A 230,686-nucleotide genomic window follows, 5' to 3' on the forward strand; every position below is an offset into this window, starting at 1 on the left:
AATACCATACTAATGACCGGCTCGTTAATGTCATTGATACTGTCGGATGAAATTCAAAAGAACTATGCGTTATCGACTAGGGATAGTTTGACTAATCTTTATAATCGTGGATATTTTTTTGAACGACTAGAGACGTTAATTGAACATCAAAATCGTCACGATCGAACATTGTCTATTGTCATTATGGATTTAGATAACTTTAAAACTATTAATGATCGTTTTGGGCATGTATTTGGCGATGCAATGTTAACATCATTTTCAAAGGTTTTATCCGGCAACTCTAGAGATTCCGATATTATTGCTAGATTTGGGGGAGAAGAATTTGTGGCCGCATTGCCAGATACTGACTATGACGCGGCTTTAATATGGGCTCAACGTATTCTCAATCAGACCAATGAAATTCAAGTCAGCAATAATGAATACTTGGGTGTCAGTATTGGAATATCAACTTTAAAAACAGGTGATGTTGCACAAAATAGAGCGGAAAAACTATTAGACGAGGCAGATAAAAATCTTTATAAGGCTAAAGACGCAGGGCGAAATCGTATTCTGTAGATTACGCTTCTTATCCTATTTAAAAACACCTTACAGCAACCGTCTGTGCAAATAACTTTCCTAGCCCCGTGGTTTCAGTTTGTGTTTTGTCTAAAGATTCTGCGTATAACCGTAGTTGTTCATCGGGTTCGGCTTCTATTATTTCTGGCTCACATTCAAGCGTGCTTTCATTGTATAGGCGAACCTGTTTGGCGGTGTCGTGGCGCATAGATACGTAGTAGGTTGGGTCGTACACTTGCCATTTTAATTCGGCTGATTGCATCGCTGTTTTAGGCAAGTCGAAGTGCATTTCTAGTATCAATAATGCTTCCTGCTCGAAACTGGCTGATGATAAGTGGTATTTACTTGGGCGGTTTATGGGTATGTTTTCATTATTGATGCTTAGGTGAGAATAATAGTTGAATGACTCTAAATTATTGATGATGCCGTCTGCGTGTATGGCTAGCCCAATGTCTAAGTTGCCGTGTGTCTTTTTTAAATCATCGATGGTGAGTGTTGAGTAGTATGGGTCAAAAATCCAGCGTTGCTTAAGCTGCTTGATGTCTCCGTTGTTATCGATGACAAAGTCGGTTGTTAATTGTAACCAAGAATGCGGGTGAGCTTGTACGGGCTGACAAAAAGTGAGCAGTATGACGCTTAGAGTAATTAGTTTTTTCATTCGCCTATTAGTACCATTTTGTTTTTGCCGTTGGCTAAGTATAGATTAGAATAAAGGGTGCTGGGTAGCCGGCAACATAGAGGCTTGCAGTAAGCTCCAGCCTAAAAATATAAGTACGGTGCCGCCCAAGGTAGAAATTGCGATAGACGCTAATGGAGCGTGATGACTACTTTCATTTTTGGACACTAGCGAGCTTATTCTATCTCGGAAGTAAATGGTTAAAAACCCAAGTAAGGCCACTGTTAACCCAGTACCAAGCCCCATCAATAACGTTGCAGCAATGCCAACCCAATAAATACCAATAATTTTTGCATAAATTAAAACCATCACTGCGCCCGTGCAAGGCCTTGCACCCATAGAAGCAATAATGCCTAGGGTTTGCCATGTTGAAACTTTATTTTGCGGAACAAATGTATGGTTACAGCACTGGTCACTATGGCTGTGCTCATGCTGGTGGTTGCTGCCCTCGGTTGGGTGGTGGTTAAGTGCCTGCTTATCAGAAGAAAGCTGGCTTCTTAGTCTTAGTAAAGAGTGAATGGCAAAATAGAATCCAAATAACATGACCAAAACATAGCTACTTTGTTCGGTACGCATGTTGACTAGGTTAGCTTGGCTAAAGGTTTTGTCGAGTAATACAGAAACGACCGTAACTATTGCAATGGCAACCGCGGCTTGAAAAATTGCCGCCAAAAAGGAAATCAAAACGCCTTGTTTTAACGTTTCTTTTTGAGTCGACAAGTACGTTACTAAAACGGCTTTGCCGTGACCAGGGCCCGCCGCATGAAAAACGCCATAAAGGAGCGAAATACCAATTAAAATGAAACCGTTTGAAGCAGGGTGCTCATTGAATTGACCAATATGCTTAGATAACAGTTTATGAAATATCGTTTGTAAATCGGTAATCAGTAAAATGGTGTCCGACCAAAACCACCCTAAGGCAATTATAAATATAAGCATTGCAGCAACAAAAGTAAGTGCCAGTAGTTTAGGTTTCATAAAGTGTGTTCCGAACGTTTTCGTCTGTTGGGTTGCGCTGGGTCTATCATAGTAGATAGACCCTAGTGAGCAGTACGGTGTTTGCTTAAGGCTTACATTGTTGAAGGCTGGTCATTAAGTTGTTAATCAGCTCAGCGTACTGGTTTTTGCCGGGTTTTAGATTTGCGCCAAGAGGGTCCATGACACCCATAGTAACAACGTCTGTTCCATTAAATACCGATTTAACTAAGTTGGCATTAAATTGTGGCTCGGTAAAAATACAGCTGACGCCTAGCTTAGCCACAGTATCTCTAATTTCAGAAACCCTTGCAGGGCTAGGGTCAGATGCATCTGATATAGAAATTGCTCCGGCGGCGCTGACATCAAAGCGTTTCTCAAAGTATTGGTACGCATCGTGGAAAACAATGAAATTGCTTAAATCAGATTCACCCACAATGGCTTGGTTGCGGGTTATTAAGTTTTGTAGGTTTACGACCGTTTTGTCTGCGTTTGCTTGGTAAGTGCTGGCATTTACAGGGTCTATAGTCGCTAAGGTTAAGGCAATTTCTCTTACCCAGACTTGGGCGTTTACTGGGTCTAACCAAGCGTGTGGGTCGTTGCCTTCATGATGGTGTTCTTTGTGGTCATCATGGTGCTCATGCTCATCATCGTGATGCTCTTCATGCTCGTGTTCTTCATGGTCATCATGAGCGTGCGCTTCAAACGTTGCGCCTTCACGAAAGGCGTGCAACGTTGTGCCTTCAACTTCAAGCAAAGACACCTTAACCGCTGAAGGAGTTAAGGTATCGAGTGATTTTTCTAACCAGGGCGTTAAGTCTTCACCTATCCAAAAAACAGCATCAGCTTTTGATAACGCGCGAGCCTCCGAAGGTCGCATTGTGTATTCATGCGGGGTGTATTCTGGTTTTACCAGTAAAGTCGGCTTGGCAACACCTTCCATAACCTGTGTAACCAGGGAGTGAACAGGTGCAATATCGGTCACTACGTTGGGCGTTACGGCGAATGTGGCCGTTGAAATTGTGAATCCGATGGTTGATAAAACAAGTTTCTTTAACAGCATATTGTGTCCTTTTGATGTGCAGTGGTTTTTGCTCCAGTGATAGGTTGTGCATGCTAAATGATATGTTGTATCATATCAATACTTCAGGAAGGTTCATATTGTGTTCTATGAACAAGCTCATAAAAATAGGTAGAGAGTTATAGCTGGGAGATTAACTTGCTGATAGTCGCCAAAGACGTAAGCGCTCATATCATGGGCAGAAAAGTGATATCAAACATCACCTTTGCAATAGAGCCGGGTGAAATCGTGACCATTGTTGGGCCTAACGGCTCAGGTAAAACATCGCTTTTAAAAGCCTTGATTGGCGCAATAGATATTTCTGCGGGGCAAATTGAGCGCCACCCAAATTTACGCTTAGGTTATGTCCCGCAGCGGTTGCATGTAGAAGCTATGCTGCCGATGACCGTAAACCGCTTTTTAAACTTACCCGTCAAAAAAAACGATAGTGACATAACCTCCGCCTTAATTAACGCGGGCGTACCCGGTATAAAGCATCAACAAATAATTGGCTTATCGGGCGGTCAGTTTCAGCGCATTTTATTGGCAAGAGCCATGTTAGATCGACCTAATTTATTGTTATTAGATGAAGCAACACAGGGATTAGATCAGGGCGGTATTGGTGCTTTTTATCGGCACATTGATCGTATTCGTCAAGAGACTAACTGTGCCGTTTTAATGGTCAGTCACGATCTTAATATTGTTATGCGCCAAACGGATCGGGTTATTTGTTTAAATAAACACATTTGCTGCCAGGGCAAGCCCGATCATGTCAGCGCATCTTCTGAATACATCGAGTTATTTGGCTCGGGTGAAGAGCATCTAGCGTTGTACCATCATCAACATCATCAACATCGTCACATAGCGAAGCCACATAAAAGGGTCGAGCATGCTGGATGATTTTATGTTTCGTGCTGCTCTGGCGGGCTTAGGTGTGAACATGACGGCTGCGCCTTTAGGTTGTTTTGTGGTTTGGCGTCGAATGGCCTACTTTGGTGATGCAACGGCACACGCAGCAATTTTAGGCGTTGCGCTGTCGTTAGTTTTATCATTACCTATGTTGCCCAGCGTGTTGTTTGCGGCATCGATCATGGCATTGCTGTCGCTAAAATTAGCCAACCGTGGTTATGCAATGGATACCCTATTGGGTGTGTTGGCCCATTCTGCATTAGCAGTGGGTTTAGTTTCTGTTTCTTTCGTTTCGGGTGTTCGAATAGACCTTATGGCCTATTTGTTCGGCGATATATTAGCCGTCAGCAAAGTTGATTTGATCACCATTTGGGTCGGTGCGGTGTTGGTTATTGGGTTAATGACACACCGCTGGTCTAATTTGTTGTTGGTCACTTTAAGCCCAGAATTAGCAATTGCCAGTGGCGTGTCTCCCAAGCGCGAACAATTAATTCTCACCTTATCTTTGGCCATAGTGGTGGCCGTTGCCATTAAGATAGTGGGCGTTCTGCTTATTGTTGCCATGCTTATTATTCCGGCGGCCGCTGCAAGGGCCTTAAGCCGAACTCCTGAAGTAATGGCCATTGCAGCCGCAATAATTGGGGCAATGTCTAGCTTGCTTGGGCTGTGGGCATCTTATTTGTTCGACACACCAACGGGTCCAACCATGGTCTCTATTGCTACGTGCTTATTCTTAATAATTGCCGCAGGACGCAGGGGTTACATGCGGTTAGTTGGCGAGCGACCTATGGCTGGTTATTAGTCGGTTATGCTGGGCTTTAAAGATTGGCGACGCTGGATTGGCATAGCAGCTAATGCTATTGTGCAGCGGTTACGTGCCGCGGTAACCGTATGTTTGCTGCGAGCCATGCTTTTGATTTTAGGCTGAGGAATAATGTCCATGCACCCACATAATTGCGGCCATGACCATGATGTAAATTCTAGTTTGGTGCTCGCCGAACAGCAATGTAAGGATAAGGGCGCGCGTTTAACGCCCAAGCGTAAGCAGGTGTTATCGGTATTGCTAAAATCAGATAAAGCGTTATCGGCCTATGATATTATAGATCGCTATAAAGACGATTTTGGCGAAGCACCTCCTGCCATGTCTATTTACAGAATTTTAGAATTTTTAGAGAGTGAACATTTGGTGCATAAGTTGCAGTTGGCTAATAAATTTGTGTCTTGCTCTCACATTACCTGCTGCGAATCTCACGAAGATTCTATCTTTTTTATCTGCTCAACATGCAACAAAGTAGAAGAAGCTGTGATTAAACCGGCAACGTTTGAAGAACTTAAAAATAGCGGTTCGGCTGCAGGGTTTAAATTAGATTCGCCACAATTGGAAATAAATTGCATTTGTACGCAGTGCAGCCTTTCGGCGTAAACCGTGATTAATATTTAAATATCAGTTGTGGACTAATGAAGATGACAAAAGCTATCGAGCCGCTGCAAGCTATTCCTACAAACATAATTACAGGTTTTTTAGGGGTAGGAAAAACGTCTGCCATATTACATTTGTTGAAAAATAAGCCAGAGCAAGAGCGTTGGGCCGTCTTAGTGAATGAGTTTGGTGAAATAGGCGTCGATGGTGCATTATTTGGTGCTAAACATTCGGAACAGACGGGCGTGTACATATCTGAAGTTCCGGGTGGGTGTATGTGTTGCGCCGCTGGTTTGCCTATGAAAATAGCCTTGAACGAATTAATCCGGCGTTCAAAACCCGATCGACTGTTAATTGAGCCGACAGGCTTGGGGCACCCTAAAGAAGTATTAAAGGCATTGTCAGAAAGCCATTACCAAAGCGTGTTAGATATTCAAAAAACAATCACCTTAGTTGATGCCCGAAATTTAGCGGAGCCTCGCTATACCGAACATGAAACGTTTAACCAGCAATTAGTTATTGCCGATATCGTAGTGGGCAACAAAGCAGACTTGTATGGTGAGTCTGATCGACATAATTTGGAAAGCTACGTTGCGCAGCTGTCCAAAGCACAGGTAGATATTGTGCTAACCGAATATGGCGCCGTAGATTATAACTTGCTTGAAGGAAAAACAGGTTATGATTTATCCCGCTTACATCATCACCATCATCATGAACCCAGTAGCCGCCCCTTGGCGGGCGAGCAAGAACTCCCTAGCAGCGGTGTGATTAAAGCCGTTAACGAAGGGGAGGGCTTTATCAGTGTTGGTTGGCGGATCGTTCCAAGTAAAATTTTCTCATACGAAAAAGTACGCCAGTTTGTCGAACAAACAAACTCAGAGCGCCTAAAAGCGGTGTTTATCACCGAAAAAGGCATTTACAGTTACAATAAAACTCGCGAAGGCATTCAAGAGTGGGTGTTAGATGAATACCCCGAAAGCCGAATAGAAATAATTTCCCAGAAAGAGTCCCGCCATTGGAGCAGTGATTTATTTAACTGCCTTGCATAGCTGAGCGCATTTTTACCCTAGAGGCCTTAAATTAATCTAACACCTCTGCAGCCATTTCCTCTGTGAGTGACTAAATACAATCTTGAAGGTAAAGTCTACTTGACATAAAGATATTTGGGTATTACTTTAAGTCAAGTGAGCTTTACTTTAATGGGGGATGGAAATGACAAACACAGTGGAAAAAAGTTTTGAAGCAAAGGTTAAACGCACGACCAAAATACTGGCGATTGCCACGTTGGGTTGGGTGTTAACGACGGCATTAGTCACATTTGGACCTGAATTTTTATGGCAACCAACGTGGATAACCTTTTTTGCGATTTGCATAAACAGCCTTGCCGGGGTAGGGATGATCATTGCAAATATTAAGCATATTAGCTCGCTAGACGAGTTACAAAGACGTATTCAAATGATCGCGATGGGTATCTCCTTGGGTGTTGCGGTTGTATTTGGATTAAGTTTATCGATGATGGAAACGTCAGGCGCTTGGGATATCGAATTCGAAATTTCTCATCTTGTTGTTCTGATAAGCTTTACTTATATGGGTACCTTGATCACGTTGAATAAGAGGTACGAATGAAAAATAAACTCAAAGTGTTGCGTGCCGAACGAGACTGGACACAAGCCGATTTAGCTGAAAAACTGGAGGTATCACGGCAAACGATCAACGCCATCGAAAAAGATAAGTTTGATCCGAGTTTGCCACTGGCCTTTAAAGCGGCTCGATTGTTTAAATTAACGATCGAAGAGATTTTTGAAGACCAGTAATTGGTGAAAAAATAAAAGGGTTTATTCATTCGAATAACTAAGTGGAGTTTAAAATGAAAACTCAATACCTTGAAATAGTTACCAACGATGTAGAGGCGGTTTGTACCGCTTATGCGGCCACCCACAATGTGCAGTTTACCGAAAAAGACCCAATGCTCGGAGATGCTAGAACCGCAACTTTGGCTGATGGCAGCTTAGTGGGGGTTAGAGCCCCTATGCGAGAAACAGAAGCCCCAGTGGTGCGCCCATACTGGTTGGTCAATAACATTGAAGAAGCCGTTGCAGCCGTTGAAAAAAGTGGTGGCAAAATAGCCATGCCACCAACTGAAATACCAGGAAAGGGCACGTTCGCTATCTACTTACAGGGCGGGAATGATCATGGTTTATGGCAGCTATAGCAGCCTTTTTTTTTGAGGTGAACCTATTATTAAATCAGTTTTATATTCAATAGCCGTCTTTTTAATTGTGGGCCCATTCGTGAGCGCTTTGATATTTGCAGTGCTTTCAGGTAATAACCCATTGGACACCCTACTGTTTGCCTACATGATTGGATTTATACCTGCATTGTTGGGGTGCGCTGTAAACTGGGCGCTGTATTTGGTACTACGAAATAAGTATCCGTTACGGAATTTCGTAATAGGGTTGATAGGGGGCATAGTATTGTTTTTATTATTAGTTGTATGGAGTGGTGTTCCAAACGATGCGACGTCAATTTTTGCTATATTGCTGATGTTTGCGGTGCCTTCAAGTGTGTGCTGCTTATTGTCACTGCCTCATTCAATAAATAATGCTAATTAAAATGCTTTGAATGTAACTTTAAAGTTAGACTACCTAAAAAATGGAAATTATAGTTTTGAGCAGGGTTGTCACCTCATTCAGGTTTTCCGAGCTACACATGTTTAATATTTGATTTATTGAGTTTTATTTTAAATTAGTGTGACGTACATCTAAATGTCAGCTTTATGTAAGGCGGGTATTAGCGTACAGTGTTTAAAAATAAATCGACTCATTAACAAGGATGTAAATATGTTCTCGCTGCGTGCGCATATTTTTATGGCTGCCCTTCTTTTAGCTTCCTATCTGCAGGCTAATTCATTTGCTGAGACACCTGATGTAACTATTGAGCCCTATTTTTGCTCGATATATCCCATAACCTTACCCTATGAACTGGTAAATAGCGCGCAAACAGGCACTGTTTTTAATGAAGTCCCGTTAGGCACAGGCCCAGGTAATTATAATTGGTTATCTTGGAATGGAACTAACGATGCAAATTCAGTAGCGTCTCGATTAGTTTCGCCAGGAAATTCAGATACCTACATTAATCCTAATCAACCCAGCGACCACCAGCTAAATATAGGGGATTGGGTTGAAGGCGCACCTGGCGTTAAAAACTCTAAAAGTATTCGCACGGGTATGGATGCAATACTCGGCACACATATTATTTTACCCCTTTATTCACATTATAATGACCATGGTTCAAACCTAGATTACCTAGTTTCAGCGTTTGCAATTGTGCGTTTAACCGATTACAAATTAAATGGCAAAGGCTATATTAGCTTTGAGTTCGAACGTTTCACTCGCTGCTATAACAATAGACCTTCAGCTCAAAACTTATCGGTACAAGTAAACGAAGACGATCAAATTACGTTCAAACTCCCGATCAACGATGCTGACAATGATTCCCTTATCCACACGCTAAACTCCTATGTTTCTGAAGGGCAGTTAACGACTGACGGCGATTTTTATACCTATGCTCCCAGAGAGAATTTCAATGGCAACGACGCTTTTACCTATCAAGTTCATGACGGTGAACAAATTTCAAATGAAGCCACTGTTTCCATTGACGTGTTACCTGTTAACGATGCCCCTATCGTCACAGACAGTGCCTTTGAGCTAGATGGCAATACAGATATAAGTTTTAGCCCAGTCGTGACCGATATTGATAGCGACAATTACCACTTGCTAACTCATACCCCTACCGAACACGGCACCATTGACATTAACAACGGTGTTATTACCTATACACCAAACATTGGCTTTTCGGGTGAAGACAAGTGGCTATTCCAAGCTGATGATTTAGCCAATGGTCCAAATGATGCGGGCACTAATCTTTCCAATATAGGCACTGTTTATTTTACAGTCATAAAAGTCAATGAACCACCGGTCATAATCTCCCCCCCTATTGAGCTAACCAACGAATACGCCGACTATGGTTACAGTGTGGTTGCAAAAGATCCAAACGAATATGATGTACTTGCGTACTCTTTAGATCAAATGCCATTTGGTATGGCGATCGACACGGCAACCGGAAAAATAAATTGGCAACCAGACGCCAGTTGGACCCAATCTGTTCCTGATTTTAATAAACAATGCTATGTCGTACCGACAGGGTCAGTAAAAGAATATGAAGAAGGCGATGAAAATAATGATCAAGCCTACATAGCCCCGTTATTTCAGCAAGTAAAAGCCTCATTAGAGAGCGCAAGCGTATTTACCGCACGCGAAGCTGTAAATTGGCACAACGCCAATGGCTGCCTAGGCTGCCATGTTCAAACACAATCGCTATTGGGTTTACAGGCCTCGAAAGACAAAGCAGATGTAAACGAAGTCGCCGCCGAATATTTGCTAACCGAGTTATTGTCGAGTCAACTCTCTGATGGCTCAATACGTCGTTCACATCCTCAATATACAAAAACTCAAACAGCCTTCGCTCTTTGGTCGTTAAGTTTTGTGCCTGAGATTGAACGAACAATGGACGTTAGAGGCCGAGCACTTAACTTTATGATGGCTCGCCAGAATACCAATGGCGATCAAGTTTTTTGGTCTCAAGATCACAATTCAGGCTGGATGCGCGACTACGATTCTATTACTTCCGTTGTTGCTTTGTCGGGTGCCCGCTATTTAAAAGACTTACAAAACCTAGATTCAATTTCACCTGAACAACAAACCTATGCCGATAATTTTATTGCACGTATTCCGAGCATTATTAACTTTGAACTCGCACGCGCTTACGGCAATGAAAATGAAACACTTTGGCTCGCCTTTCGTCAAATTGCATTGGCGGAGCTATTACCTTTTGTGAGTGACGAACTTCGCGCTATGGAAATTCAAAATGCCATTGCGTTTACTGATTCACACTTAAGAGAACGCCAAGTCACTACGGGCGGTTGGGCACGATACGGTTACAGTAATAACGCAGACCCACTAACATCTGCCTGGGTTGGCCTGGCTTTAAATTATTTAGATCCACCACTGACAGATACCGCCGTTACCAGCAACATTGAGTATTTACTCGATTCTCAATCAGCTAATGGTACATGGGTAACCAACAGCGGATTATTCACAACCCATTTGGCCACCACCAGCTTAGTTATGGCTTATTTACCTATTGCCATGGAACACTTAGGTAACCCAGATATACATGCAGGGACAATTCACCTGCTTGAGCGAGAAAGCGGTGTACATTCGTTAAGCGCCACCATAAGCAACCGTGGTTTAGCCGATATCACGGCGCCTATCACAGTGAACTTCTATAATGGCAAGGAAGATCAGGGCGACTTGTTAGGCTCTGTATTACTCACCAACCTACTCAGTGGCGAAATACAACAACCCAGCATAGACGTAGAAGACCATCGTTTAACCGACCATGTTTATATCACTTTGGCTAGCGCAAGTACTTTAGACGAATGCGAAATCACCAACAACAGCTCTCATGCAGCCATTGTACGCGCGCGCGTGACCGACCCTAGCAATGAAAGTGATACGCAAATTTACGCACTGAACGTTATCGATGTTAACGAAGCTCCGCTAATCACAAGTGAAGCACCTTCGGAGCACCAAGGTGGTCAAGGATTAAAGTACAAAATTGAAATTACAGACGGGGATGTGGGAGACGGCCATCGCTACAGCATTATCTCCGGCCCTGCCAATGTCTATGTTGATGCAAAAACAGGTGTAGTCACCGCCGCACCAGGCAGTTTAGCGCCCGGCACTTACGAAATTGTAGTGCAGGTCGAAGATTTACGCGGAGCAACGGCGACGCAAACTATAACCTTTGTGGTATTTGCAAATGACCCTCCTTCGATAGTCTCCATCGCTGTAGAAAAAGGGAATGAACAAACAGGTTACGAATACGATGTAGACGCCATAGATCCAAATAACGATGTTTTAAAATACGCCCTTGAAAAAAGCCCTCAAGGTTCTTGGATTAATAAAAATTCCGGTTTACTAAACTGGGTGGGTGCGAGTCAGTTCGTTGAGCCGATGACGGAGACCAATGATCAATGCATTGGTGTGATTGATCAAAATATTGGTGGCATTACGTCAGTTGTCAAATGGTCGCTTAATTACCCGAACTCTAATGCCCATGTGTTTGGGCCGGTCAACGTCGCTCAAATGACCGATGATAATAATGATGGCTTAATTAACCAACACGATGACACCGATATAATATTTGTAGTTAGTCAGGGCGGGCAACCAGCCCTTACCGTTGCAGATGGCGCTACAGGTCAAATTCATTGGAATAAAACTGGATTAAATAATTCATTTTACGGCAGTACAGCGGTTGCCGACACAGATAAAGATGGTATCCCAGAAATATTTGTAACGAACAATCAAAGAACACAACTCCTTAAAGTCTCTTCAGATGGCCAGTTAATTTGGCAAGTAGCGACGGGTTTACCCGCGATGACTTACCCGCGTGATGGCGTCGCAATTGCAGATTTGAACGCTGATGGTACCGCTGAAATTATTGTAGGGTCTGCTGTATTTAGCACTAATGGAGTAAAGCTTTGGAATGGAACAAAAGATTTCGGTGGCGATCGAAATTATGGCTTTAATTCTGTTGTCGCTGATGTTGATCTCGATGGTTACCAAGAAGTCATTGCAGGCAGAAGCATTTACGGCCATGACGGTACCGTGAAAGCTCATGTAGGTGAGCTCAACTCTGACGGATTTACAGCCGTCGGTAACTTCGATGACGATGAATTTGGCGAAATTGTATTAGTCGGAGGCAGTCAAGTCTCTTTGTTTAATCATGACGGCAGCGTAATTTGGAAAAATGTAAGCTTAACAGGCGGTGGATATGGCGGCGCACCAACCATTGGTGATTTTGATGGTGATGGTTTACCTGAAATAGGCGTCGCGGGGGCGAGATACTATTTTGTATTTGAACACGACGGTACTTTGAAGTGGTTCTCGCCAACACGTGATTCTTCATCGCATCGAACCGGCTCCAGTCTGTTTGATTTCAATAGTGATGGAAAAATTGAAGTAGTATATGCAGATGAATACTTTTTACGTGTTTATGATGGTGAGACGGGCACAGTTTTAATAGAAGAAAGCAATCGATCCGGTACCACACTCGAATATCCGGTCATCGCCGATGTTGATAACGATGGTTATGCTGAAATTATTGTCGGCTCAAGTAACATTTCAGGTACGTTGCGCGTCTTAGAAAGCTCAGAAAACAACTGGGCACCCACACGCTCAATTTGGAATCAGCACGCTTATAACATCAATAACATTAACGACGATTTAACGGTTCCGGCAAGCCCTGTTAAATCTTGGCTAACGCATAACACGTTCCGTTTAAATACGTTCCCAGACCGTCCTGCACTTGGACAAGCCGATTTAACGGTACATGATATTCGCTTTGATGAAGCAACATCGCAAATTTTTGCGACAGTTCTCAATCGCGGGTTAGCACCCATTACCGGTGCCATAAATGTAACCTTTACCCACGAACACAGTTGGACTGGCGATACTTTATTAGGCGAAGTGAGTGTCAACGGTTTATTAAATAGTCAATCGCAAACAGTCGCAATAACGATTGCCGATACGGATATTCTTGAGCAGACCATTCGCGTAGATGTCACTCCCAATGAACAAAGCAATGAATGCCTCACCGACAACAACCAAACGCGTGCAGTCGTTATGCAAGCCAGTGTTTATGACGAAGCGGGCCTATTTGATATACAAACTTTTGCCGCCTCTATTACGAATGTAAACGATAGCCCAAGCATTATCAGTTCTGCGAGTTTCACCGCGACTGAAAACGCAGGCTTTAGTTTTAATATCGACGTGAGTGATGCTGATGTCGGCGATGATCATCGCTACGAACTATTAAACGCTCCTGTCCAAATCAGCATCGATGCAAATACAGGCAAACTTGAAAGCGATGGTTTACCTATTGGCGCTTACCCAGTGTTGGTTAAAGTTTATGATTTAGTTGGCGCCTCAGCAGAACAAACTATTTTAATAACGGTTACCACCGCAGACAATTATGCGCCCATTATTTCTTCAGACCCGGTGGAATCGGTCAACTTAGGAGACCAATACAGCTATCAAGTGATTGCGTCCGATCCAGACGGAGATGCCATTCAATTCTTTATGTCTCGAACGCAACCCGGCCTTTCTATTGACGCCGACAGCGGTTTAATTTTATGGACACCTGTTGAGTCGGACTTAGGATTGAAATCAGCCGAAGTCAGTGTGATTGACCAAAACGGTGCGATTACCAAGCAATACTTCTTAATAGACGTTATCGATAGCCAACAACCGAACCATGCGCCCATAATCACCAGTGTGCCATCAGGTGTTGTGTACGCGGGTAAAGAATATCTCTACCCCGTGATTGCTACCGATGAGGACGGCGATGCGCTAACCTATTCCGTCATAACCGACGAACCCGCGATAACCATCAATCAAAATGGTGTGCTGCAATGGTTACCCGCTTTCGATCTCGTTGGTCAATCCGTTATTGTTGAAATTCAGGTTAACGATAGTCGCGGCGGTATCGCCATACAAAAGTTAACGCTACCCGTGAACGCCAGCGCCAACCACCCACCGATTATTTCTTCGGTTCCTAATTTATCTGCCTATGTCGATGAACCCTATAGCTATTCTATTATCGCCAGCGATGAAGACGGAGATGCATTTACGTTCGAGTTATTAGAACAAGCCAATGGCATGAGCTTAGTCGGCAACCTTATTCAATGGTCACCGTCTAGCGTTCAACTCGACACGGCACCAAACGTGACGATAAAAGTAACCGATGCGCGCGGCGCAGCCAGTACACAATCGTTTAGTGTGTATGTGAATGCAGCGGTTATTGAAAACTCGGCACCGGTGATTACCAGCATTCCAAATGGCTCAGTCTATGCCGGCGTACCATTTACCTATGCTGTTACAGCCACCGATGCAGACAACGATACCCTCACCTACAGCATAGAAAGTAACCGTAGCGACATACTCATTGATAGCGTGAGCGGATTATTGTCTTGGTCGCCAACAGTTGATGACATTGGCAACACCATTGAACTCACGGTGAACGTAAATGATGGGCGTGGGGGCATTGCTTGGCAAAAACTCTCTTTACCAGTAAACGACACCGCCAATAGCGCACCTTTAATACAGTCTCAACCGAGCTTATCGAGTTACGTTGACGAGCCGTATCACTACCTCATTATCGCCAGCGATGCTGAAGGCGATGCAATCACGCTAACCTTACTAGACGCGCCTGAAGGCATGACATTAGTTGGCGATCGCATTCAATGGACCCCGTTACTCAGCCAGGGGGATACAGCTCACCAAGTCACCCTAAAAGCCACCGATGCGCGCGGCGCAGCCAGCACGCAATCGTTTAGTGTGTATGTAAACTCTATCGTGGCTCCTAACCAAGCACCAACGATTATCAGTAGCCCTACTTCACCGGCGATTGTCGGCCAAGAATACCAATATAACGTTATCGCCGTTGATGCCGATGGTGACACGCTGGTTTACAGTTTAGCCTCGGCTATTGAAGGCACTTCTCTAAATCAAAATGGTGCTTTGCGTTGGACACCGACGATTGATCAAATAGGCACCCACTCTTTAAGTGTTCAAGTCAGCGACAACCGCGCTATGGTTACGCAAACATTTTTACTCGATGTCATTGCGGATGGTAGCCAGAACCAAGCACCGATCATCACCAGCACACCGTTGACCGTTGCCGTGCAAAACCAAGCCTACAAATACGCCATTACCGCGACAGACCCAGATGGCGACTCACTAAGTTATGGCTCGTTAACATTACCCATTGGCGCAACGTTAGCCGATAATCTTTTAACTTGGTCACCAACGGCCGATCAAATTGGTATTCACGATGTTGTTGTGTTTGCAGACGACGGTAATATTCGAGCCTTACAAAGTTACACCATTGCCGTAACCGACACCGCATTACCGATTGATGCCTTCTTAAATGTTGAACCACAACATCCAAACTTTGGCGATATTGTCTCCATTCAATTGTTAGCCAACGGCGGCCAAAACGCCCTGTTTAAAACGGTCACCGTTAATGGAACCGAATACACGTTAGATGCCTACGGCCGCACCAATGTACTGGCCAACCAATATGGCATCAGTACGGTAATTGGCACGGTAACCGACGGCATTGAAACAATTACCGAGGAAGATTACTTTACGGTCGTTGACCCATCCGATAGCACGCCACCGACAATCACATTGCATAGTCCAACCGATAACGCAACAGTGACCGCGCCAACCGATGTTATTGCAACGATTCAAGACGCCAACCTTCGCCAATGGCAATTAATTGTCAGCGAACAAGACAGCGCACCAACCGACTACCAAATAATTGCGACAGGCAACTCAAATGTCGATAACGGTGTGATTGGCCAATTTGATCCAACCTTGCTTACTAATGGACAATACCAGTTAGTTATTTTTGCAGAAGACACCAATGGCTTGGTGACGCAGGAAGGCGTAAATTTGTTGGTGGAGGGTGATTTTAAAGTTGGTAACTTCAGTATTACGTTTGAAGATGTCAATGTACCTGTCGCTGGCATCCCGATTCGAGTAACCCGTACATACGATAGTCGCCGCCGCCATGAACGACTCGATTTTGGCTATGGCTGGAGTGTTGGCTACCAAGATGTAAAAGTACACGAATCACGAGTGCCTGGCAGCCATTGGGCGCTGAATGAATACTCAGGAGCTTTTGGAATTATTCCCGTATTCTGTGTTGAGCCTCAAGGCGCGCCCGTTGTTTCGGTAAGTTTACCAGGCGGAGACGTTGAAAAATTTGAGATGGCGGCCTCACCGAAATGTAACAACGTAATCCCGATTAAAGACGTGAGCCTTGTATTCAATGCCATGGGCGATACTCAATCTAAATTAGAAGCTTTAGATGAGACAACCGCTTACTTAAATGGAGGCAACTTAGTCGAAACGGGTTATTTTTCAAGCCCCGTCAACCCGAACCGATATAAGCTCACCACTAAAAATGGCTACGTTTATTTCTTAAACCAAGGTTTTGGCGTTGATAAAGTGATAGACCCGAATGGCCATACGCTCACTTATACCGAAAATGGCATAATTCATTCAAGCGGGAAATCAATTGAATTTGTACGCAATGCTTACGGCCAAATAGAAAACATAATAGACCCTGCAGGGAACATTATAGAATACCGCTATGACGCAAATGGCGATTTAATTAATGCTATAGATACTGTTTCTTTTGTAAATAATAAACCAGGAGCAACCTATAACTATTATGGCCAAACACATGGTTTAAATGAAATGTTTGACCCGCTTGACCGTCGTGTTATTAAAAATATTTACGACGAAGCGGGCAGACTTGATTATCAAGAAGACAGTAACGGCAATATCATTTCTTTCGATCACGATTTAGAAGGCCGCGTTAGCACCGTAACCGATCGTGAGTTCCGCACAAAAGTGTTCGCCTACGATACTCAAGGCAACGTCTTAAATGAAATTAAAAAAGCCCAAGGCATTGTTTACAGTGACGACATAGAATCAGTATTCGCGTATGACGCCAACGGAAATCAAACCAGCAGTGCAGTTGGTGGCTTAGATTTTGCCACCACCGCAAAATTTGATACCAGCAATAACCAAGAGTGGGCAACCAATGCACTCGGGCAAACGGTTTTTTATCGAGACTACAACGAAAAAGGCCAAGAAGGCGAAATAGAAGATGAACTCGGCCGTGTGCATACAATGCAATACGACGTTATCGGTAACTTATATCGCATTGAAGGCCCTGAATACCAAGATCCAGTTACCTTAGAAGTTAAGCGTGATAGTGCCAGCAATGTTATAAACAGCCGTGGTTTAGTTGAATCGACCACCGACATGAGCGGCAACACTACCCACTATACCTATTACCCGAAAGGGCATGCTTGGGAAGATCAAAAGAAGACAGAATCAACACAAGTTGGTGGCACAGTAACTTACACCTACGATGACAATCTAAACGTTACCACTGAAACACGTGAACGAACCGTCGATGGTGTTGTACAGCAAGAAACAGTCGCATACGAATACGATATTCAAAACCGTTTAACCGTGATGACTTATCCCGACGGCAGTTACACCCAAACTCGTTACGACTTAACCGGCAATGCCTATGAAGAACGCGACCGCTTTGGTGTGTGGACTGAACATGAGTTCGACGCCTATGGTCGAACCGTAGCAAGTTACTACGCCGATGGCACCAGCGAGCATTGGACTTTCTACGCCGAAGGTAATGTCGAAACCCATATAAGTCGCGGAGGCATTGTTACGCTTTATGAGTACGATGACTTCGGTCGCCAATGGAAGGTACACAATCAAACCGAAGCGCTAGCCACCGGTTTACCTAGCTTTACTGAAACAAAATACACACCGCAAGGCTGGGTAGAGTTTGAATGGGACGCAGAACGCAACCTAACGGAATACAAATATAATGTCGCCGGTCAACGCGTATCGGTGATCCGACACGATGGCAAAGGCAACACCTTTGAACACAGCTTCACCTATTACGACAACGGTGAACTGCACACCGAGACGGATGCCAACGGTCATACCACCACCTATGAAATCAACGAACAGGACCAACGTGTAAAAACTATTTTCCACGATGGAACGGATGTAGAAGCTCGTTACGATGCCATGGGTGTTCGCACGCACGGCATTGACCAAAATGAGCGCCGTACAAGGTTTGGTTATGACGACCTTGGCCGATTAACAGAAGTACAACCGGAAGTGCAAGTCGCCTTGAACGGTTTTATGGTTGATGTGCCAGTAACAACATACAGCTACGATGAAGTGGGGAACAAGCTTACCCAAACGGACGCCAAAGGCCACACAACGCGTTGGACCTATGACTACTTCGGGCAAACTACCTCACGCACCTTGCCGGAAGGCCAGCAGGAACAGACCGAGTACAGTACACAAATGTGTACCGATGCCGCTTACACCGGTGAAGGCGATGATGTCTGCCAAGTCATCACCCACACCGATTTTAACGGCCAGGTAACCACCACTTTATTGGATGCGATGGGTCGCACTGAGCGCATCGACTTCCATGATGGCAGCTTCAAAGCTTATACCTACTGGCCAGACGGGCAAGTAAACACCATCACTACTGAGCAAGGCACGATCAGCTATACCTACGACAGCGCCAGCCGCCTAGCAAAAGAAACTCAAATAGATGGCTCAGTGCTTTCGTACCTATACGACCGTAACGGTAATCGTACCCAGCTCACTGTCAGACATGAGGGTATAAGCACAGTGACAGATTTTACTTACGACGGTCTTAATCGTTTAGAGACAGTCACTGACGGTACCGGCACCACTGTTTATACCTACGACGCTGTTGGCAACTTAGACACCGTTACGGCTGCCAATGGCAACGTAACCGATTACGACTACACCACCGTCAATCAGCTATGGCAATTGACCATCACTAACGCTAGTAATGAAATCCTTAGTCACTATGTTTATGACCTAGATGCTACCGGACGCAGAGAGTTCATCACTGAGCACCACAGCAACCGAACCATCGACAACGTATACGATGCGCTTTATCGATTGACTGGCGAACACATTACCGATGCAGTCAATGGTGACTACCACGCCAGCTACCAATACGACTTAGTCGGCAACCGCACATATGAAACCGTCGACGGCGTTCAAACCGCCTACAGTTACAACAAAAACGACTGGCTCACTCAAACCGGTGGCTCAGTCTTTGGTTACGATGATAACGGCAATACAACATCCGAAACCTTGGATGGCCAAACCACGGTTTACACCTACAACGCCCAAAACCAACTTGTGAGTACGAACAACACCGGAACAGTTACCCAATACCGCTACAACCCAAGCGGCATTCGCAGCCAAAAAATCGATAACGTAAATACCATAGACGAAATCACCACCGACTATATTGTTGATGAAAACCGTGACTATGCCCAAGTACTCATGGAAACAGAAAACGGCCAACTCACCGTGACCTATCAATACGGCCACGACCTGCTTAGCCAAACTCGCACAGACGCAGATGAAACCCACTTCTTCCAAGTTGATGGCTTAGGCAGCACACGACAGCTCACCGACACAACCGGAAGCATCACCGACAGCTACAACTATGAAGCGTTCGGCACAGTACTTAACCAAACCGGTACAACTGAGAATAGCTATCTATACACCGGTGAGCAGTACGATACTGGGTTAGATCAGTACTACTTACGTGCAAGATACTACGACCAAAATATTGGCAGGTTTACGCAAATGGATACGTGGATGGGGAGTAACCATGATCCGATTACGTTGCATAAGTACTTGTATGCTAATGCGGATCCAGTGACCTATACCGATCCGACGGGGAAATTCTCGTTGGGGAGTGTCATGACCTCAGTCAGGACAATGGGTAGTTTAGCGATGCGTGGCTATAACACCTATGACAATGCGATGTTGTTGATCCAGATAGCGAATGGGGATATGACAATGAACGAATTGGCGATTACCTTCCTCGCTTCAAAATTTTTACCAAGGCGTTTCTTTAAGTGCAACAATAGCTTTATAGGAAGCACATTGGTTCATACAGAAAATGGTTTAGTTGCAATAGAAACCATAAAAATAGGTGACAAAGTATGGGCTTTTGATGAATCAACCGGAGAGAAAACACTTGAAGAAGTTATTCATGTTATTACAGTGGAAGGCTCAAAAGAACTTGTCGATATAACACTTGAAAATGGCGATGCTTTCACTGCAACTACGAATCATCCTATCTATTCTTACGCTAGTAATAATTGGATTGATGCAGGAAGTCTTGCTTATACTGATCAGTTAATGAATATTAACGGTGATGGAGTCAGCGTTCTTGAATTGATACCATTTACTGACGTCACTTCAGTATATAACTTTAGTGTGGCGAACAGTCATACGTATTATGTTGGTGAGGTTGGGGAACTTGCACATAATTGTTATCAAAAACCGAAGTCAATTAACTATAAGAAACATGTTCCGAAAAAGAAGTGGACGAAGCAGGAGACAATTAATGCGACTAAGAATGGTGGGAATGCAAAATATTTCATTAAGGGTACTGAAAATATTCAGAAATTTGAGCTGAATGCATGGAAGAAAGGTGTGCCGACAACCAACGGTAAGCCTTGGAAAGTTGCTGAATTTCCAGAAGAAATAGGGGCGTACGATGGTAAAGCTGTTAGGTGGTTGAGACTAGAGTATTCTGAAGGTGGTAATGTTATTCATGGGCACCCTATCTCATTAGCACAATACCGAAAATTATTGAAATAGACATACTGGAGAAATAATGAATACTTATTTTGTGACTCGCTGGGGAAATGACTCTGAAGGGCCTAATGAGGCGGACACCAACTTCTTTGTCATAGCTAATGATTATTTGGAGGCCGCTAGGACTGTGGATGAGGTGTTGTCAAAAGTAGATCATTCCCTTGCTTCTAAATTTTGTCAAAGAGTAACAGAGCTAGGAGTGTCTCATTCAATTTTAAATAAACCTATAATAATATCAGGACCTTCAATTGAATATGCCCTTTATCACGATAGTCTAGGAATACCAGATGATAAAAAGTGGGTTAGAGATATTTTAGAAGAAGGGTGGGAAAATTATTCTGATTGTTATTGATATTGTTGTCCCGTCTACCGCCTGTCCAACTGCGGTGGTACGGGTTTCAAGGTATTTTGTAGCGAGCCATTTTCTCATCGTAGTTTTATAAAATTAAAATCGGGTGTTCGACCAACCTGTGTCGTAATTCAAACCAAAAATACATAATTTGACACGCCCTCCATAAAATTAAAGCTAGCTTGCTTCACAACAAATAAGCAACGTAAAGTCAACATTTGATTGTAGTCGGGTATATAGGTATAAGAGGTTAAGGTTTAGAGTGGGCTAAAGGCCAAGGTGGTGCCCTTTACAGGTATTCTAATAATGGAAGTGGCTTGTATCATTGGAGCGGCAGTACTAAAGATGTTGTCAGCCCTTTAACTAGAAAAAACAAAATACCCAATGAAGTGATTAAGCTATTTAAACTACCTAATAAGGGCCCACTATGAAAACATTAGTTGGTGATAAAAAAACTTTTGCACTAGAGTGTGTAACTACTTCGAGAAATTCAAATACGGGACGTGTATTCTTATATATAAATGGACTTAAATTTGGACAAGACGAATTTAATGAAGAGTTGGAGGCTTTTTTCTTTAGAGCAATAAAGAGTATTAAATCTATGAACAGCGAATATCCTGATCTAATTACTCTCTCAACAGAAGAATTCGTTAATCTTTGTAATTGTATTTATGATGATTTTGAATCTCCACACTGTGACAGTTTTATAAGCCATAAAGAAAACGGAAGTGAGATTGATTGGAATACAATATTTAGAGCCGAACATGCATTTGATGATTTTACAATTGGATATGTAACTAAAGATAAAATTGAAAAAATTTTCATACATCAAGATGACATATTTTTAAATTATGTAATGGAAAAGGGGAGTTTTGAAAATTTATTTATTGAATTAAGTTCAATTGTTCTCCCTATGTATAGTTGGAATTTAATTACCTTTGAAACTGAGGTTTTACCACTAAAATAGAGTATTTCTAAAAATCCATTTTAACCAGATTAATGATTCTAGCGTGTAAAATGTTAATTTAATTTATACATTGATATTTTTCGCTTACGGTCTTTGGGCAAAAGGAAGCTTCAGGTGCATTAAATAGTTCTAATGGTTAAAATTTGGAATGAAATATGGCTTCAGATAGAAAGAGTATCCTTCTAGAGAAAAGAAATAAGTTAAAGCATCAACAAGAGAAGTCAGAACGGTTAGCATTAATTGAAGACCTCCTGAGTCGTATTAATGACTCAGGCATTGACTATGCTATTAATTTTGACTCTCCGGCATGGCAATGGCTTGAGATCACTGTGGATATACACTCATGGGTACAAATAAATCAAAACCCTATTGAAAATAAGCTTATTCTCACAAGCGAAGAACATGTAAGTATGTCTGAAGCCTACTTTAAGCTATGTAGTTACTTAGAGCCCTTAGATGAGACAGTCAGTGTCATTTGGAGCAATGCCTTGAGGCCAGAATTGGAGTTAGGTTTAAATGCAATTCCTCTTATCCTAGATGATATTATTAATCAGGACTTTGATTTCTGGATTGTTCCTAGTAGCCGAAAATGGTGCATTGAGTATCACCATACTGGAACTTTCGCAGCTTTTAGGTTCGACTAAATAATGCAATGCTTTATAGTCTCTAATTAGTATCTTTTAAACCTTCGCAGTTGACACGTGTTCATTAGTCAAAGTTGGTTAAACTATAGATTATGGCCTGAAAACTTCAGTTAGTGAGTAATATATGGAAATTGAAGAATATAAATAGGCAGTAAAGGTTGGGTTATCCCGCCGTAAAGTAGAGCCATTAGCACTGACCTTAGGTAAACCCTACTGCAGAGGTGAGTCGAACGATTGGGTTGTTGAGTGCTCATTATCAGGCTATTTCTCCGAAGTTAAGGTGATCGAAGCACGATCGCATTTTGATTGCCTAATGTGTGGAGCTGCCTTCTTGCGGCAAACACTTCGGCTAATCATGGATCTCAACTCAAAGTTAAAGTTATTCTTTGAATTCGATGGCAAGCTCGATGAGATAACAATCGATGATATTTTTATGACTCACGATTGTGTAACAAATGAAATTGAGGATATGGTTGATTGGGCATTAGAGAACGGCTATAAAGCAGACTCTTAGAGTGGGAATTATTACCTTTCGAATACACAAATCGTTTGAGTAACAAGAAGCTAGGAAAATAAAATGCTAAAACTGATCCAAGACGATAGCGATCCGCTAATTATCAGTAGAATGAAAAAAAGCTTAATATCTAAGTTTAAAAAAACACATTCTAATGATATAGAAAAGGCCATTGAGCTTGCATCATTTATGATTTTTGATGACCAGAAACAGCAAGCAAAAGAATTTCTGGAAAGTTTTGTATACTTGAAACCAAGTGAAAACAATGAAGAACTCTGGGTCACCAATGCAAATGGTGTTTTGCTTTTGGCTTATCTTTCAAAGGAAGCCGGGGAGCTAGACAAATATCGACACTATGTTGGCATCTTATCGGATCATGATATCTGGCCTAGAGATATTTCTAAACGCCGTTGGATTAAAATGCACTTAGAAGAACATGAGAAAGTAATCCAATATGCGATGACAGAGACTCATAAGTATAAATGCTCGGTTCTTAGTGGAGAGTTCTTATCGTACTTATATTTTTATGAAATGCTGTTTTTAAATGGCGAGCCAGGCTTTCTTGAAAAAATGCTAAAAGAGCGTGTATTGTCTAGCCTCGAACAAAGCAAGCGTTTATTAAAGGAAAGCTTGAATAATCATTCGGTTTTCAAGTGAGTACTGGCTTCATAACTTTCTGTTCAGAGCTACTTAAGCCCTACAAAGGCCGGCGCCAATAGGTTAGCCCTCGCCAAACCCACTCCAGCGGTCCAAATCTAAAGTGGGTTAACCATAACTTGGAACCGATAATTTGTACGCTCCATATTATTAAAACAATAACTACCTGCTGCCATCGCTCTACCGAACCGAACAACCCTAAACCGAAGCCATAAAATATTGATGTGCAAATGACTGATTGGAAAATGTAATTGGTAAAAGCCATTCGGCCGACATAGGCTAGGTGAATCATGGCTGTTGATAGCCATTGTTGTTGTATCACTAGGGCCAGGCAATGAGCATAGCCAAGTGCTACGAACACACTGCCAATGTAGTTAAACTGGTAGCCTCGAAACTGAGAATGAAACAAGCTCCATTCGTTGTCGATATTAAAATTCAAGCCATAGAGTGTAAAACCGAAACCAATTAAAAAATAGAACAGAATTTTACTTGAATGATCTTTCGTTGAGTAAGCTCCTGTGAATAACCCTTGTTTAAATAAAGCCATGCCAATCAACATTAAACCTCCTACTCGCCATAACCCAAAGTAAGCGAATCCAACGGTTTGCATTAGCCAAGCGTTTTCGGTTCTTAGTGAAAATTGCTCTTGCCAAAGGCCTGTCATTGCCGCCAGTTTGCTGTGGGTGGCTTCTAATGTCGGCGACCAATCGTTATTCAGCTCGGTAAGTTCTTCTTCACTCAAATAAGCAAGGCTGAATTGAGTCATTTCTAAAAGCCCCCATCCTATTGCTAATAAGCTAATACCAACGAACCAAAGCGTTTTAATGGAGCGTTGGTAAAATGAGTAGAGAATGAATCCGCACATCGCATAGGTAAATAATACATCGCCCGACCAAATTAGGTGCGCGTGTATAAATCCAAATAGTAACAGCCAAAACATTCGACGGTAGTGAATGCCTAAGGGTTTTTTGCCACGTTCAACCAAGTTATTGCAAAATAATAAAATGCCAGCCCCAAAAAGCATTGAAAACAGCGACATGAATTTTGAATCGAAAAATACATGCGATACCAACCAAACCACTTTATTGACACCCGTAAAGTCACCATAGGCCGTTGGGTTTAAATAGGCCGCTTCGGGCATTGCAAATGCTTGTATATTCATGATTAAAATGCCCAATAGGGCAAAGCCGCGGATGCTGTCTAGGCTGTGTATCCGCTTTGAATTAAAGGTTGGAGAGGCGATGGTCACTGAAGTTCCTTTTTGGATAAGCTCGCGCTATGGTAGCACGCTATATTGAATAGTTAAGTGAGCCATTGCTTAATTGTGAACAGCGTCTAACCCTAAAATGTAATGAACGATATTAATTAGAGAAATTGCATGTACACACCAAACCGATTGAAAATAAATGAGCTTTCTGACAAACACAACTTTATAGAAGAGTTTGGATTCGGGCTTATCGTCTCTGGCTCGTTAACGGGCACTCATCTTCCTTTCGTTCTGCATCGCAATGAAGGTGACCAAGGCGTGTTATACGCGCATTGCGCTAAAGCGAATCCTCATTGGAAAGAACTAGACAATGCCGAGGTATTGATCGTATTTACTGGGCCTCACAGTTACATATCGCCCAGTTGGTATGCAAAAGCTCCTGGCGTACCAACGTGGAATTATGCGGCTGTACATGCTTATGGTGTTGTTGCTTTGCTTAATCGCGACGATACCCTCAGTGCGGTAGAAGAGGTTGTACACAAATACGAACCGGCTTTGTTGGAAAACAGAAACATAGTCACCAATGAATACCGCGATAAACTGTTAGCGGCCATTGTTGGCTTTAAAATAGAATTGACGAGCATTGAGGGTAAAATAAAACTCGGGCAGCAGCGTTCAAAAGAAGATCAGCAAGGGGTTTATAAGGCGTTGTCAGGATCAAGTGATCTAGAGCAAAAAGCCCTAGCAAATTATATGCAACGATTAGGCGTTGGCTTAGGGCTCTAATGTTAGTACGGCGTTAGATTGTTGATTTTAATGCACCAATGCTCAAGGTAGAGTATGGATTGTGCCTTTAAATAGAATGAGCTGGCACATAGTTATCACTTTTTTGGCCGTTGCGGTAATCTAAATGGCAGAGCGTGCGTATATTATAAAAAGGATTGGTGAATTAACATGAAAGCACTTCAAAATCTCCCCAGCGCAAAACAGGCGTTACTCATTGCCATTGCCGCTTCTGGTCTACTCACCCTGGCCATATATTTATTAAGACCTTTTGGCGTATCGCCTGATTTACTGCCCGATGCAGGCGCCTCTTGGTATTACTGGAAACTGCCAAACCCTGATTTTATGAGCCGATTCACTTCTTGGGGAGGCTATATATTGCACCAAGGCTTTATGTGGGGGCTTATTTTTTATGCTCAGCGTGCAGGTCTTAAATATTCTAAAAAGCTCCACCCTATAAATATGCTGGCGCTAATCGGTACACTGGGCTTTGTAGTTTTGCATTGGGTACAAACTGCTATTTGGTACGATGGTATCGCGCAAGACACCTCAGTATTTAGTTCTCAAGGCTCGGTTATTGTGCTCTTGGTGATGGTTTTGGTCATGGAGAATAATCGTCGTGGGTTATTTTGGGGCAAAAAAATACCTATGATGAATGAACCCGGTCGTGTTTTTAAACGCTATCACGGTTATGTGTTTGCGTGGGCCACCATATACACTTTTTGGTTCCACCCAATGGAAAACTCTTCAGGCCACTTAGTTGGCTTTTTCTACATTTTCTTATTGATGACGCAAGGCGCGCTTATGTTTACCAATATGCATGTGAATAAAAATTGGAAAGCTACCTTAGAAGTATTTGTTTTGTTCCACGGCACGGCCGTTGCTTTTATGTTGGGGCAAGAGGTTTGGCCAATGTTCTTTTTTGGATTTTTTGGCATGTTTATCATTACTCAAATGCACGGTTTAGGTCTTAAAGAGGTAACTAAGTGGTTGTTCTTGGCGGTATATCTGATTTCGATGGTGGTCATTTATTCTGATCGCGGCTTCAACATGATCAACGAAGTGGTTCGTATTCCGTTTATAGAATATTTGCTCGCATTTTTGTTTGCGGGTGTAGCCTGGCTTACGTTAAAACTGATTGCAGTGTTTAAAAAAACAGATGAGCCCACAACGAGCACATCCGCTTAATATTTTGAAGGTATGGCATGAATAATTATCAAGACTTCATTTACGCGTTAAACCAAGCACGTTCGGCAGAGGAACCAATTCTAGAAGTCTGTATTACAGACACCGATGGTTCAAGCTACCGTAAATCGGGAGCGCGGATGCTGATAGACGCTCACGGAATGATGACAGGGTTAGTAACAGGCGGTTGTTTAGAAGGAGAGCTCAGCGCAATTGCGCCCGGATTATTATCTCACCAAAAACACCAAGTACTAGAATACGATATGCGTACCATTGATCCAAACCAATGTGTTTTTGGACCCGGTTGTAATGGACGTGTGCGGGTGCGCATTAATTGCTTAAGCCCCCAAAATGGTTACGGAGCTTTGGCTCATATTGCAGAGCAGTTCCCAAATAAAGCAACTTTGTTAAGCGCGATTGATGAAAGCGGCGACTATGCCATAAAACAGGGTGCTTCGTTTTTTGCAACCGACAACATGCCCACTAATGCACAAGATATTATTGCCCAAGCCACAGAAACTCCTGAACTGGTGACAATAAACGGCAAAGAATTCTTGCTTGAAATCGTGACTCCTGCAAAACGACTTACTTTACTGGGAGCTTCATCCGATGCCCGACTACTGGCCAACATGGCTCAACCACTTGGCTTTTATGTTCAGCTTTTGGATGATCGAGAAGCTTATATTAAAGAAGGTCAGGCCATGGGTTTAAAGGTATCATCCTTTGCCAACGCAGCTTTTGATGTAGGTGAAAGCGATGCCATTGTGGTCATGAGCCATGATTATGACAAAGACATCGATGCCATTAAATTAATTCAAACAGCTAATGCCCCTTACATTGGTATGTTAGGGCCTGCCGATCGACGAGATCGGGTGCTGAAAAGCGCAAATCTATCTGTTGAATTCTTCGGCGGTCGCTTGTATGGGCCAGCGGGTTTAGATATTGGAGCCGATTCTTCTGATCAAATTGTCGTTTCAATTTTGGCAGAAATGCTTGCGGTATTGAATAATCGAAGTGCAGATTCCTTACGCAATAAAACCCAGAGTATTCATGCATAAGTTTGCCATTTGTATTCTCGCAGCGGGCGGCTCAAAACGCTTGGGTACACCTAAGCAGCAACTGTGCGTGCGGGGTGAATCATTACTTGCAAGGCAGGCAACAATGGCGAGTGCCACCGGGCACCCTGTTTATGTTGTGTTAAATGATACACCAGAGGCCACAGCCTTAAGCACTCAATTATCGGCCTCTGTCATTGCAAATACGCATTGGCAGCAGGGAATGGCGAGCTCTATACATCGTATCGTTGAACAGGTATCCGCTCAAGCTTGGTTGTTTATGACAGTGGATCAATATCGGTTAACCGTAGCGCATTTGAATACCATGATCGATCTTTGGCTACAAAGCGGCTCTAGTAAAACGGTTGTAGCTTCAAGTTACCAAGACGTGGTGGGTGTACCGGCTCTTATAACCAAGCACTATCGAGCAAAGCTGCTATCTTTAACGGGTGAGCAAGGTGCGGGCCGATTCATTAGGGCTCTTAAAAAACAACAACCTAACGATTGCCTTCAAGTTCAAAACGAGGCCTTAGCCTTTGATGTCGATGTCGTCGAAGACTTATCCGCTTTCACAGATTATTTCCAATAACTTGCCAACAGGAGAGTACGCGATGTTTAAACTCACCGTGAATAAAAAAGCCTACCAAGCCGATGTCGATGCAGACACCCCTTTGCTGTGGGTCGTGCGTGATTCTTTAGGGCTTACCGGCACTAAATTTGGGTGTGGGTTAGCGCAATGCGGAGCCTGTACCATGTTAATAAATGGTGAACCAACTCGTACATGCGTATTCCCTGTGGCGGCTTTACCTGAAGGCGCAGAAGTGACCACGATTGAAGGAGTGACACAAACTCAGCCAAACGAATCAGTCGATAATGGCGTCCAACAGTGGCACCCAGTTCAGCAAGCTTGGATCGACGAACAGGTACCCCAATGCGGCTATTGCCAGTCTGGTCAAATACTTACCGCCGTTGCCCTGCTAGATAAAAACCCTAACCCAAGTGAAGAAGATATCGAAAACGCCATGGTAAACATTTGCCGTTGTGGTACTTACCCGCGAATCCGCAAAGCGGTACATCGCGCGGCGGATTTAATGCAAGGAGGTGAGTCATGAGTGAGTTGAATCTCAACCGTCGTCAATTTATCCAAACGTCCGTTGCCGTTGCCGGTGCTGGTTTAATTGTGGGTTGCTCATCAAAAAATGAAGTCATTATGTTGCACTCTGATGATGCGCCAAACACTCAGCTTAATGCTTGGGTGCATATTGCTGTAACAGGAACGGTTACCATAACCGTGCCCAGTGTGGAAATGGGTCAGGGTGTAAAAACCAGCATGGCCATGATTGTTGCCGATGAAATGGATGCCGATTGGTCAACTGTCAACGTAGTCATTGCTCCTTGGAACGCTCAATTTAACAACCCTGCCATGCGCAACCAAATCACAGGTGGCAGCACCAGTATTTCGAGCTTTTGGTTACCTATGCGGCAAGTGGGCGCTGTGGCTCGGCAAGCCATGCTTGCTGCGGCTGCCAAAGTCTGGGGCGTGAATACCAACCAATTGATCACTAAGAATGGTCAGGTGTTTCAAGGTGCTCAAACACTAAACTACAGCGAGCTTGCAGAAGTCGCCGCAACGTTAATGATAGATGTTGAAGACGCACAACTTAAGCAACCGAGTGATTTTAATTTAATCGGCAAGGCTGTACCCAGAGTGGATGGCTTAGAAAAAGTAACCGGGCAAGCTGAGTTTGGCATTGATGTGAACCTGCCTGACATGCTGGTGGCCACGGTGGCGCAAGCGCCGGTATTTGGGGGGAAGTTAGTTTCAGTAAATAAAGATGCCGCAATGAAAGTGAAAGGCGTGCGAGATATAGTTGAGGTGCCCAATGGCATTGCCGTGTTGGCCGATTCCTATTGGCAAGCTAAAAAAGGCTTAGCGGCGTTAGCGCCTAAATTCGATGAAGGTGACGAGCCACTAATGTCCAATGCCGATATCACCAAAAGGCTGAATGAGGAGCTGGATGACATCAAGGTTAAGGTCCCCAAACAGGCCAAGCAAATTGTCGAGCTAGCCTATGAAGTACCTTATCTTGCGCACGCAACCATGGAGCCAATGACGTGCACCGCCTATGTGCAGGCTGATCGTTGTGATATTTGGGCTCCGACGCAAAGTCAAAGCCAAACCGGTGCCATAGCTGAAGACATTACCGGTTTAAAGCAAGACGAGATTTTTGTACACACCACCTATTTAGGTGGTGGTTTTGGTCGGCGCGGAGAAGCCGACTTTGTAGAGCAAGCAGTACTGGCTTCTAAAGCCGTTGGTAGGCCAGTAAAAGTTATTTGGTCGCGTGAGGAAGATACGCAGCACGATTATTATCGGCCAGCGACCGTTGCGCGGTTTCAAATTGGTTTGGACGAAAATAATCGGATCATGCATTGGGGTGCTCAAACAGCCTCTACGTCAATTTTAAAGCGCTTAATCAAAGGCGGCATGCCGAGCTTTTTAAAGTGGATTCCAGTTACTAAAATCATCGGCGATCCCGTCGCGGAAGAAGGCATGAAGCATGTGGCTTATGTCGAAGAACCTGATTATGAAAACAAGCTGGTCCCTTTGCCTATACCAGTAGGGTTTTGGCGCTCGGTAGGCCATTCGAGTAATGGCTTCTTTGTAGAAAGCGCAATCGATGAAGTGGCGGTAGCTGTAGGAGCCGATCCGTACCAGTTCCGACGTAACCATTTAAAGGATGCGCGAGAAATTGCGGTAATGGAGAAAATTAAAGCATTGTCTAACTGGGGTAAAAGTGACCCTGGCCGTGTGCAGGGTATATCACTTCATAAGTCTTTCGGTACTTACATCGCCGAAGTTGTGGAGCTGAGTGTGTCACCTGAAAAAGAAGTCACCCTGCATAAAATTACCGCGGTACTCGATTGTGGCGTCGTGGTTAATCCCGATACCGTGAAAGCTCAAATAGAAGGCGGCATAATATTTGGATTGACGGCCGTGGCCGAAGGTGACATTACCATCGAAAAGGGAAGGGTAAAGCAAAGTAATTTCCACGATTACAAAATGCTAAAGCTCGATCAAATACCGGAAATAGTTGTAGAGATTATACTTTCGGCAGAAGCCCCTTCTGGTATAGGTGAACCGGGTACGCCACCTATAGCGGCTGCAATGACTAATGCACTTTTTCAAGCAACGGGCGAGCGCATAACCTCACTGCCTATTGCTAAGCACGGTTATAAAATTGGTCGGGCTAGAGGTTAATAAAAAGAATTTAAGCGTCTGATTTTGCAATGGGAACGTCACTGGTGTCTTTGACGTTTTCCATGACTACAAAGCTGTGTGTTTGCTGCACCCCAGGTAAGTTTGAGATTTTATTCCCTAAAACACTTCTAAAGTGGTAAATGTCTTTGGTATGAACTTTTAGCAAGTAATCAAAGTTTCCGGCCACCATATGGCAGCCAAATACCTCAGGAATTTTAGCGATTTGGCTATTAAAAAGGGCTAAATCGGCATCGGCCGTACTGGTGAGAAGCACCTGTACAAAGGTAATGTGGTCTGACTCCATTGCAACAAGGTCTAACTTTGCGTGATAACCGCGAATAATCCCGGCTTTTTCTAAGTGTTTTACCCTTTCGCTGCACGGCGTTTTGGTCAGGTTAACCCGTTTGGCCAATTCAACCATTGTTAGCCTACAGTTGGCCTGTAGCTCTTCTAGGATTCGAAGATCAATACGATCCGGTTGATAGCCCATAATAGTCGCATTTCCTAAAGATAAGTGTTTTGGCAGTCGTAAAGACTACAATAAAACAAAAATTAGTGCCATTTCCTAATATAAATCGGCGAAACTTGACACAGTTCACAGTGTGATCATGGGTGTTGTTTTTTAGCGCCTGGTTACAAATCGCTGAGGCAAAAAATAGGTCCAGGTTTTTATAAACCGAGAGCACCTAAAAATAAGTGTGGATGAAAGCTACTTTCCACAACTACTACAATAATAAATCGGAGTGAGTATATGTTGATGTACATCCAATTTGGCATCTATCTAATTATGATGCTCGGGATCGGGTATTACTCGATGTCCAAAACGAAAGATAACGCAGGTTTCATCATTGGTGGTCGTTCTTTAGGTCCTGCAACGACGGCTATCAGTGCTGGGGCTTCCGATATGAGTGGCTGGTTGCTACTGGGTTTACCTGGTGCGGTGTTTGCTGGTGGATTAAGTGAAGGTTTATGGATATCTCTAGGCCTTGCAATTGGTGCTTATACTAACTGGGTCGTTGTCGCCGCGCGATTACGTACTTTTAGTGAGCAGCTTGGTGCCGTAACGTTGCCAACTTATTTAGGCAACCGATTCGAAGATAAGACAGGCGTATTAAAGCTAGTCTCAGCGGTGGTCATTTTAATCTTCTTCACACTTTATGTGGCTTCAGGCTTAAAAGGTGGCACCTTATTATTCGCTCACGCTTTTGGCGCTTCTGAACAAACCGCTCTTATCGTGACCACTCTGGTTGTGGTTTCTTATACCTTCTTAGGTGGGTACTTAGCGGTATGCTGGACCGACCTTATTCAAGGCATTCTAATGTTCTTCGCATTAGTCTTTTGTGCCTTACTTGGCTACTTTGCAATTGCCGGAACCAATGTTGATATTGCGGCGATTAATCCGAAAGCCTTTGAATGGAAAACAGGCTCTATTTTAACCGGTATCTCCTTAATGGCTTGGGGCTTTGGTTATTTCGGTCAGCCGCACATTTTGGCGCGTTTCTTTGGTATTGAAAAAGTTGAAGATGTGCCACGCGCGCGTCGCATCGGTATGTCTTGGATGGTCGCGACATTGGTGTTATCTACTTTAATTGGTTTAATCGGTATTGGCTACGCAGAGCTAAATGCGCTTCCTGGCGTTGCAGGTGAGGGCGGTAACAGTGAACGAATTTTCTTAGCGCTTACTACAGCATTATTCCACCCACTAATTAGCGGCTTGGTGTTGGCTGCCGTATTAGCGGCCGTTATGTCGACTGCCGATTCTCAACTACTCGTTTTGAGCTCTGCTTTAACGGAAGACGTTCCTCTATTCAAAGGTGCTTCTGAAGAGAAGAAAGCATGGATCAGTCGTTTTGGTGTTGTTGGGTTTGCATTGCTAGCATTCATCATCGCGGCAAATGACACCGGCTCTATCTTAGGCATGGTTGCTTACGCTTGGGGTGGCTTTGGTGCGGCCTTTGGTCCGTTAGTGATTTTGTCGGTAATGTGGAGAGACACCACTAAAGCAGGTGCAATCGCTGGTATTGTGGTGGGTGCACTTTCGATCTTTATTTTCAAAAATTACGTTTCAGTAGAAGGCCACTACTTATACGAGTTGTTGCCAAGCTTTATCCTTGCGTTTATCGCCATTATTGTTGTGAGTAAAGCAACGGCTAAACCAAGTGAAGCATTATTGAACGATTTAAAACTATAGCATTTCATTTATAAAAAACCGTCACGCGTTGCGGCTACATAGACGCAACGCTGGCGGGTCTTTTTGCAGTAACCATTAGCAGTAACATTTATATGCGTAACAACACTTGGGTTGTCATAGCCCTTGGGTTGTTGACGTCTATTGATAATAACCTTTAGGTGAAAACGATGAACCTTAACGAACTAAAACAGCAGCTTTCCCAACAACGCTTCGTATCAGAATCGAATGCAATTTCGCAATTATTGGAAACGAATACGTTCAAAAGAGAGCAAAGGGAAAAAGCCATAACGCGCGCATCAGGGTATGTAGACGATATCCGAGCCGATGCAAAGCCTGGGCTTATGGAACTGTTTTTAGCTGAGTATGGTTTGTCGACAAACGAAGGCGTGGCGTTAATGTGTTTAGCGGAAGCTTACCTACGTACACCAGATACATTGTCTCTCGATGCACTCATTCGAGATAAAATAGGAACCGGTAATTGGTCCGGGCACCGAGGTACATCAAACTCTATGTTGGTGAATGCCTCAACTTGGGCATTGATGTTAACGGGTCGAGTGTTTAAAGAAAAGAAAACAGACGAACGCGTCCTTTCCGATATCATGCTCGATACCATCAGTCGCTTAGGTGAGTCAGTGACTCAAAAGGCGATAAAAGAAGCCATGAAAATTCTCGGCAAACAGTTTGTATTAGGTCGAGATATCAACGAAGCCATTACACAATCTAAAAAGGGCGAACAGACTAAGTACCGTTACTCCTTTGATATGTTAGGCGAAGCGGCAAGAACGTCACATGATGCTGAAAAGTACTTTGACGCTTATGAAAACGCCATCATCGAAATTGCGAATCAAGTCTCATCCAACTCAGTGCATGATAACTCTGGTATATCAGTCAAGTTATCGGCTTTGCACCCTCGCTACGAGTATGTTCAGCGCCATCAAGTTATGACATCGCTAGTCGACAGCGTTAAAAAACTAGCCAAACGCGCTTGTGAAGCGAATATTGGTTTCACCATTGATGCTGAAGAAGCCGATCGATTAGAGCTTTCTTTAGAGGTAATCGAAGCGGTATTGAGCGATGCGCAGTTTGAAGGTTGGGATGGATTCGGAGTCGTTGTTCAAGCTTACTCAAAACAAGCCCCACTGATGATTCAGTGTTTGCGAACGCTGGCCACAACGCTAGGTCGTCGAATTACCATACGTTTGGTTAAAGGTGCGTATTGGGACTACGAGATTAAACAAGCGCAATTATTAGGCTTAGAAAACTATCCGGTCTACACCCGTAAGGTATCGACGGATGTTTCGTATTTATGTTGTGCCCAGCTATTGTTAAATTCAACGGATGTTATTTACCCTCAGTTTGCTACTCATAACGCACACACCACAGCGGCTATTCTAGAAATGGCGAAGCCTGGACAATTGTTTGAGTTCCAGCGTTTACATGGCATGGGTGAAGCATTGCACCGTATTCTGCTAAAGGACAGTGGTGTGCCGTGCCGAATTTATGCGCCAGTGGGCGTGCATAAAGATTTGTTAGCGTATTTAGTCAGACGTTTATTGGAAAATGGTGCCAACAGTTCGTTCGTTAATAAACTGCTGGATGAAAACACCCCGGTAAATGAATTAATTACCGATCCCATTGATACATTAAATAAATTAGAAAAAGTAGAGAATGGGCTGATTCCTTTGCCACCCAAAATGTTTGGCAAGGAGCGGCTAAATTCAGCCGGGATTAACTTAAACCTTCCCTTGCATGCCTGCCATGTTGATGAGCAAATGACTCGCTTTAAGAACCATCAATGGAAAGGCGCGTCTACCGTCGGCGGTGTTGAAATTCAGGGGGTAACGGTTCCAGTATTATCGCCAACAAATCGAAATGTTCACGTGGGTGAATTTATTGAAGCCGATCAACAAATTATAGATAAAGCATTTGAGAATGCACTCGCCAGCATGCCTGCTTGGGTTGAAATCGGCGTTGAAAAACGTGCAGCGGTGCTAGAAAGAATTGCCGACCTCTATGAAGAGCATCAACATGAATTGATGGCTCTGGCAACTTTAGAAGCGGGTAAATCTCGATTAGATGGCTTGCTGGAAATTCGTGAGGCCGTCGACTTTTGTCGTTTTTACGCCGTTGAAGCACGTCGCCAATTGGCCGCGGAAGGTACGCAAGCAATTGGTCCAGTGGTGTGTATTTCACCTTGGAATTTCCCGCTGGCTATTTTTACCGGCCAAGTGGTCGCGGCCCTTGTTTGTGGGAATCCCGTGCTGGCTAAACCTGCCGAACAGACCACCTTAATGGCAACTCGTGCAGTTGAGTTGATGTATGAGGCAGGTATCCCTAAAGGTGTTTTACAGCTGATTGTGGGTAAGGGTAAAACCGTAGGGTCGGCATTGACCAGTCATGAAAGTATTAAAGGTGTTTGTTTTACTGGCTCAACAGCGACAGCGCAACTGATTGATAAGACCGTTGCAAAACACGCTGATCCTGATTGCCGAATCATCGCTGAGACGGGTGGTTTAAATACCATGATTGTCGATTCAACCGCCCTTTTAGAGCAAGCCGTCAGAGATATTGTTGCTTCGGCTTTTCAAAGCGCAGGCCAACGTTGCTCAGCATTGCGAATTTTATGTGTTCAGGAAGACATTGAAGAATCATTGCTAGAAATGCTCGAAGGCGCAGCCAATGAATTGGTAATTGGTGATCCATGGCATGAAGCCACTGACGTAGGTCCAGTAATCGATGAAACCGCGAAGAAAACTATTGATGACCATTGTAATGCAATGACAGAGAACGGCCGATTATTGTTCAAAGTTAAGGTCCCTGATGAGTTATCCGATGGCTGTTTTGTTTCGCCAGCGGCTTATAAACTTGAATCTTTAGATGAATTGAAACAAGAGGTTTTTGGTCCAGTTCTGCATGTTTACAGCTTTAAGGCAAAAGATTTAGATCAGCTGGTACAAGACATAAATGCCAGCGGCTATGGGTTAACAATGGGCGTTTATAGCCGAGTTAACTCTCGTGTAAGCCGAGTTTGTAACGCGGCGCATGTGGGCAATATGTATGTGAACCGTAACCAAATTGGTGCCGTGGTAGGCGTTCAGCCATTTGGTGGTGAAGGTTTGTCAGGAACAGGCCCTAAAGCAGGTGGCCCACATTACTTACGCCGTTTCTACAAGCAAGAAAGCCAGGGTGTCGTTAATCAGAAAGGACCCGTCGTTGAATGGACAGAAACAGCGGCATTGAAACGATTGCGAAAAGCTTCGAATCCAAAAGAAACCATGAAAAAATGGCAGGATGCATCGTTACGCAAAATGGTGTTGGCAGAATTAGTCAAGAGATTACCGGGCTCAATAAGTCATGTCGCTAAGAGTGCACTGGCCAAAGATGAAACCGTTTCTTTCGTTCCTAAGATGTTAACGGGTCCGACAGGTGAAACTAACGAGTTGCGCATTTTTGGCCGAGGCACTGTATTGTGTCTAGGTTCAGAAAGCGACGAGTTGGCTTTAATCATCCAAGTTATCCGTAGCTTGCATTTAGGTAACTTGGTACAAGTCGTCAGTGAAATCCATAGGCCGATCTTAAATGAAATCATGGCAACGCTCAAAGCGCTAGCACTAGATCACCTCATTACCATCAGCAGTGCTTCATCGGCGCAAGCTGTCGCTGAATCTGAGATTACTTTGGTATTGTTTGATGGTAGCCAAGAAACGAAAACAGAATTCCGTCGCTTACTGGCCGCTCGAGATGGAGCACGAGTAGCACTGGAAAGCTCAATGGCCGGCGATGAAATGTTGACCATTGAGCGGGTGATTAGCACAGATACTACGGCCGCCGGTGGTAATGCTTCATTACTGGCATTAGGCGAGGGCTAAGTTTTCGTGCCGAGTTAGGGTACAATGCTTTTTTTTCTTGGTGAGGGTTAGTTTATGGCAGTTATTCGTTGGTTTTTAGGCATTCTCATATTGTCTTATGAGAAAGTAGCCAGCCCAAAAGGTGTACAACGAAGTTCAGAACAACAGGTGGCGATTGATGAAGCAACAAAAAGCTTAACGCTATATCAATACAAGGCTTGTCCGTTTTGTTTAAAAGTTCGATTTGCGATGAAACGCCAATCGCTTGCTATTGAAACTAAAGACGCGAAGCGCAGTGAATTAGCTCGTGCCGAGCTTTTAGCGGGTGGCGGCTTGCTGAAAGTGCCTTGCTTAAAAATAGTCGATAACCAAGGTGCAGAAACTTGGATGTATGAATCGTCCGATATAATCAGCTACCTAAATCAACGCTTTGATGCCCCCGTTGCCGTCTAGTTATTAGTAGTGAAAATGAAGCCCGCTCAGTGCGGGCTTTTTATTGGTCGGGCTTTAAATGTATTTGATAATCATTCTCATCTGTGTCAATATGGCCTCATTCAACATTGAAAGAGGCCGTAAAATGGCAAACCCAATCGTTAGAGAAGTCATGGTGTGTTCAACTGAGAAAGTAACCCCTAACATGCATCGGGTTACGTTAACCGGCGAAAGCCTTAACGACTTTCCAAAAAACCACGAGGGTGGTTACATCAAGCTGTTGTTTCACCCTGAAACCAAACAAGCAATTCGAAACGGCCATGATTTAAACAATTTGAACGGTCAAAGACCCATCTTGCGAACCTATACGGTTCGTCGATTTGACGAGAAAAATTTGAAAATGGAAGTAGATTTTGTATTGCACGGTTCTGGGGCGCAGGCTGGAATTGCTTCTACCTGGGCGAGCCAATGTAACGTCGGAGATACCATTCTAATTGGGGGCCCTGGGCCTGCAACCATCGTAACAACCCAAACGGACAGGGTATTGCTAGTAGGCGACATGACCGCCTTGCCCGCTATAGAGGTCAACTTAGATCAGCTGCCCAATAACACACAAGGTGAGGCGGTTATTCAGGTCAACAGTACGGCCGACATAGTGAGTTTGGTAAAACCAGAAGGTGTGGAAGTTCGGTGGCTATTGGCACATGAAAATTTAGCGCAATACGTACAATCTATGGGCTGGCCAAAAGGGACCGTAGGTGTTTGGGCGGCCTGTGAATTTTCGACCATGCGAGAATTGCGGCAATACTTCAAGGTAGAACGAGGCGTACCAAAAGAGCACATTTACATTTCTAGTTATTGGAAACAAGGGTTAAATGAAGAAGGTCACAAAGAAGTCAAACTGAAAGATGCGCAATCTGAAGCGGCTTAAATAAAAAAGGCAGAGTCATACGAGTCTGCCTTTTTTCGGTTAATCGATTACCGGGTTTTCCATTTTTTTTCGAATTCTACGACCAAAGATCATCGGCAAAATTAGACCTGCCGCTGCAATCATCCAAATACTGATCGCCAATGGGCTTTGCCAAAATACTAACCAGTTGCCATCGGAAACAACCATCGCATGCGATAAGTTCTTCTCCATTTCTGGACCAAGTAACATACCAAGAATGATTGGCACTAAAGGAATATCGAGCTTACGCAATATGTAACCTGCGACACCAAAAGCGACCATGAATTTTAAATCAAACGGGCTGTGGCTAATTGAATAAATACCCACAAACGCGACCATGGTAACAATCGGTAATAAGAAGTGTGTCGGTACCGACAGCAGCTTCACAAACACACCTATTAATGGAATGTTTAAGACCAATAGTAAGAAGTTACCAATAAGTAGTGCTGCAATTACGCCCCAAACGACATCGGCGTGCTGAGTAAACATCAACGGACCTGGTGTAATGTTAAGCGAGATTAACATCGCTAATAATACGGCTGTTGTTCCACTGCCAGGTACACCAAGCGTCAACATAGGGACTAATGCACCAGAAGAGGCACCGTTGTTACCGGCTTCAGGTGCGGCAACTCCGCGCTCATCGCCTTGACCAAATTTACCGGATGCGCCGACGGCTTTTTTCTCAAGGGTGTAGCTGACAAAGCTGCCTAATGATGCGCCTGCGCCAGGTAAAACCCCAGCAATAAACCCGATAACACCACCGCGCAGAGTAGTGGGTATCAGTTTAAATATTTGCTTGAAGGTTAAATTGAGTTTGCCAACAATAATCTTTTTGCCAGGACCTTTGGCTTTGTTTTCGATAAACAACAGCAATTCAGATATAGCAAAGAGGCCGACAATGGCTAAGATAAAATCGATGCCTTCGAACAGTTTGAGTTGACCAAAGGTATAGCGCTGCACCCCCGTTGAAATATCCATACCGACCGTTGAAATCATGATGCCTAATACGGCAGCAATGATGGTTTTAGTAGGGTTCTTGCCGGTGATGCCGCCCAGTGTTGCGAACGCCAAAACGAACAAGGCAAAATATTCAGCTGGACCAAAGGTTAGAGCAAATCTTGCCAGTACAGGGGCCAAAAATATCAGTCCAATGGTACCTAACAAACCGCCCACAAAGGATGCAATCGCAGAAATCGCTAACGCTTCGGCAGCTTTACCTTGCTGTGCCATTGGGTAGCCATCTAGACAGGTCATCATGGCGGGTTCGTCGCCCGGTATATTCAATAAAATAGAAGAAATACGCCCACCATACATTGCACCTGCATAAACAGAGGTGAGTAGGATTAGGGCGGTTTCTACTGGCAGTGCCAGAGAAAATGCTAACGGTATTAAAATAGCAACACCATTAGCTGGACCTAATCCAGGCAACGCACCAATGAGAGTGCCGACAAAGGCGCCAATCAGCGCATACATTAGGTTGGTGGGTGTTAATGCGACAGCAAAGCCATCGAGTAAAAATTGTAAGGTTTCCACTAGCTCATCTCCAACAAACCTAAAGGTAGGGGTAAATCGAGTAAATTATTAAAAAGTAGAAAAACGCCAACAGCACTTGCTAAGGCAATGATCGCTGCAATTTTTAAGTTGCCTCCCATTCGCCAAGACAAAAAGGTTACCGCTCCCATGGTACTGAGTATGAAACCAAGAGGCTCCATCAGTACGGCGTAAAGAACGAGCGCTAGAACCGCGTATACAATTTCAAGTAATGTTTTACCATGAGGCCATTTATTATTCGGCTCAGGTTTAAACATCAGTGCAATACTGGCAAGTGCCAATACAACGGCCAGAATCATAGGAAACGTATCTGGTCCGACTACTTCATGGCTTCCGAAAGGTTCTGGCCACTGTTGTGACGCCCAGCCATAGGCTAGGGCGATCACGAACAGGAACAGGCCTAACAGCCGATCCCCGTTTAACATCATTTTAATAAACCAATTTCACGTGAAAGTTGTTCGATGTCTGCAACTTGTTGAGTTACAAACGCTTCAAATTCATCCGCTTTTGGATGGAATGGAATCAAGCCATTCTTAGCCATAACGTCTTTCCATTCTTGTGAGTTGTAAAGCGTGTCAATTGCATTAACCCAGTATTCTTGAGCCGCTTTGTCGGCATCTTTTGGCATATAGAATCCACGCCAGTTAGGTCCTAACGCATCGATACCTTGTTCGCGAGCCGTTGGAATCGTTCCGAATTTACCCGGTAGACGCTCTTCAGCCAAAACAGCGATAATGCGTAGATCACCTGATTCCCAGAAACCCGTGGCTTCAGAAATATCACCGGTGAAGGCATCAACATGACCGCCTACAACTTGCGTAATGGCTTCGCCGCCATTGTTGTATGAAAGGTATGGGATTTTAGGTAGGTTAGTAACGCCCGCCGCTTTTGCAGCGATCAGTACTTTTAGGTGATCCCAGCCGCCATTGGCTGAACCGCCAGAGAACTTCACTGAACGCGGATCTTTAGCCGCTGCAGCCATCAGGCTATTTAGGTCTTTATAAGGAGAGTCTTTACCTACGGCGATGATTCCGTAGTCGGCACCAAGTGCACCAACCCACTTAACCATGCTTGCGTCCATTCCGGCAAATTGCTTCTGCGCTAAGCGTGTTGTAGTTGCTGTTGAGGCGGCAACAAGTAATTGATCATCGTCGTTACGCTTACCCAGCACGTGTGCGAATGCCACACCACCGCCTGCGCCAGCCATATTGGTTGTCTGAACGGCAGCCGGAACTAAGTTAAGTGCTTCTAATACATTGCCCACACTGCGGCAGGTAAAGTCCCAGCCGCCACCCGGATTAGCCGGAGCAATACAATCTACTTTGCCAGTAGGTTCCCAAGCCGATGCGAAAGAGGCTGATAAGCCAACGACCGCGGCGAGTGCCACTTTTAATGTTTTGTTCTTAATCATTGTGTTTCCTCATTATTTTTATAGTGCCTGTTGATCAGGTGGATTTAGATTACTTTGAGGGCAGGATTAACCAAAGTTTATGGCTTTAGTGGGTTTTAAAAACCAATTGAGCATTTTGTTCATAAAGTTCACGGGGTATTTTCGGCCAGCTTTGTTAAACTTTGGGTAATATCAATAAAAATAATAGAAGTATCATGAGCCGTTTTCGTCTTTTAAAAATACGCAAACTTAAATTAGGCACCCGCTTGATGTGGTCAATGAGTTTTATTTCATTGCTGCAAGCAACGCTAATAGGGGGCTTTGCTTGGGTCAATTTGTCGGTATCTTTAGATCGAGAGATAGGGCAGCGAGCGCTCAGTGTTGCTAAGACGGTAGCCGCGGTGCCAGCGATAATAGAGGGTGTAGAGCAACGTGACAGCGCTTCGCTAAATCACTTAGCGCAACATTTGGCGAGAACGAATGACGCCCTCTTTATTGTGATTGGTGATAAAAACAGTTTACGTTTGGCTCACCCTAATCCCAGTAAGCTCGGTTTATCGATGGCTGATGATGATGGAGATACCGGGGCTATCGCACTTCTACAAGGTGAAGCCTATATTGATAAGGCCGAGGGCAGTTTAGGCTATTCGACACGAGGTAAAGCCCCAATTTACGATCAATATGGTGAGGATATCATTGGTATTGTGTCTGTCGGTTATTCGTTATCACAAGTTCAGGCGACCATTCAACGATACTCCACTTGGCTGACGTTGGTTTTAGTATCTGCAATTATCGGCAGTATTTTAGCGGCTATTGTCATTGCTCGTCGTTTAAAGCGGGAAATTTTTGGTTTAGAACCTGAAGAAATCGCCCGTAAATTTCAAGAGCAAGAAGCGACATTGCAATCGGTAGTCGAAGGTATCATCGCGATCAACAAAGACGGCATCGTAACCACTTTTAATCGCCGAGCAATTGAAATGCTAGGTTTAGATACAGGAACCCAATTAGAAGGCCTACCCATTGAAACGGTTTTACCCGATACGAAATTATTAGAACTTATGAGCAATGGTGTTCCGCAATTTGATTTAGAAGTCTGGCTTCACAATAAACAGCTTGTTGTTAACCGTTTGCCCGTGAAGTTTGAAGGTGAAATTATTGGCGCTGTTTCCAGTTTTAGACCTAGAGATGAAGTGGATGCCATTAGCCAACAACTGACAAAAATTGAACAGTATGCCGATACGCTTCGCAGCCAAGCGCATGAGTATTCAAACAAACTACATACGATTGCAGGCTTAATTCAGCTTGATGCAAAACAAGATGCCCTTGCTCTTATCGGGAGAGAAGCGCAAGACCATCAAGCATTGATCACATTATTAGTTAAAGCGACGCCGAACCCTGTGATTGCCGGCTGCTTGTTAGGTAAGTATAACCGAGCAAAGGAAATGGGCTTAAGCTTACGAATCGATAACGAAAGTGAGTTAGCTGGTTTGCCTAAGAACATTACACAAGACCAACTCGCTTCGGTGTTGGGCAATTTAATCGATAACGCATTAGAAGCGACCTTAAATTCCACTGGCGCGGGTGGTGAAGTCAGTATTAGTTTTACCGATATTGGCCAAGACGTCATTATTGAGGTGCAAGACCAAGGGCCGGGTGTACCGATAGAACTGCAAGAAACTATTTTTACGAAAGGCTATAGTAGTAAAACGGGGCGAGAACATGGTATTGGGTTGTATTTAATCGCAAATATAATTCAGCAATGCCAAGGCCATATAGATATAGAAAACTTAGAACCTAAGGGCTCTCGATTTATTTTGTATTTACCCAAAACCGAAGGTGCAATTGCATTATGACAGTGTTAAAAATTGCGATCATAGAAGACGACCCCAAAATTGCAGAAATTCAACGACGGTTTCTCGATAAAATAGACAATGTCGAGTTAGTCGGCATTGCACATTCGGTTGAAGACGCCAACGCGATCATTGAGGTATTTCAACCTCACTTGGTGTTGCTAGATGTATATTTGCCCGATGGCAACGGTTTAGACCTGCTGCGACAGTGGCGTGCTGATAATTCGCCATTGGACGTCATTCTCATCACTGCGGCAAAAGAAGTGGATGTATTGCGAAATGCATTGCGTTCTGGTGTATTCGAGTACATTCTAAAACCCTTGGTTTTTGAGCGTTTAGAAGAAGCCATAAATAATTATCAGCGCCACCTTGATCGCCTTAATAATCTCAATTCATTGCGCCAAGATGAACTCGACTCTTTAATCTCAAATACAGACCGTAAACCCAAAACGACGAAACGATTACCGAAAGGCATCGATGCACTTACGCTCGACAAAGTCCGAGAAATCTTAACCTTACATCAAGATTTTAATGCCGAAGAAGTAGGGCAACAAATAGGTGCTTCTAGAACCACGGCAAGGCGCTACTTAGAATTTTTAGTCGGAAGTGAAGAAGCCATAGCAGAGATCAGCTATGGCCAGGTTGGACGGCCGGAACGGCGCTACAAAGGTGCTCGATAACCTTAGGCAGCATTTAGCTCAAGGTGCTTTTGCTCAAGCACATCACCTTGAGTGAGTAGGTATTCAAATGCAGATAAACTGGCCTTTGCGCCTTCACCCATCGAAACAATGATTTGCTTGTAAGGAACCGTAGTAACATCTCCGCAGGCAAAAATACCCTCAGAGCTGGTGTGGCATTTCTCATCAATGATGATCTCGCCAAAAGACGTAGTCTCGACAACCTTATTTAAGAACCCACTGTTGGGCACCAAACCAATTTGCACAAATATACCTTCTAGCGGCTTCTGCATAATTGTGTTTGTTTCTCTATCTTGGTATTCAATGCCTGAAACTTTACCGGCTTGATCGATCACTTTTTGAGTTGCGACATTTTTAAGGATCTCGATGTTCGCTTTGCTCTTTGCTTTCTCAACTAACACTTTGTCGGCCTTTAACTCAGGCATAAATTCGAATACCGTAACGGATTTAACGATACCTGATAAATCGAGAGCGGCTTCAATGCCAGAGTTTCCTCCGCCTACGACAGCAACGTCTTTGCCTTTAAAGAAAGGTCCGTCACAGTGGGGGCAATAAGCCACGCCGTTGCCAATGTTTTCTTTCTCTCCAGGAATGCCTAGTTCTCTCCACTTTGCACCCGTGGCAACTATCACCACCTTAGTTTCGATAGCGTCGCCTGAACTTAATTTTACGGTTTTTATATCTCCAGGGATAACTTCGGATACCTTTAAAAATTCTTTAATAGTGATATCGTAATCTTTTAAATGCGCATGTAGTGCGTTAGATAATTCAGGTCCTGTCGTTTCTTTCGTTGCGATGAAGTTTTCTATGCCCATGGTGTCTTTAACTTGACCACCAATTCGATCCGTTATCAATGTCACTTTTAAACCTTTACGGGCGCTGTATATAGCGGCGCTCACACCAGCAGGTCCGCCGCCAATCACGGTGACATCTTGGAGCGGCAAGTTTTCAGTATTGTCGGAGGTTGGTTGACTGTGTTGCATTAGCTGCTCTAAAAGGTATGCAGTATCTACCTTGCCATTGGCAAACAACTCACCGTTTAAGTAAACACTTGGCACTCCTTGAATATCTCGTTGTTGAATCAGTTCAGGGTATAATCCGCCATCGATCATTTCAGTAGAAATGTTCTCATTGATGACAGCAAACTGATTGAGGGCCTGTACAACGTCTGGGCAGTTGTGACAGCTTAGGCTAACAAACACCTCAAAATTGAGCGGTTCCTTGATATTCTCAATGATCTCTGTAACCGTTTTGTCTAACTTCAGTTTGGTGCCCGATGAATGTAATATCGCTAAAATAAGAGAGTTAAACTCATGGCCACTGGGGATGCCTGAAAATCTTATACCCATGTCTACACCGTCGGCTTCAATTAAAAAGCTGATCGGGCTGCGCAATTTCCCGTGGGTCTCTCGCTCCTCTAAAAATAGGTTTTCGTTTACTTGGCTTAAATCGGATAAAAAGGTAATGAGTTCTTCGCGCTTATCATGGTGTCCTGTTTGTAGAACAAAGTTGACGCGCTTATTCATATTGGCCGTGTAATTTTTAACGGCACTTAAAATTTCTTGAGTTAACACAACAGTGCTCCTTATAAATTAAGTTATGGGGATGAGCCCAAAGGCTCATCTTTTTACTGATTACAGCCCTTAAATTTTTCCGACTAAATCTAAAGAAGGCGCCAGTGTGGCTTCACCTTCTTTCCAAGCCGCGGGGCAAACTTCGCCAGGATTTGCGGCAACGTATTGAGCTGCTTTAATTTTTCGCAAAACATCTTCAGCATCTCGGCCAATACCTTCAGCTGTGATTTCCATGGCTTGAATAATGCCATCTGGATCGACAATGAACGTGGCTCTATCCGCAAGGCCCTGATCTTCACGCATCACCTCAAAGTTACGTGTAATAGCCCCGGTAGGGTCACCAATCATGGTGTATTCAATCTTCCCAATGGTGTCTGACGATTCGTGCCATGCCTTGTGAGTAAAATGTGTATCGGTTGATACTGAGTAAATTTCTACGTCACGCTTCTGAAATTCTTCATAATGGTCGGCCAAATCGCCGAGCTCAGTTGGGCATACAAAAGTGAAGTCTGCTGGGTAGAAGAAGAAAACAGACCACTTTCCTTCAATGTTTTTTTCAGATACATCGATAAATTCACCGTTTTTGTAGGCTGTTGCGGAAAAAGGTTTAATCTGAGTGTTAATAAGTGCCATGGTGGCCTCCTTCGTTGTAATTGGGTTTGTCTAACTGACTGAAGACAGTGTAAGGCTTGCTTTGTCATTAATATAATTGATTGTTTTTATTATTATGATCTAAAATATAGATTGATGATGGCTGGAATGGAGAGGAATTATGATTTCGACTAAGCAGTTGTATTACGCGCTTGCCGTAGAGAAAACTTTGCACTTTAAAAAGGCATCTGAGAACTGCAATGTCAGTCAATCGGCGCTGAGTACGGCCTTAAATGCTTTAGAACAGCAACTTGGGTTCCAGTTGTTTGAGCGCGATAACAAAAGAGTGCTGGTTACCCCGCAAGGCCGTGATGTTTTAAACCGAGCTCGGCGTATTATTTCCGAGCTCGATGAGCTTCAATCTGTTTCGGCCACTCAAAAAGCGCCTCTAAGCTACCCAATGACAGTAGGCGTGATTCCTACGATTGCCCCTTTTTTATTGCCAAACCTTTTCCCCAGGTTAAATCAACGTTTTCCGAGTGCTCAGTTATCTATTGTTGAAGATCAGTCCCATGTACTTGTGGATATGGTTAAACAGGGCGTTATTGATACGGCGATTCTCGCCATGCCATACGAAACAGAAGGGTTGCTGAGTTTTGAATTTTGGCAAGAAGACTTTTATTGGGTGGCTCTCAAAGGCGAGCAATATACCGACCAGTCGGAAATAACCAGCCGTGAACTAACTACCAGCCAATTGATGCTGTTAACGGAAGGGCACTGTCTTAAAGAGCATGCGCTAGCGGCGTGCAAAATCCCGATGCAATCGGCTAATCATGGCTTTGGGGCCACCAGTTTGAATACGTTAGTGCAAATGGTGTTAGGAGGCATAGGGACAACGCTCGTACCTGAAATGGCATTGGCTTCATTGATTGAGCATCATGAAGAGTTAGCCGCTGTGCATTTGGGTGAGCCAGGACCGCATAGAAAATTGGCCTTTATTGTTCGACCGAATTATACCCGTATGCCCAGCGTAGATGCATTAATAGCCTTGATAAAAGAAAGTTTAGCCGCACCGTGCTAAAATGAAACGCATTGGTAAACCTACACCCATTTTCGATTAGGAAAGTTATGAGTATTCAAGATATAGCCACCAGTAACAGTCAAAAGAAAGCCATTTTAAAAGCCATTAATGATGAAGGTGTTGCGCTACAAGAGGAAAACGGTGAAGTAATTATCAACGTAGAAGCGTACCTACTAAAATATCCGAATTTATCGGAATCGCCTGTAATGCAATTAATTACAGATGAGTCCATTGATATGGATGCCGATTATTGGGTGTTCAGTTAAGCACTTGTTTTATTAGAGTCACATTTAACCAACGAAACAGCTGCATACCATTACACCTAAAAAGAAGACGTTGTATGAGAGATAAACCCTGTGTTTTGCTCGAGATTAAAGAGTCGATTGCCTTTGTAACACTGAATCGGCCAGATAAACACAACGGGCTTAACCGGGCCGCTTTCGAGGAGCTTGTAGCCGCGGCCAGTGCCATACGTAAAAACAAGTCCATACGCGCCGTGGTTTTATCTGGTGCCGGACCATCGTTTTGTTCAGGTCTAGACTTTGGTTATGTGACGAAACACCCTTCAATGATACCTCGCTTTTTTATAAAACTACCTTGGCGTAAAGACAACATGTTTCAACGCGCTGCACTTGTTTGGCAGCAACTGCCTGTGCCTGTAATTGCAGCCATTCATGGCAATTGTTTTGGCGGCGCTCTGCAAATTGCCTTAGCTTGTGATTATCGAATAGCAACACCGGATGCACAGTTTTCGATAATGGAAATGAAATGGGGGCTTATACCAGATATGAGCGGAACGGTTCATTTATCTCGTTTGACCCGTTTAGATATAGCTCAAGAGCTCACTATGACAGGCCGAGTATTTAGCACAAAAGAAGCTCAAGATTATGGGTTAGTAAGCAGAATCTGCAAAAACCCCCATAAACAAGCCACTGAACTGGCTCTTCGAATCGCCGAACAAAGCCCAGATGCTGTTGCGGCCACTAAATTTTTATATAGGAAAACTTGGAAAAAAAGTGAACGTATCAGCTTACTTTGGGAGCGGCTTGTTCAATTGCGTTTGCTTGGCCGCAAGAACCAAATGATAGCGCTTAGAAATGGCACAAAATCTGAGGTAGATAAAAAGCCCTTTGTTAATAGGACGTTATTCTAAGTCGTATTTAGCTTTAATATTATGGTCAAATTGACAGTTATTAAATGCTTAAAATAAAAATACAAACTTTTGAATTTGCCGCTACGCTTTAGTTTATGAGTGTACTATTTGGCGAGAAAATTCAAATGAAAAAACTGACTATTCAACTTAAGTTAACCATCGGAACCTTGTTGGCTGTTTTAGTCATGCAGTTAATGAGTGGCATTGTTGGTTTTCAGCAATCTAAATCATTGCTGATTGAAAACCTTCAACTCGATATCGACGATGCAGGGCAAGCGCTTGTTAAATCTATTGAGGCTTGGCAATCTTCAAAATTGGCTGTCTTAAATGGTGCAGGCCAGTTTACGGAATCTTCCAATGTTGATGATGTTTTATTGCAAGGTGCGTTATCTGGCGAATTTATGTACATGTACTTAGGTTCGGCTAACGGCGATATGAATATTCACCCCTTTACTGAGTTGCCCGCCGATTACGATCCAAGAACTCGACCTTGGTATAAAGATGCTACCGCGGCAGGAAAACCCATTTTAACGGCTCCTTACATTGACGCATCCAGTGGCGACTTAATTATGTCGTTTGCTCAACCCGTGAGCAACGGTGTAATTGCGGCTGATATTTCCATGACGGAAATTGTAGAAAGTGTGGTTAAAGTTGAATTTGGCGATACCGGTCAAGCGATGCTAGTCGATGAAAACAATTCAATTTTAGTTCACAATAATACCGACGCAATAGGGGAGAGTTTTACTAGTCTTTATTCGACGGCGAGCATTTCAGAATCGATGACGGAAGTATTTGCTGGCGATGTTGAATTACTCATGTCGGCCTATGAAATTCCTGGAACACCCTGGAAAGTTGTCATTGCCATCGAAAAGTCTGATGCCTTATCTGGCTTGCAAACATTGATCGCACAGACCATGTTGTTATCGATAGTCACTTTAATTGTTGTGGCCATTGTTTTAATTCTAATGATTCGTCTATTGCTTGCACCTTTGGCGCGGTTGGCCTTATACATGCAAGAGATTGCTTCTGGTGATGCTGATTTAACCCAGCGTATTCCCGTTACAAGTGAAGATGAGTTGGGTCAACTGAGCACTCATTTTAATAACTTCATTGAATCGATTCATGCCATGGTGATTCAAGTGGTTGATTCTGCCGCGCAAATGCAAAGCTTGTCTAAAGAGTCGCATCAGATGGCGACCGAAAACAACAGCCAAGTACATCAGCAGCAAAGTGAAATTTCTCAAGTCGCTGCGGCCATTCATGAAATGTCTGCCATAGCGGCTTCCGTCGCCGAAAATGCTGCGCAAACCGCCGAAGCCGCTGAAAATGCCCAAAAAGAAACTGAAGCCAGTGAGCAAAATGCGAATCAAAACAAAACGCAAATGAACGAGCTCACGCATGAAATTGATACGACGACTGAGGTTATTGATAAACTCAACGAGCACGCCCAGCAAATTGCAACTATTTTGGCCACGATACAAGGCATTGCGGAGCAAACGAATCTATTGGCACTCAACGCCGCAATCGAAGCGGCCAGAGCCGGAGAACAGGGCCGCGGTTTTGCTGTAGTTGCCGATGAAGTGAGAGCCTTGTCTGGCCGAACACATGAAGCCACGGGTGAAATTCAAGTTATGATTGAAGCGTTGAAAACTCAAACGCAAGCGGCTGTTTCGCAAATGGACCGAGCTAAGACCCTGGTTGAAAATACCATGAGCGCAGCGAATACGGTGTCGAAAAGCCAAGCCAATATTAATATCGTGATTCAAGGTATTAAGGATCAGGCGTTAAGTATTTCATCTTCGTCTCAAGAGCAAAACTTGGCGACAGATGAAATTAATCGAATAACACAAGCGATCCAAGAGGCGTCTCAAGAGTTAGCTTCTAATGTAGAGGCTGCGCATAAACAAGCCGAGGAATTAGATGCACTAGGCTTAGCCGTGCAATCTCAACTGGCTCACTTTAGAACTTAAGTATTGAAGAAGCGGTAAATAGGAACAATTGAAATCAGCAACACTGCGGCGATTAAAGCACAATAAGTAATCACCATAACAGGGCTGGTTCTTAATAACTGCCAAAAGCTGGGAATATTCCCAGCTTTTTTTTCGTCTTCAAACGCTGCTCTCATGGCTGTCGTGTGAGCTGTTTGAAATTCGTTGATCAGCTTGCGGGCTTCAAACACATCTTCATCGTTATTGACCCAAATAGCCGCAACGGAAATACCCCATCGACCTGAGTCGGTTTCATAGAAATCAATCTGATGATCGGATAATAAAGCTCGAACGGCGTCGGCTTCTGGTTCTGGAACGTGGTTGAGTCGAAAAACTATTTTTGCCATAAAGAGTTTGTGCCGCATAAAAAAGGCGTATCAGTATAATACGCCTGAGTTTAAACCGAAAAGGATGAATTATTCCGATTTAGCGATATGAACATCCATTTGTGGGAACGGAATTGAAATACCGGCTTCGTCGAATGCCAGTTTCACTTTCTCTTGCATATCCCAGTACAAGCCCCAGTAATCGGCCGATTTAACCCAAGGGCGAACGATAAAGTTAACAGAGCTGTCGGCGAGTTCAGAAACTGCAATGACGGGTTCGGGCTCTTCGAGTACGCGTTCATCGTTTTTTACGAGATCTAGTAAGATTTGCTTCGCCAGTTTTAAATCACTTTCATAGCCAATACCGAACACCATATCGACGCGGCGTGTTTCACGGGCAGAAAAGTTAGTGATGTTTCCACCGTAAATGTTGCCATTTGGAATGATGATTTCTTTGTTATCGACCGTGCGCATGAGTGTTGAGAATATGGAGATCTTTTCAATAACACCCATAGCACCGCCAGCTTCTACAAAATCGCCGGCTTTAAATGGACGAAATAGGATTAACATGACACCAGAAGCAAAGTTTTGCAGGGAATCTTTCAGGGCCAAACCCACAGCGATACCCGCAGCACCTAACAGAGCAACCAGTGAGGTGGTATCGACGCCTAATTGAGCCAAGGAGGCAATTATGACAAATAGTATTAAAACCGACCGTACTATACCGACCACAAAGTCGACTAAGATAGCCTCGACCTGTGCGCGAATCATTAACTTTTGAACAACTGTGGCTAAAATACCTGCGATTATTCGGCCTACGAAGAAAATTGCCAGAGCGAGGGCTAAGCTTAAAATATTAGTTTGCAACCATGAAACGGCAGTTTGAGCGATGCCGGTCACGAGATTCTGTAAATCCATTGAGAAATCCTTCTTGTGTATGGATAAATGTAACTGAGCTGAAATTGCACTGTAAACCAGCTGTGAGAAGAATCAAGAGGCCGAATGAAATTTGATCACTAAAACAGAGTCGTTCCTAGGTTGGCTGTGCTAAAATAGGGTTTTATTTTGCAATGTAGAGAATATTTTGACCGATCCAGTATCTTTTGCCGATTTAGGCTTAAATGAGCGCTTGTTAAAAGCACTAGATAAACATAATTTTACAACTCCGACAGCGGTGCAAGAGGCTACAATTCCTCCTGCGCTGTATGGCCAAGACTTAATGGTCAGTGCAAAAACAGGCAGTGGCAAAACAGCCGCGTTTGTTCTTCCGATACTTGATAAATTGCTGCAGCGTTCACCTCGTAATACCGGCACACGAGCTCTGATATTGGTTCCTACCCGCGAGTTGGCCAAACAAGTCTTTAAGCAAATTAAAATGCTGTCTTCTTTTACGCGGCTGCAAACTGGGTTGATTATTGGTGGAGAAGATTACAATTTTCAAAAAGTCATTTTGCGAGATAACCCAGAGATAATTGTCGGCACACCAGGCCGTATTGTTGAGCATATGGAAAAAGGCGCGACCGACTTTGAGGATTTAGAAGTTTTAGTGCTTGATGAAGCCGATCGCATGCTCGATATGGGTTTTACCGATGACGTACTGAACATTGTTGCCCAGTGTGATTTAGAGCGCCAAACCCTATTTTTCTCGGCTACCTTAAAGCAACGCCAAATCATGAAGGTGGGTGAGCAAGTACTAACTAACCCAGAAAAGATCATTCTTGAAACGGTGCGAGATGAGAATAAAGCCATTCAGCAGCAGTATGTATTGGCCGATGACGAACGCCATAAAGAACGCATTTTATTGTGGCTACTTGCTAATGAGCCTTTCGATAAGGCTTTGGTGTTTACCAATAGCCGCGAATCAACTGCTCGGCTTGGTCAGTTTGTCAGTGGCCATACGGGAAACTCAGCCTTTATACATGGTGAGCTAGATCAACAAGAGCGTACTTCTATCATGGCGTCGTTCCGCTCAGGAAAGACCAAAGTATTGATTGCCACCGATGTAGCCTCTCGCGGGCTAGATATTTCCGGTGTCGATTTAGTGATTAACTTTCATATGGCGCGAAATGGCGACGACTATGTCCATCGAATTGGTCGAACAGGGCGTGCTGGTGCCACAGGAAAGGCTATTTCTTTAATCGCTCATAATGAATGGAACTTAAAAGCGGGTATTTCAAAGTATATAAAAGTTGAGCTTGAACACTTAAAGATAAAAGCCGTTGAAGGTACTTATAAGGGTCCTAAGAAGGTTAAAGCCAGTGGAAAAGCAGCCAGTACTAAAAAGAAAGTTAAGCTGTCACCTAAGCAGGTGAAGCAAAAAGAAAAAGCCAAACTGAAAGCAAAGCCTAAAGGGAAGGGGCCTAAATCTCCAGCCAAGCAGGATGCTTCCGTGGTAGAGCCTGGAGATGGCTTTGGCACCATTAAGAAGAAAAAGCGCCCATTTGTAGAATAATGCTCGGCGCATGGTGGTTATAGTCTAAAAATATCAAGTCCATAGTAAAACTATGGCTTGATTCTTTTTCAGCAGACGCCATTGTATACAACAATTCAAAATCAATAAATTCAGAGGTTTTCACATGAGTGATCAACACCATTCGTTAGTTATTTTAGGCTCAGGTCCTGCCGGTTATACCGCGGCAATTTATGCCGCTCGCGCTAATCTCAAACCTGTAGTAATTACGGGTATGGAAATGGGCGGTCAGCTAACGACGACCACAGAAGTGGAAAACTGGCCCGGTGGGCACGCTGAATTGCAAGGTCCAGAGTTGATGGAAGATATGAAGAAGCACGCTGAGCGCTTTGATACCAATATTATCTTTGATCATATTCATACCACTGATTTAACTAAAAAGCCTTATACATTGAAGGGCGATCAAGGGACTTATACCTGTGATGCGCTCATTATTTGCACGGGTGCGAGTGCGCGTTACCTTGGTTTAGAGAGTGAAGAAGCCTTCAAAGGCAAAGGCGTATCTGCCTGCGCAACCTGTGATGGGTTCTTTTACCGAAACAAAGAGGTCTGTGTCGTCGGTGGCGGAAATACTGCGGTAGAAGAAGCGCTTTATTTGGCGAATATTGCCAGTAAAGTTCATGTTATTCACCGCAGAGACAGTTTTAGAAGTGAAAAGATTCTGGCGGATCGACTCATGGCGAAAGCTGCAGAAGGTAAAGTTGAGTTACATTGGGACAGCACTTTAGATGAAGTCTTAGGTGATGATATGGGTGTAACTGGTGTGCGCATTGCCAGTACCAAAGACGACAGTAAAAAAGAAATAGCCTTACACGGTTGTTTTATTGCCATTGGCCACTCACCTAATACGGGCATTTTTGACGGTCAGCTAGAAATGAAAGATGGCTATATTAAAGTGAAATCAGGGTTGGAAGGAAACGCGACAGCAACCAGTGTTGAAGGTGTTTTTGCGGCAGGTGATGTAATGGATCATATTTACCGTCAGGCTATTACCTCTGCAGGTACGGGCTGTATGGCCGCATTGGATGCTGAAAAGTATTTAGATAATTTGGCCAACAGCTAATCGAAAATTTCAAAGCGAGCACAAAAAAGCCAGGTAATTACCTGGCTTTTTTAATGCATCAACGGTCAAAAAGCTATTTCGGTAAGTTAACGTTTACTTCCAAAACAGAATAATTGCCGTCATCGTTTAGATCAATTTGAAGTTGATCGTGCTCTATTTCGACATACTTACGAATGACTTCTAGAATTTCATTCTGCAAAGCCGGCAAATAGTCAGGCGCGTTACGAGCATTTCGTTCGTGCGCCACAATAACTTTAAGCCGCTCTTTTGCGAAGGAGGCGGTATTTTCTTTTTTATCTCGATTAAAAAAATCTCGTAATGCCACGGTGTTAGCCTCCAAATACTCGCTTTAAAAACCCTTTACGTTGCGCTTCTAAGAAGCGATGAGGTCGATCTTCACCCAGTAATCTTGCTACGGTGTCTTCATAGGCTTGTCCGGCATCACTCTTGTCATCTAAGATAACAGGAACGCCTTTGTTCGAAGCATTGAGCACCGCTTGGCTTTCTGGGATAACGCCGAGCAGTTTAACGGCTAAAATTTCCTCTATATCGGCAATATTGAGCATTTCGCCACGTTCAACACGTTCAGGGTCGAACCGAGTCACTAAAAGATGTTCTTTAACAGGGTCTAAGTTTTGTTCAGCTCTTGAGCTCTTCGATTGCAAGATACCTAAAATACGGTCACTGTCTCTTACCGATGATACTTCTGGGTTTGTCACCACGATCGCAGTGTCGGCATAGTGCATCGCCATTTGCGCGCCGTGTTCAATACCAGCAGGAGAGTCACAAATGATGTATTCAAAACTCTCACTTAAGGTATCGAGTACTTTTTTAACGCCTTCTTTAGTGAGCGCGTCTTTATCGCGAGTTTGAGAGGCTGGTAAAATGAATAAGTTCTCACAACGTTTATCTTTAATAAGGGCCTGCTTAAGAGTTGCGTCGCCTTGAATCACATTGACAAAATCATATACCACACGGCGTTCGCAGTTCATCACGATATCTAAGTTTCTTAACCCGATGTCGAAATCTAAAACAGCGGTTTTATGACCCTTGAGAGCTAAGCCCATACTGATAGCTGCACTGGTGGTTGTTTTGCCAACACCGCCTTTACCTGAGGTGACCACAATTATTTTAGCCAAGAGAATGTCCTTTCTATAGAGTCTATGTATAAGTAGAGCTTAGGTTAAAGCAACTAAGCTGATGGTTCAAACGAGAATTAGAGAAAATCAAACTTGAGGGATTGTTCCTCTAAGTAACAACGGGCACCACCTTCACCTGCAGGGAAGTCTTCTTGCACTAAATAGTTACCGGCAATGGCAATGAGCTCCGCATACATCTGCTGACATATGATTTCACTAAAGATGTCGCCTTGAGCCCCAGCAATGGCTCGACCGCGCAATGCTCCTAAGATGGTGACGTTGCCGTCGGCTATGACTTCGGCCCCCGCACTCACCTGGCTAGTGATTAAAAGGTGTGCATTCTTTGCGTAAACCTGCTGACCCGAGCGTATCGGTGTAGAAACTACCTTTGTTTGCTGGATTCTCGGTTGGGCTTCTTGAATGCGTTGTGCTTTTTTGCTTGCTTTCGGTTCTACCCAAGCACATCCAATTTCTTTAGCCAGTTTTTGATGCGCACTGTGATTGCTGGTTAGCGCGAATGGAACAAGATGGTTTTTTCGGCACATGTCGAAACATTGATTAAGATTGTCTACTGAATAATCGCTATCGCAATCACTGATATCTAAAACCGTTGGCGCCCATTTAAATAGAGCAGGCGCTTGGGCTAAGGTTTTTTGTAGTTGTTCCGCTAAAGCATCAATAGATTGAGCGGGCACTTTGATTTGGTGGCTTGTAACTAGCCTTGAACGTAATTTGAGTGGTTGTGCTGGGGATTCGGCTATTTGATTCACTTATGCTCATCCATAAATTTCACCAATGCAATTTCTCGGCGTTCTTGCATGTTCTTTTCGTTATAGATAGTGGGTTCTTCGGCACGGCTTTCGCAATTTTCGATGGTGCAACGCTCACATGTTTCATTCACTTCTAAAATAGGCACAGATTCATCTGCCCAAAACTTCGCTTTTTCTTTGAAATTTTCGTCGATTAAAAAGCCTAGGGTCATACCTGTATTGGTATTCTCGCCTAACGACTTTTCTCGGACAACAGCTACGTTAAAGAAGGTTTTATTCTGGTGTGTAAAGGTGCTGCGCTGAGCGAGTACATTTACATTTCCCTGGCCAATTGATTCAGAATCGAGCTGTTGTAAGCCAGAAATAGCAGCCCAGCGTCGACAATGGTGCTCGCCAGGGCCAATACCTCGAGGAATAAATACATTAGTTAGGTTGAGCTCTTTATTAATGCGAAACACGTCAGAGCCGACCGGGTGATTAATTCTCATGTAGTGCATTTTAGCGACACCAAAATGCGTCGGCATTATTTGTGACATACGGTACAGGAACATTTCGGGAGTCGCGTCGTATTCGCTCATGAGCTTAGTGAGCGCAGACCCGTCAAAGCGAGTGTTCTCTAACCAAAGATTAATGTCTTTAATGAGCCGTTTCTCTGGAATAAGCAGTGCGCCGGCAAAATATGAAACCTTAAAGTGGTTAACGACCTGATCAAAGGTTTCGACTTTAATCCAAGAGGAGGTTTTTGCTCGCTCTTTTAATCGTAAAATGCGATAGCCAATTTCGCGCGCCAGCACAAATTTCTTTTGCTGAGGCTGCAGCTGCGAGTTTATCCATAGCTTTCTTGGGCTTGGATTGATGGAACGCAGTGACTTTAGATCGGGGTGCTGTGAAAAATCATCATATTCAACTGAGCATTGGAACTCATCTCGCAAGATCGACTCAAGCCAAGATTGGCTCACGCCGCTGGTGAGTGGAATCCTGTTTTGATTGCGAAAATCATTCGCTACCGCTTCAAGTTCTTCAAAGTAATTTAGGTGCATTTTTTGATAAGAGCGTAAAGAGGCTAATAAAAAGTGCTCTACGTTCATGTCATAGCCGCGGCTGATCTCTAGCAACGTGCGAACAAACGCCCCTGCTTTGCTTGGTGAGTCATTCACCAGATCAAAAACATCGGATAAACCAATGCCAAACTGTTGTAGTGGAAAATCCTTTAAGATGGGGGAGTTTAATAAAGCCGATAACGGATTGAGTTCATCATCTAATTGTAGCGATACCAGCTCATCGAAGGTTCTATTGAGCCCTTGGGCGAGTTGGATGATTTTTTCCGGTTTAGGGTACTTTTTACCTTTTTCAATTTCACTGAGGTAAGACACTGACATATTAGTTCGCTCAGCCAATTGCTTAAGCGAATAGCCTTCTGCAAGCCTGAATTGCTTGAGTTTGATGCCTAGAATAAATCGTAAACTTTCGCTGTTAATTTCCATTAGAACCCTAATTTAAAACCTGATTTCGCCACTAGCGAACCGATTTTAGTGAGCTTCGGTGCTAAAGACAATCTAAATAAGGATTATTTGGTCGTATAAGAGAGTTTCGTTTTTTTCATGAACGCTGCTTGAAAATTCAACTGTGAAATATCGCTCGTAGCGAATTTACGCTGAATAATGAAATACGCAGAAAAAATTGATTTGATTCTAGGCTTAGGGTATCTTACCGCCTGTTCCCCTTGGAACCAGGTGAAAACCTGAAAGCATGGTTGTGCGTTGTATTTTTTTGATAGGAGTGGCGATTCGCTGCTCCTTTTTTTTGCCTTACTACTTTATGGATATTGTTCGGTAAAAGCTGACTGGATGGTAGGGTATAAAAGTTAGACTCAGCTCAAAGTTGAGAGATTCGGTGCTAGTAATCTTTATTGATTTTGCTAACATGGTGGTTCCTATCAGTAGGAGCGTATATCAAGGTAGTTATACGTAATGGCCATTATCAAGGATGAAATTCAATGGACAAAGTCAATCGGTCTCGCCGTATTCATTTTTTAGCTCAATTTGTACCCGAAGAACTTGCGCCTCAAATAGGGGTGTATTTTGGTGAGCACGTCATTCGGGTAAATGGCCAAATGTGCTTAGTAGTAAACTCTGACGGTGAAGTCGGAATACGTGCTTTACATCCTGCCCTAGTATCAGAATTATCACATTTGTGCGGAGATCGGCATTGGGTTGCACATGGCCGAGTTTACGAGCAGTGGTTTTTATTGCCAGAAGCTATTTCATTGAGCGATCGACGCATTGGTAAGTGGATTCATAGTTCAAGCTTAGAGGTTTACCGGCAATCTCAGTTTGGCCCTGTGGCTAATGTTCGTAAAAGTAATGCGAATTAGCTTATTAAGCGATAATTGTAAACGCGACCGTTGTGAGCAGTAGCAATACAGTGATGCCGCCTGGGCTGGGCACATTCAGGCTAATGTGCAGCGCTCGCCAAGCAATTCGCACAACAGAGCTACAGAAAATACCCAAAGATAAACTCGCTATGGCCGCTGAAAGGCTGATTTCGCCGTTCCACAACAAGCTGACGATAACCAATAGTATCATCGTAAAGGCCATTAAATAAATTGGCCAGCGTTTCAGGCCGTGCAAGCTATTGCTGTATAAGTTGGCTATAAAAGCCAGTAAAAACACCAGCGTACTCGTGACATTGAGGTGGTTCATATCTTTGTGAGCGGGCGAGTAAATTTCGACAACGCTGGTCGCTCCCCATAAAAACCCTAAAGTGAGGGCCGCTGTCAGAGCCAGCGCTATTTTTCGGCATAAAATTAACCAAAAACAAGTTAGGGATATGAGTGTGGCAATGAGTGCGTCGTTGTTGAGATTGGCAAAATAATGCCAAAGGCTAGAGAGCCGATAGTACTGCCAGTCTTGTGCCCATTGGTGGAAATCTGCATTTTGTTTCAGTGGAGATAGTAAATAGACGGCGGTAAAAGCGCTCAACGAGAGCAGCGCTAAAACACCTGAATGAATGGGCCACCTATCCGCTTGATCACGCGTGAGCCAGCCTTTGAGCAGTAGTTGCTCGGGGTGGGTGTGGTGATAAATCGTAAGCATTACCATGCCAATAAAAAGCATGCTCAGGCTGAAGATTATGAGTGATCGATCCGCAATGGGTTGAAGCTGCCATAAATTGGCGAGTTCACCAGTATAATAGCCCGGAAGTAAGTAGGCGGGCGCCCAAAATAAAACGGTTAAAACGCTTAGAGGGATAAAGCGCTGTGGTGGCATTCCCAGTGCGCCGGTTAGCATTGGGACGATAGGTCTTAAAGGCCCTAAGAAACGACCAATAATGACGCTTATCCAACCCCACTTATCGATAAACCAAGTGCCTTGCTCGATCCAATTCTGATGCGATTTAAGCCACTTGCTTTCAAAAAGCTTGTGTTTAAGTTTATAGCCGATAAAAAAGCTCGCAATATCGCCAATGGCAGCGCCTGCCGCACCGAAAACTAATAGTGTGGTAGCGGGTATCTCGGTTGCGTTTGCAATGGCGGCTAACGAAAATAGCAAGACAATGCCGGGCACAAATAGACCGATGAGCGCTAACGACTCGAGTAAAGATACGAGTAAAACGCTCAATAATACGACCCAAGAAGAGTGAGTTAGCCAGTCCAGCAACATGGTGTTCTTTTATCCGTCCAAAAAAAAGGTAAAAAATGAGTCAAACTTAAAAGAGGCGGTGTTTTACTCCTTTTTATCTCGGATAGCAACGTGGAGTATGCCTAGCAGTGCAGGTATACTGGTGATTCTATAAAGAGTGTAGTAGACAATGACCATGAATGTTTCTGAATATATGTCGAAACTCGGACAGCAAGCTCGCGATGCTTCTCGTGTGCTCGCTAACTGTGAAACGGCACAAAAAAATAACGCGTTAGTTGCCATGGCTGATGCTATTAATCAGGGCCGAGCGGTATTAAAGCAAGCCAATCAACAAGATCTAGACGCGGGCGCACTAAAAGGGCTTTCACCTGCAATGTTGGATCGCTTAGAGTTGACCGATGCACGTATCGACACAATGGTAGAGGGGTTGCACCAAGTGGCTGGCCTTTCTGATCCCATCGGCGGCATTACAGATATGGACTACCGCCCCAGTGGTATTCAAATAGGAAAAATGCGCGTGCCATTGGGTGTTATTGGCATTATCTACGAATCTCGACCAAACGTTACAATTGAAGCGGCGAGTTTATGTTTAAAATCTGGCAATGCCGTCATTCTGCGTGGAGGCAGTGAGGCCATACACTCTAATACGGCCCTTGCTCAATGTATTAGTGCTGGATTAGAAAAAGCAGGTCTGCCTGCCACTTCAGTGCAAGTAGTTGAAATTACCGACCGCGATGCAGTGCATCAGTTGATCACAATGCCGGAATTTGTTGATGTTATTGTGCCGCGCGGAGGCAAAGGCTTAATAGAGCGCATCAGTGCCGATGCTCGGGTTCCGGTTATTAAACATTTGGATGGCAACTGCCATGTTTATGTAGACGCCGAAGCCGATATAGCCAAAGCACAGCGTATCGCCTTTAACGCTAAAACCCGTCGCTATGGTGTTTGTAATGCCATGGAGTCGTTATTGGTTCATGAGAGTGTTGCCAAAGCATTTTTACCTGAAATCGCACGAATGTTTGCCGAAAAAGGTGTAGAATTGCGCGGCTGTGAATTAACCCAAGATTTAATCGATTGTGAAACAGCGACCGAGGAAGACTGGTATTTAGAATATGTGGCGCCAATTTTAGCCATAAAGGTGGTGGCTTCATTTGATGAAGCCGTGGCTCACATTAATAAGTATGGCAGTCATCATACTGATGCAATTGTGACTGAAAACTTTACCACAGCACGGAAGTTTTTAAGGGCTGCCGATTCATCTTCGGTCATGGTGAATGCATCTACGGCGTTTGCAGATGGATTTGAATACGGATTAGGGGCTGAAATAGGTATATCCACGGATAAAATTCACGCGCGCGGCCCCGTTGGTTTAATTGGGTTAACCTCGCAGAAATACGTTGTGTTTGGAGACGGACATATTCGTGAATCGTGAGTGCGTTTATGGGGGTACCTTTGACCCATTTCACAATGGCCATGAAGCGGTGTGTCTTCACGTACTGAAGCACACTGCTTTGCAAGAAATACCGCTGAGGGTAATTCCTTGTGCGACACCGGCTTTGAAACGCCCGGCACAAGCATCAGATGATGAGCGTTTGGCGATGCTCAAGCTTTGGCGTAAATCGCAAGAAAATGCGTCTAGAATTGTAATTGATGCCATTGAGTTAGAGATGGGGCAGGTAAGCTACACCGCTGATACATTGAGTAAATTAGCTCAACGAGATGCATCGTTAACCACTCGTGTTTGGGTTTTGGGCGTCGATGCCTTCAACTCTATAGCGCAGTGGCATAAAAGTGATGAGTTAATTCGTTGTTTGAATTTTTGGGTGATCAGCCGTTTAGGCGAAGAGTCCATTTCAAATTCACTCAATTTAAAAGAAGCCACTGATTTAGATGCATTGTGGCAAAAAGGACCCGGTTATTTTTGGTATGATGATCGATTAGCGTATCGCGAAGCTTCTTCCGAGATTCGAAAATCAATAAATCAAAAGCCTTGGCCTGTACCTCAACCGATAGCCGACTATATTGAAAGACATGAACTTTATCAGGCTTCGGCCTAAGAGACATTACGGACATAAAACATGAAAAATGCACACGACAGTGAGCTATTAAACAGCGTCATTGAAGCGTTAGAAGATATTAAAGCAACCGATATTCAAGTGCTCGATGTAAAAGACAAAACCGACATTATGGATACCTTAGTGATTGCCTCTGGTACATCTTCTCGCCATATCGCCGCAGTTGTAAACTCGGTTTCGGAAGATCTCAAGAAAAAAGGGTATCAATCGCATCACCAAGAAGGTCAAGCGGGTTCAGATTGGGTTCTGCTCGATTTTACCGACCTAGTCCTGCACGTAATGCTGCCTGAAGCTCGCGCGCTATATGATTTAGAAGCGCTTTGGTCAGGATTAAGCCCCGATTCGGTGTAGCCCATGAAAGTACGAGTCTTGGCGGTAGGCCCTAAAATGCCGAAATGGGTAGAAGAGGGTGCGGGTGACTACTTAAAACGTATGCCCCGCGATATCGCCATCGAATTTGTGCCTCTCAACTTGGGTGCGCGCGGAAAAAGTGCCAGCATGTCTAAAGCCATAGCTCAAGAAGGCGATGCTATGTTGGCGCAAATAAAGCCTGAAGACCATGTTGTAGCATTGGATTTATCAGGCAAGGATTGGTCTACAGAGCAATTGTCTGAGCAATTGCAGCAATGGCGAGAGCAGGCTAAAACCTTGGTGTTATTAATAGGCGGTCCTGATGGCTTAGACCCAAGATGCTTAACCCGAGCTAATCAAAAATGGTGTTTGTCTAAATTAACGCTGCCGCACCCGTTGGTGCGTGTTTTGTTATCTGAGCAGCTGTATCGTGCTTGGAGTATTACGCAAAATCATCCATATCATAAATAACCATGTCAGCATTCACTCCTCTTAACAATAAAGCATTCGAAAAACGATTATTTCATCGCAGAATGAGTGTGGCATTTGTCATAGTATCAATTACTTTGTTGTTATTGCTGTCACGCTTTTTCTTCCTGCAAATACTCGACTATGAAAAGTACGAGTCATTATCCGATCGGAACCGGTTAGAAGTATTGCCTATCGCGCCTATTCGCGGGCTTATTTATGATCGAAATGGTGAGCTGTTGGCAAAAAACTTACCAAGCCATACGCTCAGTATTGTTATAGAGCGCACTAAAGATATCGACAGCCTTATTGAGCGACTAAAAGAGTTGGTTGAGTTATCTGACGATCAAGTGGATCGGTTTTATAAGCGCTTAAAGCAAAGTCGACGTCCGTTTGACCCAGTACCGCTTAAAATTAAGCTGACCGAACAAGAAATTGCTGTGCTTGCCGCAGAGCGTTTCTTTTTAGAAGGCGTTCAGGTTGAAGCGGAACTGATCCGACAATATCCAGAAGCGGACGCTTTCGCCCATGTCATTGGCTATGTAGGTCGAATCAATGAGGCTGAACTTGAAAACTTAGATCTCGGTGCTTATGCAGGTATCCGATTTATTGGAAAGCAAGGCGTTGAGCGACAGTATGAAAAACAGTTGCTTGGTCAAGCTGGCTACCAACGAGTAGAAACCAACGCTCGTGGTCGAATTATTAATGTCATTGAAAAGAAAGCGCCGGTACCTGGCGCAAACATCCATTTGCATTTAGACCGTCAGTTGCAATTGTATGCCTATGAACTACTCGAAGGTAAAAAAGGCGCAATTGTAGCCATTGAGCCTGAAACAGGCGGAATTTTGGCCATGGTCAGCCGCCCCAGTTACGATCCAAACCTCTATGTTAGCGGGTTTCCGGCGGTACTTTATAACGCATTGAGAGACTCCCCCGATAAACCCTTTCTAAACAGAACGATCCGTGGCCAGTACCCGCCGGCGTCCACCATTAAACCGTTTATCGGCCTGGCCGGAATTAACGAAGGTGTGGTTCGATGGGATACCGTTTATAAATCAACCGGGTCTTTTCAATTGCCAAATGACGAGCGATTGTATCGAGATTGGAAACGTGGCGGGCATGGTCTCGTTGATATGAAAGACGCTATTGCAGAATCGGTTGATACTTATTTTTATGATATGGCCTATAAGTTAACGCTCGAACCTATTCATGACATGTTGGCTCAATTCGGGTTTGGACAAGACACCAGTTTAGATCTTTACAACCCATTCAACGGCATTAACCCCACGAGAGACTGGAAAAAGAACCGCCATGGCTTTTCTTGGTATGCCGGTGATACGGTTAATTTAGGCATTGGCCAAGGTTATATGCTGGTAACACCCATGCAATTGGCGATCGCAACGGCGGTGTTGGCTGAAAAAGGCCAATGGATGATGCCGCGGTTGATATTGCACAGTAATGATGAATCGTTGATGGATTTTCCGGATAAAGCCCTACCCGATGTTAAGCTCAATAACGATGCACATTGGGATAAAATGAATGAAGCGCTAATGGAAGTCATGTATGGCGCAAAAGGTACGGCAAGAGGAGCGGGCTATCAGTCTGCCTATTCTATCGCCGGCAAATCTGGCACAGCCCAGTTAGCGCATATTCAACGAGATGAAAACGGTGAGGCGTTAGGTGATGTGCCTGAGCATCTAATCGACCACGCATTATTTATGGGCTTTGCTCCTGTTGAAGATCCTAAAATTGCCATTGCCGTTGTTGTAGAAAACGGAGGTGGTGGTAGTTCAGTTGCTGCACCTATGATGCGTAAGCTGATGGATGATTATTTATTGAGAGAGTCTACCTATGCTGAGTGATTTCGTTAGACACGACACCGAAGGGACCTTTTCACGCAAAACTTCCATGTGGTATCGCTTGCATATCGATCCTTGGTTATTGCTCGGCCTATTTGTACTCGCAGTGGTGGGTTTGATTGTTTTGTTCAGTGCATCCGGCGGTGATTTTGGCACCGTGATCCGGCAAGGCATTCGATTGCTGGTGGGCTTTGTTGGTATGCTCATCATCGCGCAATTTGACCCGCGTGTGTTCCAACAGTGGGGCGGTGTTGCCTTTGTTTTTGGCTTGGGGTTGTTAGTCGCTGTCCTTGTCATGGGTGCAGGCGCTAAAGGCGCACAACGATGGTTGGAAATTCCAGGGTTATTTCGCTTTCAACCTTCTGAACTTATGAAGTTAGCCTTGCCGATTATGATGTCTTGGTATATTTCGCGCTATGGAGTACCGCCGCGGTTTAAACATATCGCAGGCTCAGCCATTATATTGTTTCTACCGGTGATTCTTATTTTACAGCAACCCGATTTAGGGACCTCATTATTGATCGCAGCATCGGGCATCTTTGTAATTTTTTTAGCCGGACTCAGCTGGAAAATCATAGCAAGCCTTGCCGTAGTTGCATTGGGCTCATTGCCGGCAATGTGGCTGTTTGTCATGCGAGATTACCAAAAACAACGAGTGCTCACTTTCTTGAATCCAGAATCAGATCCTTTAGGGTCGGGTTGGAATATTATTCAATCTAAAACAGCAATTGGCTCTGGCGGTTTGCAGGGCAAAGGCTTTATGGAGGGTACTCAATCTCAACTGGATTTTTTACCGGAAAGCCATACCGACTTTATCATTGCTGTACTCAGTGAAGAGTTGGGATTTGTGGGCGTCTTAGGCTTAATGTGCGTTTACGCGTTTATTATTTATCGATGCATGGTGATCTCGTTAAATGGGCGAGATAACTTTACTCGATTACTCGCGGGTTCTTTGTCTTTGACGTTTTTTATCTACATTTTTGTAAACATTGGTATGGTAAGTGGCTTGTTGCCCGTGGTTGGAGTGCCACTGCCGCTAGTCAGTTACGGTGGAACATCTATTGTGACGTTGTTAGCCAGTTTTGGGATATTAATGTCGATCAGTACACATCAACATAAGTAAATAATTTACGAACGGTAAAGATGATCGCCATTCGAGAATACAGGGGCTATGGTATGGTCAGTGTTATATTCATTCTATATCAGGGTTTTATTACGATGAAGACAGTTTTTTTGGGTTTAGTTTTTGTCATCAGTGTTGCCTACGCCGATAACTTTACAGGGTTTCCTCGCACTCAGGCGATTGTGAATATATTAGTTGATGAACACGGCTTTGACCGTGAAGAAGTTAATCGTTGGATGAGTGAGGGAAACTATCGACAAGCATCGGTATCAAACTTATCAGCGCCCGCTGAAAAGACAAAAAGCTATACACAATACAAGCCCATGTTCGTCACCAACACCATGATTAAAAATGGCCGTGCTTTTGTATCAACGAACAAGGAATTGCTGCAAAAAGCCGAGGACACTTACGGTGTGCCTATCAGTATTATAACCGCTATTATTGGAATCGAAACTCGTTACGGTTCATCACGCGGTCGCTATCGTACCTTTGACTCGCTAGGCAGTTTAGCCGTTACAGAAGGTCGGCGAGCCGATTACTTTCAGCGTGAATGGATTCGATATTTGCTCATTATGCGTGACCAAAACATGGATCCATTAGAAACAAAAGGATCTTATGCAGGCGCCATGGGTTACCCTCAGTTTATGCCGACAAGTTATGTTGCATATGCTGTTGACCACGATAACGATGGCGATATAGACATCTGGAATGATGTGAACGATTCTATCGGCTCGGTAGCGAATTATTTAAAAGAAAACGGTTGGCAACGAGGCGGTCGTATTTATTCGACCGTTGGTAACGCCACTGAAAGCGAGGCGGTAAAACTAAACAGCTTTGACCGAGATCGCACTTTAGCCGAACTCGAAGCCCTGGGCTGGCAAGTTAGCCATAAGGGTGAACCAAATGATGTTGTCTTTCCTGTTCGCTTAGAAGGCGAAAGCGGACCGGAATATTGGTTAGGCTATAAAAATTTCTGGGTGGTTTCGCGTTATAATAGGTCTTTTTCATACACTATGGCGGTGGTGCAATTAGCAGACGCCATTAAGAGCAGTGAGTAAGTTTAAATGCAATTGAATTCATTAAATGGCTGGCCGTGGTTGTTAGTTGGCCTAATACTGGCAGGCTGCTCCAGCCAATATGTTTCACACGATGCGCTGACGGAAACCAGTAACGCTGGCCGTTACAGTTTAAAACAAGATAAAGGGCCGGACCAGCCGCTAGCCGCCAGTGATATCAATACCACCACACCTAGGAAAGAGCCCTTAAGTAAGCATGGCAATAAGAGCCCCTATACGGTTAATGGTAAAAAATACCACATAATGTCGAGTGCGCTTGGCTTTAAAGAGGAAGGGCTTGCTTCTTGGTATGGTCAAAAGTTTCACGGTCATAGCACGTCGAATGGCGAAACTTTCGATATGTATAAGATCAGCGCGGCTCATAAAACCTTACCATTGCCAACCTGGGTTAGGGTGACCAACCTCGATAACGGTAAATCTATCGATGTTCGAGTAAACGACCGAGGACCATTCCATGGCGGCCGAATCATCGATTTATCCTATGCCGGCGCGGTTAAATTAGGGTATGTCGATAAAGGAACAGCGAGAGTGCGCGTTGAAGTGCTCGAAGGTGACTCTTTAGATCAATCGGCTTACTTCGTGCAAGTTGGGGCTTTCAGTTCGAAAGATTCTGCTCAAAACTTACAGAAACGACTAAAAAACGAAGTCGATTATAAAGTGGGCGTCTATAAAGATAACTTTTATCGCGTTCGAATTGGTCCCGTTAAGTACGATCAAGCCATTGCGATTCAGCAGCAATACACCGGAGATGAGTTCGGTAAGCCACTATTGGTTGCGAAACCCTGATCGCTTAGGTGTAAGTTTCGATGCCCGACCAGTGGTAGGGTGTAATATTTAAATACGCTGGTACAATAGCCGCGCTTTATGTTCTGTGGTCTTAATTCTTTTGTGTCATGTCAGGTAATTTTTAAGGAGTTTTTGTGAGTTTTTATTTTCGTTTAAAGCGTTTTGGGCTTATTAGCCTATGTTCAGTTTGTTCAATGGTATTCGCTGAACCGCTTATCCCTGCAGCACCGCAATTAGCGGCTACGTCTTATATATTGATGGATGCTGAAACTCAGCAAATTCTAGTAGCTTATAATGAACATGAACAATTGCCTCCTGCCAGTTTAACCAAACTGATGACCAGCTATATTGCTGAGCGAGAGATCATAGAAGGTCGCATGTCGCTGACCGATGAAACGTTAGTCAGTGAAAAAGCATGGCGTATGCCGGGTTCTCGGATGTTTATCCAAGAAGGTAAAATGGTCAGCATTGAAGATTTGTTGCGCGGAATCATTATTCCTTCTGGCAACGATGCCTCAGTGGCCATGGCAGAGCATGTCGCCGGCACAGAAGATTTATTTGTTCAGCTTATGAATAAATACGCTGAAAAAATCGGTATGCAAAATACCGTGTTTGCGAATGCATCAGGCTTACCACCGAAAGATGACCAGCAGCATCTATCAACAGCCTACGATCTGGCTCAGCTATCCAGAGCCATTATTTACGATAACGCGCAGTTCTTCCCATTGTATTCAGAACGCAGTTTTAAGTATGGGCCAGTGGCGGCACAACCCAATCGTAACCGTTTATTGGGAACTAACCCCGATGTTGATGGTTTAAAAACCGGCCATACCGACGCCGCTGGCTATTGTTTAGCCGCATCAGCGAAGCGAGATGGTATGCGACTCATCAGTGTGGTGATGGGAGCGCGGTCAGAAGATGCTAGAGCGCAAGAAACACAAAAATTGCTGACCTACGGATTCCGCTTTTTTCGAACCGTTGATGTTCATAAGGCCGACGAGACCCTCTACACTTCTCGTATTTGGGGCGGTGCCGAAAAAGAAATGCACGTTGGTTTAGCTGAAGATTTAAAGCTAACTATTGCTCGTGGAGCGGAAGAAACGCTTAAAACCGAAATCAACATTGAATCTGTCATAAAAGCCCCTATTGAGAAAGGGCAGGTCATGGGTGAGCTAATTGTCTCCATCGGAGGTAAAGAGGTCGCACGTCACGATGTAGTAGCTCTTAAAGAGATCAAGCAAGCTGGATTCTTTGCTCGAATCTGGGATTTGATCTTATTATTTATTTCTAATTTATTCTCAGGTTAATGGTATGAAAGTCTCTAATATTGACAGCGATAAAGCTCCTAAGATTGAGTTCCCTTGCCCAAACTACGTCATCAAGATTGTTGGTGATGATAAAGACGGCTATCGCGATTTTGTTGCCAGTGTATTAGCAAAGTACGACAGCAAGGTTTCAACCGCTTCTTTTACAGAGCAGCCGAGTAAAAATGGCCGATTTGTAAGTCTGACCGTTCGTATGCATATCGAAGCTGAGTCTGTTTTAAGTGCTTTGTTTGAAGAACTGAAGAAAAGCCCGATGGTTAAAATGGTTTTATAGGGTGGCTGATTTACCCGTCATTATTCGTGATTTAGGCCAAGTCTCCTACGTGGATACTTGGCAGAAAATGCAGGACTTCACGCTTGAGCGAGACGAATCGACAGTCGATGAAGTGTGGTTGTTAGAGCATGAGCCAGTATTCACACAAGGCCAGGCAGGTAAAGCTGAACATATATTGAACCCAGGTGATATTCCTATCGTGAAAGTAGATCGTGGTGGGCAGGTGACTTATCACGGACCGGGGCAACTGGTGGCTTATGTTTTACTTGATATGACGCGCATTGGATCGGATGTACGAAAGCTGGTCAGTGCATTAGAAGACAGTGTTGTAAACACCTTGTCTCGTTACGATATTGATGCGGCACCCAAAGCCGATGCGCCTGGTGTCTATGTAAACGAAAGAAAAATATGCTCATTAGGCTTAAGAATTAAAAAAGGCAAGAGCTTTCACGGGCTGGCCTTGAATATCAATATGGATTTAGGGCCATTCCTACGGATAAACCCGTGTGGTTATGCCGGATTAGAAATGACACAGCTAAATGAATTTACAGCAAACCCTGACATGACCTTAATTAAGCAGCAATGGGTCGAAGCATTTTGCCAAGTACTTGCTATGCAACCAAAGTGGGAAACACAATGACTGATACTGCATCAAAACCGGTAAAGCCTAAAAAGCAACAAGGTGTAAAGTTACGCGGCGCGGATAAAACAGATCGTATTCCAATTAAGGTTATTCCAACGGAAACGATGCTGAAGAAACCAGATTGGATTCGCGTACGAATTCCCGCATCGCCTGAAGTAGCAAACATTAAGAAAAAACTTCGTAGCCATAATTTGCATTCTGTTTGTGAAGAAGCCAATTGCCCTAACCTAGGGGAGTGTTTTAGTCATGGCACCGCAACGTTCATGATCATGGGCGATATCTGTACTCGTCGTTGCCCATTTTGTGATGTTGCACATGGCCGACCGAATGCATTAAATGAAAAAGAGCCTGAAGAGTTAGCGAAAGCGATTGGGGAAATGGGGCTTAAATACGTTGTAATTACCTCGGTTGACCGTGATGATCTGAGAGACGGTGGCGCGCAACACATTACTGATTGTGTCGCAGCGGTGCGTAAGCATTCCCCAGGCATTCGTATCGAAACTTTAGTACCCGATTTTAGAGGTCGACTGGACGTCGCTGTTGATATTATGGAAACAGATGCACCGGATGTATTCAACCATAACTTAGAGACGGTCCCATCTTTGTACAAAAAGGTACGTCCCGGTGCAGATTACCAACACTCTCTCGATTTACTGAAAGCAATGAAAGAGCGCAAGCCCGATGTAAAAACCAAATCTGGTTTAATGGTCGGCGTGGGCGAAAGCATTGAAGAAGTGAAAGACGTCATGCGTGATCTATACGCACACAAGGTTGATATGGTGACCATTGGACAATATTTACAGCCTTCTAAGCATCACCTCGCCGTTGAGCGCTTTGTGCACCCAGATGAATTTAAAGAGCTTGAAGATTTTGGCATGGAACTCGGCTTTGAAAACGTAGCCTCAGGTCCGTTAGTTCGCTCTAGTTACCATGCAGATTTGCAAGCTAAAGGTGAGCAAGTCGGTTAATAGTGAATAAACCGCTAACCCGTTAGCGGCATTGAAAAGCCTCAAGGAACCAACCAACATTGTGGTTGAGCTTCCTTGGGGCTTTTTTGTGCCTTTTACTTTCTGTTTTAGGCAAAAAAACGGTGCCTTCTGGATAAGAAACGCTGGGTTATTCCCTTAATTCCCTTTCCGAATAGAAAAAATGTTGCCCATGAGCCCTATTTTCCTGCGCCTCGTATTTTAGTGGTCAAAAATTTATTGACGCGATAAAGGTGCGAACGTATATTGTATCCATTATCCCAAAAATAAAAACAACCAAGAAGGAAAATCAAAATGAAAAAAATCATTGCCTCACTCTTTAGTATTGCAGCGCTCAGCGCGACGTCCGTTTCTGCTGATACCTTAGATAACGTGGTAGATCGGGGGGAGTTGCGCTGTGGTGTGGTATTGGATTTCCCACCCATCGGTTATCGAGATGCCAATAACGAGCCCGCCGGCTTCGATGTTGATTATTGCTACGACCTTGCAAAATCTTTAGAAGTGGATGTGAAAATAATGCCGCTCACATGGTCTGAACGACTGCCGGTGATTGTGACAGGTCGAGCCGATGTGGTCTTTGGTGGTACTTCCGATAGCCTCGCTAGAGCAAGAACGGTTGGCTTCAGTATTCCTTACGCAATTTATTACTCACAAGGGGTAGTGAATTCTAAAAGTAACATCAAAACCATCGAAGATATTAAAGGTAAACGAGTTGCTGCCGCATTAGGAACTTTGCCAGAGCAGGAGTGGTTAGAAATAGCCAAAGAGTGGGGCGAAGAAAGTAATTATCAAAGCTACCAATCTGAAAACGAAGTCTTCTTAGCCGTTGCTCAAGGCAAAGCCGACATCGGTTTAACTACCAACACCGCCGTTAAGCCCGTGTCTGCACAATATAAAACAATAGAAGCAGGGCCGCGGATGCCTTGGACTGCCGACTACACCTCTATAGTGAGTAAGCGTGAGGACGTTACTTGGATTAATTACTTGAACTTATTTGTGACCCATCAAGTTCGTTCGGGTCGTTATCAAGAGTTGTGGGGCAAATATGTCGGTGGTGAAGCGCCGGAACTTCGAATCCCAGGTGTCATGTATTAATCAACCGTAACTCAATACGTTCTCGCTGCAATTGGTGAGAACGTATGTTGTAAGGAGATACAGATGTTTGAATACAATTTCCACTGGCGCCCAGTATTAAACAGCCTACCCGATTTACTGCAAGCGGGATTAGTGACCTTAAAAATAGCCTGTTTATCGATGCTTATTGGTGTAGTGATTGGACTATGTTTAGCCCTCATTAGAATCCATATGAGGGGACCTATTCATTGGTTTGCGGTGACCTGGATTGAAGTTGCGCGCAATACACCGGCACTATTTCAGCTGTTCTTTTTTGGTTTTGGCTTGGGGGCGTTTGGCGTGAACTTGTCACCCTTTGTCATTATTTTAATGGGTTTAAGTTTTAACTGTGCTGGCTATTTGGCTGAAAATTTTAGAGGTGGGTTTCAGGCAGTACCTATTACCCAGCTTAATTCTGCGCGCTGCCTTGGCATGACTTCTTGGCAAGCGTATACCCGAATAGTGATACCGCAAGTTTTTCGAATTGTGTATTACCCAATGTCAAATCAAATGGTTTGGGCGGTGCTGATGTCGTCACTTGGTATGTTGGTCGGGTTTAAAGAACTCAGCGGTGAAACGCAATTTTTTGCAAGTCGAACATTTAGAGTGTTTGAATACTTTACCGCCGCGGCCGTTATTTATTACCTCATGGTTAAACTCATTCTTGCAGCGTCTCGCTTATTAGCATCGCGCTTATTTCGTTATTAAGGAGGTTGGTATGCAAGAACCCATTAGTTTTTTTACGAGTTTTAACTTTAACGATTTGTGGTTTTTAAGCGAGGCTGCATTGAGAACCCTGTGGATATCGTTAATTTCAATTTCGATAGGCACTTTGCTGGGGTGTATCTTTGGTTGGCTGCAACACGAAAGTAAACGATTGGCGGGTATTCTTATTTCACCTGTCCTCGATATCTTTCGCTCGGTTCCACTGATTATTCAATTGGTGCTGTTTTATAATTTTGCTCCCATCGTCGGGTTGCACCTTGATCCTTTCTATTCTGGCGTTGTGATTCTAACGTTGTATACCGCTTCGTTAGTCAGCAACGTTGCGCGCGCAGGAATAGAATCCGTGCCACTACCCATGCGCAAGGCTTCCCGTTCATTAGGCTTAACCTATTGGCAAGATATGATCCATGTTGTATTTCCAATAGGTGGGCGAGCGGTGTTTCCATCCTGGATTGGCGTCGTACTTGGGGTAATGAAAGACAGCGCTTTGGTGTCTGTATTGGGCTATGTTGAGTTACTCAAAGCTAGCCAGATTCTAATAACGCGAACTCAAGAACCATTGCTAATTCTCGGCTTGGCAGGCTTATTTTATTTCGCATTGTCGTATCCCATTTCCATGTATGCCTCAAAATTCGAACAAAGGTGGGCGAAATGATTCAGATTAAAAATTTACATAAACACTTTGGTGATTTACACGTTTTAAAAGGCATCAACTTAGACGTACAAAAAGGTGAGGTGCTCTCGGTGATCGGCTCTTCTGGGTCGGGTAAATCGACATTGCTTTACTGTTTAAATGGCCTTGAGTCGATCGGCGATGGTTCAGTTATCGTCGATGGCGAAAATGTCCATGGCAAAAAGACAGACATTAATAAGTTAAGGCAGAAGTTAGGCATGGTGTTTCAGCAATGGAACAGCTTCCCACATTTGACCACACTAGAAAATGTCGCGTTAGCGCCTAAGCTTGTCAAAGGGAAATCCAAGCAAGAAGCCAAAGCCATTGCAGAACAACAACTGCGACACGTTGGTCTAGGCGATAAACTAAGTGTTTACCCAAACTCACTTTCAGGAGGTCAGCAGCAACGATTAGCCATTGCACGAGCGCTTGCGATGGAGCCTGAGTACATGTTGTTTGATGAAGCGACTTCTGCGCTAGACCCTGAAAAAGTTGGAGAAGTACTCGATACCATGCGTCTCCTGGCGGAAGAAGGTATGACGATGATCTGCGTCACTCATGAAATGAGTTTTGCTCGCGAAGTATCAGATAGGGTGGCTTATTTTCATGAAGGCATCATGGCGGAAATTGGCACGGCACAACAAATATTTGAGCAGCCTCAGTCAGATTTAACTAAAAAATTCCTGGCGCATGTTCGATAAATATCACCATAACAAAAAGTAAAAATTAAAAGGGCAAAAAAATGAATAAGGCAATTTTCCACGGTGTAATACCGGCACTCATGACTCCTTGTACAGCAGACCGTCAACCCGATTTTGATGCATTGGTCAAAAAAGGTCAGCAGATGATTGCGGCGGGTATGTCAGCGGTTGTCTATTGTGGATCAATGGGAGACTGGCCACTTTTGACAGATGAGCAGCGCATGGAAGGTGTAGAGCGACTAGTGAAAGCCGGAGTGCCTGTTATCGTAGGTACGGGCGCTATCAATACACAGTCTGCCGTTGCGAATGCTGCACATGCCGAGAAGGTAGGTGCAGCAGGATTAATGGTAATTCCGCGAGTGCTTTCGCGCGGCACGGTTGTCAGTGCACAGAAAAATCATTTTAAAGCCATTTTAAATGCCGCACCCTCTATACCGGCCATTATTTATAACAGCCCGGTGTATGGGTACGAAACTCGAGCCGATTTATTTTTTGCGTTGCGTGCAGAACACCCTAATTTAATTGGCTTTAAAGAATTTGGCAGTGCCGAAGCCATGCGTTACGCCGCAGAGAATATCACCTCGGGTAGCGACGAGGTTTTGTTAATGGTCGGTGTCGATACACGCGTTTATCATGGCATTGTTAATTGTGGTGCTACCGGGGCAATTACAGGGATAGGTACGGCCTTACCGAAAGAAGTTATTTTGTTAACCAAACTTTCTAAGCTAGCCGCAAAAGGGAATGCAGAAGCCCGTTTACGAGCACAAGAGCTCGAAGAAGCCATGGCGGTTCTCGCTAGCTTTGATGAAGGACCCGAATTGGTTTTGTTCTTTAAATATTTGCTTGTTTTAAATGGTGAAGACGAATACCAGCTGCATTTTAATGAAACGGATGAGCTAAATCTGGAACAGCGTAGCTACTGTGAACAACAATACGATTTGTTTAAAGCTTGGTATGCTGATTGGGAAAAACAAGGTGGAGTTATAGCCGAATGCTTATCGTAGACAGCCATACAGAAGGTGAGCCTACCCGTGTCATTCTAGAAGGAGGACCTGATCTCGGATCAGGTTCTCTAGCTGAACGAGCTGATATTTTGGCGACACAGTATCGCGATTTTTATCGCTCTGTCGTTGTAGAGCCTTATGGACAAGAGGCTATGGTCGGCGCGCTGTTTACGCCACCCACACGACCAGATTGTGTGACGGGTGTTATTTATTTTGATGCCGCTGCCGTTATTGGTATGTGTGGCCACGGTACCATAGGGGTTGCGGCGACATTGGCGCACCTGGGTAAAATAGGCATCGGTACACATAAAATAGAAACGCCGGTGGGTGTCGTTGAAATTACGCTTACAGATAAAAATACGGTCACGGTCAAGAATATTGATAGCTTCCGCTATAAGCACTCAGTAGCGATTATGGTACCGGGAGTGGGTGAGGTAACAGGTGATATAGCTTATGGTGGCAACTGGTTCTATATGGTCGAAAACAGCCCAGTACCGGTTCAGCCGAGCAATATTCGTGAATTAACGGATGTTGGTATCGCTATCCGAGAAGCTATTGTAGCGAACGAACTCACGGGTAAAGAGGGTGCAGAGATCGATCATATTGTTTTGTATGGACCTGCGTTAACCAACAACGGTCATAGCCGTAACTTTGTACTATGCCCCGATAATGCCTTCGACCGTTCGCCATGCGGTACCGGTTGCTCGGCTCGTTTAGCTTGTTTAGCCGCAGATGACCGCCTTAAACCAGGCGAAAAAATAAACCAAGAAAGCACTATTGGCAGTGGCTATACCTTAAGTTATGAACTGTCTAATCAGCCAACCGGCGCTTTTCTAAACATAGTGCCTTCTATTGAAGGGCAGGCGTTTATTACGCGAGAGGGGCAGCTTATGCTAAATGACCATGACCCTTTGAAGGCCGGTTTCGCACAGGAGTAGCTGGTAAGACAGCTGTAAATTTATGACTCTCAATCAATCATATGATGTCATCGTAATCGGAGCCGGAATTATCGGTGTCAGTAGTGCGTTGCAATTGCAGGCTAACGGTAAAAGAGTGCTTCTGGTTGATAAAAAAGGCATCGCCCAAGAAACGTCGGCCGGTAATGCAGGTGCCTTCGCTTTTGCCGATGTTGTTCCTCTCGCTACCCCAGGTATTATGCTGAAAGCACCTAAGTGGTTATTAGACCCATTGGGACCATTATCGCTTAGACCTGCCTATTTATTAAATATACTTCCCTGGCTGTATAAGTTTTGGCGTGCAAGCTGGCCGAGAAATTATCAAGCCGCATTGACGGCTCAAGCCAATCTCATGAAATTCTCGCAAGCGGCTTTAGAGCGACAAATACAGCTGGTAAAGGGCGAGTCGATGATGCGTCGCGAAGGTCAATTGCAACTCTATGAAGGGGCGTCTGAGTTTCGAGCCAGTTTAGCCGGTTGGCAAACTCGAAAAGAGTATGGCGTTAAATTTGAACTATTAGAAAGCTGTGACGCCATTGCCAAGATACAACCAGGACTGCATAAGCGATTTACCCATGCGGGTTATACCCCTGATTGGATGAACGTGACCGACCCTAAAGCATGGACAAATTACTTAGCCAATGCCTTTGAAAAATTTGGTGGGCAATTAAAAGTAGCCAATGTTAGTACGATCAAGCTGCTAGGTAATGGTGTTTCCGTGAGCATAGATGATCGTTTGATCAAAGCCGAACAACTCGTGGTTGCGGCCGGGGCTTGGTCTAAAACATTAGCCAAAGCGCTGGGTGATCAAGTCCCGTTAGAAACTGAGCGTGGTTATAACACAACATTGCCTGCCGAAGATTTTCAGCTTAAAACCCATTTGAGTTTCAGTAACCACGGCTTTGTAGTTTCAAAAATTGGCGAATCGATTCGTGTAGGTGGCGCGGTTGAGTTAGGCGGATTAAAACTGGTACCAAACTATAAACGCGCCGAAGCATTGCTAAATAAAGCCAAAGATTTTATTCCCCAACTCAACAACCAGGGTGGCGAGCAGTGGATGGGTTATAGGCCATCAATGCCAGATAGCTTACCCGTTATTAGTTATGCCAAAAATACCAATCAAGTCGTTTATGCCTTCGGGCACGGGCACTTAGGATTGACTCAAGCGGCGGGTACAGCAGAACTGGTGAGGCAATTATTAATGGGTCAAACCCCCGTGATCAATGTAGCACCCTATTCAGTCAAGCGTTTTTAACCCTTACCCAATTGAGAGGTAATGATGAGAAGTGTAAAAACCGTACACGTAGTTTCGGCGCATGCTGAAGGCGAAGTTGGGGACGTTATCGTTGGGGGCGTTGCGCCACCTCCGGGCGAGACACTCTGGCAGCAACGAACCTTTATAGAGCAAGATAAACAGCTCAGAAACTTTATGCTGAACGAGCCAAGAGGTGGCGTGTTTCGGCATGTAAATTTATTAGTGCCACCTAAAAACCCGTTAGCCGACGCGGCTTTTATTATTATGGAGCCAGAAGACACGCCGCCGATGTCGGGTTCTAACTCTATTTGCGTGGCCACGGTATTATTAGACAGTGGCATTTTACCGATGAAAGAACCTTATACCGATATCGTCTTAGAAGCACCCGGCGGGCTTGTGCATGTTCGCGCACATTGCAAAGAAGGAAAAGCGGTTCGTATTTTTGTAAAAAATGTGCTCAGTTTTGTCGATCAGCTAAACGTATCATTAGAGGTTGAGGGCTTAGGCACAATTCAAGTCGACACCGCTTACGGAGGCGACAGTTTTGTGTTAGTCGATGCGCAATCGCTGGGGTTTAATATTGTAGAATCTGAGGCCAAAGCCCTTGCTCAACTCGGCGTCAAGATAACCAATGCTGCCAATGAACAACTCGGTTTTACGCACCCTTCGAACCCTAATTGGAGCCATATTTCATTCTGTGCTTTTTGTGGGCCCGTCCAACAATCCGAAACAGGCTTAGAAAGTAAATCCGCTGTGGCCATTCAACCCGGTAAAGTAGATCGTTCGCCTACGGGCACAGCGGTATCGGCTCGGCTGGCTGTGATGCATGCAAAAGGGATTATTAAGCCACAGCAAAAGTTTCAAGCCACTTCGATAATGGGGTCAAAATTTGATGGCGAGATCAGTGAAGTCACAGACTTAAAGGGTAAGCCCGCTATTGTCCCTCAAATTAGTGGGCGTGGCTGGATAACCGGTGTTCATCAGCATATGCTAGACCCAGATGATCCTTGGCCACAAGGGTATCGGTTGAGCGATACTTGGGGCGCATAAAGGCATTTATAAAAAAACTAGCGAATAGGAAGACCGTATGTCCGATCAAATTCAGTTAAGCTTGCAACAGGTTCGTGAGTTAAGCGAAGGCATATTACTCTACAATGGATTTAGCTTAGATCATGCCCAATCGATCACCGATACAATTTACGCGTGCCAACAAGACGATTGCCAGTCGCATGGTTTGTATCGGTTGTTGATGTGTATTGAAAGTATTCGTTCTGGGCGAGTAGATGGCTCGGCTGAGCCGAGTGTCACAGATGCAGGCCCTTCTGTTGTGAAAGCAAATGCGAATCAAGGTATCTCACTACTTGCTTTACGTGCCGGCATGCCGTTGTTGATCGAAAAAGCCAAAAAGAATGGTATAGCCGCCATGGCAATTAACAATTGTTTTCATTTTTCAGCGCTATGGCCCGAGGTTGAAGTACTCTCTAGTGCAGGTCTTGCTGGGTTGGCCATGGTGCCGAGCCATGCTTGGGTTGCTCCTGCCGGTGGCACCCGCGGCACCTTGGGCACCAACCCCCTGGCGTTTAGTTGGCCACGAATAGGCAAGCATCCTTTCACCTTCGACTTTGCGACTAGCCAGTTTGCCCGTGGTGAAATTGAACTCTATCGCAGAGCAGGTAAGCCCTTGCCTGAAGGTGTTGCAATAGATAAACAGGGCAACCCAACGACCGATGCAGAAGCCGCCATGCAAGGCGCAATGCTCACTTTTGGTGGCTATAAAGGTTCGGCTTTATCGATCATGATTGAACTGTTGGCGGGTCCTTTAATTGATGACCTCACCAGTAAAGAAAGTATGGAGTTTGCCCAAGGCAAACCAGAAGCGCCTTATCATGGTGAAATTATTATTGCGTTTGATCCGCATATGTTTAGCGCAGGGCAAGTAGGCAAAAACAATGAGAGAGCCGAACGAATGTTTGCAGATATTATTGAACAAGGCGCTCGCTTACCCTCGCAACGCCGCTACCAAGCACGAGAACGAAACAAAGCGTCTGGCTACGTTTCCATGCCGAAAAATCTCTATGAAGATTTGTTAGCGTTAAAAAAGTAAGCAAAAAAAACCGCGACTGAATCGCGGTTTTTTTGGTTTATTGTAGTTTGGGTGGAAGCAGCGACCGCGGTATATCTTGGTAGCAAACCGGTCTTAAAAAACGACGGATTGCCAGGGTGCCGACAGAGGTTGCACCAAAATTGGTCGATGCAGGGTAAGGACCCCCATGCACCATACTGTCACAAACCTCGACTCCAGTAGGGAAACCATTGGCCAATAGACGCCCCGCTTTGCGTTCTAAAATAGGCAGGAAAGCACTGGCATGCTCATAATCGCCTTCGTCTACATGTATGGTGCACGTTAGTTGGCCTTTTAACTTACGTGCAATTGCAAGGAGCTCTTCGCTGTTTTGGGCTAATACAACTAACCCAAGTGGACCAAAAACTTCTTCTGCGAGGTCTTCGTTTTCTAACCAGTTAGCAGCCGAGGTGGATAATAAGCTTGCATTGGCTTGGCGAGAATGAATGTCTTTGCCTTCCAGTTTGTCTACACCTTTGGTGCTCGCCAGTTTTTCTGAGTTCTTTCGGAAAGCTTGGGCAATGCCATCGGTGAGCATATTTTGAGCCTCTATTTTTACGAGCGCTTCCCTTGCCGTAGCAATAAACTTATCGGCATTAGAGCCTGCTAGCATCAAAACCAAACCTGGGTTTGTGCAAAATTGACCGGCCCCCATTGTTAAAGATTGCACCCAGCCCTGGGCGAGTGCCTCTGTTTTATTTGCAAGCGCCTGCTCGAATATAAACACTGGGTTAATAGAGCCTAGCTCACCAAAAAATGGAATGGGTTCTGGGCGTTGAGCGCAAAGATCGAACAGGGCGCGCCCTCCGGCGAAGGACCCAGTAAAGCCTACGGCTTTAATAAGGGGGTGCTGTACTAAGGCTGTTCCTACATCGAATTGATCGTCATGGATTAAGCTGAATGTGCCCTTTGGTAAGCCAAGTTGTTCAATAGCAGCGTGAATGGCCTGTGCAATAATTTCAGCGGTGCCTGGATGGGCTGGGTGAGCTTTAACGATGACAGGGCAACCCGCTGCCAGAGCAGCGGCGGTATCACCGCCGGCAGTCGAAAAAGCCAGCGGAAAGTTAGATGCGCCAAACACGGCGACAGGACCAATAGGTCGCTGGATCATTTTTAGATCGGGGCGTGGTAAGGGCGTACGCTCAGGTAGGGCAGGATCATGACGTTTATCTAAATAGTCATCTTTGAGAATGTGTTGTGCAAATAATCGTAACTGACCGCAAGTGCGTCCACGTTCGCCAATTAACCTGGCTTCTGGCAAACCTGTTTCAGTACAGCCTATTGCGGTGATGTCATCTCCGCGAGCATCGATTTCATCGGCAATGGCGTTCAAAAATGCGGCTTTAGTTTCTTGACTAATGTAACCATAGCTTTCAAATGCCTGTTCAGCTGCTTGTGCGGCGGTGTTGACCAATTCAAGATTGCCTCTCGAAAAGCAATAACCATTGCCGGTAAGGGGTGTCGATGAAAACTTAGGTTCAGAACCAATCCATTGTCCAGCAATGTAGTGGTTACCATGAGGGGTATAGGCCATAAGCGGAAAGCTCCCGTTGAGATTGTCATTATTTGGATATTGTATCCAAAAATACAGTAAACTGTTTTGGGGTGCAATAGTGCTTCACCATCAAAACGGGGTTAAAGGAAAAAACGGGTATTTGGAACAGGAGGAGACTCTGCTGAAAGCCCAGCATAGAGCCTCACATTAGGTCATTGGTTATGAATCTCGAGTTTTTGCAATGAGTTCGATCAGCTGCTGCTTGGTATCGATTAAATGCTTTGTTAGTAGGCTAGTGGCCACTTCGATGTTTCGATCTTTGGCGAAGCTTAATAAGGCGCGGTGCTCATTCTCTGCATTATCGGCTTTGCGAAGTTGATCAATGTGCATACTGACATAGCGGTTCGCTTGCATGCTGATACGTTCTAACAGTTGCATAGTGAGTGATTGATTTGCGGCGGCATAAAGTAGCCCATGGAATTCGGCATTGAGCGGCCCCCACTCTGCGACATTGCCGGCCGCATAGGAAGCTTCCATCTTATCGAGAAGGGCTTGGCATGCTTCAAAATCTTGTTCAGTCATGCGCGGGATTGACTTTGAGAATAGATCCACTTCTAATAGCACACGTAAATCAAATATTTCAGCAATTTCTTCTAACGAATGTTTGGTAACTGTTGCACCTTTGTTAGTGGTGAACACAACTAAGCCTTCTGAGTCTAAGCGCTTTAAGGCTTCTCTTACCGGCATCCGTGAAACATCATACTCTGCTGCGAGCAGCTCTTGGCGAATAAGGTCACCCTCTGCCAGATCACCCGATAATATTCGGCTACGTAAATCTGCCGCAATAACATCCGGTAAGCTTTGACGTGTAACGGCCCGTTTTTTTACCAAGGTACTGCCCTCGAAATAAAATGATAGTGTTAGCGCAAGATTATACTCGAACAACCAAGCACTCGCTATGGTTGAAACATTTACGCTTTTTAACAATAAAGGTTTGCTCAGAGGGAATTGAAAAGATCAGTCGTGGGGGCAAGAAAAAAGGGTACTGGCAAAGCCAAGTACCCTTATCGTGTCGTTAAGTTTTAGGGTGCCGGTATGATGTTGACAACCCCAGGGGTTTCGCTGATTGCAAAATACTCTGGGCGGTACATATCTTCGATCATGCTATTTGGAAAGCTATAGACACCAGGAGTCACTGCTCTGACCAAGTAGAACAAAGTAGTGTCAGACCAATGAGTTAGTGATACCTCGGCGACGTAACGATCGTCTCGATACTCTTCGTAAGAGACTTTATAGGATCGGAAATAATCACCTACGTTTTGCCCTTCAATGTTAATCTCATCGAGATTCACAGAAGCGTTTAACAGATTTTGATTCTCAAGTTCAAAGCCGGCAGGCAGTAAATCAACCAACAAGGCTTCTGGGAACCTCTCATTATTGCTACCCACTGTTACTTTGGCAATGAACAGGTCGCCACTGGTAGCCTCTGAACTAAAGTCAATTCGGTTGCCATTTAGATCATAGAAGTGACGGGAAATATGCATGCCATTTGAATTAGCGGTTAAAGGCTGATCTGGTACCCCATTCCAAGCGATGCTGGCGTAAAGTTTTTTATCGCTGGCCTCAATCGAAGTGATTGAAGAAAGCTGCTCACCGTTTATTAAGGTGTTAAACGGTTTAGCCTGATCAATAGATTGATTAAATTCTGACGTATTTAAGGTTGCCATCCATTGTTGGCCCGATAGCGCATAGCTTTTCCCTAGCCTTGCTAACGCAATACGTTCTTGCGTACTGAACCAACGCCTTTTTTGCAGCCCTTGTTCAAGTTGAGATGGTAAATTGCCATAGTCAAAATCGTTCTCCATGGCCAAGGCTAAGGTTAAGGCTGTATCTCGAACACTAGAGCCGTAGTCAGCGTAATAAGAGTTGCCTTGCCGAGTATGGGTCAGGGCATTGTTTGCAGCCAATGTAGCGCGTTGCTCGTCTCCCAATATTTTTAACGCAACGGCAATATGCATCCACGGCAAGCTCGATTGAGTAATCTTCCCTTTTTCTAAAGAGCTGTATAGTCGGCGCACGTCACTTAAGCTAGCAAGATTTGCCTTTGCCAACACCATGGCAGCATACGAACGATAAGCTAGCTGATAGTAGTTGTTGTTTTCTGTCCAAATATTATCACTGGCTGTGCCTTTCAACATTCGGCTTAAAAAGCGAGTGGATTGGTTTAATAAACCAGTATCTACACTCACGCCAATATTGCGCGCATCCACCATTAAATCGGTGGCATAAACGCTGCCCCACATGGAAGTATGGGAACTGTTGTTCCAATAACCAAATGAGCCGTCGGACTTTTGCTTGGCGGCTAAACGATCAATGCCTTTTTGAATTTGGGCTAAGCGGAAAGACTCAGTAAAAGGTTGTTTAAAGCGCGCTTCAAAAGCAGACGATAAATTGAGTGCATCAAAAGCGGCTTGATCAATGAGAACCCAAGGGTAGGTTGAACTTGTGGTTTGTTCTAAGCATCCGTAAGGATACTTTAATAGATAGTCCAAATGACTGCCGAAGTTTATGGCGGGTCGATCCGACAATGTCAATTGTGCCGATACAGTAGATGGCATCAACCGTGAGGTGTCAATATTCGGCTGCCAAGCTTCTTGGGCATCAATTACTTTGCGAACGATATTGGTTTGTATTGGGAATGGCGCACGCGTACCCAACGTCCACTCGCGATTCAAATTGATGTCGTCACCATTGGTAATGTTGATACGAATGGCGCCGACTCCAGTGTAATCAACCGCCTGAATGGGTATCCGAAGGCTTTGTTTTTCTTGGTCGTTCAGAGCTTGCGTTTGTGAAAATTGTTTTGCTTCAACCGATCCTGACACCTGAACCTGAATATCGAACGATTGATCAGTACCTGATAAATTATGCAGGTCTAGGGTTAACTCGGAACTATCTCCCATGGCTAAAAACCGTGGCATCGATAATTGAGTCACTAACTTATCGGCAATGGTAGTTTCTACTTCCTCGCTGCCAACGGCCTGCTCAGACCATACCACGGCCATCCACTTCACTCGTCCATTAAACGAAGGAATGTCAAAATCGAAAGCCGCTGTTCCGTTCACTACTTCTACGGGTTGAGAGAAGTAAGAAATTATTTGTACGTCGCTCTTCGGTTTATCGCCACCTCGACTTAATTGATCATCGGAATCATCGAAACCTCCACCAAAAGATTGAGTATAGGTTTTATAACCGAGGTTATTAATAATGTTGCCGTACATATCGAAATATTGGCTTTCAAATCGTTTTGCAGAGTAGAAAAATGATTGCGGCTGCGGGCTTTGATAACCAGTAATATTTAATACGCCAAGATCCACCAGTGCCATCGTTGCCCAAATCTTGTTGCCATCTGCGATTTGTGCGTTTTTGACTTTAATTTCAGCACGAGCGGTTGTGTTAGGCTCAATTTTCTCTGGCGCATCGATGCTGACGTCAAAGACGGCATCTGATCGTTGCAACGGTAAATGACTAATGCCTAGTGATCGCTGAGGGGCAACTTCTTCGACTTGATCTGAAGACGCCACTACCATAATCGACAAATAGTAGTCGTGACGGTCCCAGTCTTGAGGTATCGTCAGTTTGTACTCATTCAACCCTTTAATTGAGCTAAACGAATCACTGAACAAGACGCCTTTAGAACTTTCAACTTGTAATACCGTTTGACCCGCGCTTGCACTGTTGAATTGAATAGATGCGGTTTCACCCGGTGCGTAATGATCTTGATCTAAAATGATGTCGATAACTTCAGGTCGCATTGATGACCTGTTCGCGTTGTACCAACTATATTGCGTGCGGAATGGGTGAACCGTTTTCATGCCTGAACCTGAGGTGATTTCTAGTTCATAGTCACCCCAATGTAATGGCAATTCTATTTCAGTACCGGCTTCAGTAACATTCAATTGCTGCGAATAGGCAACATAGACATCAGCGTTGTATCGCCAGTTCCAGCCGTTTTCTTGATCGTAAAACCAATAGTAATCACGGGACTTGCGGATTAATGAAATTGAAACATTATCCGGCATTGCTTTGCCTTGAGCATCAACGCTAATAAGGTGAAACTTTGCTTTTTGATTTGATTTTGGTCGGTCTTTAAAAAGTCGTTTAACGCCCACGTATTGTGCCGTTGGGTTAGGAAGCTGAATCACTGATTGACTGCGAGTAATCGGGCGACCTCCTTCTTCAAATACACTGGCGGTCACTCGATAATTCAACGGCAAGCTTAAGTCTTGCCAGAGGTTTGGAATTTCTAGTTCACCATAGCCTGAATCGTTTAATGAAATATCGCTCAGTTGCTGAGTGTTACGTTGAATCGAGGCCGTTGGGTCGCTGAACTTGTATTCGTCCCATTGCTCAAAGAGGTTGGTGGCCGCTGTGACAGTAACGATACCATTCGCTCTATTGCCGCTTGCCGGTGCACCGTAAAGGTAGTCTGCTTGAATTGGAACTGTTGCGTTGCCTGGGTCAACATACCGATATTTTTGGCGTTCGCCATCGTAAAAAGATAAGGCTAACCGCTCGGGCAAAAATTCTTCGACTTTAAATTTGTAGCTGCCTTGGTAAAGGCTGCTGTTTGGCAAGTCTAGCGTCCATTCACCCGTGGGTGCATTTTCATCTAACGTAAATTGATAAAGATAGTGCCCTTGATTGTTGGCTCGCCAAGTAAAATTTTTAACACGTGAACCACGAGCATCATAAAGTATTGCAGGAACAGGTGGCGTTTTTGTAGTGACACCATCGTAATTTTTTAAAATCATATTAATGTTTACAACTTCGCCAGGACGGTATAAATCACGTGGTCCGTACAAAAATGGTTGTAGTTCACGATGGCGATCTGGACTGTTTCCGTAAGAAGATAGATCCAGCTGATGGTTGGAAGTACGAATAAAACTTACTTGATCATTGTATTGCGCAACAATTAAATTCGGCTTCTTATTGGTATTGAATCGGTGTTCACCTTCACTATCAGTAAAGCCGTTACTATGGTGTTTGGTGTTGTCTTGGTTGCCTCGCCAATAGTAAGTGACCTCTACTCCCTCAATAGGTTCTCCAGTTGTAAGATCATTGCTCAGCAACTGAATTTCGTCTTTAAAAAAGCGCGCATGCAAACCAATGTTTGATTGCGTAAACATTTGAGTGTCGTATCTATATTCATACTCACCAGGCTTTCGCAGCACAGCAACATAAATACCGTCGACAAATTTGTTCAGTGCAGGGCTTACATCTAAGTTAAGGGTTGTACGAGTATGCTTTTTTAAATCGAAGTCGTAGTGAGCCGTGTGGATCAAATCTGCCCAGCGTTTTAAATTGGTTAATGAATCGTAGTACATACGACCGCTGTAAAAGGTATCGGCTAAGAACTTATCACGGTCTTGGTCTCTAACTCGGAATATATCCAATTCAACAGAGTCTAGATTTACGGCCGTTATCGGCAGTTCGTTTTGAAGGCTACCCGTTAGGTATTGCCCAGATTGCGCAAACGAAGCGGCCGGCGTTAACTGCTTAGTGGATACACTCCACTGAGTCGATATAAAAGTACTGTTACCGCGCGAGAGTTGTTTTGCCACTAAAGAGTTAAGTTGAGTGGAAGTTAAGCGAGTATCCAGGGTGACTTTGTAAGTGGTATTGGGCTCTACAAATGGGAGTGTCCAACTGTAGCCATCGTCTAGTGTGAGCCAAGAACTGCCATTGTCTAATTCTGGTTTCACCGTTACAAAGTTTTCTAACTGTGTTGCGGCATCAATGGCTTCGGTAAATCGAATGATTAATGCTGGGGCATTGTCATAGCTCGATTCAGCGACTTTAGAGGCGTAAAACTCGGCATAACTTAAATTACTGAGCACCAAGCAAGCAAACGTTGCAAATGTGGTGACTATCCTTTTAAACATGAGTGTTCCTTTTAACGTGAATAATATCTTAAATAAGTAGCAATGAACTATTGAGCGTAGACGTTCAGTGTTTGCCGAGCCATATCGCCATTGCGATCGGTTAAAACAATGTTGTATTGGTATGTCCCTGAGACGGTGAGTGACAATTTATCAGAGCTGCTATCACCGATTTGACCATTTACATACCAATAATAGGGGCTTTGCCCGCCTTGCGCAAAAATGTTGATTGTTTTTGTTGATCCGCCCTCAAGGATGAGGGCATCTCCTTCATTCACACCAGAGATACGCAACGGCAGCCGTGCGACATCGGCCAGCTCATTAGGGCAGCGAGGATCGACGTTGGGTACCTTGGTGGACGTTAAAAAGGCATTGGGTAGCCACGGTTGAAGTTGCGGCGGCCAAAGTGATATTTCAGATTCCATAAAATCTAGATCGCATCCAAAGGGTACGCTCAGTTGTGAGTCTTTTGCGCGGCGGACAAATTGAATAGGATCATTGAAAAGCTGGTCATCATTTTTAGTGCTCATCCACGTTTTCGGCGTGGTGTTATTAACTGTCCAGGCTGAATGCTGAATATCGCAGTCGGGTCCATTCGAGGGCTGGCCACTTGGCCAGCAGATAGTCACATTATCGACAGATGCAGGCTGCTTAGGGGCGATAAACTGTGACGGTAAAAAACTGGCCAGTTGTTTTAACAAAGGCACCGCTGTTTGGCTGCCGTGATGCGCTGCGATAGGTTGCCCATCGGGTCGGCCGACCCAAACTCCAATGGTGTAGTGATCACTGACTCCAATAGCCCATGAATCTCGATTGCCATAGCTGGTTCCCGTTTTTATCGCCAGGCCGCGTGGTGCATTTTCGGCCGTCAGTAATAGGGTTCGAATAACCCAAGCGGCTCCTGGGCTGAGCAATGAAACGCTCTCGACATCTTCCTTTTCTGTGTTGAAACGAGCCGTTGTTGCCATTCCGTCGTTTCCCAAAGCAGAGTAAAGCTGAACGAGTGAAGCCAGATTTGTTCCAAGCCCTCCTAATCCTATTGAAAGTGTTGGCGGTTCTGCCGAGGGCAGCCTTAATTCGGCTCCGGCCTTTTGGAGCTGAAGATAAAGAGCCGCGGGACCTATTCTCTCGAGTACTTGAATGGCTGGAATATTCAGACTTTTTTGTAAGGCGTCGGCAACCGTAACCGCACCGCTAAAGCCGCCGGTAAAATTAAGAGGCTGATAATCGCCAAACCTAAGCGGGACATCCAGTAATAAACTGTGGCTGTGAATAAGGCCCTGGTCTATCGCCATGCCATAAATAAAGGGTTTAAGTGTGGAACCGGGTGAGCGAATGGCGGTCACCATATCAACATACCCGTCTCTATTTGGGTTAGCAAAATCGGCGCTGCCCACATACACCTTTATTGCGCCTGTCTTGCTGTCCATGACCATCGCAGCTGCAGAGGCTGAATTGTCGATACGCTGGACATAATCCTGTAAACGCTGCTGTGCCGTTTGTTGCCATGCTAAATTGATGGTGGTTTTGATGATGGGTTCGGAGGAAGCATTCGCAAGCCGTCGCGCTAAAATGGGGGCATCTTGGTACCGCTCGATCGTGCTGGCAAAAATGGTTTCCATCATGGCATCTTGTGCCGTAGATTGAGACCAAACGCCTTGGCGAACGAGTCGATTCAGAACTTTGTTGCGTGCGGCGGTGGCTTGCTCAGGGTATCGATCTGGGCGGTAGCGTGAAGGCGCTTGTGGTAATACCGCCAACAATGCCGCTTGTGCGTGGGTTAATTGCTCTGGACCATAACCAAAATAAGTTAATGAGGCTGCATGAACCCCTTCTGCAGTGCCGCCAAAGGGGGCATGGTTTAAATAGTATTGAAGGATGTCATCTTTGCTGAAGTGCCATTCCAATTGCAGTGCACGAAAAATTTCTTTTAATTTTCCCGACAACGTCCGAGGTTCAGGGTATTTTAACCGAGCAACCTGCATGGTTAATGTAGAGCCGCCTGATATAATTTTACCGTGCCATAGCCATTGACCAAAGGCGCGCATTAACGCAGCAGGGTTTACACCTGGGTGGTAGTAAAAATATCGATCTTCATACTGAATTAAGGCTTCGATATAAAGCGAAGAGACATCGCTAAGCGAGATCGGATAACGCCAAACGCCGTTTTCATCGGCAAAAGCACGAAGCGGACGCCCATCTTCTGAGAGGACGACCTGACTTATGTGGCGTGGCTTTAGGTTGACGGGCCAAAACCAGTCTGCGACTGAGAAAGCCAACAGCATGATGAGTAAAGATGCACCAAGCCAGTAGGCTTTTGGGTAGCGTTTAAAAGCGATTTTCATTTGCTTAAACCATCCTTGGCTTAATAAAAGCGACCTCACCCTATGGGTGGTGGTGATCGTTAATTGCGTTTATATCATCGCGCAACTTTTTCGTCTCTTTTGCAGCGGCTTGGGCAAAGTCTTCACCCTGAGAGGCGTATAAAACTTGACGAGAAGAGTTAATTATTAGGCCTGAACCTGGCGAGGTTTGGCCATTTTCAACAGTGGCCGTCAAATCTCCTCCCTGCGCGCCAATGCCGGGCACTAAGAAAGGTAGATCAGGAGCAACTGATCGAATTTTAGCCATTTCTTCGGCGGCGGTTGCGCCAACAACCAAGCTGATGTTGCCATGTTCATTCCACAACTGCTGGGCTTTTCGAGCAACATGGATATAAAGCGGCTCACCTTCAATAGTCTGGTTCTGAAATTCTGCCGCTGATGGATTCGAAGTACGGCACAAAACGATCACGCCTTTATCTTGAAACTTCGCAAACGGAAGTACGGTGTCACTGCCCATATAGGGGTTCACCGTAACCGCGTCGGCGAGATAGTGCTCAAACGCTTCTCGGGCATACATTGAGGCTGTAGAACCAATATCGCCTCGTTTGGAATCTAAAATGACCGGTATATTAGGGTAGTTCGATTTAGCATAGGCGATCGTCTGCTTCAACTGCGACTCGGCTGCTTCAGCTGCATAGTGCGCAAATTGAGGTTTAAAACAACAAACGTACTTGGCTGTCGCGTCTATGATGGCTTTATTGAATTCAAAAATAGCATTAGTTTGAGAAGAGAAAGCGGGAGGGAAGCGGTCTAAAAATGGGTCAAGGCCAACACAAACTTGAGTTCCAGATTGCCAATGGTGCCGAATAGCATCGTTAAAATTCAAACCCTTACTCCCCTTAAAATTCGCCCTGCATGATGCGGCTGCAGGGCTTTAAAGTCAACTAACGAGCGATTTTATATAGACCTTTGAATTGCGTTCGATGTTGTATAAACGCTGTTTGTTTTCAGGCAAGTCTTGAACCGTCGCAGCTCTAAAACCTCGCTCAATAAACCAATGTTCGGTTTGTGTGGTGAGAACAAAAATTTCTTTTAATTGCAGCTGGCGTGCTTCGCGCTCAGCGGCATTTAATAATGCATTGCCACGACCCCCTTTTTGGTAATCGGGGTGCACGGCAAGGCTAGCAATTTCGGCGATGTGCTCATTTAATGGAAAGACGGCCGCACAACCAATAATCATTCCGTCTCGTTCATTGACTAGGTAGTGACCTATATCATTCTCGAGCGTTTCTTGGTCGCGTTTAACTAAAATTTGTTGATCTTCTAAGGGCTTAAGCAGTGCCGCGATACCGGAAATATCATTGGCACGTGCTTTTCTAAATGTATCGTACGAATCACGTGCAACTAGGGTGCCTACACCGTCTCGAGTAAATAGCTCGCTTAACAATGCACCGTCTTCATGGCCATCAATAATATGGCAACGAGGAATACCCGCCATGCTGGCGTTATGAGCTACTTTCAACTCCAGTAGGCCTGAGCTGCTTTCATTTAATTGACTGATGGCCCCTTTTAAAGCATCTAGGCTCATCTCTTTTTGACCATCCGTGCTCGGGTGCGGGTTATCCCCGACGATAACAACTTTATCGGCGTTGAGATGTTTCGCGACCTCGACAACTAAATTGTCAGGCGACAAATAAAGAATATCACCCGTTATGCTGTAACCCAGTGGCGGAATTAACACTAAATTTTGATTATCGAGCTGCTCTCTTATGGCTAAATGATTAACGCGTCTCACTCGGCCTTGCGCCATTAGATCAACACCATCTACGACCCCTGCAGGGCGAGCTGAAATGAAATTGCCACTGACTACGTTGACGTTTGCCCCATGCATAGGCGAATTGGTAATGCCTTGGCTAAACATGGCTTCCATCGCGTAGCGGCGTTGTCCAATTTCTGCCGTGATATTTAACAGCTGTTCAGCGGTGATTTGTGCGCTCGAAATAGGGTTGTTATGGCTATCGTGAGCATCGAATAAAACCACAAGGCGCAACCCAAGGCTACTGAGTAACGCCATGTCTCCTACAATAGACATTAACCGCTCGTGATCCAGTACCTTGCTCCGTAACCATAAAACCGTCGTTTTTCCGCGATAGGCGTGTATGTAGGGTGCGCTGTGTCGAAAATTGGTGACAAAATCCATCAAGGTCTCTTTTCTGATTCATAGGAAGGCTGAATTCATTGAGACTGTATAAAAAGCCGAAAAAAATTGCGAGTAATTTATTTAGAAGAATCCTGCACCTAAACAATTTTCGGATCAATTTAAAAAATTATCTTAGGTGCAATGTTTATTACAATACTTTTGAAAACCGCTGTGCATTTTGTGCATTAAAGTACACATCAAATGCGAGTAAAATAGGGCGCAAAAGTAAGCGTCCGAGTGGTTTTACTTTAACTACATCGCTCTTGATCTCTACCAGACCATCTTCAGCGAGCTCTTTCATACGTTGCCATTCAGAATCAAAATACTCCACGGCATTGATGTTGAATTTTTCCGATGCTTCCGATAATGAAAGCGTGCCTTGGCAAGCGAGTTGTGAAATGCTCCACTGGCGTATTTTGTCGTCCTTATTTAAAAACAATCCGCGCTTTATCGTTAACTGCTTTTGCTCTATTAGTGCTTCGTAAGGCTCTACTTCATGGTGGTTTTGTAAAAATGCACCGTTTATTTGGCTAATGCCTGATACGCCCAATGCAAGCATGTCGGTTTGGCCTTGGGTAGAATAACCTTGGAAATTGCGTTGTAATGTGCCTTCTTTTAGTGCTTTGCTGAGCTCGTCGGTTGGTTTTGCAAAGTGATCCATGCCAATGTAAATATAACCCTCATTTTGCAATAGTTCGATGCTGTCTCGCAATATTGTTAATTTTTCATCGGCGATTGGCACCGTTTTAGAGTCTATTCTTCTTTGTGGTTTAAAGCGCTCGGGCAGATGCGCATAGTTATAAAGGCTGATGCGATCGGGGCTCAGTTGGAGTGTTTTTTTCCACGACTCTGTAAAACTAGCGGTTGTTTGCTTTGGTAGCCCGCAAATGAGGTCAAAGTTAACCGATGCATAACCCAGCGCTCTCGCTTTATCTACTTTCTCTTTCACCAGCTCAAACGATTGAACTCGATTAATCGCCACTTGGGTTTCATGATTAAAGTCTTGCACACCAAAACTGACACGGTTGAAACCGCGCATCCGCAATAGCGTTAGCATTTCGTTGCTGGTTTCTCGAGGGTCAAGTTCTATTGAGAATTCACCCGGGTAAACCTCGGGATTCCATTCAAAGTAAACGGTAAGTAGATCGAGCATTCGAGTCATTTGCTCGGTACTTAAAAATGTTGGCGTTCCGCCACCCAAGTGCAGCTGAGTGATGGGGCGATGCCCAAAATTATGTGCTTGTAAGGCCATTTCTTGTTCGAGCATATCTAAATATTTATCGGGTCTATCTCGATCTTTGGTGGCAATTTTGTTGCAAGCGCAGTAAAAGCAAATATGCTCACAAAAAGGTATGTGTATATAAAGTGAGAGTGGCGAATGATTGTTAATCTGTTGACTTAGGTGATCGGTCACTTGAATGGGTTGCAATGAGGTAAATTGAACCGCTGTTGGGTAAGACGTATAGCGAGGGGCATTGATATCGTATTTACGAATTAACTCTTCATCCCAAGGCACATACCATTCATTTTCTCGGTTCATTTACATCTCCATTCAGGCGTTTACATTAATGCAAAGCACTGTAACGAAGGTTCGTTTCCTAGGCTTGACTTGAATCAATAGGAAGGCAATTTAAACCCTAATTTATACCCAATACCAAACATAGTGGCTATATCTCGCTTTGGAGGCGGGGCCCACTTCCGCAAGTCGCTGCGCGCGCATCCATGTACCACTAAACTTCGCCATCTAGGCTTACGACGCCCGCTCCAGTGAAACACACCCCCAAAGCGAATCATCAAGCCACCCCAAGTAGGAATGCTCGAAGTGCCTAAATGTTTTGTTCGAGCTGGCAGCCTATTCTCGCAGCCCGCAGCCAAAAACCAATCTAAATAACCAAAAAAAATCGCCAATCACTATTGAATTTCAAAAGTGACGGCGATCTAATTTTGTCTTGCAGCTTGCAGCTTGCAGCTTGCAGCTTGCAGCTTGCAGCTTGCAGCTTGAAAAACTAACCCCCTTCAGTAAAAAACTCGCGGGATCCATAAACAACCATGGTTTTGCCTTTAACGGAGACTAAGCCTTGTTCTTCTAAGCCTTTGAGGACTCGGCCAACCATTTCGCGTGAACAACCTACAATGCGGCCAATTTCTTGGCGGGTGATTTTAATCTGCATGCCGTCTGGGTGGGTCATGGCATCGGGTTGTTTGCATAGATCGAGTAGGGTTCGAGCAACGCGCCCTGTGACGTCTAGGAAGGCTAAATCGCCGACTTTACGGGTAGTGTTACGTAACCGGGTAGCCATTTGCTCGCCGATGAAATACAGCATGCGGCCGTCGTTGTGAGTAATTTCGCGGAATTTTGAGTAAGAAATTTCGGCTACTTCGCATTCGGTTTTGGTTTTTACCCATGCCGAGCGAGAGTTCATTGAGTCGAATAAGCCCATTTCACCAAAAAAATCACCGGCGTTTAAGTAAGCCATGATCATCTCGCGACCATCGTCTTCTTCAATGATGACAGAGACGGTGCCTTTTATGATGTAATACAGAGAGTCACTTTTATCGCCTGCGTAGATCAATGTCGTCTTAGATGGGTAACGGCGACGATGACATTGCGATAAGAAATAATCTAAATGTTTATGTTCAAGAGTATTAGTGACCATTCGTAATGAATTCCAATTCTTTTATTAGCAAGCTGTCAAACTCATGTGTTTAAGACTGATTTGTGCTAAAACGGTGATTTTAAATCATTATGAGGCATAATGAACAGTGTGACTATGCCCAATCTCTCGTTGTTTGACGCACTTCCCGTTTTTACGAGAAGATAGTTAGCTTCCAGTTAATTTCGGTTGTAAATATCAGTGTAGTTAGATTTAACATAATTGCCTATGTAAATACAGATAAAATGAAAGACATTGCTGGCAACCTGAGTGACCGGTAGTCTTGAACTTAGCTTTTCGCTTTTAAGGAGATACGATGAAAGCAGAATTAAAATGGGCGGGTAATAAAGCCTACGCTTATACCACCAATAGTGGCTTTGAAGGCTTTTTAGATGGGGCCGCGAAAGACAGCGATGATGCCAAAGGGCCTAGCCCGATGGAGATGATTCTGTGCGGTCTCGGTGGCTGTACTTCTTATGATGTGGTGAATATTTTGAAGAAGAGCCGTCAAGATATAGTCGACTGTAAAACTGAGCTTGAAGCTGAACGTGCTGATACGGTTCCGTCTGTTTTTACTAAGATTCACATCCATTTCACGGTGTCTGGTCGTAATCTTAAAGAATCCCAGGTTGAACGTGCCGTGAAGCTTTCTGCAGAGAAGTATTGCAGCGCTTCTTTAATGCTTGAGCGCGGTGGTGTTGAAATAACGCACAGCCATACAATTGTTGAATTGCCATAACAACTGAATTTAGCGTAATCTGAGAAGAATTACGCATTTCTGTGCGTTCTATGGCTTTTTTAAATGGAATTTCCGCGTAAACTGTTGCATAACGAGACACACCTATAGTCCGGCGGTAGTTCGACATCATAGCTTACCGCCAAGACAATAATAAGAAACGTCACTATAAGAGCTGTACGCATGACACAAGAGATTGAGTTAAAACTATCGATCACGTCCGAGGCGGTCGATAAATTCAAAGCGATTCCAATTTTAAATGGGGTAGAGTGCGATGTATCTACCCTAGAAAACACCTATTACGATACACCGGCGCTTACCTTAACAGCCCAAGGTTCGGCGCTTCGCCTGCGAAAGTTGCCAAATGGCTATGTTCAAACCTTAAAATCACGCGGCCAAAATGTCGGCGGATTGCATTTACGTGAAGAATGGGAATTTCCGGTTTCTAACGCTGAATTAGAGCTGTCTCAGTTTCCGAGTGATGCATTACCACAAGGCATATCTCAAACCGATTTAGTCGCATTGTTCAAAACCGACTTTAACCGCACTCGTTGGTTGGTAAATTTTGGTGAATCTACCGTTGAAATTGTGCTCGATCAAGGCGTTATCGCGGTCGGCGAAGAAACCGACCCAATCAGTGAGCTTGAGTTAGAGCTAAAAAGTGGAAACATTGATGATTTACTTAAGCTGTCCCTAAGCATCAGCGAGTCGGTTGCTGTGATGCCTTCAGATATCTCAAAAGCTGAGCGAGGTTATCGATTATTTCAGCAAAACACGGGCGTATCGGTTGATCTGCCTAATATCGTACCTCAGCAAAGTATGGAAAGTGCCTTTTGTGCACTATTTGGTTATGAATTAGAAAAAATTCAGCGTTTTTGGCAGGGCTATTGGAGTACAGGTGAATGGAAGCTGTTGAATCAAGTTCTATTAACCTTAGGCAATTTAGACGCTCAAATCGACTGGTTCCAAGATCTGATTCCTGAATCACAGCGATTTTACGTAAAAGCCCAAATTAATTGGCTCGAGCAAGCGCTAAAGCCTATTTTATCTTGGTGGCCAGCCTGTTTTGAGTTGTCTCAACATGCATTAGAAGACCCTGCGAATTTAGCCGTAAGCCTTCAGCAGAGTAAAGCTCAACGTGCATTGGCCGGGCTAACTCAATTGCAAGAAAACCCCTTACTTGGGCATCGCATGCTTTGTTTAACGGCGTGGTTGCATCGCCGACGCTGGCGAGAGGATCAAACCCCGCAGCAGCGCGATAAAGCCGAGTTGGCGATTGTCGATGGGTTAGACCGCTACTTATCGGCTGCAATGAATGCTGTGCAGTTGGAAGGCTTTGCAGGCAGTGTCAGTAATGCGTTGGCGCAGACTCCTGCTGTACACCGCTTGTTAATGCTTTGCCGTTACTTTGACCACTTTTATGGAAAGGAACTTGGCGAGTTACGAGCACCTTTAGAGGCCTTAGAAGATAACTTGTCGCGATTGTCGGCCATGGAAGTGATGGCGAGATTAAAAGACTGGATTAATGGCTTGCCACTAGAAGAACAAGCCAGCGTGCACAGCTGGGCGCGCAGCAAGCCTGTTTTATTGCGGGATATAAAACAATTAGCGGGCCGTTTATTTAAAAATGCAGATCAGTTAGAGGTTCATGCTTGAAGTTATTGTCTGGAAGCTTACGTGTAGATGAGTTACTCGACCAGCTATTAGAGGCGGGTAGAATCACTGAAAAAACGCATGAGCAAGCGCGAACTAAGTCGCGCCAATCCGACCCTTACAGTGTCAATATTCTCGAAAACATGCAGCTAGACGATGCCAATAGCCCTGGAAAGTCTCTGACTGCAGCGGCCATCTATGAGTGGTTGGGTGATTCCCTTTCAATGCCTTACGTACATATTGATCCGCTCAAGGTCGATGTTGAGTCTATTGCCTCTATCATGAGTTTCGAATATGCAAAGCGCTACCACTTGCTGCCATTGAAACAAACCGATACAACCGTACAGATCGCAACTTGCGAGCCAATGATCACCGGCTGGGAAGATACCATTGAGCAAGTTACGCGTCGTAAAATTGAAAAAGTCTTAGCCGTACCGAAAGACATTGAACGTTACGGTCTAGAGTTCTATGCGCTTAATCGCTCGGTCAGTGGTGCCAAAGGTAAAAACCGATCTCAAGGCATTGGTAATTTTGAGCAATTGGTTGAGCTGGGCAACTTAAAGTCGCCCGATGCCAACGATGAGCATATTATTAATATTGTTGATTGGTTATTCCAATATGCATTTGATCAGCGCGCTTCAGATATACATATAGAGCCTCGTCGAGATTATTCACACATACGTTTTCGCATCGATGGTATTTTGCACACGGTTTACCAGCTACCCATTCAGGTGGGTCAAGCGGTCGTGAGTCGTTTAAAAATACTGGGTCGTATGAATATTGCTGAAAAGCGAAAGCCATTAGATGGACGCGTAAAAACTAAAACACCTGATGGTCAAGAGATCGAATTACGATTATCTACCTTACCAACCGCTTTTGGTGAAAAGTTGGTAATGAGAATTTTTGATCCAGAAGTTTTATTAAAAACTTTTGATCAGCTAGGTTTACTCGATGAAGATTTACAGCATTGGCAAAACATGACGTCGCAGCCAAATGGCATCATTTTAGTCACTGGCCCAACCGGCTCAGGTAAAACAACTACGCTTTATTCCACTCTAAAAAACTTAGCCACGACAGAAGTGAATGTCTGCACCATCGAAGACCCAATTGAAATGGTAGAACCTGCGTTTAATCAAATGCAAATTCAGGGCAATATTGATTTAAGTTTTTCATCGGGCATAAAGGCGCTAATGCGACAAGACCCCGACATTATTATGATTGGTGAAATACGCGATTTAGAAACCGCGCAAATGGCGATACAGGCCGCACTGACGGGCCATTTAGTATTATCGACGGTTCATACTAATGACGCACCTTCAGCCGTGACACGGCTACTTGATTTAGGTGTTCCTGGTTATCTGATTAAATCGACTTTATTAGGGGTCATGGCTCAACGCTTGGTGCGCACACTGTGCCCACATTGTAAGGCTGAAGATACCCTTGAAGATAAAACTTGGCAGCAATTGGTCAAACCCTGGAGTGCAAAGAAACCGGCAAAGGTTTTTAAACCTGTCGGTTGCTTAGAATGTCGCAATACTGGTTTTTTAGGGCGATCGGGTGTTTATGAAAGCTTTGAAATGAGTGAAGCCTTAGCTGATTTAATTTACGACGGCTGTGATCCTCAAACACTCAGAAAGCATGCCATTAAAGAAGGTATGTTGAGTTTGAGACTTTCTGGAGCGCGTAAAATTGCTGCCGGTTTAACGACAGCAGAAGAAATTTTACGGGTAACACCAGATACGCGCTAAATTCGGTAAGTGGTTTTAGTCATCACCTGAGACACGCCCGTCATAAACAGCTTTACTGTTTTCGGGAAGTTTACTCCGCCAGCTTCTAGCGCTGAGTTTGCATGACGGGTTTCATCTTCGAGCATTTGTTCAATGATCAATGTTGAGCGCGGGTCTTGCTCTTGTATTTCATGTAAGTGGTCGGCCAAATGTTTGCTCACTTGTTCTTCAGTTGCAGCGACAAAGCCCAGCGACCATTTGTCTCCCGCTAGCCCAGCCGCAGCCCCAATTCCATAAGACAACCCATAAAATACGGGGTTTAAGTAACTGGTGTGAGCGTTCAGTTCATTTAAGCGCGCTTCACACCAAGCAAGGTGATCGAGCTCTTCTTCGGCAGCCTGTTCCATTTTTTCACGAATATCAGGCAGTTTAGCCGTTAGTGATTGGCCTTGATACAGCGCTTGAGCACAGACCTCTCCCGTGTGGTTTATTCGCATTAAGCCCGCAACATGACGGCTCATGTCATCCGAGAGATCACTGGTTTCTTTTTGCCCAGGTCTTGGTGCCTTTGCTTTCACCGCACCAGGGGTGAGCGTTTTTAGAGCGTTATCTAAATGCTCCGTAATGCGATCAGAAAAAGTGCGGTTTCTTAACATGTCTTTCCTCTTGATTTTTGATGATATCGGCATGAGCCTGGTTCAATGTGTCTCGTAATGCACGAGCTGAAACCGGCTTTGACAAAACATATTTTATGCCTAGTTCATTTTCATTGACCTGGCTAGACACTTCGTCGGCACCGGTCATCATTATTACAACAATATTTCGATTTAAACTCGCGTCTTGGCGAATACGTTGCACGAGTTCTACGCCCGACATAGAGGGCATGTTGTGATCTACGATCAACACGTCGACGGGTTCACCTTTATGGAATTCATTGTGAAGGTTCGCCAAAGCCGATTGACCATTACTCATACTTAATACATGCATGCGCCAACTTTGCGCTAAATGTTCAATCACCTTACGACAAGTTAGGTTGTCGTCGACGACCATTAAGCGGAATTTTTTTAGCGGTAAGTTGGGGGTTTGCATCGTAGAGCGTGGCGTTGGAACATCTACCAATGGAATATCCAACCAAACGGTGGTGCCCATTCGTAGTTCACTGCTCAAGGTAAGCTGGCCGCCCAAAATACCCATTAGATATTTACTGATTGGTAGACCAATGTGAACATCGGAGGAGTGGTTTGCGTTGTCTTGATCAGGAAAAGAAAATAACTGAGTGCGAGCTTCTTTTGATATTCCAGGACCAGTGTCTGTAATGCTAAATCGAATGCGGTTTTGCTGCCATGGTTTCACTTGGATCAAAACTTCACCTTGCTCAGTATACTGAATAGCATTCTCAATTACGTTAGACAAAACCTGACCAATGATATGTGCGTTACCCCGGTAATAAGATGGGATGTCGGGCTGAATATCGAGTACCAGTTCGATGCCTTTATTGTGAGCAACGCGAGAGAACGGCTGCAAGGTATCTTCAATTAAATCGTATAAATCAAATTCACCTTCGTTATCAGGGATCCGATTTAAACCAATACGAATTAAATTCTGAATTTGGTCGGCTTCTCGTAATAGCGAATGGCCTGCCGCCTGCACAGTGTTAACAAATTCCTGCTGGTGGGCTGAAAGCGTTGTATCTTGCAGTAACTCTGTCATGCCTAATACGCCATTAATGGGGCCGCGAATGTCATGATTTATTTTTCTTAATAATGGCCAGTGCATATTAGGAATCACCATGCCTTCAACGGCCACGCGATCCAGTCGATGGTGCGAAATAACCCAGGTTGCCCATAGCGTTAAGGCAACTGCAGACGCTGATGAGATTCGTAGAACAAAGAAGCTGGTGTCGCTTAATAGAAAAATACCAAATGAAATGAGAGAGGTTGTTGTAAAAAACGCAATCAAACTGATAAATGTGAATAATAGCAGTCGCTCTGTTAGGCTGCTAGGTTTATTGATAATCCAATAGGTGCCGATGATGCAAATAGCTATGGGCACAATGATCATTTGGAATGACAATGCACTGTAAGAAAACAAGGCGAAAATAGTGACAAAAGCCAGCAAGTAAGCCAACCATTTGAGCGCATCTTTTATCCAGCTGACGTGACGGTCATTGTTTGTATCGGCTAGCAGTCGTGCAAAGGATCCAACAATTAAGAAAGCCCCTATATTTTCTGATCGAATGTCGACAAAGGTTAATGTTGGAAACCAGGCAGACATTATTCCTGACCATCCGGCAATGTTCAGAATAAAACCGACACACATCGACATGGTCCAAAAGGTTAACAAACTGTGAAATTTGGCCAAGTTAAATAGGGCGACAATGCACATGATGAATAGAAACGATAGTGTTGAGATATGAAATAAAAACTCTTTCGAAAGCTGACTCAACGAATTGCTTTCGCTTCTTAGCATTAGTTGTAGATTTGCGGGCTCAGAGCTTTTGATCAGTACTAAAAGTTGGTGCGAACCAGGGCGAAGTTCAATGGGCAAAATATATCGACCTAAAGGGAACGGCCGATCTTGATAAGCAACACTGGAGCCTGTGGAGATTCGTTTAAATGTATCGAGCGGATCACTCATGTATAGATCGGCTCTGTCTATATGAGGGCCGTTTAAAATCAGATGAAGCTTTTGAATGCTGCCCGTATTATTAGCCAAGTTAACACGGATCCACGTTGGTTCGTGAAGAAGGCCGCGACGAATAAAATCATTGTGAATGGGCGTAAATTTATTCTCGAAGGCGGGCTGTTGCAATTGAACAAATGAAAAAGCTTCATTGGGGTCATTAAAATAATCGGCATAGCCTGAAATATTGGTATCAATATTAGCGCGCGCTATTTGCAGTGGCTCAGATGAGGCGGCCGACGCGAGAAATATAAGGCTCAGAACGAACAAAAATACTGTGCGGATCATTACATTTAAACCAGTGGAATGAAGCGAGCAGTATAACCCGATTTGATGCGTCAAAAATACTCCATTCATGCACAGTTAATTCAGAGGCTGGCAAGAATGGAGCAGCGGCCTATCTAACGGTTAATGGCTTTGTGGCCGATATCGGTGCGGAAATAAACGTTGTCCCATTGTATGGTATTAACGCCTTGGTAAGCTTTTGCTTGCGCATCCGCTACGGTGTCACCCAGCGCTGTAACGCACAGCACTCGACCGCCATTGGTGATTGTATCACCTTGCTCATTGGTAGCCGTTCCCGCTTGAAATACTTTAACGCCCAGCGCTTGTGCCACATCAATACCTTGAATGATATCACCCTTAGCGTAGTCAAATGGGTAGCCTCCGGCCGCCATAACGACACCGACGGCGGCTCTTTTATCCCATTGAGCATTCATTGAAGATAGCTTGCCGTTTACAGCGGCCTCGCAAAGCGCTGGAAGGTCTGATTGCAAACGCATCATTATTGGCTGCGTTTCAGGGTCTCCAAACCGGCAATTGTATTCTAAGACGTATGGCGTACCTTCTTCAGATACCATAATGCCTGCATACAAAAATCCACGATAGCGGTTCCCTTCTGCGTTCATTCCTTTAACGGTGGGGTAGATCACTTCGTTTAATATGCGATCATGGATCTCAGACGTAACAACAGGTGCAGGAGAATAGGCTCCCATTCCTCCTGTGTTAGGTCCTAGATCTCCGTTGTCACGTGCTTTGTGATCTTGGGAGGTCGCCAGTGTCAGTACATCTTCGCCATCGACCATCACAATAAAACTGGCTTCTTCGCCTGTTAAAAATTGTTCAATAACGACACGTGCCCCTGCATCACCAAATTTATTGCCGGCAAGCATGTCGTTCACAGCTTCAATTGCTTCTTGGTTGGTTTGCGCCAAGATGACACCTTTTCCTGCGGCTAAACCATCGGCTTTAACGACGATGGGCGCGCCTTTTTCTTCAATATACGCGACCGCAGGTTCAATCTCCGTAAAAACGCCATAAAACGCAGTGGGTATATTGTGGCGTGCTAAGAAATCTTTTGTAAATGCCTTAGAGCCCTCTAGTTGAGAGGCGGCTTTGGATGGACCAAATATAGCTAGGCCGGCCGCTTCAAAGGCATCGACAACCCCTTCAACTAATGGCGCTTCAGGACCTACAATGGTTAAGTTCACGGTGTTTGCTTTGGCAAATTCGATAAGCGCAGGGAAATCGGTCGCGGCAATATCGACATTAGTAACACCGGCTTCGCTGCTTGTCCCTGTATTACCTGGCGCGACAAACACCTGCTTCACGTTTGGGGATTGAATACACTTCCATGCCAAAGCGTGCTCACGGCCGCCGTTGCCTAAAATTAAAACATTCATTTATTCAGTCCTTTTTAATGTCGGAAATGACGCATGCCGGTGAATACCATGGCAATACCGTGTTCATCTGCCGCAGCGATAACTTCTTCATCTCTCATGCTACCGCCGGGCTGAATAACGGCTGAAACACCCATCTCTGCGGCTTGATCTAAGCTGTCTCTGAACGGTAAAAATGCTTCAGAAGCCATGGCCGACCCAGCAATGTTTATATTTTCATCTTTTGCTTTGATGTTGGCAATAATGGCGCTGTATACACGGCTCATTTGTCCCGCACCGATACCGGTACTAAGACCATCTTTTGCATAAACAATGGCGTTCGATTTAACAAATTTTGCGACTTTCCATGCAAACATTAAATCTTTAATTTGTTCTGGAGATGGTTGCGCTTTCGTGACAACCTTTAAGTCTGATTCGCTGACCATGCCAAGATCTCTGTCTTGAACCAAAAGACCGCCGTTCACACGTTTAAAGTCTAAAGATGGAATGCGTTGACCCCATTGTCCACAGGCTAATAAACGGACATTGGGTTTTTGGGCCACTACGTCTGCGGCCGCTTTACTGACGGAAGGGGCGATAATAACCTCGACAAACTGCTTCCCAATAATTGCTTCGGCAGCCTCGGCATCTAATTCGCGGTTGAACGCGATAATGCCTCCAAATGCCGAGGTGGTATCAACGGATAACGCCCTATGATAAGCATCGGTTAAGTTTTTACCGGTTGCTACACCACAAGGATTAGCGTGTTTGACGATAACACAGGCTGGTTCCTCAAAACTTTTCACACACTCTAAAGCGGCGTCCGTATCGGCAATGTTATTGAAGCTCAGCGCTTTGCCCTGCAAGGTAGTAATGGTTGAAATACCAGGTTCAAGCTCGCCTGATTCTATGTAAAAAGCGGCCTTTTGATGTGGGTTTTCACCATAGCGCATTGTGTCTTTTAAAAGAAATTGGCTGTTAAAGGTTTCTGGAAAACTGCGTGTTTCAGGCGGTTTTGAAGGAGCCGTGTCTGCGGGCACTGAGCCGAAGTAATTTGCGATCATGCCATCGTATTTAGCGGTGTGCTCAAAGGCTAAGCGCGCTAAATTAAAACGAGTCGCATGAGACAAACCGCCATTTGTATCCCATTCGCTAAGAATTTCCTCATAGGAGGAGCTGTTTACAACAATCGCGACATCTTTGTGGTTCTTTGCTGCAGAACGAACCATTGTGGGGCCACCAATATCGATGTTTTCAATTGCATCCGCCAAGATACAATCATCTTTTGCAATGGTTTCGGCAAAGGGGTATAGATTTACAACCACCATATCAATCGGCTTTATGTTGTGTTCTGCCATGACTGACTCGTCTTGGCCGCGTCGACCTAAAATTCCGCCGTGAATCAATGGGTGAAGTGTTTTAACACGACCATCCATCATTTCGGGAAAGCCTGTTACTTCGGAAGCTTCGGTGACAGGAATATCGTGCTGTTGCAATAGTTTAAAAGTTCCACCGGTAGAAATAAGGCTTACACCACGGTCGTGCAAGGCTTTTGCAAAATCAACGATACCAGCTTTATCCGAAACACTGATCAGTGCTCGTTTTGGGGTCACTACATTCACAGGTTGTGTCATTTTATCCTCGAGGAATTAATATTTGAGTAGTCGGTCAATTATCTAAGGTGCCAGAAACAACAAAGGCGACCGAAGTCGCCTTTGTGCATATTATAGTAAGCCGTATTGCTTCAGCTTTTTCCGAAGCGTCCCTCGGTTTAAACCGAGTACTTGAGAGGCTTTAGTTTGGTTGTCGCGGCAATAACGCATTACAGCTTCCAACATAGGCGCTTCAACTTCTGTTAATACCATTTGGTGGACGTTAGAAACGTCTTGACCGTCTAAGTGTGCGAAATAATTGCGCATCGCGATTTCAACGCTGTCTCGCAACGTCTGTGGGTTTTCACTGGCAGCGTGTAGCTGAAGTGATTCATGTGTGTCTGTTGTTGGCGCAACAATTTCAATAGTCATGCAGCAGTATCCTTAGATGATTCTAGATGTTCAAAAATTGTGTCTATAGCCAGCAGTTGCTCTGAAGCCGACTCTAGCTGATTTAGGTGTTTCAATACACTTCGGTCGGTTTGTTGAGCTTTTAGGTACCAACCAAGGTGCTTTCGGGCAATACGTACGCCCATGTACTCGCCGTAAAACTCATGCAATGCGTTGAGGTGACCACTGAGCAGTGCATGAACTTCATTTGGTGTTGGGTCTGGCTTTATTTCACCAGACGCTAAGTAACGGTTTATTTGATCGAATATCCAAGGGTTACCTTGGGCGGCCCGACCAATCATGACACCATCGACTTGGGTGTACTCCATCACTTGTTTTGCTTTCTGCGGTGAATCAATATCACCATTCGCTAAAACAGGAATTGATAACGCTGATTTTACATCGGCAATGGTTTGATACTCTGCATCGCCCTTGTAACCCTGATCTCTTGTGCGGCCGTGAATGGCCAGCATCTTTATGCCGATATCTTCGGCCATTTTTGCAATGGTGAGGGCATTTTTACTTTGTCCACACCAGCCTGTACGAATCTTTAACGTCACGGGAACATTCACCGCAGCGACGACGGCATTGAGAATTTCTCTAACGAGCGCCTCGTCTTTCATCAACGCTGAGCCTGCGGCTCTGTTGCACACTTTCTTTGCGGGGCACCCCATATTGATGTCGATGATTTGAGCACCAATTTTAACGTTTTGCTCTGCCGCATGGGCTAACATATTCGCTTCACCGCCAGCAATCTGAATACTGATCGGTTCGGCCTCTCCACTGTGATTGAGGCGCCAACGGGACTTGTTAGTGGTCCATAATCGAGTGTCGCTGGTGACCATTTCTGATACCACCAATCCAGCACCTTGAGCTTTGCATAACTTTCGAAACGGCTGATCCGTCACGCCAGCCATAGGCGCTAATACGGTGGGCTGACTGATTCGATATGGGCCAATGCTAAACACGTATGATCGATTAAAATTTGCTCAACTCAAGGGCGCGAAATAATAGCGATTCTTGGCCTCGATTGAAAGCTCGTTGACCAGAAAGTCGTCTTTTTTTTTAAATTATTTATCTACAGTTCAAGATTTCATGAGTGAACAGCGTTTTACAATAAATATTTAAAATTCAAAGAGTTAGCTTCGTTTTGCCAAAAAAATTATTGATTGATTGGGTTTAGTATCAATTGGTAATTAATGGCATTAGGTGCGGGTGCTTTTATTGGAATAGAGACATACACTCGAGTATTGAGAGGCATGTTGACTACGCCGGTCATTTCACCTTTTAAGTAGTCTGCAGGTAGGAAGTTTTGATCGGCCACAATTTTTCCATTCACGTCGGAATATTGCAAAATGAGCTCTGGGAAGGGTTGTTTAAACGGTGCTCGGTTGGTTAGCACTATGTCGACCATCTTTATGTCTTTCAAGGCGGTGTTTTTATGGTCTCTGACAATGACTGACGTGCGAATTTGAGTCACATCAACCTGTTCTGGTAGCTGACATCCTATGATGTCACAGGCTGCAGAATATAATCCACGCCATTGATCCATGCGAGCGTAGGTATCCCGCTGCATCCAGGCTAGCTGTGCCATTAACAACGCCAGTAACAATATGACAAGCAACCACCCTAAAGGGCGTAATCGGCTTAACCGCTCCTCATAGTGAAAATCCAAATCGAGCTCTTGGCTGGCTTGATTAACTACTTGAGAAGCGCTTTTAGGTTGTGCAGCCGTTTGGTTCTCTTCGAGATCGACAAATAATGGCGAACGTCGCATCGCCGCATTATGGGTATCTGTATGGTTTTGTGGCGTTCCAACATTTCTTGATTCAAAGACAGCAGGCTTGCTCAGAGAAACGTCTTCTTTCTCAATTTCTTCGAGCATAGACTCGGCCCAGCTTTCATCATTCTCGTCTTCATCGTCTTTGAACAAATCGGTTTCTAACGATTGAGTCTCAGATTTAAAATGATCAGAACGAGCATTTGGCTGGCTAGAAGCATTTAAATTTAGAAAACTGTCTGACAATTCGCCTAAGCTGTCGTTTTGTTCATCTTCATCGAACAACTCGTCATCGTCTTCACCATCACTGAATAAAAACTCTTCTTCCTCTTCTGCGCCAAATAAAAACTCGGCATCATCATCGTCATCCGCTAAAAATTGACTCGATTCTTCTGCAGGGGAAGGTCGTGGTGGAGGCGTAGGCTTCGGTTTCGCGACGGGTTTTGGTTTTGCAGCGGGCTTAGTCGCAGATTTTGCAGGGGTTTTTGGCTGTGCCCGTTTTGCAACAGGCGCAGCTTTACCAGGAGTTTGCGCCGGAATAGAGGTTGTGACCAAATGGTTGCGAGCACTGAATACTTGTAAGCAGGCACCACACCGCACAGACCCATTAGCTACCGCTAATTGCTCAGTCCTCACTCGAAAAGAGGTGCCACAATGTGGGCATTGTGTGATGAATGATTCTGCCATTTTAACTCGTATCCTTCGCGTCCGTGACGAACATTATCCTATTAAAATCCGAAGCTTAGCGCATGAACTTTAAGAAAGCTCTAAGATTAACCCATTGTGAGTTTACTTAAAACCTTTAGGCTGGCGTTTTCGCCCACTCAGGCGTACCCAGCCATCTAATTCTTCAACAGGGTCAAAGCTGATCCAGCGTTCATAGGCATCTACTACTGAACTGGCTTGATGCGATAAAATACCTGACAAAACCAAAGGTGCATCGGCGTTAAGGCGCTGACAAATAGCCTCGGCCATGTCGCAAAGCGGACCGGCTAATATATTAGCCACAACAACATCATATGATTCAGCTAAGGTTTCAACGTCTGTGGTAACGCGGAACAAGGATGGGCTTAAGTTATTGGTGTTGGCATTATTCTCAGTGGCCGTTATCGCCTGTGGATCAATGTCGATGCCATCCATTTGTTCTGCGCCCAATAGCAGGGCTGACAGACCTAAAATTCCGGAGCCGCAACCGTAGTCTAATACTTTTTCACCGCCTTTGACGTGATCATTCAGCCACTTTAAGCATAAGAATGTGGTCGGGTGGGTGCCTGTACCAAAAGCTAAACCGGGATCAAGCTTTAAGTTTACGGCGTTTTGATCGGGTGCCTCTCGCCACGACGGAACAATCCATAACCGGTCTCCACAAGCGATGGGTTGAAAGTTATCCATCCATTCGCGTTCCCAATCTTTATCTTCTAGGATTTCAGCTGAAACCGTGCCAACGTGCATTTTTTCAGCAGCGATCAGCTGATTTAAAGTGTCGACTAGCTGTTCTGCATCGGTATCTTCATCAAAAAGCCCTTGCAATGTGGTGTGTTCCCACAAGGGCGTCGTTCCTCGTATCGGTTCGAAAACAGGCTGGTCTTCAGTATCTATAAGTGTTACCGCCTTACAACCGGCCAGCAACATGGCGTCTTCAAGCACTTCGGTATATTTCGGAAGAGTAGGAATTTTGATTTGTAACCAAGGCATAAACTGCAGCTCATTAAAATTTTTACCTATTGTACAAGAAAATTAAAAAAGGGTACGTTTTTTAGTTTCCCATTCCTAAACTCGCAGCCATAAAAAAAGGCGCCGAAGCGCCTTTTTTAAAACTTAATCGTGAAAGTGGCAGGCCACTTCATGTAGGTCGGCTACATCGATCAGTTCTGGTTTCTTCTGAGCACATAAGTCTTGCGCCTTCGGGCAACGTGTACGGAATACGCAGCCTGAAGGTGGGTTCATTGGAGAGGGCAAGTCGCCTTCTAAAATGATGACTTCTTTATTGCGTTCAATTTCTGGATCGGGCACGGGCACTGCAGAGATTAATGCCTGCGTATACGGGTGACGTGGTGTTTTATACAGCTGATCGCTGGTGGTAATTTCACAGATATTACCCAGATATAAAACCATCACTCGCGTACTGATGTGCTGAACAATGCTGAGGTCGTGCGCAATGAAGATAAGCGATAAGCCCATCTCTTGTTGCAGTTCCATCAACAAGTTTACGATTTGCGCCTGAATTGATACATCCAATGCCGATACCGGCTCATCGCAGATAATCAGTTTAGGCTTTAAAATCAAAGCACGTGCTATCCCGATACGTTGGCATTGACCGCCAGAGAATTCGTGAGGGTAGCGGTTAATCTGGTTGGGCAGTAAACCAACTTTGATCAACATTTCTTTCACTTTTTCTTTGCGCTCATCGGCTTTCATTTCTGGGTGATGCGTTTTAAGCGGCTCAGAAATAATGTCGCCAATGGTCATTCGTGGGTTTAACGAGGCCAATGGGTCTTGGAATATCATTTGTAAATCGCGGCGCGATTCTTTCATTTCTCGTTTGCTGGCAGTGAGTAGGTCTTTACCGAGCCACATCACTTTGCCGGCTTCAGCGGGTACCATTTTAATCACGGCACGCGCGAGTGTGCTTTTACCACAGCCCGATTCGCCAACAATCCCAAGGGTTTCGCCTGCGTATAAATCAAAGCTGACACCATCCACAGCTTTTAAAATGCCAGGTTTGGTCCATGGCATCGCATTGGGCGGGAAAATATTGAAGTAAACTTTAAGATCGTCTACGGATAATAATTTTTCTTTTTGAGCGGTCATTAGATTTCCTCCACTGGCTTATGGCAAGCACGTAGGCGTTTGCCATCGTAGTTTACAAGTGCAGCTGGTTCTTTGTGACACTGATCAGTCGCATGTTCGCAGCGTGGAGAAAATGGACAGCCCACAGGCATGTTCATCATATTCGGTGGGTTGCCTGGAATCGTGTGCAATTCTGACCCTACATGGTCTAAGCGCGGAATAGCCGATAGCAATCCTTTGGTATAAGGATGAGATGGCGTTTTAAACAGGTCTGTCGTGTTTGCATACTCCATAACCTTACCGCCGTACATAACTAGGGTGTCTTCACAGCTGCCTGCAACAACGCCTAAATCATGCGTAATCAATATGATTGAGGTGCCGAAATCTTTCTGGAGATCAGCCAACAGATCCATAATTTGCGCTTGTACAGTTACATCTAGTGCCGTAGTAGGTTCATCGGCAATCAACAGCTCTGGACGGCATAACAATGCCATCGCAATCATTACGCGCTGACGCATACCACCAGAGAATTCATGCGGATAAAGATGAATACGTGATGCCGCCTCTGGAATTCTTACCGCATCCAGCATGCGAATTGATTCAGCTAAAGCTTCCTCACGGTTCATGCCTTTATGCAAGATCAATACTTCCATCAGCTGTTCACTGACTTTGATGTAAGGGTTGAGTGATGTCATTGGGTCTTGGAAAATCATCGCGATTTTTTCGGCGCGGATTTTATTCAGGCCCTGCTCAGGCAAGTTTAATATTTCAACACCATCAAACTTAACGCTGCCCGTTGCCCAGCCGTTTTGAGCCAATAAGCCCATGATCGAGAATACGGTTTGGCTTTTTCCTGAACCTGATTCACCCACAATACCGAGGGTTTTACCTTTTTCTAAGGTAAAGTTGACGCCGTTGACCGCACTGACGATACCATCGCCTGTTTGGAACTGAACGCCGAGGTCTTTAACTTCTAATAAGCTCATAATTCGCTCCTAGTTACCGGTCTTTAGGGTCTAACGCGTCGCGTAAACCGTCACCAATGAAAAACATGCTGAATAGCGTTACAACAAAGAAGAACAAGGGGAAACCAATTTGCCACAAAGTGCCGTACTGCATGGTTCCTGCACCTGCACTAATGAGTGCACCCCAAGACGTGCTTGGTTCTTGTACGCCTAAGCCTAGGAATGAAATAAAAGATTCGGTTAAAATTAAGCCCGGAACCAGTAGCGATGCATATACGATTACAATCCCAATTAAGTTTGGAACAATGTGTCGCATGATGATCGTGAAGTTTGAAACGCCCGCTGCGATAGCTGCTTCGATGTATTCTTTGTTCTTGATAGTCAGTGTTTGCCCTCGGACAATTCGAGACATGTCCAACCAGGAAATGAGACCAATACCGATAAAAAGCATATTGATGGAGCGTCCAAATACGACTAACAGCAAAATCAAAACAAACATGTATGGTATAGACATTAATATGTCGACTAGACGCATCATAGCGTTGTCAACTCGTCCACCTACATAGCCTGCTGTTGCACCGTATAGAGTTCCAACAATGACGGCTACCAAAGAACCAATAATCCCTACTTTTAAGGAAATACTAGTACCCTGAATTACACGGGAGTAAAGATCGCGACCAAGGTCATCTGTACCAAAGTAGTGTCCAGTCTCGAACGAAGGTGCACCTAATTGCTTTACTTGGCCTAATACGGCCCAGTCAATTTCTTCATTAGTCCACTGAGCGAAGCTCGGACCAATAAGGGTAAACAATAGGATAAGCGCAAGCGCGATAACGCCGCCAACCGCAGCTTTATTGTGTGAAAAGCGTCTCGCGGCATCAGCCCAAAGAGATCGACCTTCAATCTCTTCAGCATTGAGCATATTTTCAGCGAGTTCTTCTACTTTTTTAGAATTTACAATCATTTTTTAAGCCTCACTGTCTTAGTAACGAATTTTAGGATCAATCCACGCGTAGAGGATATCTACCAGGATGTTTAGCAAGACAGTTAATGTACCAATTAAAATAGTAATACCCATGATGGTTGAGTAATCACGGTTAAGGGCGCCATTCACGAATAACACGCCAATACCACCTGTACTGAAGTACATATCAATAATGACAGAACCGGTAATCATGCCGACAAATGCGGGACCCATGTAAGATAAAACAGGCAATAAAGCTGGCTTAAGCGCATGCTTCATAATGATTCGGCTATAAGGAACGCCCTTTGCTTTAGCCGTACGAATAAAGTTTGAATTTAAAACTTCGAGCATAGATGAGCGGGTAATTCGCGCAATGGTTGCCATGTAGCTGGTAGACAGTGCGATAACAGGCATGATGATGAACTGAGGTTTACCACCTTCCCAACCACCGCCGGGTAGCCATCCTAAATACAGCGTGAACAGTAATACAAGCAAGGGTGCCATGACAAAGTTGGGTAAAACTTGTGCCGTGAAGGTAAAGCTTAACGCGGCGTAATCTTTCCAATTATTGTGGTTAAGTGCGGCGATAACCCCGAGCGTAACCCCAAACAACACCGCGACTAGGGCTGAAATAGAGCCATAGGTCAAGGTCACTGGAAAACCATCAGAAATTAGGTCGTTAACAGATCGATCTTTATATCGAAATGAAGGACCAAAGTCGAAATCCACGACAATGTCGCGTACGTAATCAAATATCTGATAATACAGCGGCTTATCGAGGCCATATTTGGCGTTGATATTGGCTTCTACCTGAGGCGGAAGAGCACGTTCAGAGGTGAATGGACCCCCTGGGGCGCTGTGCATTAACAAAAATGAAACGATAATTAAAATGAGTAGCGTTGGAATTGCGGTTAGCAAACGCTTTGCTATGAAACTGAACATAGAGGTGTCCTGTTTTTATCTACACGAAAGGGCGGATTTTATCCTGTTCACTTGTGATTAGCGACTTTTACTACACATTAATAAAGCCAACAAAATCAAATGCTTAGGGTGAACTGTAATCATACCTTTACAAATAGAAAAGGCGGCTATTTATAGTTATTGGTTTATATAGCGAACAACAAACTTTCTTGCGTTCAAACAAAAACACCGCCAGCAAAGCCGGCGGTGTTGAATTGTTAAGCGATTAAACTATTACTCTGCAACTTTATACAAGTTACGTGCGTACCAGTTTTGCTCAACGTTCTGTACAGGCCAGCCTTTAACATCAGACTCAAGCATGAATACGCCAGAGTAGTGGTAAACTGGGATTACAGGCATTTCTTCAGCTAAGATTTGCTCAACAGCCGTGTAGTTCGCGCTTGGATCAGCCATTGTTTTAGCTTCGTCCATTAAGCGATCTACTTCTGGGTTGTTGTACTTACCATCGTTGTAGCCAGAGCCAGAACGTACTAAGTCTAAGAAAGTAGACGCTTCGTTGTAGTCACCACACCAAGCACCACGTGCTAGAGCAAAGTTTTGGTTGCCACGTTCTGTTAGGAATGTTTTCCATTCCATGTTGTTTAGCTCAGCTTGTACGCCTAGCTTAGACTTCCACATTTGAGCAATTGCCGTAGCAATTTGCTTGTGACCTTCAGAAGTGTTGTACAACATTTCGAAAGTTAGTGGGTTGTTTTCGCCGTAACCAGCTTCAGCTAGTAGTTCTTTCGCTTTCGCATCACGCTCAGCTTGAGTCATTTCAGCAAATGGTACTGAAGGCACGTTAAAGCCAGCAGTTGAACCAGGAGTGAAAGTGTAAGCATCGATCTGACCAGCTTGTAAAATTTGGTCAGTGATTACTGTACGGTCAATTGAGTAAGCTAATGCTTTACGAACGCGTACGTCTTTAAACGCTTCTGGACCAGAGTCGCTTAGGTTGAATGTGTAGTAGTAGTTACATAGACGAGGGAAAGAAATTGCTTCGTCACCGAACTCAGCTTTAAGCGCTTTGAACTGACCAGCAGGTACAGGACCTTTGTCTAGCTCACCCGCTTTCCAACGAATTAAACCTTGGTTTTCATCTGGAATAACTACAGCAACAATTTTCTCAAGGATAGTTGCTTCGTTGTTCCAGTACTTATCGTTACGTACCAATACAGCTCGTTCGTTTACAACGTGCTCAGAAAGAACGTATGCGCCGTTAGAAACCATGTTCTCTGGCTTAGTCCAATCTGCACCGTGCTTCTCAATGGTCGCTTGGTGAGTTGGGAAAGTTGTTGTGTGAACAACCATCATTGGGAAGTAAGGAAGAGAGTCGGTTAGTTCAACTTGTAGTGTGTAGTCATCTACAGCTTTCACGCCTAAAGAGTCTACATCAGCTTTGCCAGCAACAATTTCTGCGCCATTTTTGATAGACATGATTTCCATGTACCAAGCATAAGGAGAAGCCGTTTCAGGGTTTACTGCGCGCTTCCAGCCGTATACGAAATCTTTCGCAGTTACAGGGTCGCCGTTGCTCCACTTAGCATCTTTACGCAAGTAGAACGTGTAAGTCATTTTATCTTCAGAAGCTTCGAAACGCTCAGCAACACCAGGTACAAGGTTGCCATCTGCGTCTTGGTTTAATAGGCCTTCGAATAGGTTACGTACGTGCTCAGCACCAGATACGTCTTCTACGATTTGTGGGTCAAATGAGCTGTGCTCATCAAGTGCCCAGTATGTGAATGTTTGATCTGCAGCTAAAGTTTCGCCAGTTACAGGGTGGGTTGGACCCGATTTAACTTCTGGTGCCGCATTTGAAGTAGTTGCCGCTTCTTCATCAGATGAACAGCCGACCATGAATACGGCAGAAGAAACTAGCGCAGCAGCCAGCGTTTTTGTAAATGGTTTCATGAGTGATCCTCTTATTATGTTTTTTTTATAACTTCTTTTGGAAGCTTTTGCATTACATTCAAGCTTGCGCAATTGCGCTTCGCAATCAGTCTACCCTGATATCCCGAACGTGACTATCCATTCAAAATATATACCAAAGTGTTTCTGTTTACGCCAGCGAACAATAAATCAACGCATTCTGCTTAAAAATTGCCCAACAGGACAACCCAAAGCTTAAAAGCTCGTAGCGGTTGTAGTTATTTCGCTAATAGGTGGTGAAACTTGGCATATCTCGCCTAAAACTTCAACGTACTTTTTCTTTTTTTGCATCATTGTTTTAGACTTTTAGTGTATTGACAAAAATAAAATAAAGCAAAGCTTAGCGTTTTAAATGATGATAACGGCTTAAAAAGGGGCGTAAACTTTTGGATTTACCTAATGTGGTGCGTTTTTCTATTGGTTGATGAGGTGGTCTAATTCCCTTTGTAGGGCGGCCTCGTCCCCTAAATTTACTTCAATCAGTCTGCGTAATAATGAGGCAGAATCGAGCTCAAGTTTTATGATAGACAGGCCGAAGGTGTGTGCACTTTCGTTTACATAAGCAATTTCGCCATCAAAAGCTATTTCCCAAGAATCATCACTTGGAGACACGGTTGCTGCGCATTGTGTTTTTAACGCGGGCAGAGAAGTGCTTTCTGGTAGGCAGACTAATGCACCTTTTAAGCTGATATCGTGAAGTTCGCCAGAAATTTGAGCCTGATCCGGTAGGGTGATGACAATATTTGAATCAAACGGTATGCGTTGGAATCGGCGTTTTTCTTCAGTCATTTCAGTTTCCATAAGTCAACGTCATTGAAATTACTATAGAGTGGTCTTATAAAGGGTGCAAATGAAAAGGGGAAATCTATGTCAGAGTCGTCTATTGAGTTACAACTGTCCGAAGCACTGCCCGATCGCTCAGAACCAATGCAATTGAATTTTCAGCACCAAGTTTTTCAAAGAGATATGAGGGATGTGCCAGAAGGCGCAGAGGTTATCTGGTTGGCCGCTGGTTGTTTTTGGGGTGTAGAGAGGCTCTTTTGGCAGTTAGACGGTGTGGTAAATACTGCTGTTGGTTATGCCGGCGGATACACCCAAAACCCGACTTATAAAGATGTGTGTACTGGCAAAACAGGCCACACAGAAATTGTTCAAGTTGCTTTCATACCAAGCCAATTGCCTTTAAAGGCTTTGCTAAAGGCTTATTGGGAGGCGCACGACCCAACGCAGGGTATGCGTCAAGGCAATGATAGAGGGACTCAATACCGATCTGCTATTTACGCAGAATCAGCCATGCTCGCAGAAATTGAGGCGTCAAAACAGAGTTATCAAGAGCAGTTGAATGCCAAAGGGCTGGGCAACATTACGACTGAAATTAAGGTTAAACAGCCATTCTATTTTGCTGAAGAAGAGCATCAGCAATATTTGTATAAAAACCCAGAAGGCTATTGTGGGCTTAAAGGCACGGGGGCTGTATGTCCAATCTAACCGCTCAAGATTGGTCGGAAAGTGCTATCAATGTTTTGCGGGTAAAAGAGCAAAATTGTGCTGAGACCGATTTATTTTGTATCGGTTATTTAATACCGCAGGTTGAGCTTTTAGAGGTTGAGCTCATTGACAAGCAAGCTTCAGCAGATTGGTGGCAACAGCAATTTATAGAGTTTGTGCGCGGTAATATGTCTGCAGATAAAATGCAGGCTGATGATGAACGAACGATAGAGCAGCTAATGGCCGATTTATAGCGAATTTGGGTCTAAATTATCACAATTTAGACCCAAGGCAGCCAAATTGAACCATGAATTAGGTGCTTAATTAGATGTTTAAGTAAATCTTTTCGATTAGTAGGCCGTTTAGTTGATGTAAATGCTCGCCTAACATCGACTTAAGCGCCTGATAACCTTCCGTTGCGTGAACCAATGGAAAATAATCTGCATTGGTTATAAACAATCGAAAATCATCCGGACGGGATTGCCAAAAGTCTTTATATACTTGGCCTTTATCGCCGGCAATTTTAAGTTGTTGCTCTAATTCCATTGCTACTTCTTCCCATAGTCCAGCGACAATTTCCTCTTTATTCTTAAAGTAGTAATAAATGGAAGGCGCGGCGCAGCCAGTTTCTGCTGCTATTTTTCGCAACGATAGTTTATTGATGCCCTGTTCGGTAAGTACCTTTCGAGCGGATTCTAATATGTTCTCTTTCTTAATCATGGACTGCCTGCTTTTGTCTCAAACTTATGTTTCTAATAACACCGTTTTAAAAACCTAGCAGTGGAAATGGCATTGCGCTAATTTCCTGCTGTAAATTTTGTAACCAAGTGTTAATTTAAGAGGTTTAGCAATTGTTGCAGTTGGTTCTTGTTGAAATAGTTGCATGGTTTTACAATGAGACTATAGTTTCGAGCATATATATAAATTCGTAATATCGCAGTTTGAGGAAATTCGCATGGCAACAATTTTAGTGGTAGATGACTCACCAAGCCAGATAGCGCACTTTACAAAGATTTTAGAGGCCAATGGTCATGAGTGTATCGTTGCTGAAGATGGTGCCTCTGGCGTTGCGCTGGCAAAAAGCGCGCAGCCCGATTTAATCTTGATGGATGTAGTAATGCCCGAGTTAAACGGCTTTCAAGCCACTCGCAAACTTACACAGGACCCTTCTACAAAGCAGATCCCTGTTGTTTTAGCAACAACTAAAGACCAAGAGACCGATCGTGTGTGGGGGCAAAGACAAGGTGCTAAAGCTTTTTTGGTTAAACCGGTAGATGAAGCAGAATTGCTAAAAACGCTGGCTAAATTCCTCTAATGTTCACTGGCTCATTCGAGCCGCGTCTAACGTACTGAATACACGGTATAATGTGTTGAGCGTCGACCTTTCATGAAAAGAGTCGGTGCTCGGCAGTCTTCCTTCTATGGCCTTTAATATTGAAATAGACTCATTTTGAGCGGAAAGCCCATTGACAGTTTTTTGCTCTTCAACGCCGATAATGCCGTAATCAAAAAGAGATTGGGTGACCGGTCGAATGCTGGCAGTTGTATCAAGTTGCTGATTAAAGGTATTCGCGATCCATTGATACACCGTACGTTGGTCACTGATGCTCACGCTTAAATCGGCGCTGGATGGGTCATCGCTTGCCGCTTCTCTCGGAGCATGGGTCTGTTCAGCTTTCTGAGCTAACGAAGCGGGCTGCTCATGCCGTTGGTATGATTGTACCGCTGTTGTACTTATGTCCATTTCTTTTCCGCTTTTTACTCACCTACGGCTTAATCAGCAAGGACTGTGCCTGTTAATCCTGTGCGCAAAAAAAACCCTGCTTAAGCAGGGTTCTTTTGTGAATAAGCTTGCTTATTCGAGTTTTAGTTATCGCGGAAATTGCGCTCTTTCATCTCTTGGCGCTGCTTTTCTTCTGCGCAAAGCGTGGCCGTTGGGCGTAGCAATAAACGTTTAATGCCAATCTCTTCGCCCGTGACTTCACAATAACCGAAGTCATCTTTATCGATGCGCTTAATGGCTTGCTCGATCTTTGGTAATAATTTGGTTTGCCGGTCTAAAAAACGCAAAGCCATACGACGTTCTTCTTCGATGGCGGCTTTGTCTAGCTCGTCAGGTTCATTTTCAAAACTTGCGAGCTGTGCACGAGCAGCGGCTAATGATTCACGAACTTCTTTAGCTTGTTCTTCTAACAAGCTACGAAAAAACTCACGTTGAGCTTCGTTCATGTATTCATCTTCTGGTGCGGCTAACATTTGTTCACGTGTCAGCATAGCGTCCTTCCCATTTCAGCGATTCGGTAGTTTAACATGTGTTAAATAGACACATCTTAAAGGTAGCGAACACGGTTTATAATATCTATATCTTTTGTGTAGTTTAGCCTAAAAAATGCGGCCAAACAGACCTAAGTCAACTATCAGTCGTCAAAGGATCGCGCATCATATATCATTGATTCTTATGTTAAAACATAAATTCTCATTGATTTGTGTTCATTTTTCCAATCTTGACGATTAATCTACAACGGAGACACTATGGAGCGCGTTTATCGTCTGGTGATGTCTAGCCCAGATCGAGTAGGTATTGTTGCTCGGGTAGCCAGCTTTTTGGCCCAATATAATGGCAGTATTTTAGAAGCAAACCACCACGCCGACCTTGAGCAGGGCTGGTTTTTTATGCGAAACGAAATTAAGGCAAGCTCTTTGCCATTCAGTGCGGGTAAGTTAGCTGAGATGTTCGCTCCGATCGCTGCCGATTTAGACATGACCTTTGAAGTCACCGATACCGATGTAAAAAAACGTGTCGTTTTAATGTGCAGCCGAGACAGCCACTGCTTAGCGGATATACTTAATCGCTGGCACAGTGGTGATTTACCCTGCGATATTCCTTGTGTGATTTCAAATCATGAAGATTTACGCAGCCTAGTTGAATGGCATGGAATTCCATTTTTCCACGTCCCGGTAGATCCTTCAAACAAGGCACCTCACTTTGCTGAAGTCGAGCGCTTAGTTGCTGAGCATAAAGCCGATGCATTAGTGCTGGCTCGCTATATGCAAATTTTACCAGAAGCGTTGTGTTCTTTACTTCCAAATAAAATTATTAACATTCATCATAGTTTTTTACCTTCATTTATCGGTGCTCGTCCTTATCATCAGGCACAAGAGCGAGGGGTGAAATTGATCGGGGCAACTTGCCACTACGTAACCAGCGATTTAGATGCAGGTCCAATCATCGATCAAGACGTGGTTCGAATATCTCATCGAGACACAGTTGAAGACATGGTGAGATTAGGCAAAGACTGTGAAAAGACAGTATTGGCAAGAGGATTGCGCTGGCATCTTGAAGATAGAATATTAGTTCACGGTAATAAAACCGTTGTGTTTTCATAAAGTTTGATAGGGTTACCATGTTAAAGAAAGTATTTAGTATTTCTGGGCTTACCGTTGCATTGCAAATGGCAGCGCCCGCGTTCGCCATTCAGGCTCAGCCTTCTGGTCAGGTACAAATTCAAGCCGCTTATGTTTCAGAGGCCATTAATGATCACAATTGGCTGGTGCAAATGCCAAACACCTATATAGGTGTCAGTGCGTTAGAGTCGTTGCCAAGTGGGACATTTCGGGCGCATTGGCGGGCCGGGTTCGAGCCATTTGCCGATGAATTGACCTTAGATCAACAGCAAATGTACGTGCAATGGCAGCAAGGTGCATTTGCGCTCTGGGGCGGTGAATTGCCAACCTTAGAATCCGTTTTAATTGAATCAGAAATGAGCACTTTGGTGTCGGCAGCACGCGGCGGGTTAGCGGTGGCAAATTACATCGTTCCTACCGAGAAAAAAGCCCTTCGAGCCGATTTTCAATCCAATGAAGCGGTTCTGTTTACAGGGCAGTGGGTTTTTGATGAAACGAAAACGGACCAGCAATGGAGTATTGGCGCGGTTGTGCAGTCGCCAGAAGGCTCAATAGCCACCACTTACCGACAAACTGAAGCAGGAAATAACCAGTGGGGTACCAGACTGAGATGGGTCAGTGGTACCACAACCTTTTTTGCCGCTACGTTATACGAAGAGTCTTTATTGGCTTGGGATGTTGGATTGCAGATTCAAGGTGCTCGCGCTATGAGCTTTGTAAATTATAGTGTTGATGGTGATGAAGACGGTTTATGGCGATTAGGTTTGCACCAAAATTTAACCCAATCGTTAATCAACTTTTCAGAAATAGTATGGGATGCCGACGCTAACCTGCAGTGGTCAACTGGGTTTCAACTTAAGTTTTGATCACAACCCTTGAAATATAGGGACTTCGGCCTCGGGTAATTGATCGAGGCGATCGGGCTGAATGCTATCGCCTTCTTTCGGGAAGGCTTTTTTCATCTTCTCATAATATTGTCGAATATTACCAACATACACTACAGGCTCATTGCCTCGAGCGTAACCATAAGTAGTCCATGGGTAGTAAGACTTTAACGCTAGCTTGGGTAAGCTTTTTCTAACGTCAATCCAAATATTGGGGTTGCCGCCTTCAATCTCTGTAATTTTCCTAGCATCTTCAACATGCCCTGCGCCTACGTTATAGGCAGCTAACGCAAACCATGTTCTGTCTGGTTCAGTTATTTGTTCAGGCACTCGATCTATAAGTCGACTTAAATAACGGCTGCCTGCGTCTATGGATTGCTGTGGGTCGGATCTATTGGATATACCCATGTCTTTAGCGGTCGCTTGAGTCACCATCATGATGCCTCGTACGCCAGTGGGTGAAACGGCATTAGCTCGCCAATGACTTTCTTGGTAGGCGACGGCGGCGAGTAAACGCCAATCGAGATTGTTTTGCTCTGCGTATTGTTCAAACCAGGCTCGGTATCTGGGCAGTCTGGACGCCATATGGCGTTCAAATGTTCGATTATCGACAAAATCAAACTCACCCGCATGGCCAAAATAGCGGTCGATCATTTGCACCATCAGCCCCGAGTCTTGAATACTTTTTATCGTATTGTTTACTTTGGAAAGTAGGGTTCCATCATGGTTGGAATGAAATAAAATTCTAATATCGCGAGAAGGGCTTTCGATAGGGAAAAACAAAAGATCTGGGAATACGGTTTGTTGAAGATGAAAATCTCTTTCATCGAGCAAAATTAAATCCAGTGAACCAATGTCGACCAATGTCATTAATTCTGCACTGAGTCGGCCAGGCTCGTATTGAATTTCCAAATTTGGGTATTGAGATTTTAACTGTTGCGCGGGGAGAGCGTGGGCTAATGGATCGAGTATACCGGCGACTAATTCATCACCCGTTTCAAAGTCGGTGTTTTTTTTGCGAACTATCCCCAGTGATGTGACGTAATAGGGCAGGCTTTTTTGAAATAAATCCGAAGGGTTACTTGTTCCGGTTATGGCCATATCAACAGCACCTACTTCGAGGGCTTGGTATAGATCATCGAGATTACGAACCGCAAAGGTTGAGATGGAAATGCCTAATTGCGTTTCAATTTCTTCTAAAATCCCCCGTTCAAACCCTGATATTTCTTGACCGACAGGCCAGTAAATCCCTTCGCTTTCGCGAACAGCGACGATAATTTCATTGCGATCAACAATCTGATCCCACTGCGTTCGCCACGTAAAGCCTTTGATAATCAAGCTTCCGCTGACAACAACAAAGAACACGGCCGCAAAAAGCAGCATCAGTGTTTTAAATGGGTTTACAAAATAAAAACGCATCCGAAGTATTTACTGCCTCATTCACTGCCATTTTAACTCGAAATCTATTACTATACCGCCGATTTTCAGACCCCATCAATCCCAACTGTTTGGACAGGTTTATTTGATGCTGACGCTTCCTGGTAATACCGCACTTTCTCAATTTCGCCGTGAAAAATTAACGGCTCAACTTCAATCCCTCGTGCCTGAGATTGTAGACTGCTATGCGCAGTACGTGCATTTTGCACAACTACTCAAGCCATTAACAGATTATGAGCTTACTGTGCTCGATCAACTGTTGCATTACGGGCCAAGTGCCTCAGGTGAAACGGTTGAAGGCGAAAGCGTTTGGGTTACACCACGACAAGGTACTATTTCACCTTGGTCAACGAAAGCCACCGACATTGCTCATAATAGCGCTTTATCTAATGTTAAGCGACTTGAGCGCGGTGTTCGCTACGTATTGAAATCAGAACAGCCTTTGTCGGAAGAACAAATTAAAGTGGCATCGGCTGCGTTATTCGATCGAATGACTGAATCTGTTTATTTCAATGAACCAACGGCCAATACCTTGTTTGCAGAACAAGAGCCAGCACCTTTAACGACAGTAGATATTCTTCAAGGTGGTAAGGCGGCATTAGAAACCGCAAATTCTCAATTAGGGTTGGCACTAGCAAGCGATGAAATTGAATATTTAGTCGCATCTTACACTGCGTTAAATCGTAACCCAACCGATGTTGAATTGATGATGTTTGCACAGGCAAACTCTGAACATTGTCGCCACAAAATTTTTAATGCCAGTTGGATCATCGATGGCGAAGAATCGCCTTGGTCGTTGTTCAAAATGATCAAAAACACCTACGAAAATAATAGCGAAGGTGTGCTGTCAGCATACAAAGACAATGCCGCCGTGTTTTCAGGCTTTAATGGCAAACGCTTTTACACCAACGATCAGCATCAGTACGGTTACAACGAAGAAAATATTCATATTTTATTTAAAGTTGAAACCCATAACCACCCAACGGCCATTGCACCTTTTGCAGGAGCGGCCACAGGTTCAGGTGGTGAAATTCGTGATGAAGGCGCAACAGGTATGGGCGGTAAGCCGAAAGCCGGTTTAGCTGGCTTCAGTGTGTCCGATCTTCGCATTCCTGGTTTCGAGCAACCGTGGGAAAGTTACTACGGCAAACCCGCGCGTATTGTGAGCGCACTCGATATTATGATCGAAGGTCCTTTAGGGGGAGCCGCATTTAACAATGAATTTGGCCGCCCTAATTTAGTCGGTTACTTCCGCACTTATGAAGCATCGGCTGCAGGCGCAAACGGTACAGAGATTCGCGGTTATCATAAACCGATCATGATTGCTGGTGGATACGGAAACATCAAAGAAGAGCATGTTGAAAAAGCGTGGGATAACATTCCCGTTGGCGCGCAATTGATTGTGCTCGGTGGGCCAGCCATGCAAATTGGTTTAGGCGGAGGCGCGGCCAGTTCAGTTGACAGTGCAGAAGGCAACGAAGATTTAGATTTTGCTTCGGTGCAACGTGGGAATCCAGAAATGGAACGCCGCTGCCAAGAAGTTATTGATCGATGCTGGGAATTGGGAGATAACAATCCTATCGCCTTCATACATGATGTCGGTGCAGGCGGTTTATCAAATGCGATGCCGGAGCTTGTCGCCGATGGCGGTCGTGGCGGTAAATTTGAATTGCGCGATATTCCAAATGATGAACCGGGCATGTCGCCGTTGGCGGTCTGGTCGAACGAATCACAAGAACGTTATGTTTTGGCTGTAACGCCAGAACAAATGCCTGTTTTCGAAGCACTGTGCAAACGCGAGCGTTGCCCATATGCCGTAATTGGTGAAGCGAATGACAGTGCAAACCTAGTCGTGAGTGATTCGCATTTTAATAACAACGCTGTCGATATGCCACTCGACGTATTGTTAGGCAAGCCACCTAAAATGCAGCGCGCATTCGATCGTGTAGAATTTAAGAAAGATACTTTTACTACGCACAATTTAGATATTAACGACACTATAGAGCGTGTGCTGCGATTACCTGCTGTGGCGAGTAAAAGCTTTTTAATAACCATTGGTGATCGTTCGATAACAGGTATGGTCGCACGCGATCAAATGGTAGGGCCTTGGCAAATTCCAGTAGCGAACGCGGCAGTGACTACCTCTGGTTTTGAGTCTTATACGGGTGAAGCGATGGCAATGGGTGAGCGTACCCCAGTTGCTGTAATCAACCCAGCGGCCTCTGGCCGTTTAGCAGTTGCAGAAACGTTAACGAACATTGCTTCAACTTATATCGGTGAAATGAAAAACGTTCGTCTCTCGGCAAACTGGATGGCCGCCGCCGGCCACCCAGGAGAAGACGAAGCGTTATACGATACCGTAAAAGCGGTTGGCTTAGAGTTATGCCCAGCGTTAGATTTAACGATCCCTGTGGGCAAAGATTCAATGTCTATGCGAACCACTTGGCAAGAAGACGGAAAAGAAAAATCGGTCACTTCGCCGTTGAGTCTAATTGTTACTGGCGGTGCACCGGTGAAAGATGTGCGCTTAACGGTTACACCTGAAATTAAAACGAATAAAGGTGAGACCGATTTAGTATTGATAGATTTAGGTAAAGGGCAAAACCGCTTGGCGGGCAGTGCACTTGCTCAGGTGTATCGAAAAGTAGGTGATGAAGCACCCGATGTTGATGATGCTGAAGATTTGAAAGCTTTCTGGGCTGTCATCCAAGGTTTATTGCAAGATCAAAAACTATTGGCCTACCATGACCGCTCCGATGGCGGCGTGTTTGTCACTTTAGCCGAAATGGCGTTTGCAGGCCGAACCGGTGTCGATATTGCGACTGATCGATTTGCTGGCGACGATGTTATGGCGGCTTTATTCAGTGAAGAGTTGGGCGCAGTTATACAAGTTAAACAATCTGAGACTGAATCTGTGTTGGCTCAATTTAATGCAGCAGGCTTGGCTGAATGTGTGAGTGTTATTGGTTGCCCAAATGATGATGACTTGGTGCGCATTACCGCCGATGACGATGAGCTTTATGTGAAGCCGCGAACCGACTTATTACGTATGTGGAGCGAAACCAGTTTCCGCATTCAATCGCTACGTGATAATGAAAAATGCGCGCAACAAGAATACGATTCGTTACTCGATGCGAACGATCCTGGCTTACATGCTGAGTTAAGTTTTGACCCAGCACAAGACATTGCCGCGCCGTTTATTGCAAAGGGTGTTCGTCCTAAAATGGCCATTTTGAGAGAGCAGGGTGTAAACGGGCAAATTGAAATGGCGGCGGCTTTTGATCGCGCAGGTTTTGATTCGATAGACGTTCACATGAGTGACATTTTATCGGGCTCGGTTACCCTTGATCAATTCAGCGGGTTAGTGGCCTGTGGTGGCTTCTCATACGGTGATGTATTAGGTGCCGGTGAAGGTTGGGCAAAATCGATTTTATTTAACGAGGGTGCCAAGCAGCAGTTCAAAGACTTCTTTGCCGATCAATCTAAGTTTGCATTGGGCGTTTGTAATGGGTGTCAGATGCTTTCCAATTTACGGTCCATCATTGATGGCACGGATCATTGGCCGCACTTTGTTCGCAATGAATCTGAGCAGTTTGAAGCTCGCGTGGCGATGGTTGAAGTACCAGAGTCTCCGTCAATCTTTTTGACGGGCATGGCGGGCTCTAAAATGCCGATTGCGGTGGCTCATGGTGAAGGTCGTGCGGAATATAAAGACGAGGCGCATCAAAACCTAGCCGCGCAAAGTGGTTTAGTTGCGCTCCAGTATGTTGATAATTACGGTAAGGTGACTGAGCAATACCCGGCGAACCCGAACGGTTCGGCTTTGGGTATGAACGGTTTTACCACCCCCGATGGTCGTATCACCATTATGATGCCACACCCAGAGCGTGTGTTCCGTTCCGTGACTAATTCGTGGGCACCAGAAGTCTGGGATGAAGACGGCGCTTGGATTCGTATGTTCCGCAACGCTCGCGCTTGGGTTAAGTAAGTTTCATGGCTGAGTTTTTTCTGGTTTTTGTCGTTACGTTTTTGGTCGTGGGTGGTGTCGCCCTAGCCATGGCATTCGGCAAAAAACCAGTTTATCAGCCAGAAATCGAAGACCTTCAAGCCACGTTAACGCGCTTGCTTGAAGGTCAACTCACGCCAAACGAATGGAACTTTTTCATCGACATGCCCATTCGTCACAACGAAGAACTCGATAACATCCGCCTACAATGCCAAAGCATTAACGAACTCTACGCACTAAGAGTCAGAAACAACCAAATTCGCTTCCGCGAAGAAGGCGAAATCAAACTCCGCTTCATTTTATCCAAACTAGAACAAGCCGGCAGCCGCAGCTTTTAATAAAAGCAAGATCGCTCAAAGCAACACAAAGGCGCGATGGCTTTAAGTGTTTAGACCCTGCTTGTAGCTTGAAGCTATTAACTTGCAGCTTAATTCCCGCTTCGGTGGCGCGTTCCACTTCCGCGGGTCGCTGCTCGCGCATATATGGACCCACCCCGTTTGCAAGACATATTTGATCATCATGTGAGAGAAAATCATTGCTCTCATATATCCGGCCTTTGACTGAAGGTGTTTTTGACCTCCTGGCCCCGATGGTTATCTGCGCTCAACCCCCTCATCATCCATACGGCCTCGAAGGCCAATGCGCGTGTAAGGGTTCGGATGAGCCGGTCTGACCTATCTCACCATCCGATCAATCTGTCTTTTGCAACTGAAGTGAAAGGTAATTACTTTCTCTTATTATATTGCCAGCCTTTGGCTGGCGTTTGCTTCTATACCGCTAAGCGGTAACTCTCTTCTCGGGCCATAACTACCCAAGCAATACGTGCTAGTTTATTAGCTACAGCGACACAGGCTTTATTATGCCCGCGGCGCGCCAACAGTGCTTGTGCCCAACAACTGAAGCGATCGATCTTGCCGGCCGAATGCATGAGTACTGCGCGAGCACCGTGTATCAATAGAGTGCGTAAGTAGCCGTTACCCCGTTTACTGATCCCAAGTAAACCTGCCTTGCCGCCACTGGCGTGTTGCCCAGGTACGAGGCCAATCCACGCAGAAAAATGACGACCATTCACAAAGTTTTTGCCATCGCCTGCAGCCGCATACAATGCACTGGCGGTTATTGCGCCGATGCCCAACACGCCTTCTAGGCGTTTACAGGTCTCGTTCTCTTTGTTCACTGCTTTTATCCTTTGCTCGCAGATGTGCAGTCGTTGATCCAGTTCGTACAGCTCGTCGAGCAAGTCGGCAAAGAGCTCTCGTGCCATAACCGTTAAACCATTTTCTGCATCTTCTAATACTTCCGGCAATGTTCGGCGTACAGAGGCAATCCCTTGGTTAATCACAATCCCATACTCCGCCAGTAACCCTCGTACCTGATTGACCAATCCGGTACGGGCCTTTTTAAGACGTTCACGGCGGCAGTGATAATTCTGTACATCTTGTTGCTCAATACTCTTGATAGGCACAAAGCGCATCGTTGGCCGCTGCGCGGCTTCAGCGATTGCCTCAGCATCGTTGTAGTCGTTTTTATTACCTTTTAAAAACGGCTTGACGTACTGCGGCGCGATAAGTTTGACCTGATGACCTTGCGCAATAAACGCCCACGCCCAGTAGTTGGCGCCGCCGCAGGCTTCCATCACAATTAAACACGGATCTAAGTTTGCCATGTAAGCCAAAACCTCTTTTCGACGCAGCTGCTTTTTCTTAACCAGCTTGCCCATCCGGTTGGTAGCAAACAGATGAAAAACAGACTTTGCAATATCTAACCCAATCGTTGTAATCTTCATATCGACCCACTCCGCTTCTGTTAAATGGTTTGTGTTCAACTTCCATTTTGGCCCATTATGAGGCCGATAGGGAAGTGGGGTGGGTCCATACCATTATCCATGCGCCGCTGTACTTCGGCATCCATGCCTCAGATGCCCGCTCCTGTGAAACCCACCCCCAAAGCTAATCACCAACACCACTCCCAAGTAGGAGCGCGCGAAGCAAAGCGAAGCCGCGAAATGTGTTGACCTGACCCGCAGCCCGAAACCAAAAACCGCACTTGATAACCCAAAAAAATTCGCCAATCATCATTGAATTTCAAAAGCGACGGCGATTTGATCTTGTCTTGCAGCTTGCAGCTTGCAGCTTGCAGCTTGCAGCTTGCAGCTTTTCCCCCTCAACCCAAAACATCTCAAATCTAAAAAATCGTCTCTCCACTGCGTTCCGACGACTCCTACACGTTCAATTATCAGCACAAACCCTCTTTTGACCATACTTGCGGCTTGAAGCTATTAACTTGCAGCTCAAAAAAACTGGTACGAATTGCTGACACCCAACCCCTTCTTTTTTCAAAAACAGATCTTGTCATTACCGCTGTGCTCGGTACCCTAACAGCAACAACAATAAACAGAATTTAAGCGCCTATGTCGACAATACTATTTCGTCCGTCTCAGTCTCAAATGGAACAAACCCAGTTGAGTGGTTTTGCCAAACGTTTCGATGCTCAAGCGTTTGATTATAATTACAGTGCCCTTCATCACTACAGTATTAATAATCTCAGTGAGTTTTGGCAGGCTGTGTGGGATTTCGGTGATGTCCAAGGGTTTGCGGGTGATGTTGTTTTAGGGCATGCGCAAATGCCTGATGCGAAGTGGTTTCCTAACGCTAAGCTGAATTTCGCCAATAATTTACTGCACCATGGTGAAAACGATAGAAACGCCATTGTTGCGGTGAGTGAATCTCGTGAAGCACAAGAGATTAGCTATAAGCAGCTGCGAGAAAGCGTGATGCAGTTGGCGGCATATCTTCAGCAAGAGTGTGGTGTACAACCTAAAGACGTTGTGGCCGGTTATATTGGTAATACTCAGGAAGCGCTAATAGGTATGCTGGCGACCACTTATTTGGGCGCTATTTGGACATCAGCCTCGCCTGATTTTGGTTATGAAGGTGTCTTTGATCGGCTTGGTCAGGTTGAACCGGTGGTGTTGTTGGCGGGTAATGGCTACGGTTATGGCGGAAAACTATTTGATCGTCGCGAGGTTGTCGATCAATTGCGTGCTTCGGTGCCTTCTATACGGCAAACGATCAATGTTTCTGTGGTGCCTAGTATAGCGAGCATTGAACGAGCTACTGAGCTAGAGGATATATTAAAGCAAAACCGTGCTGCGCCTGAGCTTGTGGAGTTCCCGTTTGACCACCCATTGGTTGTGCTTTATTCATCGGGTACCACGGGTAAGCCTAAATGCATTATACACAGTGCTGGTGGTACTTTGCTTCAGCATATTAAAGAGCTACGTTTACACGGTGATATATCCAAAGAGTCGACTTTTTTCTATTTCACCACGACCGGTTGGATGATGTGGAATTGGCTTGCCTCTGGCTTAGTGACCGGTGCGACCCTTATAATTTTTGATGGCAACCCGATGTACCCAACCGAGTCGGTGCTATGGGAGTTGGCTTCAAAGTACCGGGTGACTCACTTTGGTACCAGTGCTAAGTATCTGAGCGCTTGTCAAAAGTTAGGCGTTGCTCCGAAAGAAAACAATTTAGACGCTTTGCGCGTGGTGTTTTCCACTGGCTCGCCTCTGTCACCTGAAGACTTCGATTGGGTGTACAGTGAAGTTAAATCCGATGTCATGTTGCACTCTATTTCAGGTGGTACAGACATTGTGTCGTGTTTTGTCGGTGGTAACCCCTGGTCACCCGTTGTTAAAGGTAAAATACAGGCCGCTAATTTAGGTATGGCGGTGGAGTCTTGGAGCGATGAAGGTGAATCTATCTTAAACCAACGTGGTGAATTGGTGTGCCGTTTACCCGCCCCATGCATGCCTATAGGGTTCTGGAATGACCCAGATAAGGCTCGCTATAAAAGCGCATACTTTGAGCGGTTCGACAATGTTTGGGCGCAAGGTGATTTTTGCGAAATAGATGAGCAGGGCCAAGTCGTTATTCTTGGTCGAAGCGATACAACACTAAACCCAGGTGGCGTCAGAATTGGCACCGCTGAAATTTATCGTCAGGTGGAAACTATCGAACAAGTCACTGATTCGCTAGTGGTGGGTCATCAAACCGATAATGATGTAGAAGTCGTTTTATTCGTAAAACTCAACTCATCGACTGAGCTGGATGATTCGCTGATAAAGGCAATCAAACAGCGTATCCGCGAAAACACCACACCAAGACACGTTCCAAAACATATCTTTGCCGTCGCAGATATTCCTTATACTCGCTCAGGTAAAAAAGTGGAGCTGGCCGTAACTCAAATCTTACGGGGTGATACTCCCAAAAATACAACGGCCATGGCAAATGCTGAATGCTTAGAAGAGTATCAAGCGATCAAAGCAAAGTACTTGGCTTAAATATTTTCAAAACAGCAAGCTTAAGCAGTCAAAGGTTAGTCCATCAGTCTAACCTTTGGCCTAGCCTCCAGCTATTCACTGGCAGCTTAATTACCGAAGCCCTAAACCGTTTCCCCTCTACCAACCACCAAATAGAAGTTATACTCTAAATTCAAACGCCCATTAAAAAGAATAAACCCATAGCGACTGAATAACATGAAGATTAAACCACTCTTAAAAAGTGATCTTGCAGAGGCCATCACTGTAATCAAGGCTTCGTTTGAAACTTATGTGAAACCATCTTGGTCTCAAAACGCGATAGAGGCATTTTATACAAAAGATATAGCAATCGATAAATTAAAATCGTTGCTTGATAGCGACAATATTTGTTTGAAATGTACAGTTGATGACTGCATTTCTGGCGTGCTTTTATTTTCTTCGAAAAGAAAACTTGCTTACTTATTCGTTAGTCCTGAAGAAAACGGTAAGGGAATAGCGAAGAAGTTGTTTGATGCTGCAAAATTGCAAGTTGATGATTCTGTTGATTATATTGAGCTGGCTTCAACGGAATACGCTGTACCTGTTTATGAAAAGCTAGGATTCAGAAAATCAGCCAATGCCTTTTTGTATAACGATTGTACCTTTCAGCCGATGGTCTATTGGATGGGAAATTATAGGCTAAATTCTTCTGTTCAAATTATAGAGTCTTAAATTCTAAACTCATAAAAGTCGGCGTATGGTTTATCCGATCGAGTTCCTAAATTGTGCCAACCGAGTTTTTCATAAAATGCTTTTGCATTTATATTCTTTTTTCCGACACTGAGTAACAATGAACCTGCACCCAATGTATGAAAAATATCAATGCTTTTATCATGTAGCATTCGGCCAAAACCAGCACCTCTATATTCTGGACGCAAGTAAAATAAATTAACATAGCCAACGTTTGGGCTTTCATGCCATTTCATTTCCAGTTGTCCCGCTAATTGACCGTTGAAATAGCAAAGACAGTTGCCTTGTGGGATTTGACTGATTCTCTTTTCAAGCCGGCTTATATACTCATCACCATTTTCGCCTCCAATCTGGCTCAGAAATCCATCACTATTTCCGTGGGTACAAATATAGGCATCAAGTCGATGCTCAATACAAATACTCCGATCGAGAGTGGGGTCAATTGTCTTAAATTCAAACATAGTTAAAGTTTAAAATGCGGATGTTATTTTAAAGGTTAACCTAACAGCCTTCCAAATGCATGACCTAGTTCGAGTTATTAGTAAGCAATATCTAAGAAATGACAAAATCTAAATCATACAGCCTATTCAAAAACAATCGCCTCTCCACTTCGTTCTGAAGACTCCTACAATAAATAGACCGCGCAAAGCTGTAAGAGCGCTGGAAGCAACGCGGAGACGCGAATGTTTTGTCCTAAGCCGCAACACGATGCCCGCAGCAATAAACAAACACCGCCATTTCTTTGACGAACGTCATAAAAATGGGGCCTAAAATTCGCATGATTTGAGTCCTTGAGTTAGGATTAAATTCTGACTAGTTGAGGCCGATCATTTGAATAAACTCTTCGCTTTTGTTTTGTGTTTACCGTTATTTGCATTTGCTGCGGATGATTCGTTCGGTGAACGTGGTATAGCGCCCCGTATCATTAATGGTTCGGCGACGTCTCCCAATGAGCATGAGTATTTTGTCGCGTTACTTAGGGTTTATAACTGGGCAGATGGTAAGTCATACGCGAGTCCAGGTAACTCTACCGGATATAGTTGGAATGCTTTTTGTGGCGCTAGTCATATTGGTGGCGGTAAGGTGGTGACTGCGGCCCATTGTGTTGATGGTTATCCCGCTGGCGCTTCGGTACATTTGCTGATCGGTGATTACTCAAATGTAAGCACGGGTAAGGGTATGCAATATGAGTTTTGTAAAGATGAGGGCTTAGTTTCTTATGATTGTATTGGAGAAGATTCTAAAGAAGCTGATCCAATAGGGTACCACTTTACGGGTTATACAATTTACACGGGCAGTGAAACACCTATCGAAATACCCTCTGAAAATATAGAAGTTCACCCACTTTATAACAGTGCAACGCTTGAATATGACATTGCTATTTTGCATTTGCCTCAGGTTTCAAATAAGCCATCTCTGGCGTTACCGACCATGGATTTATTCGATCATTTAGCGAAAAATACATCTTCTAAAGTACAAGTTATTGGTCATGGTGATACGTTAAGTGATAACAACGTTGCGACATTTTCGGCCAGCGCTCAATTGCTCGATGTTGATCTAACACCTCGTACCGTTCAAGAATGCAACAACTCGAATATTGGTAACAATTTTGATGCTTTTACGATGATTTGTGCAGGAGACCCAGGATACGACTCTTGTCAGGGTGACAGTGGTGGTCCGTTGATTGATCCTGATACCGATACTTTGTTGGGGGTTGTCAGTTGGGGGCCATCTCAGTGTGGTATTAATCGGGCTAATGCTTATGGTGTTTATTCGAATGTCTATAACTTGCGTGATTGGATCAATGAGGGCAGTTTATCGATGGATCTTAATGCAGACACCACTCGTAATTCTGATGGTCAAGTAAGTCGCTTGGGCGCTGGCTCGTTACCGATGTTCGGCATGATAGCGTTAGCGGGATTGTTATGGGCTGGGCGACGACGTGGCTAAATTCAAGCTTTTTCTATGTTCGCTAATAGTTGTGTTTACGGCAGGGTGCAGTACCTTTCCGGGTCGCGATTATTCGGTGCCTTTGCTACTAAACCCGGTTGTGTTCAGTGATCGAGTTGAGGTGTCTGTGATGTCTCATGGTTGTACTACGGAAGATGATTTTTATTTGTTGGTGAAGGGCGAAAAAGTGACGTTACGCCAAATAAAACCAGATCTTTGCCGCGCTGCGCCGTCGTTAATTCGATTATCGTTTAATTATCGCTTTGGTGATTCATTGATAACCTTCAAAAATGATGTTCGCTACATGAATCGAGTTCAAACTCGATAATCTTATATCGAAAAGTATCGCAACTCTGGTGATGGTTGGCTGTATCGCCAATACTGATCAAAGCTCGATTGCAGGCTCTTTACCGAGGTTTTATCATCTGTATGTGCAAATCCAATGTAGTTGTCTAATTTTTGTCGTATTACCACGCCTCCTCTGTCTACCAATATAAATTCACAGTTAATCGGCTCTTTTTCGAGTATTTCTGGTTCGATGATTCTGGCTTCTATTCGGGATAACTTTTTAATAAGGGGCACCAATGGGTGGTCGGTTTTCAATGCGTGGGTAGTTTGTGCAATGAGTAATCTCATTTGGGCTCGGCGATTAGTCAGTATAAATTGTTTAAGTGCTGAAACTACGGCTTCGTTGCCGAGCCAAGGGCGGTTTAGGTCTTGGCTGATGATATTAATGCTGCGCAAACCTGCATCAATTAACGGTGTTGATTGGTTGATAAAACCTGCGATGGAATCTAATCGAATAACGCCAGTTTGGCTCTCTGCCTCTGTTGCTGGCTCTGAAGATTGGCTCATAGTCTCCCTCGGTACAGTTTAGGATCTCATGGTGACTTCGTCTATCGAATCACGAATGGCTAAGTAGCTGTTTAACCTGCGCTCAAGCAACTCTCCGTTTTCAACGGCTATTTTAACCGCGCATTTGGGTTCGTGTGTATGAGTGCAATTATTAAACTTGCAGTAGTGTGCGTGTTCGGTGACATCTGGGAAGCCTTTGTCTAAGTCTTCTTCGGTAATGTGCCACAAGCCAAATTCGCGTATACCGGGGCTGTCGATGAGCTGTCCGCCGCTGGGAATGTGATAAATTTTAGCCGTGGTGGTGGTGTGTCGGCCTTTGCCGGTGGCTTCAGAAATCTCACCGACGCGAATATCTTCCCCTGGCAAGAGTGCGGATATGATTGAAGATTTACCCACACCCGATTGCCCGACAAAGACTGAGTTGCCTTCTGCGACTAACGTTTTGATGGCAGCAAGCTCTTCTTCATTGTGAATACTGGCAATTAAGGTGATGCAGCCAAGGTCTTCGTATTGTTTTAACTCTTCGAGCATTTCAGGAGCTTGGTCAATTAAATCGTGTTTGTTGAGCAAGATAACGGGCTGAATGTCGTCGTGTGCCGTGGCTACAAGATAACGGTCTATCAAATTTACGGGTGTGCGCGGTGATGGGCACGCAACGATAATAATACGATCAACGTTTGCGGCCACTGGTCGCAGCTTACCGCGGTAATCTGGGCGAGTAAGAATTGATTGGCGTTCTTGAAGTGCGACTATAACTCCTTGACCTTCGCCTTTCTCATCGGCGTGCCAAATCACTTTATCGCCCGTGACCAACACAGGTAGGTTGCTGCGCACCGAACAGCGTGTTATTTCGCCGTTTTCGCCTTCAATATCTAAAGTTGCGCCGAAGTGAGCAATCACTAACCCTTGCCGCGGCTCGCCGAGTTGATCGGTTGCAAAGGCTTGTTCTATTTTTTGGTCTTTCTTTTGTGCTCGCGCAAGGCGTTCTTGCTGGACTTTGTCGATGCGAAATTGCTGTTGTCGAGATAGTTTTCGTTTACTCATGCGCGCTCTGTGTTGAGATCGGTTACAATAACCGACAGTTTACAGTTTCACGCGCTAAAGGTTGAGCTTAATGGACAAAAAAACGAATTTAATCTGGATAGACCTCGAAATGTCAGGGTTGAAGCCAGAAACTGACCATATTTTAGAGATTGCCACGCTAGTCACCGATAAAGACCTTAACATAATCGCCGAAGGGCCAGAGTTAGTCATTCACCAACCCGACAGTGTGTTAGATGCGATGGATGAATGGTGTACAACGCATCATGGTGAGTCTGGCCTAACTGCGAAAGTTCAGCAAAGCAGCATCAGTGTTGAAGTTGCGGCGCAACAAACGCTCGATTTTGTGAAAGAGTGGGTTGATCAAGGTGCGTCGCCATTATGCGGGAACTCAATCTGGCAGGATCGTCGTTTTCTTATTAAGTACATGCCCGATTTAGATGCCTATTTCCATTACCGTAATATCGATGTCAGCACCTTGAAAGAACTGGCCGCACGTTGGAACCCTGAAATTTTGAAAGGTTTTCAGAAAAAGGGCAGCCATAGAGCCTTAGATGACATCATCGAGTCTATCGAAGAGCTCAAATACTATCGTAAGCATTTTATCACTTTACCTTAGCCGCTTAAATTTGGCTGTATAACCGCCCGAGATGCCCTTGAAAATGCTCTAAAAATAAGCGCGTTTTTAGGGGTAAGTGGCGGCTTTTGTAAATAACACTAAGCTCCTCTGCAACAGGTTTTCCTTCTAACGCTACCGCCGCAAGCGCGCCTCTTCTTATATAAGGTTCGGCTAAATAGACAGGTAACCTAACTAAGCCAAGTCCACGAATGGCAGCCTGTAAGCGCATATCTGGGCTATTCAGTGTTAACCTTCCGCTTACTTCTATCGCGTCTAAAGAACGCTCCCTGCGAAACAACCATTGGTGCTCGCCTCCTTGAAGAATACACGGGAAGTCAGAGACCTCTGTTAAATGTTTCGGTGCTTTATTGGCGCAATGTGCGGCAATATACAGCCCCTGTGGAATACTCATGAGCGATTGTGCAATCCAATCGCTGTCCGGTAATGGGTGTTGGTGCAGTACAAAATGTAAATCTATCTGAGGGTTTAGCTTCGGAGCCACGCCATTGTATTGCGTACCGCAGAAAGAAACCTTTGGGTATTCGTTTAAAAATTCTGAAATTAGCTCCGACATGGTTTGAGTGAAAAGCTCTTGCGGCCACAAAATGCTCAGCTGACCTTTTGGTTCGAGCGCAAAGGCGTTGATCTCCTGCCCAATGTCGTTTAACTCTTCAATAAAAGGGGCTGAGCGGGCGTAAAGCGCTTCTCCGGCTTCGGTCAAATGTAGTTTCCGCGTTGTTCGCTCCATTAACTTAACCCCTAAACTTGTTTCTAAGGCAGTGAGTTGCCGAGATACCGTCGACTTAGGTTTGCCGAGCTTTTCTGCTGCCTTGGTAATTGAGCCTTGGTTAATGGTTTCTATAAATAGATTTAAATTATCCAGTTCCACGTGTTGCTCGCATTGTTCCATTTATGGAACAGTGTAGCCTTATATTGCCATCTAGTGCAGTGAAATTTGCGGCGATACACTGTGCTCATTCAAATAGAGGAGAGTACAAATGTCGAACGTTGCTATGTTAGATGCCGCACAATTTAATGACCAAGTTGAGCAGGGCTCAGGGTTAACATTGGTCGATTTTTTCGCCGACTGGTGTGGCCCATGTAAAATGATTGCGCCCGTGTTAGATACGTTGAGTAGTGAATACGACGGTAAAGTTTCAATTGTTAAATTAAACGCTGATGATCACCCAGAAGTGTTATCAAAATATGGCGTACGAGGATTACCTACATTAATGATGTTTAAAGATGGCAAGCCGGTCGATGTCGCCGTAGGTGCTCAACCAGGTGCAGCGTTAAAACAGTTTATTGATAAGAGTTTGTAACACTCAACAGGCAAGTAAAAAAAGGGCGAAAGCCCTTTTTTATTGATTATGAGTTAACAAACGGCGGTAGTAACGAATAAACAAAACAACCGCAAGCAAGCAAGCTGAACCATCGGCAATTGGAAAGGCATACCAAATGCCGTCGATGCCCAGTTGCCTTGGTAATAGAATCAGCAGAGGGATCAAAAATATATATACCCTCGCACTAGAGGCAATAAGTGCCATACGGGCGTGGCCGGTCGCCTGAAAATAACCCGTAATGATGAAGGTGATGCCCGCAAATGAAAACAACATAAAGATGACTTTGGCAATTTCAATCGCTTTCGCAAGCAATACGGGGTCGTCTGTAAATAATCCAAGCATTAATTCTGGTCTGAATACCATTAAGGTACTGATCAGCACGCACAATAAGGTGGAAGAGCCGATGCCTATATTGACAATGCTTCGAACCCGATCAAAATTTTGAGCACCATAGTTGTAACCGGCAAGCGTTTGAAATGAAATCATAATGCCAATCAAAGGGAGAATAACAAACATGATGACTCGACCTACTAAACCGTAAGCACTGATGTAGATATCGGCCGCGTCTCCGCCAACGTTTGAAAGTGCATTGTTTGCGGTAGCTATCATAAAACTGGCGCCCGCATGTGAAATAAAAAACGGTAAGCCAAGTGCAATGATCCCCGCAAGAACCTTTGTATCTATGCGCCAATCTTTGATGGATAAATGCAGCGTAGTTTTACCGCGAACATAAAAACTAAAAGCCAATAACATGGAGCTGATTTGCGCGATGACTGTTGCCAGTGCCGCGCCCGTAACGCCCATATCTAAGCCAAAAATAAAGATAGCATCGAAGGTTACATTCAAAAGAGAGCCTAACAGCATCACCATCATCATGAATTGCATTTTACCTTCGGCGCGAAGCATGTCATTAAACACGGTTCCAACAATGGCCACGGGCGTTGCAAAGAGTAAAGGCTTTAAATAGTCCACTGAATAATCCCACAATGCGTCTGTTACTCCGAGCAAACGTAATATGGGCTCCATGGCGAGTAATACGATGCCAGCCAAAACAATCGAAAAAAGTATGCTAAAGGTCAGTGCTGTTTGCGCTGTATGACGAGCATCATCATTTTTCCTGGCACCCAGTTTACGGGATACAATGGAAGCTGAACCGCTGCCGATAATCGCTGCAAACGCAAATATCAACATTTGTACCGGGAACACAATAGATACGCCACCTATGGCTAAACTGCCAACACCGCGTGCGATAAAAATTGCATCGACAATGCTATATAACCCATTGACTAACATGGCCATAATAATCGGCAAAGACATGGTGAAAAATAATTTCCCAATAGGTGCGGTGCCGAGTTTATCGGTTTGATTCGTCATAAGTACCTTCAATAAAAGGGTAGGTACCGGTTTAAACTGAAAGCTTATAACCGGCGCAATATAGTGGCGTTAAGTCGATTGATTTAATCGGGTTTCAACGGCTTGAATTTTATCATCGATGCGTTGGTCTTTATCGGTGCGAGTGCCCACTTTAATGGTAGATGAAATGCGAACTATGCCATGCTCATGCAGTTGCACATGGCAAGCCTTAATGGCCGCGAACACTTCATCCCACTCCCCATAAAGGTTTGTCCCGTAACCATGTAAAGCAATTTCAATATCAAATTGCTTTAGAATAGTATGGCACTTTGCAATTTCGTCAGCGACGGATATTTTTCCGTTAAACGGAATGACACATAAATCAGCCATGCATTTCATAAAATTACTCCACTGAGCTTGAAGAGGAAGGTTCCGATTCTTCTGGTAACGGCCAGCCCCCCAAAGCTTTCCACTTATTCACGATATTACAAAACAATTCAGCCGTTTTTACGGTGTCGTATTCAGCGTTATGCGCTTCTTTGTCAGAAAACTCTATGCCCGATAATTCACACGCCTTTTTAAGCACCGTTTGGCCATAGGCAAGGCCAGAAAGGGCCGAGGTATCGAACGTTGAAAAGGGGTGGAACGGATTGCGTTTATTATTAACACGAGTGGCGGCCGCCATGACAAAGTTATGATCGAAAGTAGCGTTATGACCAACAAGGATGGCTCTCTTACAGCCAGCGGCTTTCATGCCAGCTCGCACGGTTTTAAAAATTTCTTTGAGTGCCTCGGCTTCATCAACAGCCCCTCTTAACGGGTTATAAGGGTCAATTCCGGTAAATTCGAGCGCCGCTTTTTCTAAATTCGCGCCTTCAAATGGCTCGACGTTAAAGAATTGAGTTTGATCGGGCATAATGATGCCGTTTTCGTCCATTTTTAGCGTAACGGCAGCAATTTCGAGCAAGGCATCGGTTTGTGCATTAAAGCCGGCTGTTTCTACGTCGATAACAACAGGGTAATAACCGCGAAAGCGATGAGAAAGCAGGTTTTCAGGGGCGATGTCGGTCACACGGTCTCCAGATTTGATATGGGGTAGGGACTAAGCCTAGCAAGGCGGCATATGGTAATGCCGCAAGCGCTCGCTGTCCAATCATGAAAAGTTGGCGCAAGCTTTGCAATTGAGATACATAAGAATGAATGGAACCCACAAAATGCGGCAAAAACAGTTATCAAATAGGCGAGTCTTTTCCTTTTTAGCGGTGTTGTGCCTTGCCTTCTTATTATCCGGCTTTGCACCTGCCGTCCAGTTTGGGACTGGTTTAACCGATACAGAGTGGCATATGGAAGCCAACCAGTACTATTGCAGCTTTTATCAGCCTATCCCTCAGTATGGGTTGGCGGTGTTTTTTCACCAAGCCGGCGAAACGTTAGAGTTTTACTTAGAATCTACTCGCAATTTGATGGCGGAAGGCAGCGCGGCCATTACCATTGAAGCGCCATCTTGGCGTTCAAGCGCTTTGACTACTGAGCTGGGCTACACGCGAGTTCGAGATAAGCAAATACCCATACGAATTGAAACGGCGCGAGCTGGCCGAATGATGGACGAGTTGGGTTTAGGGATGGCGCCGACTCTCACCCGTAAAGCGAAATACGGTGATGATAGAGTTCGTGTGCAAATATCACCCGTTAATTTCAAACAATATTATAACGATTATCTTGCATGTCAGGCGGGTCTATTGCCGGTGAATTTTAGCCAAATTGAACGAACTACCCTCAGCTTTGCAAGTGGGGGTGTTGAACTTGATGAGCGCGCAAAAATTCAACTGGACGACATTGTCACTTACTTAAAAGCGGATGATTTAGTGACCGCGGTATATGTCGATGCTCACAGTGACAGTGCGGGCACCCGCTACGACAACCGCAGACTCACGGAAAAGCGCGCCTATTTAGTGACAGATTACCTTGTCAACAAGGGCATCAATGCCGCAATGATTCTGACCCGTTATCACGGCGAGCGTTATCCAATTGCCAGCAATGAAACAGCCGCGGGTCGCGCTAAAAATAGGCGAGTGACGTTACAGTTTGATCGAATCAAAGATGATCCAAACGACCCCTTGATGGGCTTACCTAAATTCGAGGCGCCGTAACGATGGTTAAATGGTGGTCTTTAGACAAACAGCACCCCAAAGGAGTGTTCATTGAGCAAGGTGAACTGCACTGGTATCGACACAATGGCGTGTTAACTCGGCTGGTTATAGACGAGCTACGTAACGTGAGTGTGTTCAGTTATCAAGACCAAGTATTTTGGCACTTGATTGATCAGCATAACAATATTGCAGTGATTCCTGAGCAAACCATGGGAATGCCTATTATTCGTCAATACTTATCTAGCTGGCGTGGTTTTAATTACGATGCCTTGCTACGTTACGAGCCAGAACAACAAGCGGTTCAATTGTGGCCCATTGAAGCGAAACAAAAACGTGCCTGATTGATGGGTTGATAAGTAATAACTATGATGTTGATTAATTTCAATCTCATTAGGCATTTGATAGAGTGTTTTCTGTCTTATCCATCAATGAGGAGAACAGCATGGCCAATGAAGGTTATCACGAACCCATTAATGAAATATCAGATGAAACCCGCGATATGCATCGAGCCATTAGCTCACTAATGGAAGAGTTAGAAGCGGTAGATTGGTATAATCAACGCGTAGATGCATGTAAAGACGAAGAACTAAAAGCCATACTTATCCATAACCGCGATGAAGAAAAAGAGCACGCTGCTATGGTTTTAGAGTGGATTCGTCGCAAAGATAAAACCTTTGATAAAGAACTAAAAGACTACCTATTTACCAGTAAAAAAATCTCTCACAGCTAAGTACTTCACTATAAAAAAATGGCATGTTAGTGTCGGTACTAACATGCCAAAGTGGGGTGGATCATTTATTAACGTATTAATATCTAACCGTGTTGAACTACTACTTGTTCCTCACCGGATTTTACTCGTTTAATCATGGCGGTCGCATTTTCTAAACTCACTAACATTGCGGGTACAAAGAAAAGAATAAGTACAATGCCGTACATTAAACCAAACGCAATGACAGCGGCTAGGGGTATTAAAAACTGAGCATCAAAAGAAGACTCAAACAATAATGGGCTTAAGCCACCAACCGTGGTCAAAGTAGTCAATAAAACCGCTCTGAAGCGTTGTACGCTAGCCTCGACAACCGCGTCTTTGATAGCCATGCCTTTAGCACGTAAGTCTCGATAAAAACTGACCAAAACGATCGAATCGTTGATGATAATGCCCGATAAACCAAATATTCCATAAATGCTGAGAACACTGAGTTCTAACCCTAAGACCCAATGACCCGCAATTGCACCTGTGAGCGCAAATGGAATAGCACTCATCACTGCAAAGGGCCACACCCAGCTTTCGAATACCCACGCCAGTGCAATGAATATCAGTAGCAAGCCCAGCATACCGCCAATTTTAACGTCTTCGAAAAAATCACCTTGCGATGCCTGGTCGCCTTCTAGCAACAGTTTTACGTTAGGAAACTGTTCACTAAACTTGGCTCTTAACTCGGTATCAATGATCCGATTAACTTCATTAATATTCACTGTGTCGTTGAGTTTATTTGCCGTGATTTCGGCACTTAATTCACCATTGACGCGCCCTAATTGTGCGATAGAACGATTCGCTGTAGGTACCGCTAATGCTGATAAAGGTTTGCTGTCTCCATTGCCGAGTGCAATGGGTAGCTGAGACAGCAAAAACCAGTTGTCTGTTTGTTCGGCATATACGCGCAATGTGAGTTCAAATTCATCACCATTTAATTGTAGGTTTTGTACTAGGGTTCCATCGACAAGGGTCCGAATATTTCTAGCCAAATCAGCCGTCGTAATGCCAAGCGCTTGAGCGTCTGGTGTGAGTGTTAAGCTGATTTGTTCTGCACCCAACGGCAGGTCATCTTTGATTTCTGTTAGACTGTTTAGCTTTGCTAGTTCATCTCTTATAAATTGACTGGCTCGCAGTAGCTGAGTTGTATCTTCGTTCACCAGTCTTAGATTAATGCCGTTGTTAGAAGGTCCTTGCTCACCTTCTACAAATGCGATCGAGATTAAGTTGGCCGGTTTAGGTACATCTTTATCTAAAGTGTTGGTTATAAATTCGTTGTTCACTGTTTCACTGCGGTCAGTTTCAAACTGTATAAATAAAGCCCCTTGCTCAATAGCGCCCTTATTGGTTTCCAAAACAATGGTATTGATGAACTTGCTTTCTGCTTCTTGCTCAATATTTTTCAGTGCTGTTTTTAAATCCATCAAATAGTCTTCAACAGCGCTTGCCTTAGAACCTTCAGAAAATTCTACATTTATTTGCAACTCTGGGGCTTGAATGGCTGGGAAAAAAACAAACTTCACGCGGCCGGTGGTTAACAGAGTGATCGATAAAACCAGCAAAAGTACTACCAAGCTGAACGTAGTGGCTCTATAGTTCACTGCATGAGTGACCAATTTTCTGATGACGTTTTCTCTAAACCAATTAAATTTTTGTTCAAAGCTTTGGCGAAACTTGTTCGGCTTATTCACGTTACCTTTTTTGAAAGAGTGCGCTAGATGCCCAGGTAATATAATAAAACATTCGATCAGAGAAGCGGCGATCGCCATGATGATGACGATAGGCACACCTTTGGCAAATGCTCCGGCCACACCACCTACTAAAAGCAAAGGTAAAAAGGCGGCGACAGTCGTAACGGAACTGGCAAACACCGCGGGCAGCATTTTCTTTGCTGCTTTTATGGCCGCAGTTTCAGCATCATCGCCGTTTTCCATGTTTGCGTAAGCATTTTCACCTACAACAATGGCATCATCTACGATAACACCGAGCGCGATCAAAAAGCCCAGTAAACTGATCACATTAATAGAGTTACCGCTTAACTCTAAAAATATGAAGGTTGCTAAAAAACTAACCGGAACTCCGACCGCAACCCACCAAGCTAATCGGTGATTTAAAAATATAAACAGCACAATAAGCACGATGAGCAAGCCACCGATGCCATTGTCTAGGATGATTTTTATCCGTGATTTCACAAAGTCATAGGCTTCATTGTAGATATGAATGTTTACATCTTTAGGTAAGGTGGTACTAAAACTTTCTTGCCACTGAGTTAAACTTTCGGCCGCGTCGAGTGTATCTTCACCAGACCCACGGCTTAAAGACAGTTTAATAGCGGGAAGGTCTTGAAAGTATATCTTGGCCTCAGATTCATCATATTGGGTTGAAACCGTCGCAATTTGATTCAGCGGCATTGGTTGATTGTTAATGCGGACCACTTGTCTTGCTATGTCTTCTGCGGTGGATTCTTTTTCGTTAAATCTGAGTTGGTTGGCAATACTGTTTTCACCCGCAATGCCGGCAGGGGCCGTTGCATTATTTCGATTGATTTGATCCGCTAATGCGCCAATGCCAACATTCATACTTAATAGCGTATTAATGTTAAGTTCGGCAACGACGCTCTCAGTAGGTAAACCCGTAATTTCTATTTGGCTAATTCCTGCGTTTTTTAGACTTTGTTCAGCGCGTTTAGCGATGGCTGACAATTCATCGTAACTTAAATCACCATAGATGAGCACATCTGCAACTGGGTCGGGAATGGATAACGCCTCGACGACTGAATCGCCAACACCGTCAGGCAGTTCTAGCGTCGCTATCGATTTTTCGATCTCCGAAATCATTTGGCTGACGGATTCAGCAGAGTCCTTTAAAGTGACCGTCATAGATGTTCGACCTTCGATGCTCGTGGTAGAAACTCGATCGACATCCTTTAATGCCAATATGGCATTTTCGACTGGGATCGCTAAGCCTTTTTGAACGTCCTCGGTGCTTGCTCCTTCCCATGGGGTACTGACGATAATCAAGCTCAAATCAAAATCGGGTAGATATTGAGTGTTGATTCGATTGAGCCCGACTAGGCCTAAAAAAATGACGATAAACATAACGGCATTCGGGGCAATTTTATGGCGAGCAAAAGCTTCAATGATTGAATTCACAGTGTTTTCCCTAAAGCGCGTTTAATGTTGGTTTTACGGCAAGCCCATTCACGGCATCTTGTAAGCGAGTCACTAAAATATTTTTTTCTTGTATGTTGCCTTGAACAAGCCGCCATAACCTTCCATCTATCATGCGCTCACCCACTACTTTTATGCTGTGTCGAGTGAGTGAATTATCTTCAACAGCGTAAACATACTGATCGCTGTACACTGAGCTTTGTGGAACGGCAATTGAAGTAACTTTCGGTAGGTTTAGCCATAGTCGGTAGTAGCGATTCAGCGTTAACGCATTAGAAGAATCGACCAGTTGAAAGATTAATCGCATACTGCCAGCTTGAGATACTGGGTCTATACTTTGTAATTGAACGTCTATTGCACCAAATTGTGTTTCTACTATCCCCGTGAAAGAAACCAGTTCATCAGCGGCAGGTAATGTTTCTGCGGATATCCAAGCCACTAATTGCTTCTGTTGTTCATTGGCTAAGCTAAGCAATACGCTGCCAGAAATCACGGAATCTGCAGGTTGAACTTGTAGACTTGAAACAACACCAGCGAAAGGTGCAAAAATAGAGGCGTTTTCTATATTGCGTTGAGCTTGCGTTAATTGGCTATCAATGTCGGTTAATTGTGCTTGGTATTGGCTTTCAATGGCTGTAAATCGGCTGATGGCCAACTGTCTGTTTTGAATCGCTAACTGCTGGTTTGCCAACGTACGCTCAGCATTTTCTAAGTCGGCGTTTGATGCCAGATTATTGTTTTGCAGACCGAAGAGTCTGTCTACGCTGCGTTGCGCTATGTCGACTAGGTTTTGTTCTATGGGTAATGCCGTTATGTTGGCCTGATGATTTTTCGTTTCGAGCGCCAGACGGGCAGAAATTTCCTGTTTCCTAGCCGCAAGCTGGTTGAGTTGTCTTTGCAATGCGGCTGTGTCGAGAACAATCAGTCGGTCTCCTTCTAAAACGCGCTGTCCTTCTTGAATGTTGACGCTAATGACATCTGTTGAAATGGGGGCTTTTAACTCAATTTGCTGAGCACTTTTAAATTGACTGTATAAAACAACTTGCGGCGCTAATTCGTCAGGAGTCGCCACTATGGTTTCTACATTGGGTGCATTGAGGAGTGGGTCTATGGCTTGCGAGTCTTTGGCTTCTAAACTCGACTTTGGTTTTGTAACCATCCAGCTAATGATTAAGGCACCTACGGCGATAACTACAATAGGGTAAAAGAATTTTTTTTTGCGGCTGGTCATTGGCCAACGCTCCAGAATTGTGAGAATTACCAAAGAGTACGCACACAAATAGAATCTGGATGACAAGAATGTAAAGTTTAGGGTGGTAAAGAATCAAACCTACCGATCAGCTGATCAATAGGTTTGTAGATGAAAAACTATGAAAGAGTTTTGGTTAAATCGTAGAGTTCTTGATTAAAGGGGCGGCTCATGTTTTCAATACTTTCAATAATGTCGTGGTGAACCAGCTTGTTAGATTGGATACCGACACATCGGCCACCTTCGCCTTTGAGCAGCAAATCTACGGCAAAGGCTCCCATTTGGCTGGCCATCACACGGTCAAAGGCACAGGGTGCACCGCCGCGCTGAGTGTGCCCTAAAATTGTGGCCCGTGTTTCTAAACCCGTGCGAGACTCAATACGACGAGCTAAGGCGTTTACATCGGTGACGTGTTCAGTAATGGCTATAATGCCATGATCTTTACCTTGCTCTACATCGTTGCTTATTGCGCTGATGAGTTCTTCTTCATCAAACTCTTTTTCAGGAATGACCGTGAATTCAGCGCCGCCGCCAATAGAGGCTTGTATTGTTAAGTCACCGCAGTAACGACCCATTATTTCTACAATGGAGATTCGATGATGTGACGAGCAGGTGTCACGTAAACGGTCGATAGCATCTAATACAGTGTTCAACGCTGAGTGGAAACCAATGGTATAATCGGTTCCAGTGATGTCGTTATCAATCGTACCGGGCAAGCCAATACAAGGGAATCCCATTTCAGTCAGAGCTTTTGCTCCCATATAAGAACCATCGCCCCCAACGACCACGAGGGCTTCAATGCCATGCTCTTTTAGGTTTTCTATAGCTTCTTCTCGAACGGATTTTTCTTTGAATTCAGGAAAACGAGCAGACCCTAAGAAGGTACCGCCTCGGTTTATCATGTTCGACACATCAAATCGCTCAAGCTTTGAAATGCGGTTTTGGTGCAAACCTAGGTAGCCGTCACGAATACCATAAACTTCTAGGCCTTTGCCTAGGGCGGTTCGTACTACGGCACGAAGTGCTGCGTTCATGCCAGGAGCGTCACCGCCACTAGTTAAAACACCGATCTTCTTAATCATGGAAAGGTCACCTTTTCGGTCATTACTCACACAAACTGCTATAAAAGAGCAGGGAAGGTGTGATTCATATTGAGAAAAATGTAATTAAACTACATTTTTACCCTTTTCGTCCATGTTTAAAGGTGACTCACACGGATATTCGCCCGAAATTAAGGAGGATTTTTACAAAAGTGGAATTAAGAATTTTAACACGGCCCAAAACAATGTTTTGAGCTTTTTAAAGTGATTCGCTAAGGATGGAGATCATTGGCACCAGCTTTGCAATATGACAGATATTCGGTGAAATTTTCAGCAGTAGACTGAGAAACTGTCAAATTGTTGTCTGTGAAGCGGTATTTACCGATCGAAGTTGTGACCTGTGTCGAAAATAATCTAGCACAGTGTCATTTTTATACTTGGTGGCAAGAACACTTTGTACTCTAAAGATGAAAGTGCCACTTCAACGATAGGTAACTCTATGACTTTAACCGCAAACGCTTTAGTTCAAGATACGCAATCTCAACACACAGAATCGGAAACGGACAGTCGCATTCAAACCTTTAAGTACGCTCGGTTGCAACCAGGTTCTCATTTGGCTCGGTTAGATCGCTTACATCGGATGGCCGCAGCTAACTTATCTATGGAAGGTGATGTTACACCAGAAAAAGCCCTTCAAGCGGTTCAAGACCCTGTCTTCGATGATCACGATCACACGCATATCATCTCCATTGAACACCAAAGCGGTCGTTTGGCGGGCACGTTTTCATTCACGTTAGACGGTGTTGACGGTATGCCGGTAAGTCGACACTTTGAAGATGACATAGCGCAGTTGAGGCAGCAGCACAGATTGTTAAATGCGTGGCGTTTTTCGATGTCCCCTTTATTTCACAGCGCGTTACTTCGGAAACAATCGTTCGAGTACTTTTGGGCGCAGGCAGGGACTTTTAATGTCGATACGGTGGTACTTTACTTTAACGAACGGCTGTTGAATTTCTATAAAAGAAAGATGGTAGGTGAGGTCGTTGCATCTAAGACTATTTCTTTCGATGGTAAAGCACAATTACCTGTTTTGCTTTATGCCTGCCCGCTAGAAGAAAATTTAGCGAAGCAACCTATATACGACGGAGGAGTTTCAAATGAATTCTCAGTGGTCATGTGATACGGCATTTTCGCGTAACGCCGGTTTAATCAATGCATCGGAACAAAAGCAACTGCTCAATTGTTTAGTTGCAATTCCCGGCTGCGGCGGTATTGGCAGTACCGTCGCTGAAACGCTGGCACGATTAGGGGTGGGAAAGTTTCGATTATGCGATCCAGATACGTTTGATGTCGCCAATATTAATCGGCAATTAGGTGCGACTTCTCATAGTTTGAATCAAAATAAAGCCGAGGCGGTTCGTGATCGTATCTTGAGTATTAATCCGTCCGCTGTTGTCGAAATATTTCGTGAGCCTGTAAAAAGGGCAAACGCCGATAAATTTGTTTTTGGTTGCGACCTAGTATTGGATGGCATTGATTTTTATGCCATAGACGCTCGCCGCGCCCTGTTTGAAGCGGCACAATACGCGCAGCTACCAGCCATGACGGCCGCCCCATTAGGGTTTTCCGCCACTTTGCAGGTATATTTGCCGAATAAGGGGATGAGCTTTGATGAGTTCTTTAATTTTAAAAAAACCGATACCTATGCCGAGCAAATATTAAAATTCTTAGTTGGGCTAGCCCCGAAAGGGCTGCAGCGTTCTTATATGGATTTATCATTCGCAGACGGTGAACAGCAAACAGGTCCGAGCTCCATTCTGGGCACGCAACTTGCGGCGGCAATGATCGGTGGCGAATCCGTTCGGTTGTTGCTTCAGCGAGGTGGAACACTGCCGGCGCCCTGGTATCGCCAGTTTGATGCTTATAAGCAACAATGGGTGAAACGATATTTGTTTGGAGGCAACAAGCACCCCATGCAGCGGCTAAAATTGTTGGCAGGTAAGCAGCTAATGCAAAAAATTGGCCTGTGGGATCAACTAGTAAACGCGAAAGTTGGTTAGCCTCTTTGACAGCGGCTTTTATTTTCCTGCAAAATGTTAGCCGCAAGTGAATAACATTGAAAACAAAGCAGCATCTCTTTCAACGAGCGCTGCTTTTTTGTGGGTTTTATTAAAAGGAATGGTGATGAAAATATATGGAGATAGTCAATCGGGTAATTGCTATAAAGTGCAATTGGTTTGTGCGCTTCTTTCCGTTGACTATGAATGGGTGCCTGTTGATATTTTATCTGGCGATCAATCTAAACATGCGTTTTTAGCGAAAAATCCATTGGGCAAAATACCCGTGTTAGAGCTTGAAGATGGGCGTTGCATTTCAGAGTCTAACGCTATCGTCAATTACATAGCTCACGGTACAACGCTATTGCCTGGTGATGGTTTCGAGTTTGCAAAAACACAGCAGTGGCAGTTCTTTGAGCAATACAGTCACGAGCCGTATATCGCCGTAGCGCGCTTCATTAAGTTATATTTAGGTTTGCCCGATTCTAAGCGGGCTGAATTTGAAGACAAAAAAGACGGTGGCTATAAAGCCTTAAAAGTTATGGAACATCAGTTATCTCAAACCCCGTTTTTAACAGGTGTATACCCGACTACCGCCGATATTTCGTTGTTTGCCTACACCCACGTAGCGGATCAAGGCGGTTTTGATTTAGAAGCCTACCCGTCTATTTTGGCTTGGCTTGATCGAGTTAGAAAACTCCCCAATTTTATGCCAATGAAGGCAAGAGTCTGATGAATGGTATTAAGGGCGTTGCAATAAAGCCCATGGAAGACCCTTATTCATCACAAGTTTTTGATCTGACCAAAGCAGAGCTTTTCCCATTCGTTGACGAAGTTTTTGGCTGGGACGATGCTTTTCAGAAGCAACGCATGATGGATGACTATAAACCACATTGGTTTTATTGGCTGGAGTTTGAAAAAGAGGAAATAGGGTACCTTTGTTTTAAACGCTATGATCAGGCTATCCATATTCATTTACTTATTTTGAAACCACAATGGCAAAATAGAGGGTACGGGCGCAAAGTAATGGAGTTTATCCATTCTATGGCAAGGTTAGAGCAGCGAGATATTACGCTTTCTAGTTTTAAAATAAATACCAAAGCAGTGAGTCTTTATCGATCCCTAGGGTATCACTTGAGCGGTGAAGAAGAGCATTTTCTATTATTTCGAAAGTCATTTGAGGGTGTCGATGTCTAAGGTGCGTTTAACTGGCCATATAATGATACCGCCTCAATGCCTAGCAATAGTTTTAGAGCACTTATCGTTACATTTGGCACTTACCCGCGCAGAACCGGGGTGCTTAAAATTTATCGTTAATCAAGATGAAAACGAGCCTTGTAAGTTGTTGGTTGAGGAAGCGTTCATAGACAGCGCGGCCTTTGAAGCGCATCAAAGCCGTACGCAAAACTCAGCTTGGTATGAAATAACCAAAGACTTTGATCGTCATTACCGTATTATTAATGAAGATTAGTCTGTAAAAATATAGGATTCACATGAGATCAGATTTAAGAACTAAAATAGTTCAAGTTTGCGATGAGAAAATTGGCAAAAAGGGTGCGTCGGTTGGATTGTCCTTTTATGCGTTTTTTAAAAATAAAAATGATCAGCCCGAAGTTCTGATGGAAGCGGCTCGTTGGTGGATAGAAACGCATCAGCTCGATCATTTTGAAAAGGCTGTTAAAATTAAGCAGATGGTGCTCTCAGGACAATAGTAGAGCAAAAGCTTATAGTTAATAATAGATTAGGAGAGCGTTTATGTTATTGGCTGTTGTATTGGTGTTGAATACGCTTTTGTTTACGATCTATCTTTTTATTCGAATTCCGAAACTGAACTTGACGCAAGGCTTGTCTTTAGAAGATAAAATGGCTGCTATTGATCATTGGCTAACAAAAGTCCATAAGGTCGATAAATTTAATGGGTCTGTTTTATTAGCGCAACAAGGAGAGGTGCTGTTTAATAAACCGTTCGGTTATAGTGACGAATCTGAATCCACTTTATTAAACGAACGTTCGTCTTTTAATTTAGCGTCCGTTTCAAAGCAGTTCACGGCGATGGGCATCCTTATCCTGGAGCATCGAGGGGAGTTGTCGCTAGAAGATCCATTGGCAAACTATATTCCTGAGCTGTCATTTTATTCAGATATTACCATTCGACATCTGTTAAATCATACCTCAGGCTTACCCGATTATATGCGTGTCGTTAATTCGTTCTATAAAGGGGAAGATTTAATAACCACCGACAGAGTCTTAGCAGCTTTTCAAACCCTAAAGCCTAATCGTCAGTTTGAGCCGGGTGCAAAGTTTGCCTATAGCAATACCGGCTATGTAGTTTTGGCTGAGATAATTCATCGCGTTAGCGGTCAGTCATTTCCTGATTTTATGAGCGAGGCCGTTTTTCTGCCTCTCAATATGAGAGATAGTCAAATTTATAATCGTTTAAGTACGCAAGAGCCCGAATTTAGAGTGTTTGGTTATGGAAAAAAGCATGGATTGTTCGGGGGCGCTAAGCAGTCGAAAGACCTAAACGAAATGGACGGGGTGTATGGAGATGGCAGCGTATATTCAAGCGCATCAGATTTAGCATTGTGGGATAAAGCCTTGTATCAAGGCACACTTTTACCATTGGATAAAATTCAACAAGCTTTTGAACCAGCCAAACTGAACTCGGGCAAGCTTTCTAACTATGGTTTTGGCTGGGTCATTGACCCTAAAAGGCAGAGCGTAGAGCATGCCGGCGGTTGGCAGGGGTTTTCCTCGTATATCTACCGCGACTTAATCAATGAAAGTCTCATTGTCGTTTTAGATAACTCATCAAACGCGTTGCGCGTGCCGGCGTTCGGGTTCTTATTTAATTCAATTGCTAAAAACCTAAAAAAAGCGATGACTACCGTTTAGCCGGCAGTCTCATTTCGATACCACGATCCATCATGTGCTGTTTGGCTTCCTGAATCGAGTATTCCCCAAAGTGGAAAATGCTCGCCGCTAAAACGGCATCAGCATGGCCTTCAAGCACGCCCTGCGCTAAGTGATCTAAATTTCCAACGCCACCACTGGCAATGACTGGTATATCTACGGCATCAGCAACGGCGCGTGTTAAAGCCAAATCAAAACCACTTTTTACGCCGTCTTGATCCATGCTGGTCAGAAGTATCTCACCGGCTCCGTAGTCGGCCATTTTTTTGGCCCATTCGACCGCATTAATCCCAGTAGGGTTTCGCCCACCGTGGGTGAATATCTCCCAATGATCACCGACCTGTTTCGCATCGATGGCTACCACAATACACTGAGCGCCAAATCGCTGCGAGGCCTCTTTCACAAACTCAGGGTTATGTATTGCCGCACTGTTTATGCCGACTTTATCGGCCCCTGCATTGAGCATAGCGCGTATATCGTCAACTTTGCGGATGCCACCGCCTACTGTGAGTGGTATAAACACTTGGCCAGCAATGGCTTTAACGGTTTCAATCATAGTGTCGCGACCTTCATGCGTCGCGGTTATGTCGAGCATGGTAATTTCGTCCGCGCCTTGTTCATTGTAACGGCGCGCTACTTCGACTGGATCCCCAGCGTCACGGATATTTAAAAAATTGACGCCTTTAACGACACGGCCTTGGTCTACGTCTAAGCAGGGAATAATTCGTTTTGCCAGGGGCATTTATAAGGTTCCGTTCCATTGGGTGAAATTTTTCAACAGCTGCAAGCCTGCTTCAGCACTTTTTTCTGGGTGGAATTGGGTTGCAAACAGGTTGTCGCGATAAATCATGGCAGCGAAATCGGTGCCGTAATGGCATATACCCGCACTGTAATTCTCGTGCGGTTCTACGAAGTAGCTGTGAACAAAATAAAAGTGGCTATCCGATTCAATGCTGTTCCAAATAGGGTGATCTTTGGTCTTTGTAACATGATTCCAGCCCATGTGAGGGACCTTCATGGGTAAACCGTGTGAATCTATTAACCCTGAAGGAAAGCGATGAACATGGCCGTCAAATTGATTCAAACAGTCTATGCCTTGATTTTCATCACTGTGGGCCATTAGCGCTTGCATGCCTACGCAGATGCCTAAAAAAGGTTTGCCGCTGGCTAAGTTTTCAGCAACCACTTCATCAACTTGTTGTCGGCGGATCTCAGCCATGCAATCTCGTATAGCCCCAACGCCAGGTAAAACCACGTGATCGGCTTCTAAGATGCGTGCGCGGTCGTTGGTGATTTCTATTTGAAATTGCGGGGCAACAGCTTCTAGTGCTTTAGCGACTGAGTGTAAATTGCCCATGCCGTAATCAATAATGGTGAGAAGTTTTTGACTCACAAGCTGCCCTTTGTGGAAGGAATAACATTGCCCATGCGCACATCAACCGACAAAGCCATGCGAAGCGCGCGCCCAAATGCTTTAAAAATTGTCTCAGCCTGATGATGAGAGTTTTTACCTTTGAGGTTATCAATGTGCAATGTAACTAGGGCGTGATTCACGAAGCCTTGGAAAAATTCACCGAATAAATCAACATCGAAAGAACCGATACGTCCGCGTGTAAATTCACAGTTAAGGTCTAATCCTGGTCGACCAGAGAAATCGATTACAACGCGTGATAAAGCCTCATCAAGCGGTACATAGCTGTGTCCGTATCGAGTGAGCCCTTTTTTGTCACCCACGGCTTGAGCGATGGCCATTCCCAGTGTTATGCCAACATCTTCTGCACTGTGATGATCGTCGATGTGGGTGTCTCCATCGCACACAATATCTAAATCTATGAGTCCGTGGCGTGCGATTTGGTCAAGCATATGATCAAGGAAAGGCATGCCAGAATTAAGTTTAGCTTGGCCCGTACCGTCTAAATTCACGGATACTTTGATCTTAGTTTCATTGGTGTTGCGTTCAACCGTCGCTTGGCGACCCATAGTCATCTCTCTTTGATCATTGATTTAAATACTGTGGCAACGTATCTTGCCGTCGCTTTGAATAAAATCCATTATATAAGTATGCATCGAATCAAACCAGCCCGGAGTCCTCGTGCCAGTTACAATTTCCAAAATAAGCTCTATTGATCCAAAGACATTAGCCGCTTGTGAGCGTATTTTAGCGTCAATACCTGAATCATCTGCGCTCAACTCACTTTGGCAACAATACCTAAATAAGCCTGATCAATATACCTTATGGTTAGGGTGGTTTAATGAACGAGTCGTGGGCTTTTTATGGTTAGAAGACCAATGTATTCAGGGTTTTGCGGTGCATTTAGCAACACAAGGGCGAGGTGTTGGTTCGCGCATGGCTCAGCTCATCAATGAGCATTACCCCGCGGCAAAATGGCCAACTACATTGCAGCACTTTGAGCAAAAATAAAAAAGCACCTTCACTGAATAGTGAAAATATCGCATTACAGTAAAACAATAATAGAAATAGGTAAGTAGTAATATGCCGTCTTATACCGTAAATATCGATGCTGAATCTCATTCTCGAATCCGTTTATATGATTTCACCACAGGGCAACAAAATTTTTATCAATGGCTTGCAGGTCTATTGCCTTCGCTATCTGATAAGCGGGTGTTAGAGCTGGGGGCAGGAAACGGACACCTTTGGCATACGCTTTTGGCTCAGTGTCGGCATACCGAACTCTTATTGACCGATATAAACGAAGGCTACTTAAATCAAGCTAAGTTAGAGCTAAGCGAAAGCATTTCAAACGATTGCCAGTTGAGTTTCGGGACCCTGGATATCAATGCGTTAAATTTAGGGGGGCAGCGCTTCGATGTCGTGATTGCAAACCATAATTTGTTTTACGCGAAGGACATAGAGTTGGTTTTGTCGCAGATTGCTGAGCATATAAAGCCTGGAGGTATGTTGGTGTGCTCTACTGTTGGTTCTCAACACTTGCACGAATTGGTCGCACTATTACGCCAAATAGATCGCGAATTACCTTGGTCCTCGGAAAAATGGGCGGACGTCTTTGGTCTTGAAAATGGCTATCAACAATTAATAAAGAATTTTGACCGTGTCGATCAGTTTGAATACGACAACAAGCTGCATGTCACTTCAATAGAGCCAATATTGACTTACCTACATAAAACGATGAAGGGAGCATTGTCTCCTTGGGTGACACAGCATGAAGCAGAGTTGTCCCATTCGTTAGAAACGCTCCTGTCTCAGTCAGGAAAGATAAGGCTCACTCCCGCTTCGGGCTTCTTTATCGCTTACCGTTAACGCACAGTTTTGGTGCGTTAAAACTACTAATTGTACTATTTTGGTGCTTTAATTTCAGTATTAAGCGCTAAAGCTGTGCGAAATAGCCGATATACCCTAGTTTTATCCTTGGTGTGTTGGCTGGCCTACTTTTTGCGTTTCTCTTTAGCAATTAAAAAGTAGGGTGTGAACATTGTTAGCCCAAGAACAGTCATTCAAACGCATTATTGAACATCAATTTACAGCCGTTGCTGTTTTAGATGCTGACTTTAGAGTTGTGCATGTAAACCCGTCGGCTGAGTTGCTCATGGTGCGCTCAGCGAATCAGATCGTTGGTCAGTCATTTTTAGACTCATTTTTAGATTCAACAGAAGTGAGCGAAGTATTACAGGCGGCGGTGAAAGAAGGTGCTTCAGTTTCCGTCCGTTCTAGTACTTGGGCGTTGGTGCATCGAGAGTCGGTGACCTTAGATTTTATCGTCAGTCCGTTTTTAGAAGATCAAAAGCTCAGTGTCATTGTAGAGATGCTGCCGGCGGATCGGGCCATAAAAATTAGCCGAGATGAAGGCCTGATCGATCAAACGGAAACCAGTCGCCACCTTGTTCGAGGGTTGGCGCATGAAATTAAAAACCCCTTAGGTGGCATTCGAGGTGCGGCTCAGCTACTGGCTTTGGAGCTTAATAGCGCGGAGTTGAAAGAATATACTCAAGTGATTATTGAGGAGGCTGATCGGCTTAGAACGTTGGTTGACCGCCTGCTCGGTTCTAACCAGCTTCCGAAATTCACGTCCATGAATGTGCATCAAGCGCTAGAGCGAGTTTTTGCACTCATCAATGCTGAGGCGGGCGATAAAATTATCATTAAACGTGATTACGACCCCAGCATTCCTGATTTTATCGCTGATGAGGCGCAACTTATTCAAGTGTTCCTGAATATCTGTCGCAATGCTTGGCAATCATTGAGCGATGGTGAGCAATCTCATGGTGAAATCATTCTTCGTACCCGAACCGTTAGGCAGTTTACGATTCGTCAGCAACGTCACCGTTTAGTCGCTCGCGTCGATGTCATCGATAACGGCCCTGGAGTCGATAAAGACTTGTTAGAAAAAATATTTTATCCAATGATCTCGGGTCGTGCCTCTGGTACAGGATTAGGGCTTTCATTGGTTCAGCAATTAGTTCATCTACACGGTGGCTTAGTCGAGTGCGATAGCGACTCCGAACAAACTGTGTTTAGTGTATATTTACCTTTGGAGGGTGCGCATGACTGATCAACCGCTGGTTTGGGTGGTCGATGACGACCGCTCTATTCGTTGGGTGCTTGAACGAGCTATGGGCAAGCGAGGCTATGAATGCTCGGTATTTGAAAACGGTGAATCCTTGTTAGCAAGGCTTGAGAACCGTGCGCCAGATGTGATTATCAGCGATGTAAGAATGGAAGGAATGGATGGTTTAGAATTGTTAAATAAAATCCATGAAACGCATCCAGATTTGCCGGTGATCATCATGACCGCGCATTCCGATCTAGACAGTGCCGTGGCTTCTTTTCAGGGCGGAGCATTCGAGTACTTACCCAAGCCTTTCGATGTAGATGAAGCCACGGCACTCGTGGAAAGAGCGCTAGAGCACAGCGCGCAACAAGGACCAGCTGCGTTGTCGAATAGCCAAAGTGCTGCGATGGAAATCATTGGTGAAGCGCCAGCCATGCAAGAAGTGTTTCGAGCGATTGGGAGATTGGCGCAAAGTAACATTACTGTCTTGATTAACGGCGAATCTGGTACTGGTAAGGAGCTCGTCGCTCAAGCTCTGCATCGCCATAGTCCGCGAAAAGAAGAGCCTTTCATCGCTTTAAACATGGCGGCTATTCCCAAAGATTTGATGGAATCTGAGTTGTTTGGGCATGAAAAAGGTGCTTTTACCGGCGCGCAAAACCAGCGTAGAGGCCGCTTTGAACAGGCCGATGGTGGTACCTTGTTTTTAGATGAAATAGGCGACATGCCGGCAGAAACGCAAACTAGATTGTTGCGAGTACTTGCCGACAGTGAGTTTTATCGAGTAGGGGGTCATACACCCGTAAAAGTGAACGTTAGAATTATTGCAGCGACACATCAAGATTTAGAAAAGCTGGTGGAGCAAGGGCGTTTTCGCGAAGATTTGTTCCATCGCCTTAATGTTATCCGAATACACATTCCAAAGCTCAGCGATCGACGAGAAGATATTCCAAAGCTATTGAATTTTTTTCTCCATAAGGCCGCAAAAGAACTCGATGTGGAACCGAAAGTCTTACGCCCTGAAACCGAAGCATTTTTATCGAACCTGCCTTGGCCGGGTAATGTTCGTCAGTTAGAAAATACCTGTCGATGGATCACCGTAATGGCCTCAAGCCATGAGGTATTGTTGAATGACCTACCACCGGAATTGCGTGATGAATCTGCCGTTGTTGAAGTGGGTCAGGGCAGTTGGCAGCAAGCCTTGAGAAACTGGGCATCCAGTGAGTTGGCTAATGGCGAAAAGAGAATTTTAGACAGCGCCTTGCCCGCATTTGAGCAGGTGATGATTGAAGCGGCACTCAAGCAAACCGCAGGCCGTAAACGTGATGCGGCCGAGTTATTAGGGTGGGGGCGTAATACCTTGACTCGAAAAATAAAGGAGCTAGGGCTTGAGAGCAGTGATGAAGAATGAAAAGAATGAATTGCATCTAATTCACTGGTGATTATTGGCTATTCTACTTAGAATACGAAAGTACCATTCCATTCAATCCAGTGATACAAAACGGGGTATACATGTCCGATATCAAAAAAGTCGTCCTTGCTTATTCAGGCGGGCTAGACACGTCTGTGATCGCAAAATGGATCAGTGAAACATACAACTGTGAAGTAGTGACTTTTACAGCCGACTTAGGCCAAGGTGAAGAAGTAGAGCCTGCTCGTGCAAAAGCACAAGCGTTAGGCATTAAAGAAATTTTTATCGAAGACTTACGCGAAGAGTTTGTGCGCGATTATGTATACCCAATGTTTCGGGCAAACACCATTTATGAAGGTGAATATTTGCTGGGCACCTCTATTGCACGACCGTTAATTGCAAAACGCTTAATCGAAATTGCCAACGAAACCGGCGCTGATGCCATTGCTCATGGCGCAACGGGTAAAGGTAATGATCAAGTGCGTTTTGAACTGGGCGCTTATGCGTTGAAACCAGGTGTGAAAGTTGTAGCGCCTTGGCGCGAGTGGGAGCTAACCTCTCGAGAAACTTTAATGGCCTACTGTGAAGAGCATGATATTCCGGTAGATTTCAACAAAGCCGGTAAGAAATCGCCTTATTCCATGGACGCTAATCTGCTACACATTTCTTACGAGAGTGGCATTCTAGAAGACCCTTGGGTTGAAGCAGAAGAAGATATGTGGCGTTGGTCTGTTAGCCCAGAGGCCGCACCAGATACACCTACCTATATCGAATTAACCTATGAAAAAGGTGATATTGTTGCAATTGATGGCAAAGCAATGTCACCCGCTGAAGTGCTGACTTACTTGAACAAAGTGGGCGGTGACAATGGCATTGGTCGAATAGATATCGTTGAAAACCGATACGTCGGTATGAAGGCGCGTGGATGCTATGAAACGCCGGGCGGCACCATCATGTTACGTGCTCACCGTGCGATAGAGTCCATTACCTTAGATCGTGAAGTCGCGCATTTAAAAGACAGTCTCATGCCGAAATACGCCGAGTTAATTTACAATGGTTACTGGTGGAGCCCGGAACGTAAAATGATGCAAGAGATGATCGACTCTTCTCAAGAGCATGTAAATGGAGACGTTCGCCTTAAACTTTACAAAGGGAATGTTATCGTTGTGGGTCGCCGCTCAAATGACACATTGTTTGACGAAAATATTGCCACGATGGAAGACGATGCTGGCGCCTATGATCAACAAGATGCCGAAGGCTTCATTAAGCTGAACGCACTGCGATTAAAAATAGCCGCCTCAAAAGGACGCAGCCCTCTTTAAATCAGTCTATACTCCTCTTATTGTGCGAAATACGGTGCAATAAGGGGAAGTATGCGTAGCTTTATCCGACACCCAACAGACATTCCTATCAACTGTGTGTTGCAAGATCACTATTACTGTATACGTAATGCATTGCTAGATGTCAGTGCTGGTGGCCTCAGTTTTAGTACCGATTATTACCTTCCGCCGGGCGAGCTGATTCAAGTAAATATATACGTTCAAGAGCCTAGCTTTGAAGCTACCTGTAAGGTCATGTGGTGTAAAAAGGTGGACCATTACTATCATGTCGGCGTTAAGTTTGAAAACGAAGCAGAGGCTTTCGGCTTTCGAATGGTTGAGCAGGTCTGCCACATAGAGCATTACAAACGATATGTGTTGAACCGAGAAGGGCGCAATTTAGATGGTCAGCAAGCCGCCGAAGAATGGATTGACAAATATGCTGGCGACTTCCCCAGGTAAAAGAATTGAAACTATCTCAACTTTTGCATGTCTTGATCTCTACAAGTTAAAAAACGAGACCAATCATGAAACGCTTATCCAATTTTTTATCTCTAATATGTGTCATATTGATCGGCACTTCGGTGGCTTATTCTGATACCTTCAGAAATAAAAATGATCAGAACGTAGCTATTAATGGTTTCGACACCGTTGCCTATTTTTCAAACTCACGAGCTGTAATGGGTCAATCTGATTACCAAGTGCAACATGCTGGTGCAATTTGGTACTTTTCATCACAAAAAAATAAAAATATTTTTGAACAAAATCCACCCAAATACACCCCTCAATTTGCCGGCCATTGCGCCAATGGGCTCAGTGATGGGCACTTAGTTTTGGCTGATCCAAGCCTTTTCAGGGTGATCGATGGAAAGCTATATTTATTCTTTTCAAAGTGGGGGCGGGCACAATGGGCGATGAGGCAATCGTCACAGATTGCGCTGGCTGAGCAGAACTGGACCGAATTTAAAACATCGTTTTAAAAAGAGGTCGATTAGCCGCGAATTTAGACTTGGCCTAGGTTGTGCATATTGAGGTCTAGGCGCTCAGTTTTGCTTAGTATGTTGATCATTTATTTCCTGAATGGCGGCTGAACCTTAATGGTTGACTCGCTCCGCACCTTTATGTAACTTTTCACACAGAACAGTTGCACTAGGGCGAATTCATTAAAAGGTTCGACTTTACATGGAAGCGTGCTAGGCTGGCTGGGCAAACAAACCGATGCCACATTACCCATGTTGGCTGAAGGAAGTTAATAATAAAAAAATGCAGGAGATTCTTATGTTTAAGAAGGCAGTCCTTACCACCCTTGGCGTTGCAATTTCATCAACTATGATGATGTCTACCGCTCAAGCCGGTGAAGTTCTAGATGGAGTTAAAGAAAAAGGTTTTTTACAGTGTGGTGTGAGCCAAGGTCTACCAGGCTTCTCTAACTCTGACGAAAATGGTAACTGGACAGGTCTAGACGTTGATTTTTGTCGTGCTGTAGCAGCCGCAATTTTTGGCGATGCATCTAAAGTTAAATACACTCCATTATCAGCTAAAGAGCGTTTCACCGCACTTCAGTCTGGTGAAATCGATATGCTATCTCGTAACACTACTTGGACTCAGACTCGTGATACCTCTTTAGGTATTAACTTTGCTGGCGTAACTTACTACGACGGTCAAGGCTTCATGGTTCGTAAAGATCTAGGTGTTACCAGTGCATTGGAATTAGATGGTGCATCTGTATGTACTAACCAAGGTACTACGACAGAATTGAACTTAGCAGACTATTTCCGTGCAAACGGCATGAGCTTTGAGCCAGTTGTATTTGAAAAAGCAGACGAAGTTGTAGCAGCTTACGACAATGGTCGTTGTGATGTATACACCACGGATGCTTCGGGTCTTGCGGCTCAACGTACTAAGCTAGCAGAGCCAGCGGCTCACATGGTATTACCTGAGATTATCTCTAAAGAGCCATTAGGCCCTGCAGTTGCTCACGGTGACGACCAAATGTTAGATATCGTTGCTTGGTCTATCAATGCAACAGTAGAAGCTGAAGAGATGGGTCTAAACTCATCTAACATTGGCAAAGTAAAAGGTGACGCTTCTGCATCACCAGGTGTTAAGCGCTTCATTGGTGCAGACGGTTCTTTAGGTGCAAACCTAGGTCTGGATGCAGAGTGGGCCTACAACATTGTTAGCCAAGTAGGTAACTACGGTGAAATTTGGGATCGTAACGTTAAACCACTTGAATTACCACGCGGTCTAAACACCTTGTGGAAAGACGGTGGCATCATGTACGCGCCACCAGTACGCTAAGTTTTATAGCGTAACTAAGTTAAACGCTGAGAGTATTGCTCTCAGCGTTTATTGTTTTAAAGAGGCTTATTGTAGTTTTGTCTCGTTCTAATGAAACCCAAAATAAAAAGTTATTAAGACTCGGTTTTGTTAGTTAGGTATTCGCTTAGTTTTAGCGAGTCATAATTATAAAAAGTAATTTGATGTATCACCTTTCACTGAGGGAGACTGATTTGTGACTGATCAAATCAAATCGGACGCTCCGGCAAAACCACCTTTTTGGCGCGATCCTGAAAAACGTGCGCTGATTTTCCAAGGTGTGTTTTTAGCCTTAGTCTTGTATGTTATTTATATCCTTGTTCGAAACACTCTAACTAACCTTGATGCTCGAGGTATTTCAACCGGCTTTGACTTTTTAGGCACCACAACGGGCTTTAAAATTTCAGAGACGCTAATTGAGTATACTCAGAGTGCCACTTATTTAGACGTATTCTTTGTTGGCTTACTAAACACTATTCTGGTGTCTGTCGTTGGTATTTTCTTTGCGACAATGCTTGGTTTTACTATGGGTGTTGCCCGGTTATCAAATAACTGGCTAATTGCACGTTTGGCGGCAATTTATGTAGACACGCTTAGAAACATTCCACTCTTATTGCAGCTGTTTTTCTGGTATTTTGCTGTATTGAGACCTCTTCCGAATCCTAAGCAGGCCTTAGAGTTTGGAGAAAGTTTATTCTTATCTAATCGTGGACTATTTGCCCCGAAACCCATTTTTGAAGATGGCTTTGGGCTCGTAGTTGCCGCTGTTGTTATCGCAATTATTTCGGTATTTGCGATACGTCGGTGGGCTCGAATTCGCCAAGAGAAAACCGGCGAACAATTCCCTGTGTTATATACGGCCCTCGGGTTGCTTATCGGCTTACCATTGGTGGCTTTCCTTGTAACTGGGTTACCACTTTCTTGGGATGTCCCAGCTCTAAAAGGCTTTAACTTTCAAGGCGGAATGGTACTGACACCTGAGTTTGCGGCACTTGTGTTTGCGTTATCAGTTTATACGTCATCATTTATTGCTGAAATTGTTCGTGCCGGTATTTTATCTGTCGACAATGGACAAACCGAAGCCGCTTATTCGCTCGGCATTAAGCCAAGCTGGACAACGAAACTGATTATTGTTCCTCAGGCATTGCGAGTGATTATTCCACCTTTAACGTCACAGTACTTAAACTTAACGAAGAACTCATCGTTAGCGGCCGCTATTGCATACCCAGATTTAGTCGCGGTATTTGCAGGTACAGCGCTTAACCAAGTGGGTCAGGCCGTTGAGATTATGGGCATGACATTAGCGGTTTATTTATTCTTGAGCTTGTTTATTTCTATGCTTATGAACTGGTATAACGCGCGCAACGCGTTAATTGAGCGGTAAGGGGCCATATTATGACAACTCAAAAATATCCTGTTGGCCAACATCCTAACTTACCACCTCCGAGCAGTTCGGTAGGTGTTGTGCATTGGATGCGTGAGAATTTATTCAGTAACTGGATAAATACCTTATTTACGTTTTTTGCACTGTACATCATCTTTAAGTTTTTACCGCCCTTGATAGATTGGGTCATTATTTCAGCTGATTGGTCTGGCGATAGCCGAGACTCATGCTCTAAAGAAGGTGCTTGCTGGGTCTTTATTCGAGTATGGTTCGATCAGTTAATGTATGGCCGATTCCCAGATGATCAGGTATGGCGAATTAACTTTTCCTATATATTAGGCATCGCTGCGGCTATTCCTTTGTTCATCAATGCCGTTTCACGCACCATAAAGTTAGCTTTAATTGGCTTCTTGTTGGTCATTTATCCAATCATTTGTTTCTACCTTTATTATGGTGGTGGCTTTGGTTTGGAAATCGTTGAAACATCGGTATGGGGTGGTTTGTTCTTAACCTTAGTGATTGCTGTAACGGGTATTGTCATGTCGCTTCCAATCGGGATATTACTTGCCCTGGGTCGCCGATCTAATATGCCGGTTGTAAAATCATTCTGTGTCGTCTTCATCGAATTTTGGCGTGGTATCCCGCTGATTACCGTTCTGTTTATGGCATCGGTAATGTTTCCATTATTCGTACCAGAAGACATCAGCCCAGATAAGCTCTTAAGAGTCTTGGTGGGAGTCACCTTGTTTTCTTCAGCCTACATGGCCGAAGTGGTGCGCGGGGGCTTACAAGCTATGCCTAAAGGGCAGTATGAAGCGGCAGCGGCGTTAGGGTTAAACTACACCAAGAGCACCATGCTGATTATTCTTCCTCAAGCATTGAAGATGGTAATTCCTGGTATTGTGAATACATTTATTGGCCTGTTTAAAGACACCACGCTGGTATTGATTATTGGTTTATTTGACTTGCTTGGTATGGCTCAAATGGCAGCAACGAACCCTAATTGGTTAGGGTTTACAATTGAAGGCTATGTCTTCGCTGCATTTGGTTTCTTTATATTTTGTTTCAGCATGAGTCGTTACTCTCAACGTTTAGAGCGCATGTTGGATACTGGACACAGCAATTAAGGATTTAGGTCATGACAGAAGCAAATTCTCGTGAACTATCTGATGAGATCGTCATCAAGATTGATAAAATGCACAAATGGTACGGTGACTTTCATGTTTTGAAAGACATCAATTTAAACGTTAAGAAAGGTGAGCGCATCGTAGTGTGTGGTCCTTCTGGTTCTGGTAAGTCAACGATGATTCGTTGTATTAACCGTCTAGAGGAGCACCAGCAAGGCAGCATCATCGTAAACGGTACTGAGTTAACCAGCGATGTTAAGCATATTGAAGAAGTTCGTCGCGAAGTCGGTATGTGCTTTCAGCACTTTAACTTATTTCCGCACTTAACCATCCTAGAAAACTTAACTTTAGCGCCTATGTGGGTACGTAAAATACCTAAAGCGGAAGCCGAAGCGACCGCCATGCATTATTTAGAGCGTGTTAAGATTCCAGATCAGGCGAATAAATATCCAGGTCAACTTTCTGGTGGCCAGCAGCAACGTGTAGCGATTGCGCGTTCACTGTGCATGAAGCCAGAAGTGATGTTATTTGACGAACCTACGTCTGCGCTTGACCCTGAAATGATTGCCGAAGTACTCGATGTAATGGTGACATTAGCAGAAGAAGGCATGACGATGATTTGTGTAACCCACGAAATGGGTTTCGCAAAGAAAGTAGCTGACCGCGTTATCTTTATGGATGCAGGGCAAATTATCGAAGAAAACAACCCTGAAGATTTCTTCGAACGGCCAGAGAATGATCGTACTAAGCTATTCTTAAGCCAAATTTTAGGGCACTAAGTTACTCAAAGTGCTGTAAAATCAAATTGAAAGCCACGGTTGCGTGGCTTTTTTCGTTATAGATTAAAATAAATCGACTCTTGAGGAATTGTTATGAAAGCTGTCGGATACCAAGCTTCCTTGCCTATAAATGAAGATCAGGCGCTGTTGGATATTGAATTGCCAGTACCTGTCGCAAGTGGACAAGATATTCTGGTTCGTGTTGAGGCCGTGTCGGTTAACCCTGTAGATACTAAAATTCGTATGCGCGCGGCTGCAGAAGCGGGCCAATATAATGTGCTGGGGTTTGATGCGGCCGGTGTGGTTGAAGCCGTAGGGCCGGATGTTCGATTATTTAAGCCAGGCGACAAAGTTTGGTATGCCGGTGCGATGAATCGCCCTGGGTCCAATGCTCAATTTCAATTAGTCGATGAACGCCTTGTAGCCGAAAAGCCACTATCGTTAAGTTTTGAGCAAGCTGCGGCGCTGCCATTAACGGCAATCACGGCCTGGGAGTTATTATTTGATCGTTTTGGTCTCAGCAAAGACAGTACAGGAACCCTATTGATTTTAGGCGCGTCTGGTGGGGTCGGTTCTATAATGATTCAGTTGGCAAAAGCCTTGACCGAACTCACCGTTATTGCTTCAGCGTCACGGCAAGAAACGCAAGAGTGGGTTAAAGAGCTTGGTGCTGACTTCGTCGTTAATCACAGTCAAAACTTACAATCACAATTAGAAGCTCTGGAAATAGGACCCATTAATTACATTGCAAGCCTAAATGGAACGGGGCAGCATCTGGCAACTATTGCAGAAGTTATCGCACCACAAGGTAAGTTTGGCCTAATTGATGACGCGGATGTGCTCGATGTTATGCCGTTTAAGCGTAAGAGTGTGTCGATACATTGGGAGTTTATGTTTACTCGATCATTGTTCCAAACAAGCGACATGATTCAGCAGCATAAAATACTGAGGCGAGTATCCAGCTTAGTCGATTCGAAAAATATAAAGAGTACAGCAAACGAGAGTCTCGGATTGATTAATGCTGCCAACTTAAAAGCCGCTCATGCGTTGCTGGAAAGTAATAAGGCTAAAGGAAAAATTGTTCTAGCCGGGTTCGAAGAATAGTGTTTTTAGTCGGCATGAGCTTATTTTCAAGCTCATGCCCAATGGATGGCTTACATTAAGTTGCTAACACCGCCGGCATTAGTAACATTTGAAAAGCCTGCTCGCTCGAGCAACGTTTTAGCCACACCAGCCCTACCGCCAGAAAGACAATAAACGGTAATGCTTTCTGTTTTCTCTAAATTCATCCCATTGCTGAGTTGAATGGCAAGTTGATCTACAGGCACATTAATCGCACCTTGGGCATGACCTTGTTGATACTCTGCAGGTGATCGAACGTCGATTAGATGTTGCATTGGAGTATTTCCTGTTATGTAAATTAGATTTTTCTAATATTATATTGTTCTAATGTAAGGTCAATGGTTTTTTAAAGCCCCTATTCTTAAGCCTTTGCCGTTTAAAAGACCGCACGACTAGGGTATTCTTACGACTCTTAAGTCTGAGCCATTCGCTTGGTCATTCATTCGTTAACGATGTGAGTTTTTAAATCCATGGAAGCTAGTTACTCCCCCGCCTCAATTGAGCGCAAAATCCAGAAAGTCTGGGATGAAAAGCAGGTCTTTAAGGCCGTTGTCGACAGCAACAAAGAAAAATTTTATTGCCTGTCTATGCTGCCATACCCCAGCGGTGCGCTGCACATGGGGCATGTTCGTAACTACACCATTGGCGATGTCATCAGTCGTTTTCAACGCATGCAAGGCAAAAATGTAATACAACCCATAGGTTGGGATGCGTTCGGAATGCCAGCTGAAAATGCAGCGATACAAAATAATGTTGCGCCAGCTAAATGGACGTTTGAAAACATTGACTACATGCGAGACCAGTTAAAAACCTTGGGCTTTGCTTACGATTGGAGTCGTGAAGTCACGACCTGTAAACCGGAATATTATAAGTGGGAGCAATGGTTTTTTACTCGGTTAATTGAAAAAGATCTCGCTTACAAAAAGTCTTCCTTTGTAAACTGGTGTCCTCACGATCAAACCGTTTTAGCGAATGAACAGGTTCATGATGGCTGTTGTTGGCGTTGCGATACGCCGGTAGAGCGTAAAGAGATGGACCAATGGTTTGTGCGTACCACCGCCTATGCCGAAGAATTGCTTTCTGAGTTAGATAATTTAACAGGCTGGCCAGAAGAAGTTGTCGCGATGCAACGAAACTGGATCGGTAAATCGAAAGGCGTAAACCTGAGCTTTACCATAAAAGACAGCGATGAATCGTTGGAAGTTTATACGACACGCCCCGATACGCTTTATGGTGTTACTTATGTGGCCGTTGCCGCTGGGCATCCTATTGCAGCGAAAGCCGCTGAACAAAACCCAGAGTTAGCCGCATTTATTGAAGAATGTAAAACCTCTACTACCTCCGAGGCTGATATGGCCACCATGGAGAAAAAGGGCTGTGCCACTGGCGTCATGGCGATTCATCCATTAACGGGTGAAGAAGTACCCGTTTGGGCCGCTAATTTTGTATTAATGGATTACGGTACAGGCGCAGTAATGTCTGTTCCAGGTCACGATCAACGAGATTATGAATTCGCAAACAAATACGGCTTAAGTATTAAGCAAGTTGTAGAGCCAGCGCAAAGCTCGGAAGTAACCTGTGATTTGTCTGAAGCCGCTTTCACTGAGAAAGGCGTCTTAATTAATTCAGGTGAGTTCAATGGCCTTGAATTTGATGCCGCATTTGAGGCGATTTCAAGCGCATTGGCCAATGCCGGTAAAGGCTCTGTTACAACGAATTATCGTTTGCGAGATTGGGGCGTAAGTCGACAACGTTATTGGGGCACGCCAGTGCCGGTTGTGTATGTTGATGGCGAAGCCAAACCTGCTGAAGACTTCCCGATTGAACTTCCATATGATGTAGTGTTTGATGGCTCGAATTCACCCATCAAGAATAACCCTGAGTTCGAGCAAACCACATGGCGCGGCCAACCAGCGATACGAGAAACCGATACATTTGATACCTTCATGGAGTCAAGTTGGTATTTTGCGCGTTACTGCACGCCTCATTACGACGAAGGCATGCTTGAGCCGAAAGAAGCTAACTACTGGCTACCGGTAGATCAATACATTGGCGGCATTGAGCATGCGACGATGCACCTTATGTACGCTCGCTTTTTCCATAAAGCATTACGTGATGAAGGCTTAGTCGAATCCAATGAGCCGTTCACCAACTTGCTTTGTCAAGGCATGGTTTTAGCGGAAACATGGTACAAAATGGAAGGCTCAACTCGTGTTTGGGTTTCACCTGATGACGTCGAGCCAACCAAAGATGATCAAGGTAAGGTAATTGGTGGTGTTCAAAAGTCGACAGGTGAAGCAGTGACCTTCGGTGGCATCGCTAAAATGTCTAAGTCTAAAATGAATGGGAAAGACCCCCAGGCTGCTATTGATGAATACGGTGCCGATACCGTTCGATTGTTCTCAATGTTTGCCGCGCCTCCAGAGCAAACCTTGGAATGGACGGAATCGGGCGTGCAAGGTTCGAAGAAGTTTTTAGAGCGCTTATGGCGTGCGGTTCATCAGTTTGTAGAACAAGGCGATCATGCTGAGCTAAACGTAGCTACTTTAAACGAAGCCGAAAAAACATTACGACGTAAAACCCATGAAACCATAGAAGGCGTCACCGCCGACTTTGGTGAGCGCAAAACCTTTAATACAGCCATCGCTAAAGTGATGGAATTGATCAATGCGGTAAATCGTTTCGATGGACAATCTCCAGTGATCGGAGAGGCATTAGAAACAGCGGTGTTAGTTTTATCGCCCATTGCGCCTCATATTTGCCAAGAGCTATGGCAGCAGCTAGGTCATGATGATCTCGTTATTGATGCCCAATGGCCAGTGGTCGATTCTTCGGCATTGGTGAAAGATACTTTGTTGTATGTTGTTCAGGTAAATGGAAAGGTGCGTGCGAAGCTCGAAGTGAGCGCAAGCACTGGGAAGGATGAACTCGAAGCTATGGCTTTAGCCGATGAGCGTGTACAGTCGTTTACCGATGGAAAAACGATTCGCAAAGTAATTGTTGTACCAAAGAAGTTGGTAAGTATCGTTGCAAACTAAGTTTCTAAAGTCATCTTTGGTTATCAGTGGGTTGATCGTTATGCTATCAGCCTGCGGATACCAGCTGAGACAACAAGCGGTATTAGATGTTGGTCTTAAGGCCATTGTTTGGCAGGCAGAAATTGACGCCGATCGTTTTTACCCGGTGTTAAAACGAGCTCTAGCAAACTATCAAGCAGAGTTGTCGAATAAACCAGCGGATGTACTGTTAACCTTGCATGCATTGGATGTGGCAGACAGTGTGTTGGGTAAAGTGCGCAGTTTGCGTGCAACCGCAATATGGAGCGTCACCAATGCGTGGGGTGAGACGATTGTGTACAGGCATATCAGCACAGCAGTTGCAAGCGAGTCAAACGTAGAGTCGGACAGCGCTTTGAATCTGTTGCAAATTCAATTATTTGAAAATCTCGCCGACAGTTTTGTTGTTCAACTCAGTCGAATAACGCCTGATCAGCTTGAGCTATCGCCGGAGTCTCCGAAATGAAATTATCGGTGGCTCAATTATCGACTCAACTCAATCAATCCGCATTGCCACCGGTGATATGGCTAAGTGGAGATGAACCTCTGTTAGTGATAGAAGCCAGTGATTTAGTGCGAGCATCGGCTAAGCAAGCTGGCATTACCGAACGTAAAGTGATTGAAGTAGACGCCAAATTTGACGGCGCTGAACTGATTGCTTCGAACCAATCTATGTCTCTGTTCGGTGATAGAGAGCTGATTGAATTGCGTTTAACCAGTAAATTCAACGACAAAGGTCGTAAGGCGTTGATGGAGTACATCGAGACGGCGAACCCCGATAATTGTTTATTGATTATTTCTGACCGTATCGAAGCGGCGCAATCGAAAGCGAAATGGTTTAACAAGTTGGTCGAAGCCGGTTGGTGGGTACCCATTTGGCCTATTGAGCATCATCAATTGGGCGGCTGGTTAAAACAGCGCTTTGCGCAAATGAATTTAACGGCCGATCAAGACGCCATCGCATTGATGGTTGAGCGAATTGATGGGAATCTATTGGCGGCGAAGCAAGAAATAGAAAAGCTAGCGTTGCTAACAGACAACCAGAATATTACCGCAGAAACAGTCTTGGCCAGCGTGTCAGACAGCTCTCGTTATACGGTTTTTGACTTAGCCAGTGCCATGTTGTCAGGTGATTTAACTCGATCACTCAAAATCTTATCGGGGTTGCGAGGCGAAGGTGTCGAGCCTCCAATTGTACTGTGGCTGTTAACGCGTGAATTGCGACTGGTTATTGAACTTGCTGAAGCCGGGCCACAGGGCTTAGCCTCTGCATTTAAGCGTCTGCGCGTGTTTGATAAACGGCAAAATGATTATAGGCAGGCTTTGAATCGCGCTAGTCTTGTTCACTATCAACAATGTTTGCTGGCCTGCTCTGAGATAGATGCCATGATAAAAGGCCAGATCAAGGCTGACCCGTGGGATAAGCTCAGTGAGCTCACCGTTGCAGTCAGCGCGCCGCAAATAGCCGCTTACAGTCTCTAACCATCACCTGTCTTGTCTTAACCAACGGTGTGCCGACTTAATGACCGATGCGCGCAGCCGTTTCATGGCTGACCCACCAGATCGCCAAGTATGCCAATAGAGAGGTATATCAATTGGGCTTGTAGGAGCTAGGTCAATCAAACTGCCACTGGCAACCCCTATGGCCGCTTGCATTTCAGGGATCATACCAAAGCCACAGCCGTTGGCGGCCATTTGCACAAACCCTTCGGAAGAGGGGCAGCGAATAGGATTCAATGGGTCGGGCATACCGAGCATGTTTAAAAATTGATGTTGTAACTTGTCGTCTTCATTAAATTGCAAGCAAGGCGCTAAGTGCAATTTATCGGGCTGGTCGAGTATTTTATACCTTAGCAAAAAATCTGGGCTGGCATAGGCACGGTAACGCACAACGCCAAGGCGATCCACTCTGGCGCCATTTATAGCGGTATCTTCAGAGCACAAGCAGGCCAGTACCTCACCACGACGCATGAGTTCGATGCCTTTATCTTGATCAGCGATAACGATATCGACGTCCATTTCGTCAGTGATCTTACCAATGGCTTCAGGAAACCATGTCGCCATTGAGTCGGCGTTAATGGCGATACGCGCATGAACTCGGTCTACTTGAGGGTTGGCAAGGGTTAAGTCTTTTTCTAAATGTTCAACACGATGCAAATGACTGATTAGTTTTTGACCCAGCTCAGTAGCGATAGGCGGAGTCTGTCGAATTAACACAGGTTGACCCAATCGATTTTCCAAGCCTTTTACCCGTTGACTTACAGCAGATTGGGTCACACACAAGTCTTTTGCGGCGGGTTCAAATCCACCGCAGCGAACAACCGCAGCTAACGCGTGCAGCGCTTTATAATCCATCATAAGTTAGATTAATAACCTTAAAGTAATATTAATTGGATTGTTTGAATATAGCTTATTAAACTGAGAGTTACCATCGCTTAGGAGTTTTATATGTTTGCTCAATATTTATCTGGTTTTGTGGTTGCCATTGGTCTTATCGTCGCCATTGGCGCGCAAAACGCATGGGTACTTGGCATGAGTATTCGGCGACAATATCCCTATACCATTGCCACCGTGTGTTTTACGATCGATGCCCTGCTAATGGCTGTTGGGGTCGTCGCTCTTGGTCATATCCAGAGACTATTGCCGTCTATTATCCCGTATTTGACTTACATCGGAGTGGCGATGTTAATTGGGTTGGGTATACAAGCCTTTTATCGTGTGTTCACGACACATCAAGGGCTTGAAGTCAGTAGGCCTGAAGCGGCCGTTAAAAGCCGCTCTCATGTGATTGTTCTGGCGATGACGCTGTCTTTGCTAAACCCGCATGTTTATCTAGATACCGTAGTACTCATCGGCAATATTGCCGCTATTCAGGAGCAGCCATGGATATTTTGGCTGGGTTCGGCCAGTGCTTCGGTGGCTTGGTTTTTAATGTTGGCGGCACTGGGTAAGCCACTGAGTGTTTGGCTGATATCGCCCCTTCGTTGGCAAATATTTGATGCGATCATAGGAGTAATCATGTTTTGGGTGGCTTGGTCATTGTTAAAATCAACCCACTGAAGAATTAAAACTAGGCGTATAGAGACCAGTCTTTTAATCTAAACATTTAACCGATTAAAGGATTCGCTATGTCTTGGTGGAAAGAAGGTGTTGTTTATCAAATTTACCCACGCAGTTTTGCGGACAGCACGGGCAATGGCGTGGGCGACTTGAAAGGCATTATCAGTAAACTTGATTACCTCCAAGAATTGGGCGTAACGATCGTCTGGCTCAACCCAGTGTACGCATCGCCCAATGATGATAATGGATACGATATTTCCGATTACGAATCCATTATGGCCGAATTTGGAACCATGGAAGACTTTGACGCCTTGTTGGCCGGTTTACACCAGCGTGGTATCAAGTTAATTATGGATTTGGTTGTGAATCATTGTTCCGACGAGCACCCTTGGTTTATCGAAAGCAAAGATAACCCCGACAGCCCATACCGAGATTATTTCTTTTGGCGAGATGGTGTGAACCATCAGCCTCCCAATAATTGGGTCAGCGTGTTCTCAGGTTCTGCTTGGCAGTATCATCCAGAAAGTGAGCAATACTATTTGCACCTGTTTTCCAAAAAACAGCCAGATCTGAACTGGGAAAATGAAGCATTACGGAAAGACATTTATGCAATGATGCGACGCTGGTTTGATAAGGGCGTAGACGGCTTCCGAATGGATGTTATTAATATGATTTCGAAAAACCCTGAGCTTCCTTCCGTGGGAGACCCGTCTCAACTCGAGTGGGGTGGTCAACATTTTATGAACGGTCCACGGCAACACGAATTCATGCGGGAAATGCATGAGCAAGTGTTACAGCATTATAACTGTATGACCGTAGGCGAATGTTTTGATGTTGATGTTGAGGAAGGCAAAAAGCTAGTCGGTGCCGACCGAAAAGAATTGCACATGATCTTTCAAATGGAGCACATGGCCCTAGATCATGGAGATACCAAGTGGGATGTTCAGCCTACCTGGTCTCGAGTGGCTTTAAAGCAAATACTAAACCGTTGGATTCAAGGTTTGGATGGCGATGGTTGGAACAGTCAGTTTTGGATGAACCATGATCAACCTAGAGCTGTCAGTCGATTTGGCAATGAACAGAAATTTAGAATAGAAAGTGCGCAAGCTTTAGCCGCCGTCACATTAACGCTGCCTGGCACACCCTATATTTATATGGGTGAAGAAATTGGTATGACCAACGTACAATATTCTATTGAAGAGTATAAAGATTTAGAGACACTTAATTGGTATAACGAACAGTTGCAAAAAGGTGCTGAACCAAAATCCCTCATGCGCAGTATTCACTTAATGGGGAGGGATAATGCTCGAACTCCCATGCAGTGGAATGATCAAGAGCATGCCGGCTTCACAACCGGTAATCCTTGGCTGAAAGTGAACCCCAATTACCCAGAAATCAATGTAGCGCGAGCGCAACAGCAGCCTCAAGGTATTTGGCCGTGGTATCAATCGTTGATTGCTCTGAGAAAAGAGAACAAAGTGCTTGTGTATGGCCGCTATACGCCCATCATGGAATCTTGCGAGCAGGTCTTTGCCTTTCTTCGTGATCAGAACGAAACAAAAATACTGGTGTTGGTGAATTTGTCTGACGAAAAAGCAGTCCTAGATCTTCCCAATCATATCGTCAATACGCCGTGGCAAGTTACACTGAATAACTATGACTCAATGACTATGTCGGAGTTGTTACCTTGGCAAGCCATAATAATGAGGACTGAATGAGCCAAACCTATCTAAGCGATTCGTGGAAAAAAATGCGAAGCGGGGAATCCTTTAATCCGTTCGATTCTGAATTGGTTGCACAACGAGCCTTAATTAGACAGAGCGTAGCGCAATTTAATCGCGCACCGAGTAAAGGCCATCTAAAGCACATGTTCGGCTTGTTTGAACGAGTAGGAAAGCGGTGTTTTATTGAAGCGGGTGTGCATATAGATTACGGTTGCCATTTATCTTTTGGTGAACAAGTCTACGTAAACGCGCATTGTGTATTTTTGGATGTCGCGCCCATTGTATTGAGCGATCATGTGTTAGTAGGGCCGGGAGTTAAATTTTGTACGGTGCAACACCCCCTTGATGCAGAGCAACGTAAAAGCGGTGTTGAATGGGCTGAGCCAATTCATGTTGGGGAAAATGCTTGGATAGGTGCAGGGGCCATTATATTGCCCGGGGTAACCATTGCAAAAAATGCGGTCATTGGAGCAGGGAGTGTTGTTACTAAAGATGTTGCAGAAGGCTGTGTCGTAAAAGGCAACCCTGCACGTTAAAGCTAAATGGAACCTCTAGAGTTACCCTAGAGGTTCTTGTGTATCGTACTAAGCTTTTTGCTCTAAAACTCGATTACTGTTGATAGCAATCTTCTTTGGCTTCATGGCTTCAGGCAGCTCTTTGAGTAAATCAATTCTTAACAAACCATTTTGCAAATTCGCACCGGTGACTTCTACATGGTCGGCTAACTGAAATTTGCGCTCGAAAGAACGGAAGGCAATGCCTTGATGTAAATATTTGCGTTCTTCGTCGGTTTTTTCTTTTTTGCCTTTCACAACAAGGGTGCCATTTTCACTGGTGATGTTGAGTTCATCTTCTGTGAAACCAGCAGCGGCAATTGTAATGGCGTAAGTGTTCTCGCCGGTCGACTCAATATCGTAAGGCGGGTAATTTGTACTGTTATTGGATGATTGTGCTGCGCTGTCTAGTAACGATGCAAAACGATCAAAGCCAACAGTGTTTCGGTATAAAGGTGAAAAATCAAATGCAGTTCTCATAGCTAATCTCCTAGTGAGCATTAGTGCTGAATATTCAGCGGATATATGCTGTTGCTAACTTAGGTTACACAACAGACTGGTTTAAATTCGCAACCCGAATTCGGCGTCGCTAACCTAAATATGAGATTGAATTAGTTTTTTTCAATGCTTTCGTTTAAATTTTTTAATTGTAATTTATAACGTTGTAATAAAAATTTGGCATAAGCTTTTTCAGGATTCAATGCTTGCCCTTGGTAGTAGCCAATGAGTTTCTTAAGGTGTTGTCGATGCGATTCGATCGGTTGCCAGCACCGGCCGATAAGATCGCCATTTTTTTCAGTCATGAGTTGCGCATGCTGAGTTTGCTGGGTTGCAACGGTAATAACTTCATAGCTACGCTTGTTTTCAGTCACGATGGACTCATTCACACGATAAAACCCAGCACCAATCAAATACTGACGAACCAGTGCAACCTTAGTCGTGGGGGATATAATAAAGGTGCAATTTTTGGCGTGGGCTTGCGTGCGGAGGGCCTCTAAAATAGTAATGGTTTGTTCATCGCCAATCCCAGCGATGACCACAACTTGCCTACTTGTCTCTTCAAGCGAGACGGCTTCAGCTGGGCAAACTGCCAAACGATATCGTTGGGCGTTGAGTTGAATCAGCTGTTCCTTTAAGCGAGCCATGATGTCTTTGTGAATGTCATTAAATATGACTTGGCATTGCGGGCGAGATTCAATAATAGCTCTCCCCAGTGCTCCGTGGTCACAGCACATATCCCAAACAAGCTCAGTATCGGTCGGAATGGATTCAACCAAATGTCGAAGGCGGGTACCTAACTTAGTTTTTAACGGGAGATGGGTCATTGAGTCGTGCCGAATTCAAAAAATTAAGGTAAAGTGTCGCCTAAACAGAAGTAAGGTAACTTAAAGATGGATCATAGCGATAATTCACCTGCACAGGAAGCAGCAAAGCCAGCAAAAGCTAAACAGGGCGGCTTTTTAAGCAACCTAATGTTTAATATTGTGCTACCTGTACTGATCATGTCAAAGCTGAGCGGCGATGATATGTTAGGCCCTCTATACAGCATTGCTGTCGCACTCGCTTTTCCGGTTGGATACGGTATTTGGGAAATGCGGCTGACTAAAAAGGTGAATGGGTTTTCGGTATTAGGCGTTGTCAGCGTTTTGTTGACGGGTGGTATCAGTTTATTGCAGCTAGACCCAAAATACATTGCCATCAAAGAGGCGGCTATTCCTGGGTTCATTGGCTTGGCGGTGATTATCTCCCAAAAGTCTCACAAATCGGTGGTCAAACTTATCTTGTTTAACGACCAAATTTTTCGATTAGATCGAGTGCACAGTTCGTTAGCTGAACATAATAATGAGAAAGTGTTTGAGCAAAAGATGACGACTGTAACGTATCTTGTTGCGGCGTCATTTTTTGTCTCGTCGGCTTTGAATTATATTTTGGCAAAAATAGTTTTAAAAAGCGCACCGGGGACCACTGAGTTTGCAGAAGAGTTGGGTCGAATGACAGCACTCAGTTACCCTGTCATCGTGATCCCGAGCATGGTCGTTTTAGGGTTTGCCATGTGGTACTTATTTACTCAGCTAAAGAAGCTTACTCACCTGCCTCTGGATGATTTGATGGTGGATCAATCTAAAAAGTAAACAATACTGCTCCGGTAGCATATTATGCTAAATTTTTATTTATTTTGAATTTTTGAGCTAATATGTAAAGGAGTGTTCACTCTATTAGCTACAATCAGTCAATAGAATAGGCGCATACTGAATTTCCCTTTTAATTTGGTATGCGCTATGAAAAAAATAATAAACGCCAAAAAGCGAATTGGTGAACACCAGCTTCACCCTGAATCGTTAATGATGTCCTACGGTTACGATTCCGATTTATCTGAAGGGGCCGTTAAGCCACCTGTTTTTCTGACGTCAACGTTCAGCTACCCAACCGCCGAAGCCGGCGAAGAATTCTTTCATGTTGCATCGGGCAGAAAGCCTGTCCCAGAAGGTGAGTCAGCGGGGCTTATCTATTCTCGATTCAATCAACCGAACGTAGAGATGGTGGAAGACCGTTTAGCGTTGTTAGAGGGCTCAGAGGAAGCTGTTGTTTGCGCCAGCGGCATGGGGTCTATAACGGCCACGCTACTTTCGGCATTACGGCCTGGTGATGTGTTGATGCACAGCTCGCCGCTTTATGGCGGCACAGAGGTTATGTTTCGCAATATCATGACCGAGTTTGGTATAAAGCTGGTAGAGTTTCATGATGGTTGCAGTGAAGCCTCTATTATGGCCGCTGTTCAAGAGGCTAAGTCGCTAGGACCTATTGCGATGATCTTTGCTGAGTCACCAGGTAATCCAACCAATGCGTTAATCGACATAGATCTCATTGTAAAAACCGCTAACCTGATTGAAACCGAACAAGGCAAGCGTCCGGTGACCGCGATCGATAACACCCTTATGGGGCCTATATTCTCGCAGGTTGTGCCTCGTGGAATCGACTTGGCCGTATACTCCTTGACTAAATATGTTGGGGGGCACAGTGACCTTGTTGCTGGCGCAGTGTGTGGAAATGGTGACACGATCAATGCGGTTAGAACCATCCGTAATTGTATGGGGCTAAATTCAGATCCTCATACTTGTTGGATGATTTCACGGTCGTTGGAAACCTTGTCAATTCGCATGCAAAGAGAAGCAGAGACCGGCCTAAAAATAGCTCAGTGGTTGGCCAACAACCCACACATGAAGGTTAAGGTGTTGCACCCGAATCTGATTGAGGATGAGTTATATCAAACCGTTTACGCTAAACAATGCAGCGGGCCAGGTTCAACTTTTTCATTTGTGTTGGATGCACCGAGAACAGATGCCTTTAAATTTATCAACGCTTTGGTTTTGTTCAAATCTGCTGTCAGCTTAGGGGGCACCGAATCATTGGTGAGCCACCCAGCCTCTACAACGCATTCCGGTGTTCCCGAGGAAGTGCGAAAAGACGTTGGCATTGAAGAAGGGTTGATTCGATTGTCTATTGGATTAGAACACCCAGAAGATTTGATTGCTGATTTATCCAATGCATTTAAAGTCTTGGTAAGTTAGCGCGAGCTGGCGAAATGGTTTCCAATAAAAAAGCCCAGCAATTGCTGGGCTTTTCTTAACGCAGAGGCTTCGACTATTCGTCGATAAAGCTGCGTAGATGGTCTGAGCGAGAAGGGTGGCGAAGCTTTCGAAGTGCCTTTGCTTCAATCTGACGAATACGCTCACGCGTTACATCAAACTGTTTGCCTACCTCTTCTAAGGTGTGGTCGGTATTCATTTCAATACCAAAGCGCATTCTTAATACCTTTGCTTCACGGGCGGTTAATCCCGCTAAAACTTCTTTGGTTGCATCACGTAGGCCGGTTGATGTGGCTGAGTGAATCGGTGCATCCATCGTGGTATCTTCGATGAAATCTCCTAATGAGCTGTCTTCGTCATCGCCGATTGGCGTTTCTAACGAGATAGGCTCTTTAGAGATTTTTAAAACCTTGCGAATCTTATCTTCAGGCATGTCCATACGCTCAGCCAGTTCTTCTGGCGTTGCTTCACGACCCATTTCTTGCAACATTTGGCGAGAGATACGGTTAAGCTTGTTAATCGTCTCTATCATGTGAACAGGAATACGGATGGTACGAGCTTGGTCGGCAATTGAGCGTGTAATTGCCTGACGAATCCACCAGGTGGCATAAGTAGAGAACTTATAACCACGACGGTATTCAAACTTATCCACGGCTTTCATTAAGCCAATGTTGCCTTCTTGGATTAAATCAAGGAACTGTAAACCACGGTTGGTGTATTTCTTAGCGATAGAAATAACCAAACGTAAGTTCGCTTCAACCATTTCTTTTTTGGCACGACGCGCGCGCGCTTCACCAATAGAAATACGACGGTGGATATCTTTGATTTCGCCAAGCGTGATACCCGTTGCTTTTTGAATGTTGCGCATTTTACGCTGTGCACGACGCAATTCAACTTCGTAGCGGAACGCTTCTTCAGCAAACTGTGGATCTTCTAATACCGTATTCAACCATTCATCTTCGGTTTCGCGGCCTACAAACAATTCAATAAACTGTTTTCTTGGCATTTTTAACGTACGAACACAAATTTGAATGATGCGGCGTTCTTGATCGCGAATTTCAGCAACAGCAGATTTGATCGGCGATATAGATTCTTCAAACGCTTTAGGCGTAAGCTTAAAGCAAGAAAAGTTTTCACCCATGGCAATTAGCGCTTCATTGGCTTCTTTGCAATATCGACCTTTTTCTTCGATGATGCTTTCTAAGGTTGCTAGCTGCTCTGAAAGCAACGTAAAACGTTCACGGGCTAGTTCAGGGTCTGGACCATTATCAACTTCATCTTCGTCATCGGAATCATCTTCAACTTCTTCCACTGCTTCGTCTTCTTCTTTGACTGCATCGGGAGAGTCGGCCGCCGGTAACGGATCTTCGTCGTCTGGGTCTTGGAAACTGGTCAAGATGTCAGATAGACGGCCTGTGCCTTCTTCTTCACTTTGAGTGGTTTCATAAGCGCCGATGATATCTTTGATAACGCCAGGGTAATACGCCATTGCTTGCATGACTTCGCGCGTACCTTCTTCGATACGCTTAGCGATGACAATTTCACCTTCTCGGGTCAAAAGCTCAACGGTGCCCATTTCACGCATATACATGCGAACAGGGTCTGTTGTGCGGCCGGTATCAGTTTCAACGGCGGCCAATGCAGCTGCAGCTTCTTCGGTTGCGTCGTCATCGGTATCTTTACTGTCAGCTAAGGCAAGTTGATCGGCATCCGGTGCCGTTTCAAATACTTCAATGCCTATATCGTTGATCATTGCAATGATATCTTCTACCTGATCGGGAGAGTTAATCTCCTCGGGTAGGTGATCGTTTACTTCGGCAAAAGTAAGGAAGCCTTGTTCTTTACCTTTGGCGATCAGTTCTTTTAAACGAGACTGTCGCTGAGATTTTTCAGCCATAGGTTACCTGTAAGCAATTAAGTGGTTGTTACGCAAGCAAATAGCCGGATAGTGTATATTAAATCAACAGGTTAGCCAACGAGCGATGCTCAAACTAAAACGTGATTTTCAGGCTTTGCTAACCTATTTACTGCTTTTTTTGTTTTAGCAGCTCGCGGTATCGCTGCTTTTCTTCATCCGTTAAGGATGGGTCCGACGCTATTACGCGTTTTTTTAAACTGTCGTATTCATTATCAGGGGCCTTATTGGTTAGGGCGCTGATGATTTTTTCAAGTTCTTGGCGAGCGAAAATCAGTTCATTGTCGTGGTTTTCATTCGAAGCTTCTAACCAAAGATAGTCAGAAGACGCGATTGGCGCCAATATTTCACGTAAACCATGCTGACATAAATAGTCAAAGGCAAAGTAAACATCATGTTTTGGGGCTTTTTGTAACAATTCGATTACTTGGGCCAATAAAGCGCCGCCATCTTGCCCCGGTAGCTTGTGTACTTTGGTGACATCTACTTCAACCGCAAGCTGGGGGAAGCGAATAAGCCAAGCTAAGGCTCTGTGGACAAAGCCAATGCGTACTGTGAGTCCTGATTTTCGGGCAAAATTGTTATTCTGTGTGGTGTTCGGCGCATATGATTGAGCGTAATCGTCATAACCACTGGGATCAGTATAGCCATAGTCACCGTAAGGTTCTGGGGCGTGGTTCTCAGGTTCCGCAATGATGGGAGCTTCGGGCTCAAAAGATTGCTGGATCTGTTCTAGCTCGAGTCCTACGATGGTCGACAGCTGTTTCATCAGCAGTTGCTTTAAAATACCGTCAGGTGCGGTGTTGATCCATCCCTTGGCAAGGCTCACCAATTTGGCTTTGCCGTCGAGCCGAGAAATGTCGGCCTGAGTTTGCAAATGTTGGAACAGAAAGTCAGGTAAAGTGAGCGATTGCTTCACGCGGCGCATAAAGCCTTCAAAGCCTTCTTCACGTACGATGGTATCTGGGTCTTCACCGTCGGGTAAAAATAAGAATCGTGCCTGTTGGCCATCGGCCAGTTCAGGCAAGGTGTTAGCTAGAGCGCGTTCGGCCGCTCGCTTGCCGGCAGCATCTCCGTCAAAGCAGAACACAATCTCTGGTGTCAGTTTAAAGAGCCGCTTGACGTGATCGCTGCTGGTGGCGGTACCTAAGGTTGCCACCGCATTGCGCACACCGTGTTGCGCCAAGGCCACTACGTCCATGTAACCTTCTACGATTATGATGTTTTCAAAGTCTTTTAAGGCTTTACGAGCCTCATAAAGGCCATAGAGTTCTTGGCCTTTGTGGAAAATGGGCGTTTCTGGGCTGTTTAAGTACTTAGGCTTTTCATCGGCCGACATGACGCGACCACCGAAGGCAATGACTCGGCCGCGAATGTCACGAATCGGGAACATAAGCCGATTTCGGAAGCGGTCATAGGTTCGACCCTTTTCATTTTGCGTGAGCATGCCTGCTGTCAGTAATTTTCCCGTAATTTCATCACTGCGAAAGTGATTAATTAGATTGCTCCAGCCCTGAGGGGCGAAGCCAATTTGGTAGGTTTGTATAATCTCTTCGCTTAAGCCTCGGCCTAATGCGTATTGTTGTACAGGCAGGGCATCTTGATGATTATAAAGCTGATGCACAAAGTATTCTGAGCAACTTGCCATTAGGTCATGCAGTGTTTTACGTTGCTGTTGCTTGTGTTTGGTTTTTTCGCTGACTTCTTCGCGAGGAACTTCTACACCAACTTGTCTCGCGAGCTCTTCTACGGCTTCGACAAAGCCTAAGTTTTCGTATTCTTGAAGAAACTTTAGTGAGGTGCCAGAAGCGCCACAACCAAAACAGTAGTAAAAGCCTTTGGCTTGATTTACCGAGAATGAAGGGGAGTTTTCGTTATGAAATGGGCAGCAGGCCCAATGGTCTTTGCCTTTTTTCTTGAGGTCAATTCGGTTGCCAATAATTTCAATAATGTCAGAGCGTTCTTGGAGCTCTTCGATAAAGTCATTGGGAATCAAACCTGCCATGCAGTTTCTCGCTTGAAAAAGGTGACGAATGCGTCAATTCGCGCGGTGTTGTGGTCGATCTGTTTAAGTGAGTGCTTTTTTAATCAGTTTACTCACTTCGCCGATATCGGCTCGACCCTGAGCTTTAGGCTTAATGTAACCCATTACCTTGCCCATATCTGCCATTGAAGTGGCATTTGTTGCTGTCATTGCTTCTTTAACTAGGTCAGCTATTTCGTTTGCTGTCATCGCCGCCGGGAGAAAAGTAGATATCACCTCCTGTTCATTTAGTTCGATCGCGGCAAGATCATCGCGGTCCGCAGCCTTAAATTGGGCTATGGAATCCCGTCGTTGTTTGTTCATTTTATCGAGTACGGCAAGTACTCTGCTATCATTAATTTCAATCTGTTCGTCAACTTCTATGCGTTTGAGCTCGGCTAAAATTAAGCGAATCGTACCTAAACGAGGCTTATCTTTAGCCCGCATGGCGTCTTTCATTGCTTGATTAAGACGCTGCTTGAGCTCAGACATAGTTTGTTAACCCACGAACAAAGAAATTAGTACTGGCGAACTAAACGCTTGTTTTCGCGCTGTAGTTTCTTCAGGTGACGCTTAACAGCAGACGCTTTAGCGCGCTGACGAACCCAAGTTGGCTTCTCATAGTGCTCACGACGACGTACTTCAGAAAGTACACCTGCTTTTTCGCAAGAACGTTTGAAACGACGTAGTGCTACGTCAAATGGCTCGTTATCTTTAACTTTAACGTGTGGCATTCAATATTTCCTAAATGAACCAATTAATGTGGGTTATCTCAAAAAGCGTGGTTCAACCGATTTTCGAGGCGCGTAATTGTACTGATTGGGCAGGGTTGAAGCAAGGGTTTTGTTGGGAAGGGAACGAAGCCTTTGGCTTCGGGTTTTAATACATCACCACAACCCGCCTCGGTGGCTGGCTTCACTTCCGCGGGTCGCTTTTCGTGCATCCATGCACCGCTAAACCTCGCCATCCATGGCTCAGATTCCCACTCCAGCAAAGCCACCCACCAAGGCTAACCTATAGCACCTCTCCAAAGTAGGAGCGCGCAAAGCAAAGCGAAGCCGCGAATGTTTAAAATGTTTTGACCCTACCCGAAGCCCGAAGCCCGCAGCCTAAAACTCAGAAATCAATCTCCGCCTCCGTGGCTGGCTTCACTTCCGCGGGTCGCTTTTCGTGCATCCATGCACCGCTAAACCTCGCCATCCATGGCTCAGATTCCCGCTCCAGTAAAGCCACCCACCAAGGCTAACCTATAGCACCTCTCCAAAGTAGGAGCGCGCAAAGCAAAGCGAAGCCGCGAATGTTTAAAATGTTTTGACCCTACCCGAAGCCCGAAGCTCGCAGCCTAAAACACGTCACCAAAGCGAAGTCGCGAGGGTTTTAAATGTTTTGACCTTACTTGCAGCTTGCAGCTAATAACTGTCAACTCATAACCCCCCAAAAATTCAAGCTCGGCACAAAACCGCCTTTGACCCCACCCGAAGCCCGAAGCTCGCAGCCATAAACCGATCCCAACCCTAACCTATACTCTTCTGCCGTTAGCCGCTAAACTACGCGCCTTTTTTGAGACCTTGTGGAACCCTTTATTTATGCGAGTGCTAGGCATTGAAACCTCTTGTGATGAAACCGGTGTTGCTATTTATGATAGTGAACGGGGGCTTATGTCGCATGTGCTTTATAGTCAGGTAAAAATGCACGCTGAGTTTGGTGGCGTGGTGCCGGAGTTGGCCTCTCGTGATCATATCCGTAAATTACTTCCGCTTATAAAAGAAGCTTTTGCTAAGGCCGGCCTTAAGTTGGGTGAGGTTGATGGCGTTGCATACACTGCGGGCCCTGGGTTGGTTGGCGCTTTGATGGTTGGCGCTGCTACGGCTCGTTCTTTGGCGTTTGGCTGGGGAGTGCCGGCTTTAGGTGTGCATCATATGGAGGGGCATTTGCTTGCTCCAATGCTCGAAGAAGTGCCACCGCCTTATCCGTTTGTGACGTTGTTGGTCAGCGGTGGCCACACCATGCTGGTCGATGTGCAAAGCCCGGGTTGCTATAGCATTTTAGGCGAGACCCTCGACGATGCCGCGGGTGAGGCTTTTGATAAAACGGCGAAGATGATGGGGCTTCCGTATCCTGGTGGTCCTATGCTCAGTAAAATTGCCTGTAAGGGTGAAGTAGGTCGATTTAAGTTTCCACGGCCGATGGTTGATCGTCCTGGTTTAGATTTTAGTTTTTCTGGGCTAAAAACAGCGGTCCGATTAGTGATTGCCGACCACGCTGAGAATGAGGTAGTACCGGAGCAAGATATGGCCGATATAGCTTGTGGTTTTCAAGAGGCGGTGGTTGATACGTTAGCGATTAAATGTCGGCGTGCTTTGCAACAAACGGGGCATAAAAATTTAGTGATTGCCGGTGGAGTGAGCGCAAACTCTCGTTTGAGGGAGCGTTTGGCGGACATTGTAAAAAAAGAACGTTGCCAGTTGTTTTACCCGCGTGCAGAGTTTTGTACCGATAACGGCGCTATGATCGCTTACGCCGGATGGTTGCGTATGCGTGTGGGGCAACAGTCGGGTTATGAATTAAATATAAAACCACGCTGGCCTTTGAATACGCTCGACCCAATTCAGGAGTGAAGTTTTTATGCAAGACCAGGTTTATATTGAAGCACTCAGTGTCGAAACATTGATTGGTGTGTACGATTTCGAACGCGAAGCAAAGCAAACACTTTTACTTGATTTAACGCTAGAGTTTGATTGTCGGCGCGCGGGTGAAACCGATGATTTGCAGTTTGCGCTCGACTACGATGCATTATCCAAGCGCGTTCGGGCTTGGTCTCTGGAGCAAACTTTTGAGTTGTTAGAGACTTATGCTCAGCAATTATGTGAGCTAATACATAGCGAGTTTGGAATAGGCTGCGTTAATTTAAAAATTAATAAACCTGCTGCAGTTGCAGGTTGTGCTGCCGTTGGGTTGCATATTGAGCGACGGTTTTAATCTTATGAGTAAAGCGATACAAGTTACCTTGAGTTTAGGCAGCAATATTGATCGATACAAGCACTTAAACGCTGGATTAAACGCACTTGAAGATGCATTTGGTAAGGTGATCAGCTCTCCTATTTATGAAAGCGATGCCGTAGGGTTTGATGGCAGTGCTTTTTTGAATTCCATCGCGATTGTTTACACTCATGAAAGCTTGACCCGAACTATAGAAGTTTTAAAGCGTATTGAAGATGACAATGGTCGAGATCGTTCTGGACCTAAGTTCAGCCCTCGTACTTTAGACATCGATGTAGTGACCTATGGGGATATTTCTGGCGAATATGAGGGGATAGAATTACCCAGGGCTGAGCTATTTAAAAATGCTTTTGTGTTACGACCTATGGCCGATCTGCTGCCAAATGAAAAAGTACCAGGTAAATCTGAAACCTATGCACAATTATGGCAGCAATTTGATCAATCCAAGCAAGCGTTAGCACCCGTTATATTCGAACGGCGCTAGTCTCTCTAGGTTATTTTATCCAAACTTCCACGCGTTGATTGCGCAACGCATAGCGCTCATCGGAATTATCAGAAACAGGGTTCAATTCACCGTAGCCTGTCATTGCGTTTGTTTCAACACCGGTCAAACGAAGCTTGTTTTTAACCGATTGAACTCGGGCTTCCGATAAAATTTGCGCGCGAAACTCATTGGATTGTTTGTTAACGAAGCCCACTAAAAACACTTCCCGCGTTTGGTTTTCTGGCCGATTCATATAATTGGATAAGCGCTCAAGATCGTCGAGGGCTTTATTATCAAGCTGCTTTGTACCCGGCACAAACCTGAAATTTGTGGTCAATCGATGGGCTTGGCTCACTAAAAATCGATAACCCTGAGGCATGTGTTCATTTGGGGGGATCTGTACTTCGGATAAATTCTGAGAAACAAACCCCGCTTGTTCAACGCTACGTTGACCTGCTTGAGATTTCACAAAAGAAAGAAAATCTAAAGCGTAGTTATTTTCTGTGTTGGCTTGATACAAGTAGAGTCGACGTGAAAGGGGGTAGTCTTCTGTGGCGATACTCGTTGTAACTGGAGGCATAGGTAAACTTTCACCATCTACAATGGCAATAACTTTGGCCTGGCCGATACTTGCAAAAGCGGTGAATCCAATAGCGCCTGGCGACATTGCCACTTGGCGAGAAAGCGCCTCATTCGATTCGTAGCGCAGCGCTTCTTCTGTCAAAGAATAACCACGAGAAAGCACCAGTGCTTTAAAGGTATCAAAAGTCCCTGAATTACCATCACGAGAATGCACCGTTACATCTAAATTAGGCCCACCTAAGTCTGCCCAATTGGTTATTTCACCTGAAAATATTTGCCCTAATTGTGTGATGGTGAGATGAGAAATATTTAAAGCTGGATGAGCAATAATTGCTAAACCGTCTATTGCAAGAACCGTTTCGTTTTCATACTGGGCTAGGTTTATACTCGGAAAAAGGGCATTTTCAGAGTGTTTAACGGGTCGTGAGGCGGCTGCGATATCCGCAATGTTTGATTGTAATTTTAAAAATCCGGTACTTGAGCCATGAGCAGCGATTTTCACCTTGATTGTCATGCCGCTGGCAGGTGTTCGAGCCCAAATCTCAACTTCATTAGTGAGTGTCGTTTTTCTCCGTTCGATCGTTTCAAACTGGTGGTGCCTTAGCCATTGCTCAACTAATGTGGGCGCTAAGTGAGCGCCAATGGTATTCGAACCATGTATTTCAAAAAGATAACCTCTAGAGTTTAAAGAAGGCTTATTAAGTTCTAGAGTGGTTGAATATGACAGCGGTGCTAAGAATAAAGTCAGGAGTAAAAAGAGAGCGTTTGCTTTTTTCATCGGGTCACCCGGCAACTAATAATTGCCGTTACACTAGCTAAGTTATATGTCATTTTGATGACAAGGCCTTCATACTCTGTTCATATAGTCGGTGAGCATTCTGCTAGATCGGAAATTCTGCTATCCTATGGCGTTCAATATCGTCTTAGTAGATCTACATGTATAAAACTGCGCCTCACCTCTTTAAATACCCCAAATATTGGGCTTCTTGCTTTGATCCTGCACCCTTTTTGCCCATGAGTCGTGACGAAATGGATCAGCTCGGGTGGGACAGTTGTGATGTGATTTTGGTGACAGGCGATGCCTATGTAGATCATCCGAGTTTTGGCATGGCGGTGATGGGGCGATTGTTAGAGGCCCAAGGGTATCGTGTTGGAATTATTAGCCAACCCGACTGGACATCGACCGAGCCATTTAAGGCTTTGGGAAAACCGAACCTCTACTTTGGGGTGACTGCGGGGAACATGGATTCACTCATTAACCGCTACACCGCAGACTTAAAAGTTCGAAATGACGATGCCTACACGCCGAATAACGAAGGTGGTAAACGCCCAGAGCGCGCTGTTTTGGTGTATAGCCAAAAATGCAAAGAAGCCTTTTCGGATGTTCCTGTAGTTCTTGGCGGAATAGAAGCAAGTCTGCGTCGCATTGCTCAGTATGATTATTGGAGCAACAAGGTTCGGCATTCAGTGTTGTTTGATGCTAATGCCGATATTTTGTTGTACGGAAACGCTGAGAGAGCATTGGTTGAGGTAACACACAAGCTTGCTAATAATGTGCCAATCGAAAGTATAAGAAACGTTCGTGGCACCACTATTTTACTGAAAGAAACGCCTCGCGATTGGACCGAAATAGATTCCAGCCGTATCGATTGGCCTCACAACATCGGTGAAATAACAGAGTTTAATGAACCGAACCCTTATGAAGCTAAGCAGGCCATTACCGATGCGGGTGAGAAGGCGAATTGTGCTTCGAGTCAAGTGGAAGAAGAAGTTCAAACGTTGCGAGTTATACCAATGCCTTTGCAGCGTAAGCAAGAAATTGATCACAGCAAAACTTACATTCGTTTACCGTCGTTCGAAAAGGTGCGAAATGATCCAGCGCTTTATGCGCATGCCAGTCGAGTTTTGCACATTGAAGCCAATCCGCACAATGCTCATGTATTGGTTCAAAAGCACGCTAATATGGATGTCTGGGTTAATCCTCCTCCGATTCCTTTAACCACAGAAGAAATGGATGGCGTATTTGATTTGCCTTATGCACGAGTGCCACACCCTAGTTATGGCAAGGCGAAAATACCCGCTTATGACATGATTAAAACCTCGATCAATATTATGCGAGGTTGTTTTGGGGGGTGTACTTTTTGCTCAATTACAGAACATGAGGGCCGCATAATTCAAAGCCGCTCGCACGAATCAGTATTGCGAGAAGTCGAGGACATGCGCGATAAAGTCCCTAATTTTTCTGGGGCGATATCTGACTTAGGCGGACCCACCGCGAATATGTACCACTTACAATGCAAAGACGACGACATTCAATCTAATTGTCGTCGCTTAAGCTGCGTATATCCTTCTATCTGTAAAAACTTGAAAACAGACCACTCAATGACGACTGAGTTGTATCGGAAAGTTCGCAAAGTGGAGGGGATTCATACGGTCGCCATTGCCTCAGGTTTACGATATGACCTAGCTGTTGAAGACCCTGAATACGTCGAAGAGTTAGTCACGCATCATGTTGGGGGTTATTTGAAAATAGCGCCTGAGCATACCGAAAACCGTCCTCTGCAGATGATGATGAAACCGGGCATGGGAACCTATGACCGATTCAAAACCATGTTTGATAAATTCTCTAAAAAAGCGGGTAAAAAGCAGTACCTTATTCCTTATTTTATTGCGGCTCACCCAGGTTGCGAAGACGAAGACATGGTGAATCTGGCATTGTGGCTGAAGCGACAAAATATGAAGGTTGATCAAGTTCAAACGTTTTATCCTTCTCCGATGAGTTTAGCGACAGCCATGTATTACTCTGGTAAGAATCCGCTCAAGCGAGTCACCTATAAAAGTAACCCTGTCAACATCGTTAAAAAGATTGAGCAAAGACAACTGCAAAAGATGTTGTTGCGTTATCACGATAAACAAGGCTGGGGAAAAATTCGTGAGACGTTAACGAACTTAGGGTTAAAACATTTGATTGGGGATGGTGAGCATCAGCTAGTACCGGCCGAAGAAAAGCCAGAAGAGCGTAAAAAATATCGCGCACCCAATAAGGCTAAACATTTAAATAAACCAGGTAAGCCCGTTCGTAAGCAATTTAAGAAAAAGCCTAAGTCGGTTAAGAAAATGTAAGGTTTTATAAAAATAGGTGAACAAAAAGCCCTTGCACCATAACAGTGCAAGGGCTTTTTTTGTATCTAAAGGAAAAGCCCTTAGATTGAGTAGTACATATCAAACTCAACTGGGTGAGTTGTCATGTTCAATCGAGTCACTTCTTCCATCTTCAATTCGATGTAAGCGTCGATCGTATCATCATCAAATACACCGCCAGCTTTTAGGTATTCACGGTCATTGTCTAGCGCTTCTAAAGCTTGCTCTAGGCTTGTTGCAACCGTTGGGTAAGCAGCAGCTTCTTCTGGTGGAAGGTCATACAGATCTTTGTCAGCAGCATCGCCAGGGTGGATCTTGTTGATAACACCGTCTAAGCCAGCCATTAGGAAGGCAGAGAACATTAAGTATGGGTTTGCTGTTGGGTCGCCGAAACGAACTTCAACACGCTTGCCTTTTGGCGAATTAACGTAAGGGATGCGGATAGAAGCTGAACGGTTACGAGCAGAGTATGCCAACATAACAGGTGCTTCGAAGCCAGGAACCAAACGCTTGTAAGAGTTGGTCGATGCGTTTGCAAATGCATTCAAAGAACGCGCGTGCTTAATGATACCGCCTGTGTAGAAAAGAGCCGCTTCAGAAAGACCAGCATACTCATCACCAGCAAACTGGTTCACGCCATCTTTAACGTAAGACATGTGTACGTGCATACCAGAACCGTTGTCGCCAACGATAGGTTTAGGCATAAAGGTTGCTGTCTTGCCATAAGCGTGAGCAACGTTATGTACACAGTACTTCAGAATTTGCACTTCATCGGCTTTCTTGACTAAGGTGTTTAAGCCAACGCCGATTTCACACTGACCTGCCGTACCCACTTCGTGGTGATGTACTTCGATCGTTAAACCCATTGCTTCCATGGCATCGCACATTTGAGCACGGATTTCATGAAGGCTATCGACTGGAGGAACTGGGAAATAACCACCTTTAACGCCAGGACGGTGACCAAAGTTGCCATCTTCGAAAGTACGCTCAGATGACCAAGCCGCTTCGTCAGATTCGATTTTATAGAAACAACCCGACATGTCCGCACCCCATTTAATGTCATCAAAGACAAAAAATTCTGGTTCAGGACCGAAGTAGGCTTCATCACCTAAACCAGTAGAGCGTAAGTAATTTTCAGCACGTTGTGCAATAGAGCGTGGATCACGGTTATAACCTTCGCCTGTAGAAGGTTCAACGATGCCACAACGCACAATAACGGTCGCATCTTCAGTGAACGGGTCTAAAACAGAAGCAGTATCATCAGGCATTAAAATCATGTCAGATTCGTTAATACCTTTCCAGCCCTCAATAGAAGAGCCATCGAACATTTTACCGTCTTCAAAGAAACTGTCATCAACCTCTGATGAAGGGATGGTAACGTGCTGCTCTTTACCTTTGGTATCTGTAAAGCGTAAATCGACCCAACGAGCTTCCGATTCTTGAATTAGCGTAAGCGTTTTAGACATTGTTTGTCTCCATTACTGTTTCTATTTATTAAGAGGCCATTGCCGTCTCTTGCGAATTGATTGTGCTGGTGCTGTTAAATAAACCTAATATTTCGCAGAAGCACCAACAGTGATCATGAATAAGCAATCGCTATGCCAGAGAGCCAAATGGCATAGTAATGGGCGTTAGCGCTCAGTATAGAGCAGAAAATAGAGAAATGATGCATCAAAGTGGTGCTTTGCGTGTTGTTGTGCGTTGTTTTGGTGCATAAGTGTGGTGCGTGATTGTAAGTTGATGCAGCCACTTTACCTACGCTTTTTCTGCGCCCAATAGCTGACTCATTACGCTTAGGTGCTATAATCGCCTTTTAATTTGAATGCGCCCAACTAACATGAAATTCGTAGTAAAGTTCTTCCCTGAAATCACCATCAAAACTAAACCTGTCCGTAAACTTCTTATTAAGCAGTTGGGTCAAAACATTCGCAATGTGTTACTTAAAGTTAGCGCCGATGCAAAAATGCGCAATCTTTGGGATTCCATTGAAGTTTGGACACCTGAAGACGCCAGTGACGCGGTCAATGACAGCGTTTATGGGGCATTGGTGTGCATTCCGGGCATTGCACACATTAATAAGGTGGTTGAGTTTCCATTAGTCGATCTAGATCAGGTGATAACAGATACGCTGAGTGTTTGGGGGGACGCGCTCAATAATAAAACCTTTGTTGTTCGGGCTAAACGAACCGGCAAACACGACTTCACTTCTGTCGATTTAGAGCGTTATGTGGGCGGTGGCATTAATCAACGATCAAATGCTAAAGGCGTTGACCTACATAACCCTGAAATAACCATCAATCTAGAAGTTCGTGATCAACGCGTGTTTGTCATTGATCAACGACGAGAAGGCCTTGGAGGGTTTCCGTTAGGGACGGCCGGCACAACTGTTACGCTGGTCAGCGGTGGCTTTGACTCAACAGTGGCTACCTATCAGATTATGCGTCGAGGGATAAAAACTCACTTTTTGTTTTTTAACTTAGGCGGTGCCGCGCATGAAAACAGTGTTAAGGAAGTTATCTATTATCTATGGAAAAAGTATGGCAGTTCGCACCGTGTGAAGTTTATCTCTGTACCATTTGAAGGGGTTGTCGAAGGGATATTAGATCAGGTTGAAGATCGCTATATGGGTGTTGTGTTAAAGAGAATGATGATGCGGGCCGCCAATAAAGTGAGCGATAAAGTTGGCACCGATGCTTACGTTACTGGTGAAGCCATAGCGCAAGTATCTAGCCAAACCATGATGAATCAGCGCTTGATCGATGATGTCACGGATCGTATGGTTATTCGACCGCTGGCCGTGACAGACAAGCAAACCATAGTTGATGCTGCGCGTTCAATTGGGGCCGCGAGCTTTGTAGAGCGAATTCCAGAATATTGTGGCGTGATTTCAAGAAAGCCAAATGCCGCCTGTAAAAAAGCGGATGTAGAAGCTGCAGAATCGACCTTCGATTTTAACTTGCTAGAACAAGCGTTAGAGTCGGCTAATGTTGAATCGATCGAAACCATGAAGTGGCAACCCACCTCTGAAATAGATCATGCGGTGTCAGCTAAGATTGATCGAGAAACGGCGGTTATTATCGATGTTCGACATCCAAATGATATTGAGCAGCAGGCGTTCAAGTTGGAAAACCATGAAGTAATTAATATTCCGTTTTACAGTATTAATAAGCGCTTTAAAGAGTTGGACTCAAGTAAAGAGTATTTATTGTATTGCGATAAAGGCGTGATGAGTAAGATGCACGCACTGCATTTGAGTGATGCTGGCTTTAAAAATGTCGGGGTGTATCACGACGATTCGCTTTGATCGGCTAGGGTGTAACCATTTTTTTCATGATGTTTACGCCAATAAAGCGCTTTGTCGGCACGGTTGTAGAGGGTGTCAAAATCTTCACCGTGCTTAGGGTAAAGCGCTACGCCCATCGAAGCACTAGAGTTAAACGAATGATCCTGCCATTTAACCGGTTCAGATAAGCCCAAAAGAATCTTTTGAGCAAAGGCGTCGATATCGTTCGGGTTGTCTAAACGAGCAATGATGATAAATTCATCTCCCCCTAAACGGGACACTGTATCGTTTTTACGAACATTGCTCACAAATCGCTGAGCCAACTCTTTAAGTAACGCATCACCGGCAGGGTGCCCGTATTCATCGTTAATTTGTTTAAAGTTATCAAGATCAATAACAATGAGTGCCACCACCTTTTTATCTCGCATGGCCTGGCTGGTGGTCTGTTCAAACCGATCCGATAATAATAGCCGATTAGGCAGTTTTGTCAGTGGATCATGAAAAGCCAATTGCTGATAAATATTTTTATCGAACTCGAGTGTTTTCTCTTTCTGTTTAAAATCGGTAATGTCTTGGACTGCGCCGTATAAATATTTTTTATTGTTGCCAGTTTCATAACCGGTTTGTGCACTGACGCGAATCCAACGCTCTGGTTCAAACCCAGAAAGCTTCAACTCAACTTCTTGATGCGTGTCACTGATGAACGCTTCTTTAACCTTTTGAACAATCATTGATTCAGAGTGCGGATCAAGGACTTTAGAAATACTTTTCACGGTTAAACTGTAAGAGCTTGGTATCGATAAAATTCGATAGGTTTCTTCAGTAAAAGTGAATTCTTGTTTTTCTATATTGAGTTCCCAGCCACCGACACGCGACATTCGACTGGTTTGACGTAATAGATTTTGTGAATGTTCGAGTTCTTTAAAAGTATTCCGATAATCTGAAATGTCTCGAATGATCACCCAGCTTCCGATAATGTTACCGGCCGAGTCTTTCATGCCGCTGGCACGAATACTGATTGGAATGCGTCGGCCGTTTTTACTCAAGACTTCTTTTTCGACAATATCACTATAGCCACGTTCGGCAACTTGCTTAGCCATTAAGGCATCTACCTCTTCCCAGCCTGCCGGTGTAAATTTGCGGTAGTCGAGATCTCTAAGCTCTTCCTGGCTATAGCCAATAAGCTCTAAATAGGCACGGTTCGCGTATTGGATTTCGTCTTTCGGCGACCATAATGCGATAGCGTCAAAGCTGTTCGAAAATAATGAGCGAAATCTACGTTCACTTTCTGCAAGGCTATCAACTAGCCTGTCGCGTTGTTCGTTGCTACGTGAAATAGACCAAACACCCTCGGGGTGGCCGCTTTCAGAGCGGATCAATACAGTTCGAATCGAAACAGGAACCAGTCGGCCATCGGGCAGTTCAAAATCTTTTGAATAAACATCAGAGTAGCCACGGGCTAACAGTTGGTCTCTAAAAATAGATTCTTCACGCTGTATATCGTGGGCAGGCGTGATCTCTTTATAAGACATGCCGACAAGCTCTGCAGAAGTCCTTTGAACCATATCGCAAAAGGCTTGATTGGCAACTTCTATAATGCCCTCGAAGCTAGAGTAGGCGATCGCATCAATGGATTTTTCGAGCAACATCTCAAAGCGTTTTTTCTGGCGACGATACTTCTCTTCTTCGGCTGAAATTGGGTGGTAGATACACCATGCGCCACTGTAAGTGTCTTCGTCATCGTAATGAGGAAATAATTGCACGGATACATTTGTAATAGAGCCGTCGGCGCGCTGAAGTTGCTTTTCAAAAGGTTCGATAAATCCAGAATCAACAAATTGCTGCATTTCTTTCGCGGTTAGTTCAAAGCTGTGTTTTGCATTGAAATAGGCAAAATGCCGACCGATGATGTAATCCCTATCAAAGCCCAGCATGGTTGCGAACTGCTGGTTTGCTTCAATGTAGTTGCCTTGGACATTGGTTAAGGCAATTCCGTCTCTGTTATTTTCAAATAGAGTCTTAAAATGAGATAGGGTGGCATTCAGCTTTTGTTGTAATTTAGTGGCGTGAGATAAGTCGGCTATAAAGCACCAAAAATACATATGGTTGCCAATATCGAACGGGGTCACACGAATTGAAATCGAGGTTTGTACGCCTAAGTTTCCCTTTAAAGTTCCTTGAACGGCCAGTGTCTCGGCACTTGAAAGCCAGTCAGAAAAAGACCCGGCAATCGTAACCACATCGTCAATAGCCACTGTAGCAATGGCGGTGTCGTGCAAGCCAGTTAGCTTTTTAAAAGCTGAATTCGTTGATATTATTTTGAGTGATTCATCAAATAGTGCAATACCATCTGGAGAATCATCAAAAAGCTGAAGCCAGGCGTTCTGAGGTAAGGTAGTTTGAAGCGCATTGGCTTTTTCGAGCTTTAATTGATAACCGACAATTTCGTTGTCAACGGTGAGCTTTTTTACAAAAAAGGAACTGACTTTTTCGAAACCACTGAAGTTTCCAAGTACGGAAATACGTCCTGTTACGAGCCATTGCTTTTGGTGTTGAGTTGCTTCCGTGAGCCACTCTAAATTAGGGGCTTCTGATGTTTGGGAAACTAGTAATTGTTGTCCAATAATAGCGCTGCTTTCAACCCTAAGGAATTCAGCAAGGGTCTGGCTAATAGCTTGAATTGTCCCTTCTTTGGAACAAAGGATTGCCAAACTGTCACTGTTTGTGAAAGCTCCTAGGTAGAGTGACTGAAGATGAGTTTCAGGCATTCGGCAATCCTATTGCATGAGGGTATGTCGCTTAATTAGTGGTAGCGTTTTCCACTTCCGCTTTATTCTGTGCAAACAGCGCATCAAAATTTACTGGCGCTAGCATTAAGGCTGGGAAGCTGCCTTTGATCACTTGTGCATCAATAGCTTCACGAGCATAAGGGAATAAAATGTTTGGGCAGTATGCGCCAAGCATTTGGTCACGTGTTTCTTCTGGGAAGCCAGATAGGGTAAAGATGCCCGCTTGTTGAACTTCACATAAAAATGCAGTTTCTTCTTCTAGCTTTGCGGAGACTGTTAAGGTTAAGACAACTTCAAACACACCTTCATCTAAAACACTGGTGCTGGTGTTTAAATCTAACTTGACCTGTGGCTTCCATTCTTTGCGGAAAATGGCTGGCGAGTTTGGGCTTTCAAATGATAAGTCTTTTAAATACAAACGCTGGATGCCAAATTGAGGTTGTTGCTGTTCAGTCATGGGACTTCCTAATATCTTATTATAGTTTCAATTGCGTAGCAGGCAATTTGGGTATTTCGGGTGCTCATTGAGCGACCTAGTTCAAAAAAGGGTGTTGAGCATTAGATTAACGAAATATTGTCATCGTTGTCGAACTTAAGTGACATATTACCTAAGTTTTCAACGCATGCCTTTATTGTGGATATTTCGTTATTAATAATGGTAGTTTTCCGCCTATTATGCCTCGTCTAGCAGTATATTAAGCTTGCCAGATCGTTCTAGTGCATAAAGTTCATCGCATCCGCCCACATGGGTTGAACCAATCCAAATTTGTGGAACACTGGTCCGGCCACTTTCTGTTGTCATTTTTTGACGCAGCGCGGGTTGGCCATCGACTTTTAACTCTTCATAGCGTACTTTTTTTGAATCGAGCAATTGTTTAGCTCGAATACAAAAAGGGCACCAATCTGAAGAGTACATTTTTACGGTTGCAGTCATTTTGAGGCTACCTTTTTACTTTTTAACCAATGGCAAGTTGCTGTTTTGCCACTCTAAAATGCCACCGCGCAGTTTAAATAACTTAGAGAAACCTTCTTTAGCCAAAATTGCACCGGTTGCGCCAGCCGTTGTGCCTGTTTTGCAAATCAAAATAACAGGCTGGTCTTTAAAGGGTTCTAATTCACCAAGGCGTTTTTGAACATCTCGGGCTGGAATGTTAGTCGCATTGGGTAGGTGACCTTTATTAAATTCGTCTTTTGCGCGAATATCGATCACTTTAGCGTCTTCATTATTAATTTTTTGGGTTACCTGCTGGGGTGATAAAGCGAGGCCACCGCGGGCACCTTCTGTCTTCATAAGCAAAATAGCTAAGGCAATCCAAAGTGATGTAAGAATCCAGTGGTTTACGGCAAATTCCAAAAGCTGTTCTAACATGGGTCAATCTCTAGACAATAAAAAAGAGGCCGCAGTATACACAAGCTGTCCACTTCTAACACCTGTCTTCATGCCGAAAATTGCCTATTATCATGCTCGGTTAATTTAAATATTCGTAATTTTTAACAATTACAACTCGCAGTTTGTCGCTATTTTAGTACACTATTATGTAATTTTCCTACATTTTGGTTTGAGAGGCTTTGGATCATGGCAACAGGTAAAACCGCGGTATTACTGATTTTAGATGGATTTGGCTACAGCGAGACATCTAAATCAAACGCAATTGAACAAGCGAATACACCCAACTGGGACCGTTTATGGTCTGTTTACCCTCATAGCTTGATTCAAACGTCTGGCATGGCCGTAGGACTTCCCGATGGACAAATGGGGAATTCAGAAGTCGGTCATATGAATCTAGGGGCTGGCCGTACGGTTTATCAGCAACTAACAAGAGTCACAAAAGCCATTAAAGACGGTGATTTCTTTGAAAACCCTGTGTTAACTGGGGCGGTCGATGCGGCGCTAGATGCAGGCGGCGCGGTACATATTATGGGGCTGCTTTCGCCAGGCGGCGTTCATTCACATGAAGACCATATTCATGCCATGGTTGATCTAGCGGTACAACGTGGTGCGAAAAAAGTTTTTGTTCATGCCTTCTTAGACGGACGAGATACTCCACCTCGCAGTGCTTTAAAGTCTATTGAGGCTTTAGAAGCTAAACTAGAAAAACTGGGCGTTGGCGGTATTGTTTCGCTAATTGGTCGTTACTACGCAATGGATCGAGATAATCGCTGGGAACGTGTTCAGGCTGCTTATAATTTATTGTTTAAAGGTGAAGCGGATATCGTAGCCAGTACGCCTATGGATGCGCTGCACGCTGCCTATGAACAAGATAAAGACGATGAGTTCATGCCGGCTGCATCTGTTCGTGCTGATTCAACAAACCCTATCACCATTAATGACGGTGATGCGGTTGTATTTATGAATTTTAGACCCGACAGAGCGCGTGAATTGGCCCGCGCAATTATAGACGATGGTTTAGAATCGGATCTAGATCGCAGTGTTCGTCCTAAGCTATCGAGCTTTGTTACCTTAACAGAGTACGCCGGTGACATCCCGTGTGAAGTTGCATACCCGCCAGAGAATTTAGTGAACACCATTGGCGAAGTTGTCGCTAATAGTGGCGGCAAGCAATTACGCATCGCTGAAACTGAAAAATACGCACATGTAACCTTTTTCTTCAGTGGCGGCCAAGAAACTGAATTTGAAGGTGAGAAGCGGATTCTTATTCCTTCACCTAAAGTGGCCACTTACGATTTGCAGCCGGAAATGAGCGCGCCAGAGGTGACTGAGAAGTTAGTCGATGCGATTGCGTCAAAAGAGTTCGATTTAATTGTTTGTAACTACGCCAATGGTGATATGGTTGGTCATACGGGTAAGCTCGATGCTGCAATAAAAGCCGTTGAAGCTCTTGATACAGCGGTAGATGCTGTGACAAAAGCGGCATTGGCAGCCGATGCTGAAGTGCTTATTACCGCCGATCACGGTAATGTTGAATTGATGGTCGACCCTAAAACGGGCGGCGCTGTGACAAGTCATACACTGTGCCCTGTGCCTTTAGTGTATGTCTCTAACGACAATGTAAATGCCGCTCTAAAAGACGGTGCATTGTGTGATATTGCACCAACATTGCTGAAAATTATGGGCAAAGAACGTCCCGAGCAAATGACGGGGCGCAGTTTACTGGGGTAGCACCCTTTCCGGCAGAATAAGTGTTGCGCACTTATTCTGCCAAATGTGATCGATGCCTTTAGACAATAGGGGATTTCTTGTTACTATGCAGTCCCTTTATTTTGCTGTTGAATTGTGAATACTTTACTAAAGAGCTTGCTCGTTACAGTTATTGCGCTCATCGCATCGCTTGCTATTGCCGATGATGTGGCCGAACAAAAAAAGAAGCTTGAAGCACTGAATAAAGAGTTGCTGTCGCTGCAATCAGACCTGAGCAGCAAGCAAAAAGATTTAACTTCGCAACAAAAAGCCTTAAAACAGGTCGAAGTTGAAATAGGTGTCGTTCAAAAAAAAGCACTTCAGCTCAACGGAAGAATTGAACAATTAAGCGCCGAAGTTCAAGCAAATGAGCAAGCAATCTTCGAGTTAAGTGAAGCACTTGATAGTAAACAAGACGTCATTGCTTCTATTTTACGTCTTGCTTACACGCAAAATAATCAACCCCTTATCAAGCTGTTATTATCTGGGCAGCGCCCAGAGGATTATGCGCGGCAATTGTATTATTTTTCGATTCTCACCGATTACCAACAGCAAACTTTGAATCAGTGGGTACAGGAAAAGCGTAAACTCGCGGCCTTGAAGTCGACAATAGAACAGCAACGTGATGATCTTGTCTCGCAAAGTCAGTTGCTCTTAGAACAAGAAAAGCAATTAAAGTCTCAAAAGAATAAGCGTGCTCAAGTGCTGGCTAACTTATCGAAAGAAGTCGTCAGTACAGAAAAGCAAATTCAACGTAAAGTTACAGAGCGCGAGGAACTATCGACCCTGATTAGCGACTTGCAAGAAAAGCTCGATGCCTTTAGCTTAGAGTTTCCAGACGCTGAAGATATTCGTAAATTAAAAGGTAAATTAGCATGGCCGGTCACTGGCAGGCTGCTCAACAGCTACAATGGTGTAATAGATGGTAGCCAATTAAAGTGGCAAGGTGTCACCATTGCGGCGCCGGCCGGTGATCCGGTACGAGCGATTCAAGCAGGGCAAGTTGTGTTTGCTGATTTCTTCAGAACTCATGGCTTATTGATTATTATTGATCACGGAAACGGCGTTATGACGCTTTATGGGCGAAATCAATCACTGCTTAAAGAAGTTGGCAGCTGGGTCGAGACAGGTGAAGTAATCGCCTCAGTTGGACAGTCAGGCGGGCACAGTCGGTCTGGTCTTTATTTTGAATTAAGAAACAATGGCCGCCCCGAAAATCCATCGTCGTGGCTGAAAAAGAGGTAAATTACCTTGAGTGAACAAAATCAAACATCAGATGTTAAAGGAACCATTATGAGACTCATTCGAAATCCATGGCTTACGGCAACGACCGCTTTGGTTATTGGTATTGCAGTGGGGTTTACCTCACAGGTTCATGCCGAAAATGAATCACGTTTGCCAATCGATGAAGTTCGTTTAATGTCGCAAATACTTGAGCGCATCAAACAATCTTATGTAGAAGAGGTGACTGATGAAGAGTTATTTGAATCGGCCATCGAGGGTATGTTGTCTGGTCTAGATCCTCACTCAGATTACTTGACGCCCGATGATTTCAAATCTTTAAGAGAAAGCACCAGCGGTGAGTTTGGTGGCTTAGGCATCGAAATTATTTTAGATGAGACAGGGTTTGTTCGTGTCGTCGCGCCAATTGATGATACGCCGGCGTTCCGAGCGGGTATGCAAAGTGGTGACTTGATTACTAAAATTGACGAAACGCCCGTAAAAGGGATGACGATTAATGATGCTGTCTCTCTCATGCGCGGTAAGCCAGGAACGGACATCGTATTGACCATTGCGCGTGAAGGCGAGAACGGTCCTTTAGAAGTCGAAATTACGCGCGATATTATTAAAATCACTTCCGTTCGTTCACGCATGCTTGAAACCGGATATGGCTATATCCGTATCTCTCAATTTCAGGAGCGTACTGGCCCAGACTTCGTCAATGCGATAGAAAGCTTGCGCGATGAAGCTAATGGTGAGTTGAACGGTTTGGTTCTAGATCTACGTAACAACCCGGGTGGTGTTTTACAGGCGTCTGTTGAAGTAGTTGATGCATTAATCAGTGAAGGGTTAATAGTGTACACCGAAGGCCGAACAGCGAACTCCGATAGCCGTTTCACAGCCCGCAGCGCGAACCCAAGTGAAAACGTTAACTTGGTTGTGTTAATTAACGGTGGTTCAGCCAGTGCTTCGGAAATTGTTGCCGGTGCCGTTCAAGATCATAAACGTGGCTTAATCATGGGCACGCAATCGTTCGGAAAAGGCAGTGTACAAACCATTTTGCCACTCGATAAAGACCATGCCATTAAACTAACAACAGCGCGATACTACACACCAAGCGGACGCTCAATTCAAGCCCAAGGTATTGTGCCTGATGTTATAGTCAAACCTGGCAAACTCACTCAACAAGATAGCGAACCTTATTATAAAGAAGCCGATCTGGCCGGCGCGTTGAATAATGATCAAGAAGGTGGCACAGAAGCTGACAGTGAAACAGAGCAAACCGAAGCGGATTTAGCAGAGCGAGATTATCAGCTGTATCAAGCATTGACCTTGTTGAAAGGTATATCGTTTTTTAAATGAAGCTAAGTATTACCATCGTTAAACTCATTGCGGTGCTGTTGTTCAGCACCGCAAATGCGAGTGCCAGTGGCAGTATCACATTAGTACTAGATGATTTAGGCAATCAACTCTCGGCTGGTAAGGCCGCCATCGACGCAAACTTTGTCACAACGGTTGCTGTGATGCCTGGCCGACCTTACAGTGAAGAACTAGCACGATATGCACACCGTAATAAATTAGAAGTCATCGTGCATGCCCCGATGTCTAATACCACTGATTTCCCGTTAGGACCATTTGGTTTAGATAAACGAGATGGTCGTGCAGCCTTGGAGCAAAATTTACACGATGCCATTGCCAGTGTTCCTTATGCGGTAGGATTATCTAATCACATGGGCAGTCGCCTTACTCAAGACCGAGAAGCCATGGATTGGGTCATGGCGGCACTAAAACCGTATCAGTTTTATTTTTTCGACAGCCACACGGTTGCAAATTCGGTGGCTTGGCAAGCCGCTGATGACCATCAAATACCTTGGGCAAAACGGCAGGTCTTCTTGGATCATCAAAAAGACAAAGCATTTTTAAACAAACAATGGCAATTAGCCTTGAAAAAAGCACGGCAAGGGCACCATGTGCGGGTAATTTGTCACCCTTATCCTGAAACGGTGGCATTTTTGAATCAATTGCCTATCGACGATTTACAGGGCATTCGATTGCTCCCTCTGTCTGCAACTTTAAACCATCCAGTAGCTATAAGAGCCGATCGGAATATACCCCAGGGAATATAAAGTTGCCTGAAAAGCGTTTTTTTTGATTAAAAGACATCAATTAAGTTGCGGTTCAGCTAAAATCTGCGAAACTTTTACCTAATCTATAAATAACTAAAATACTTTGGAGAAGTAAATGAACCGCATTGGAATCGCTTTTATTGCCACCATGCTTGTATTATCAGGGTGTGCTACCTTAAGTGAAGATGAGTGTTTAACAGCCGATTGGTATCAAATTGGCTACGAAGATGGTGCCAGAGGGTATCCAGATACTCGCATTGCTTCTCATCGCGAGGCCTGTGCAAAGCACGGTGTAGCACCTCAATTTCGCGATTACTTAGATGGCCATAGTGAAGGCGTTCTCTCTTTCTGTACGCCACGCAATGGTTTTGTACAGGGCCAAAAAGGGTATCAGTATACGGGTATTTGCCCACCATCTATTGAAGGTGAATTTTTAGACTCGTACCAAGCAGGACGCGAAATTTACTCCGTTCGCAGTGTCGTGAGTAGCTTGCAATCTGAACAGCGTAGCAATGAGAATAGAATCAGTTCTCTAAAACAGGCCTTAATCGACGCTGAAGCCGCAATGTTTGCTGCAACTACACCAGAAGAAGAGCGCCGTAATATCTACAACAGCATAGGTCAAATGCAAGAAGAGCTAGGCGGTTTAGAGGAACGCAATAAGCAACTTATTGTTGAAATTGCGCAAGCACAAGCACAGCTTCGAATCCTCGAAGAAAAGTATGCCTACTACTGAGTTTAAAGTCGGCGGTGGCTGGATAGACAGTCACTGCCATCTCAATGACCTATCAAACTTAGATCAAAACCTAGAAGATGCTGCCCAGCATCAGATTGAATCGTTTGTCATTCCAGGAACGATGCCCGCGCAATGGAAAGACGCATTCACCATCCGCTCTCCACAAGTATTCTGTGCCGCTGGCACACACCCTTGGTATGTTACTAATCCAACTCAAGACATTGAGGCTTTAGAGCAATGGCTAAAAAATCAACCCGCAGTGGCCGTTGGTGAAATAGGGTTAGATTACTATCAAGGTAAGACGCCTCGACCAGAGAAATTACTTCAGTTAGAAGCCTTTGAAGGCCAGCTTGAACTCGCAAAACATAACGAACTTCCCGTCATTCTGCATTGCGTAAAAGCGCATAACGACATGCTTCAATTGTTGAAAAAGCATGGCGTCCATGGTGGCGTTGTACACGCTTTTTCGGGTAGCGCCGAACTGGCGCAAAGTTATGTCGCGTTAGGGTTGCATATCGGTGTTGGCCCTATGATATTGAAATCACCTAAAACACTCCAAGCCGTCAGTAAAATACCGGTTGAAAAAATATTGCTAGAAACTGACGCACCCTTCATGGCTTCGCAACCTTTAACCGAAGCTAACCCTCTTTTAGATTTGTTGCGGGTGGCTGAAGCATTGGCCGAGCAAAAATCGATCACCATGGACGAGCTTCAAAACCAAACAAAGTTAAATACTCAAAAATTGTTTGGAATTAATTCGCAATTAAAATAGTTCGCGTATTACCTGATAATCTTATTAAATTAGATGTTTGAAAATACAATAGCACGAAGCTATGAAGCAGCGGTGCTGTACATATGGGGCCATTATTGCCTTGGATGCCAATAACTAGCCCTCATGAATGGGTTTACAGCGCCACTTTTTTTACGGTAACTCAGCAAACTAAGCTTGCAGATAACGTCACCCAGTCGGGCCGTTCACTCTGGCAACTTCTCGCCACAATACCGACAGTAATCTGATTCAACTTCATGGCCGTTTTTACCGCAGCCGACACACCCTCGAACATCGCGTTTTCGTACAATGGCCTTAGATAACTCAGCGGTGTAGATGCCCGTAGGCACAGCAATGACAGCGTAGCCAATGATCATCATCATAGACGCGATGAGTTGCCCAAAAGCCGTTGTCGGTGTTAGATCCCCATAACCGACGGTGGTCATGGTAACAATTGCCCAATATATGCTGCGTGGGATGGAGGTAAAGCCATTGACTGAGCCTTCCACCAAATACATGACGCAGCCGAACACAACCACTAGAGTGCAAATAAAATATAAGAACACTATGATCTTGCGACGACCCGCGACCATGGCTTCGGCTAGAGTTTCTGCTTCGCGAATATAGTGGAACAACTTTAAAATTCGGAAGACCCGTAAAATTCGGAATATTCGAATAACCAGCAACGAATTCGCGCCCGGTACCAACAGGGATAAATAAGTTGGAATAATAGACAGTAAATCAATGAGGCCATAAAAGCTCAATGCATATTTTAACGGATGTCGAACGCACACTAATCGCAAACCGTATTCAACGGTAAAGGCAATGGTAAACACCCACTCGACAATGTATAAGTTTTTACCAAGTGGGGTGTTGATAGAGACAATGCTCTCAAGGATGACGGCCGACACACTTAATAAAATAGCAATGATAAGAATAATGTCGAAGGTTTTCCCCGGCTTTGACTCTGCACCAAAAATAACGTCATTTAATGTGATTCGCCACTGAGCCATTGGCTCAGTATCGGATTTCAACACATGAAATTTACTGGTACGCAATTCATCCATCAAAACGCTTCACCCACAGTAATAGCAAAATTAAATGACTCAAAATCGACAAAACCCACATCCAGACGGACATTGAAACGGTCTGGTGTTGTCGCAAATCGAATGCCGCCCCCTATACTGTAATGAAAGTCAGACAATGCAAACTGGTCTAAATCTGATGCAACTTGGAACGTGTCGGTAAAGACAACCGCGGCCCACCGGTTTGAAATTGCCTTTCGAAATTCGGCTTGCGCCCCCACACTAGCGTTATCAATCCAGCGTTGGCCATTCGCACCTCGTAAGGTTCCATCTCCACTAGGTCTTGGTAAATGCGTGAAAGGGGTGTCTTCGGAGGCCAATGATAATTGCGCGCTAAAAGCAAACACATCATCAGCAATCGAGAAATAATGAGCTGAGCGAGCATTCAATAAAGAGAAATTTGCATCGCTACCCAAGCTAGTAGGATACAAATCCCAAGTTGCTTTACTCAAATTCCCCTGGGTTGGCCAATCTATGTTGTCTCGTTTGTCATAAATCAATTCGGCACCGACACCAGAATAAAGCCCGCCATTTGCACCAATAACGTTGGCGTCAATTAAACTGCTCTCACTGCCATCCGGGTCGGCTATGTCTTCTATTTCATGATTTTCAACTCTTAAACTCGCGCCAATGCGAATATCAGGCGTGATGAGGTAATTCGCAGTAATACTGCCCTCAAGTGTTGTATTAGCATACTGGTCGGCTTCTTCCTCAGTCGCATTTCCTTGGCCAAAGTAACCACTTGGCCAGTATCGACCGCCCAATTTCCCTTTTAGATTCCATAGGCCTCCGTCTAAAAACATATTAGGCCAAATGTAGGCCTGATATTGGCCTTGGGTGGTGCCTTGCAACAACAGCTCTAAACGATCTTGTGGTTGATCGGCTGATGTTTGCTCAAAAATACGCATAACATAAGCACCGTATTGAAAGCCTGTTTCCGGGCTAGAGCCTACGGCAGGTAAGGGTACCCAAGCAGCGGGCTTAAGTGAATCTGCGCTGCTCAGTGCAGCCATACAAATTATTGGTGCGAGAAATAACTTTTTCATAAACGAGCCTGATTTCTTATTTTATGGGGATTACTATGTTAAGTACGCAATCTCTTGTCAATGCTGGTGTATTAATGACTCAATCAAGGCTACAATTTTTACACTTATGACGAAATGTGATCATTCATGGATAAAGAAACAGAGATTAATATTTGCGCCTTAGGCGATGGCTTCGTAAAAGGCGTCGGAGACTCTAAAAACCTCGGTTGGACGGGACGCTTAATCGCCGATGTGACGCAAGAGCATGGTCTTGTTAATTATTATAATTTGGGCATCCCTAAAGAAACGTCACTCGATGTTGCTAAACGAGTTAAAGAGCTTGTACCAAGAATGAAAAAGGGAGCCGACAATCGTTTAATACTCAGTTTTGGGGTTGAAGATACATTGCAGGTCGACCATAAAAGTATTGTGTCGAACCAAGATTCTGTAAATGCGCTGGAGCATCTCATTGCTCAAACTAGGCGGCATGTGAAGTTAATTATGGTTGGGCTTCCGCCAGTTTATGATCCGCAACGAAACACTAAAGTACGCCGCCTTAACGGCCTTTATCGCGATTTGTGCTCTAAAAATCATGTGGCGTTTATTGATTTATTTCACGCGCTGACCGATAACGTAGAATACAAGCGAGATTTAGCCACCGGCGATAAAATTCACCCACACGATGTTGGCTACGATAAAATTTTCGATCTAGTCTCAAACGATCGCTCGTGGTGGTTTGGTTAATGCCTTCAACACTGGCTGAGCCTGTTTACTGTGAGTTAGAGATAAAAAAGAGCCGGTTTTTAACCTGGTTAGAGCCTGTAGCGAGTTCAGAAGATGCTAAAGCTCGTCTAACTAGCATTCGCAAACAATACCCTGATGCCCGTCATGTGTGTTTCGCATTTTATGTAAATGGGTCAAGTGGTTTAAGCGACGATGGGGAACCTTCTGGAACGGCCGCAAAACCTATGTTTAATGTTATTGCACATAACGATTTAATCAATGTGATGGCAATTGTGGTTCGATATTTTGGTGGCATTAAACTGGGTGCAGGGGGGTTGGCAAGGGCATACGGTGGCGCTGTTGCGCAGGCGATGACCTTAGCCAATGTTGTGAAGGTTGAGCGTAAGTTTACGCTAAAATTGACATTCGACTTCGCGCTCGAAAGCCAGGTTCGGCGTGTATTAGCACCTTTTTCTATAGAGCTTGAAAATCTTCAATATACCAGCACTGTATCGGCAGTCGTAACGGTATCTGAATCGACAAGTGCAGAGGTGCTTTCACAGTTACAAAGCATTGCCCCTGGCAGTTCCGCACTTGTTATCGACTGTGACGATCCGGAAGCGGGGCTTTAAAGCCCACCCCTCGATGGGTGTGCGGAATATTAATGGCATCGGCAATGCTGTGCATACAGGTGTCGGCCAAACTCTTGCGCTCTAAATCTCTGGTCTGGACGACAGGTAACAGCTGGACGGTTGCATCGGTTCTCCAGCGGCCTAAGACTCGCCAAATATTAGCAGCCATGGTTTCATCTCCGAATCCGATTTCGATCGATGATTGGCGGTGAAGTTGATAAGAAATTGCGACAGGCATAACAGGTACGTCACTGTCTATGGCCGCTGCAAAAAGCCGAGGGTGAAACTGCCTAATTGAGAAACCATCGCCTGTCGTCGCTTCTGGGAAAAAGCTCAAACAATGATCACGATCCAAATAGACCTTCATGAGTGATCGAACTTGTTCAATTTGTCCGCTGCCTCGCTTAATAAAGAGGGTACCGCCACGATGTGCAAGCCAACCAACAACGGGAATGTTTTTCACCTCGGCTTTCGATAAAAAATAACAAGGCAACACGCTTCCCAAAACGGGAATGTCTAACCAGCTTATATGATTGCTGGCCACTAAGGTTCCGCCTGCTTGAACCTCGCCAATACGGGTTACATGTACATTCATTACCACTAACAATGAGCGGAACCAGAGTTTAGACACCCAAAGTTGAGCCCATTTCTTTCCCACTAAAGAATCTATGGTGGTCGCGATAATAATAAGAAAGACACCAAACAATAGTACGAACACCAGTAACAATATCCGAATAAACTTAAGAACTAACATTAACACCTGTACAAAGCCTGTGAGAAAGGTCGCAATGTACCATTTTGATCGAAAGTTGGCATTTAAAATGGGGTTATTGACGTGAGTCAATATAAGAGATCCAAAATATAAGATAATTCTAATATTGAATGTTTTGGATGCAATGTTATGACTCGTAAAATTTTAATAGTTGGTGGGGTTGCAGGAGGTGCGCCTGCAGCGACACATGCTCGTCGTTTAAGTGAAGATGCCCAAATAATTGTTTTTGAAAGAGACAGCTTTATTTCATTCGCTAACTGCGGTTTACCTTATCATATTGGTGGTGAAATCGAAGAAAGAACAGCGCTGTTGGTACAAACACCAGTATTTATGAAGGCACGATTTAATATAGACATTTGTATTAAATTTGAGGTGTTGAGCTTGGCTACGCTCCGCCATTTGGCTCAGCAAAAGATATTATTAATCGAGCGGGTTTCGTAGCGAGTAACTTAACCCCTACAAGGCATTGTTGTTTACTAGGAAACGACTTAAACTGGTCCAATTCTTATCAACAAAGCCTTAGTGGGCTGTCAAAATAAAAAGGAGGCTCCATGCAAGCAATTGCAAACACATGCGTATTAGATTACGCATTTTTCTTCGGAGACCGTTCTGCAGCATTGTCGTCGTTTATTTTATAAACGCACAGATGTGCTGCACCTTACAATCGGGTTCATGAAACCGCATCTGTGCTGTCGTAATTTGTCAGTATAGGTTTTATATGTCTCTTATTTCAGTTTTAAGTATTTCGTATCAAGCGGGCACTAAACGTCTGTTTAGTGATTTGTCATGCCACATCGATTCGGGTGATCGCATTGGCGTGGTTGGTCATAATGGTTGTGGAAAGTCGACGCTGTTGAATTTATTGTTAGATCGGCACAGTGTGGATGATGGCCGAATATTGCGCCAGCGTGGTCTAAAAGTCGGTGTTGTTGAGCAGTTTTTACCAGACGAAATCAGTTCCTTGTCGGTCTTAGCTTGTGTATGTGATGCGCTACCTAATGAAGAAAGAGCCACTTCACAATATGTAGTGGAAGCTCTTTTACTCAGGCTTGGGTTTGATGAAAGCTTATGGCAAAACACAATAGACCAACTCAGTGGCGGACAAAAAAACTTAATCTTATTTGCCCGTGCCATTATAAAAGATCCAGAAGTATTGTTGCTCGATGAACCCGGAAACCATATGGACTCTAGTGCCATGCATTACTTAAAAGGCTATTTATCTTCAAGTGATGCTCCCAGTTTTTTAATGATCTCACACGATCGTGATCTGCTAGATAGCGTTACGACAAAGACTTTTTGGTTGCGAGATGAACGGCTGTATCAGTTTAAATTGCCCTACAGTGAAGCAAAACTAGCCCTACAAAAACAGGATGAAGATGCACAAAAGCAACGCATAGCCGAAGAGCGTGAAGTCACTAAATTAAAAAAGAGTGCGAAGCGATTAGCGCAATGGGGCAAAGACTATGACAATGAAGACTTGGCTCGGAAAGCCAAAACCATTGAGCGTCGGGCTGAAAAGCTAGAGCAAGATTACACCTTTGTTTCGGCGGGCTCAGGATTATCTCTGCAAGTCGATGCGGAATTGTTACGCAGTAAGCAAGTGTTAATTCTAGAAAACCAAGACATTTGTAACCCGATTGGTGATCCGCTGTTTCACGTTGAGGAGCTGGTCATGAGACCGGGAGATCGAATCGCTTTATTAGGCGTAAATGGCGCCGGTAAATCAAGTTGTATTGAGCATCTTATGAACGTGTTTCGATTACCTGTTGGAGAACAAAGCTGTACTCGCTTTAATCCTAATGTACGCATTGGTTATTTCGATCAAGAGCTTGAACAATTTAATCAAACTATTGGGATTATGGATTGGTGTCGTGAACAGTCGCAGGCCAGTGAAGAAGATATTAAGCAGACCTTAATTCAATGGGGCTTTCCTTATCAAGACCACAATCGTGCCGTTAATGTGCTTAGCGGGGGAGAGCGAGCCAGATTATTATTGCTTACCTTTCAGTTGGATCAACCGAATGTGCTCATTATGGATGAGCCCACCAACCACATTGACTTACAAGGAAAAGAAGAGCTTGAAGCTAACTTAGTGGAACAGTCGATGACGTTGCTATTCACCAGCCATGATCAACGGTTCATTGAAACGGTGGCTACGCGATTCTGGTGGATTCGCAATGGGCAACTTATTGAAACGCATAACCCTGAAGATTATTTTGCAAGTTTAGATGTAATGGAACATGCCTCGAGTTCTAAATTGGAGAAACACAACGAGCCGCTCAACGTTGAAAAACCAGCCCTTTCCGATGATGAAATGTTATTAGAGCGCATTCTCGAACTCGAGTCACTTTTAGAGGAAGATAAGCAGCGCAAGGCTAAGTTCCAAAAACCTAAGTTGCAACAGCAGTGGCAGCAGGAGTTAGATGAATTGAACCATAGGTTAGACAGTTGAAATATTTGGCACATTATTCTGAACCATTAAAAGCTCGCATTAGCGAGCTTTTATCGCGAGATCAACTTGGGGATTATTTGCTGGAAAAATATCCGGAAGTCCACAAGTACTCAACCGATAAAGCGCTTCGCCAATATGTATTTGAACTGAAGAACCGATACTTAAAAAAATCCAATCCAATTAGTAAAGTTGTTTATGACCCAAAGTTGCACGTGATTAAAAATGCGCTCGGAACTCATAGCTTTGTTTCGAGAGTTCAAGGGCAAAAGTTAAAAGCCAAAAATGAAATTAGAATCAGTACGCTTTTTAAACGGGTTCCTGAACCGTTTTTAGCCATGATTAGTGTGCATGAATTAGCGCATATCAAAGAAAAGGAGCATAACAAAGCTTTTTACAGTTTATGTGAGTACATGCTGCCTAATTATCATCAATTGGAATTTGATGTGCGGGTATACTTAACCCAAGTAGAAGAGCGCCAAGATATATACAGTCGTTAGCGGTTTTGCAATTGGGTTACAGCCCAGTCAATGTGTTCGTCAACTAAGTCTGATACGCTTCCTTTTTGGCTGAGCAGCATTTGCACGGCTTCAGGGTAAGGTTTACCGTTGCCAATGGCGATTGCGATGTTTCTTTGCCACTGCTCAAACCCGATACGGCGAATCGCACTGCCTTCAGTTTTTGATAGAAACGTTTCCTCATCCCATGAAAAGGCTACTAATAAATCTAAATTGTCTAAATTGTGACGAACATTATAATCAGACTCTTCAGTCTTTGGAGCCTTGTTATTGTGCGGGCATACCAATTGGCAATCGTCACATCCATAAATGCGGTTACCCATTTTACTTCTTAAATCGGTCGGTATTGAGCCTGAGTATTCAATGGTTAAGTAGCTGATACATTTACGAGCATCTAACACGCCGTCTGCGACAAAAGCATCGGTCGGGCAGTCTACTATACACTGATTGCAACTGCCGCAGTGGCTTTTGGGCAGCGGTGGGTCTATGGGCAAGTCTAGATCGGTCATCAGTTCACCTAAGAAGAACCAGCTTCCAACGCCAGGAACCAGCAGTAAACTGTTTTTACCAATCCACCCCAAACCCGATTGTTCGGCTAATTGACGCTCCATAATGGGGGCGCTGTCTACGAAAGCACGATAACCATGATGCCCAGCTAAAGCTTCTATCGCTTTGCCAAAAGAAGTGAGACGCTTGCGCATAACTTTGTGGTAATCGCGCCCGAGAGCATATCGCGCAATATAGGCTTTGCGATCATCCTTAAGAACATCGAAGTCATTTTCACAGTTGGGGTGGTAATCCATACGTACGGTTATCACCGTTTTTGTGCCAGGGTGTAGCTCGCTGGCATCAAAGCGTTTATCTATATTGCGCTCCATCCACTGCATGGTGCCATTGTAGCCTGCCGCTACCCAATTTTGGTATTGCTCCAGATGTTGGGATGCAGAAACAGGACTGAAGCGGATATCTGCAAAACCGAAGCTTTCTGACAGTGATCGAATTTGTTCAGGCAGGGTTAAGTCACTGTCTGTTGAAATAAGGTCTGTGTTTTGTGAGTCTGACATCGGTAAATTTACGGTGGATTCATCAAATTTTGAATCTCTAATGATACACTGTTGTGCGTTTGACTGTTAAAAAGAGTTTAGAGTGAAAGCAACGATTACAGAAATGGACATGCCAGCTTTTGGTAAATCAATAGGAGAGGCGTGCCGTACGGGCAGTATTCTCTACCTGAATGGTACCTTAGGGATGGGAAAGACCACTTTAAGCCGTAGTGTTATTCAAGGGCTGGGTTGGTCGGAGTCGGTTAAAAGTCCAACCTATACGCTAGTAGAGCCGTATGAACTCGACAATTTAATCGCCTATCACTTCGATTTGTACCGTTTAGCAGACCCAGAAGAACTAGAGTTTATGGGGATTCGAGATTACGATGCGACAAACGCTATTTGGTTAGTAGAATGGCCAGAAAAAGGGACTGGCATGTTGCCTTGCCCAGATATCGTGGTGCAGTTTACCGATGCTACAGACGCTAGACAAATTGAATTGCAAGGGCATTCTGATCGTGGTGAAGCTCAAATTGAAACTATTCGTAACGCCTGGGAGGCTTAATGTTTAGAGGTGTTATCTGTGCGTGTTTGCTGAGTTTGTGTAGTGTATTTGCGCAAGCAACCACAATGGAAGGCGCGCGTATATGGCCATCTCCAGACGTCACTCGATTGGTGCTCGATTTATCTGGTCCGGTAGAACACTCCATTTTAGTACTCAAAAACCCAGATCGTGTGGTTCTAGATGTAAAAAACACCTCCTTGAAAGGTTCATTAGACCATCTTGATTTAGCCGATACAGGTGTTCGGCTTATACGATCCGCAAAGCGCAATAACAATGATTTAAGAATTGTCCTAGATATGACTGAGTCAATGTCTCCGCGGAGCTTTAACCTGCCCCCAAATGAACAATATGGGCATCGCTTAGTTGTCGATTTAGAGAGACCCGTACTTTCTAATACCGGTGAAAAAGTGGTGCCTACGCCTACGGTAAATTTATCGGTCGATCAGGTTAGTAATCAGCGGCGCGACATTTTGGTCGTAATCGATGCAGGGCATGGTGGTGAAGATCCCGGTGCGGTTGGACCTAATAAAACATTAGAAAAGCACGTAGTGCTTGCCATCGCTAAACAGGTGTATCAGCAACTAGAAGCACGCCAAGGGTATAAGCCGTTATTGGTTCGAAATGGGGATTATATCGTCGCTTTAAAAAATCGACGGAATTTCGCACGTGAAAAAAATGCCGATATATTTGTTTCAATTCATGCCGATGCGTTTAGCAGTGCTTCAGCTCGTGGTGCTTCCGTTTATGCATTGTCTAATGGTGGCGCGACTTCATCCATGGCGCAATATTTAGCCGACCAAGAAAACGCGGCCGATGTGATTGGCGGCTTAAATGGCGTTAGCCTCGAAGATAAGGATGATGTGCTCAAGCAAGTATTGGTCGACTTATCGATGACAGCGACCATGCAAAGCAGCTTAAACGTGGGGGCATTGGTATTAGAAGAAATTGGACGATTCACTAAACTTCATGGCAACAGACGCGTGCCAGGCCAGGCTAATTTTGTTGTATTACGGGCGCCGGATGTGCCTTCTATATTGGTTGAAACTGGCTATATCAGCAACCCCATTGAAGAAGCCAATTTAGGCTCTCCTGCTTATCGTAAAAAAATGGCGACCGCCATCACCAATGGCATTGTACGGTACTTTGAATCACAGCCTCCGGAAGGCAGCTGGGTCGCTTGGAAAAAACAGCAAAGCCAAAGCGTTAAAAAATATGTCGTGGCAAAAGGTGACACCCTGTCGGGTATTGCGGTTAAAAATGGCGTGTCATTGCAGGCATTAAAGTCGATCAATAACATCAGTGGATCAACGATTAAAATCGGGCAAGTGCTTATCTTGCCCCAAAGCTAACAGGGTATACATGTCTCAGCGCGCAATTCAAATATTATCTCCTCGCCTGGCCAACCAGATTGCTGCAGGTGAGGTTGTTGAACGTCCAGCCTCTGTCGTTAAAGAATTAATTGAGAACTGTTTAGATGCAGGTGCTACTCGAATTGATGTCGAAATAGAGCAGGGTGGTATTAAACTTATCCGAGTGCGCGATAATGGTTCGGGCATTCGTAAAGACGATTTGCCGTTGTCATTGTCTCGCCATGCAACGTCTAAAGTTTATTCTTTAGATGAATTAGAAGCATTGGGTTCTTTAGGGTTTCGTGGTGAGGCGTTGGCCTCAGTTGCATCGGTTTCCAGATTAACTTTGACCAGTAAGCCCGCCGATCAAGAAAATGCTTGGCAAGTGCAGAGTCAAGGCCGTGACATGGACAGTGAGGTCAGCCCTGCCGCACATACCGATGGCACGACAGTAGAAGTTCGTGATTTGTTTTTTAATACCCCCGCACGACGAAAGTTTTTACGGACAGAAAAAACTGAATTCAATCATTTAGAAGAAGTGATAAAAAGACAGGCGCTGTCACGATTCGATGTGGCCTTTTCTTTGCGTCATAATAACAAAACCATACATTCGTTGCGCCCCGCGCATTCAACGGCAGAGCAGCAACGCCGTATTGCACAGCTGTTAAAACCTGAGTTTATGCAAAACTCACTGATCATTGATGTTGAGAGAGCCGGCTTAAAAATGCAGGGTTGGGTCGGTTTACCCACTTTTTCTCGGTCAATGGCCGATATGCAGTATTTTTTCGTAAATGGGCGAGTTGTTCGCGATAAAGTGATCGCGCATGCCGTAAAACAAGCTTACCGAGATGTGCTTTATCATGGTCGCCAACCTTGTTTTGTTCTCTATTTAGAACTCGATTCTTCCGGAGTCGATGTTAACGTACACCCGACGAAGCACGAAGTACGATTTAGAGATCAGCGCCTTGTGCACGATTTTTTATTTTCTCAATTGCATCATGCCTTAGCGCAAGTTCGACCCGGCGGCGAATTAAACCCGATTCAAGAAACACACAATGCAACCGAGCCTGCGCTAACCATTAGTGGCCCGCAAGCCGGAGAGTTTGGTGGTCAACACAGTTTGATGATGTCTTCTCCCGCGACCAGTTATCGTGCGCCTTCAGAGGCAAATGCCAATGTTCCGGTGAGTGATCAGGTTGCGTTTTATCAAACCTTGCAACAGCCGAATTCAGTGAGCAGTAGCGAGCAGCAGCAACCCTCATCGCTCAATGAATTTGGTTCGGTGCCTCGTGTGACATTACCTGAAACCGAAAATAAAGATATTCCACCCTTAGGGTTTGCCGTGGCCCAATTGCATGGCGTGTTTATTTTGTCTCAAAGTGAGCAAGGGTTAATTGTGGTCGACATGCATGCCGCCCATGAACGAATCACCTATGAACGTTTAAAGCGCCAATACGATGAGCAAGGCGTGCAAACGCAACCCATGTTGGTTCCCGTAAAGGTGCAGGTGAGTGAGCGCGAAGCCGATGCCGCCGAAGAGTTCAGTGAGCTGCTGCGTCAATTTGGAATCGATGTTGCGCGCTTATCACCAGAAACAATTATGGTTCGGCAAGTGCCTGTGTTTTTAGAGCAGGCCGATGTAGACCCTTTGGTTCGGAGTCTTTTAGCCGATTTTATGGCGCATGAAACATCCGATGGCGTAGTCGCTCATCGAAATGAAATATTATCAAGTATGGCTTGCCATGGCTCTGTTAGGGCAAATCGTAAGTTAACGATTCCGGAAATGAACGGCTTGTTGCGAGATATGGAAAGAACCGAACGCAGCGGCCAATGCAATCATGGCCGACCGACCTGGACGCAGCTCACAATGAGTGAGCTGGACAAACTCTTTATGAGAGGGCGTTAAAATGAGTAAGCCTAACGCTATTTTCTTAATGGGACCTACCGCAGCCGGTAAAACTGACCTAGCTATCTCCTTGGTAGAGCAAGGTGCTTGCGAAATTATTTCGGTGGATTCGGCGCAAGTATTTAAAGGCATGGACATTGGCGCAGCTAAGCCCGATGCACAAACTTTAGCGCGCGCACCGCATCATCTTATTGATATTAAAGACCCGGCTGAAAGCTACTCCGCTGTTGAATTTCGCAAAGATGCCTTGGCGGTGATGGCGCAAATTGCAGAGCGCGGCAAAATACCGCTACTTACCGGCGGCACGATGCTATATTTTAAAACTTTAGTAGAGCCAATGGCTGATTTACCGCCCGGAGATGCCGCGATTCGGGTTCAGCTTCAACAAACGTTTGAGCAACATGGGTTAGACCCTTTACTCAATGAGCTAAAAGAGTGTGACCTAGCCGCATACGAAAAAATTGACCAGCAAAACCCCCAGCGTGTGCAAAGAGCGCTCGAAGTGTTTCGAATTACTGGTAAGCCTATTTCTAGCTTTTGGGATAAAGGCGTTCACGATGGCAAAGGGTCTTTAGCGGAGGCCGCCATAGCAGATTTTCCATATCAATTGCATCAGTATGCCGTGATGCCTGAAGACCGAAAAGTATTGCATGAGCGTATTGCGCGCCGGTTTCATCAAATGATCGATCTAGGGTTCGAGCAGGAAGTGCGTGTGTTGTACGAACGAGGAGATTTGCATCTAGATTTGCCGTCTATGCGATGTGTAGGCTACCGCCAAATGTGGCAATATTTTGAAGGCGAATTAAGTTTTGATGAGATGATTGAACGAGGCATCATTGCGACTCGTCAATTGGCTAAGCGCCAGTTAACTTGGCTTCGTGGTTGGCCAGATGTGACGGTTTTTGATACGACTCAGGCACCTTCGCAACAATATTGCCAAGAAATTCTTGCGCATATTTCATCAAGTTAGAGGGTGAGAGATCGGGCATATGTGTGGTTTTTGAACGTCTAAACCGCCATTAGTCACCATCTTTCCTAAAAATCATTAAATAAACTGTATATAACTACCACCCTTACGTAAAAATCAACTAGAATTCACCTAATATAGTTTTAGAGTGCGGCTAATCCAGACTTTTACTTGTTCGATGTGATGAATATTCACCAATGAACGGGCTGGAGCATTCAAATGCATCATTGTGATTTAGATGTAGCCGATAATTACATCCTTCCAATTAAAAGGAGCACACCATGTCTAAAGGGCAGTCTTTACAAGACCCTTTTTTAAATGCACTTCGCAAAGAGCGTATTCCCGTTTCTATCTTTTTGGTTAATGGGATTAAGCTGCAAGGTCAAATCGAAAGTTTTGATCAATTTGTGATTCTATTGCGCAATACTGTCAGTCAGATGGTATACAAACATGCGATTTCAACCGTCGTGCCTGCGCGTAATGTCAAAGTATCAGTAGATGGTGAAGAAGCTACCGTCGAATAAAGTCGACTGTGCTTATTTCCCTCTTAGCCCGGCATGACCGGGCATCGGAGTTTGTGATTGTTTTTTGAACGCGTAGAAGGCGGCAATCGTGCCGTGTTAGTTCACGTGGATTTTCCCGAGTCAGAACATCGAGAAGATCCAGTGGAATTTGAAGAATTAGTTGTATCGGCCGGAGTTGAGCCTGCCACCTATATCCGTGCGGTTCGCACGACCCCAGACCCTAAATATTTCGTTGGTACCGGTAAACTTGAAGAAATTCGTGAAGCCGTGATTGCCTTAGAGGCTGATGTGGTTTTATTTAACCATGCATTATCGCCTTCACAAGAGCGAAATATTGAAGAAGTCATTGAAGCGCGCGTAGTAGATCGCACAGGGTTGATTCTTGATATATTTGCTCAGCGAGCTCGAACCCACGAAGGTAAGCTCCAGGTTGAGTTGGCCCAAATTCAACATCAAAGCACTCGGTTAGTGCGAGGTTGGACGCACTTAGACCGCCAAAAAGGCGGGATTGGTTTGCGAGGAACCGGCGAAACACAGCTTGAAGCCGATAGGCGCTTATTGAGTGTCCGAATCTCGACCATCAATAAAAAATTAGAAAAAGTGCAGCGGCAACGTAATCAAAGCCGACGTGCTAGATCACGCTCTGATATCTCCACGGTTTCATTGGTGGGGTATACCAATGCGGGTAAATCGACTCTTTTCAATCAATTGACAGATGCCGAGGTGTACGCCGCAAATCAGCTGTTTGCAACGCTTGATCCAACTTTGAGGCGATTGGACATTCCTGATATGGGTGAAATTGTTTTAGCCGATACGGTTGGATTTATCCGACACCTACCCCATAAACTAGTAGAAGCCTTTAAATCGACCTTGCAAGAAACCGCTGAAGCCGACCTTTTGCTGCACGTGGTAGATTGTGCCGATGAAGATCGTCTGGCGAATATGGAGCAAGTTGAGCACGTATTGGGCGAAATTGGCTCATCTGATGTGCCACGCTTGGAGGTCTTCAATAAGATTGATATGTTGGATAACTTTGAACCGGCCGTTGAACGTAATGATGAAGGCAAGCCCGTTCGAGTGTGGTGCTCAGCGAAAACAGGACAAGGCACTTCGTTAGTATTAGCGGCCATTGGCGAGCTGTTGGGGGATGATGTTATTGCGCAAACCATTACCCTTGAGCCACACGAACTTGCCTTACGAGCGGCATTACATGATTACAATGCTGTTCTGGCTGAGAATTATGATGAACAGGGTAATGCGGTGATAGATATCCGCATGCAAAAGAAAGACTTCAAGCAATTGCTAAAACGTAATAACTTATCGGAAGAGCGTTTTGGTGTTGCGAGAGAAAAAGAATTTTTTGAAAAATAAGTGTGCCTGTTAATAGGGTGGCTTAGATGAGTCATCTAAGTCATAAGGGCAGACGTATACTATAAAACTTACTATTAACTAATGGAGTTAACCATGGCGTGGAACGAACCACCAGGTGGCAATAACGATCAGGACCCTTGGGGCAACCGCGATCGGAACAAAAAAAACGATGGGCCGCCTGAACTAGACGATATCATCAAAGACTTAAGTAAAAAGCTAAACAGTTGGTTTGGTGGTGGCAACAATAAGGGTAATGGTAGCGGAAACGATAACAGTAATGGCGGTGGTGTTGGACCGTTGATCGCTGTGGTTGTGATTGCTTTGTTGGTTTTCACGGGTTTCAACTCGGTTTATACCGTAGATGAATCTGAGCGTGCGGTTGTATTGCGTTTGGGTGAGTTTTCGCGAGTAGAAACGCCAGGTCTTCAATTTAAGATTCCTTATGTGGATCAAATCGCTGGCAAAGTAAACGTGACTCAAATTCGTGAGCACAGTTTGCAAAACTCAATGTTAACGGCCGATGAAAACATCGTAACCGTTTCTATGACAGTGGAATACTTGGCCGCCGATGCAAAGAAATTTGCATTGAACGTACGTGATCCTGAATCAACCATGGCACACGCGGCAGAATCTGCCCTGCGTCACGTTGTGGGTTCTGCTCGTTTAGAGCAGATTTTGACAACGGGTCGTGACCAAGTTCAGGCACTTGTTAAAGAGCGTCTACAGAATTACTTAGATGGCTATGATGTCGGTGTTACATTAGCGCAGCTTAAAATTACCGATGCATCGCCTCCAAGTGCGGTTCAAGATGCGTTCGATGACGTCATCAAAGCACGAGAAGATCAGCAGCGTTTAGTCAACGAAGCACAAGCCTATGCCAACGGCATTATCCCAGTTGCACAAGGTCAGGCGGCTCGTCAAATCGCTGAAGCAGAAGCCTATCGTCAAGAAGTCGTTGCTCGTGCAAAAGGTGAAGCTAACCGTTTCTCGGCACTTTATACCGAATACAGTAAAGCACCTGAAATTACTCGTCAGCGTCTGTACTTAGACACCATTGAAAGTATTTATTCAACCAGCAGCAAAGTGCTAGTTGATGTAGAAGGTGGGAATAACATGATGTATTTGCCGTTGGATCAACTGTTGAAAGGTCAAACTGGCTCTGCTGCCAGCAGCTTAACAGGTGGCGCATCGAGCAGTTTGAACAACATGAGCCAGTCTGATGTAAGTAATTTAACGGATCAAATTTTGCGCGAAATTAATCGCCGAAATAACCAATAAGGAGACAGAACATGAATGGTAAAAGTTCATTAGCAATCATTGTTTTAGCCTTGGTTATTTTAGCTGGCTTAAGCAGTTTATATATCGTCGATGAGCGTGAAAGTGCGATTCGACTACGATTCAGTGAAGTTGTGGAATCAGGAATACAGCCTGGTTTGCATTTCAAAATGCCATTAATTGATGAAATTAAGCGTTTTGATATTCGATTGATTACGTTAGATTCTCAATCTGAGCGATTCATTACCAGTGAGCAGAAAAGCCTAGAGGTGGATTCTTATGTGCAATGGCGCATTAACGATACTTCTATGTTTTATACGGCCAACAGTGGCGGTGACTATTTCAGAGCAAATCAAGTATTAGGGTCTCGTGTGAACGCCGCCTTACGTGATGCTTTCGGTGATAAGTCGTTACGTGAAGTGGTAACAGGCTTGAGAAATGATGAAAAATTGCCCGATGCCAACAACATCGATTCAGACTATGGTCAGCGTGATATCTTAATGGCGAACGTGCTTAAAAAGGTTAACGATGTGGCCAAAACCGAATTGGGCATTGAAGTGATCGATATTCGAGTGAAGGCGATTGATCTACCTCAAGAAGTATCGTCTGATGTATTCCGCCGTATGCGTTCTGATCGTGAACAAGAAGCACGTAAGTTCCGTTCTGAAGGTCAGCGTCAGGCTGAAATTATTCAGGCCAATGCGGACCAAACTCGTACCATTGAGTTAGCGAATGCTTTCCGTGAGTCTGAGCAAATTAAAGGCTCTGGTGATGCAGAGGCTGCAGCGATATATGCTGAAGCGTACAATCAAGATGAAGAGTTTTATGCGTTTTATCGAAGCCTAAGAGCTTACCGTAATTCCTTTAACGGTGGTCAAGACATCTTAGTGTTAGAGCCAGAAAGCGACTTCTTCCGTTACTTGAATAATCAAAACGGAAACTAAGTAAAATTCGCTGGTTTCGTAAGCAACCACGTGTATAATCTTGCAACCGGGTTAGTCGCCCGGTTTTTTTGTGCCTTAATTTTATTAACAATGGGACATTGCTAAGCATGACCATCGCCGAACGCTGGTTGCTACCAGACGGTATAGAAGAGATATTGCCCCCAGAAGCCGCTAGAATAGAGGCTTTACGAAGAACCCTACTCGATGAATACAGAGTTTGGGGCTATGAACTCCTACAACCTCCTCTTGCAGAATACTTAGAATCTTTGTTAACCGGTGTCGGACACGACCTCGACTTACTGACCTTTAAAATTACCGATCAGTTAAGTGGCCGCCTAATGGGTATCAGCACCGACAGAACACAACAAGTAGCGCGGATGGATGCGCACTCAATGCCCAAAGAAGGTGTGGCGCGTTACTGCTATTGTGGTGAGGTGTTACACACTAAGCCTATTCACTTACTTTCTAGCCGAAGCCCAATGCAGGTGGGTGCTGAGCTATATGGATACGCCGGTTTAGACAGCGAAATAGAAATTGCATCCTTAATGCTGACCTCGCTCGATAAAGCCGGGTTAAAAGACATTACGCTCGATTTAGGGCATGTAGGTATTTACCAAGCCCTAGTAGAGGAAACTTCGCTTTCAAGCGATGAAAAGAATGAATTATTCTCGTTACTGCGTTCACGTGCAGTTCCTGAGCTAAACCAATGGCTAAATAACGCTTCGTTACCGGAATACCAACGAAATTGGTTTATTCAATTACCGAAAATGGCCGGCAGTGTCACTCAATTATCTAGCTGGAAAGCGCTTTTTGAAAAAGCGCCTAAACAGTTAAGCGAAGCCTTCGATTCACTTGTGACCGTTGCTAATGCGCTAAATGAGCGGTTCCCGCAAGTAAATGTACACGCCGATTTAGCAGAACTTAGAGACTATAACTATCATACAGGCTTGGTCTTTTCGGCCTTTGTTTCTGGGTTCGGTCAAGCCATTGCTCGTGGTGGTCGATACGATGCCACCGGAAGCGTTTTTGGTCGCTCGCGTCCAGCGACGGGTTTTTCAAGCGATTTAAAAGTATTAGCACAACTCACTGGGTCGGATTGGTCAGAACAGAAAGCCATTCTCGCCCCCGTTGGATCCAGCGCCGAACTCTTTAAAGCCATCGCAAAATTGCGATCGCAAGGGGAACGCGTGATTCAACAATTACCAGAGCAAGCTCAGATAGAAGAGCTTGGTTGTGATCGGGCATTGGTTGAAGTTGATGGCCAATGGACAGTTCAATTGATTTCTCAAAACAGGCATAACTAAGATGGGTAAAAACGTCGTTGTATTGGGCACCCAATGGGGTGATGAAGGTAAAGGCAAAATTGTTGATCTACTCACTGAAAACGCTGATGCCGTCGTGCGCTTTCAAGGTGGCCACAATGCCGGCCACACTCTTGTAATTGATGGAGTGAAAACCGCTCTGCACTTGATTCCTTCAGGTGTCTTACGAGATGGAGTTAAATGCATCATTGGTAATGGCGTTGTACTATCCATTACGGCTCTGCTTAAAGAAATGGCTATGTTAGAAGCGAAAGGCGTTCCTGTTCGTGAACGTTTAAGAGTATCTAATGGTTGCCCGCTAATTTTACCTATCCACGTGGCTTTAGACCAAGCGCGTGAAGCCAAGCGTGGCGAAAATAAAATCGGCACAACCGGTCGAGGTATTGGTCCTGCGTACGAAGATAAAGTAAGCCGTCGTGGCGTTCGGTTAGGCGATGTTTTCTCACCTGGCTTTAAAGAAAAAGTCACCGAAGTACTGGAATACCACAATTTCATCCTTGAAAACTACTACAATGCGCCTACGGTAGACGTTGACGCATGCATAGCCGAAGTGATCGCCGAAGCAGAATCCATTAAAGACATAACCGTGAATTCGGTGGCCGAAGTTCACGCGATTCGTGAAGCATCTGGCAATATTATGTTTGAGGGCGCACAAGGCTCTCTACTAGATATCGATCACGGTACCTACCCATTTGTAACCTCTTCTAATACCACCGCTGGTGGAGTTGCGACAGGTTCTGGTGTGGGCCCGTTGTATTTAGATCAAATTATGGGAATTACCAAGGCGTACACGACTCGTGTGGGTGCGGGACCATTCCCTACAGAATTGTTCGATGACACTGGCGCCTATTTAGCCGAAAAGGGTGGCGAAGTTGGCACAACAACCGGTCGAGCACGTCGATGTGGTTGGTTTGATGCCGTACTAGTTAAGCACAGCATCCGTATCAACTCTATCAATGCAATCTGTTTAACCAAACTGGACGTTTTAGATGGCTTAGACGTAGTTAAGGTTTGTGTTGGCTACGAAGATGCAGAAGGGAACAAGGTTGAATGGCCTGAATCCGCGGAAGCTTTCGAAAGCGTGAAGCCTGTTTACGAAGAGTTGCCTGGCTGGAAAGACACGACGTTTGGTGCTAAATCTCTGGCAGATCTACCTGAAAATGCGCGTGCTTATATCGAGTACATTGAAAAAGCAATCGGTGCTCGCATCGATATCGTTTCAACCGGTCCAGATCGCGTTGAAACCATTGTCCTAAAGCACTCCTTCGAAATGTAATGAGTGATCGCCCCAGTAATATCTTACTGGGGCAAATTCCCTATCAGAAAACTACAGTTATTATGAATCACCCGCTATACTCAGTGGCATAATGATAATAACAAACGAAGGATCCCGTGAAAAAACCACAACCTAGTGCTGACCCTCATCTAAAAAGGGAAGCAGAGAAGTATCAAAATCCCATTCCTAGTCGTGAGTTCATTACCACGCACCTTGAAAAACGTAATGGTCCAGCCTCACATGCCGAATTATGTGAAGAACTAAAGCTTACAACAGACGATGATATAGAAGCGCTTCGCCGCCGTTTAATAGCGATGGTTCGCGATGGACAATTATTATGTTCACGTCGTGGTGCGTTTGGGCTCATCGATAAAATGGATTTAGTGCGTGGCAAGGTGATTGGCCATGCTGATGGGTTTGGTTTTTTGAAGCCCGATTCTGGCGGTGATGACCTTGTCTTGAATCATCGGCAAATGCGTTGCTGCTTTGATGGGGATATCGTTTTAGCTCGAAAAGGCCGAAAAGACCATCGCGGTCGTACCGAAGGCACAATTACAGAAGTGCTAGAGCGGAACACTCAAGAGCTTGTAGGGCGTTTTCACTGGGAAGGCGGTTTTGGCGTAGTTCGTCCAGAGAATCGGCGAATTTCTCAAGATATTCTCATACCTCAAAAAGATTCTATAGAAGCCAACGACGGTGATATTGTCGTTGTTGACATAATTGAACAGCCTCAGTTTCGTAAGCAACCGATAGGGCGAGTATCAAAAGTGTTGGGCGAGCATATGGCGCCAGGCATGGAAATAGATATCGCAATGCAAACCTATGACATTCCACACGAATGGTCATATGAAGTCGAAGAGCAAATAGTAGATTTTACGGATCAAGTAGAAGAAAAGGACAAAGCAGGACGAGTAGACTTACGACAAAAAGCCTTTGTCACTATTGATGGCGAAGACGCTCGAGATTTTGATGATGCCGTCTATGCCGAAGATGCCGGCAAAGGAAAAGCCTACCTTTATGTTGCTATTGCCGATGTCTCCCACTATGTCGGCGTTCATACACCTCTAGACCATGAAGCACGCAGTCGAGGTACTTCGGTTTATTTCCCAGAGCGTGTTATTCCAATGTTACCCGAGGTTTTGTCTAATGGGCTTTGTTCGTTGATGCCCAAAACCGATCGACTATCACTAGTCTGCAAAATGCTTGTGAATGGGCAAGGCGTGGTTGAAAACTTCCAGTTCATGGAAGGTGTTATACATTCGCATGCTCGTTTAACTTATACGCAGGTGAGTGAGGTTATTGAAGACAAAGAGGGCGCTGTACGGACTGAATTTGAGCGAGCGCACGGTTCCTCGGTTTTAAATAATATTGATGCTATCTATGCTTTGTATCAAAAGTTTAAATTGGCACGTGCCGATCGTGGCAGCATTGAGTTTGAGACCAAAGAGCCTCGAATTATCTTTAATGATGATCGCAAAATTGATCGCATTGTTGCGACTGAGCGAAATGAAGCGCACAAACTTATTGAAGAGTGTATGTTGGCGGCGAATGTATCGGCCGCGACCTTTTTAGAAACTCTAGAAATTCCTTGTTTGTATCGAGTACATGATACGCCGAGTTTTGAGCGCTTGGAAAACTTGCGCCAATACATGGGAGAACAAGGGCTAGAAGTGGGCGGTGGTTTAAAGCCTCATGCAAAAGATTACCAACGTCTACTGGAACAAATAAAAAGTCGAGACGATTTCTTATTGTTGCAAACGGTTATGCTGCGGTCTATGGCTCAGGCTGTATACCAGCCCGATAACCTTGGCCATTTCGGCCTGGCGTTTGAAAAATACGCCCACTTTACTTCTCCTATCCGTCGTTATCCTGATTTACTCGTGCACCGTGCCATTCGCTCTGTAATTCGAAGCGAAAGAAAAACAGACCTCGTGCAACGAGTCTCTGGCGTTAAAAATATTCCCGCCAAACATATTTATCCTTACGATGTTAAAGATATGTTTGAGTTGGGCGAACATTGCTCGATGACTGAGCGCCGCGCAGACGAGGCCACGTGGGATGTTATAGCTTGGCTCAAATGTGAATACATGAGTGATCACATAGGAGACGAATTTGAAGGTGCCATTTCTTCTGTAGCAAACTTCGGGCTCTTTGTTCAATTAGACGATGTATTTGTGGATGGCTTAGTTCATATTTCCAGCTTACGCAGTGATTACTATCAATACCAAGCTGCAACTCATCGCTTAGTCGGGGAGCGCACGCGAACCGTATACGCTTTAGGCGACCGAATAAAGATTAGAGTTGCTCGAGTAGATTTAGATGACCGTAAAATAGATTTTGAACTTGCCGATGCCGAAGCTCATACCAGTAATCGGAAAAACAGAAGCAAACAATCAAAGCCTGGCGCTAAAGCTGGAAAATCCAGTGCAGGAAAAAAATCATCTACCAACAAACCAAAAGTGAATTCGGCAAAAAGCAAAAAGCCGAAAAAGCCAAAAGTTAAAAAGGCGGGTAAAAAGAAGCGCTAAACTTGCGGAATAAAACGCAAACTAGCAAAGTTAATCGATGCTCTAATGATGGCGGCTTTAATCACAGGAGCATCGGTAACGTCTTGGATCTGCAGATCAACAATTTGCCCTGCATGAAATAAGTCATTCATGTGGGTCAAGTTAAGTTGGATCGGCTCTAAATCGATGCCATCATTCGAAAACTCCAAGCAACGACACATGGCTTCTTTACCTTGGTTATTAATGACCAAAATATTCGCATCCAGCGAAATACGACGAAATTTACGTGCAAGCATGACAAGCTCCGGCGGTGATGGTTGTACTCATTTATAAGTTTAGCAGTGAATTGGAGTCTGTCATGTCTCAATCTATGTGGGTGTTTGGATTACACGCCGCACACAGCGCGTTAGAGCAAAACCCTGATCGAATTAAAGAGGTTGTTTTACTCAAGGGTCGGCAAGACGCTCGAGTCGGAAAAATATTAGACGCCTGCAAAGAGCAGGGTGTAAAGTTCAGGTTAGCCAGCAAAGAAGACTTTGACCGAATTATTCAAAAAAATGAACTTAGAGAAGCTCGGCATCAAGGTGTATTAGTACAAACATTAGCGGCACCGGTTTTAAAAGAAAACGATCTTGAAGCCATGCTCGATAACCTAGAAGAAGATGCATTATTGCTTATTCTCGATGGTGTAACCGACCCACATAACATTGGCGCTTGTTTGCGAACCTGTGATGCCGCGGGCGCACATGGACTTATCGTTCCTAAAGATAAATCAGCCACTTTAACGCCCACCGCAGTAAATATTGCCAGTGGCGCCGCAGACACGGTCCCATTCTTCGCAGTAACCAATTTAGCTCGCACCATCGAGCAGCTAAAAGCACGAGGTATATGGGTTTATGGTACGGCTGGCGAAGCAACAGGATCAATCTATCAAACTAAGCTTACAGGTCCAGTTGCCTTGGTAATGGGCGCTGAAGGTAAAGGTATGCGACGGTTAACCCGAGACTTGTGTGATGGTTTAGTCAATCTCCCTATGGCGGGCACTGTCAGCAGCTTAAATGTTTCAGTTGCCGCCGGAGTTTCCTTATTTGAAATCGGACGACAGCGCCGATTGGCTTAGGAAGGAAACCAGTGGAACAAATTGCAGAACTGGCATTAGAGCTAGATAAACTAAAATCGGTTTATCGAAAATCTTATATTTCGAATACCTCTAGAAGGGAAAATTCAGCTGAGCATAGCTGGCACTTAGCGCTCACTATTATGGGCTTCGCTAAGTTTCTGCCTAATACGGTGGATATAAATAGAATTATCCGTATGGCGTTGTGCCATGATATTTGTGAAATTGGGGCAGGCGATGTAAGCGCCTACTTTGTGACCGATGCTCAGTATGAGAAAGAGCTGCAGTATATGTCGGAGTTTGAATCTCACTTTCCGGGCATAGGCACAGATGCAAAAGCTTTATGGCAAGAGTATGAAGATGGGCAAACCGAAGAGAGTCGTTGGCTTAAAGTATTCGATAAACTACTTCCATTTATTCTGAATATTCAAAGTCGCGGACTAACCTGGCAAGAGCAAGGTGTGACGAAAAACATGGTACTCAAACACAATGAATTTATCGCTGATTTAGCACCAGATATTCATAAGTGGATGTTGGCACAAATTGACAAGGCTGTTGAAGCCGGTTGGTTAGGGTAAGAGAGCTAAAAGTTATAAACTGCAAGTATTTTTGAACAAAGGTCTTCATATGTCTTGGACAGGAATTTTATTAAATATTATTTTGACGATGGTACTCATGTGGTTAGTTGCTTGGACTTTGTTGCCATGGGGTTTTGGAATAACCAATTTTAAAGCCAGCCACGGGGCAATTCTTGGTGTCATTGGTTCTGCTAGCTGGATAGGGTTGCTGTTGGCTCATATTGTCGCCATTGTTTGTGTTTGGAAACCATTTCTATCGATGAAGTGGGTGTTCTTAGGGCTGTTAGCAGCGCATGTTATTTTTGGTGTCCTGTTTGGTCGTGATGTGGGTACGGCTTAATTATAATTGCTTGCAAATCTTTATAAATGCATCGGCGGCTAATGAATTCAGCCTTGGTCGATAGGTGATTACGGAGTAATCACTGTGAAGTTGATGGTTTATTTGAGGAACATCCAAAATACACAGCTCACCTCTATTCAACTCTTCCTGGACATTACTACTTAATAAAACACCAATTAAATCACTATTCTTGATGGTAGTGATCAGCAATTGAGCGCTATTGCAGTGATAATTGAAGTACTTGGCTACATTATTGGATGTTAATCCTAGCCTCTGCATGAACACTTGGGTGGCCACTTTACTAATACTACCCAGTGGGTAATTGATTAAATCCTTTGCATCCAATTTTTCTTTGTTTTCGAGCGGATGACCTTTTCTTGCAATCGCAATAGCTGGAAATTTAGTTAACGGTTCTTTGACTAGGTCGTGATCGCCACTAATGGCCATAGGATCAGTAATCAGAACATCTAAATCGCCAATAGAGAGTTTTTCGATCAGCTTTTCTGGGTCATCGACACTTAGGGTTAATTCAATATGAGGGAAATCTTTTAAAAATTTTGCACAGGCCACCGCACCAACATGGTCTGCTGGTAATGGTCCTGTACCTACACGTAAGTAGCCCGCTTGTAAGTTAGATAAGCGCCCTGTAGCTATTTCAAAATTCTCTATATTTTGTTGAACGGTTTGAGCATATTTAAGTAAATGCACTCCATGACTGGTTAATTCTAATGCTCGACGGCATCGATCAAACAAAATTAACCCTAATTCATGTTCTAGGCTTTGAATGCTGCGCGATAAAGCGGGTTGTGATATGTGAAGGCTTAGCGCAGCCTCATTAAAGCTTTTCGAATGTGCAACTTCAATAAAGTGCAGTAGTTTTTTAGAGTTGATCAATGTGTCGCTCCGCTATTTAAACATCGTTAGGTGTCTCTGTTTTACTAAAAAGTCGCATGGTTGCTCTATTCAGATTAGCCCAATTGTTTAACCTATACCTAATTTGCATTGAAATTATAATATTAATGCATTGGACTTATTATACTTCCTCGAAGATAATTTGGTGGAATATTGATCAGATTTAGTTCGAGTTCTGATCTTCATCCAATTTGAGAAAGGCAAATCAAGACGAAAGTTTTGACGCGCAAAGCATCCGACCTAAGCAGTTGCAAAAAACTGTACGGTAGCGGGGCTACCGCATTTAATCGCTAGCGAAGAATCAAAGTTCGAGCGACGGAATTGATTGCCTTTCTCTCAAAATTTTAATTAGAGGTGGCAATGTATATATCAACCAAGGTTCTCAAGCCTTTCTTGATTGCTTTTATATTCTCAGTAACAGGCTGTAGCGACCCAAAAAACTGGCAACTTAACGAACACAGCAATAATCAAACTACTCCGTCTGATGAGACGACTGAAAACCAACAAAATCAGGATGATGTTTCAGTTGAGTCATTTTTACAACAGCGGCCAATGAAATCTGTAATGCTATCTACTGAATATAGTTTAGTTGAAGATTTTACTGAAATTGAGTCTGAAGATTCGCCTTTGACGCTCGAGTTGCTAGAACAAGTTTCTGTAAAACAACACATGAACAGTAAGTTAGCAATAACGGCTTTAGGAGGTATTGAACCCAAGTATCGTGAGAGTACTTCCTCTGTTTACTACAATGTAAGCCTTGATTTCAAACTAACCCATTTATTTTGTCCAGAATACAAACTCGGTATCACTTATCGTCGAGGAGATTGGTGGGGCAATAGATACTATAAATTAATGAGAGCGGAAGATAATTTCATAATCGAACCTGAGCAGGATGCAACGGACATCGATTCCGCTGCGACGATTTGGTATAGCATTTCAAGGTTAGATGGACCGTCTGAAACGATAAAGTTTGTTGGTAGTAAAATAGAGCTATTTAAAGTAGAGGTGGTGGCAAAGTGTGATTTATTGGATTCTGATAACGACGGATTAGTGGATGCACGTGAGTTAGTGTTGGGCACTGATATAAACAATCAGGATTCCGACAATGATGGTTTGCTCGATGGAGAGGAAAGTAACTGGGGGCTTAACCCGCTCTCCTCTGTCGATGGTGCTAATCAAGATGCTGATTTAGATGGTATGAGCAACGCTGAAGAAATCGCAAGGGGTATTGGACCGCAAGGTTATGCGCCTACTGCTAGCGACGTAACAATCTCATCAGTTCCTGAAATAGGGCAAGCATTGCAAGTCTCATACTATTATAACGATCGTGATTTTTCTCCAGAATCCACTAGTCAAATAACTTGGTTAGTGAATGGTGTTGAATATAATCAAGACAGATATACACCAACTTCTGCAGATTTAGGGCAATTAATTCAAGTCTGCGTTACACCACTTGCTGAAGTAGGGCTGCCAAGAGTAGGTGTCAAAGTATGTACCGATGAATACCCAATCCAAGAATCACCAGAGAGTTGGAGCGGACTAGGACCGGTAACTCTTTCGGGGCGGCACGATGGTAAAGGTGTTGACTTAGTTGTACTCGGCGATGGTTTTAGTGCAGAGGAAATGGACAAGTTTAAGCAAACTGCGCTTAACTTTAAAAAAACATTCTTAGGCTTTAACGAAATCGCGCTGCACGATTCCGCTTGGAATATTCATGCCGTAGGGGTAATTTCTAACGAATCAGGTCTAACAGACCATAGTGTTGACCCTATTGTAGAAAAGGATACCTACTTTGAATCTTGCAAGGGCTGCGGAAGCTTAACTCGTATAGTCGCTGCCAATGGCACCATTGCTAAAAATGTCGCGGCACAGAACTTTCCGCAATACGATGCAATTATAGTTTTAGTAAATAGCACACGGTACGGTGGGGTCGGGGGCGGCGTGGCAACATCGACGGCAACCCCTACGAGTGCTGGCGTAAGCATTCATGAAATAGCACACTCCTTTGGACAATTAGCGGATGAATACGGTGGGACTTCTAAACCAAGAACAACGGAGCCTGTCAATGCAAACGTCACCATTAATAACGATCCAGATACAGTGAAGTGGAAACATTGGATTAACGCAACTCGTCATCTAAGTGAATCGGCAGGTAAAGTAGGTTTATTTGAAGGCGGTAACTATAGAAAAGAAGGTGTATGGCGGCCGACATTGAACTCACAAATGAATGGAGGCGGTAGTCAACCCTTTCATTCTGTAAACGCAGAAGCCTGGGCGCTTAGAGTCTATAGCACAGCGGGTGCGATTAGTTCTATTCGACCCAACAACAGTACTCCCTATTATCATGATAAAAATACGTTAGCTACTTACGCCATATCTTCGGTGTTCACGGAAAGTACTCAACGAATAGACTGGTATTTAGATGGTGTATTAATAAATAGTGGCTCTAAACGAACGTTTCAAATACCAACCAAAAAAGTAGGATCTTATGAAGTACTGGCTGTGATTACCGATGTTTCTGGTGGTATTTTGAAAGATACTGAAAAGGTAGCGAACACAGAAATTCAATGGCTTGCAGAGGCTCAGTAGAGGAAAGAGTGATGAAGAAGATAATTAACATTTTTTTTGGATTAGTAGTATTGATAGCAACTAGCGCATCAATTTCAGCTGATACACTTATGGTCCAAATCAGTGCAGATCCGAATAATATGCATATGGTCGACGCTTGGACTACACCAAGGCATATCGCTCACCAACAAAACTTGAGTGCAGGCTATTTTTTACGTGCAGTGGCCTTTAATAACACTGGCGGTAAGGTTTCAGAGTATGTTCTTGAAGATAAATGGTCGTTGCATGCCCTGCTCTCTGATAATAAAAAGTTGGACTTTTATCCACCCGAAAGTTACATATTAAAAATGAAAAATGCAGAGCAAATCGAAGTTGTAAAAGTGTTTCGTGGTCACATTAACCCAGAGAGCGATTCATTATTTCAATCGCTAGTACTTTCGCTAGATTCATTTTAATTTTATTTTTTTAAAGCCGCTTTCTACTTCAATTGAAGGCGGCATTAAATGTTAAGATGGGTGGACTGAAATCAGATTTTCTTTTCCTTGAGGATCAGAAGTTATATGTCGTACCGCTTCAGCTAGTACTGCTTTAGCCTCTACAAGTGAGCAGTTACTCTGGTTTG

245 protein-coding genes and 1 riboswitch (2 of these 246 running past the window's edge) are annotated in these 230,686 nt (G+C 44.5%); of the genes, 147 read left to right on the forward strand and 98 right to left on the reverse strand.

The genetic code is table 11. The features are described from left to right. Positions 1-555, forward strand: the 3' end of a protein-coding gene (locus QWZ13_RS05735; RefSeq protein WP_290280916.1) for a GGDEF domain-containing protein. It extends 579 nt beyond the left edge of the window; 555 of the gene's 1,134 nt are visible here — the last part of the coding sequence; the start codon falls outside the window, past its left edge; the stop codon is at positions 553-555. A gap of 19 nt (positions 556-574) precedes the next feature. On the opposite strand, the gene QWZ13_RS05740 is transcribed toward QWZ13_RS05735, so the two are convergent. From QWZ13_RS05740 to QWZ13_RS05755, 4 genes are all read right to left on the reverse strand, one after another. After that, positions 575-1,213: a DUF1007 family protein gene (locus QWZ13_RS05740; protein ID WP_290280917.1), complete on the reverse strand. Its 639-nt coding sequence runs from the start codon at positions 1,211-1,213 to the stop codon at positions 575-577. A 45-nt stretch (positions 1,214-1,258) separates the two neighbouring features. After that, a complete protein-coding gene (locus QWZ13_RS05745) occupies positions 1,259-2,209 on the reverse strand; it encodes a nickel/cobalt transporter (RefSeq protein WP_290280918.1) in 951 nt (316 codons plus the stop codon). An 85-nt stretch (positions 2,210-2,294) separates the two neighbouring features. Continuing rightward, a complete protein-coding gene (locus tag QWZ13_RS05750; RefSeq protein WP_290283284.1) occupies positions 2,295-3,149 on the reverse strand; it encodes a zinc ABC transporter substrate-binding protein in 855 nt (284 codons plus the stop codon). Beyond that, a complete protein-coding gene (locus QWZ13_RS05755) occupies positions 3,094-3,321 on the reverse strand; it encodes a hypothetical protein (RefSeq protein WP_290280919.1) in 228 nt (75 codons plus the stop codon). Before QWZ13_RS05755 ends, QWZ13_RS05750 begins: the two co-directional genes overlap by 56 nt. A gap of 104 nt (positions 3,322-3,425) precedes the next feature. Between QWZ13_RS05755 and QWZ13_RS05760 the strand changes: the two genes are divergently transcribed. Continuing rightward, complete coding sequence (locus QWZ13_RS05760) at positions 3,426-4,166, forward strand: ATP-binding cassette domain-containing protein (RefSeq protein WP_290280920.1); 741 nt, start codon at positions 3,426-3,428, stop codon at positions 4,164-4,166. Beyond that, the gene (locus QWZ13_RS05765) at positions 4,156-4,977 is read left to right on the forward strand and encodes a metal ABC transporter permease (RefSeq protein ID WP_290280921.1); all 822 of its coding nucleotides are present in this window, start codon (positions 4,156-4,158) and stop codon (positions 4,975-4,977) included. Before QWZ13_RS05760 ends, QWZ13_RS05765 begins: the two co-directional genes overlap by 11 nt. Here QWZ13_RS05765 and QWZ13_RS05770 read toward each other — a convergent pair. After that, a complete protein-coding gene (locus tag QWZ13_RS05770) occupies positions 4,974-5,117 on the reverse strand; it encodes a hypothetical protein (RefSeq protein WP_290280922.1) in 144 nt (47 codons plus the stop codon). The two genes, QWZ13_RS05765 and QWZ13_RS05770, sit on opposite strands and share 4 nt — an antisense overlap. Here QWZ13_RS05770 and QWZ13_RS05775 point away from each other — a divergent pair. From QWZ13_RS05775 to QWZ13_RS05820, 10 genes are all read left to right on the forward strand, one after another. Then, positions 5,110-5,598 (forward strand): Fur family transcriptional regulator, encoded by a 489-nt coding sequence (locus QWZ13_RS05775; protein ID WP_290280923.1) that lies wholly within the window; start codon positions 5,110-5,112, stop codon positions 5,596-5,598. The two genes, QWZ13_RS05770 and QWZ13_RS05775, sit on opposite strands and share 8 nt — an antisense overlap. A 41-nt stretch (positions 5,599-5,639) precedes the next feature. Beyond that, positions 5,640-6,644, forward strand: a complete 1,005-nt coding sequence (locus tag QWZ13_RS05780) for a CobW family GTP-binding protein (protein ID WP_290280924.1) — start codon at positions 5,640-5,642, stop codon at positions 6,642-6,644. A 163-nt stretch (positions 6,645-6,807) separates the two neighbouring features. Further along, entirely contained in the window at positions 6,808-7,221 is a 414-nt protein-coding gene (locus QWZ13_RS05785; RefSeq protein WP_290280925.1) for a hypothetical protein, read from the forward strand. Continuing rightward, complete coding sequence (locus QWZ13_RS05790; RefSeq protein ID WP_290280926.1) at positions 7,218-7,409, forward strand: helix-turn-helix transcriptional regulator; 192 nt, start codon at positions 7,218-7,220, stop codon at positions 7,407-7,409. The genes QWZ13_RS05785 and QWZ13_RS05790 overlap by 4 nt, the downstream gene beginning before the upstream one ends. A 53-nt stretch (positions 7,410-7,462) precedes the next feature. Beyond that, positions 7,463-7,807 (forward strand): VOC family protein, encoded by a 345-nt coding sequence (locus tag QWZ13_RS05795; protein ID WP_290280927.1) that lies wholly within the window; start codon positions 7,463-7,465, stop codon positions 7,805-7,807. A 79-nt stretch (positions 7,808-7,886) separates the two neighbouring features. Next, a complete protein-coding gene (locus tag QWZ13_RS05800; protein ID WP_290280928.1) occupies positions 7,887-8,207 on the forward strand; it encodes a hypothetical protein in 321 nt (106 codons plus the stop codon). 153 nt (positions 8,208-8,360) lie between these two features. Next, complete coding sequence (locus QWZ13_RS05805; protein WP_290280929.1) at positions 8,361-21,008, forward strand: putative Ig domain-containing protein; 12,648 nt, start codon at positions 8,361-8,363, stop codon at positions 21,006-21,008. Positions 21,009-21,024: 16 nt separating this feature from the next. After that, positions 21,025-21,357 carry a hypothetical protein gene (locus QWZ13_RS05810; protein ID WP_290280930.1) on the forward strand — a complete coding sequence of 111 codons (333 nt, stop codon included), beginning with the start codon at positions 21,025-21,027 and terminating at the stop codon, positions 21,355-21,357. 424 nt (positions 21,358-21,781) lie between these two features. Beyond that, on the forward strand, positions 21,782-22,321 hold the full coding sequence (locus QWZ13_RS05815; protein ID WP_290280931.1) for an Imm42 family immunity protein: 540 nt from the start codon (positions 21,782-21,784) through the stop codon (positions 22,319-22,321). 329 nt (positions 22,322-22,650) lie between these two features. Then, the gene (locus QWZ13_RS05820; protein WP_290280932.1) at positions 22,651-22,965 is read left to right on the forward strand and encodes a hypothetical protein; all 315 of its coding nucleotides are present in this window, start codon (positions 22,651-22,653) and stop codon (positions 22,963-22,965) included. 110 nt (positions 22,966-23,075) lie between these two features. Here QWZ13_RS05820 and QWZ13_RS05825 read toward each other — a convergent pair whose 3' ends face one another. Beyond that, on the reverse strand, positions 23,076-23,219 hold the full coding sequence (locus QWZ13_RS05825; protein ID WP_290280933.1) for a hypothetical protein: 144 nt from the start codon (positions 23,217-23,219) through the stop codon (positions 23,076-23,078). Between the two features lie 26 nt (positions 23,220-23,245). Here QWZ13_RS05825 and QWZ13_RS05830 point away from each other — a divergent pair, with 26 nt between their 5' ends. Beyond that, positions 23,246-23,479, forward strand: a complete 234-nt coding sequence (locus tag QWZ13_RS05830; RefSeq protein ID WP_290280934.1) for a hypothetical protein — start codon at positions 23,246-23,248, stop codon at positions 23,477-23,479. A gap of 246 nt (positions 23,480-23,725) precedes the next feature. Then, positions 23,726-24,136 (forward strand): hypothetical protein, encoded by a 411-nt coding sequence (locus tag QWZ13_RS05835; RefSeq protein ID WP_290280935.1) that lies wholly within the window; start codon positions 23,726-23,728, stop codon positions 24,134-24,136. A 40-nt stretch (positions 24,137-24,176) separates the two neighbouring features. On the opposite strand, the gene QWZ13_RS05840 is transcribed toward QWZ13_RS05835, so the two are convergent. After that, positions 24,177-25,385 (reverse strand): DUF418 domain-containing protein, encoded by a 1,209-nt coding sequence (locus tag QWZ13_RS05840; RefSeq protein WP_290280936.1) that lies wholly within the window; start codon positions 25,383-25,385, stop codon positions 24,177-24,179. 129 nt (positions 25,386-25,514) lie between these two features. Between QWZ13_RS05840 and QWZ13_RS05845 the strand changes: the two genes are divergently transcribed. The 6 genes from QWZ13_RS05845 (at position 25,515) to QWZ13_RS05870 (ending at position 31,628) form a co-directional block, all read left to right on the forward strand. Continuing rightward, positions 25,515-26,129: an FMN-binding negative transcriptional regulator gene (locus tag QWZ13_RS05845; RefSeq protein ID WP_290280937.1), complete on the forward strand. Its 615-nt coding sequence runs from the start codon at positions 25,515-25,517 to the stop codon at positions 26,127-26,129. 168 nt (positions 26,130-26,297) lie between these two features. Continuing rightward, positions 26,298-27,314: a hypothetical protein gene (locus QWZ13_RS05850; RefSeq protein WP_290280938.1), complete on the forward strand. Its 1,017-nt coding sequence runs from the start codon at positions 26,298-26,300 to the stop codon at positions 27,312-27,314. 17 nt (positions 27,315-27,331) lie between these two features. Then, the gene (locus QWZ13_RS05855; protein ID WP_290280939.1) at positions 27,332-28,369 is read left to right on the forward strand and encodes an XdhC family protein; all 1,038 of its coding nucleotides are present in this window, start codon (positions 27,332-27,334) and stop codon (positions 28,367-28,369) included. Beyond that, positions 28,326-28,955, forward strand: a complete 630-nt coding sequence (locus QWZ13_RS05860; RefSeq protein WP_290280940.1) for a nucleotidyltransferase family protein — start codon at positions 28,326-28,328, stop codon at positions 28,953-28,955. Before QWZ13_RS05855 ends, QWZ13_RS05860 begins: the two co-directional genes overlap by 44 nt. Continuing rightward, positions 28,906-29,478 carry a (2Fe-2S)-binding protein gene (locus QWZ13_RS05865; RefSeq protein WP_435407386.1) on the forward strand — a complete coding sequence of 191 codons (573 nt, stop codon included), beginning with the start codon at positions 28,906-28,908 and terminating at the stop codon, positions 29,476-29,478. Before QWZ13_RS05860 ends, QWZ13_RS05865 begins: the two co-directional genes overlap by 50 nt. Then, entirely contained in the window at positions 29,475-31,628 is a 2,154-nt protein-coding gene (locus tag QWZ13_RS05870) for a xanthine dehydrogenase family protein molybdopterin-binding subunit (protein WP_290280941.1), read from the forward strand. Before QWZ13_RS05865 ends, QWZ13_RS05870 begins: the two co-directional genes overlap by 4 nt. A gap of 10 nt (positions 31,629-31,638) precedes the next feature. Here QWZ13_RS05870 and QWZ13_RS05875 read toward each other — a convergent pair whose 3' ends face one another. Next, positions 31,639-32,118, reverse strand: a complete 480-nt coding sequence (locus QWZ13_RS05875; protein ID WP_216001340.1) for an Lrp/AsnC family transcriptional regulator — start codon at positions 32,116-32,118, stop codon at positions 31,639-31,641. Further along, positions 32,093-32,227, reverse strand: a complete 135-nt coding sequence (locus QWZ13_RS05880; protein ID WP_290280942.1) for a hypothetical protein — start codon at positions 32,225-32,227, stop codon at positions 32,093-32,095. The genes QWZ13_RS05875 and QWZ13_RS05880 overlap by 26 nt, the downstream gene beginning before the upstream one ends. Before the next feature lie 152 nt (positions 32,228-32,379). Here QWZ13_RS05880 and putP point away from each other — a divergent pair, with 152 nt between their 5' ends. From putP to QWZ13_RS05900, 4 genes are all read left to right on the forward strand, one after another. Continuing rightward, positions 32,380-33,819 (forward strand): sodium/proline symporter PutP, encoded by a 1,440-nt coding sequence (gene putP, locus QWZ13_RS05885; protein ID WP_216001339.1) that lies wholly within the window; start codon positions 32,380-32,382, stop codon positions 33,817-33,819. Positions 33,820-33,986: 167 nt separating this feature from the next. Further along, a complete protein-coding gene (gene putA, locus QWZ13_RS05890) occupies positions 33,987-37,688 on the forward strand; it encodes a bifunctional proline dehydrogenase/L-glutamate gamma-semialdehyde dehydrogenase PutA (RefSeq protein ID WP_290280943.1) in 3,702 nt (1,233 codons plus the stop codon). 54 nt (positions 37,689-37,742) lie between these two features. After that, a complete protein-coding gene (locus tag QWZ13_RS05895) occupies positions 37,743-38,120 on the forward strand; it encodes a glutathione S-transferase N-terminal domain-containing protein (RefSeq protein WP_290280944.1) in 378 nt (125 codons plus the stop codon). Between the two features lie 91 nt (positions 38,121-38,211). Continuing rightward, positions 38,212-39,030 (forward strand): siderophore-interacting protein, encoded by an 819-nt coding sequence (locus QWZ13_RS05900; protein ID WP_290280945.1) that lies wholly within the window; start codon positions 38,212-38,214, stop codon positions 39,028-39,030. A gap of 39 nt (positions 39,031-39,069) precedes the next feature. On the opposite strand, the gene QWZ13_RS05905 is transcribed toward QWZ13_RS05900, so the two are convergent. From QWZ13_RS05905 to QWZ13_RS05915, 3 genes are read right to left on the reverse strand one after another with little or no spacing between them, the layout of a single operon-like run. Further along, entirely contained in the window at positions 39,070-40,581 is a 1,512-nt protein-coding gene (locus QWZ13_RS05905) for a tripartite tricarboxylate transporter permease (protein WP_290280946.1), read from the reverse strand. Next, complete coding sequence (locus tag QWZ13_RS05910; RefSeq protein WP_353958972.1) at positions 40,581-41,027, reverse strand: tripartite tricarboxylate transporter TctB family protein; 447 nt, start codon at positions 41,025-41,027, stop codon at positions 40,581-40,583. Before QWZ13_RS05910 ends, QWZ13_RS05905 begins: the two co-directional genes overlap by 1 nt. After that, a complete protein-coding gene (locus QWZ13_RS05915) occupies positions 41,024-42,010 on the reverse strand; it encodes a Bug family tripartite tricarboxylate transporter substrate binding protein (RefSeq protein WP_290280947.1) in 987 nt (328 codons plus the stop codon). The genes QWZ13_RS05910 and QWZ13_RS05915 overlap by 4 nt, the downstream gene beginning before the upstream one ends. 194 nt (positions 42,011-42,204) lie before the next feature. Between QWZ13_RS05915 and QWZ13_RS05920 the strand changes: the two genes are divergently transcribed. Beyond that, positions 42,205-43,842 (forward strand): ATP-binding protein, encoded by a 1,638-nt coding sequence (locus QWZ13_RS05920; protein WP_290280948.1) that lies wholly within the window; start codon positions 42,205-42,207, stop codon positions 43,840-43,842. Further along, positions 43,839-44,519 (forward strand): response regulator, encoded by a 681-nt coding sequence (locus QWZ13_RS05925; protein WP_290280949.1) that lies wholly within the window; start codon positions 43,839-43,841, stop codon positions 44,517-44,519. The genes QWZ13_RS05920 and QWZ13_RS05925 overlap by 4 nt, the downstream gene beginning before the upstream one ends. A 2-nt stretch (positions 44,520-44,521) precedes the next feature. On the opposite strand, the gene ahpF is transcribed toward QWZ13_RS05925, so the two are convergent. Beyond that, the gene (ahpF, locus tag QWZ13_RS05930) at positions 44,522-46,111 is read right to left on the reverse strand and encodes an alkyl hydroperoxide reductase subunit F (protein WP_290280951.1); all 1,590 of its coding nucleotides are present in this window, start codon (positions 46,109-46,111) and stop codon (positions 44,522-44,524) included. 69 nt (positions 46,112-46,180) lie between these two features. Continuing rightward, a complete protein-coding gene (gene ahpC, locus QWZ13_RS05935; RefSeq protein ID WP_290280952.1) occupies positions 46,181-46,744 on the reverse strand; it encodes an alkyl hydroperoxide reductase subunit C in 564 nt (187 codons plus the stop codon). A gap of 139 nt (positions 46,745-46,883) precedes the next feature. On the opposite strand from ahpC, the gene QWZ13_RS05940 reads away from it, so the two are divergent. The 4 genes from QWZ13_RS05940 (at position 46,884) to QWZ13_RS05955 (ending at position 50,906) form a co-directional block, all read left to right on the forward strand. Beyond that, a complete protein-coding gene (locus tag QWZ13_RS05940) occupies positions 46,884-47,783 on the forward strand; it encodes a hydrogen peroxide-inducible genes activator (protein WP_290280953.1) in 900 nt (299 codons plus the stop codon). A gap of 47 nt (positions 47,784-47,830) precedes the next feature. Then, positions 47,831-48,049: a hypothetical protein gene (locus QWZ13_RS05945; protein WP_290280954.1), complete on the forward strand. Its 219-nt coding sequence runs from the start codon at positions 47,831-47,833 to the stop codon at positions 48,047-48,049. Beyond that, positions 48,034-48,936: a crotonase/enoyl-CoA hydratase family protein gene (locus QWZ13_RS05950; RefSeq protein WP_290280955.1), complete on the forward strand. Its 903-nt coding sequence runs from the start codon at positions 48,034-48,036 to the stop codon at positions 48,934-48,936. The genes QWZ13_RS05945 and QWZ13_RS05950 overlap by 16 nt, the downstream gene beginning before the upstream one ends. A gap of 125 nt (positions 48,937-49,061) precedes the next feature. Next, positions 49,062-50,906 (forward strand): methyl-accepting chemotaxis protein, encoded by a 1,845-nt coding sequence (locus QWZ13_RS05955; RefSeq protein WP_290280956.1) that lies wholly within the window; start codon positions 49,062-49,064, stop codon positions 50,904-50,906. On the opposite strand, the gene QWZ13_RS05960 is transcribed toward QWZ13_RS05955, so the two are convergent. The 3 genes from QWZ13_RS05960 to QWZ13_RS05970 are packed head-to-tail and all read right to left on the reverse strand — an operon-like array spanning position 50,903 to position 52,244. After that, positions 50,903-51,289, reverse strand: a complete 387-nt coding sequence (locus QWZ13_RS05960; protein WP_290280957.1) for a DUF6164 family protein — start codon at positions 51,287-51,289, stop codon at positions 50,903-50,905. The genes QWZ13_RS05955 and QWZ13_RS05960 overlap by 4 nt on opposite strands. A gap of 51 nt (positions 51,290-51,340) precedes the next feature. Further along, positions 51,341-52,168 (reverse strand): mechanosensitive ion channel family protein, encoded by an 828-nt coding sequence (locus QWZ13_RS05965; protein WP_290280958.1) that lies wholly within the window; start codon positions 52,166-52,168, stop codon positions 51,341-51,343. Continuing rightward, on the reverse strand, positions 52,107-52,244 hold the full coding sequence (locus QWZ13_RS05970; RefSeq protein ID WP_290280959.1) for a hypothetical protein: 138 nt from the start codon (positions 52,242-52,244) through the stop codon (positions 52,107-52,109). Before QWZ13_RS05970 ends, QWZ13_RS05965 begins: the two co-directional genes overlap by 62 nt. Before the next feature lie 90 nt (positions 52,245-52,334). On the opposite strand from QWZ13_RS05970, the gene QWZ13_RS05975 reads away from it, so the two are divergent. Continuing rightward, positions 52,335-53,702 carry a DEAD/DEAH box helicase gene (locus tag QWZ13_RS05975; protein ID WP_290280960.1) on the forward strand — a complete coding sequence of 456 codons (1,368 nt, stop codon included), beginning with the start codon at positions 52,335-52,337 and terminating at the stop codon, positions 53,700-53,702. Here the strand turns inward: QWZ13_RS05975 and QWZ13_RS05980 are convergent. Then, complete coding sequence (locus QWZ13_RS05980) at positions 53,671-53,844, reverse strand: hypothetical protein (RefSeq protein WP_290280961.1); 174 nt, start codon at positions 53,842-53,844, stop codon at positions 53,671-53,673. The two genes, QWZ13_RS05975 and QWZ13_RS05980, sit on opposite strands and share 32 nt — an antisense overlap. Between QWZ13_RS05980 and trxB the strand changes: the two genes are divergently transcribed. Continuing rightward, positions 53,827-54,783 carry a thioredoxin-disulfide reductase gene (trxB, locus tag QWZ13_RS05985; protein WP_290280962.1) on the forward strand — a complete coding sequence of 319 codons (957 nt, stop codon included), beginning with the start codon at positions 53,827-53,829 and terminating at the stop codon, positions 54,781-54,783. The two genes, QWZ13_RS05980 and trxB, sit on opposite strands and share 18 nt — an antisense overlap. A 73-nt stretch (positions 54,784-54,856) precedes the next feature. Here trxB and minE read toward each other — a convergent pair whose 3' ends face one another. The 4 genes from minE to QWZ13_RS06005 all read right to left on the reverse strand — a co-directional run bounded on the left by minE (position 54,857) and on the right by QWZ13_RS06005 (position 58,176). Then, positions 54,857-55,108, reverse strand: a complete 252-nt coding sequence (minE, locus tag QWZ13_RS05990; protein WP_290283287.1) for a cell division topological specificity factor MinE — start codon at positions 55,106-55,108, stop codon at positions 54,857-54,859. Between the two features lie 4 nt (positions 55,109-55,112). Then, on the reverse strand, positions 55,113-55,922 hold the full coding sequence (gene minD / locus QWZ13_RS05995; RefSeq protein ID WP_216001316.1) for a septum site-determining protein MinD: 810 nt from the start codon (positions 55,920-55,922) through the stop codon (positions 55,113-55,115). 77 nt (positions 55,923-55,999) lie between these two features. Next, a complete protein-coding gene (gene minC, locus QWZ13_RS06000; protein ID WP_290280963.1) occupies positions 56,000-56,692 on the reverse strand; it encodes a septum site-determining protein MinC in 693 nt (230 codons plus the stop codon). Beyond that, positions 56,689-58,176 carry a helix-turn-helix domain-containing protein gene (locus tag QWZ13_RS06005; RefSeq protein WP_290280964.1) on the reverse strand — a complete coding sequence of 496 codons (1,488 nt, stop codon included), beginning with the start codon at positions 58,174-58,176 and terminating at the stop codon, positions 56,689-56,691. The genes minC and QWZ13_RS06005 overlap by 4 nt, the downstream gene beginning before the upstream one ends. 512 nt (positions 58,177-58,688) lie before the next feature. On the opposite strand from QWZ13_RS06005, the gene QWZ13_RS06010 reads away from it, so the two are divergent. Next, positions 58,689-59,066, forward strand: a complete 378-nt coding sequence (locus QWZ13_RS06010) for a hypothetical protein (RefSeq protein WP_216001313.1) — start codon at positions 58,689-58,691, stop codon at positions 59,064-59,066. Between the two features lie 4 nt (positions 59,067-59,070). Here QWZ13_RS06010 and QWZ13_RS06015 read toward each other — a convergent pair whose 3' ends face one another. Continuing rightward, positions 59,071-60,354: a DedA family protein gene (locus tag QWZ13_RS06015; RefSeq protein WP_290280965.1), complete on the reverse strand. Its 1,284-nt coding sequence runs from the start codon at positions 60,352-60,354 to the stop codon at positions 59,071-59,073. A gap of 154 nt (positions 60,355-60,508) precedes the next feature. On the opposite strand from QWZ13_RS06015, the gene QWZ13_RS06020 reads away from it, so the two are divergent. From QWZ13_RS06020 to QWZ13_RS06080, 13 genes are all read left to right on the forward strand, one after another. Beyond that, positions 60,509-61,765 carry a glutamate-5-semialdehyde dehydrogenase gene (locus QWZ13_RS06020; protein ID WP_290283288.1) on the forward strand — a complete coding sequence of 419 codons (1,257 nt, stop codon included), beginning with the start codon at positions 60,509-60,511 and terminating at the stop codon, positions 61,763-61,765. After that, a complete protein-coding gene (locus QWZ13_RS06025) occupies positions 61,737-62,390 on the forward strand; it encodes a nicotinate-nicotinamide nucleotide adenylyltransferase (RefSeq protein ID WP_252729133.1) in 654 nt (217 codons plus the stop codon). The genes QWZ13_RS06020 and QWZ13_RS06025 overlap by 29 nt, the downstream gene beginning before the upstream one ends. A 21-nt stretch (positions 62,391-62,411) precedes the next feature. Continuing rightward, a complete protein-coding gene (gene rsfS / locus QWZ13_RS06030; protein WP_290280966.1) occupies positions 62,412-62,759 on the forward strand; it encodes a ribosome silencing factor in 348 nt (115 codons plus the stop codon). Positions 62,760-62,762: 3 nt separating this feature from the next. Further along, positions 62,763-63,230: a 23S rRNA (pseudouridine(1915)-N(3))-methyltransferase RlmH gene (gene rlmH, locus QWZ13_RS06035; protein WP_290280967.1), complete on the forward strand. Its 468-nt coding sequence runs from the start codon at positions 62,763-62,765 to the stop codon at positions 63,228-63,230. A gap of 2 nt (positions 63,231-63,232) precedes the next feature. Continuing rightward, positions 63,233-65,089: a penicillin-binding protein 2 gene (gene mrdA, locus QWZ13_RS06040; RefSeq protein ID WP_290280968.1), complete on the forward strand. Its 1,857-nt coding sequence runs from the start codon at positions 63,233-63,235 to the stop codon at positions 65,087-65,089. Further along, a complete protein-coding gene (rodA, locus tag QWZ13_RS06045; RefSeq protein ID WP_290280969.1) occupies positions 65,079-66,209 on the forward strand; it encodes a rod shape-determining protein RodA in 1,131 nt (376 codons plus the stop codon). The genes mrdA and rodA overlap by 11 nt, the downstream gene beginning before the upstream one ends. Before the next feature lie 20 nt (positions 66,210-66,229). Continuing rightward, on the forward strand, positions 66,230-67,267 hold the full coding sequence (gene mltB, locus QWZ13_RS06050) for a lytic murein transglycosylase B (RefSeq protein ID WP_290280970.1): 1,038 nt from the start codon (positions 66,230-66,232) through the stop codon (positions 67,265-67,267). Between the two features lie 6 nt (positions 67,268-67,273). Next, positions 67,274-68,071: a septal ring lytic transglycosylase RlpA family protein gene (locus tag QWZ13_RS06055; RefSeq protein WP_290280971.1), complete on the forward strand. Its 798-nt coding sequence runs from the start codon at positions 67,274-67,276 to the stop codon at positions 68,069-68,071. A gap of 134 nt (positions 68,072-68,205) precedes the next feature. Beyond that, positions 68,206-69,378, forward strand: coding sequence for a D-alanyl-D-alanine carboxypeptidase family protein (locus tag QWZ13_RS06060; RefSeq protein WP_290280972.1), 1,173 nt, complete (start codon positions 68,206-68,208; stop codon positions 69,376-69,378). 4 nt (positions 69,379-69,382) lie between these two features. Then, positions 69,383-69,670, forward strand: coding sequence for an HP0495 family protein (locus tag QWZ13_RS06065; RefSeq protein WP_216001305.1), 288 nt, complete (start codon positions 69,383-69,385; stop codon positions 69,668-69,670). Between the two features lie 67 nt (positions 69,671-69,737). Beyond that, positions 69,738-70,310 (forward strand): lipoyl(octanoyl) transferase LipB, encoded by a 573-nt coding sequence (gene lipB / locus QWZ13_RS06070; protein ID WP_290283289.1) that lies wholly within the window; start codon positions 69,738-69,740, stop codon positions 70,308-70,310. Further along, on the forward strand, positions 70,307-71,281 hold the full coding sequence (lipA, locus tag QWZ13_RS06075) for a lipoyl synthase (RefSeq protein WP_216001303.1): 975 nt from the start codon (positions 70,307-70,309) through the stop codon (positions 71,279-71,281). Before lipB ends, lipA begins: the two co-directional genes overlap by 4 nt. Positions 71,282-71,312: 31 nt before the next feature. Then, a complete protein-coding gene (locus QWZ13_RS06080; RefSeq protein WP_290280973.1) occupies positions 71,313-71,441 on the forward strand; it encodes a hypothetical protein in 129 nt (42 codons plus the stop codon). 37 nt (positions 71,442-71,478) lie between these two features. Here QWZ13_RS06080 and QWZ13_RS06085 read toward each other — a convergent pair whose 3' ends face one another. Continuing rightward, the gene (locus QWZ13_RS06085) at positions 71,479-71,607 is read right to left on the reverse strand and encodes a hypothetical protein (protein ID WP_290280974.1); all 129 of its coding nucleotides are present in this window, start codon (positions 71,605-71,607) and stop codon (positions 71,479-71,481) included. Here QWZ13_RS06085 and QWZ13_RS06090 point away from each other — a divergent pair. The 9 genes from QWZ13_RS06090 to QWZ13_RS06130 all read left to right on the forward strand — a co-directional run bounded on the left by QWZ13_RS06090 (position 71,594) and on the right by QWZ13_RS06130 (position 79,831). After that, the gene (locus QWZ13_RS06090) at positions 71,594-72,394 is read left to right on the forward strand and encodes a transporter substrate-binding domain-containing protein (RefSeq protein WP_290280975.1); all 801 of its coding nucleotides are present in this window, start codon (positions 71,594-71,596) and stop codon (positions 72,392-72,394) included. The genes QWZ13_RS06085 and QWZ13_RS06090 overlap by 14 nt on opposite strands. A 63-nt stretch (positions 72,395-72,457) precedes the next feature. Beyond that, entirely contained in the window at positions 72,458-73,120 is a 663-nt protein-coding gene (locus QWZ13_RS06095; protein WP_290280976.1) for an amino acid ABC transporter permease, read from the forward strand. Between the two features lie 10 nt (positions 73,121-73,130). Next, on the forward strand, positions 73,131-73,793 hold the full coding sequence (locus tag QWZ13_RS06100; protein ID WP_290280977.1) for an amino acid ABC transporter permease: 663 nt from the start codon (positions 73,131-73,133) through the stop codon (positions 73,791-73,793). Then, positions 73,790-74,512, forward strand: a complete 723-nt coding sequence (locus QWZ13_RS06105; RefSeq protein ID WP_290280978.1) for an amino acid ABC transporter ATP-binding protein — start codon at positions 73,790-73,792, stop codon at positions 74,510-74,512. The genes QWZ13_RS06100 and QWZ13_RS06105 overlap by 4 nt, the downstream gene beginning before the upstream one ends. Before the next feature lie 41 nt (positions 74,513-74,553). Beyond that, positions 74,554-75,516: a dihydrodipicolinate synthase family protein gene (locus tag QWZ13_RS06110; protein ID WP_290280979.1), complete on the forward strand. Its 963-nt coding sequence runs from the start codon at positions 74,554-74,556 to the stop codon at positions 75,514-75,516. Beyond that, positions 75,474-76,454 (forward strand): 4-hydroxyproline epimerase, encoded by a 981-nt coding sequence (locus QWZ13_RS06115; protein ID WP_290280980.1) that lies wholly within the window; start codon positions 75,474-75,476, stop codon positions 76,452-76,454. The genes QWZ13_RS06110 and QWZ13_RS06115 overlap by 43 nt, the downstream gene beginning before the upstream one ends. Positions 76,455-76,476: 22 nt before the next feature. Further along, positions 76,477-77,727, forward strand: a complete 1,251-nt coding sequence (locus QWZ13_RS06120) for an NAD(P)/FAD-dependent oxidoreductase (RefSeq protein WP_290280981.1) — start codon at positions 76,477-76,479, stop codon at positions 77,725-77,727. Between the two features lie 21 nt (positions 77,728-77,748). Beyond that, positions 77,749-78,777, forward strand: a complete 1,029-nt coding sequence (locus tag QWZ13_RS06125; protein ID WP_290280982.1) for a trans-3-hydroxy-L-proline dehydratase — start codon at positions 77,749-77,751, stop codon at positions 78,775-78,777. A gap of 37 nt (positions 78,778-78,814) precedes the next feature. After that, positions 78,815-79,831: an Ldh family oxidoreductase gene (locus QWZ13_RS06130; RefSeq protein ID WP_290280983.1), complete on the forward strand. Its 1,017-nt coding sequence runs from the start codon at positions 78,815-78,817 to the stop codon at positions 79,829-79,831. A gap of 37 nt (positions 79,832-79,868) precedes the next feature. Here the strand turns inward: QWZ13_RS06130 and QWZ13_RS06135 are convergent, their stop codons facing one another. From QWZ13_RS06135 to crp, 10 genes are all read right to left on the reverse strand, one after another. Next, positions 79,869-81,383 carry an aldehyde dehydrogenase (NADP(+)) gene (locus QWZ13_RS06135; protein WP_290280984.1) on the reverse strand — a complete coding sequence of 505 codons (1,515 nt, stop codon included), beginning with the start codon at positions 81,381-81,383 and terminating at the stop codon, positions 79,869-79,871. Between the two features lie 180 nt (positions 81,384-81,563). Then, positions 81,564-82,331 carry a GntR family transcriptional regulator gene (locus QWZ13_RS06140; RefSeq protein ID WP_290280985.1) on the reverse strand — a complete coding sequence of 256 codons (768 nt, stop codon included), beginning with the start codon at positions 82,329-82,331 and terminating at the stop codon, positions 81,564-81,566. A gap of 95 nt (positions 82,332-82,426) precedes the next feature. Beyond that, positions 82,427-87,289 carry an alpha-2-macroglobulin family protein gene (locus QWZ13_RS06145; protein WP_290280986.1) on the reverse strand — a complete coding sequence of 1,621 codons (4,863 nt, stop codon included), beginning with the start codon at positions 87,287-87,289 and terminating at the stop codon, positions 82,427-82,429. Between the two features lie 47 nt (positions 87,290-87,336). Continuing rightward, positions 87,337-89,670 (reverse strand): penicillin-binding protein 1C, encoded by a 2,334-nt coding sequence (gene pbpC, locus QWZ13_RS06150; RefSeq protein ID WP_290280987.1) that lies wholly within the window; start codon positions 89,668-89,670, stop codon positions 87,337-87,339. Between the two features lies 1 nt (position 89,671). Then, positions 89,672-90,496 (reverse strand): orotidine-5'-phosphate decarboxylase, encoded by an 825-nt coding sequence (gene pyrF / locus QWZ13_RS06155; RefSeq protein WP_290280988.1) that lies wholly within the window; start codon positions 90,494-90,496, stop codon positions 89,672-89,674. A gap of 54 nt (positions 90,497-90,550) precedes the next feature. After that, the gene (argA, locus tag QWZ13_RS06160) at positions 90,551-91,771 is read right to left on the reverse strand and encodes an amino-acid N-acetyltransferase (protein ID WP_290283290.1); all 1,221 of its coding nucleotides are present in this window, start codon (positions 91,769-91,771) and stop codon (positions 90,551-90,553) included. After that, the gene (locus QWZ13_RS06165; protein ID WP_290280989.1) at positions 91,668-91,928 is read right to left on the reverse strand and encodes a hypothetical protein; all 261 of its coding nucleotides are present in this window, start codon (positions 91,926-91,928) and stop codon (positions 91,668-91,670) included. Before QWZ13_RS06165 ends, argA begins: the two co-directional genes overlap by 104 nt. Before the next feature lie 30 nt (positions 91,929-91,958). After that, positions 91,959-93,350 (reverse strand): oxygen-independent coproporphyrinogen III oxidase, encoded by a 1,392-nt coding sequence (gene hemN, locus QWZ13_RS06170; protein WP_290280990.1) that lies wholly within the window; start codon positions 93,348-93,350, stop codon positions 91,959-91,961. Between the two features lie 74 nt (positions 93,351-93,424). Beyond that, complete coding sequence (locus tag QWZ13_RS06175; protein ID WP_290280991.1) at positions 93,425-93,718, reverse strand: hypothetical protein; 294 nt, start codon at positions 93,716-93,718, stop codon at positions 93,425-93,427. 98 nt (positions 93,719-93,816) lie between these two features. After that, the gene (gene crp, locus QWZ13_RS06180) at positions 93,817-94,467 is read right to left on the reverse strand and encodes a cAMP-activated global transcriptional regulator CRP (RefSeq protein ID WP_216001297.1); all 651 of its coding nucleotides are present in this window, start codon (positions 94,465-94,467) and stop codon (positions 93,817-93,819) included. A 313-nt stretch (positions 94,468-94,780) separates the two neighbouring features. Between crp and QWZ13_RS06185 the strand changes: the two genes are divergently transcribed. From QWZ13_RS06185 to tfpB, 3 genes are all read left to right on the forward strand, one after another. Then, the gene (locus QWZ13_RS06185; protein ID WP_290280992.1) at positions 94,781-95,203 is read left to right on the forward strand and encodes an OsmC family protein; all 423 of its coding nucleotides are present in this window, start codon (positions 94,781-94,783) and stop codon (positions 95,201-95,203) included. 180 nt (positions 95,204-95,383) lie between these two features. Further along, a complete protein-coding gene (locus QWZ13_RS06190; protein WP_290280993.1) occupies positions 95,384-96,856 on the forward strand; it encodes a CYTH domain-containing protein in 1,473 nt (490 codons plus the stop codon). After that, positions 96,853-98,601, forward strand: coding sequence for a type IV pilus assembly ATPase TfpB (gene tfpB, locus QWZ13_RS06195; RefSeq protein ID WP_290280994.1), 1,749 nt, complete (start codon positions 96,853-96,855; stop codon positions 98,599-98,601). The genes QWZ13_RS06190 and tfpB overlap by 4 nt, the downstream gene beginning before the upstream one ends. On the opposite strand, the gene coq7 is transcribed toward tfpB, so the two are convergent. From coq7 to QWZ13_RS06270, 15 genes are all read right to left on the reverse strand, one after another. Then, on the reverse strand, positions 98,598-99,236 hold the full coding sequence (coq7, locus tag QWZ13_RS06200; RefSeq protein ID WP_290280995.1) for a 2-polyprenyl-3-methyl-6-methoxy-1,4-benzoquinone monooxygenase: 639 nt from the start codon (positions 99,234-99,236) through the stop codon (positions 98,598-98,600). The genes tfpB and coq7 overlap by 4 nt on opposite strands. Next, positions 99,211-101,550, reverse strand: a complete 2,340-nt coding sequence (locus QWZ13_RS06205; protein WP_290280996.1) for a hybrid sensor histidine kinase/response regulator — start codon at positions 101,548-101,550, stop codon at positions 99,211-99,213. Before QWZ13_RS06205 ends, coq7 begins: the two co-directional genes overlap by 26 nt. After that, complete coding sequence (locus QWZ13_RS06210) at positions 101,486-101,644, reverse strand: hypothetical protein (RefSeq protein ID WP_290280997.1); 159 nt, start codon at positions 101,642-101,644, stop codon at positions 101,486-101,488. The genes QWZ13_RS06205 and QWZ13_RS06210 overlap by 65 nt, the downstream gene beginning before the upstream one ends. A 19-nt stretch (positions 101,645-101,663) precedes the next feature. After that, positions 101,664-102,944, reverse strand: a complete 1,281-nt coding sequence (gene purD / locus QWZ13_RS06215) for a phosphoribosylamine--glycine ligase (RefSeq protein WP_290280998.1) — start codon at positions 102,942-102,944, stop codon at positions 101,664-101,666. 14 nt (positions 102,945-102,958) lie between these two features. Next, positions 102,959-104,554 (reverse strand): bifunctional phosphoribosylaminoimidazolecarboxamide formyltransferase/IMP cyclohydrolase, encoded by a 1,596-nt coding sequence (purH, locus tag QWZ13_RS06220; RefSeq protein WP_290280999.1) that lies wholly within the window; start codon positions 104,552-104,554, stop codon positions 102,959-102,961. Between the two features lie 90 nt (positions 104,555-104,644). Further along, on the reverse strand, positions 104,645-104,944 hold the full coding sequence (gene fis / locus QWZ13_RS06225) for a DNA-binding transcriptional regulator Fis (protein WP_290281000.1): 300 nt from the start codon (positions 104,942-104,944) through the stop codon (positions 104,645-104,647). Further along, positions 104,941-105,930: a tRNA dihydrouridine synthase DusB gene (gene dusB, locus QWZ13_RS06230; RefSeq protein WP_290281001.1), complete on the reverse strand. Its 990-nt coding sequence runs from the start codon at positions 105,928-105,930 to the stop codon at positions 104,941-104,943. Before dusB ends, fis begins: the two co-directional genes overlap by 4 nt. 194 nt (positions 105,931-106,124) lie before the next feature. Beyond that, entirely contained in the window at positions 106,125-107,429 is a 1,305-nt protein-coding gene (locus QWZ13_RS06235) for a DUF3426 domain-containing protein (protein WP_290281002.1), read from the reverse strand. Between the two features lie 102 nt (positions 107,430-107,531). Next, the gene (gene prmA / locus QWZ13_RS06240; RefSeq protein WP_290281003.1) at positions 107,532-108,437 is read right to left on the reverse strand and encodes a 50S ribosomal protein L11 methyltransferase; all 906 of its coding nucleotides are present in this window, start codon (positions 108,435-108,437) and stop codon (positions 107,532-107,534) included. A 123-nt stretch (positions 108,438-108,560) separates the two neighbouring features. Continuing rightward, positions 108,561-109,553, reverse strand: coding sequence for a murein tripeptide/oligopeptide ABC transporter ATP binding protein OppF (oppF, locus tag QWZ13_RS06245; protein ID WP_290281004.1), 993 nt, complete (start codon positions 109,551-109,553; stop codon positions 108,561-108,563). Then, the gene (locus tag QWZ13_RS06250) at positions 109,553-110,518 is read right to left on the reverse strand and encodes an oligopeptide/dipeptide ABC transporter ATP-binding protein (RefSeq protein ID WP_290281005.1); all 966 of its coding nucleotides are present in this window, start codon (positions 110,516-110,518) and stop codon (positions 109,553-109,555) included. Before QWZ13_RS06250 ends, oppF begins: the two co-directional genes overlap by 1 nt. Before the next feature lie 13 nt (positions 110,519-110,531). Beyond that, positions 110,532-111,461, reverse strand: a complete 930-nt coding sequence (locus QWZ13_RS06255) for an ABC transporter permease subunit (RefSeq protein WP_216001284.1) — start codon at positions 111,459-111,461, stop codon at positions 110,532-110,534. A gap of 18 nt (positions 111,462-111,479) precedes the next feature. Continuing rightward, positions 111,480-112,403, reverse strand: coding sequence for an oligopeptide ABC transporter permease OppB (gene oppB / locus QWZ13_RS06260; RefSeq protein WP_216001283.1), 924 nt, complete (start codon positions 112,401-112,403; stop codon positions 111,480-111,482). A 252-nt stretch (positions 112,404-112,655) separates the two neighbouring features. After that, entirely contained in the window at positions 112,656-114,332 is a 1,677-nt protein-coding gene (locus QWZ13_RS06265; protein WP_290281006.1) for a peptide ABC transporter substrate-binding protein, read from the reverse strand. Positions 114,333-114,764: 432 nt separating this feature from the next. Further along, positions 114,765-115,151, reverse strand: coding sequence for a PilZ domain-containing protein (locus QWZ13_RS06270; RefSeq protein WP_290281007.1), 387 nt, complete (start codon positions 115,149-115,151; stop codon positions 114,765-114,767). A 66-nt stretch (positions 115,152-115,217) separates the two neighbouring features. On the opposite strand from QWZ13_RS06270, the gene msrA reads away from it, so the two are divergent. Together msrA and QWZ13_RS06280 are read left to right on the forward strand one after the other, a co-directional pair. Continuing rightward, positions 115,218-115,838, forward strand: a complete 621-nt coding sequence (msrA, locus tag QWZ13_RS06275; RefSeq protein WP_290281009.1) for a peptide-methionine (S)-S-oxide reductase MsrA — start codon at positions 115,218-115,220, stop codon at positions 115,836-115,838. Further along, positions 115,826-116,092, forward strand: a complete 267-nt coding sequence (locus QWZ13_RS06280) for a hypothetical protein (RefSeq protein ID WP_290281010.1) — start codon at positions 115,826-115,828, stop codon at positions 116,090-116,092. Before msrA ends, QWZ13_RS06280 begins: the two co-directional genes overlap by 13 nt. Before the next feature lie 70 nt (positions 116,093-116,162). On the opposite strand, the gene QWZ13_RS06285 is transcribed toward QWZ13_RS06280, so the two are convergent. After that, positions 116,163-116,558, reverse strand: coding sequence for a TetR/AcrR family transcriptional regulator (locus tag QWZ13_RS06285; protein ID WP_290281011.1), 396 nt, complete (start codon positions 116,556-116,558; stop codon positions 116,163-116,165). A gap of 110 nt (positions 116,559-116,668) precedes the next feature. Then, positions 116,669-116,800, reverse strand: coding sequence for a hypothetical protein (locus QWZ13_RS06290; protein ID WP_290281012.1), 132 nt, complete (start codon positions 116,798-116,800; stop codon positions 116,669-116,671). Here QWZ13_RS06290 and QWZ13_RS06295 point away from each other — a divergent pair. Then, positions 116,794-117,153: a response regulator gene (locus QWZ13_RS06295; RefSeq protein ID WP_216001277.1), complete on the forward strand. Its 360-nt coding sequence runs from the start codon at positions 116,794-116,796 to the stop codon at positions 117,151-117,153. The two genes, QWZ13_RS06290 and QWZ13_RS06295, sit on opposite strands and share 7 nt — an antisense overlap. 3 nt (positions 117,154-117,156) lie before the next feature. On the opposite strand, the gene QWZ13_RS06300 is transcribed toward QWZ13_RS06295, so the two are convergent. Together QWZ13_RS06300 and QWZ13_RS06305 are read right to left on the reverse strand one after the other, a co-directional pair. Continuing rightward, positions 117,157-117,582 carry a hypothetical protein gene (locus QWZ13_RS06300; protein WP_290281013.1) on the reverse strand — a complete coding sequence of 142 codons (426 nt, stop codon included), beginning with the start codon at positions 117,580-117,582 and terminating at the stop codon, positions 117,157-117,159. Between the two features lie 122 nt (positions 117,583-117,704). Beyond that, positions 117,705-118,112 (reverse strand): TraR/DksA family transcriptional regulator, encoded by a 408-nt coding sequence (locus QWZ13_RS06305; protein WP_216001275.1) that lies wholly within the window; start codon positions 118,110-118,112, stop codon positions 117,705-117,707. 115 nt (positions 118,113-118,227) lie between these two features. Between QWZ13_RS06305 and QWZ13_RS06310 the strand changes: the two genes are divergently transcribed. Genes QWZ13_RS06310 through QWZ13_RS06320 form a run of 3 tightly spaced genes read left to right on the forward strand, consistent with a single transcriptional unit; the run spans position 118,228 to position 120,109 of the window. Further along, positions 118,228-118,353, forward strand: coding sequence for a hypothetical protein (locus QWZ13_RS06310; RefSeq protein WP_290281014.1), 126 nt, complete (start codon positions 118,228-118,230; stop codon positions 118,351-118,353). Between the two features lie 17 nt (positions 118,354-118,370). Continuing rightward, the gene (purU, locus tag QWZ13_RS06315; RefSeq protein ID WP_290281015.1) at positions 118,371-119,225 is read left to right on the forward strand and encodes a formyltetrahydrofolate deformylase; all 855 of its coding nucleotides are present in this window, start codon (positions 118,371-118,373) and stop codon (positions 119,223-119,225) included. Positions 119,226-119,242: 17 nt separating this feature from the next. Then, complete coding sequence (locus tag QWZ13_RS06320; protein WP_290281016.1) at positions 119,243-120,109, forward strand: hypothetical protein; 867 nt, start codon at positions 119,243-119,245, stop codon at positions 120,107-120,109. Here QWZ13_RS06320 and mltF read toward each other — a convergent pair whose 3' ends face one another. Further along, positions 120,110-121,546 (reverse strand): membrane-bound lytic murein transglycosylase MltF, encoded by a 1,437-nt coding sequence (mltF, locus tag QWZ13_RS06325; protein ID WP_290281017.1) that lies wholly within the window; start codon positions 121,544-121,546, stop codon positions 120,110-120,112. It abuts the gene before it with no gap. Beyond that, positions 121,518-121,688, reverse strand: a complete 171-nt coding sequence (locus QWZ13_RS06330) for a hypothetical protein (RefSeq protein WP_290281018.1) — start codon at positions 121,686-121,688, stop codon at positions 121,518-121,520. Before QWZ13_RS06330 ends, mltF begins: the two co-directional genes overlap by 29 nt. Here QWZ13_RS06330 and purL point away from each other — a divergent pair. Then, complete coding sequence (purL, locus tag QWZ13_RS06335; RefSeq protein ID WP_290281019.1) at positions 121,653-125,552, forward strand: phosphoribosylformylglycinamidine synthase; 3,900 nt, start codon at positions 121,653-121,655, stop codon at positions 125,550-125,552. The two genes, QWZ13_RS06330 and purL, sit on opposite strands and share 36 nt — an antisense overlap. Positions 125,553-125,557: 5 nt before the next feature. Beyond that, positions 125,558-125,908 (forward strand): hypothetical protein, encoded by a 351-nt coding sequence (locus QWZ13_RS06340; protein WP_290281020.1) that lies wholly within the window; start codon positions 125,558-125,560, stop codon positions 125,906-125,908. Here the strand turns inward: QWZ13_RS06340 and QWZ13_RS06345 are convergent. Beyond that, positions 125,865-126,050, reverse strand: coding sequence for a hypothetical protein (locus QWZ13_RS06345; protein ID WP_290281021.1), 186 nt, complete (start codon positions 126,048-126,050; stop codon positions 125,865-125,867). The genes QWZ13_RS06340 and QWZ13_RS06345 overlap by 44 nt on opposite strands. A gap of 92 nt (positions 126,051-126,142) precedes the next feature. Here QWZ13_RS06345 and QWZ13_RS06350 point away from each other — a divergent pair, with 92 nt between their 5' ends. Continuing rightward, the gene (locus tag QWZ13_RS06350; RefSeq protein ID WP_290280165.1) at positions 126,143-126,358 is read left to right on the forward strand and encodes a hypothetical protein; all 216 of its coding nucleotides are present in this window, start codon (positions 126,143-126,145) and stop codon (positions 126,356-126,358) included. Here the strand turns inward: QWZ13_RS06350 and QWZ13_RS06355 are convergent. The 3 genes from QWZ13_RS06355 to QWZ13_RS06365 all read right to left on the reverse strand — a co-directional run bounded on the left by QWZ13_RS06355 (position 126,340) and on the right by QWZ13_RS06365 (position 127,812). Continuing rightward, positions 126,340-127,356, reverse strand: a complete 1,017-nt coding sequence (locus QWZ13_RS06355) for an IS110 family RNA-guided transposase (RefSeq protein ID WP_290283236.1) — start codon at positions 127,354-127,356, stop codon at positions 126,340-126,342. The genes QWZ13_RS06350 and QWZ13_RS06355 overlap by 19 nt on opposite strands. A 93-nt stretch (positions 127,357-127,449) precedes the next feature. Continuing rightward, the gene (locus QWZ13_RS06360; RefSeq protein WP_290281022.1) at positions 127,450-127,641 is read right to left on the reverse strand and encodes a hypothetical protein; all 192 of its coding nucleotides are present in this window, start codon (positions 127,639-127,641) and stop codon (positions 127,450-127,452) included. Between the two features lie 3 nt (positions 127,642-127,644). Then, entirely contained in the window at positions 127,645-127,812 is a 168-nt protein-coding gene (locus QWZ13_RS06365) for a hypothetical protein (RefSeq protein WP_290281023.1), read from the reverse strand. 27 nt (positions 127,813-127,839) lie between these two features. On the opposite strand from QWZ13_RS06365, the gene QWZ13_RS06370 reads away from it, so the two are divergent. From QWZ13_RS06370 to QWZ13_RS06385, 4 genes are read left to right on the forward strand one after another with little or no spacing between them, the layout of a single operon-like run. Continuing rightward, positions 127,840-127,974: a hypothetical protein gene (locus QWZ13_RS06370; protein WP_290281024.1), complete on the forward strand. Its 135-nt coding sequence runs from the start codon at positions 127,840-127,842 to the stop codon at positions 127,972-127,974. A gap of 6 nt (positions 127,975-127,980) precedes the next feature. After that, complete coding sequence (locus tag QWZ13_RS06375; RefSeq protein WP_290281025.1) at positions 127,981-129,915, forward strand: acetoacetate--CoA ligase; 1,935 nt, start codon at positions 127,981-127,983, stop codon at positions 129,913-129,915. Beyond that, positions 129,870-130,064, forward strand: coding sequence for a hypothetical protein (locus tag QWZ13_RS06380; RefSeq protein ID WP_290281026.1), 195 nt, complete (start codon positions 129,870-129,872; stop codon positions 130,062-130,064). Before QWZ13_RS06375 ends, QWZ13_RS06380 begins: the two co-directional genes overlap by 46 nt. A gap of 46 nt (positions 130,065-130,110) precedes the next feature. Then, positions 130,111-130,605, forward strand: a complete 495-nt coding sequence (locus QWZ13_RS06385; RefSeq protein WP_290281027.1) for a GNAT family N-acetyltransferase — start codon at positions 130,111-130,113, stop codon at positions 130,603-130,605. Here the strand turns inward: QWZ13_RS06385 and QWZ13_RS06390 are convergent. Then, the gene (locus tag QWZ13_RS06390) at positions 130,602-131,012 is read right to left on the reverse strand and encodes a GNAT family N-acetyltransferase (RefSeq protein WP_290283291.1); all 411 of its coding nucleotides are present in this window, start codon (positions 131,010-131,012) and stop codon (positions 130,602-130,604) included. The genes QWZ13_RS06385 and QWZ13_RS06390 overlap by 4 nt on opposite strands. Before the next feature lie 442 nt (positions 131,013-131,454). On the opposite strand from QWZ13_RS06390, the gene QWZ13_RS06395 reads away from it, so the two are divergent. Both QWZ13_RS06395 and QWZ13_RS06400 read left to right on the forward strand, forming a co-directional pair. Further along, complete coding sequence (locus QWZ13_RS06395) at positions 131,455-132,573, forward strand: S1 family peptidase (protein ID WP_290281028.1); 1,119 nt, start codon at positions 131,455-131,457, stop codon at positions 132,571-132,573. Then, positions 132,566-132,901 (forward strand): hypothetical protein, encoded by a 336-nt coding sequence (locus QWZ13_RS06400; RefSeq protein ID WP_290281029.1) that lies wholly within the window; start codon positions 132,566-132,568, stop codon positions 132,899-132,901. Before QWZ13_RS06395 ends, QWZ13_RS06400 begins: the two co-directional genes overlap by 8 nt. A 2-nt stretch (positions 132,902-132,903) precedes the next feature. Here the strand turns inward: QWZ13_RS06400 and QWZ13_RS06405 are convergent, their stop codons facing one another. Continuing rightward, the gene (locus tag QWZ13_RS06405) at positions 132,904-133,428 is read right to left on the reverse strand and encodes a DUF7931 domain-containing protein (protein WP_290281030.1); all 525 of its coding nucleotides are present in this window, start codon (positions 133,426-133,428) and stop codon (positions 132,904-132,906) included. An 18-nt stretch (positions 133,429-133,446) separates the two neighbouring features. Then, positions 133,447-134,472 (reverse strand): small ribosomal subunit biogenesis GTPase RsgA, encoded by a 1,026-nt coding sequence (rsgA, locus tag QWZ13_RS06410; protein ID WP_290281031.1) that lies wholly within the window; start codon positions 134,470-134,472, stop codon positions 133,447-133,449. 9 nt (positions 134,473-134,481) lie between these two features. Between rsgA and QWZ13_RS06415 the strand changes: the two genes are divergently transcribed. Next, positions 134,482-134,607 carry a hypothetical protein gene (locus QWZ13_RS06415; RefSeq protein ID WP_290281032.1) on the forward strand — a complete coding sequence of 42 codons (126 nt, stop codon included), beginning with the start codon at positions 134,482-134,484 and terminating at the stop codon, positions 134,605-134,607. Beyond that, positions 134,582-135,088 carry an oligoribonuclease gene (gene orn, locus QWZ13_RS06420; protein ID WP_290283292.1) on the forward strand — a complete coding sequence of 169 codons (507 nt, stop codon included), beginning with the start codon at positions 134,582-134,584 and terminating at the stop codon, positions 135,086-135,088. The genes QWZ13_RS06415 and orn overlap by 26 nt, the downstream gene beginning before the upstream one ends. A 4-nt stretch (positions 135,089-135,092) precedes the next feature. Here orn and QWZ13_RS06425 read toward each other — a convergent pair whose 3' ends face one another. Next, on the reverse strand, positions 135,093-135,998 hold the full coding sequence (locus QWZ13_RS06425) for a LysR family transcriptional regulator (RefSeq protein WP_290281033.1): 906 nt from the start codon (positions 135,996-135,998) through the stop codon (positions 135,093-135,095). Positions 135,999-136,086: 88 nt separating this feature from the next. Between QWZ13_RS06425 and trxA the strand changes: the two genes are divergently transcribed. Continuing rightward, positions 136,087-136,410 (forward strand): thioredoxin, encoded by a 324-nt coding sequence (trxA, locus tag QWZ13_RS06430; RefSeq protein ID WP_216001260.1) that lies wholly within the window; start codon positions 136,087-136,089, stop codon positions 136,408-136,410. A 39-nt stretch (positions 136,411-136,449) separates the two neighbouring features. Here the strand turns inward: trxA and QWZ13_RS06435 are convergent, their stop codons facing one another. The 4 genes from QWZ13_RS06435 to QWZ13_RS06450 are packed head-to-tail and all read right to left on the reverse strand — an operon-like array spanning position 136,450 to position 139,007. Next, a complete protein-coding gene (locus tag QWZ13_RS06435) occupies positions 136,450-137,817 on the reverse strand; it encodes an MATE family efflux transporter (protein WP_290281034.1) in 1,368 nt (455 codons plus the stop codon). A 57-nt stretch (positions 137,818-137,874) separates the two neighbouring features. Continuing rightward, on the reverse strand, positions 137,875-138,183 hold the full coding sequence (locus QWZ13_RS06440) for an MTH1187 family thiamine-binding protein (protein WP_216001258.1): 309 nt from the start codon (positions 138,181-138,183) through the stop codon (positions 137,875-137,877). A gap of 4 nt (positions 138,184-138,187) precedes the next feature. Beyond that, a complete protein-coding gene (rnt, locus tag QWZ13_RS06445; protein ID WP_216001257.1) occupies positions 138,188-138,856 on the reverse strand; it encodes a ribonuclease T in 669 nt (222 codons plus the stop codon). Beyond that, positions 138,837-139,007: a hypothetical protein gene (locus QWZ13_RS06450; protein WP_290281035.1), complete on the reverse strand. Its 171-nt coding sequence runs from the start codon at positions 139,005-139,007 to the stop codon at positions 138,837-138,839. Before QWZ13_RS06450 ends, rnt begins: the two co-directional genes overlap by 20 nt. Between QWZ13_RS06450 and QWZ13_RS06455 the strand changes: the two genes are divergently transcribed. From QWZ13_RS06455 to QWZ13_RS06465, 3 genes are all read left to right on the forward strand, one after another. Further along, the gene (locus tag QWZ13_RS06455; RefSeq protein ID WP_290281036.1) at positions 138,999-139,934 is read left to right on the forward strand and encodes a flagellar protein MotY; all 936 of its coding nucleotides are present in this window, start codon (positions 138,999-139,001) and stop codon (positions 139,932-139,934) included. The two genes, QWZ13_RS06450 and QWZ13_RS06455, sit on opposite strands and share 9 nt — an antisense overlap. Positions 139,935-139,936: 2 nt before the next feature. Next, the gene (locus tag QWZ13_RS06460) at positions 139,937-140,275 is read left to right on the forward strand and encodes a hypothetical protein (RefSeq protein WP_216001255.1); all 339 of its coding nucleotides are present in this window, start codon (positions 139,937-139,939) and stop codon (positions 140,273-140,275) included. 65 nt (positions 140,276-140,340) lie between these two features. Beyond that, entirely contained in the window at positions 140,341-140,664 is a 324-nt protein-coding gene (locus QWZ13_RS06465; protein WP_290281037.1) for an encapsulin-associated ferritin-like protein, read from the forward strand. 83 nt (positions 140,665-140,747) lie between these two features. On the opposite strand, the gene QWZ13_RS06470 is transcribed toward QWZ13_RS06465, so the two are convergent. The 4 genes from QWZ13_RS06470 to pfkA are packed head-to-tail and all read right to left on the reverse strand — an operon-like array spanning position 140,748 to position 146,219. After that, complete coding sequence (locus QWZ13_RS06470; protein WP_290281038.1) at positions 140,748-143,840, reverse strand: efflux RND transporter permease subunit; 3,093 nt, start codon at positions 143,838-143,840, stop codon at positions 140,748-140,750. 10 nt (positions 143,841-143,850) lie between these two features. Continuing rightward, complete coding sequence (locus QWZ13_RS06475) at positions 143,851-145,089, reverse strand: efflux RND transporter periplasmic adaptor subunit (protein WP_290281039.1); 1,239 nt, start codon at positions 145,087-145,089, stop codon at positions 143,851-143,853. Continuing rightward, complete coding sequence (locus tag QWZ13_RS06480; protein WP_290281040.1) at positions 145,022-145,186, reverse strand: hypothetical protein; 165 nt, start codon at positions 145,184-145,186, stop codon at positions 145,022-145,024. Before QWZ13_RS06480 ends, QWZ13_RS06475 begins: the two co-directional genes overlap by 68 nt. Positions 145,187-145,226: 40 nt before the next feature. After that, a complete protein-coding gene (gene pfkA, locus QWZ13_RS06485) occupies positions 145,227-146,219 on the reverse strand; it encodes a 6-phosphofructokinase (protein ID WP_353958973.1) in 993 nt (330 codons plus the stop codon). Positions 146,220-146,601: 382 nt separating this feature from the next. On the opposite strand from pfkA, the gene QWZ13_RS06490 reads away from it, so the two are divergent. From QWZ13_RS06490 to QWZ13_RS06520, 7 genes are read left to right on the forward strand one after another with little or no spacing between them, the layout of a single operon-like run. Then, on the forward strand, positions 146,602-147,327 hold the full coding sequence (locus tag QWZ13_RS06490) for an N-acyl amino acid synthase FeeM domain-containing protein (RefSeq protein WP_290281041.1): 726 nt from the start codon (positions 146,602-146,604) through the stop codon (positions 147,325-147,327). Further along, a complete protein-coding gene (locus QWZ13_RS06495; RefSeq protein ID WP_290281042.1) occupies positions 147,305-148,207 on the forward strand; it encodes a ThiF family adenylyltransferase in 903 nt (300 codons plus the stop codon). The genes QWZ13_RS06490 and QWZ13_RS06495 overlap by 23 nt, the downstream gene beginning before the upstream one ends. 46 nt (positions 148,208-148,253) lie before the next feature. Further along, positions 148,254-148,937, forward strand: a complete 684-nt coding sequence (locus QWZ13_RS06500) for a glutathione S-transferase family protein (RefSeq protein ID WP_290281043.1) — start codon at positions 148,254-148,256, stop codon at positions 148,935-148,937. After that, positions 148,937-149,401 carry a GNAT family N-acetyltransferase gene (locus QWZ13_RS06505; protein WP_290281044.1) on the forward strand — a complete coding sequence of 155 codons (465 nt, stop codon included), beginning with the start codon at positions 148,937-148,939 and terminating at the stop codon, positions 149,399-149,401. The genes QWZ13_RS06500 and QWZ13_RS06505 overlap by 1 nt, the downstream gene beginning before the upstream one ends. Next, on the forward strand, positions 149,394-149,675 hold the full coding sequence (locus tag QWZ13_RS06510; RefSeq protein ID WP_290281045.1) for a putative quinol monooxygenase: 282 nt from the start codon (positions 149,394-149,396) through the stop codon (positions 149,673-149,675). The genes QWZ13_RS06505 and QWZ13_RS06510 overlap by 8 nt, the downstream gene beginning before the upstream one ends. Positions 149,676-149,697: 22 nt before the next feature. Beyond that, positions 149,698-149,916 (forward strand): DUF6500 family protein, encoded by a 219-nt coding sequence (locus QWZ13_RS06515; RefSeq protein ID WP_290281046.1) that lies wholly within the window; start codon positions 149,698-149,700, stop codon positions 149,914-149,916. Positions 149,917-149,959: 43 nt separating this feature from the next. Then, a complete protein-coding gene (locus QWZ13_RS06520) occupies positions 149,960-151,099 on the forward strand; it encodes a serine hydrolase domain-containing protein (protein ID WP_290281047.1) in 1,140 nt (379 codons plus the stop codon). Here the strand turns inward: QWZ13_RS06520 and hisF are convergent. Genes hisF through hisB form a run of 3 tightly spaced genes read right to left on the reverse strand, consistent with a single transcriptional unit; the run spans position 151,089 to position 153,097 of the window. After that, positions 151,089-151,859 (reverse strand): imidazole glycerol phosphate synthase subunit HisF, encoded by a 771-nt coding sequence (hisF, locus tag QWZ13_RS06525; protein ID WP_290281048.1) that lies wholly within the window; start codon positions 151,857-151,859, stop codon positions 151,089-151,091. The two genes, QWZ13_RS06520 and hisF, sit on opposite strands and share 11 nt — an antisense overlap. After that, on the reverse strand, positions 151,860-152,510 hold the full coding sequence (gene hisH, locus QWZ13_RS06530) for an imidazole glycerol phosphate synthase subunit HisH (RefSeq protein WP_290281049.1): 651 nt from the start codon (positions 152,508-152,510) through the stop codon (positions 151,860-151,862). It lies immediately after the preceding gene. Continuing rightward, positions 152,507-153,097, reverse strand: a complete 591-nt coding sequence (gene hisB / locus QWZ13_RS06535) for an imidazoleglycerol-phosphate dehydratase HisB (RefSeq protein WP_290281050.1) — start codon at positions 153,095-153,097, stop codon at positions 152,507-152,509. Before hisB ends, hisH begins: the two co-directional genes overlap by 4 nt. A 112-nt stretch (positions 153,098-153,209) precedes the next feature. On the opposite strand from hisB, the gene QWZ13_RS06540 reads away from it, so the two are divergent. The 9 genes from QWZ13_RS06540 (at position 153,210) to QWZ13_RS06580 (ending at position 159,356) form a co-directional block, all read left to right on the forward strand. Then, positions 153,210-153,539 carry a GNAT family N-acetyltransferase gene (locus QWZ13_RS06540; RefSeq protein WP_290281051.1) on the forward strand — a complete coding sequence of 110 codons (330 nt, stop codon included), beginning with the start codon at positions 153,210-153,212 and terminating at the stop codon, positions 153,537-153,539. Positions 153,540-153,611: 72 nt separating this feature from the next. Continuing rightward, positions 153,612-154,397, forward strand: a complete 786-nt coding sequence (locus QWZ13_RS06545; protein WP_290281052.1) for a class I SAM-dependent methyltransferase — start codon at positions 153,612-153,614, stop codon at positions 154,395-154,397. Between the two features lie 30 nt (positions 154,398-154,427). Further along, positions 154,428-154,559 carry a hypothetical protein gene (locus QWZ13_RS06550; protein ID WP_290281053.1) on the forward strand — a complete coding sequence of 44 codons (132 nt, stop codon included), beginning with the start codon at positions 154,428-154,430 and terminating at the stop codon, positions 154,557-154,559. Between the two features lie 10 nt (positions 154,560-154,569). Further along, entirely contained in the window at positions 154,570-155,646 is a 1,077-nt protein-coding gene (gene glnL / locus QWZ13_RS06555; RefSeq protein ID WP_290281054.1) for a nitrogen regulation protein NR(II), read from the forward strand. Continuing rightward, positions 155,639-157,057, forward strand: a complete 1,419-nt coding sequence (gene ntrC / locus QWZ13_RS06560; RefSeq protein ID WP_290281055.1) for a nitrogen regulation protein NR(I) — start codon at positions 155,639-155,641, stop codon at positions 157,055-157,057. Before glnL ends, ntrC begins: the two co-directional genes overlap by 8 nt. 101 nt (positions 157,058-157,158) lie before the next feature. Then, positions 157,159-158,379, forward strand: a complete 1,221-nt coding sequence (locus QWZ13_RS06565) for an argininosuccinate synthase (RefSeq protein ID WP_216001236.1) — start codon at positions 157,159-157,161, stop codon at positions 158,377-158,379. 51 nt (positions 158,380-158,430) lie between these two features. Continuing rightward, positions 158,431-158,838, forward strand: a complete 408-nt coding sequence (locus tag QWZ13_RS06570) for a PilZ domain-containing protein (RefSeq protein ID WP_290281056.1) — start codon at positions 158,431-158,433, stop codon at positions 158,836-158,838. After that, positions 158,816-158,974, forward strand: coding sequence for a hypothetical protein (locus QWZ13_RS06575; protein ID WP_290281057.1), 159 nt, complete (start codon positions 158,816-158,818; stop codon positions 158,972-158,974). Before QWZ13_RS06570 ends, QWZ13_RS06575 begins: the two co-directional genes overlap by 23 nt. After that, on the forward strand, positions 158,946-159,356 hold the full coding sequence (locus QWZ13_RS06580; RefSeq protein ID WP_290281058.1) for a YHS domain-containing (seleno)protein: 411 nt from the start codon (positions 158,946-158,948) through the stop codon (positions 159,354-159,356). The genes QWZ13_RS06575 and QWZ13_RS06580 overlap by 29 nt, the downstream gene beginning before the upstream one ends. An 89-nt stretch (positions 159,357-159,445) precedes the next feature. Here QWZ13_RS06580 and QWZ13_RS06585 read toward each other — a convergent pair whose 3' ends face one another. Then, on the reverse strand, positions 159,446-159,601 hold the full coding sequence (locus QWZ13_RS06585; protein ID WP_290281059.1) for a hypothetical protein: 156 nt from the start codon (positions 159,599-159,601) through the stop codon (positions 159,446-159,448). Between the two features lie 53 nt (positions 159,602-159,654). On the opposite strand from QWZ13_RS06585, the gene QWZ13_RS06590 reads away from it, so the two are divergent. The 6 genes from QWZ13_RS06590 to QWZ13_RS06615 all read left to right on the forward strand — a co-directional run bounded on the left by QWZ13_RS06590 (position 159,655) and on the right by QWZ13_RS06615 (position 165,089). Further along, positions 159,655-160,677: an amino acid ABC transporter substrate-binding protein gene (locus tag QWZ13_RS06590; protein ID WP_216001233.1), complete on the forward strand. Its 1,023-nt coding sequence runs from the start codon at positions 159,655-159,657 to the stop codon at positions 160,675-160,677. Continuing rightward, complete coding sequence (locus tag QWZ13_RS06595) at positions 160,646-160,768, forward strand: hypothetical protein (RefSeq protein WP_290281060.1); 123 nt, start codon at positions 160,646-160,648, stop codon at positions 160,766-160,768. Before QWZ13_RS06590 ends, QWZ13_RS06595 begins: the two co-directional genes overlap by 32 nt. A 123-nt stretch (positions 160,769-160,891) precedes the next feature. Then, positions 160,892-162,079, forward strand: coding sequence for an amino acid ABC transporter permease (locus tag QWZ13_RS06600; RefSeq protein ID WP_290281061.1), 1,188 nt, complete (start codon positions 160,892-160,894; stop codon positions 162,077-162,079). A gap of 11 nt (positions 162,080-162,090) precedes the next feature. Next, positions 162,091-163,206 (forward strand): amino acid ABC transporter permease, encoded by a 1,116-nt coding sequence (locus tag QWZ13_RS06605; RefSeq protein ID WP_290281062.1) that lies wholly within the window; start codon positions 162,091-162,093, stop codon positions 163,204-163,206. A gap of 11 nt (positions 163,207-163,217) precedes the next feature. Further along, on the forward strand, positions 163,218-163,985 hold the full coding sequence (locus tag QWZ13_RS06610) for an amino acid ABC transporter ATP-binding protein (protein WP_216001230.1): 768 nt from the start codon (positions 163,218-163,220) through the stop codon (positions 163,983-163,985). A gap of 93 nt (positions 163,986-164,078) precedes the next feature. Beyond that, on the forward strand, positions 164,079-165,089 hold the full coding sequence (locus QWZ13_RS06615; RefSeq protein WP_290281063.1) for a zinc-binding alcohol dehydrogenase family protein: 1,011 nt from the start codon (positions 164,079-164,081) through the stop codon (positions 165,087-165,089). A gap of 50 nt (positions 165,090-165,139) precedes the next feature. Here the strand turns inward: QWZ13_RS06615 and QWZ13_RS06620 are convergent, their stop codons facing one another. Beyond that, positions 165,140-165,382, reverse strand: coding sequence for a rhodanese-like domain-containing protein (locus QWZ13_RS06620; RefSeq protein WP_290281064.1), 243 nt, complete (start codon positions 165,380-165,382; stop codon positions 165,140-165,142). Between the two features lie 195 nt (positions 165,383-165,577). On the opposite strand from QWZ13_RS06620, the gene leuS reads away from it, so the two are divergent. The 3 genes from leuS (at position 165,578) to holA (ending at position 169,645) form a co-directional block, all read left to right on the forward strand. Beyond that, positions 165,578-168,145, forward strand: coding sequence for a leucine--tRNA ligase (gene leuS / locus QWZ13_RS06625; protein WP_290281065.1), 2,568 nt, complete (start codon positions 165,578-165,580; stop codon positions 168,143-168,145). Continuing rightward, entirely contained in the window at positions 168,135-168,629 is a 495-nt protein-coding gene (locus QWZ13_RS06630; RefSeq protein WP_290281066.1) for an LPS-assembly lipoprotein LptE, read from the forward strand. The genes leuS and QWZ13_RS06630 overlap by 11 nt, the downstream gene beginning before the upstream one ends. A gap of 107 nt (positions 168,630-168,736) precedes the next feature. After that, positions 168,737-169,645 (forward strand): DNA polymerase III subunit delta, encoded by a 909-nt coding sequence (holA, locus tag QWZ13_RS06635; protein WP_353959009.1) that lies wholly within the window; start codon positions 168,737-168,739, stop codon positions 169,643-169,645. A 3-nt stretch (positions 169,646-169,648) separates the two neighbouring features. Here holA and QWZ13_RS06640 read toward each other — a convergent pair whose 3' ends face one another. Beyond that, a complete protein-coding gene (locus tag QWZ13_RS06640; RefSeq protein WP_290281067.1) occupies positions 169,649-170,521 on the reverse strand; it encodes a LysR family transcriptional regulator ArgP in 873 nt (290 codons plus the stop codon). A 90-nt stretch (positions 170,522-170,611) separates the two neighbouring features. On the opposite strand from QWZ13_RS06640, the gene QWZ13_RS06645 reads away from it, so the two are divergent. The 3 genes from QWZ13_RS06645 to QWZ13_RS06655 all read left to right on the forward strand — a co-directional run bounded on the left by QWZ13_RS06645 (position 170,612) and on the right by QWZ13_RS06655 (position 173,483). After that, complete coding sequence (locus QWZ13_RS06645) at positions 170,612-171,223, forward strand: LysE/ArgO family amino acid transporter (protein ID WP_290281068.1); 612 nt, start codon at positions 170,612-170,614, stop codon at positions 171,221-171,223. Positions 171,224-171,291: 68 nt separating this feature from the next. Further along, on the forward strand, positions 171,292-172,941 hold the full coding sequence (locus tag QWZ13_RS06650; RefSeq protein ID WP_290281069.1) for a glycoside hydrolase family 13 protein: 1,650 nt from the start codon (positions 171,292-171,294) through the stop codon (positions 172,939-172,941). Beyond that, positions 172,938-173,483: a sugar O-acetyltransferase gene (locus QWZ13_RS06655; RefSeq protein WP_290281070.1), complete on the forward strand. Its 546-nt coding sequence runs from the start codon at positions 172,938-172,940 to the stop codon at positions 173,481-173,483. Before QWZ13_RS06650 ends, QWZ13_RS06655 begins: the two co-directional genes overlap by 4 nt. Before the next feature lie 48 nt (positions 173,484-173,531). Here the strand turns inward: QWZ13_RS06655 and QWZ13_RS06660 are convergent, their stop codons facing one another. Both QWZ13_RS06660 and QWZ13_RS06665 read right to left on the reverse strand, forming a co-directional pair. Beyond that, a complete protein-coding gene (locus tag QWZ13_RS06660; RefSeq protein WP_216001221.1) occupies positions 173,532-173,981 on the reverse strand; it encodes an Hsp20 family protein in 450 nt (149 codons plus the stop codon). A gap of 131 nt (positions 173,982-174,112) precedes the next feature. Further along, entirely contained in the window at positions 174,113-174,826 is a 714-nt protein-coding gene (locus tag QWZ13_RS06665; RefSeq protein WP_290281071.1) for a tRNA (adenine(22)-N(1))-methyltransferase TrmK, read from the reverse strand. 66 nt (positions 174,827-174,892) lie between these two features. Between QWZ13_RS06665 and QWZ13_RS06670 the strand changes: the two genes are divergently transcribed. Then, a complete protein-coding gene (locus tag QWZ13_RS06670; protein ID WP_290281072.1) occupies positions 174,893-175,633 on the forward strand; it encodes a VC0807 family protein in 741 nt (246 codons plus the stop codon). A gap of 147 nt (positions 175,634-175,780) precedes the next feature. Continuing rightward, entirely contained in the window at positions 175,781-177,070 is a 1,290-nt protein-coding gene (locus QWZ13_RS06675; protein ID WP_290281073.1) for a cystathionine gamma-synthase family protein, read from the forward strand. On the opposite strand, the gene QWZ13_RS06680 is transcribed toward QWZ13_RS06675, so the two are convergent. The 5 genes from QWZ13_RS06680 to rpsU all read right to left on the reverse strand — a co-directional run bounded on the left by QWZ13_RS06680 (position 177,038) and on the right by rpsU (position 181,760). After that, the gene (locus tag QWZ13_RS06680) at positions 177,038-177,217 is read right to left on the reverse strand and encodes a hypothetical protein (RefSeq protein ID WP_290281074.1); all 180 of its coding nucleotides are present in this window, start codon (positions 177,215-177,217) and stop codon (positions 177,038-177,040) included. The two genes, QWZ13_RS06675 and QWZ13_RS06680, sit on opposite strands and share 33 nt — an antisense overlap. Beyond that, the gene (gene rpoD / locus QWZ13_RS06685; RefSeq protein ID WP_216001217.1) at positions 177,144-178,985 is read right to left on the reverse strand and encodes an RNA polymerase sigma factor RpoD; all 1,842 of its coding nucleotides are present in this window, start codon (positions 178,983-178,985) and stop codon (positions 177,144-177,146) included. The genes QWZ13_RS06680 and rpoD overlap by 74 nt, the downstream gene beginning before the upstream one ends. Positions 178,986-179,112: 127 nt before the next feature. Beyond that, positions 179,113-181,008, reverse strand: coding sequence for a DNA primase (gene dnaG, locus QWZ13_RS06690; RefSeq protein WP_216001216.1), 1,896 nt, complete (start codon positions 181,006-181,008; stop codon positions 179,113-179,115). A 63-nt stretch (positions 181,009-181,071) separates the two neighbouring features. After that, positions 181,072-181,518, reverse strand: coding sequence for a GatB/YqeY domain-containing protein (locus QWZ13_RS06695; protein ID WP_290281075.1), 447 nt, complete (start codon positions 181,516-181,518; stop codon positions 181,072-181,074). 26 nt (positions 181,519-181,544) lie between these two features. Continuing rightward, positions 181,545-181,760, reverse strand: a complete 216-nt coding sequence (gene rpsU, locus QWZ13_RS06700) for a 30S ribosomal protein S21 (protein WP_216001214.1) — start codon at positions 181,758-181,760, stop codon at positions 181,545-181,547. 14 nt (positions 181,761-181,774) lie between these two features. On the opposite strand from rpsU, the gene QWZ13_RS06705 reads away from it, so the two are divergent. The 6 genes from QWZ13_RS06705 (at position 181,775) to folK (ending at position 184,510) form a co-directional block, all read left to right on the forward strand. Further along, complete coding sequence (locus tag QWZ13_RS06705) at positions 181,775-181,909, forward strand: hypothetical protein (protein ID WP_290281076.1); 135 nt, start codon at positions 181,775-181,777, stop codon at positions 181,907-181,909. Beyond that, positions 181,893-182,039: a hypothetical protein gene (locus QWZ13_RS06710; protein WP_290281077.1), complete on the forward strand. Its 147-nt coding sequence runs from the start codon at positions 181,893-181,895 to the stop codon at positions 182,037-182,039. Before QWZ13_RS06705 ends, QWZ13_RS06710 begins: the two co-directional genes overlap by 17 nt. A gap of 65 nt (positions 182,040-182,104) precedes the next feature. Further along, on the forward strand, positions 182,105-182,272 hold the full coding sequence (locus QWZ13_RS06715) for a hypothetical protein (RefSeq protein WP_290281078.1): 168 nt from the start codon (positions 182,105-182,107) through the stop codon (positions 182,270-182,272). 340 nt (positions 182,273-182,612) lie between these two features. Beyond that, complete coding sequence (gene tsaD, locus QWZ13_RS06720; RefSeq protein WP_290283297.1) at positions 182,613-183,644, forward strand: tRNA (adenosine(37)-N6)-threonylcarbamoyltransferase complex transferase subunit TsaD; 1,032 nt, start codon at positions 182,613-182,615, stop codon at positions 183,642-183,644. A 7-nt stretch (positions 183,645-183,651) separates the two neighbouring features. Further along, a complete protein-coding gene (gene folB, locus QWZ13_RS06725) occupies positions 183,652-184,005 on the forward strand; it encodes a dihydroneopterin aldolase (RefSeq protein ID WP_290281079.1) in 354 nt (117 codons plus the stop codon). Further along, entirely contained in the window at positions 183,977-184,510 is a 534-nt protein-coding gene (folK, locus tag QWZ13_RS06730) for a 2-amino-4-hydroxy-6-hydroxymethyldihydropteridine diphosphokinase (protein ID WP_290281080.1), read from the forward strand. The genes folB and folK overlap by 29 nt, the downstream gene beginning before the upstream one ends. Before the next feature lie 10 nt (positions 184,511-184,520). Here the strand turns inward: folK and QWZ13_RS06735 are convergent, their stop codons facing one another. Continuing rightward, complete coding sequence (locus QWZ13_RS06735; protein ID WP_290281081.1) at positions 184,521-185,870, reverse strand: substrate-binding domain-containing protein; 1,350 nt, start codon at positions 185,868-185,870, stop codon at positions 184,521-184,523. A gap of 158 nt (positions 185,871-186,028) precedes the next feature. On the opposite strand from QWZ13_RS06735, the gene QWZ13_RS06740 reads away from it, so the two are divergent. Next, a complete protein-coding gene (locus QWZ13_RS06740) occupies positions 186,029-188,215 on the forward strand; it encodes a YgiQ family radical SAM protein (RefSeq protein WP_290281082.1) in 2,187 nt (728 codons plus the stop codon). 80 nt (positions 188,216-188,295) lie between these two features. Here QWZ13_RS06740 and glnA read toward each other — a convergent pair whose 3' ends face one another. Together glnA and QWZ13_RS06750 are read right to left on the reverse strand one after the other, a co-directional pair. Next, the gene (gene glnA / locus QWZ13_RS06745; RefSeq protein ID WP_216001208.1) at positions 188,296-189,699 is read right to left on the reverse strand and encodes a glutamate--ammonia ligase; all 1,404 of its coding nucleotides are present in this window, start codon (positions 189,697-189,699) and stop codon (positions 188,296-188,298) included. Positions 189,700-189,812: 113 nt separating this feature from the next. Continuing rightward, positions 189,813-189,983: a hypothetical protein gene (locus tag QWZ13_RS06750; RefSeq protein WP_290281083.1), complete on the reverse strand. Its 171-nt coding sequence runs from the start codon at positions 189,981-189,983 to the stop codon at positions 189,813-189,815. 87 nt (positions 189,984-190,070) lie between these two features. Here QWZ13_RS06750 and thiI point away from each other — a divergent pair, with 87 nt between their 5' ends. Beyond that, positions 190,071-191,537, forward strand: coding sequence for a tRNA uracil 4-sulfurtransferase ThiI (gene thiI / locus QWZ13_RS06755; protein ID WP_290281084.1), 1,467 nt, complete (start codon positions 190,071-190,073; stop codon positions 191,535-191,537). On the opposite strand, the gene QWZ13_RS06760 is transcribed toward thiI, so the two are convergent. The 4 genes from QWZ13_RS06760 to QWZ13_RS06775 form a co-directional block, all read right to left on the reverse strand. Further along, on the reverse strand, positions 191,519-194,284 hold the full coding sequence (locus tag QWZ13_RS06760) for a PAS domain S-box protein (protein ID WP_290281085.1): 2,766 nt from the start codon (positions 194,282-194,284) through the stop codon (positions 191,519-191,521). The two genes, thiI and QWZ13_RS06760, sit on opposite strands and share 19 nt — an antisense overlap. Positions 194,285-194,315: 31 nt before the next feature. Next, positions 194,316-194,762, reverse strand: a complete 447-nt coding sequence (gene secB / locus QWZ13_RS06765) for a protein-export chaperone SecB (protein ID WP_290281086.1) — start codon at positions 194,760-194,762, stop codon at positions 194,316-194,318. 216 nt (positions 194,763-194,978) lie between these two features. After that, complete coding sequence (gene grxC / locus QWZ13_RS06770) at positions 194,979-195,239, reverse strand: glutaredoxin 3 (RefSeq protein WP_290281087.1); 261 nt, start codon at positions 195,237-195,239, stop codon at positions 194,979-194,981. Between the two features lie 15 nt (positions 195,240-195,254). Further along, positions 195,255-195,674: a rhodanese-like domain-containing protein gene (locus tag QWZ13_RS06775; RefSeq protein WP_216001203.1), complete on the reverse strand. Its 420-nt coding sequence runs from the start codon at positions 195,672-195,674 to the stop codon at positions 195,255-195,257. A 207-nt stretch (positions 195,675-195,881) separates the two neighbouring features. Here QWZ13_RS06775 and gpmI point away from each other — a divergent pair, with 207 nt between their 5' ends. From gpmI to QWZ13_RS06810, 7 genes are all read left to right on the forward strand, one after another. Then, complete coding sequence (gene gpmI / locus QWZ13_RS06780) at positions 195,882-197,426, forward strand: 2,3-bisphosphoglycerate-independent phosphoglycerate mutase (RefSeq protein WP_290281088.1); 1,545 nt, start codon at positions 195,882-195,884, stop codon at positions 197,424-197,426. A 135-nt stretch (positions 197,427-197,561) separates the two neighbouring features. Further along, positions 197,562-198,689, forward strand: coding sequence for a murein hydrolase activator EnvC family protein (locus tag QWZ13_RS06785; RefSeq protein ID WP_290281089.1), 1,128 nt, complete (start codon positions 197,562-197,564; stop codon positions 198,687-198,689). Continuing rightward, complete coding sequence (locus QWZ13_RS06790) at positions 198,690-200,027, forward strand: S41 family peptidase (protein WP_435407391.1); 1,338 nt, start codon at positions 198,690-198,692, stop codon at positions 200,025-200,027. Then, positions 200,024-200,791, forward strand: coding sequence for a divergent polysaccharide deacetylase family protein (locus tag QWZ13_RS06795; protein ID WP_290281091.1), 768 nt, complete (start codon positions 200,024-200,026; stop codon positions 200,789-200,791). The genes QWZ13_RS06790 and QWZ13_RS06795 overlap by 4 nt, the downstream gene beginning before the upstream one ends. Positions 200,792-200,906: 115 nt before the next feature. Then, positions 200,907-201,527, forward strand: coding sequence for a DUF2799 domain-containing protein (locus QWZ13_RS06800; protein WP_290281092.1), 621 nt, complete (start codon positions 200,907-200,909; stop codon positions 201,525-201,527). Continuing rightward, positions 201,466-202,299 carry a TatD family hydrolase gene (locus tag QWZ13_RS06805; protein ID WP_290281093.1) on the forward strand — a complete coding sequence of 278 codons (834 nt, stop codon included), beginning with the start codon at positions 201,466-201,468 and terminating at the stop codon, positions 202,297-202,299. Before QWZ13_RS06800 ends, QWZ13_RS06805 begins: the two co-directional genes overlap by 62 nt. A 95-nt stretch (positions 202,300-202,394) precedes the next feature. Continuing rightward, on the forward strand, positions 202,395-202,544 hold the full coding sequence (locus QWZ13_RS06810; RefSeq protein ID WP_290281094.1) for a hypothetical protein: 150 nt from the start codon (positions 202,395-202,397) through the stop codon (positions 202,542-202,544). On the opposite strand, the gene QWZ13_RS06815 is transcribed toward QWZ13_RS06810, so the two are convergent. Continuing rightward, the gene (locus QWZ13_RS06815) at positions 202,503-203,363 is read right to left on the reverse strand and encodes an ion transporter (protein WP_290281095.1); all 861 of its coding nucleotides are present in this window, start codon (positions 203,361-203,363) and stop codon (positions 202,503-202,505) included. The two genes, QWZ13_RS06810 and QWZ13_RS06815, sit on opposite strands and share 42 nt — an antisense overlap. Further along, entirely contained in the window at positions 203,363-204,427 is a 1,065-nt protein-coding gene (locus QWZ13_RS06820; RefSeq protein ID WP_290281096.1) for a BamA/TamA family outer membrane protein, read from the reverse strand. The genes QWZ13_RS06815 and QWZ13_RS06820 overlap by 1 nt, the downstream gene beginning before the upstream one ends. Positions 204,428-204,553: 126 nt before the next feature. Between QWZ13_RS06820 and QWZ13_RS06825 the strand changes: the two genes are divergently transcribed. Further along, entirely contained in the window at positions 204,554-205,150 is a 597-nt protein-coding gene (locus tag QWZ13_RS06825) for a DUF459 domain-containing protein (RefSeq protein WP_290281097.1), read from the forward strand. Beyond that, positions 205,135-205,761, forward strand: coding sequence for a YigZ family protein (locus tag QWZ13_RS06830; protein ID WP_290281098.1), 627 nt, complete (start codon positions 205,135-205,137; stop codon positions 205,759-205,761). Before QWZ13_RS06825 ends, QWZ13_RS06830 begins: the two co-directional genes overlap by 16 nt. On the opposite strand, the gene QWZ13_RS06835 is transcribed toward QWZ13_RS06830, so the two are convergent. Continuing rightward, a complete protein-coding gene (locus tag QWZ13_RS06835; protein ID WP_290281099.1) occupies positions 205,727-206,605 on the reverse strand; it encodes a lysophospholipid acyltransferase family protein in 879 nt (292 codons plus the stop codon). The two genes, QWZ13_RS06830 and QWZ13_RS06835, sit on opposite strands and share 35 nt — an antisense overlap. A gap of 57 nt (positions 206,606-206,662) precedes the next feature. Here QWZ13_RS06835 and QWZ13_RS06840 point away from each other — a divergent pair, with 57 nt between their 5' ends. From QWZ13_RS06840 to QWZ13_RS06850, 3 genes are all read left to right on the forward strand, one after another. Further along, positions 206,663-206,974, forward strand: a complete 312-nt coding sequence (locus QWZ13_RS06840) for a hypothetical protein (protein WP_290281100.1) — start codon at positions 206,663-206,665, stop codon at positions 206,972-206,974. A gap of 277 nt (positions 206,975-207,251) precedes the next feature. Further along, a complete protein-coding gene (locus tag QWZ13_RS06845) occupies positions 207,252-208,985 on the forward strand; it encodes an ABC-F family ATP-binding cassette domain-containing protein (protein ID WP_290281101.1) in 1,734 nt (577 codons plus the stop codon). Further along, complete coding sequence (locus tag QWZ13_RS06850; protein ID WP_290281102.1) at positions 208,982-209,482, forward strand: YgjP-like metallopeptidase domain-containing protein; 501 nt, start codon at positions 208,982-208,984, stop codon at positions 209,480-209,482. The genes QWZ13_RS06845 and QWZ13_RS06850 overlap by 4 nt, the downstream gene beginning before the upstream one ends. Here the strand turns inward: QWZ13_RS06850 and queG are convergent. Next, a complete protein-coding gene (gene queG / locus QWZ13_RS06855; protein ID WP_290281103.1) occupies positions 209,479-210,564 on the reverse strand; it encodes a tRNA epoxyqueuosine(34) reductase QueG in 1,086 nt (361 codons plus the stop codon). The two genes, QWZ13_RS06850 and queG, sit on opposite strands and share 4 nt — an antisense overlap. An 82-nt stretch (positions 210,565-210,646) precedes the next feature. Here queG and tsaE point away from each other — a divergent pair, with 82 nt between their 5' ends. The 11 genes from tsaE (at position 210,647) to rnr (ending at position 224,570) form a co-directional block, all read left to right on the forward strand. Beyond that, the gene (gene tsaE / locus QWZ13_RS06860; RefSeq protein WP_290281104.1) at positions 210,647-211,108 is read left to right on the forward strand and encodes a tRNA (adenosine(37)-N6)-threonylcarbamoyltransferase complex ATPase subunit type 1 TsaE; all 462 of its coding nucleotides are present in this window, start codon (positions 210,647-210,649) and stop codon (positions 211,106-211,108) included. Next, a complete protein-coding gene (locus QWZ13_RS06865) occupies positions 211,108-212,457 on the forward strand; it encodes an N-acetylmuramoyl-L-alanine amidase (RefSeq protein ID WP_216001187.1) in 1,350 nt (449 codons plus the stop codon). Before tsaE ends, QWZ13_RS06865 begins: the two co-directional genes overlap by 1 nt. 10 nt (positions 212,458-212,467) lie before the next feature. Beyond that, a complete protein-coding gene (gene mutL, locus QWZ13_RS06870) occupies positions 212,468-214,363 on the forward strand; it encodes a DNA mismatch repair endonuclease MutL (protein ID WP_290281105.1) in 1,896 nt (631 codons plus the stop codon). Position 214,364: 1 nt separating this feature from the next. After that, positions 214,365-215,333: a tRNA (adenosine(37)-N6)-dimethylallyltransferase MiaA gene (gene miaA, locus QWZ13_RS06875; RefSeq protein ID WP_290281106.1), complete on the forward strand. Its 969-nt coding sequence runs from the start codon at positions 214,365-214,367 to the stop codon at positions 215,331-215,333. 278 nt (positions 215,334-215,611) lie between these two features. Next, positions 215,612-215,854, forward strand: coding sequence for an RNA chaperone Hfq (hfq, locus tag QWZ13_RS06880; protein ID WP_216001184.1), 243 nt, complete (start codon positions 215,612-215,614; stop codon positions 215,852-215,854). 57 nt (positions 215,855-215,911) lie between these two features. Further along, complete coding sequence (gene hflX, locus QWZ13_RS06885; protein WP_216001183.1) at positions 215,912-217,225, forward strand: ribosome rescue GTPase HflX; 1,314 nt, start codon at positions 215,912-215,914, stop codon at positions 217,223-217,225. Between the two features lie 81 nt (positions 217,226-217,306). Beyond that, positions 217,307-218,503: an FtsH protease activity modulator HflK gene (hflK, locus tag QWZ13_RS06890; protein WP_290281107.1), complete on the forward strand. Its 1,197-nt coding sequence runs from the start codon at positions 217,307-217,309 to the stop codon at positions 218,501-218,503. Positions 218,504-218,514: 11 nt separating this feature from the next. Then, positions 218,515-219,444 (forward strand): protease modulator HflC, encoded by a 930-nt coding sequence (hflC, locus tag QWZ13_RS06895; RefSeq protein ID WP_290281108.1) that lies wholly within the window; start codon positions 218,515-218,517, stop codon positions 219,442-219,444. Positions 219,445-219,512: 68 nt separating this feature from the next. Then, positions 219,513-220,748 (forward strand): ATP phosphoribosyltransferase regulatory subunit, encoded by a 1,236-nt coding sequence (locus QWZ13_RS06900; RefSeq protein WP_290281109.1) that lies wholly within the window; start codon positions 219,513-219,515, stop codon positions 220,746-220,748. Between the two features lies 1 nt (position 220,749). Then, positions 220,750-222,042: an adenylosuccinate synthase gene (locus QWZ13_RS06905; protein WP_290281110.1), complete on the forward strand. Its 1,293-nt coding sequence runs from the start codon at positions 220,750-220,752 to the stop codon at positions 222,040-222,042. 116 nt (positions 222,043-222,158) lie between these two features. Beyond that, a complete protein-coding gene (gene rnr / locus QWZ13_RS06910) occupies positions 222,159-224,570 on the forward strand; it encodes a ribonuclease R (RefSeq protein WP_290281111.1) in 2,412 nt (803 codons plus the stop codon). Here the strand turns inward: rnr and QWZ13_RS06915 are convergent. Further along, a complete protein-coding gene (locus QWZ13_RS06915; protein ID WP_290281112.1) occupies positions 224,567-224,800 on the reverse strand; it encodes a hypothetical protein in 234 nt (77 codons plus the stop codon). The genes rnr and QWZ13_RS06915 overlap by 4 nt on opposite strands. A 62-nt stretch (positions 224,801-224,862) precedes the next feature. Here QWZ13_RS06915 and rlmB point away from each other — a divergent pair, with 62 nt between their 5' ends. The 3 genes from rlmB to QWZ13_RS06930 are packed head-to-tail and all read left to right on the forward strand — an operon-like array spanning position 224,863 to position 226,584. Then, positions 224,863-225,669, forward strand: coding sequence for a 23S rRNA (guanosine(2251)-2'-O)-methyltransferase RlmB (rlmB, locus tag QWZ13_RS06920; RefSeq protein WP_353959010.1), 807 nt, complete (start codon positions 224,863-224,865; stop codon positions 225,667-225,669). A gap of 11 nt (positions 225,670-225,680) precedes the next feature. Continuing rightward, a complete protein-coding gene (locus tag QWZ13_RS06925) occupies positions 225,681-226,244 on the forward strand; it encodes an HD domain-containing protein (RefSeq protein ID WP_290281113.1) in 564 nt (187 codons plus the stop codon). Between the two features lie 49 nt (positions 226,245-226,293). Next, positions 226,294-226,584, forward strand: coding sequence for a hypothetical protein (locus QWZ13_RS06930; RefSeq protein ID WP_290281114.1), 291 nt, complete (start codon positions 226,294-226,296; stop codon positions 226,582-226,584). Here QWZ13_RS06930 and QWZ13_RS06935 read toward each other — a convergent pair whose 3' ends face one another. After that, entirely contained in the window at positions 226,585-227,478 is an 894-nt protein-coding gene (locus tag QWZ13_RS06935) for a LysR family transcriptional regulator (protein WP_290281115.1), read from the reverse strand. It lies immediately after the preceding gene. Between the two features lie 56 nt (positions 227,479-227,534). Here QWZ13_RS06935 and QWZ13_RS06940 point away from each other — a divergent pair, with 56 nt between their 5' ends. The 3 genes from QWZ13_RS06940 (at position 227,535) to QWZ13_RS06950 (ending at position 230,519) form a co-directional block, all read left to right on the forward strand. Beyond that, complete coding sequence (locus QWZ13_RS06940; RefSeq protein ID WP_290281116.1) at positions 227,535-227,663, forward strand: hypothetical protein; 129 nt, start codon at positions 227,535-227,537, stop codon at positions 227,661-227,663. 22 nt (positions 227,664-227,685) lie between these two features. Then, positions 227,686-227,778: riboswitch (cyclic di-GMP riboswitch) on the forward strand. 78 nt (positions 227,779-227,856) lie between these two features. Continuing rightward, on the forward strand, positions 227,857-230,085 hold the full coding sequence (locus tag QWZ13_RS06945) for a M64 family metallopeptidase (protein ID WP_290281117.1): 2,229 nt from the start codon (positions 227,857-227,859) through the stop codon (positions 230,083-230,085). A 50-nt stretch (positions 230,086-230,135) separates the two neighbouring features. Continuing rightward, entirely contained in the window at positions 230,136-230,519 is a 384-nt protein-coding gene (locus QWZ13_RS06950; protein ID WP_290281118.1) for a hypothetical protein, read from the forward strand. Positions 230,520-230,570: 51 nt separating this feature from the next. Here the strand turns inward: QWZ13_RS06950 and QWZ13_RS06955 are convergent, their stop codons facing one another. Further along, positions 230,571-230,686: the 3' portion of a BatD family protein gene (locus tag QWZ13_RS06955; RefSeq protein ID WP_290281119.1), read on the reverse strand. It continues 1,471 nt past the right edge of the window; 116 of the gene's 1,587 nt are visible here — the last part of the coding sequence; the start codon falls outside the window, past its right edge — the gene reads right to left on this strand; the stop codon is at positions 230,571-230,573.

Origin of the sequence: Reinekea marina, from assembly GCF_030409715.1 — a bacterium.
Classification (GTDB): Bacteria; Pseudomonadota; Gammaproteobacteria; order Pseudomonadales; family Natronospirillaceae; genus Reinekea; species Reinekea marina.

Coding starts and splice junctions, on each gene's coding strand:
- QWZ13_RS06295 (WP_216001277.1), top strand. CDS start 116,794: ATGGCAACAATTTTAGTGGTAGATGACTCACCAAGCCAGATAGCGCAC.
- coq7 (WP_290280995.1), bottom strand. CDS start 99,236: ATGTTAAGAAACCGCACTTTTTCTGATCGCATTACGGAGCATTTAGAT.
- crp (WP_216001297.1), bottom strand. CDS start 94,467: ATGGTCACTAATACTCTTGAACATAAACATTTAGATTATTTCTTATCG.
- rpsU (WP_216001214.1), bottom strand. CDS start 181,760: ATGCCACACGTTAAAGTTAAAGATAACGAGCCATTTGACGTAGCACTA.
- QWZ13_RS05960 (WP_290280957.1), bottom strand. CDS start 51,289: ATGCGGCACAAACTCTTTATGGCAAAAATAGTTTTTCGACTCAACCAC.
- QWZ13_RS06065 (WP_216001305.1), top strand. CDS start 69,383: ATGAAAGTCTCTAATATTGACAGCGATAAAGCTCCTAAGATTGAGTTC.
- rsfS (WP_290280966.1), top strand. CDS start 62,412: ATGAAAAATGCACACGACAGTGAGCTATTAAACAGCGTCATTGAAGCG.
- QWZ13_RS06305 (WP_216001275.1), bottom strand. CDS start 118,112: ATGCTGACACGTGAACAAATGTTAGCCGCACCAGAAGATGAATACATG.
- QWZ13_RS06440 (WP_216001258.1), bottom strand. CDS start 138,183: ATGAAATGCATGGCTGATTTATGTGTCATTCCGTTTAACGGAAAAATA.
- QWZ13_RS05980 (WP_290280961.1), bottom strand. CDS start 53,844: ATGGTGTTGATCACTCATGTGAAAACCTCTGAATTTATTGATTTTGAA.
- mrdA (WP_290280968.1), top strand. CDS start 63,233: ATGTCAGCATTCACTCCTCTTAACAATAAAGCATTCGAAAAACGATTA.
- QWZ13_RS06085 (WP_290280974.1), bottom strand. CDS start 71,607: ATGATTTTTTTCATTTTGATTTTCCTTCTTGGTTGTTTTTATTTTTGG.
- QWZ13_RS06310 (WP_290281014.1), top strand. CDS start 118,228: ATGCGGCCAAACAGACCTAAGTCAACTATCAGTCGTCAAAGGATCGCG.
- QWZ13_RS06205 (WP_290280996.1), bottom strand. CDS start 101,550: ATGATCCGCACAGTATTTTTGTTCGTTCTGAGCCTTATATTTCTCGCG.
- QWZ13_RS06130 (WP_290280983.1), top strand. CDS start 78,815: ATGTCCGATCAAATTCAGTTAAGCTTGCAACAGGTTCGTGAGTTAAGC.
- QWZ13_RS06660 (WP_216001221.1), bottom strand. CDS start 173,981: ATGAGAACTGCATTTGATTTTTCACCTTTATACCGAAACACTGTTGGC.
- QWZ13_RS06405 (WP_290281030.1), bottom strand. CDS start 133,428: ATGAGCCAATCTTCAGAGCCAGCAACAGAGGCAGAGAGCCAAACTGGC.
- QWZ13_RS05790 (WP_290280926.1), top strand. CDS start 7,218: ATGAAAAATAAACTCAAAGTGTTGCGTGCCGAACGAGACTGGACACAA.
- QWZ13_RS06760 (WP_290281085.1), bottom strand. CDS start 194,284: ATGCCTGAAACTCATCTTCAGTCACTCTACCTAGGAGCTTTCACAAAC.
- QWZ13_RS05855 (WP_290280939.1), top strand. CDS start 27,332: ATGAATAATTATCAAGACTTCATTTACGCGTTAAACCAAGCACGTTCG.
- QWZ13_RS06665 (WP_290281071.1), bottom strand. CDS start 174,826: ATGACCCATCTCCCGTTAAAAACTAAGTTAGGTACCCGCCTTCGACAT.
- prmA (WP_290281003.1), bottom strand. CDS start 108,437: ATGCCTTGGTTACAAATCAAAATTCCTACTCTTCCGAAATATACCGAA.
- putP (WP_216001339.1), top strand. CDS start 32,380: ATGTTGATGTACATCCAATTTGGCATCTATCTAATTATGATGCTCGGG.
- QWZ13_RS06270 (WP_290281007.1), bottom strand. CDS start 115,151: ATGGAAACTGAAATGACTGAAGAAAAACGCCGATTCCAACGCATACCG.
- ntrC (WP_290281055.1), top strand. CDS start 155,639: ATGACTGATCAACCGCTGGTTTGGGTGGTCGATGACGACCGCTCTATT.
- QWZ13_RS05780 (WP_290280924.1), top strand. CDS start 5,640: ATGACAAAAGCTATCGAGCCGCTGCAAGCTATTCCTACAAACATAATT.
- QWZ13_RS06840 (WP_290281100.1), top strand. CDS start 206,663: ATGACTCGTAAAATTTTAATAGTTGGTGGGGTTGCAGGAGGTGCGCCT.
- rsgA (WP_290281031.1), bottom strand. CDS start 134,472: ATGAGTAAACGAAAACTATCTCGACAACAGCAATTTCGCATCGACAAA.
- orn (WP_290283292.1), top strand. CDS start 134,582: ATGTCAGGGTTGAAGCCAGAAACTGACCATATTTTAGAGATTGCCACG.
- QWZ13_RS06705 (WP_290281076.1), top strand. CDS start 181,775: ATGAACCAATTAATGTGGGTTATCTCAAAAAGCGTGGTTCAACCGATT.
- QWZ13_RS06565 (WP_216001236.1), top strand. CDS start 157,159: ATGTCCGATATCAAAAAAGTCGTCCTTGCTTATTCAGGCGGGCTAGAC.
- QWZ13_RS06945 (WP_290281117.1), top strand. CDS start 227,857: ATGTATATATCAACCAAGGTTCTCAAGCCTTTCTTGATTGCTTTTATA.
- QWZ13_RS06095 (WP_290280976.1), top strand. CDS start 72,458: ATGTTTGAATACAATTTCCACTGGCGCCCAGTATTAAACAGCCTACCC.
- hfq (WP_216001184.1), top strand. CDS start 215,612: ATGTCTAAAGGGCAGTCTTTACAAGACCCTTTTTTAAATGCACTTCGC.
- QWZ13_RS06615 (WP_290281063.1), top strand. CDS start 164,079: ATGAAAGCTGTCGGATACCAAGCTTCCTTGCCTATAAATGAAGATCAG.
- QWZ13_RS06520 (WP_290281047.1), top strand. CDS start 149,960: ATGTTATTGGCTGTTGTATTGGTGTTGAATACGCTTTTGTTTACGATC.
- QWZ13_RS05920 (WP_290280948.1), top strand. CDS start 42,205: ATGAGCCGTTTTCGTCTTTTAAAAATACGCAAACTTAAATTAGGCACC.
- QWZ13_RS06285 (WP_290281011.1), bottom strand. CDS start 116,558: ATGATTAAGAAAGAGAACATATTAGAATCCGCTCGAAAGGTACTTACC.
- QWZ13_RS06940 (WP_290281116.1), top strand. CDS start 227,535: ATGGTTGCTCTATTCAGATTAGCCCAATTGTTTAACCTATACCTAATT.
- putA (WP_290280943.1), top strand. CDS start 33,987: ATGAACCTTAACGAACTAAAACAGCAGCTTTCCCAACAACGCTTCGTA.
- QWZ13_RS06505 (WP_290281044.1), top strand. CDS start 148,937: ATGAATGGTATTAAGGGCGTTGCAATAAAGCCCATGGAAGACCCTTAT.
- QWZ13_RS05925 (WP_290280949.1), top strand. CDS start 43,839: ATGACAGTGTTAAAAATTGCGATCATAGAAGACGACCCCAAAATTGCA.
- QWZ13_RS06510 (WP_290281045.1), top strand. CDS start 149,394: ATGTCTAAGGTGCGTTTAACTGGCCATATAATGATACCGCCTCAATGC.
- purD (WP_290280998.1), bottom strand. CDS start 102,944: ATGAATGTTTTAATTTTAGGCAACGGCGGCCGTGAGCACGCTTTGGCA.
- msrA (WP_290281009.1), top strand. CDS start 115,218: ATGTCAGAGTCGTCTATTGAGTTACAACTGTCCGAAGCACTGCCCGAT.
- QWZ13_RS05875 (WP_216001340.1), bottom strand. CDS start 32,118: ATGGGCTATCAACCGGATCGTATTGATCTTCGAATCCTAGAAGAGCTA.
- QWZ13_RS06655 (WP_290281070.1), top strand. CDS start 172,938: ATGAGCCAAACCTATCTAAGCGATTCGTGGAAAAAAATGCGAAGCGGG.
- QWZ13_RS05815 (WP_290280931.1), top strand. CDS start 21,782: ATGAAAACATTAGTTGGTGATAAAAAAACTTTTGCACTAGAGTGTGTA.
- secB (WP_290281086.1), bottom strand. CDS start 194,762: ATGACTGAACAGCAACAACCTCAATTTGGCATCCAGCGTTTGTATTTA.
- QWZ13_RS06255 (WP_216001284.1), bottom strand. CDS start 111,461: ATGATTGTAAATTCTAAAAAAGTAGAAGAACTCGCTGAAAATATGCTC.
- miaA (WP_290281106.1), top strand. CDS start 214,365: ATGAGTAAGCCTAACGCTATTTTCTTAATGGGACCTACCGCAGCCGGT.
- gpmI (WP_290281088.1), top strand. CDS start 195,882: ATGGCAACAGGTAAAACCGCGGTATTACTGATTTTAGATGGATTTGGC.
- QWZ13_RS06005 (WP_290280964.1), bottom strand. CDS start 58,176: ATGGAAATTAACAGCGAAAGTTTACGATTTATTCTAGGCATCAAACTC.
- QWZ13_RS06340 (WP_290281020.1), top strand. CDS start 125,558: ATGGCTGAGTTTTTTCTGGTTTTTGTCGTTACGTTTTTGGTCGTGGGT.
- QWZ13_RS05945 (WP_290280954.1), top strand. CDS start 47,831: ATGAGTATTCAAGATATAGCCACCAGTAACAGTCAAAAGAAAGCCATT.
- grxC (WP_290281087.1), bottom strand. CDS start 195,239: ATGACTGCAACCGTAAAAATGTACTCTTCAGATTGGTGCCCTTTTTGT.
- hflK (WP_290281107.1), top strand. CDS start 217,307: ATGGAGTTAACCATGGCGTGGAACGAACCACCAGGTGGCAATAACGAT.
- QWZ13_RS06455 (WP_290281036.1), top strand. CDS start 138,999: ATGCGGCAAAAACAGTTATCAAATAGGCGAGTCTTTTCCTTTTTAGCG.
- rlmH (WP_290280967.1), top strand. CDS start 62,763: ATGAAAGTACGAGTCTTGGCGGTAGGCCCTAAAATGCCGAAATGGGTA.
- QWZ13_RS06800 (WP_290281092.1), top strand. CDS start 200,907: ATGAACCGCATTGGAATCGCTTTTATTGCCACCATGCTTGTATTATCA.
- hisF (WP_290281048.1), bottom strand. CDS start 151,859: ATGCCCCTGGCAAAACGAATTATTCCCTGCTTAGACGTAGACCAAGGC.
- QWZ13_RS05940 (WP_290280953.1), top strand. CDS start 46,884: ATGATTTCGACTAAGCAGTTGTATTACGCGCTTGCCGTAGAGAAAACT.
- QWZ13_RS06620 (WP_290281064.1), bottom strand. CDS start 165,382: ATGCAACATCTAATCGACGTTCGATCACCTGCAGAGTATCAACAAGGT.
- QWZ13_RS06185 (WP_290280992.1), top strand. CDS start 94,781: ATGAAAGCAGAATTAAAATGGGCGGGTAATAAAGCCTACGCTTATACC.
- QWZ13_RS06125 (WP_290280982.1), top strand. CDS start 77,749: ATGATGAGAAGTGTAAAAACCGTACACGTAGTTTCGGCGCATGCTGAA.
- QWZ13_RS06820 (WP_290281096.1), bottom strand. CDS start 204,427: ATGAAAAAGTTATTTCTCGCACCAATAATTTGTATGGCTGCACTGAGC.
- hflC (WP_290281108.1), top strand. CDS start 218,515: ATGAATGGTAAAAGTTCATTAGCAATCATTGTTTTAGCCTTGGTTATT.
- QWZ13_RS06640 (WP_290281067.1), bottom strand. CDS start 170,521: ATGATGGATTATAAAGCGCTGCACGCGTTAGCTGCGGTTGTTCGCTGC.
- QWZ13_RS06865 (WP_216001187.1), top strand. CDS start 211,108: ATGTTTAGAGGTGTTATCTGTGCGTGTTTGCTGAGTTTGTGTAGTGTA.
- QWZ13_RS05745 (WP_290280918.1), bottom strand. CDS start 2,209: ATGAAACCTAAACTACTGGCACTTACTTTTGTTGCTGCAATGCTTATA.
- QWZ13_RS05825 (WP_290280933.1), bottom strand. CDS start 23,219: ATGAGCACTCAACAACCCAATCGTTCGACTCACCTCTGCAGTAGGGTT.
- QWZ13_RS06545 (WP_290281052.1), top strand. CDS start 153,612: ATGCCGTCTTATACCGTAAATATCGATGCTGAATCTCATTCTCGAATC.
- QWZ13_RS06590 (WP_216001233.1), top strand. CDS start 159,655: ATGTTTAAGAAGGCAGTCCTTACCACCCTTGGCGTTGCAATTTCATCA.
- QWZ13_RS06280 (WP_290281010.1), top strand. CDS start 115,826: ATGTCCAATCTAACCGCTCAAGATTGGTCGGAAAGTGCTATCAATGTT.
- purH (WP_290280999.1), bottom strand. CDS start 104,554: ATGACACAACCTGTGAATGTAGTGACCCCAAAACGAGCACTGATCAGT.
- QWZ13_RS05755 (WP_290280919.1), bottom strand. CDS start 3,321: ATGCACAACCTATCACTGGAGCAAAAACCACTGCACATCAAAAGGACA.
- QWZ13_RS05865 (WP_435407386.1), top strand. CDS start 28,906: ATGTCGATGTCGTCGAAGACTTATCCGCTTTCACAGATTATTTCCAAT.
- QWZ13_RS06015 (WP_290280965.1), bottom strand. CDS start 60,354: ATGTTGCTGGACTGGCTAACTCACTCTTCTTGGGTCGTATTATTGAGC.
- QWZ13_RS05740 (WP_290280917.1), bottom strand. CDS start 1,213: ATGAAAAAACTAATTACTCTAAGCGTCATACTGCTCACTTTTTGTCAG.
- trxB (WP_290280962.1), top strand. CDS start 53,827: ATGAGTGATCAACACCATTCGTTAGTTATTTTAGGCTCAGGTCCTGCC.
- QWZ13_RS05845 (WP_290280937.1), top strand. CDS start 25,515: ATGTACACACCAAACCGATTGAAAATAAATGAGCTTTCTGACAAACAC.
- hisB (WP_290281050.1), bottom strand. CDS start 153,097: ATGGGTCGCCAAGCGACGGTTGAACGCAACACCAATGAAACTAAGATC.
- rlmB (WP_353959010.1), top strand. CDS start 224,863: ATGGTTGTACTCATTTATAAGTTTAGCAGTGAATTGGAGTCTGTCATG.
- hemN (WP_290280990.1), bottom strand. CDS start 93,350: ATGAACCGAGAAAATGAATGGTATGTGCCTTGGGATGAAGAGTTAATT.
- QWZ13_RS06735 (WP_290281081.1), bottom strand. CDS start 185,870: ATGAAAAAAGCAAACGCTCTCTTTTTACTCCTGACTTTATTCTTAGCA.
- QWZ13_RS05750 (WP_290283284.1), bottom strand. CDS start 3,149: ATGGAAGGTGTTGCCAAGCCGACTTTACTGGTAAAACCAGAATACACC.
- QWZ13_RS05965 (WP_290280958.1), bottom strand. CDS start 52,168: ATGGATTTACAGAATCTCGTGACCGGCATCGCTCAAACTGCCGTTTCA.
- QWZ13_RS06145 (WP_290280986.1), bottom strand. CDS start 87,289: ATGTTTAAAAGGATAGTCACCACATTTGCAACGTTTGCTTGCTTGGTG.
- mltF (WP_290281017.1), bottom strand. CDS start 121,546: ATGCGTTTTTATTTTGTAAACCCATTTAAAACACTGATGCTGCTTTTT.
- QWZ13_RS06010 (WP_216001313.1), top strand. CDS start 58,689: ATGGACAAAGTCAATCGGTCTCGCCGTATTCATTTTTTAGCTCAATTT.
- oppB (WP_216001283.1), bottom strand. CDS start 112,403: ATGTTCAGTTTCATAGCAAAGCGTTTGCTAACCGCAATTCCAACGCTA.
- QWZ13_RS06475 (WP_290281039.1), bottom strand. CDS start 145,089: ATGACCAGCCGCAAAAAAAAATTCTTTTACCCTATTGTAGTTATCGCC.
- QWZ13_RS06425 (WP_290281033.1), bottom strand. CDS start 135,998: ATGGAACAATGCGAGCAACACGTGGAACTGGATAATTTAAATCTATTT.
- rodA (WP_290280969.1), top strand. CDS start 65,079: ATGCTGAGTGATTTCGTTAGACACGACACCGAAGGGACCTTTTCACGC.
- tsaD (WP_290283297.1), top strand. CDS start 182,613: ATGCGAGTGCTAGGCATTGAAACCTCTTGTGATGAAACCGGTGTTGCT.
- QWZ13_RS06845 (WP_290281101.1), top strand. CDS start 207,252: ATGTCTCTTATTTCAGTTTTAAGTATTTCGTATCAAGCGGGCACTAAA.
- QWZ13_RS05810 (WP_290280930.1), top strand. CDS start 21,025: ATGAATACTTATTTTGTGACTCGCTGGGGAAATGACTCTGAAGGGCCT.
- QWZ13_RS06905 (WP_290281110.1), top strand. CDS start 220,750: ATGGGTAAAAACGTCGTTGTATTGGGCACCCAATGGGGTGATGAAGGT.
- QWZ13_RS06930 (WP_290281114.1), top strand. CDS start 226,294: ATGTCTTGGACAGGAATTTTATTAAATATTATTTTGACGATGGTACTC.
- QWZ13_RS06380 (WP_290281026.1), top strand. CDS start 129,870: ATGCTTAGAAGAGTATCAAGCGATCAAAGCAAAGTACTTGGCTTAAAT.
- QWZ13_RS05805 (WP_290280929.1), top strand. CDS start 8,361: ATGTCAGCTTTATGTAAGGCGGGTATTAGCGTACAGTGTTTAAAAATA.
- thiI (WP_290281084.1), top strand. CDS start 190,071: ATGAAATTCGTAGTAAAGTTCTTCCCTGAAATCACCATCAAAACTAAA.
- QWZ13_RS06695 (WP_290281075.1), bottom strand. CDS start 181,518: ATGTCTGAGCTCAAGCAGCGTCTTAATCAAGCAATGAAAGACGCCATG.
- dnaG (WP_216001216.1), bottom strand. CDS start 181,008: ATGGCAGGTTTGATTCCCAATGACTTTATCGAAGAGCTCCAAGAACGC.
- QWZ13_RS06495 (WP_290281042.1), top strand. CDS start 147,305: ATGAATTCTCAGTGGTCATGTGATACGGCATTTTCGCGTAACGCCGGT.
- QWZ13_RS05900 (WP_290280945.1), top strand. CDS start 38,212: ATGGCCTCATTCAACATTGAAAGAGGCCGTAAAATGGCAAACCCAATC.
- QWZ13_RS06670 (WP_290281072.1), top strand. CDS start 174,893: ATGGATCATAGCGATAATTCACCTGCACAGGAAGCAGCAAAGCCAGCA.
- trxA (WP_216001260.1), top strand. CDS start 136,087: ATGTCGAACGTTGCTATGTTAGATGCCGCACAATTTAATGACCAAGTT.
- ahpC (WP_290280952.1), bottom strand. CDS start 46,744: ATGGCACTTATTAACACTCAGATTAAACCTTTTTCCGCAACAGCCTAC.
- QWZ13_RS05910 (WP_353958972.1), bottom strand. CDS start 41,027: ATGATGTTAAACGGGGATCGGCTGTTAGGCCTGTTCCTGTTCGTGATC.
- QWZ13_RS06320 (WP_290281016.1), top strand. CDS start 119,243: ATGTTAAAGAAAGTATTTAGTATTTCTGGGCTTACCGTTGCATTGCAA.
- QWZ13_RS06190 (WP_290280993.1), top strand. CDS start 95,384: ATGACACAAGAGATTGAGTTAAAACTATCGATCACGTCCGAGGCGGTC.
- QWZ13_RS06375 (WP_290281025.1), top strand. CDS start 127,981: ATGTCGACAATACTATTTCGTCCGTCTCAGTCTCAAATGGAACAAACC.
- oppF (WP_290281004.1), bottom strand. CDS start 109,553: ATGACCGCTCAAAAAGAAAAATTATTATCCGTAGACGATCTTAAAGTT.
- QWZ13_RS06650 (WP_290281069.1), top strand. CDS start 171,292: ATGTCTTGGTGGAAAGAAGGTGTTGTTTATCAAATTTACCCACGCAGT.
- QWZ13_RS05915 (WP_290280947.1), bottom strand. CDS start 42,010: ATGATTAAGAACAAAACATTAAAAGTGGCACTCGCCGCGGTCGTTGGC.
- purU (WP_290281015.1), top strand. CDS start 118,371: ATGGAGCGCGTTTATCGTCTGGTGATGTCTAGCCCAGATCGAGTAGGT.
- QWZ13_RS06775 (WP_216001203.1), bottom strand. CDS start 195,674: ATGTTAGAACAGCTTTTGGAATTTGCCGTAAACCACTGGATTCTTACA.
- QWZ13_RS06090 (WP_290280975.1), top strand. CDS start 71,594: ATGAAAAAAATCATTGCCTCACTCTTTAGTATTGCAGCGCTCAGCGCG.
- mutL (WP_290281105.1), top strand. CDS start 212,468: ATGTCTCAGCGCGCAATTCAAATATTATCTCCTCGCCTGGCCAACCAG.
- QWZ13_RS06815 (WP_290281095.1), bottom strand. CDS start 203,363: ATGGATGAATTGCGTACCAGTAAATTTCATGTGTTGAAATCCGATACT.
- QWZ13_RS06265 (WP_290281006.1), bottom strand. CDS start 114,332: ATGAAACCATTTACAAAAACGCTGGCTGCTGCGCTAGTTTCTTCTGCC.
- QWZ13_RS06740 (WP_290281082.1), top strand. CDS start 186,029: ATGTATAAAACTGCGCCTCACCTCTTTAAATACCCCAAATATTGGGCT.
- QWZ13_RS05895 (WP_290280944.1), top strand. CDS start 37,743: ATGGCAGTTATTCGTTGGTTTTTAGGCATTCTCATATTGTCTTATGAG.
- QWZ13_RS05850 (WP_290280938.1), top strand. CDS start 26,298: ATGAAAGCACTTCAAAATCTCCCCAGCGCAAAACAGGCGTTACTCATT.
- QWZ13_RS06345 (WP_290281021.1), bottom strand. CDS start 126,050: ATGCGCGAGCAGCGACCCGCGGAAGTGGAACGCGCCACCGAAGCGGGA.
- leuS (WP_290281065.1), top strand. CDS start 165,578: ATGGAAGCTAGTTACTCCCCCGCCTCAATTGAGCGCAAAATCCAGAAA.
- QWZ13_RS06675 (WP_290281073.1), top strand. CDS start 175,781: ATGAAAAAAATAATAAACGCCAAAAAGCGAATTGGTGAACACCAGCTT.
- QWZ13_RS06055 (WP_290280971.1), top strand. CDS start 67,274: ATGCAATTGAATTCATTAAATGGCTGGCCGTGGTTGTTAGTTGGCCTA.
- QWZ13_RS06300 (WP_290281013.1), bottom strand. CDS start 117,582: ATGGACATAAGTACAACAGCGGTACAATCATACCAACGGCATGAGCAG.
- QWZ13_RS06515 (WP_290281046.1), top strand. CDS start 149,698: ATGAGATCAGATTTAAGAACTAAAATAGTTCAAGTTTGCGATGAGAAA.
- QWZ13_RS06795 (WP_290281091.1), top strand. CDS start 200,024: ATGAAGCTAAGTATTACCATCGTTAAACTCATTGCGGTGCTGTTGTTC.
- QWZ13_RS06610 (WP_216001230.1), top strand. CDS start 163,218: ATGACAGAAGCAAATTCTCGTGAACTATCTGATGAGATCGTCATCAAG.
- lipA (WP_216001303.1), top strand. CDS start 70,307: ATGACTGATACTGCATCAAAACCGGTAAAGCCTAAAAAGCAACAAGGT.
- QWZ13_RS06645 (WP_290281068.1), top strand. CDS start 170,612: ATGTTTGCTCAATATTTATCTGGTTTTGTGGTTGCCATTGGTCTTATC.
- QWZ13_RS06235 (WP_290281002.1), bottom strand. CDS start 107,429: ATGGCAGAATCATTCATCACACAATGCCCACATTGTGGCACCTCTTTT.
- QWZ13_RS05795 (WP_290280927.1), top strand. CDS start 7,463: ATGAAAACTCAATACCTTGAAATAGTTACCAACGATGTAGAGGCGGTT.
- fis (WP_290281000.1), bottom strand. CDS start 104,944: ATGACTATTGAAATTGTTGCGCCAACAACAGACACACATGAATCACTT.
- QWZ13_RS05775 (WP_290280923.1), top strand. CDS start 5,110: ATGTCCATGCACCCACATAATTGCGGCCATGACCATGATGTAAATTCT.
- QWZ13_RS06135 (WP_290280984.1), bottom strand. CDS start 81,383: ATGGCCTATACCCCTCATGGTAACCACTACATTGCTGGACAATGGATT.
- QWZ13_RS06605 (WP_290281062.1), top strand. CDS start 162,091: ATGACAACTCAAAAATATCCTGTTGGCCAACATCCTAACTTACCACCT.
- QWZ13_RS06105 (WP_290280978.1), top strand. CDS start 73,790: ATGATTCAGATTAAAAATTTACATAAACACTTTGGTGATTTACACGTT.
- lipB (WP_290283289.1), top strand. CDS start 69,738: ATGCAGGACTTCACGCTTGAGCGAGACGAATCGACAGTCGATGAAGTG.
- QWZ13_RS05955 (WP_290280956.1), top strand. CDS start 49,062: ATGAAAAAACTGACTATTCAACTTAAGTTAACCATCGGAACCTTGTTG.
- QWZ13_RS06460 (WP_216001255.1), top strand. CDS start 139,937: ATGGTTAAATGGTGGTCTTTAGACAAACAGCACCCCAAAGGAGTGTTC.
- QWZ13_RS06385 (WP_290281027.1), top strand. CDS start 130,111: ATGAAGATTAAACCACTCTTAAAAAGTGATCTTGCAGAGGCCATCACT.
- purL (WP_290281019.1), top strand. CDS start 121,653: ATGCTGACGCTTCCTGGTAATACCGCACTTTCTCAATTTCGCCGTGAA.
- QWZ13_RS06120 (WP_290280981.1), top strand. CDS start 76,477: ATGACTCTCAATCAATCATATGATGTCATCGTAATCGGAGCCGGAATT.
- folB (WP_290281079.1), top strand. CDS start 183,652: ATGCAAGACCAGGTTTATATTGAAGCACTCAGTGTCGAAACATTGATT.
- rpoD (WP_216001217.1), bottom strand. CDS start 178,985: ATGGCTGAAAAATCTCAGCGACAGTCTCGTTTAAAAGAACTGATCGCC.
- QWZ13_RS06020 (WP_290283288.1), top strand. CDS start 60,509: ATGAATGTTTCTGAATATATGTCGAAACTCGGACAGCAAGCTCGCGAT.
- QWZ13_RS06100 (WP_290280977.1), top strand. CDS start 73,131: ATGCAAGAACCCATTAGTTTTTTTACGAGTTTTAACTTTAACGATTTG.
- QWZ13_RS06250 (WP_290281005.1), bottom strand. CDS start 110,518: ATGAGCTTATTAGAAGTTAAAGACCTCGGCGTTCAGTTCCAAACAGGC.
- QWZ13_RS06575 (WP_290281057.1), top strand. CDS start 158,816: ATGCTGGCGACTTCCCCAGGTAAAAGAATTGAAACTATCTCAACTTTT.
- QWZ13_RS05870 (WP_290280941.1), top strand. CDS start 29,475: ATGAGTGAGTTGAATCTCAACCGTCGTCAATTTATCCAAACGTCCGTT.
- QWZ13_RS06355 (WP_290283236.1), bottom strand. CDS start 127,356: ATGAAGATTACAACGATTGGGTTAGATATTGCAAAGTCTGTTTTTCAT.
- mltB (WP_290280970.1), top strand. CDS start 66,230: ATGATCGCCATTCGAGAATACAGGGGCTATGGTATGGTCAGTGTTATA.
- QWZ13_RS05765 (WP_290280921.1), top strand. CDS start 4,156: ATGCTGGATGATTTTATGTTTCGTGCTGCTCTGGCGGGCTTAGGTGTG.
- QWZ13_RS06570 (WP_290281056.1), top strand. CDS start 158,431: ATGCGTAGCTTTATCCGACACCCAACAGACATTCCTATCAACTGTGTG.
- queG (WP_290281103.1), bottom strand. CDS start 210,564: ATGTCAGACTCACAAAACACAGACCTTATTTCAACAGACAGTGACTTA.
- QWZ13_RS05770 (WP_290280922.1), bottom strand. CDS start 5,117: ATGGACATTATTCCTCAGCCTAAAATCAAAAGCATGGCTCGCAGCAAA.
- QWZ13_RS06110 (WP_290280979.1), top strand. CDS start 74,554: ATGAATAAGGCAATTTTCCACGGTGTAATACCGGCACTCATGACTCCT.
- QWZ13_RS05785 (WP_290280925.1), top strand. CDS start 6,808: ATGACAAACACAGTGGAAAAAAGTTTTGAAGCAAAGGTTAAACGCACG.
- QWZ13_RS06825 (WP_290281097.1), top strand. CDS start 204,554: ATGGATAAAGAAACAGAGATTAATATTTGCGCCTTAGGCGATGGCTTC.
- glnA (WP_216001208.1), bottom strand. CDS start 189,699: ATGTCTAAAACGCTTACGCTAATTCAAGAATCGGAAGCTCGTTGGGTC.